222 protein-coding genes, 5 tRNA genes and 1 other RNA gene (1 of these 228 running past the window's edge) are annotated in these 228,641 nt (G+C 59.1%); 108 read left to right on the top strand and 120 right to left on the bottom strand.

The window, feature by feature from the left end; all coding sequences use genetic code 11:
* On the top strand, positions 1–25 hold the 3' end of the coding sequence (locus GOW31_RS01130; RefSeq protein ID WP_171167295.1) for a 3-deoxy-D-manno-octulosonic acid transferase. Its footprint begins 1,274 nt before the window's first position; the window shows 25 of its 1,299 coding nt (coding positions 1,275–1,299); its start codon lies beyond the left edge, outside the window; its stop codon occupies positions 23–25.
* Between the two features lie 71 nt (positions 26–96).
* Here the strand turns inward: GOW31_RS01130 and GOW31_RS01125 are convergent, their stop codons facing one another.
* From GOW31_RS01125 to GOW31_RS01105, 5 genes are read right to left on the bottom strand one after another with little or no spacing between them, the layout of a single operon-like run.
* Positions 97–1,260 carry a M20 aminoacylase family protein gene (locus tag GOW31_RS01125; protein WP_171167293.1) on the bottom strand — a complete coding sequence of 388 codons (1,164 nt, stop codon included), beginning with the start codon at positions 1,258–1,260 and terminating at the stop codon, positions 97–99.
* Positions 1,261–1,282: 22 nt separating this feature from the next.
* Entirely contained in the window at positions 1,283–2,446 is a 1,164-nt protein-coding gene (locus tag GOW31_RS01120; protein ID WP_171167291.1) for a M20 aminoacylase family protein, read from the bottom strand.
* Positions 2,447–2,462: 16 nt separating this feature from the next.
* Entirely contained in the window at positions 2,463–3,629 is a 1,167-nt protein-coding gene (locus GOW31_RS01115; protein ID WP_152458612.1) for a M20 aminoacylase family protein, read from the bottom strand.
* A 40-nt stretch (positions 3,630–3,669) separates the two neighbouring features.
* Entirely contained in the window at positions 3,670–4,839 is a 1,170-nt protein-coding gene (gene argE / locus GOW31_RS01110; protein WP_171167289.1) for an acetylornithine deacetylase, read from the bottom strand.
* Between the two features lie 5 nt (positions 4,840–4,844).
* Positions 4,845–6,665 carry an ABC transporter ATP-binding protein gene (locus GOW31_RS01105; protein ID WP_171167287.1) on the bottom strand — a complete coding sequence of 607 codons (1,821 nt, stop codon included), beginning with the start codon at positions 6,663–6,665 and terminating at the stop codon, positions 4,845–4,847.
* A gap of 285 nt (positions 6,666–6,950) precedes the next feature.
* Here GOW31_RS01105 and GOW31_RS01100 point away from each other — a divergent pair, with 285 nt between their 5' ends.
* From GOW31_RS01100 to GOW31_RS01090, 3 genes are all read left to right on the top strand, one after another.
* Positions 6,951–8,657, top strand: a complete 1,707-nt coding sequence (locus tag GOW31_RS01100) for a peptide ABC transporter substrate-binding protein (protein WP_152458615.1) — start codon at positions 6,951–6,953, stop codon at positions 8,655–8,657.
* Positions 8,658–8,751: 94 nt separating this feature from the next.
* Positions 8,752–9,759, top strand: a complete 1,008-nt coding sequence (locus GOW31_RS01095; protein ID WP_171114986.1) for an ABC transporter permease — start codon at positions 8,752–8,754, stop codon at positions 9,757–9,759.
* Positions 9,752–10,732 carry an ABC transporter permease gene (locus GOW31_RS01090; protein ID WP_152458617.1) on the top strand — a complete coding sequence of 327 codons (981 nt, stop codon included), beginning with the start codon at positions 9,752–9,754 and terminating at the stop codon, positions 10,730–10,732. The genes GOW31_RS01095 and GOW31_RS01090 overlap by 8 nt, the downstream gene beginning before the upstream one ends.
* Before the next feature lie 7 nt (positions 10,733–10,739).
* On the opposite strand, the gene GOW31_RS01085 is transcribed toward GOW31_RS01090, so the two are convergent.
* The 6 genes from GOW31_RS01085 to GOW31_RS01060 all read right to left on the bottom strand — a co-directional run bounded on the left by GOW31_RS01085 (position 10,740) and on the right by GOW31_RS01060 (position 17,466).
* A complete protein-coding gene (locus GOW31_RS01085; protein ID WP_171167285.1) occupies positions 10,740–11,876 on the bottom strand; it encodes an MFS transporter in 1,137 nt (378 codons plus the stop codon).
* A 68-nt stretch (positions 11,877–11,944) separates the two neighbouring features.
* The gene (locus tag GOW31_RS01080; protein WP_171167283.1) at positions 11,945–13,222 is read right to left on the bottom strand and encodes a DUF3422 family protein; all 1,278 of its coding nucleotides are present in this window, start codon (positions 13,220–13,222) and stop codon (positions 11,945–11,947) included.
* 107 nt (positions 13,223–13,329) lie between these two features.
* Positions 13,330–13,686, bottom strand: a complete 357-nt coding sequence (locus tag GOW31_RS01075; protein WP_171167281.1) for a VOC family protein — start codon at positions 13,684–13,686, stop codon at positions 13,330–13,332.
* A 161-nt stretch (positions 13,687–13,847) separates the two neighbouring features.
* Positions 13,848–15,302, bottom strand: a complete 1,455-nt coding sequence (locus tag GOW31_RS01070) for an NAD(P)(+) transhydrogenase (Re/Si-specific) subunit beta (RefSeq protein WP_152458621.1) — start codon at positions 15,300–15,302, stop codon at positions 13,848–13,850.
* 13 nt (positions 15,303–15,315) lie between these two features.
* Positions 15,316–16,887, bottom strand: a complete 1,572-nt coding sequence (locus GOW31_RS01065; protein WP_171167279.1) for a Re/Si-specific NAD(P)(+) transhydrogenase subunit alpha — start codon at positions 16,885–16,887, stop codon at positions 15,316–15,318.
* 129 nt (positions 16,888–17,016) lie between these two features.
* The gene (locus GOW31_RS01060; RefSeq protein WP_171167277.1) at positions 17,017–17,466 is read right to left on the bottom strand and encodes an isoprenylcysteine carboxylmethyltransferase family protein; all 450 of its coding nucleotides are present in this window, start codon (positions 17,464–17,466) and stop codon (positions 17,017–17,019) included.
* Between the two features lie 174 nt (positions 17,467–17,640).
* On the opposite strand from GOW31_RS01060, the gene kynU reads away from it, so the two are divergent.
* Positions 17,641–18,834, top strand: a complete 1,194-nt coding sequence (gene kynU, locus GOW31_RS01055; protein ID WP_171167275.1) for a kynureninase — start codon at positions 17,641–17,643, stop codon at positions 18,832–18,834.
* Here kynU and GOW31_RS01050 read toward each other — a convergent pair.
* The gene (locus GOW31_RS01050; protein ID WP_171167273.1) at positions 18,827–19,405 is read right to left on the bottom strand and encodes a TetR/AcrR family transcriptional regulator; all 579 of its coding nucleotides are present in this window, start codon (positions 19,403–19,405) and stop codon (positions 18,827–18,829) included. The genes kynU and GOW31_RS01050 overlap by 8 nt on opposite strands.
* A gap of 99 nt (positions 19,406–19,504) precedes the next feature.
* Between GOW31_RS01050 and GOW31_RS01045 the strand changes: the two genes are divergently transcribed.
* Together GOW31_RS01045 and GOW31_RS01040 are read left to right on the top strand one after the other, a co-directional pair.
* A complete protein-coding gene (locus GOW31_RS01045) occupies positions 19,505–19,969 on the top strand; it encodes a (2Fe-2S)-binding protein (protein ID WP_171114974.1) in 465 nt (154 codons plus the stop codon).
* 3 nt (positions 19,970–19,972) lie between these two features.
* Positions 19,973–22,213, top strand: a complete 2,241-nt coding sequence (locus GOW31_RS01040) for a xanthine dehydrogenase family protein molybdopterin-binding subunit (protein ID WP_171167271.1) — start codon at positions 19,973–19,975, stop codon at positions 22,211–22,213.
* A gap of 129 nt (positions 22,214–22,342) precedes the next feature.
* On the opposite strand, the gene GOW31_RS01035 is transcribed toward GOW31_RS01040, so the two are convergent.
* From GOW31_RS01035 to GOW31_RS01015, 5 genes are all read right to left on the bottom strand, one after another.
* Complete coding sequence (locus GOW31_RS01035; protein ID WP_171167270.1) at positions 22,343–23,077, bottom strand: autotransporter outer membrane beta-barrel domain-containing protein; 735 nt, start codon at positions 23,075–23,077, stop codon at positions 22,343–22,345.
* 247 nt (positions 23,078–23,324) lie between these two features.
* Complete coding sequence (locus GOW31_RS01030) at positions 23,325–23,483, bottom strand: hypothetical protein (protein WP_171167268.1); 159 nt, start codon at positions 23,481–23,483, stop codon at positions 23,325–23,327.
* Between the two features lie 440 nt (positions 23,484–23,923).
* Positions 23,924–24,703, bottom strand: a complete 780-nt coding sequence (locus tag GOW31_RS01025; RefSeq protein ID WP_171114968.1) for a gamma-glutamyl-gamma-aminobutyrate hydrolase family protein — start codon at positions 24,701–24,703, stop codon at positions 23,924–23,926.
* Positions 24,704–24,922: 219 nt separating this feature from the next.
* Positions 24,923–25,348, bottom strand: coding sequence for a heme-binding protein (locus tag GOW31_RS01020; RefSeq protein ID WP_152458631.1), 426 nt, complete (start codon positions 25,346–25,348; stop codon positions 24,923–24,925).
* Between the two features lie 71 nt (positions 25,349–25,419).
* Positions 25,420–27,555: a malate synthase G gene (locus GOW31_RS01015; protein WP_171167266.1), complete on the bottom strand. Its 2,136-nt coding sequence runs from the start codon at positions 27,553–27,555 to the stop codon at positions 25,420–25,422.
* A 206-nt stretch (positions 27,556–27,761) separates the two neighbouring features.
* On the opposite strand from GOW31_RS01015, the gene pepN reads away from it, so the two are divergent.
* The 7 genes from pepN to cysK all read left to right on the top strand — a co-directional run bounded on the left by pepN (position 27,762) and on the right by cysK (position 36,898).
* Positions 27,762–30,314, top strand: coding sequence for an aminopeptidase N (gene pepN / locus GOW31_RS01010; protein WP_171167264.1), 2,553 nt, complete (start codon positions 27,762–27,764; stop codon positions 30,312–30,314).
* On the top strand, positions 30,311–30,739 hold the full coding sequence (locus GOW31_RS01005; protein WP_171167262.1) for a hypothetical protein: 429 nt from the start codon (positions 30,311–30,313) through the stop codon (positions 30,737–30,739). The genes pepN and GOW31_RS01005 overlap by 4 nt, the downstream gene beginning before the upstream one ends.
* 129 nt (positions 30,740–30,868) lie before the next feature.
* Entirely contained in the window at positions 30,869–32,128 is a 1,260-nt protein-coding gene (locus GOW31_RS01000) for a hypothetical protein (protein WP_254439953.1), read from the top strand.
* Between the two features lie 81 nt (positions 32,129–32,209).
* The gene (gene gatB, locus GOW31_RS00995) at positions 32,210–33,721 is read left to right on the top strand and encodes an Asp-tRNA(Asn)/Glu-tRNA(Gln) amidotransferase subunit GatB (protein WP_171167260.1); all 1,512 of its coding nucleotides are present in this window, start codon (positions 32,210–32,212) and stop codon (positions 33,719–33,721) included.
* 147 nt (positions 33,722–33,868) lie between these two features.
* The gene (pepT, locus tag GOW31_RS00990; RefSeq protein ID WP_171167258.1) at positions 33,869–35,125 is read left to right on the top strand and encodes a peptidase T; all 1,257 of its coding nucleotides are present in this window, start codon (positions 33,869–33,871) and stop codon (positions 35,123–35,125) included.
* 80 nt (positions 35,126–35,205) lie between these two features.
* Complete coding sequence (locus GOW31_RS00985; RefSeq protein WP_171167256.1) at positions 35,206–35,625, top strand: DUF4177 domain-containing protein; 420 nt, start codon at positions 35,206–35,208, stop codon at positions 35,623–35,625.
* A gap of 196 nt (positions 35,626–35,821) precedes the next feature.
* On the top strand, positions 35,822–36,898 hold the full coding sequence (gene cysK, locus GOW31_RS00980; RefSeq protein ID WP_171167248.1) for a cysteine synthase A: 1,077 nt from the start codon (positions 35,822–35,824) through the stop codon (positions 36,896–36,898).
* Between the two features lie 13 nt (positions 36,899–36,911).
* Here cysK and GOW31_RS00975 read toward each other — a convergent pair whose 3' ends face one another.
* On the bottom strand, positions 36,912–37,166 hold the full coding sequence (locus GOW31_RS00975; RefSeq protein ID WP_171167246.1) for a BolA family transcriptional regulator: 255 nt from the start codon (positions 37,164–37,166) through the stop codon (positions 36,912–36,914).
* A 107-nt stretch (positions 37,167–37,273) separates the two neighbouring features.
* Here GOW31_RS00975 and GOW31_RS00970 point away from each other — a divergent pair, with 107 nt between their 5' ends.
* Together GOW31_RS00970 and GOW31_RS00965 are read left to right on the top strand one after the other, a co-directional pair.
* Complete coding sequence (locus tag GOW31_RS00970) at positions 37,274–37,900, top strand: J domain-containing protein (protein ID WP_152458640.1); 627 nt, start codon at positions 37,274–37,276, stop codon at positions 37,898–37,900.
* A gap of 127 nt (positions 37,901–38,027) precedes the next feature.
* A complete protein-coding gene (locus GOW31_RS00965) occupies positions 38,028–38,621 on the top strand; it encodes a hypothetical protein (RefSeq protein WP_171167245.1) in 594 nt (197 codons plus the stop codon).
* A 160-nt stretch (positions 38,622–38,781) separates the two neighbouring features.
* Here the strand turns inward: GOW31_RS00965 and GOW31_RS00960 are convergent, their stop codons facing one another.
* The gene (locus GOW31_RS00960) at positions 38,782–39,669 is read right to left on the bottom strand and encodes a Hint domain-containing protein (protein ID WP_171167243.1); all 888 of its coding nucleotides are present in this window, start codon (positions 39,667–39,669) and stop codon (positions 38,782–38,784) included.
* A 454-nt stretch (positions 39,670–40,123) separates the two neighbouring features.
* Here GOW31_RS00960 and cobS point away from each other — a divergent pair, with 454 nt between their 5' ends.
* The 5 genes from cobS (at position 40,124) to GOW31_RS00935 (ending at position 46,916) form a co-directional block, all read left to right on the top strand.
* Positions 40,124–41,110, top strand: a complete 987-nt coding sequence (gene cobS, locus GOW31_RS00955) for a cobaltochelatase subunit CobS (protein WP_152458642.1) — start codon at positions 40,124–40,126, stop codon at positions 41,108–41,110.
* A gap of 121 nt (positions 41,111–41,231) precedes the next feature.
* Complete coding sequence (gene cobT, locus GOW31_RS00950; RefSeq protein WP_171167240.1) at positions 41,232–43,109, top strand: cobaltochelatase subunit CobT; 1,878 nt, start codon at positions 41,232–41,234, stop codon at positions 43,107–43,109.
* 150 nt (positions 43,110–43,259) lie between these two features.
* Positions 43,260–45,050 (top strand): aminopeptidase P family protein, encoded by a 1,791-nt coding sequence (locus tag GOW31_RS00945; RefSeq protein WP_171167238.1) that lies wholly within the window; start codon positions 43,260–43,262, stop codon positions 45,048–45,050.
* A 63-nt stretch (positions 45,051–45,113) separates the two neighbouring features.
* Positions 45,114–45,455 (top strand): DUF427 domain-containing protein, encoded by a 342-nt coding sequence (locus tag GOW31_RS00940; RefSeq protein ID WP_152458645.1) that lies wholly within the window; start codon positions 45,114–45,116, stop codon positions 45,453–45,455.
* Between the two features lie 93 nt (positions 45,456–45,548).
* A complete protein-coding gene (locus tag GOW31_RS00935; RefSeq protein WP_171167236.1) occupies positions 45,549–46,916 on the top strand; it encodes a DUF3179 domain-containing protein in 1,368 nt (455 codons plus the stop codon).
* A gap of 3 nt (positions 46,917–46,919) precedes the next feature.
* Here GOW31_RS00935 and GOW31_RS00930 read toward each other — a convergent pair whose 3' ends face one another.
* The 17 genes from GOW31_RS00930 to GOW31_RS00850 form a co-directional block, all read right to left on the bottom strand.
* Complete coding sequence (locus GOW31_RS00930; RefSeq protein ID WP_171114940.1) at positions 46,920–48,605, bottom strand: chloride channel protein; 1,686 nt, start codon at positions 48,603–48,605, stop codon at positions 46,920–46,922.
* Between the two features lie 100 nt (positions 48,606–48,705).
* Positions 48,706–50,355 carry a DNA repair protein RecN gene (gene recN / locus GOW31_RS00925; protein WP_171167234.1) on the bottom strand — a complete coding sequence of 550 codons (1,650 nt, stop codon included), beginning with the start codon at positions 50,353–50,355 and terminating at the stop codon, positions 48,706–48,708.
* Positions 50,356–50,391: 36 nt separating this feature from the next.
* Positions 50,392–51,255: an outer membrane protein assembly factor BamD gene (locus GOW31_RS00920; protein ID WP_171114936.1), complete on the bottom strand. Its 864-nt coding sequence runs from the start codon at positions 51,253–51,255 to the stop codon at positions 50,392–50,394.
* Between the two features lie 126 nt (positions 51,256–51,381).
* Positions 51,382–52,302, bottom strand: a complete 921-nt coding sequence (lpxC, locus tag GOW31_RS00915; RefSeq protein WP_171114933.1) for a UDP-3-O-acyl-N-acetylglucosamine deacetylase — start codon at positions 52,300–52,302, stop codon at positions 51,382–51,384.
* Positions 52,303–52,515: 213 nt separating this feature from the next.
* The gene (gene ftsZ, locus GOW31_RS00910; protein WP_171167232.1) at positions 52,516–54,120 is read right to left on the bottom strand and encodes a cell division protein FtsZ; all 1,605 of its coding nucleotides are present in this window, start codon (positions 54,118–54,120) and stop codon (positions 52,516–52,518) included.
* Between the two features lie 348 nt (positions 54,121–54,468).
* Positions 54,469–54,888, bottom strand: coding sequence for a hypothetical protein (locus GOW31_RS00905; RefSeq protein WP_171167231.1), 420 nt, complete (start codon positions 54,886–54,888; stop codon positions 54,469–54,471).
* Positions 54,875–56,209, bottom strand: coding sequence for a cell division protein FtsA (ftsA, locus tag GOW31_RS00900; protein WP_170344711.1), 1,335 nt, complete (start codon positions 56,207–56,209; stop codon positions 54,875–54,877). The genes GOW31_RS00905 and ftsA overlap by 14 nt, the downstream gene beginning before the upstream one ends.
* 8 nt (positions 56,210–56,217) lie before the next feature.
* On the bottom strand, positions 56,218–57,225 hold the full coding sequence (locus GOW31_RS00895) for a cell division protein FtsQ/DivIB (protein WP_152458653.1): 1,008 nt from the start codon (positions 57,223–57,225) through the stop codon (positions 56,218–56,220).
* On the bottom strand, positions 57,213–58,130 hold the full coding sequence (locus tag GOW31_RS00890; RefSeq protein ID WP_171167228.1) for a D-alanine--D-alanine ligase: 918 nt from the start codon (positions 58,128–58,130) through the stop codon (positions 57,213–57,215). Before GOW31_RS00890 ends, GOW31_RS00895 begins: the two co-directional genes overlap by 13 nt.
* A gap of 108 nt (positions 58,131–58,238) precedes the next feature.
* Positions 58,239–59,165, bottom strand: coding sequence for a UDP-N-acetylmuramate dehydrogenase (gene murB / locus GOW31_RS00885; protein ID WP_171167226.1), 927 nt, complete (start codon positions 59,163–59,165; stop codon positions 58,239–58,241).
* Complete coding sequence (locus tag GOW31_RS00880; protein WP_152458656.1) at positions 59,162–59,455, bottom strand: hypothetical protein; 294 nt, start codon at positions 59,453–59,455, stop codon at positions 59,162–59,164. The genes murB and GOW31_RS00880 overlap by 4 nt, the downstream gene beginning before the upstream one ends.
* 24 nt (positions 59,456–59,479) lie before the next feature.
* Positions 59,480–59,746 carry a DUF2484 family protein gene (locus GOW31_RS00875; protein WP_171114920.1) on the bottom strand — a complete coding sequence of 89 codons (267 nt, stop codon included), beginning with the start codon at positions 59,744–59,746 and terminating at the stop codon, positions 59,480–59,482.
* Positions 59,743–59,991: a DUF2484 family protein gene (locus GOW31_RS00870; RefSeq protein WP_171167224.1), complete on the bottom strand. Its 249-nt coding sequence runs from the start codon at positions 59,989–59,991 to the stop codon at positions 59,743–59,745. Before GOW31_RS00870 ends, GOW31_RS00875 begins: the two co-directional genes overlap by 4 nt.
* A gap of 76 nt (positions 59,992–60,067) precedes the next feature.
* Entirely contained in the window at positions 60,068–61,477 is a 1,410-nt protein-coding gene (gene murC, locus GOW31_RS00865) for a UDP-N-acetylmuramate--L-alanine ligase (RefSeq protein ID WP_171167222.1), read from the bottom strand.
* A complete protein-coding gene (locus GOW31_RS00860) occupies positions 61,474–62,571 on the bottom strand; it encodes a UDP-N-acetylglucosamine--N-acetylmuramyl-(pentapeptide) pyrophosphoryl-undecaprenol N-acetylglucosamine transferase (protein WP_171167221.1) in 1,098 nt (365 codons plus the stop codon). The genes murC and GOW31_RS00860 overlap by 4 nt, the downstream gene beginning before the upstream one ends.
* A complete protein-coding gene (ftsW, locus tag GOW31_RS00855; RefSeq protein ID WP_152458661.1) occupies positions 62,571–63,734 on the bottom strand; it encodes a putative lipid II flippase FtsW in 1,164 nt (387 codons plus the stop codon). Before ftsW ends, GOW31_RS00860 begins: the two co-directional genes overlap by 1 nt.
* A gap of 226 nt (positions 63,735–63,960) precedes the next feature.
* The gene (locus tag GOW31_RS00850; RefSeq protein WP_152458662.1) at positions 63,961–64,296 is read right to left on the bottom strand and encodes a cupin domain-containing protein; all 336 of its coding nucleotides are present in this window, start codon (positions 64,294–64,296) and stop codon (positions 63,961–63,963) included.
* Positions 64,297–64,485: 189 nt separating this feature from the next.
* Between GOW31_RS00850 and GOW31_RS00845 the strand changes: the two genes are divergently transcribed.
* A complete protein-coding gene (locus GOW31_RS00845; protein WP_171167218.1) occupies positions 64,486–65,667 on the top strand; it encodes an NAD(P)/FAD-dependent oxidoreductase in 1,182 nt (393 codons plus the stop codon).
* Here the strand turns inward: GOW31_RS00845 and GOW31_RS00840 are convergent.
* From GOW31_RS00840 to mraZ, 10 genes are all read right to left on the bottom strand, one after another.
* On the bottom strand, positions 65,664–66,038 hold the full coding sequence (locus GOW31_RS00840) for a glycine zipper family protein (protein ID WP_224853408.1): 375 nt from the start codon (positions 66,036–66,038) through the stop codon (positions 65,664–65,666). The two genes, GOW31_RS00845 and GOW31_RS00840, sit on opposite strands and share 4 nt — an antisense overlap.
* 105 nt (positions 66,039–66,143) lie before the next feature.
* Positions 66,144–67,544 (bottom strand): UDP-N-acetylmuramoyl-L-alanine--D-glutamate ligase, encoded by a 1,401-nt coding sequence (murD, locus tag GOW31_RS00835; RefSeq protein WP_171167216.1) that lies wholly within the window; start codon positions 67,542–67,544, stop codon positions 66,144–66,146.
* Between the two features lie 25 nt (positions 67,545–67,569).
* Complete coding sequence (locus GOW31_RS00830; protein ID WP_171167214.1) at positions 67,570–67,917, bottom strand: hypothetical protein; 348 nt, start codon at positions 67,915–67,917, stop codon at positions 67,570–67,572.
* Between the two features lie 22 nt (positions 67,918–67,939).
* Positions 67,940–69,022: a phospho-N-acetylmuramoyl-pentapeptide-transferase gene (gene mraY, locus GOW31_RS00825; protein ID WP_152458667.1), complete on the bottom strand. Its 1,083-nt coding sequence runs from the start codon at positions 69,020–69,022 to the stop codon at positions 67,940–67,942.
* A gap of 36 nt (positions 69,023–69,058) precedes the next feature.
* Positions 69,059–70,453 (bottom strand): UDP-N-acetylmuramoyl-tripeptide--D-alanyl-D-alanine ligase, encoded by a 1,395-nt coding sequence (gene murF / locus GOW31_RS00820; protein ID WP_171167212.1) that lies wholly within the window; start codon positions 70,451–70,453, stop codon positions 69,059–69,061.
* Positions 70,450–71,949, bottom strand: a complete 1,500-nt coding sequence (locus tag GOW31_RS00815) for a UDP-N-acetylmuramoyl-L-alanyl-D-glutamate--2,6-diaminopimelate ligase (protein ID WP_171167210.1) — start codon at positions 71,947–71,949, stop codon at positions 70,450–70,452. Before GOW31_RS00815 ends, murF begins: the two co-directional genes overlap by 4 nt.
* 22 nt (positions 71,950–71,971) lie before the next feature.
* Positions 71,972–73,759 carry a penicillin-binding protein 2 gene (locus GOW31_RS00810; RefSeq protein WP_171167208.1) on the bottom strand — a complete coding sequence of 596 codons (1,788 nt, stop codon included), beginning with the start codon at positions 73,757–73,759 and terminating at the stop codon, positions 71,972–71,974.
* Positions 73,756–74,124, bottom strand: coding sequence for a cell division protein FtsL (locus GOW31_RS00805; protein WP_152458671.1), 369 nt, complete (start codon positions 74,122–74,124; stop codon positions 73,756–73,758). Before GOW31_RS00805 ends, GOW31_RS00810 begins: the two co-directional genes overlap by 4 nt.
* Entirely contained in the window at positions 74,121–75,116 is a 996-nt protein-coding gene (gene rsmH, locus GOW31_RS00800) for a 16S rRNA (cytosine(1402)-N(4))-methyltransferase RsmH (protein WP_171168610.1), read from the bottom strand. The genes GOW31_RS00805 and rsmH overlap by 4 nt, the downstream gene beginning before the upstream one ends.
* A 4-nt stretch (positions 75,117–75,120) precedes the next feature.
* On the bottom strand, positions 75,121–75,588 hold the full coding sequence (gene mraZ / locus GOW31_RS00795) for a division/cell wall cluster transcriptional repressor MraZ (RefSeq protein WP_371813684.1): 468 nt from the start codon (positions 75,586–75,588) through the stop codon (positions 75,121–75,123).
* Between the two features lie 1,003 nt (positions 75,589–76,591).
* Here mraZ and GOW31_RS00790 point away from each other — a divergent pair.
* Positions 76,592–76,816 (top strand): DUF1127 domain-containing protein, encoded by a 225-nt coding sequence (locus tag GOW31_RS00790; protein WP_152458673.1) that lies wholly within the window; start codon positions 76,592–76,594, stop codon positions 76,814–76,816.
* A gap of 373 nt (positions 76,817–77,189) precedes the next feature.
* Positions 77,190–77,480, top strand: coding sequence for a DUF1330 domain-containing protein (locus tag GOW31_RS00785; RefSeq protein WP_171114901.1), 291 nt, complete (start codon positions 77,190–77,192; stop codon positions 77,478–77,480).
* Positions 77,481–77,484: 4 nt separating this feature from the next.
* Here the strand turns inward: GOW31_RS00785 and GOW31_RS00780 are convergent, their stop codons facing one another.
* Positions 77,485–79,878 carry an ATP-dependent helicase gene (locus tag GOW31_RS00780; protein ID WP_171167206.1) on the bottom strand — a complete coding sequence of 798 codons (2,394 nt, stop codon included), beginning with the start codon at positions 79,876–79,878 and terminating at the stop codon, positions 77,485–77,487.
* A gap of 179 nt (positions 79,879–80,057) precedes the next feature.
* On the opposite strand from GOW31_RS00780, the gene GOW31_RS00775 reads away from it, so the two are divergent.
* The 4 genes from GOW31_RS00775 (at position 80,058) to GOW31_RS00760 (ending at position 87,055) form a co-directional block, all read left to right on the top strand.
* Entirely contained in the window at positions 80,058–81,833 is a 1,776-nt protein-coding gene (locus tag GOW31_RS00775; protein ID WP_171167204.1) for a diguanylate cyclase, read from the top strand.
* 39 nt (positions 81,834–81,872) lie between these two features.
* Positions 81,873–82,994, top strand: coding sequence for an alpha-hydroxy acid oxidase (locus GOW31_RS00770; RefSeq protein WP_171167202.1), 1,122 nt, complete (start codon positions 81,873–81,875; stop codon positions 82,992–82,994).
* Positions 82,995–83,154: 160 nt separating this feature from the next.
* A complete protein-coding gene (locus GOW31_RS00765; RefSeq protein WP_171167200.1) occupies positions 83,155–86,592 on the top strand; it encodes a pyruvate carboxylase in 3,438 nt (1,145 codons plus the stop codon).
* Between the two features lie 79 nt (positions 86,593–86,671).
* Positions 86,672–87,055 (top strand): MAPEG family protein, encoded by a 384-nt coding sequence (locus GOW31_RS00760; RefSeq protein WP_152458679.1) that lies wholly within the window; start codon positions 86,672–86,674, stop codon positions 87,053–87,055.
* 15 nt (positions 87,056–87,070) lie between these two features.
* Here the strand turns inward: GOW31_RS00760 and GOW31_RS00755 are convergent, their stop codons facing one another.
* Positions 87,071–87,223: a hypothetical protein gene (locus GOW31_RS00755; RefSeq protein WP_171167198.1), complete on the bottom strand. Its 153-nt coding sequence runs from the start codon at positions 87,221–87,223 to the stop codon at positions 87,071–87,073.
* Positions 87,224–87,373: 150 nt separating this feature from the next.
* On the opposite strand from GOW31_RS00755, the gene GOW31_RS00750 reads away from it, so the two are divergent.
* The 3 genes from GOW31_RS00750 (at position 87,374) to GOW31_RS00740 (ending at position 88,498) form a co-directional block, all read left to right on the top strand.
* Positions 87,374–87,448 (top strand) — tRNA-Gly (locus GOW31_RS00750).
* 33 nt (positions 87,449–87,481) lie between these two features.
* A tRNA-Gly gene (locus GOW31_RS00745) sits at positions 87,482–87,556 on the top strand.
* A gap of 81 nt (positions 87,557–87,637) precedes the next feature.
* Positions 87,638–88,498, top strand: coding sequence for a GNAT family N-acetyltransferase (locus GOW31_RS00740; RefSeq protein WP_171167195.1), 861 nt, complete (start codon positions 87,638–87,640; stop codon positions 88,496–88,498).
* Here the strand turns inward: GOW31_RS00740 and GOW31_RS00735 are convergent.
* Positions 88,495–88,734 (bottom strand): Lrp/AsnC family transcriptional regulator, encoded by a 240-nt coding sequence (locus GOW31_RS00735; protein ID WP_050602861.1) that lies wholly within the window; start codon positions 88,732–88,734, stop codon positions 88,495–88,497. The two genes, GOW31_RS00740 and GOW31_RS00735, sit on opposite strands and share 4 nt — an antisense overlap.
* Positions 88,735–88,888: 154 nt before the next feature.
* Between GOW31_RS00735 and hisB the strand changes: the two genes are divergently transcribed.
* Positions 88,889–89,476 carry an imidazoleglycerol-phosphate dehydratase HisB gene (hisB, locus tag GOW31_RS00730; RefSeq protein ID WP_171114888.1) on the top strand — a complete coding sequence of 196 codons (588 nt, stop codon included), beginning with the start codon at positions 88,889–88,891 and terminating at the stop codon, positions 89,474–89,476.
* Positions 89,477–90,115: an imidazole glycerol phosphate synthase subunit HisH gene (gene hisH / locus GOW31_RS00725; protein ID WP_170343693.1), complete on the top strand. Its 639-nt coding sequence runs from the start codon at positions 89,477–89,479 to the stop codon at positions 90,113–90,115.
* A gap of 3 nt (positions 90,116–90,118) precedes the next feature.
* On the opposite strand, the gene GOW31_RS00720 is transcribed toward hisH, so the two are convergent.
* Positions 90,119–90,520, bottom strand: a complete 402-nt coding sequence (locus tag GOW31_RS00720) for a DUF2147 domain-containing protein (protein ID WP_170343692.1) — start codon at positions 90,518–90,520, stop codon at positions 90,119–90,121.
* A gap of 134 nt (positions 90,521–90,654) precedes the next feature.
* Here GOW31_RS00720 and hisA point away from each other — a divergent pair, with 134 nt between their 5' ends.
* Together hisA and GOW31_RS00710 are read left to right on the top strand one after the other, a co-directional pair.
* Positions 90,655–91,377 (top strand): 1-(5-phosphoribosyl)-5-[(5-phosphoribosylamino)methylideneamino]imidazole-4-carboxamide isomerase, encoded by a 723-nt coding sequence (gene hisA / locus GOW31_RS00715; RefSeq protein WP_171167193.1) that lies wholly within the window; start codon positions 90,655–90,657, stop codon positions 91,375–91,377.
* Positions 91,378–91,381: 4 nt separating this feature from the next.
* Positions 91,382–91,861, top strand: a complete 480-nt coding sequence (locus GOW31_RS00710) for a DUF2867 domain-containing protein (protein ID WP_171167191.1) — start codon at positions 91,382–91,384, stop codon at positions 91,859–91,861.
* Here GOW31_RS00710 and GOW31_RS00705 read toward each other — a convergent pair.
* The gene (locus tag GOW31_RS00705) at positions 91,858–92,250 is read right to left on the bottom strand and encodes a DUF302 domain-containing protein (protein ID WP_171116471.1); all 393 of its coding nucleotides are present in this window, start codon (positions 92,248–92,250) and stop codon (positions 91,858–91,860) included. The two genes, GOW31_RS00710 and GOW31_RS00705, sit on opposite strands and share 4 nt — an antisense overlap.
* 280 nt (positions 92,251–92,530) lie before the next feature.
* Between GOW31_RS00705 and GOW31_RS00700 the strand changes: the two genes are divergently transcribed.
* The 4 genes from GOW31_RS00700 to GOW31_RS00685 all read left to right on the top strand — a co-directional run bounded on the left by GOW31_RS00700 (position 92,531) and on the right by GOW31_RS00685 (position 96,578).
* Positions 92,531–94,753: a fused MFS/spermidine synthase gene (locus GOW31_RS00700; RefSeq protein WP_371813683.1), complete on the top strand. Its 2,223-nt coding sequence runs from the start codon at positions 92,531–92,533 to the stop codon at positions 94,751–94,753.
* A gap of 107 nt (positions 94,754–94,860) precedes the next feature.
* Positions 94,861–95,622 (top strand): imidazole glycerol phosphate synthase subunit HisF, encoded by a 762-nt coding sequence (hisF, locus tag GOW31_RS00695; RefSeq protein ID WP_171167189.1) that lies wholly within the window; start codon positions 94,861–94,863, stop codon positions 95,620–95,622.
* Positions 95,619–95,936, top strand: a complete 318-nt coding sequence (locus GOW31_RS00690) for a phosphoribosyl-ATP diphosphatase (RefSeq protein WP_170343689.1) — start codon at positions 95,619–95,621, stop codon at positions 95,934–95,936. The genes hisF and GOW31_RS00690 overlap by 4 nt, the downstream gene beginning before the upstream one ends.
* A gap of 69 nt (positions 95,937–96,005) precedes the next feature.
* Positions 96,006–96,578 carry a hypothetical protein gene (locus GOW31_RS00685; RefSeq protein ID WP_171114881.1) on the top strand — a complete coding sequence of 191 codons (573 nt, stop codon included), beginning with the start codon at positions 96,006–96,008 and terminating at the stop codon, positions 96,576–96,578.
* On the opposite strand, the gene GOW31_RS00680 is transcribed toward GOW31_RS00685, so the two are convergent.
* The 4 genes from GOW31_RS00680 to rlmB all read right to left on the bottom strand — a co-directional run bounded on the left by GOW31_RS00680 (position 96,575) and on the right by rlmB (position 98,866).
* Positions 96,575–97,045, bottom strand: coding sequence for a CoA-binding protein (locus GOW31_RS00680; RefSeq protein WP_171167187.1), 471 nt, complete (start codon positions 97,043–97,045; stop codon positions 96,575–96,577). The two genes, GOW31_RS00685 and GOW31_RS00680, sit on opposite strands and share 4 nt — an antisense overlap.
* A 196-nt stretch (positions 97,046–97,241) precedes the next feature.
* On the bottom strand, positions 97,242–97,700 hold the full coding sequence (locus tag GOW31_RS00675) for a YHS domain-containing (seleno)protein (protein WP_171114877.1): 459 nt from the start codon (positions 97,698–97,700) through the stop codon (positions 97,242–97,244).
* Between the two features lie 97 nt (positions 97,701–97,797).
* Complete coding sequence (locus tag GOW31_RS21930) at positions 97,798–98,112, bottom strand: hypothetical protein (protein ID WP_254441617.1); 315 nt, start codon at positions 98,110–98,112, stop codon at positions 97,798–97,800.
* Entirely contained in the window at positions 98,096–98,866 is a 771-nt protein-coding gene (gene rlmB / locus GOW31_RS00670; RefSeq protein ID WP_152458692.1) for a 23S rRNA (guanosine(2251)-2'-O)-methyltransferase RlmB, read from the bottom strand. Before rlmB ends, GOW31_RS21930 begins: the two co-directional genes overlap by 17 nt.
* 116 nt (positions 98,867–98,982) lie before the next feature.
* Here rlmB and GOW31_RS00665 point away from each other — a divergent pair.
* Together GOW31_RS00665 and GOW31_RS00660 are read left to right on the top strand one after the other, a co-directional pair.
* Positions 98,983–99,066: transfer RNA gene (locus tag GOW31_RS00665), tRNA-Tyr, on the top strand.
* A gap of 151 nt (positions 99,067–99,217) precedes the next feature.
* Positions 99,218–99,892, top strand: a complete 675-nt coding sequence (locus tag GOW31_RS00660) for a hypothetical protein (RefSeq protein ID WP_171167185.1) — start codon at positions 99,218–99,220, stop codon at positions 99,890–99,892.
* A gap of 81 nt (positions 99,893–99,973) precedes the next feature.
* On the opposite strand, the gene GOW31_RS00655 is transcribed toward GOW31_RS00660, so the two are convergent.
* The 5 genes from GOW31_RS00655 to GOW31_RS00635 form a co-directional block, all read right to left on the bottom strand.
* The gene (locus tag GOW31_RS00655) at positions 99,974–100,495 is read right to left on the bottom strand and encodes a DUF2478 domain-containing protein (RefSeq protein WP_152458694.1); all 522 of its coding nucleotides are present in this window, start codon (positions 100,493–100,495) and stop codon (positions 99,974–99,976) included.
* Positions 100,496–100,565: 70 nt separating this feature from the next.
* Entirely contained in the window at positions 100,566–101,231 is a 666-nt protein-coding gene (locus GOW31_RS00650; RefSeq protein WP_171167183.1) for an NnrU family protein, read from the bottom strand.
* Positions 101,232–101,333: 102 nt separating this feature from the next.
* Positions 101,334–103,400 carry a proline/glycine betaine ABC transporter permease gene (locus GOW31_RS00645; RefSeq protein ID WP_171114867.1) on the bottom strand — a complete coding sequence of 689 codons (2,067 nt, stop codon included), beginning with the start codon at positions 103,398–103,400 and terminating at the stop codon, positions 101,334–101,336.
* A complete protein-coding gene (locus GOW31_RS00640) occupies positions 103,397–104,446 on the bottom strand; it encodes a betaine/proline/choline family ABC transporter ATP-binding protein (RefSeq protein WP_171167180.1) in 1,050 nt (349 codons plus the stop codon). Before GOW31_RS00640 ends, GOW31_RS00645 begins: the two co-directional genes overlap by 4 nt.
* Before the next feature lie 9 nt (positions 104,447–104,455).
* Entirely contained in the window at positions 104,456–105,406 is a 951-nt protein-coding gene (locus GOW31_RS00635; RefSeq protein WP_171167177.1) for an ABC transporter substrate-binding protein, read from the bottom strand.
* Positions 105,407–105,825: 419 nt separating this feature from the next.
* Between GOW31_RS00635 and GOW31_RS00630 the strand changes: the two genes are divergently transcribed.
* Both GOW31_RS00630 and GOW31_RS00625 read left to right on the top strand, forming a co-directional pair.
* Complete coding sequence (locus tag GOW31_RS00630) at positions 105,826–106,488, top strand: DNA-3-methyladenine glycosylase I (protein ID WP_171167175.1); 663 nt, start codon at positions 105,826–105,828, stop codon at positions 106,486–106,488.
* 42 nt (positions 106,489–106,530) lie between these two features.
* On the top strand, positions 106,531–107,223 hold the full coding sequence (locus GOW31_RS00625) for a hypothetical protein (RefSeq protein ID WP_171114859.1): 693 nt from the start codon (positions 106,531–106,533) through the stop codon (positions 107,221–107,223).
* Here GOW31_RS00625 and GOW31_RS00620 read toward each other — a convergent pair.
* On the bottom strand, positions 107,220–107,627 hold the full coding sequence (locus GOW31_RS00620; protein WP_171167173.1) for a cytochrome c: 408 nt from the start codon (positions 107,625–107,627) through the stop codon (positions 107,220–107,222). The genes GOW31_RS00625 and GOW31_RS00620 overlap by 4 nt on opposite strands.
* A 97-nt stretch (positions 107,628–107,724) precedes the next feature.
* Here GOW31_RS00620 and GOW31_RS00615 point away from each other — a divergent pair, with 97 nt between their 5' ends.
* Entirely contained in the window at positions 107,725–108,162 is a 438-nt protein-coding gene (locus tag GOW31_RS00615) for a DMT family transporter (RefSeq protein ID WP_171114855.1), read from the top strand.
* Here the strand turns inward: GOW31_RS00615 and GOW31_RS00610 are convergent.
* Entirely contained in the window at positions 108,146–108,832 is a 687-nt protein-coding gene (locus GOW31_RS00610; protein WP_171167171.1) for an ABC transporter ATP-binding protein, read from the bottom strand. The two genes, GOW31_RS00615 and GOW31_RS00610, sit on opposite strands and share 17 nt — an antisense overlap.
* Positions 108,825–110,120, bottom strand: coding sequence for a lipoprotein-releasing ABC transporter permease subunit (locus tag GOW31_RS00605; protein ID WP_171167169.1), 1,296 nt, complete (start codon positions 110,118–110,120; stop codon positions 108,825–108,827). The genes GOW31_RS00610 and GOW31_RS00605 overlap by 8 nt, the downstream gene beginning before the upstream one ends.
* An 18-nt stretch (positions 110,121–110,138) precedes the next feature.
* On the opposite strand from GOW31_RS00605, the gene GOW31_RS00600 reads away from it, so the two are divergent.
* Positions 110,139–110,459: a hypothetical protein gene (locus GOW31_RS00600; protein ID WP_171114849.1), complete on the top strand. Its 321-nt coding sequence runs from the start codon at positions 110,139–110,141 to the stop codon at positions 110,457–110,459.
* A gap of 17 nt (positions 110,460–110,476) precedes the next feature.
* Positions 110,477–110,836, top strand: coding sequence for a hypothetical protein (locus GOW31_RS00595; protein WP_152458705.1), 360 nt, complete (start codon positions 110,477–110,479; stop codon positions 110,834–110,836).
* 116 nt (positions 110,837–110,952) lie between these two features.
* On the opposite strand, the gene proS is transcribed toward GOW31_RS00595, so the two are convergent.
* Positions 110,953–112,293 (bottom strand): proline--tRNA ligase, encoded by a 1,341-nt coding sequence (proS, locus tag GOW31_RS00590; protein ID WP_171167167.1) that lies wholly within the window; start codon positions 112,291–112,293, stop codon positions 110,953–110,955.
* 71 nt (positions 112,294–112,364) lie between these two features.
* Positions 112,365–113,183 (bottom strand): methyltransferase domain-containing protein, encoded by an 819-nt coding sequence (locus tag GOW31_RS00585; RefSeq protein WP_171167165.1) that lies wholly within the window; start codon positions 113,181–113,183, stop codon positions 112,365–112,367.
* Between the two features lie 190 nt (positions 113,184–113,373).
* Between GOW31_RS00585 and GOW31_RS00580 the strand changes: the two genes are divergently transcribed.
* From GOW31_RS00580 to GOW31_RS00560, 5 genes are all read left to right on the top strand, one after another.
* Complete coding sequence (locus GOW31_RS00580) at positions 113,374–114,738, top strand: FAD-dependent oxidoreductase (protein WP_371813681.1); 1,365 nt, start codon at positions 113,374–113,376, stop codon at positions 114,736–114,738.
* Complete coding sequence (locus GOW31_RS00575) at positions 114,738–115,712, top strand: isopenicillin N synthase family oxygenase (protein WP_171167163.1); 975 nt, start codon at positions 114,738–114,740, stop codon at positions 115,710–115,712. Before GOW31_RS00580 ends, GOW31_RS00575 begins: the two co-directional genes overlap by 1 nt.
* An 89-nt stretch (positions 115,713–115,801) precedes the next feature.
* Positions 115,802–116,875: an AI-2E family transporter gene (locus tag GOW31_RS00570; RefSeq protein WP_171114837.1), complete on the top strand. Its 1,074-nt coding sequence runs from the start codon at positions 115,802–115,804 to the stop codon at positions 116,873–116,875.
* Entirely contained in the window at positions 116,876–117,565 is a 690-nt protein-coding gene (locus GOW31_RS00565; protein ID WP_171167162.1) for a DnaA ATPase domain-containing protein, read from the top strand.
* Positions 117,566–117,614: 49 nt separating this feature from the next.
* Positions 117,615–119,159, top strand: a complete 1,545-nt coding sequence (locus tag GOW31_RS00560) for a Ppx/GppA family phosphatase (protein ID WP_171167160.1) — start codon at positions 117,615–117,617, stop codon at positions 119,157–119,159.
* 12 nt (positions 119,160–119,171) lie between these two features.
* On the opposite strand, the gene GOW31_RS00555 is transcribed toward GOW31_RS00560, so the two are convergent.
* The 6 genes from GOW31_RS00555 to scpA all read right to left on the bottom strand — a co-directional run bounded on the left by GOW31_RS00555 (position 119,172) and on the right by scpA (position 124,635).
* Entirely contained in the window at positions 119,172–119,546 is a 375-nt protein-coding gene (locus GOW31_RS00555; protein ID WP_171167158.1) for a hypothetical protein, read from the bottom strand.
* A 37-nt stretch (positions 119,547–119,583) separates the two neighbouring features.
* On the bottom strand, positions 119,584–120,585 hold the full coding sequence (locus GOW31_RS00550) for an endonuclease/exonuclease/phosphatase family protein (protein WP_171167157.1): 1,002 nt from the start codon (positions 120,583–120,585) through the stop codon (positions 119,584–119,586).
* A gap of 4 nt (positions 120,586–120,589) precedes the next feature.
* The gene (locus tag GOW31_RS00545; protein ID WP_171114829.1) at positions 120,590–121,270 is read right to left on the bottom strand and encodes a molecular chaperone DjiA; all 681 of its coding nucleotides are present in this window, start codon (positions 121,268–121,270) and stop codon (positions 120,590–120,592) included.
* A gap of 45 nt (positions 121,271–121,315) precedes the next feature.
* On the bottom strand, positions 121,316–121,804 hold the full coding sequence (locus tag GOW31_RS00540; protein WP_171167155.1) for a GNAT family N-acetyltransferase: 489 nt from the start codon (positions 121,802–121,804) through the stop codon (positions 121,316–121,318).
* The gene (locus tag GOW31_RS00535; RefSeq protein WP_171167152.1) at positions 121,801–122,403 is read right to left on the bottom strand and encodes a VOC family protein; all 603 of its coding nucleotides are present in this window, start codon (positions 122,401–122,403) and stop codon (positions 121,801–121,803) included. Before GOW31_RS00535 ends, GOW31_RS00540 begins: the two co-directional genes overlap by 4 nt.
* 105 nt (positions 122,404–122,508) lie before the next feature.
* Positions 122,509–124,635: a methylmalonyl-CoA mutase gene (gene scpA, locus GOW31_RS00530; RefSeq protein ID WP_171167150.1), complete on the bottom strand. Its 2,127-nt coding sequence runs from the start codon at positions 124,633–124,635 to the stop codon at positions 122,509–122,511.
* 168 nt (positions 124,636–124,803) lie between these two features.
* Here scpA and GOW31_RS00525 point away from each other — a divergent pair, with 168 nt between their 5' ends.
* Complete coding sequence (locus tag GOW31_RS00525) at positions 124,804–125,250, top strand: DUF4174 domain-containing protein (RefSeq protein ID WP_152458718.1); 447 nt, start codon at positions 124,804–124,806, stop codon at positions 125,248–125,250.
* 76 nt (positions 125,251–125,326) lie between these two features.
* Here the strand turns inward: GOW31_RS00525 and GOW31_RS00520 are convergent, their stop codons facing one another.
* Entirely contained in the window at positions 125,327–127,375 is a 2,049-nt protein-coding gene (locus tag GOW31_RS00520) for an acetyl/propionyl/methylcrotonyl-CoA carboxylase subunit alpha (RefSeq protein ID WP_171167148.1), read from the bottom strand.
* Positions 127,376–127,491: 116 nt separating this feature from the next.
* Positions 127,492–127,695, bottom strand: coding sequence for a hypothetical protein (locus GOW31_RS00515; RefSeq protein ID WP_152458720.1), 204 nt, complete (start codon positions 127,693–127,695; stop codon positions 127,492–127,494).
* Positions 127,696–128,345: 650 nt separating this feature from the next.
* Between GOW31_RS00515 and GOW31_RS00510 the strand changes: the two genes are divergently transcribed.
* Positions 128,346–129,497, top strand: a complete 1,152-nt coding sequence (locus GOW31_RS00510; protein ID WP_171167146.1) for a DcaP family trimeric outer membrane transporter — start codon at positions 128,346–128,348, stop codon at positions 129,495–129,497.
* 86 nt (positions 129,498–129,583) lie between these two features.
* Here GOW31_RS00510 and GOW31_RS00505 read toward each other — a convergent pair whose 3' ends face one another.
* The 3 genes from GOW31_RS00505 to GOW31_RS00495 all read right to left on the bottom strand — a co-directional run bounded on the left by GOW31_RS00505 (position 129,584) and on the right by GOW31_RS00495 (position 132,197).
* On the bottom strand, positions 129,584–129,937 hold the full coding sequence (locus GOW31_RS00505; RefSeq protein WP_152458722.1) for a hypothetical protein: 354 nt from the start codon (positions 129,935–129,937) through the stop codon (positions 129,584–129,586).
* 133 nt (positions 129,938–130,070) lie between these two features.
* Positions 130,071–130,556 (bottom strand): DUF6497 family protein, encoded by a 486-nt coding sequence (locus GOW31_RS00500; protein WP_171167144.1) that lies wholly within the window; start codon positions 130,554–130,556, stop codon positions 130,071–130,073.
* Positions 130,557–130,664: 108 nt separating this feature from the next.
* A complete protein-coding gene (locus tag GOW31_RS00495) occupies positions 130,665–132,197 on the bottom strand; it encodes an acyl-CoA carboxylase subunit beta (RefSeq protein ID WP_171167142.1) in 1,533 nt (510 codons plus the stop codon).
* Positions 132,198–132,380: 183 nt separating this feature from the next.
* On the opposite strand from GOW31_RS00495, the gene GOW31_RS00490 reads away from it, so the two are divergent.
* Positions 132,381–133,586, top strand: a complete 1,206-nt coding sequence (locus tag GOW31_RS00490; protein WP_171167141.1) for a multidrug effflux MFS transporter — start codon at positions 132,381–132,383, stop codon at positions 133,584–133,586.
* 63 nt (positions 133,587–133,649) lie between these two features.
* A complete protein-coding gene (locus GOW31_RS00485) occupies positions 133,650–135,050 on the top strand; it encodes a short-chain fatty acyl-CoA regulator family protein (protein ID WP_171167138.1) in 1,401 nt (466 codons plus the stop codon).
* A gap of 81 nt (positions 135,051–135,131) precedes the next feature.
* Here the strand turns inward: GOW31_RS00485 and GOW31_RS00480 are convergent, their stop codons facing one another.
* The 7 genes from GOW31_RS00480 to GOW31_RS00450 form a co-directional block, all read right to left on the bottom strand.
* Complete coding sequence (locus tag GOW31_RS00480; protein WP_152458727.1) at positions 135,132–135,371, bottom strand: YdcH family protein; 240 nt, start codon at positions 135,369–135,371, stop codon at positions 135,132–135,134.
* Between the two features lie 100 nt (positions 135,372–135,471).
* Positions 135,472–136,119 (bottom strand): thermonuclease family protein, encoded by a 648-nt coding sequence (locus GOW31_RS00475; RefSeq protein ID WP_171167136.1) that lies wholly within the window; start codon positions 136,117–136,119, stop codon positions 135,472–135,474.
* 56 nt (positions 136,120–136,175) lie between these two features.
* Positions 136,176–137,834, bottom strand: a complete 1,659-nt coding sequence (betA, locus tag GOW31_RS00470) for a choline dehydrogenase (RefSeq protein ID WP_171167134.1) — start codon at positions 137,832–137,834, stop codon at positions 136,176–136,178.
* Positions 137,835–137,904: 70 nt separating this feature from the next.
* Positions 137,905–139,413, bottom strand: a complete 1,509-nt coding sequence (gene betC, locus GOW31_RS00465) for a choline-sulfatase (RefSeq protein ID WP_171167132.1) — start codon at positions 139,411–139,413, stop codon at positions 137,905–137,907.
* On the bottom strand, positions 139,410–139,982 hold the full coding sequence (betI, locus tag GOW31_RS00460; RefSeq protein WP_171167131.1) for a transcriptional regulator BetI: 573 nt from the start codon (positions 139,980–139,982) through the stop codon (positions 139,410–139,412). The genes betC and betI overlap by 4 nt, the downstream gene beginning before the upstream one ends.
* 87 nt (positions 139,983–140,069) lie before the next feature.
* The gene (locus tag GOW31_RS00455; protein ID WP_171167129.1) at positions 140,070–140,978 is read right to left on the bottom strand and encodes a DMT family transporter; all 909 of its coding nucleotides are present in this window, start codon (positions 140,976–140,978) and stop codon (positions 140,070–140,072) included.
* 40 nt (positions 140,979–141,018) lie between these two features.
* A complete protein-coding gene (locus GOW31_RS00450; RefSeq protein ID WP_171167127.1) occupies positions 141,019–141,618 on the bottom strand; it encodes a LysE/ArgO family amino acid transporter in 600 nt (199 codons plus the stop codon).
* 87 nt (positions 141,619–141,705) lie between these two features.
* Between GOW31_RS00450 and GOW31_RS00445 the strand changes: the two genes are divergently transcribed.
* Both GOW31_RS00445 and GOW31_RS00440 read left to right on the top strand, forming a co-directional pair.
* A complete protein-coding gene (locus tag GOW31_RS00445) occupies positions 141,706–142,599 on the top strand; it encodes a LysR family transcriptional regulator ArgP (protein ID WP_171167124.1) in 894 nt (297 codons plus the stop codon).
* A 26-nt stretch (positions 142,600–142,625) separates the two neighbouring features.
* On the top strand, positions 142,626–143,315 hold the full coding sequence (locus GOW31_RS00440) for a nitroreductase family protein (RefSeq protein ID WP_171167122.1): 690 nt from the start codon (positions 142,626–142,628) through the stop codon (positions 143,313–143,315).
* Positions 143,316–143,326: 11 nt separating this feature from the next.
* Here GOW31_RS00440 and GOW31_RS00435 read toward each other — a convergent pair whose 3' ends face one another.
* Positions 143,327–144,604: an MFS transporter gene (locus tag GOW31_RS00435; RefSeq protein ID WP_171167120.1), complete on the bottom strand. Its 1,278-nt coding sequence runs from the start codon at positions 144,602–144,604 to the stop codon at positions 143,327–143,329.
* 149 nt (positions 144,605–144,753) lie between these two features.
* Positions 144,754–145,494, bottom strand: coding sequence for a YebC/PmpR family DNA-binding transcriptional regulator (locus GOW31_RS00430; RefSeq protein ID WP_152458737.1), 741 nt, complete (start codon positions 145,492–145,494; stop codon positions 144,754–144,756).
* A 110-nt stretch (positions 145,495–145,604) separates the two neighbouring features.
* Here GOW31_RS00430 and GOW31_RS00425 point away from each other — a divergent pair, with 110 nt between their 5' ends.
* The 4 genes from GOW31_RS00425 (at position 145,605) to GOW31_RS00410 (ending at position 150,731) form a co-directional block, all read left to right on the top strand.
* A complete protein-coding gene (locus tag GOW31_RS00425) occupies positions 145,605–147,377 on the top strand; it encodes an SLC13 family permease (protein WP_171167118.1) in 1,773 nt (590 codons plus the stop codon).
* Between the two features lie 16 nt (positions 147,378–147,393).
* Positions 147,394–148,128 carry a glutamine amidotransferase gene (locus GOW31_RS00420; RefSeq protein ID WP_171167116.1) on the top strand — a complete coding sequence of 245 codons (735 nt, stop codon included), beginning with the start codon at positions 147,394–147,396 and terminating at the stop codon, positions 148,126–148,128.
* Between the two features lie 73 nt (positions 148,129–148,201).
* Positions 148,202–149,059: a bile acid:sodium symporter family protein gene (locus tag GOW31_RS00415; RefSeq protein ID WP_152458740.1), complete on the top strand. Its 858-nt coding sequence runs from the start codon at positions 148,202–148,204 to the stop codon at positions 149,057–149,059.
* Between the two features lie 10 nt (positions 149,060–149,069).
* Positions 149,070–150,731: an FAD-binding dehydrogenase gene (locus GOW31_RS00410; RefSeq protein ID WP_171167114.1), complete on the top strand. Its 1,662-nt coding sequence runs from the start codon at positions 149,070–149,072 to the stop codon at positions 150,729–150,731.
* A gap of 13 nt (positions 150,732–150,744) precedes the next feature.
* Here GOW31_RS00410 and GOW31_RS00405 read toward each other — a convergent pair whose 3' ends face one another.
* The 3 genes from GOW31_RS00405 to GOW31_RS00395 all read right to left on the bottom strand — a co-directional run bounded on the left by GOW31_RS00405 (position 150,745) and on the right by GOW31_RS00395 (position 154,259).
* Positions 150,745–151,482, bottom strand: a complete 738-nt coding sequence (locus GOW31_RS00405; RefSeq protein WP_171167112.1) for a YbaY family lipoprotein — start codon at positions 151,480–151,482, stop codon at positions 150,745–150,747.
* Between the two features lie 95 nt (positions 151,483–151,577).
* Positions 151,578–153,356 (bottom strand): SLC13 family permease, encoded by a 1,779-nt coding sequence (locus GOW31_RS00400; RefSeq protein ID WP_152458742.1) that lies wholly within the window; start codon positions 153,354–153,356, stop codon positions 151,578–151,580.
* A gap of 87 nt (positions 153,357–153,443) precedes the next feature.
* Positions 153,444–154,259 carry a TIGR00282 family metallophosphoesterase gene (locus GOW31_RS00395; RefSeq protein ID WP_171167110.1) on the bottom strand — a complete coding sequence of 272 codons (816 nt, stop codon included), beginning with the start codon at positions 154,257–154,259 and terminating at the stop codon, positions 153,444–153,446.
* A 133-nt stretch (positions 154,260–154,392) separates the two neighbouring features.
* Here GOW31_RS00395 and GOW31_RS00390 point away from each other — a divergent pair, with 133 nt between their 5' ends.
* The gene (locus tag GOW31_RS00390; protein ID WP_371813678.1) at positions 154,393–154,620 is read left to right on the top strand and encodes a DUF333 domain-containing protein; all 228 of its coding nucleotides are present in this window, start codon (positions 154,393–154,395) and stop codon (positions 154,618–154,620) included.
* Positions 154,621–154,623: 3 nt separating this feature from the next.
* Here GOW31_RS00390 and GOW31_RS00385 read toward each other — a convergent pair whose 3' ends face one another.
* On the bottom strand, positions 154,624–155,181 hold the full coding sequence (locus GOW31_RS00385; RefSeq protein WP_171114779.1) for a 5-formyltetrahydrofolate cyclo-ligase: 558 nt from the start codon (positions 155,179–155,181) through the stop codon (positions 154,624–154,626).
* A complete protein-coding gene (gene mgtE, locus GOW31_RS00380; protein ID WP_171167108.1) occupies positions 155,178–156,572 on the bottom strand; it encodes a magnesium transporter in 1,395 nt (464 codons plus the stop codon). The genes GOW31_RS00385 and mgtE overlap by 4 nt, the downstream gene beginning before the upstream one ends.
* A 135-nt stretch (positions 156,573–156,707) precedes the next feature.
* Between mgtE and guaD the strand changes: the two genes are divergently transcribed.
* Positions 156,708–157,994 carry a guanine deaminase gene (gene guaD, locus GOW31_RS00375; protein WP_171114775.1) on the top strand — a complete coding sequence of 429 codons (1,287 nt, stop codon included), beginning with the start codon at positions 156,708–156,710 and terminating at the stop codon, positions 157,992–157,994.
* Here guaD and GOW31_RS00370 read toward each other — a convergent pair.
* The 3 genes from GOW31_RS00370 to GOW31_RS00360 form a co-directional block, all read right to left on the bottom strand.
* On the bottom strand, positions 157,991–159,325 hold the full coding sequence (locus GOW31_RS00370; protein ID WP_171167105.1) for an 8-oxoguanine deaminase: 1,335 nt from the start codon (positions 159,323–159,325) through the stop codon (positions 157,991–157,993). The genes guaD and GOW31_RS00370 overlap by 4 nt on opposite strands.
* Positions 159,326–159,439: 114 nt before the next feature.
* Positions 159,440–160,231 carry a histidinol-phosphatase gene (gene hisN / locus GOW31_RS00365; RefSeq protein ID WP_171167104.1) on the bottom strand — a complete coding sequence of 264 codons (792 nt, stop codon included), beginning with the start codon at positions 160,229–160,231 and terminating at the stop codon, positions 159,440–159,442.
* 40 nt (positions 160,232–160,271) lie between these two features.
* Positions 160,272–160,643, bottom strand: coding sequence for a helix-turn-helix domain-containing protein (locus tag GOW31_RS00360; protein WP_152458749.1), 372 nt, complete (start codon positions 160,641–160,643; stop codon positions 160,272–160,274).
* A gap of 339 nt (positions 160,644–160,982) precedes the next feature.
* Between GOW31_RS00360 and GOW31_RS00355 the strand changes: the two genes are divergently transcribed.
* Entirely contained in the window at positions 160,983–161,939 is a 957-nt protein-coding gene (locus tag GOW31_RS00355; RefSeq protein ID WP_152458750.1) for an NADPH:quinone oxidoreductase family protein, read from the top strand.
* Positions 161,940–161,945: 6 nt separating this feature from the next.
* Here the strand turns inward: GOW31_RS00355 and GOW31_RS00350 are convergent, their stop codons facing one another.
* Positions 161,946–162,827 carry a LysR family transcriptional regulator gene (locus GOW31_RS00350; protein WP_171114768.1) on the bottom strand — a complete coding sequence of 294 codons (882 nt, stop codon included), beginning with the start codon at positions 162,825–162,827 and terminating at the stop codon, positions 161,946–161,948.
* A gap of 175 nt (positions 162,828–163,002) precedes the next feature.
* Between GOW31_RS00350 and GOW31_RS00345 the strand changes: the two genes are divergently transcribed.
* Complete coding sequence (locus tag GOW31_RS00345) at positions 163,003–163,161, top strand: DUF1127 domain-containing protein (RefSeq protein WP_254443802.1); 159 nt, start codon at positions 163,003–163,005, stop codon at positions 163,159–163,161.
* A gap of 184 nt (positions 163,162–163,345) precedes the next feature.
* Positions 163,346–164,125 carry a Bax inhibitor-1/YccA family protein gene (locus tag GOW31_RS00340; RefSeq protein WP_171114763.1) on the top strand — a complete coding sequence of 260 codons (780 nt, stop codon included), beginning with the start codon at positions 163,346–163,348 and terminating at the stop codon, positions 164,123–164,125.
* A 136-nt stretch (positions 164,126–164,261) separates the two neighbouring features.
* Here the strand turns inward: GOW31_RS00340 and GOW31_RS00335 are convergent, their stop codons facing one another.
* Positions 164,262–164,768, bottom strand: a complete 507-nt coding sequence (locus GOW31_RS00335) for a hypothetical protein (RefSeq protein WP_171167102.1) — start codon at positions 164,766–164,768, stop codon at positions 164,262–164,264.
* On the opposite strand from GOW31_RS00335, the gene GOW31_RS22160 reads away from it, so the two are divergent.
* Positions 164,767–164,901 (top strand): hypothetical protein, encoded by a 135-nt coding sequence (locus tag GOW31_RS22160; RefSeq protein ID WP_256367471.1) that lies wholly within the window; start codon positions 164,767–164,769, stop codon positions 164,899–164,901. The genes GOW31_RS00335 and GOW31_RS22160 overlap by 2 nt on opposite strands.
* Positions 164,902–164,976: 75 nt before the next feature.
* Here GOW31_RS22160 and rpmG read toward each other — a convergent pair whose 3' ends face one another.
* Positions 164,977–165,144: a 50S ribosomal protein L33 gene (rpmG, locus tag GOW31_RS00330; protein WP_037309480.1), complete on the bottom strand. Its 168-nt coding sequence runs from the start codon at positions 165,142–165,144 to the stop codon at positions 164,977–164,979.
* A gap of 127 nt (positions 165,145–165,271) precedes the next feature.
* Entirely contained in the window at positions 165,272–165,979 is a 708-nt protein-coding gene (locus tag GOW31_RS00325; RefSeq protein ID WP_171167101.1) for a DUF533 domain-containing protein, read from the bottom strand.
* Between the two features lie 278 nt (positions 165,980–166,257).
* Here GOW31_RS00325 and GOW31_RS00320 point away from each other — a divergent pair, with 278 nt between their 5' ends.
* The 3 genes from GOW31_RS00320 (at position 166,258) to GOW31_RS00310 (ending at position 168,149) form a co-directional block, all read left to right on the top strand.
* Entirely contained in the window at positions 166,258–166,893 is a 636-nt protein-coding gene (locus GOW31_RS00320; RefSeq protein ID WP_171167099.1) for a DUF1326 domain-containing protein, read from the top strand.
* A 13-nt stretch (positions 166,894–166,906) separates the two neighbouring features.
* On the top strand, positions 166,907–167,749 hold the full coding sequence (locus GOW31_RS00315; RefSeq protein ID WP_171167097.1) for a DUF2182 domain-containing protein: 843 nt from the start codon (positions 166,907–166,909) through the stop codon (positions 167,747–167,749).
* 67 nt (positions 167,750–167,816) lie between these two features.
* Positions 167,817–168,149, top strand: a complete 333-nt coding sequence (locus tag GOW31_RS00310; RefSeq protein ID WP_171167095.1) for a GYD domain-containing protein — start codon at positions 167,817–167,819, stop codon at positions 168,147–168,149.
* 6 nt (positions 168,150–168,155) lie between these two features.
* Here GOW31_RS00310 and rnpB read toward each other — a convergent pair.
* From rnpB to gatC, 5 genes are all read right to left on the bottom strand, one after another.
* An RNA gene (rnpB, locus tag GOW31_RS00305) (RNase P RNA component class A) lies at positions 168,156–168,555 on the bottom strand.
* A gap of 124 nt (positions 168,556–168,679) precedes the next feature.
* Positions 168,680–169,390, bottom strand: coding sequence for an N-acetylmuramoyl-L-alanine amidase (locus GOW31_RS00300; protein ID WP_253283897.1), 711 nt, complete (start codon positions 169,388–169,390; stop codon positions 168,680–168,682).
* Positions 169,341–170,045, bottom strand: a complete 705-nt coding sequence (locus GOW31_RS00295; RefSeq protein WP_171167093.1) for a hypothetical protein — start codon at positions 170,043–170,045, stop codon at positions 169,341–169,343. The genes GOW31_RS00300 and GOW31_RS00295 overlap by 50 nt, the downstream gene beginning before the upstream one ends.
* 38 nt (positions 170,046–170,083) lie before the next feature.
* Complete coding sequence (gatA, locus tag GOW31_RS00290; RefSeq protein ID WP_171167091.1) at positions 170,084–171,571, bottom strand: Asp-tRNA(Asn)/Glu-tRNA(Gln) amidotransferase subunit GatA; 1,488 nt, start codon at positions 171,569–171,571, stop codon at positions 170,084–170,086.
* Positions 171,572–171,574: 3 nt separating this feature from the next.
* Entirely contained in the window at positions 171,575–171,862 is a 288-nt protein-coding gene (gene gatC / locus GOW31_RS00285) for an Asp-tRNA(Asn)/Glu-tRNA(Gln) amidotransferase subunit GatC (protein WP_171114750.1), read from the bottom strand.
* Positions 171,863–172,090: 228 nt separating this feature from the next.
* On the opposite strand from gatC, the gene GOW31_RS00280 reads away from it, so the two are divergent.
* The gene (locus tag GOW31_RS00280) at positions 172,091–172,249 is read left to right on the top strand and encodes a hypothetical protein (protein ID WP_171167089.1); all 159 of its coding nucleotides are present in this window, start codon (positions 172,091–172,093) and stop codon (positions 172,247–172,249) included.
* A 156-nt stretch (positions 172,250–172,405) separates the two neighbouring features.
* Positions 172,406–172,969, top strand: a complete 564-nt coding sequence (locus GOW31_RS00275) for a DUF4202 domain-containing protein (RefSeq protein ID WP_171167087.1) — start codon at positions 172,406–172,408, stop codon at positions 172,967–172,969.
* Between the two features lie 71 nt (positions 172,970–173,040).
* Here GOW31_RS00275 and GOW31_RS00270 read toward each other — a convergent pair whose 3' ends face one another.
* Entirely contained in the window at positions 173,041–173,712 is a 672-nt protein-coding gene (locus tag GOW31_RS00270) for a ceramidase domain-containing protein (protein ID WP_171167085.1), read from the bottom strand.
* A gap of 60 nt (positions 173,713–173,772) precedes the next feature.
* Here GOW31_RS00270 and GOW31_RS00265 point away from each other — a divergent pair, with 60 nt between their 5' ends.
* Positions 173,773–174,465 carry a metal-dependent hydrolase gene (locus GOW31_RS00265; RefSeq protein WP_152458771.1) on the top strand — a complete coding sequence of 231 codons (693 nt, stop codon included), beginning with the start codon at positions 173,773–173,775 and terminating at the stop codon, positions 174,463–174,465.
* A 15-nt stretch (positions 174,466–174,480) separates the two neighbouring features.
* Here the strand turns inward: GOW31_RS00265 and GOW31_RS00260 are convergent, their stop codons facing one another.
* Positions 174,481–174,945 (bottom strand): nucleoside deaminase, encoded by a 465-nt coding sequence (locus GOW31_RS00260; protein WP_171167083.1) that lies wholly within the window; start codon positions 174,943–174,945, stop codon positions 174,481–174,483.
* Positions 174,946–175,007: 62 nt separating this feature from the next.
* On the opposite strand from GOW31_RS00260, the gene GOW31_RS00255 reads away from it, so the two are divergent.
* The 15 genes from GOW31_RS00255 (at position 175,008) to GOW31_RS00185 (ending at position 190,306) form a co-directional block, all read left to right on the top strand.
* The gene (locus GOW31_RS00255; protein ID WP_171167082.1) at positions 175,008–175,823 is read left to right on the top strand and encodes a pseudouridine synthase; all 816 of its coding nucleotides are present in this window, start codon (positions 175,008–175,010) and stop codon (positions 175,821–175,823) included.
* A gap of 175 nt (positions 175,824–175,998) precedes the next feature.
* Complete coding sequence (locus tag GOW31_RS00250; protein WP_171167080.1) at positions 175,999–176,913, top strand: 5-bromo-4-chloroindolyl phosphate hydrolysis family protein; 915 nt, start codon at positions 175,999–176,001, stop codon at positions 176,911–176,913.
* A 29-nt stretch (positions 176,914–176,942) separates the two neighbouring features.
* The gene (locus GOW31_RS00245) at positions 176,943–178,133 is read left to right on the top strand and encodes a toxic anion resistance protein (protein ID WP_171167078.1); all 1,191 of its coding nucleotides are present in this window, start codon (positions 176,943–176,945) and stop codon (positions 178,131–178,133) included.
* A gap of 49 nt (positions 178,134–178,182) precedes the next feature.
* Complete coding sequence (locus GOW31_RS00240; RefSeq protein ID WP_171167076.1) at positions 178,183–179,103, top strand: DUF2927 domain-containing protein; 921 nt, start codon at positions 178,183–178,185, stop codon at positions 179,101–179,103.
* Positions 179,104–179,125: 22 nt separating this feature from the next.
* Entirely contained in the window at positions 179,126–180,274 is a 1,149-nt protein-coding gene (locus tag GOW31_RS00235) for an SPFH domain-containing protein (RefSeq protein WP_171167074.1), read from the top strand.
* 9 nt (positions 180,275–180,283) lie between these two features.
* Positions 180,284–180,598, top strand: a complete 315-nt coding sequence (locus GOW31_RS00230; RefSeq protein ID WP_171167072.1) for a CPCC family cysteine-rich protein — start codon at positions 180,284–180,286, stop codon at positions 180,596–180,598.
* A 6-nt stretch (positions 180,599–180,604) separates the two neighbouring features.
* Complete coding sequence (locus tag GOW31_RS00225; RefSeq protein WP_171167070.1) at positions 180,605–181,720, top strand: TFIIB-type zinc finger domain-containing protein; 1,116 nt, start codon at positions 180,605–180,607, stop codon at positions 181,718–181,720.
* 101 nt (positions 181,721–181,821) lie between these two features.
* Positions 181,822–182,490, top strand: a complete 669-nt coding sequence (locus GOW31_RS00220; RefSeq protein WP_371809804.1) for a nitroreductase — start codon at positions 181,822–181,824, stop codon at positions 182,488–182,490.
* 42 nt (positions 182,491–182,532) lie between these two features.
* Positions 182,533–182,970, top strand: coding sequence for a D-aminoacyl-tRNA deacylase (dtd, locus tag GOW31_RS00215; RefSeq protein ID WP_171114725.1), 438 nt, complete (start codon positions 182,533–182,535; stop codon positions 182,968–182,970).
* Positions 182,970–184,073: a glycerate kinase gene (locus tag GOW31_RS00210; protein WP_171167066.1), complete on the top strand. Its 1,104-nt coding sequence runs from the start codon at positions 182,970–182,972 to the stop codon at positions 184,071–184,073. Before dtd ends, GOW31_RS00210 begins: the two co-directional genes overlap by 1 nt.
* 237 nt (positions 184,074–184,310) lie before the next feature.
* Positions 184,311–185,897, top strand: a complete 1,587-nt coding sequence (locus tag GOW31_RS00205) for an ABC transporter substrate-binding protein (RefSeq protein WP_171167064.1) — start codon at positions 184,311–184,313, stop codon at positions 185,895–185,897.
* Positions 185,898–185,912: 15 nt separating this feature from the next.
* The gene (locus tag GOW31_RS00200) at positions 185,913–186,869 is read left to right on the top strand and encodes an ABC transporter permease (protein ID WP_171167062.1); all 957 of its coding nucleotides are present in this window, start codon (positions 185,913–185,915) and stop codon (positions 186,867–186,869) included.
* The gene (locus GOW31_RS00195; RefSeq protein ID WP_152458793.1) at positions 186,866–187,681 is read left to right on the top strand and encodes an ABC transporter permease; all 816 of its coding nucleotides are present in this window, start codon (positions 186,866–186,868) and stop codon (positions 187,679–187,681) included. The genes GOW31_RS00200 and GOW31_RS00195 overlap by 4 nt, the downstream gene beginning before the upstream one ends.
* A complete protein-coding gene (locus GOW31_RS00190) occupies positions 187,678–189,315 on the top strand; it encodes an ABC transporter ATP-binding protein (protein ID WP_152458795.1) in 1,638 nt (545 codons plus the stop codon). The genes GOW31_RS00195 and GOW31_RS00190 overlap by 4 nt, the downstream gene beginning before the upstream one ends.
* 154 nt (positions 189,316–189,469) lie before the next feature.
* Positions 189,470–190,306: an alkaline phosphatase family protein gene (locus tag GOW31_RS00185; RefSeq protein WP_152458796.1), complete on the top strand. Its 837-nt coding sequence runs from the start codon at positions 189,470–189,472 to the stop codon at positions 190,304–190,306.
* A gap of 23 nt (positions 190,307–190,329) precedes the next feature.
* Here the strand turns inward: GOW31_RS00185 and GOW31_RS00180 are convergent, their stop codons facing one another.
* The 6 genes from GOW31_RS00180 to GOW31_RS00155 all read right to left on the bottom strand — a co-directional run bounded on the left by GOW31_RS00180 (position 190,330) and on the right by GOW31_RS00155 (position 197,208).
* Positions 190,330–191,133, bottom strand: coding sequence for a methyltransferase domain-containing protein (locus GOW31_RS00180; protein ID WP_171167060.1), 804 nt, complete (start codon positions 191,131–191,133; stop codon positions 190,330–190,332).
* A gap of 99 nt (positions 191,134–191,232) precedes the next feature.
* Complete coding sequence (locus tag GOW31_RS00175) at positions 191,233–192,156, bottom strand: alpha/beta hydrolase (RefSeq protein ID WP_171167058.1); 924 nt, start codon at positions 192,154–192,156, stop codon at positions 191,233–191,235.
* A gap of 12 nt (positions 192,157–192,168) precedes the next feature.
* The gene (locus GOW31_RS00170) at positions 192,169–194,058 is read right to left on the bottom strand and encodes an acyl-CoA synthetase (protein ID WP_171114710.1); all 1,890 of its coding nucleotides are present in this window, start codon (positions 194,056–194,058) and stop codon (positions 192,169–192,171) included.
* 160 nt (positions 194,059–194,218) lie between these two features.
* Complete coding sequence (locus tag GOW31_RS00165) at positions 194,219–196,039, bottom strand: ABC transporter transmembrane domain-containing protein (RefSeq protein ID WP_171167055.1); 1,821 nt, start codon at positions 196,037–196,039, stop codon at positions 194,219–194,221.
* A 129-nt stretch (positions 196,040–196,168) separates the two neighbouring features.
* Positions 196,169–196,242 (bottom strand) — tRNA-Gly (locus tag GOW31_RS00160).
* A gap of 93 nt (positions 196,243–196,335) precedes the next feature.
* Positions 196,336–197,208, bottom strand: coding sequence for a MurR/RpiR family transcriptional regulator (locus GOW31_RS00155; RefSeq protein ID WP_171114706.1), 873 nt, complete (start codon positions 197,206–197,208; stop codon positions 196,336–196,338).
* A 103-nt stretch (positions 197,209–197,311) separates the two neighbouring features.
* Between GOW31_RS00155 and GOW31_RS00150 the strand changes: the two genes are divergently transcribed.
* The 7 genes from GOW31_RS00150 to GOW31_RS00120 all read left to right on the top strand — a co-directional run bounded on the left by GOW31_RS00150 (position 197,312) and on the right by GOW31_RS00120 (position 205,188).
* A complete protein-coding gene (locus GOW31_RS00150) occupies positions 197,312–198,097 on the top strand; it encodes an N-formylglutamate amidohydrolase (protein ID WP_254441616.1) in 786 nt (261 codons plus the stop codon).
* Between the two features lie 16 nt (positions 198,098–198,113).
* Entirely contained in the window at positions 198,114–198,632 is a 519-nt protein-coding gene (locus tag GOW31_RS00145) for a TRAP transporter small permease subunit (protein WP_170343591.1), read from the top strand.
* Positions 198,632–199,957, top strand: a complete 1,326-nt coding sequence (locus tag GOW31_RS00140) for a TRAP transporter large permease subunit (protein WP_171167048.1) — start codon at positions 198,632–198,634, stop codon at positions 199,955–199,957. Before GOW31_RS00145 ends, GOW31_RS00140 begins: the two co-directional genes overlap by 1 nt.
* A 67-nt stretch (positions 199,958–200,024) precedes the next feature.
* Entirely contained in the window at positions 200,025–201,056 is a 1,032-nt protein-coding gene (locus GOW31_RS00135) for a TRAP transporter substrate-binding protein (protein WP_170343589.1), read from the top strand.
* An 89-nt stretch (positions 201,057–201,145) separates the two neighbouring features.
* Positions 201,146–202,498 carry a glutamine synthetase family protein gene (locus GOW31_RS00130; RefSeq protein ID WP_171167045.1) on the top strand — a complete coding sequence of 451 codons (1,353 nt, stop codon included), beginning with the start codon at positions 201,146–201,148 and terminating at the stop codon, positions 202,496–202,498.
* A gap of 94 nt (positions 202,499–202,592) precedes the next feature.
* Complete coding sequence (locus GOW31_RS00125) at positions 202,593–203,975, top strand: aldehyde dehydrogenase family protein (RefSeq protein WP_171167043.1); 1,383 nt, start codon at positions 202,593–202,595, stop codon at positions 203,973–203,975.
* A gap of 67 nt (positions 203,976–204,042) precedes the next feature.
* A complete protein-coding gene (locus GOW31_RS00120; RefSeq protein ID WP_171167041.1) occupies positions 204,043–205,188 on the top strand; it encodes an iron-containing alcohol dehydrogenase in 1,146 nt (381 codons plus the stop codon).
* A gap of 60 nt (positions 205,189–205,248) precedes the next feature.
* On the opposite strand, the gene GOW31_RS00115 is transcribed toward GOW31_RS00120, so the two are convergent.
* A complete protein-coding gene (locus GOW31_RS00115) occupies positions 205,249–206,481 on the bottom strand; it encodes an HlyD family secretion protein (RefSeq protein WP_171167039.1) in 1,233 nt (410 codons plus the stop codon).
* Positions 206,478–206,882, bottom strand: coding sequence for a hypothetical protein (locus GOW31_RS00110; RefSeq protein ID WP_174829319.1), 405 nt, complete (start codon positions 206,880–206,882; stop codon positions 206,478–206,480). The genes GOW31_RS00115 and GOW31_RS00110 overlap by 4 nt, the downstream gene beginning before the upstream one ends.
* 186 nt (positions 206,883–207,068) lie before the next feature.
* Here GOW31_RS00110 and GOW31_RS00105 point away from each other — a divergent pair, with 186 nt between their 5' ends.
* From GOW31_RS00105 to GOW31_RS00095, 3 genes are all read left to right on the top strand, one after another.
* Positions 207,069–208,142 carry an FAD-binding oxidoreductase gene (locus tag GOW31_RS00105; protein WP_171167036.1) on the top strand — a complete coding sequence of 358 codons (1,074 nt, stop codon included), beginning with the start codon at positions 207,069–207,071 and terminating at the stop codon, positions 208,140–208,142.
* Positions 208,139–208,792: a DUF938 domain-containing protein gene (locus GOW31_RS00100; RefSeq protein WP_171167034.1), complete on the top strand. Its 654-nt coding sequence runs from the start codon at positions 208,139–208,141 to the stop codon at positions 208,790–208,792. Before GOW31_RS00105 ends, GOW31_RS00100 begins: the two co-directional genes overlap by 4 nt.
* A gap of 72 nt (positions 208,793–208,864) precedes the next feature.
* The gene (locus GOW31_RS00095; RefSeq protein ID WP_171167032.1) at positions 208,865–209,197 is read left to right on the top strand and encodes a carboxymuconolactone decarboxylase family protein; all 333 of its coding nucleotides are present in this window, start codon (positions 208,865–208,867) and stop codon (positions 209,195–209,197) included.
* 45 nt (positions 209,198–209,242) lie between these two features.
* Here the strand turns inward: GOW31_RS00095 and GOW31_RS00090 are convergent, their stop codons facing one another.
* The 6 genes from GOW31_RS00090 to GOW31_RS00065 form a co-directional block, all read right to left on the bottom strand.
* Positions 209,243–211,750, bottom strand: coding sequence for an FAD-dependent oxidoreductase (locus GOW31_RS00090; RefSeq protein WP_171167031.1), 2,508 nt, complete (start codon positions 211,748–211,750; stop codon positions 209,243–209,245).
* Positions 211,751–211,892: 142 nt separating this feature from the next.
* Complete coding sequence (locus tag GOW31_RS00085; protein ID WP_171167029.1) at positions 211,893–212,171, bottom strand: hypothetical protein; 279 nt, start codon at positions 212,169–212,171, stop codon at positions 211,893–211,895.
* Positions 212,172–212,257: 86 nt separating this feature from the next.
* On the bottom strand, positions 212,258–213,667 hold the full coding sequence (locus GOW31_RS00080; RefSeq protein ID WP_171167027.1) for an FAD-binding oxidoreductase: 1,410 nt from the start codon (positions 213,665–213,667) through the stop codon (positions 212,258–212,260).
* Between the two features lie 94 nt (positions 213,668–213,761).
* Positions 213,762–215,549, bottom strand: a complete 1,788-nt coding sequence (gene ggt, locus GOW31_RS00075) for a gamma-glutamyltransferase (protein WP_171167025.1) — start codon at positions 215,547–215,549, stop codon at positions 213,762–213,764.
* 110 nt (positions 215,550–215,659) lie between these two features.
* Positions 215,660–216,049 carry a GFA family protein gene (locus GOW31_RS00070; RefSeq protein WP_171114677.1) on the bottom strand — a complete coding sequence of 130 codons (390 nt, stop codon included), beginning with the start codon at positions 216,047–216,049 and terminating at the stop codon, positions 215,660–215,662.
* A gap of 20 nt (positions 216,050–216,069) precedes the next feature.
* Positions 216,070–217,056 (bottom strand): D-glycerate dehydrogenase, encoded by a 987-nt coding sequence (locus GOW31_RS00065; RefSeq protein ID WP_171167022.1) that lies wholly within the window; start codon positions 217,054–217,056, stop codon positions 216,070–216,072.
* 198 nt (positions 217,057–217,254) lie between these two features.
* On the opposite strand from GOW31_RS00065, the gene GOW31_RS00060 reads away from it, so the two are divergent.
* The 4 genes from GOW31_RS00060 to GOW31_RS00045 all read left to right on the top strand — a co-directional run bounded on the left by GOW31_RS00060 (position 217,255) and on the right by GOW31_RS00045 (position 220,631).
* Complete coding sequence (locus GOW31_RS00060) at positions 217,255–217,716, top strand: SH3 domain-containing protein (protein ID WP_171168601.1); 462 nt, start codon at positions 217,255–217,257, stop codon at positions 217,714–217,716.
* Positions 217,717–217,812: 96 nt separating this feature from the next.
* Positions 217,813–218,802, top strand: coding sequence for an NADPH:quinone reductase (locus GOW31_RS00055; RefSeq protein WP_171167020.1), 990 nt, complete (start codon positions 217,813–217,815; stop codon positions 218,800–218,802).
* A gap of 90 nt (positions 218,803–218,892) precedes the next feature.
* Positions 218,893–218,967, top strand: a tRNA-Gln gene (locus GOW31_RS00050).
* A 227-nt stretch (positions 218,968–219,194) separates the two neighbouring features.
* The gene (locus tag GOW31_RS00045) at positions 219,195–220,631 is read left to right on the top strand and encodes a hypothetical protein (RefSeq protein WP_171167018.1); all 1,437 of its coding nucleotides are present in this window, start codon (positions 219,195–219,197) and stop codon (positions 220,629–220,631) included.
* A gap of 193 nt (positions 220,632–220,824) precedes the next feature.
* Here the strand turns inward: GOW31_RS00045 and GOW31_RS00040 are convergent, their stop codons facing one another.
* Both GOW31_RS00040 and GOW31_RS00035 read right to left on the bottom strand, forming a co-directional pair.
* On the bottom strand, positions 220,825–222,537 hold the full coding sequence (locus GOW31_RS00040; RefSeq protein ID WP_171167016.1) for an adenylate/guanylate cyclase domain-containing protein: 1,713 nt from the start codon (positions 222,535–222,537) through the stop codon (positions 220,825–220,827).
* A 71-nt stretch (positions 222,538–222,608) separates the two neighbouring features.
* Complete coding sequence (locus GOW31_RS00035; protein WP_171167014.1) at positions 222,609–222,758, bottom strand: hypothetical protein; 150 nt, start codon at positions 222,756–222,758, stop codon at positions 222,609–222,611.
* A 1,230-nt stretch (positions 222,759–223,988) separates the two neighbouring features.
* On the opposite strand from GOW31_RS00035, the gene GOW31_RS00030 reads away from it, so the two are divergent.
* From GOW31_RS00030 to GOW31_RS00005, 6 genes are all read left to right on the top strand, one after another.
* Positions 223,989–224,510, top strand: coding sequence for a ricin-type beta-trefoil lectin domain protein (locus tag GOW31_RS00030; RefSeq protein WP_171167012.1), 522 nt, complete (start codon positions 223,989–223,991; stop codon positions 224,508–224,510).
* Positions 224,507–225,184, top strand: coding sequence for a PEBP family protein (locus tag GOW31_RS00025; RefSeq protein ID WP_217356597.1), 678 nt, complete (start codon positions 224,507–224,509; stop codon positions 225,182–225,184). The genes GOW31_RS00030 and GOW31_RS00025 overlap by 4 nt, the downstream gene beginning before the upstream one ends.
* 18 nt (positions 225,185–225,202) lie before the next feature.
* Positions 225,203–225,727, top strand: coding sequence for a ricin-type beta-trefoil lectin domain protein (locus GOW31_RS00020; protein WP_171167010.1), 525 nt, complete (start codon positions 225,203–225,205; stop codon positions 225,725–225,727).
* 1,034 nt (positions 225,728–226,761) lie between these two features.
* The gene (locus GOW31_RS00015; RefSeq protein WP_171167008.1) at positions 226,762–226,953 is read left to right on the top strand and encodes a hypothetical protein; all 192 of its coding nucleotides are present in this window, start codon (positions 226,762–226,764) and stop codon (positions 226,951–226,953) included.
* A gap of 37 nt (positions 226,954–226,990) precedes the next feature.
* Positions 226,991–228,295 (top strand): DUF6538 domain-containing protein, encoded by a 1,305-nt coding sequence (locus tag GOW31_RS00010; protein WP_171167006.1) that lies wholly within the window; start codon positions 226,991–226,993, stop codon positions 228,293–228,295.
* Positions 228,292–228,465, top strand: a complete 174-nt coding sequence (locus tag GOW31_RS00005) for a hypothetical protein (RefSeq protein WP_171167005.1) — start codon at positions 228,292–228,294, stop codon at positions 228,463–228,465. Before GOW31_RS00010 ends, GOW31_RS00005 begins: the two co-directional genes overlap by 4 nt.
* Positions 228,466–228,641 lie beyond the last annotated feature (176 nt).

Genomic DNA, 228,641 nt, shown 5'->3' with positions numbered 1-228,641 from the left:
GTGCTGTTCGCTCGACCTGACGTAAGTAGGCGGGATCCTTCTTCATCTGGCCAAAAATATCCCGGGGGTGTGGGGGCAGAGCCCCCACCCGCCCCATCAGGCCGCCGGCATCCGCTGCTCGACGATCTCTGCCCACCAGCTGCACCCGGCGGGAATCGCCTCATCGTTGAAGTTGTATTCCGGGTGGTGAACCATGGCCGTATCGCCGTTACCCACTAGGATATAGGCGCCAGGGCGCTCCTCCAGCATAAAGGCAAAATCCTCGCCGCCCATGACCAAAGGCGCATCGTCGCAATCACCCGATACCGACCGGGCAACGGCTGCGGCAAACTCTGTCTGCTCTTCACTGTTCACCATCACCGGATACCCGCGGATATAGGTCACATCGGCGGTGCCTCCGAACGTTGCCGCCACACCATTGCAGATCTCATTGATCCGCTTTTCGGCCAGATCCCGCATATCCTTGCTCATGGTGCGCACGGTACCCTTGATCCGAACAGTCTGCGGGATCACGTTGAACGCTTTCGACGAGGTCTCGAACGACGTCACCGACACCACGACCTGATCGATAGGGTCGGCATTGCGCGAGGAAATCGTCTGAAGCGCCAACACCGCCTGCGCGGCCAGTACCGTGGTATCTACTGTTTCATGCGGCTTGGCAGCATGACCGCCGCGCCCTTCGAAAGTGATGTCGAACTGATCGGTTGCGGCAAAGAAAGAACCGGGGCGGATGGCGAACTTGCCCACAGGTTGTCCCGGCCAATTGTGCATGCCGTAGACTTCCTGAATATTCCAGCGGTCCATCATGCCATCTTCGCACATTTCACGACCACCACCGCCGCCCTCTTCGGCAGGCTGGAAGATCACAACAACCGTGCCATCGAAATTTCGGGTTTCAGACAGGTACTTCGCCGCACCAAGCAGCATCGCCGTGTGGCCATCATGGCCGCAGGCATGCATGGCGCCCGGCGTTTTCGAGGCATAATCCAACCCCGTCGCCTCATGGATCGGCAGCGCATCCATATCCGCCCGCAAACCGATCACCTTGCCGCTGCTGTGCGATTTGCCCTTGATCACGCCAACAACCCCTGTGCGCCCGATGCCGGTGACGACCTCGTCGCAACCAAACTCCTTCAACTTCTCGGCCACCATTGCGCTGGTGCGGTGCGTTTCGAACAGGATTTCAGGGTTTTGGTGCAGATCCCGTCGCCAGGCGGTGATCTCATCCTGCAATTCGGCAAAGCGGTTTTTGACTGGCATGTCTATTCTCTCCTAATTCAGTTCAAGCCGCCGGCATTCGGCGCTCGACCATATCTGCGAACCACGAACATCCAATCGGGATGATCTCGTCGTTGAAATCGTATTCAGGGTGGTGCAACCCGGCGCTGTCACCGTTGCCCAGAACGATGAAAGCTCCGGGCCGTTCCTCCAGCATGAACGAGAAATCCTCGCCCCCCATCACCATCGGCGCCTCGATGCAGCTGCCCCCGACCGAGACTGCGGCCTCTGCCGCATATCCCGTCTGAGTTTCGGCATTGATCGTCACCGGAACGCCGCGCGAGTAATTGACGTTCACGGAACCACCGAATGTTGCTGCAATCCCTTCGGCGACCTCTTTGAGGCGCTGTTCGATCAGATCTCGCATCTGGTTGGAATGGGTCCGGACCGTGCCGCGTATCTGCGCCGATTGCGGGATCACGTTGAACGCTTTCGATGATGTCTCGACAGACGTCACCGACAGCACGGCTTGCAGGATCGGATCGGCATTGCGCGACACGATCGTCTGCAATGCTACGATCATTTGCGACAGCATCACCGTCGTATCGACCGTTTCATGGGGTTTTGCAGCGTGACCGCCGCGCCCTTCAAGATGGATATCAAATTCGTCCGCTGCGGCCAGCAAAGGGCCCGAACGGATCGCGAACTGCCCGGTCGGCAGGCCCGGTACGTTGTGCATCGCATAGACTTCCTGAATGCCGAACCGGTCCATAAGACCGTCCTTGCACATGGCCTCGGCGCCATTCCCGCCCTCTTCGGCGGGTTGAAAGATCACGATTGCAGTGCCATCGAAATTGCGCGTCTCAGAGAGATACTTTGCCGCCCCCAAAACCATGGCGGTATGCCCGTCATGCCCGCAGGCGTGCATCGCGCCTGATGTCTTCGAGGCATAGTCCAGCCCGGTCTGTTCCTGCATCGGCAGCGCATCCATATCGGCGCGCAGGCCAATCACCCGGCCCTGCGTGTCGCTCTTTCCCCGAATGACCCCGACCACGCCGGTACGACCGATGCCTGTAACGACCTCATCACAGCCGAATTCCTTCAGCTTTTTCGCCACCAGCGCGCTGGTGCGGTGCGTGTCGTACAGAATTTCCGGATGTTGGTGAATGTCACGCCGCCAGCCTGTGATTTCTTCGTGCATCTCTGCAAGGCGGTTTTTGATTGGCATGTCACTCTCCCTCAAATTATGCCACGGGCAATCGTCGTTCCACGATCTCGGCAAACCAACTGCAACCGGCGGGAATCGCATTGTCGTCAAAATTGTATTCCGGGTGATGGCACATCGCCGTGTCCCCGTTCCCGATAAAGATGTAAGCTCCGGGCCGTTCTTCAAGCATGTAGGCGAAATCTTCCGACGGCATGATCGGATCAGTGCTGTCATTGACCTTGCCCGCCACGGCCTCGGCCGCCTCGGCAGCGTATGCCGTCTCAGCCTCGGAATTCACAGTCACAGGATAGCCCGGCGTCCAGACGACATCCGCCTTTGCGCCAAAGGCCGAGGCCGTATCCTCGGCGATCCTGCGCACGCGTTCTTCCGCAATGGCGCGGTATTCGGGGTCGAGCGTCCGGACGGTCCCCTGCAAGCGGACGGTATGCGCGATCACGTTCGACGCGACACTGTCCGTTTCAAACGTACCCACGGTCAGCACCACGCGTTTGATCGGATCGACGGTGCGCGCCACGACGGACTGCAACGACACGACGATATGCGAGGCCACCAGCGTGGTGTCTACCGCGTCATGCGGTGCAGCGGCGTGTCCGCCCTTGCCGGTGATCGTGATTTCGAATTCATCAGATGAGGCCAGCAAGGCGCCGGGTCGGATCGCGAATTCGCCCACCGGCAACCCCGGCATATTGTGCATGCCATAGACCTCATCAATGCCCCAGCGATCCATCAGGCCGTCCTGACACATGGCCAGACCGCCTGCGCCACCTTCTTCGGCGGGCTGAAAAATCAGAACTACGGTGCCATCGAAGTTTCGGGTTTCAGCCAGGTACTGGGCGGCCCCAAGCAGCATCGAGGTATGCCCGTCATGCCCGCAGGCGTGCATCTTTCCCGATACGGTCGAGGCATAATCCAACCCCGTCGCTTCTTCGATCGGCAATGCGTCCATGTCAGCACGCAACCCGATCACGCGCCCGGTCGTATCCTGCCGCCCCCGGATCACGGCCACGACACCCGTCCTGCCAATTCCCGGCGTGATCTCATCCACACCAAATTCCCTGAGACGCTCGACTACGAAAGCAGCCGTTTCATGCACGTCATACATCAGTTCAGGATGTGCGTGCAGGTGGCGGCGCCACTTGGTAATATCGCCATGCATCTCTGCAAGTCTGTTTTTGACAGGCATCTCAAGACCCTCCCCTGAACCACTGAGGCCACGTTGAATGTTACGCCGCGCTCAGCCCTTCAACCAATCGTTGCATGAACCTATGCCCAGCTTCGAACTGCGCGATCGATATGAACTCGTTCGGCTGATGAGCCTGCGCGATATCACCCGGGCCGCAGATCACGGCTGAATACCCGGCCGCCTGAAACTGCCCCGCCTCGGTCCCATAGCTGACGACGTGGCTTGCGTTGTCCCCGGTCAGGGCGCGCACCAAAGCTTCGGCTTCTCCGTCCTGTTCGGGCACCAGCCCCGGGATCGCGAAATGCTCGGACAGTTCGATGCGCGCATCGGGGTGAACTGCCTGCATCCGAGCTTCGACCTGGCGGACCTGTTCGATATAGGCATCGCGCCATTCAGCCTGCGTTTCGTCCGGCACCGTGCGAAAATCCATCATGAAAGTGCAGTCTTTGGCGGTGATGTTGTGCGCTGTCCCGCCTTCAATCATGCCGACATGACAGGTTGTCCACGGCGGGTCAAATACAGCCGCGATTTCGCTCGGCTCAGCAGCCATGCTTTCGGCATTTCTGTGATTTGCCCAATCGATCAAAGGCGCCGCCGCCATGATCGCGTTCACGCCAGTATGCATGATCGAGCTGTGCACTTCGAACCCGACGATATGTGTATCAATGCCGAACCCGCCCTTGTGCCCCGTCACCGCCTGCATCATCGACGGCTCACCCACTATCACTGCCGATCCCTTGGGCAGAACCTGTTGCATTGCTTCAATCATGGGCGGCGCACCGGTGCATCCGACCTCTTCGTCAAAGCTGAGCGCCAGCTGAAGCGGCCGGCTGATATTGGCATGGTGTGCTTCGACCAGGGCCCAGATGGCCAGGGCGTCAAACCCCTTCATGTCGCAGGTGCCGCGACCGAAGTACTTGCCGTCTTTCTCGGTCACCGTGAAAGGATCAGTGTCCCACGGCTGACCGTCCACCGGCACGACATCCGTGTGACCGGACAGAACCACCGCACCTTCTTCGGATGGACCAACATGCGCAAAGATCGCGGCCTTGTGCGGTTGGTCCGGATCTGGCCAGCGGTGGCTTTCGATTCCGTGGCCCTGCAAGTAGTCCTGAACCCAATCCACCAGCGGCAGATTGGTATCACGGCTTACGGTCGGAAATGAGATCAGCTGTGTCATGATCTCAAGCGGGGTCAGGCGTTTCGCCATTGGGGTCAATACCCGCTGTCCGTGGTCAGAATGAAGTGCCCTGCCTCAACCTCTTGATATTGCGAAGGTTCCGGCGTGTAGTTGGTGGGGTGAATAGGAGAAGGGATCGGTTTGAAATTCAGATCCTTTTCCGATTTCCGCTTGTTCGGGTCCGCGATCGGAACCGCCTTCATCAGCGCCTGTGTATAGGGATGCTGCGGGTTCTCGAACACCCGCGCCCGGGGCCCGAGTTCGACAATGCGCCCCAGATACATGACCCCGACATAGTGGCTGACCCGTTCGACAACGGCCATGTCGTGGCTGATGAACAGGTATGACAGGCCCAGCTCGGACTGCAATTCCATCATCAGGTTCAGAACCTGCGCCTGAACCGACACGTCAAGGGCCGAGACCGCCTCATCCGCAATGATCAGCTTGGGGTTCAGGGCCAAAGCGCGGGCAATTGCAATCCGCTGACGCTGACCGCCGGACATTTCATGCGGGAAGCGACGCATGAAACTGCGCGGCAATTGCACCTTGTCGAACAATTGTGCCACGCGATCCTGAAGTTCGGATCCCGACGCCACATCATAATTGCGCATCGGCTCGGCCACTTGGTCGACCAGCTGCATCTGCGGGTTCAGCGAGGCGAACGGGTCCTGGAAAATCATCTGCATGTCCAGCCGCGCCTTGCGCAAACCAGACGGATCAAGCTTCATGATATCGACACCGTCCAGATCAATCTCGCCCGCCAACGGCTCAACCAGCCGCAGGATCGAGCGCCCTGCCGAAGACTTGCCGCATCCGGATTCCCCTACAAGACTGAGCGTTTGCCCTTTGTTCAGAGTGAACGAGACATCCTCGACCGCATGAACGTTCGAGATCGTGCGCCGCAAAAGCCCGCCTTTGACCGGGAACCGTGTTGTCAGGTTCTTGACGGTCAGCAGAACCTCTTCCGTACCCGGAATTGGCGCAATATTCTGCCCTTCGACCCCCAGCAGCTTCATTGGCTCGGGCGCAGATTTACCCTGCATCTCGCCCAGTTTCGGCACCGCGGCCAGCAACGCCTTGGTATAGTCGTGCTGTGGGTTTTCGAAGATTTCCTTGACCGTGCCTTCTTCGACCTTGTTGCCGCGGAACATCACAACAACGCGGTCAGCCATCTGGGCAACCACGGCCATGTCGTGGGTGATGAACATCACCGCAGTTCCGGTTTCCCGCTTGAGGCGGTCCATCAAGGCCAGGATCTCGGCCTGAATGGTCACATCCAGCGCCGTGGTGGGTTCGTCGGCGATCAACAGGCGCGGCTCACAGGCCATCGCCATCGCAATGACAACACGTTGGCGCATCCCGCCCGACAACTCGTGAGGGTATTGTTTCAGACGGCGCTCGGGCTCTGGGATACGGACCTGACGCAGCAATTCCAGCGCCCGTTCCTCGGCCTGCGCTTTCGTCATGTCCTTATGGATGCGCAGACCTTCGGTCAACTGGCGGCCCACGGTGAAAACGGGGTTCAGCGCGGTCATCGGCTCTTGAAAAATCATCCCGATCTCGTTGCCGCGAATCTGCTTCATCAGATCCTGATCGGCCTTCGCCAGGTTCATTTTTTCGCCATCGCGACGATCAAACAACAGTTCGCCGCCCGCGATTTCGCCGCCACCGAACTCGACCAGACGCATCAAGGACAACGATGAAACCGACTTCCCCGAGCCCGATTCGCCAACGATACAAACGGTTTCGCCTGGTTTGACCTCGAACGAGACGTCCTCAACACCAACAACGGGACCGTCCTTTGTCTGAAACTCCACCCGCAGTTTTTTGATTTGAGCAATAGGCTGATCCAGCACGTGCGCGCTCCCTTGACGAGGTTATTCTTGTTCTGAATGCCGAACGCTACGGCGGGCCGCCGGGAAAAGTCAAACCCATTACACATTTTCGCGACGGCACCACTTGCATTTTTCTCAAGTTCTGTTTCGATACCCAACGTAACCGCCTTGGGGAGGCAGCGCCGATTTATGTCGTTAGCGCTATTATCTTTATTGATCAAAAACTTACCCCGAAGCGGCAACGCCAAACCCGCAGGCCTTGCGGAGATAATCGAGACACGAACGTGTCCAATTCGGGAGTGACTTATGAAAATCAAAACCCTTTTGCTAGGTGCGATCGCAAGCACTGCAATGGCCCCGATGGCCTTTGCCGAGCGCGGTTCGGACGGCAATGTCAGCATCATCTATTGGCAGGCCCCGTCGATCCTGAACCCGTTCCTGTCCGGCGGCACGAAAGACGTGGAATCAGCCTCGCTGGTGATCGAGCCGCTTGCCCGCTACGACCAGGACGGCAACATGGTGCCATATCTGGCGTCTGAAATCCCGACCGTGGAAAATGGCGGTGTCAGCGAAGACCTGACGTCGATCACATGGAAAATTGCACCGGGAATCACATGGTCTGACGGCTCTCCGTTCACCGCTGCTGACGTGAAGTTCACCGCCGATTACTGTATGCACCCGGAAGGTGGCTGCGCGCAGGTGACCAAGTTCGAAGGCGTCACCTCGGTCGAAGCTGTTGATGACCTGACCGTCAAGGTCACTTTCGACGCACCGACCCCCTTCCCCTATGGCCCGTTCGTCGGCGGTGAAAGCCCGATCCTTCAAAAGGCCCAGTTCGAAAACTGCATGGGCGCCAAAGCCCCGGAATGCACCGAACAGAACTTCAACCCGATCGGCACCGGCCCCTTTGTCGTCACCGAGTTCAAACCGAACGACGTGATTACCTTCAAGGCCAACGACAACTATCGTGATCCGGCAAAACCTGCCTTCGCGACCGTGACCTTCAAAGGCGGCGGTGACGCGACGGCTGCAGGTCGTGCCGTCATGGAAACCGGTGAATTTGACTATGCCTGGAACCTGCAACTGGCTCCGGAAGTGATCGCACAGATGCAGGAAGGTGGCAAAGGTACGCCGGTTGCAGGCTTCGGCCCGCTGGTCGAGCGAATCATGCTGAACCAGACCAACCCGTCGCCCGAGCTGCCGGAAGGCGAGCGTTCGACGGCCAAGCATCCGCACCCGTTCCTGAAGGATCCGGCCGTTTACAAAGCCATGTCGATGGCCATCGACCGTCCGCTGCTGGTGGAAATCGGCTATGGTCAGGCTGGTAAAGTGACCTGCAACTGGGTTCCGGCCCCTGCCGCATTCAACTCGACCTCGATGACCTGCGACACGCAGGATATCGAAGGCGCCAAGAAACTGCTGGATGATGCCGGCATCGTCGACACCGATGGCGACGGCGTCCGCGAGAAGGACGGCGTTCCGCTGAAGATCGTCTATCAGACCTCGACCAACGCTGTCCGTCAGGACTTCCAGGCGCTGATCAAGGAATGGTGGAGCCAGATCGGCATTGAAACCGAATTGCGCAACATCAACGCATCGGTCTTCTTCGGTGGTGACCCGGGCTCGCCCGACACGTTCCAGAAGTTCTATGCCGACGTTGAAATGTACGCCAACACCTTCAACGGCACCGACCCGCAGTCCTATCTGGGCAACGGTCTGTGCGACAAGGCACCGCGTCCCGAGACGCAGTGGCAGGGCGAAAACATCAGCCGCTTCTGCAACGAAGAGTTCGACAAGCTGCACGCTCAATTGGCCGAAACCGCTGGTCTGGAAGCGCGTGCGGAAATCGCCAAGCAGCTGAATGACATCATGGTTCAGAATGGTGGCATGATCCCGCTGGTTCACCGTGGTCGCCTGTCGGCACATGCAAACACCCTGGGTGGCGTTGTCCTGAACGTTTGGGACAGCGAGCTGTGGAACATTGCGGACTGGTACCGCAAGACCGGTTCCTAAGCACTGACCTTGCAAAACCGCGCCCCGATCGTTATCGGGGCGCGGTCATTTGCATCCCACCCCAACAAGAAGACGCATATAAAGGCGCCTCTTAATGCTTAATTTCACAATCAGACGACTGGTGCTGGCCGTTCCAACGCTGCTGTTCATCAGCCTCGTCATCTTCCTGCTCCTCGAACTCGCACCCGGCGATCCGATGGCGCAGGTTCCGCTCACCGTTCCCCCCGAAGTCAAGGAAAAGATGCGCGAGGCGCTTGGCCTTGGCCAGCCGATGCATATTCGGTTCTGGAAATGGATCGTGCAATTCTTCTGGATCGAACCGCAGGTTCTGATCGACCACATCTTCGGCACCAGTTTTTCCGCAGGTGACCTGCGCGTGATATCCTGGCAGACCCGCTCGCCAGTCATGGACATCGTCGTTCAGCGTATCCCGCAGACCCTGTGGGTTGTCGGCACCGCCTATGTGGTCGCCATTCTGATCGCCCTGCCCATCGGCATCTATTCGGCCTATCGCCAGTATTCCTGGTTCGACCAGATGGGCACCTTCGTGTCGATGGTCGGCTTCTCGGTCCCTCCGTTTTTCTCGGGCGTTCTGGTGATCGTGATCTTCTCGGTCCAGTTGGGCTGGTTCCCGTCGATCTATGACACGACCCATGTCGTCAACAGCTGGGACAGCTTCGTCGTGCAGCTGAAGCAGATGATCATGCCGGTCATGGTGCTGGCGTTGCAGATCACTGCGCAGCTCAGCCGTTTCATGCGCGCCTCGATGCTGGACAATCTCAACCAGGATTACGTCCGCACCGCGCGCGCCAAGGGGCTCAGCGAATACACCGTGGTCATGGTCCACGTTCTGCGGAACTCGATGATCCCCGTGGTCACGGTCATTGCACTGGGCATTCCGGCCATCTTCGGCGGCGCCATCATCACCGAGCAGGTTTTCAAGGTGAATGGTATCGGTCAGTTGCTGATTGGCGCCATTCAGGCCAATGACCTGCCGATGGTGCAAACCCTGACCTTCATCTTTGCCGTGCTGATCGTGCTGTTCAACCTGATCGCCGACGTCCTGTATGGCATTCTGGACCCGAGGATTCGCTATGACTGATCACGACAAATCAGACACGCTGATCCCCGACGAAGGTCTGGCCCCGGCATCCACCGCGCTGCCAACCGCTGATGTGATGGAGGAACTCACGACCCCGCCGCGCAGCCAATGGCGCGACGTCTGGGATCAGTTCAAGACGCACAAGGGCGCCATGGTGGGTGCGGTGCTGTTCATCCTGATCGTGGCGGGGGTCTATCTGGGCCCCTATCTCTGGAGCATCGATCCAACGCAGATCGATATCCGGGCCCGCAATCAGGGGCCAAGCTGGGCGCATCCCTTCGGCACCGACCAGTTGGGCCGGGATATCTTGGCGCGCATGATGTCGGGCGGTCAAACCTCGGTATCGGTGGGCATCACCGCGATGCTGCTGGCACTGTTCCTGGGATCCTTCATCGGCGTTCTGGCCGGGTTCTTCAAACGGCTGGATGGTCCGCTTATGCGTCTGACAGACCTGTTTCTGGCCCTGCCCCTGCTGCCCTTGCTGCTGGTCATGATGCTGCTGTTCCGCGAGCCCCTGTCGGCCGCGTTCGGGTTGGAGCGCGGAATCTTCATCCTGATCGTCTGCGCCATCGGCATCACCTCGTGGATGCCCACAGCGCGGATCGTACGGGGTGACGTGCTGGCCATAAAAGAACGTGAATTCGTTCTGGCGGCCCGGTCCATCGGCACCAGCAACACTCAGATCATCACGCGGCATATCCTGCCGAACGTGTTGTCTCCGATCATGGTATCGGCGACGCTGGGGATTGCGACGGCGATCATTACCGAAAGCGCGCTTTCCTTCCTGGGTCTGGGCTTTCCGCCCGACTTCCCGACATGGGGCCGCCTGCTGTTCGACGGAGTCGATTACCTACAGCAATATCCCGAGCGTGTATTCTGGCCTGGTCTAGCAATCTCGCTGACTGTCCTGAGCGTCAACTATCTGGGTGACGGTCTGCGCGATGCGCTGGATCCCCGCATTCGCGGACGCTGAAACAAGTTCAGTCGGCGCGCCTCAGCGCGCCGGCCGACAGCACGATCAGAACGGCCAATGGCAACAGCACAGCGAAGGCCAGACGCAGGCCGAACACTTCCGCCAAAAAGCCGATCAACGGCGGACCGATCAACAGCCCCCCATACCCCAATGTCGCAACACTTGCGATGGCTTGCCCCGGCGGCACATTCGGATCGCTGGCCGCCCGGCTGAATGCCAGCGGCATGATCACGGCATAACCTATTCCCATCAATGCAAAGCCGGCCAGCACGGGCAAGATCGTTACTGTTGAAACCACCGTGAAAACGCCCAAAGCCGCGCAAATACCGCCGAACCGGGCGGAAACGACCGGTCCGAACCGGGTGATGACAAGCGCGCCTGCAAGTCGAAACGCCACCATGGTCACTGAAAATACCGCATAGCCCAAGGCAGCGACGCTTTCGGACGCCCCTGTGATGTCACGCAGATATATCGCGCTCCAGTCCGCGACGGCCCCTTCGCCCAATGCCCCGCACAAGGCGGCTATGCCAACCAGTATCAACGCACCGGAAGGCAAGGCGAAAACCGTACTCTGAGGCCCTTGGGATTGGCGCGAAGTCCAGCTTACCCAAGATGACGCAAGCGCAAGGCCAACAACCACGCCACCCGCCAACAGGAAGTGCACAAGAACCGTCAGCCCCATCTGAACCGCGGCATAACCGCTGAGCGCGCCAAGACCGGCCCCAAGGCTCCACATTGCGTGGAACGAGGACATAACGGGTTTGTCATATACCTGCTCTACCTCGGCGGCCCATGCATTCATCGCAACATCCATCGACCCGTGAAAGGCGCCAAAGACAAAAAGGAACACTGCCAGCCCCCAAAGCCCATCAGCCATGGCAAGCAGGATCAGCGACCCCGTGTACAGAACCGCAATGATCCGGGTGATTGCAACTGCGCCGAATCGATCCGTAAGCCGCCCGGTTATCGGGAAAGAGCAGACAGCCCCCGCAGCCATGAACAACAGGCCATATCCAAGCGCCTCATGGGACAATTCCAAGCGGTCACGTATGGCGGGAATGCGCGACGCCCAGATTCCGAACAGGGCACCATTCAGAATGAACATGGCGGCGACAGCGCGCCATGCTGCAACTATGCTTATCATCCCAAGTCCTCGCTCTGCTTGCCCAATGCCCCTGTTCTACAGGTCAGACGAACACTGGCAATTGCTGCTCAACCGAGCCGTTTGCGAATGCGTCGCACCGAGTACCACACCCCGGCGACAACCGGGATCGTAACCGCTGCCGTCAGCATGCCCTTGCTGATGCCAGAGGCCGTCAGCGGATACAAAAGATAGCTGACCAGCGAAACCGCGTAATAGCTGATGGCAACCACGGAAAGCCCCTCGACCGTATGTTGCAAGCGCAGTGCCAGATCAGCCCGACGGTCCATGCTTTCCAGCAACGCCTGGTTTTGCGCGCTGCGTTCCACATCCACTCTTGTCCGCAGCAACTCACCCGCTCGGATCGCCCGATCCGACAAGGCCTGAAGCCGGCGTTCCGTGGATTTCACGGTGCGAATTGCAGGGTCATATCGGCGCATCATGAAGTCAGCGAAATTCTGACCACCTTCGAAACGTTCTTCTCGCAACACTTCGATCCGCTGGTTGACGATGGCCTCATACGCCCCCGTAGCTCCGAAACGGAAAGAACACCGGGCCGACAATGTCTCGAGCTCGATCGACGTTGCCAGCAAATCCTGTAACAGCGCGTCAGGCTGCGCCGAGTTGCCGGTCATCTGCCCCATCAATCGGGTGAGTTGCCCGTCCAGCTCTCCGATACGCGGCATCAGCTGCTTGACGCGCGCAAAACCCAGCATCGACATCGCCTTATACGTTTCTATTTCGCAAAGACGCTGAATAATCCGTCCCGTCCGGCGCCGTCCGGTGCCCTCGGCCACGAACAAGGCAAAGCGCATGTGACCTGCCGGATCGATCCGAAAATCACTGGCACAAACCGCTGCATCGTCCAACACCCTGGACACGGCCAGGCTTTCCGGCTCGAACCAATCCAGCAGTTTCGACTTCACCAAGTCGTCACTGTCGCGTTCAACGACGCGCATCAATACTGACGTAACCCTTTGGCCAGGACTGGCCATCAACCAATCGGGCGGAAAGACCTCAAAGTCAGCCGGATCAAAGGCGCGATCACTCACATTCTGCGCGATCGCCGTGTAGGTCACGAATTCGGTATGCTGCTCCCACTTCAACCAATGGCGGCCAATCTGACCCGCGTAATGCGTGGCGTCCGGCCGAGGGTGCTGCGCACCGTGGCGATCCAGCAGGTCGATCAAATGAGCCAAATCCTCACGTCGATCGCGCGCCACAGCGGCCTCGGGCTTTTTGATCGCAAGAAAGACCACCGTACAGGGCATTGACGCGACCGGGAACGGTCGCGCATGCAGTTCATTTGCCAGCGCATAGCGAAGGGGATGGTCGTCTATCGGTGTCATGTATGGCTCCGCCTCGTCACGCGCACTATACGGTACATAATTGATACATCAATTCTCTTTTTATTTCATATACTTACAGGGATACAACGGTATACAACCCTGCTATCTCATTGATTTGGTTGCCACAGCTCGATGGGGTTGCCTTCGGGATCATGGATGCGGGCAAATTTTCCAACTTCGCTGTCCCAGTCAGGATTGGTTTCCACCGTGATTCCAGCCTGCTCAAGCTGCGCCGTCAGCGCGGCCAGGTCATCAACACGAAAATTGATCATCCACTGTTGATCGGTCCGTCCGAAATATTCAGTGTCCTCCTCAAATGGCGCAAAGACCGTATAGCCTTCTCGCTGCTTCCAGGGCACGGGGTCATAATGATTGACGCCCAGGTGCTTCTCATACCAGGCGCTCAGCGCTTTAGGGTCGCGGGCGCGAAAGAACACTCCGCCAATACCATTCACTTTCTCCATCCTCGACCTCCTGCCATCTGTGCCGCCACCCCAGACTACCACACTCCGCCTGCTTCATCTGGCTGGAAATATCCTGGGGGTTTGGGGGCAACGCCCCCATGCACACTCAAAAAGAAAAGGGCGCCCGAAGGCGCCCTTTGCAATCGGATCAAACGCGACGATCAATCGATCATCGGCAGCAGCTTGTCCAGCGACTCCTTGGCGTCGCCGTAGAACATTCGGGTGTTCTCTTTGAAGAACAGCGGGTTTTCGATGCCGGAATACCCGGTGCCCTGACCACGTTTCGAGACAAACACCTGCTTGGCTTTCCAGCATTCCAGAACCGGCATTCCGGCGATGGGGCTGTTGGGATCTTCCTGCGCTGCCGGGTTCACGATGTCGTTCGAACCGATGACGATGGCCACATCTGTGTCCGGAAAGTCGTCGTTGATCTCGTCCATTTCCAGAACGATATCATACGGCACCTTCGCTTCGGCCAGCAGAACATTCATGTGGCCCGGCAAGCGGCCCGCCACAGGGTGGATTGCGAAACGAACGTTCTTGCCCTTGGCCCGCAGCTTGCGCACCAGTTCGGAAACCGATTGCTGCGCCTGTGCCACGGCCATCCCATAGCCCGGAATGATGATCACGCTGTCCGCGTCGTTCAAAGCCGCAGCAACGCCATCAGCCTCGATAGCGATCTGTTCGCCTTCAACGGCCATCTGTTCGCCCTGCGGGCCACCAAAACCGCCAAGGATCACGCTGACAAAATGGCGGTTCATCGCCTTGCACATGATGTAGGACAGGATCGCACCCGACGAGCCCACCAGCGCACCGACCACGATCAACAGGTCGTTGCCCAGCGAGAAACCGATCGCCGCAGCCGCCCAACCCGAATAGCTGTTCAGCATCGACACCACCACCGGCATGTCAGCGCCGCCGATGCCCATGATCAGGTGATAGCCGATGAATAACGCCGCCAGCGTCATCAGGATCAGCGGGAACAGACCACCTGTCGATGTGTACCAGATCAGGCAGATCAGCGAGAGACCCGCTGCCGCCGCGTTCAACGCATGGCCACCGGGCAGCTTGGTCGCTGCCGAGGTCACCTTGCCCGCCAGCTTGCCATAGGCGACAACCGACCCGGTAAAGGTGATCGCACCGATGAAGATGCCCAGGAACAGTTCCACGTGCAGGATTGCCAGTTCAGCCGGGGTTTTCTTGGCAATCAGCTTGGCAAAAGACCCAAGGTCGGACAGGTCCGCCTGGCTGGCGCTGTCAGCAATGGCCATGACCTGCGCCACGTTGCCGATCTCGAAATGCGCGTTGAAACCGACGAACACGGCCGCAAGACCGACCAGCGAGTGCATCGCCGCAACAAGCTGCGGCATCTCGGTCATCTGCACGCGCTGTGCAACATACTGGCCGATGAAACCACCGCCCGCGATCAACAGCAGCGACAGAAGCCACAGACCCGATCCCGGGCCAACCAGCGTGGCGAATACCGCCAGCGCCATACCCACGATGCCATACCAGACCGCGCGCTTGGCGCTTTCCTGGTTCGACAGACCGCCGAGCGAAAGGATGAAAAGGACAGCCGCAACAACATAGGCGGCAGTGGTGAAGCCATAATCCATGTGCCCGGCCTCCTTAAGATTTCTGGAACATGGCGAGCATGCGCCGGGTTACGAGGAAGCCGCCGAAGATGTTGATCCCGGCCATGAAAACGGACAGTGCCGCCAGCAGAATGACCAAGAACGACCCCGATCCGATCTGCATCAAAGCCCCGACGATGATGATCGACGAAATCGCGTTGGTGATCGCCATCAGCGGAGTGTGCAGGCTGTGCGCGACGTTCCAGATCACCTGGAAGCCCACAAAGATGGCCAGCACGAAGACGATGAAGTGCTGCATGAAACTGGCCGGAGCGATCAGCCCCACCAGCAGCATCAGCGCGCCCCCGACACCCAACAGGGTGAACTGCTGCTTGGTCTGCGCCTTGAAGGCCGCGATTTCCTGCGCCTTCTTTTCTTCCGGGGTCAGTTCCTTGACCTCGGGCTTTTTCTGCGCCGCGATCGCCTGCACCTTGGGTGGCGGCGGCGGGAAGGTGATCTCACCCTCATAGGTCACGGTCGCGCCGCGGATCACGTCATCTTCCATGTCGTGGTTGATCTGACCGTCCTTTTCAGGCGTCAGATCGGTCATCATGTGACGGATGTTTGTCGCGTACAAAGACGAAGACTGCGCCGCCATCCGGCTGGGGAAGTCGGTATAGCCGATGATGGTCACGCCGTTGGGCGTCACGACCTTTTCGTCCGGCACGGTGCCTTCGACATTCCCGCCGCGCTCGGCCGCAAGGTCAACGATGACCGAGCCCGGCTTCATTGCCTTGACCATGTCTTCCAGCCACAGCTTGGGCGCCGGACGGTTGGGGATCAGGGCCGTCGTGATGACGATGTCCACTTCCGGGGCCAGCTCTCGAAACTTGGCCAGCTGCGCATTGCGGAACTCTTCTGACTGGACGGAAGCATACCCACCGGTGGACGCACCATCCTGCTGTTCTTCTTCGAAGTCCAGATAGACGAACTCGGCCCCCATCGATTCGACCTGCTCGGCCACCTCGGGGCGCACATCGAACGCGTAGGTGATTGCACCCAGCGAGGTTGAAGTGCCAATCGCGGCAAGCCCGGCAACACCGGCCCCGACGATCAAAACCTTTGCAGGTGGAACCTTGCCTGCCGCCGTCACCTGACCGGTGAAGAAACGGCCAAAGTTGTTGCCGGCTTCGATCACCGCGCGGTAGCCGGCGATGTTGGCCATCGACGACAACGCGTCCATCTTCTGCGCGCGTGAGATACGCGGCACCATTTCCATGGCGATCACATTTGCGCCCTTGGACTTGGCAAGTTCCATTCCTTCTTCGTTTCCGGCAGGATTGAAGAAGGAAATCAGCGTCTTGCCCTTGGTCAGACGCTTCAGTTCCGTCTCGGTCGGGATACGAACCTTGGCGATGATATCTGCGGCCTTCCACAGCGATGCCGCGGTTTTGACAACCTCAACGCCCACAGCCTCATACGCCGCGTCCGAAAAGCCGGCGGCAGCACCTGCGCCTTTTTCGATCAGGCACTCATAGCCCAGTTTTTGCAGTTGCACGGCCGAGTCCGGTGTCATCGCGACCCGGTTCTCGCCGTCCAGTATTTCCTTTGGCGTGCCTATCTTCACTGGCAGTCCCCCTAATTCTTACTCGGTCTGAGCGGGTGATCGGTATTCTTTGTTAAGCAAAGATGTATCCTGCGCAACATTATTTCGCAAGCGCAGCATTTTTGACGTGATGTCATTGCGGAATCCACCCTAAATCCAGCGCCGTGTCTTGCGTTCGTAACGCGCGAAGTCGGCGTGAAAGGTACGACGCAGGCGGTCTTCTTCCGGTAGGATGAACCGACGCTCCAACACCCAGACGAAGACTGGTACAAGAACCAGGGACAGGACGGCATCAAATCGAAGGACAAGACTCGCAAGAATCAGAACGTCGCCCACATAGATCGGATTGCGACTGCGCTTGTAGATGCCGGATTGCACCATTGATGACGGGGTTTCATGCGGGATGACGGTTGTCTTGTGACGGCGGAATTCGACCACCGCCAGAACAGCCATCAGGATTCCACCTCCGATCAACACCCCGCTCAGAAGATCCGTCAAACCACCCTCAAGCGACAGGCCCAGCTTCAGATACCTGGCCTGCAACCAGGCAAGAGCTGCAAAAGCAATCAACCAAACCGGCGGAACGTCCATCCAGCGCATGCAAAGCCCTCATTGAATGACGACAAGATCAAGCACATGTCGCTTCTGCGCGATGTCCTACCGCTTTTGAGCCAAAATGGCAAAAGACCAGTATGTCGCATCGCATGGACTCATTATCGCGGATCGACTACCTCAATAGCAATCACCGACGTTCACACGAGTTAGCGAGCCTTCATGACTGATTTTGCGGCAACCAAAGCCATGTTCGACCTGCCAGAGGGCGTCATCTATCTGGATGGCAACTCTCTGGGCCCCCTGCCGAAATCAGCCGGTGCCCGAGTGCAACGGATGCTGACGGACGAATGGGGCCAGATGCTGATCACCGGATGGAACAAGGCTGGTTGGATGGCCCTGCCCACCGCGCTTGGTGACCGGATTGGCCGCCTGATCGGAGCAGAGCCCGGCAGTGTGGTGACCGGAGACACCTTGTCGATCAAGGTCTATCAGGCCGTGGCCTCGGCCCTTGACCTGAATCCGGATCGCAAAGTGGTTCTGTCCGACAACGGCAACTTTCCTTCGGACCTGTACATGGCGGATGGCTTGCTGCGCTCGCTTGGGGACGCGTATGAGTTGCGCGTCGTTGATCCCGAAGCTGTGGCCGGCGCAATCACCGAAGAGGTCGCTGTTCTTATGTTGACCGAGGTGGATTATCGCTCGGGTCGGATGCACGACATGAAGGCGCTGACCGAACTGGCGCATGCCAACGGCGTGGTAACGGTCTGGGATCTGGCCCATTCCGCGGGGGCCATCCCCGTCGACCTTTCAGGGTGCAACGCCGATTTCGCGGTCGGGTGTACGTACAAATACCTCAACGGCGGCCCCGGCGCGCCAGCCTTCATCTGTGTCGCGCCGAGGTTGGCGGAACGCACACGCCCCGCCTTGTCCGGATGGCTGGGGCACGAAGCACCGTTTGCCTTCGATCTCGACTACCGCCCCGGCAGCGGCATTGAACGGATGCGGGTGGGAACGCCGCCCATCATCCAGATGACGGCCTTGTCGGCTGCGATGGACATCTGGGATCTGGCGGACATGACCGACGTCCGGGCCAAATCGATTGAACTGACCGAGCTTTTCGTAGAGCGCGTCGAGGCAACCTGCCCGGATCTGCAACTGGCCAGCCCCCGTGATCCGCAGCAGCGCGGCAGCCAGATCTCGTTCCGTTTCAAGGAAGGGTATGCCGCCATGCAGGCCCTGATCGCCCGTGGCGTGATCGGAGATTTTCGAGCACCCGACATAATGCGGTTCGGCTTTACACCTTTGTATATCGACGAATGCGATGTCGAACGCGCCGTCGGGATTATGGCCGATATCATGCAGAACCGCCTGTGGGACACGCCCGAATACAGGGTTCGTCAGCGCGTTACCTGACTTCGAGTCCGGCGCCGAAAAGGGCCGCGACCTGTGCGACCTGCTGTTCATAAACCTCGGCCCCGGCGCCAATCAGCTTCAGCCCCTTGAGCGTGGCCGTGATCGTCCGACCGGTCTCTGCCGCGTCAGCCAGCAGGCGAACCCGGCCCGCCTTTTCCTGTTGCGTCAGCCAGTCCGCATAGAGCGCGGCCAGCTTGGCCTCACCCGCCGCGATGATTTCCCCAGACAGGGATTTTGTGTTGTCGAGCATTTCAAGCCCGTGGGGCGAGGCCAGAATTTTTGCCATCCCCTCGGTCTGCGCCTGAATTGCGCGGGTCAGAACCTCAGGCACGGACCCCTGCGTCGCCAGCGCTTCGGCCACCGCAACGCTCTTTTCGGCATAGTACAGCTCGGTCAGCTTGCTGACGATCGCCTCTTTGTTCTTGTAATGCAGATACACCGCCGGCCGAGACATCCCCGCGCCGCGCGCGATATCGTCCATCGAGGTCTTTCGGTATCCATAAGTGGAAAACGCCTGAAACGCCGAGTTCAGGATCGCCTGTTGCCGTGAGCCGTCACCATTGTCTTTCATATACGAAGCCCTGACATTTTTTGTTCAATTTGTCAATTGACATCCTGACACTTTCGTCCAATTATGTCAGAAACCAGCCACAGCAACACGAGGTGCGCCATGGCGACGACCCTGAAGATCAACGGCAAGCAACATCAGGTGGATCTGCCTGATGACGTCCCCCTTCTTTGGGTTCTGCGGGACGAGGTCGGGCTGACCGGCACCAAGTTCGGCTGCGGCGTGGCCGCATGCGGGGCCTGCACCGTGCATATCGATGGCGAGGCCGTGCGCTCGTGCCAGGTGGCGCTGTCGGATGTCTGGGGTGACGTGACCACGATCGAAGGGCTCGGCTCGCCGGACGCGCTGGCCACGATCCAACAGGCCTGGATCGATCATCAGGTCGCGCAGTGCGGATACTGCCAGTCCGGCCAGATCATGCAGGCCGCGGCATTGCTGGCGGAAAACCCGGACCCCTCTGACGCAGACATCGACGAAGCGATGCAGGGCAACCTGTGCCGCTGCGGCACCTATCCCCTTATCCGCGCAGCAATCCATGACGCGGCATCCAAGCTGAAGGAGGCGTAAGCAATGGCTTCCGTTGGAAAAATCCTCCGCCGTACGTTCCTGATCGGCTCTGCCGCGATCGTTAGCGGCGTGGCCTTTGGCGCCTATTACGTGACCCGCCCCGCGGCCAACCCCTTGAAACCCCGCGAAGGCGAGGCAGCGCTGAACCCGTTTGTGCTGATTGACCAGAATGGTGTCACATTGTTCGCGCCCCGCGCGGAAATGGGTCAGGGCGTCCAAACCACATGGGCCGCGCTGATCGCCGAGGAACTGGATGTCGATCTGGATCAAATCACCGTTCTGCATGGTCCTGCTGCGGCGGCCTATTACAACTCGGCCCTTGTGGGCGAAGGGTTGCCGAACAAGGGGTACGATATCTCGAATTTCCAGCACAATCTGGGCGAGGCGCTGGGCATTCTGGGCAAGACGCTCAGCCTGCAAGTCACGGGTGGCTCGACCTCGATGAAAGATGGGTTCGACCGAATGCGGCAAGCCGGTGCTTCGGCCCGTGAAACACTCAAACGCGCTGCCGCAGACCGGTTGGGCGTCGACCCCTCGGATCTGAAAACGGCGTCAGGCCATGTCATTGCACCCAACGGCGACAAGATCGCCTATTCAATGCTTGCCGAGGATGCCGCCGGGCTGGAACCCGTTGAGGTACCGTTGCGAGACCCGTCTGAATGGCGCTATCTGGGCCGAAGCCAACCGCGTCTCGACATGGTGGGCAAGGCGACGGGCACCGCTGAATTCGGCGTCGATGTCCGCCTGCCGGGCATGAAATTCGCCAGCGTGCGAATGAATCCCAAACTGGGCGGCGCGATGAACGGCTTTGACGACAGCGCCGCAAGATCCATGCCCGGGGTTGAGAAGGTCGTCGATCTGGGCACAGGCGTGGCCGTGATCGCAAGCAACACATGGTTGGCCAATCAGGCAGTCGAGGCCATTGATGTCGATTGGGGCGACGCGCCCTATCCGCCGGAAACCGAAGACATCTTTGCCAGGATCGCCGAGGCGTTTGACGACGCACCGAACTCGACCATGCGCGACGACGGCGATGTCAGCGCGAGCCCGGAAAACGCCACTGAAATCACCGCCGAGTATCGCGTGCCCTATCTGGCCCATGCAACGATGGAGCCAATGAATGCCACCGCGCTCTACACGGGAAATGCGTTGGAACTCTGGTGCGGCAACCAGGCCCCCACACTTATTCAGTTCCGCGTTGCCAACACTGCCGGTCTGGATACCGAAGCCGTCCAAATCCACACCACCTATCTGGGTGGCGGGTTTGGTCGCAGGGGAGAACTGGATTTCGGCGAAATCGCAACCAAGGTTGCCATGGCCATGCCCGGCACACCGGTTCAGACAACCTGGAGCCGCGAAGAGGACATGCGTCACGACTATTTCCGCCCCGGCGCCATCGCCCGGATGCGCGGCGCGGTTCAGGACGGCAAGGCCGTGCTCATTGACGGGAAGGTCGCGGCCCAATCTCCGACCCAACAGGTGGTCGAGCGCTACACCGGGTTCCCCGGCGGCGGCCCTGACAAGGTGCTGGTCGAAGGTTTCTTCAACCAGCCCTACGCGGTACCGAATTACCGCATGAGCGGCCACATTGCTGATTTGGCTGTTCCCGTGGGGTTTTGGCGCTCGGTCGGCAACAGCCATAACGGCTTTTTTCACGAGACATTCATGGATGAGATGGCTCATGCCGCAAGCCGTGACCCGCTGGAGTTCCGGCTGGACCTGATGAAGAACGAACACGCGCCGTCGGCGGGATGTTTGGAAGCCGTGAAGGACATGTCAGGCTGGACGGGTCAGACGACCGAAGGCGTCGGCCGGGGCGTGGCCTTCACATACAGCTTCGGCACCCCGGTGGCCCAGGTCATCGAAGTGGTCGACGAAGACGGCACCATCCGCATCAGCAAGGCCTGGATTGCCTGCGACATGGGGCTGGCGCTGGACCCGGAAAACGTCAAGGCACAGATGTTCGGCGGCATGATGTACGGCCTGTCTGCCGCATGTTTCGGCGAGATCACCTTTGCGGAAGGCGAAGTCGAGCAGTTCAACTTCCCCGACTATGACGCGATGCGGATGCACACAGCCCCGCAGGTCGAGGTGCGCGTGCTGGAAACCAATCGGCATATGGGCGGTGCGGGCGAGCCCGGAACACCGCCTTCGATGCCGGCACTTGGCAATGCGCTATTCGACCTGACGGGCAAGCGCGCACGTTCCCTTCCGCTGATCAATCAGTTCAACCTATTGATCTGATCGTCTTGGTGCCGCCTTTTGACTTGAGGCGGTGCTTTCCTTTTTCGCCCCTTTAGGATCAGAAGCTGACAGAAAGAAAAATGGACGCTTCGGTCGTATCCAGATCATCGTCGAACAAACTCAGATATCTCAGTGTCGCCTCGACAAAAACGGCCTCACTCGCGCGCGCACCCCCACGCGCGAGGCCCAAGTCAAGTCGGTCTGCGATCCAGCGCCTAATCCAACATTTTCACGGTCGAACCAGTAGGTCGCGCTCAGCGTCGCAAACGGAGACACGATTGATCGCGAAGTGACAAATGGCCTGCTGATTTCCAACTCAGGTGTTAAGGCGCTGTAACTCGCTGAAGCAACTTCGCCAACTATGTTGACCGGAACACCTGCCACAGTGCCGCTCAGATCATAGTCTTCTGCGCTGTAATTGTAATAGTCATAGGCAATCGACGGACGTAACAGGAAATTCCCGGCCTCGTACTGACCGATCGCCTCCAGATTGGCTCGCCACCGGGTCCGGTCGAAATCGCCACTTAACCCCAGCACGTTCACATCCGTCGAAAACTCGCCGAAGGTCGCCAGTCCATTCAGCACCCATCTCTCGGACATGCGCCAGGCAATATAGGGGCCCGCAGCAAGCCCTTTAGTGTCTTGTCTGAATTGACCCTGAAACCCTTCGACATCAAGGTTTTCATATTCAACCTGAAATCCAACGACCAAGTCCGGCCTGACAAGCCTGTCGAACCCCGCCGCAAAATAGTTGTCATTTATGTCGACTTCTCTGACCCCGCGCGTGTCTTCGATTTCGGTATAAGTGAAATCTGTCCATACATTCCATGTGGACGGCGGCGCGAGATCTCGGCCTTCGGTCAAAGGAGGGCCCACAATAGGAGCAGTAACAGAGGGATCACATAATGCCGCGTCAAGTTTACCCGTCGCTACGTCAACACACTCAACACCGACAGCGTATACCCCGTCAGCAGCACTTTGTGGTCGAGTACGAGGTATAGCGGCCGCAGTTCCACCTCCAGCAAAGCCACCACCAGAGCCACCGGAACCGCCACCGGAGCCACCTGAACTGCCACCACTGCCAAAGCCCGCCGGAGCCACCTGAGCCACCTCAACCGCCAAAGCCGCCGCCCGAGCCACCTGAACCGCCACCGGAGCCGCCTCCGCCGCCACCTCCACCGGGCAAGCTCCAGTTTCTCTGTTGGTTTTGCGTATCGATCAGGCAATCCTTGCCATTTGGTGCTCCACCGATTTCGAACAATCGGTGCATTCCACCATTTCCGTTTGAGACAAAGGGTGAAAAACTTAGATGAACGCCTCTGCGAGACTTGTTCCACGTGTCCACCGTTGTGTTGCCTTGCGCGGCTTCCAAACGAAAACCGCCTTGCTCAGTCGCAGACAACCAAACGGAGGATGCTGAATCACGCGTGCGTCCGATGTAGAGCAGCTCACCTAAAGAACCACACTGCTGCGCATCACTTCAGCTGCGAAACCGGAAGTTGCTAATAATGTCACTGCGAGAAACCTAACTGAACACAGTCGCCTTTGGGTTGATCCTTGCATATCTCAATCTCGCACCGTTTCGTGGCATCGGGGGCAAGCATTCAGACCTGCTGGCGGATAAACAAAGGTATTGGGCTCGTCTCATAAACAATTATTCGAATGTTGCGATTCAGAGACGGGGAATCGAGGGCAGCCCACTGGCGCCGGTCAAGCAGATTGCCTTAGCCTTGCAGAACGATTTCTACAATTCCAGTTTCTAACCGCATCGCCGAAGGCTTCGAACAGGGGGCGCGAGACCGGGTCATTGATCGCATCCCATTCCGGGTGCCATTGAACCGACAAGGTAAAGCCGGGCGCATCCTTGATGTAGATCGCCTCGGGCGTCCCGTCCGGTGCATGGCCATCAATGACCACGCGCTGCCCAATCGTTTTGATGCCCTGACCGTGCAAGGTGTTGGTCATGACCTCGGTTGCGCCGAACAGTTTGTGGAAAACGCCGCCGTTTTCCAGTGCCACCACATGACGCAGAGCAAACTTTTCCTCCAAGGTTCCATCGGGCGGCATCCGGTGGTTCATCCGCCCCGGCAGATCGCGGATCTCGGGATAAAGCGTTCCGCCCATGGCAACGTTAACTTCCTGAAACCCCCGGCAGATGCCCAAAAACGGCTGCCCCCTTTCAACGCAGGCACGAACCAGCGGCAGAGTTATGGCATCTCGTGCCCGGTCGAATTCGCCATGTGCATCGGTTGCAGGTTCCCCGTATTCTTCCGGGTGCACGTTCGGGCGACCGCCTGTCAGCAGAAAGCCGTCACAGACCTCCAGCAACTCATCGACCGACACGTAACGCGGATCTGCGGGTATCAACAACGGAAGACATCCTGACACGTTGGCCACGGCATCCGAATTCATCGTTCCCCCAGCATGTGTGGGGTATTGATCGTTCATGAGGTACGAGTTGCCGATGATACCGACGACAGGCCGAGACATTCCGCTTTCCCTGCTGTTGTTGTGCCTGTCAAGGAAGCTAGCGGCAGCGGATTTAACGTGCAAGAATACACGCCCTGCGTGAAAGCGCAGGGACGTGTTCGAAGACGCACTGTACGTTCTGGTCTGCCCAGCTTAATTGGAAAAATTTTCCAACAAACAGCTACGCGGGGGAATAATTTCCCCACTCAGATGGAAAGACGTATTAATACAACGCTCTCGTTAAATCTCACCGATCAGGCCGGCTGCCTCAATTCCCGCCATTGCGGCCAGCGCATCATTGTCTGATGTGTCTCCGGTAACCCCAACGGCGCCGATCACGGCCCCCTTGCGATCACGCAACAGCACGCCACCCGGAACAGGCACGACCTGACCACCATAGACGCCATTTACCGAGGCCATGAAATAGGCTTGTGTTTCGGCGCGTTGCATCTGCGCAGTGCCCGCCATTCCCAGCATGACCGACCCATAGGCCTTGCCCTGCGCAATCCCGAACCGGCCCGGTGCTGCACCATCCTCGCGCTCGAACGCAATGACATGCCCACCGGCGTCCAGAACCACGACGGAGAGCGGCTTCAACTCCATCTCTCGGCCCTTTTCCAGGGTTTTTCGGATGATGGTGCGGGCCTTGCGTAGGGAAACTGACATCTGAAGGTCCTCTCGTCAGATTGAAGTTCGACAAAGCCCACAAACGATCGGTCTGTGGGCTTTTTTCGGTGTTATCTTTGGCTGGCTTTCAATTCCAGACGGCGCGCATGCAGGACCGGCTCGGTATAGCCCGACGGCTGAACCCGGCCCTTGAACACCAGATCGCAGGCCGCCTGAAAGGCGATACCGTCAAATCCCGGCGCCATCGGTGTGTAATTCGGATCGTCTACATTCTGGCGATCCACGACGGCGGCCATCTTTTGCAGTGCGGCCATGACCTGAGCTTCATCCACGATGCTGTGATGCAGCCAATTGGCCAGTGCCTGCGACGAAATCCGGCACGTCGCGCGGTCTTCCATCAGGCCGACATCGTTGATGTCGGGCACCTTGGAACAGCCAACGCCCTGATCGACCCAACGCACGACATAGCCAAGGATACCCTGCGCATTGTTTTCAAGTTCACGCGTGATTTCCTCGTCACTCAGATTGCGCCCAGCCAGCAAGGGGATGGTCAACAGATCCTTCAACGTACCACGTGCGCCGCATGCGGCCAGCTCGTCCTGACGGGCCAGCACATCGACCTTGTGGTAATGCGTTGCGTGCAGGGTTGCGGCCGTGGGCGACGGCACCCAGGCACATGTCGCTCCGGCCATGGGGTGGCCGATCTTGACCTCAAGCATATCGCCCATGCGATCCGGCATGGCCCACATGCCCTTGCCGATCTGCGCCTTGCCCTTCAGGCCACAGGCCAGACCAATATCGACATTGCGATCTTCATAGGCCGCAATCCATGGCGTATTCTTGATGTCGCCCTTGGGCAGCATCGGACCGGCCTCCATCGAGGTATGAATTTCATCGCCTGTCCGGTCCAGGAAACCCGTATTGATAAAGGCGACCCGTGATTTTGCGGCGCGAATGCACTCTTTGAGGTTGACCGAGGTGCGGCGTTCCTCATCCATGATGCCCAGTTTCACCGTGTTGCGCGGCAGGCCCAGAATGTCTTCGACCATGTCGAATATCTCGACCGAAAACGCAACTTCCTCGGGCCCGTGCATCTTGGGCTTCACCACATAGACAGAGCCCTCGACAGAATTGCCCCCGTCTTGCTTCAGGTCGTGCATGGCGATCAGGGTGGTGCACAGAGCATCCATAAGGCCTTCGCCGATCTCGCGCTCTTCTGCGTCAAGCACGGCCGGGTTGGTCATCAGGTGACCCACGTTGCGCACGAGCATCAGCGACCGGCCTTTCAGCTTGGCCTGATCACCCGACGGAGTGATAAAGCTCAGGTCCTCGGCCAGTTTCCGAGTGAACGTGGTGCCGCCCTTGGTGACCTCTTCGGTCAGGTCGCCTTTCATGAGGCCCAACCAGTTGCCATAGGCCACGACCTTGTCGGCAGCATCGACGCAGGCAACCGAGTCTTCACAATCCATGATGGTGGACAGCGCGGATTCCAGCCGGACATCTGCGATGCCCGCGGGATCGGTCGCGCCTATGTTGCTTGTGGGGTCGATCATGATCTGGATGTGCAGACCGTTGTTTTTCAACAGCACAAAGTCGGGCTTGTCTGCCGAACCGCCAAACCCGGCAAATTGGGCGGGATCGCCCAGCGCAGGGGTCAACGCACCGTCGGTGATACCCAATTCGGTGACATCCGCCCATGATCCCGATGCCAGAGGCACGGCATCATCCAGAAACGCCTTGGCCCACGCGATTACCCGCGCGCCGCGCGCCGCATCATAGCCACCGCTTGCCGGCAGATCCCCCATTGCATCCGTTCCGTACAGCGCATCATAAAGGCTGCCCCAGCGCGCGTTGGCCGCGTTCAGGGCAAAGCGTGCATTGGTAATCGGAACAACCAGTTGCGGGCCCGGGGTCAGGGCGATCTCGGGATCGACATTGGCCGTTTCAATCTGGAACTCGTCGCCTTCTTCGACCAGATACCCGATCTCTTTCAGGAAAGCCTCATATTCAGCGGCATCGGTGTTCTGCCCCTTTCGGGACATGTGCCACCCATCGATGCGGCTTTGGATCTCGGCCCGTTTGGCCAGCAGCTCACGGTTTTTCGGCCCCAGTTCGTTCACCATCCGCGCCATGCCGGCCCAGAACTTCTGCGAAGAGACGCCCGTGCCCGGCAGCGCCTGCGTCTCGATGAACTCAGCCAAAACCGGATCGATCTGCAGTCCGCTCAGGGTCTGTCTGTCCGTCATATTCCTGCTCTCCTGCAATTGTGCGCCATTGTATGCACTGTGACTTAGGCGGAAAGTTTCCGATAGGCAACTTTCATCCCGTCATTTGGGGCATTCGCTTCGGCTTGAAGCTGTTTCAAAAACCTCAAGGCAATGGCAGGGCCGGTTGCAGCGCCGGAACGAAGCCCCTAACGTCGCGCCAGTCCCGAACAGATACGAGGCCCAAGATGCGCGATGCTGCCCCCACCACGATCTACCTGAAAGACTACACACCGTTTGGCTATCTGGTGGACAGCGTGCACCTGACCTTTGATCTGGACGCGCACGCCACGCGCGTCACCTCGCGCATTGCGTTCCGGCCTAATCCTGACGCCACTGACCGCACATTCTTTCTGCATGGGGAAGAACTGAAACTGATCCGCGCCGCCATTGACGGGGCCGAGATCACGCCGGATGTGACCGATAAAGGACTAACCGCAGATGCCCCGGACGCGCCGTTCCTGTGGGAAGCCGAGGTCGAAATCGACCCCGGAAACAACACCGCGCTGGAAGGTCTGTACATGTCGAACGGCATGTACTGCACACAGTGCGAGGCCGAGGGGTTCCGCAAGATCACCTTCTATCCCGACCGTCCCGACGTGATGTCCACCTTCACCGTTCGGATCAACGGCGACCTGCCGGTTCTGCTGTCGAACGGCAACCCGTCGGGCAAGGGCGATGGCTGGGCCGAATGGGTCGATCCATGGCCCAAACCCGCCTATCTGTTCGCTCTGGTCGCCGGAGACCTGATCGCACATCCCGGTCAGTTCACCACCAGGTCAGGTCGCACCGTCGAACTGAATCTCTGGGTCCGTCCCGGAGACGAGGGGAAATGCGCTTTCGGCATGGAGGCGTTGAAGAAGTCGATGAAATGGGACGAGGATGTCTATGGCCGTGAATACGATCTGGACGTCTTCAACATCGTCGCCGTCGATGACTTCAACATGGGCGCGATGGAAAACAAGGGGCTGAACATCTTCAACTCGTCGGCCGTTCTCGCCAGTCCCGAAACTTCGACCGACGCCAATTTCGAACGGATCGAGGCGATCATCGCGCATGAGTATTTTCACAACTGGACCGGCAACCGCATCACATGCCGCGACTGGTTCCAGCTGTGCCTCAAGGAAGGTCTGACAGTTTTCCGGGATGCGCAATTCACCTCAGACATGCGCTCGGCCCCGGTGAAGCGCATCCACGATGCCATAGACCTGCGTGCCCGGCAGTTCCCCGAGGACAACGGTCCGTTGTCGCATCCAGTGCGGCCAGAAAGCTTTCAGGAGATCAACAACTTCTACACCGCCACGGTTTACGAAAAAGGTGCCGAGGTCATCGGCATGCTGAAACGGTTGGTCGGGGATGCGGCCTATGCCAAGGCGCTTGATCTGTATTTTGAACGCCATGACGGTCAGGCCTGCACGATCGAGGACTGGCTGAAGGTTTTCGAAGACACCACCGGGCGCGATCTGACACAATTCAAACGTTGGTACAGCCAGTCGGGCACTCCGCGCATCAGGGTTCAGGAAGACTGGGCCGACGGCACCTATACACTTACGCTGAAACAGCGAACCGATCCCACGCCGGGACAGGAGGAGAAACTGCCTCAGGTCATCCCGGTTGCAGTCGGCCTGCTTGGGCCCAATGGCGATGAGGTTCGCGCGACCGAGGTGCTGGAACTGACGCAGGCCGAACAGAGCTTTGCGTTCACTGGTCTCGCGGCGAAACCCACAGCATCGATCCTGCGCGATTTCTCGGCACCTGTCATTCTGGAACATGACCAGTCGAACGCGGAACGCGCGTTTCTTCTGGCGCATGACACGGACCCGTTCAACCGTTGGCAGGCAGGACGGGATCTGGCGCAGGACACCCTGATGCGGATGATCCTTCAGGATGCGGCACCGGATACCGATTACCTTGACGGAGTGTTGGCCGTGCTGCGCAATGACGAACTGGACCCGGCCTATCGTGCGTTGATGCTGGGATTGCCGACACAGTCGGAATTGGCAGCGGCCCTGCATGACCGCGGCCACACGCCCGACCCCATGGCGATCTGGGCCGCGGTGGAAACGCTGCGGCAGGCAACGGCCCAGAACGTGCAGGATTTGCTGCCCCGCCTGCACAGTGAGGCCTTTGTGGACGGCCCCTACAGCCCGGACGCCGAGCAGTCCGGCAAACGGGCACTTGGCAGCGCTGCGCTGGCATTGACCTCTCGTCTGGATGGTGGGGCGATGGCGGCTGAGGTGTACGACACAGCCGACAACATGACGTTGCAACTGACTGCGCTGTCTTGCCTTTTACGCGCCCGCAAGGGTGAGGCGCAGTTGGACGCATTCTACGAACAGTGGCAGCATGACCGGCTGGTCATGGACAAATGGTTTGGCCTGCAAGTCGCGATGGCAGCACCCAAGGCGACACCCGCGATTGCCACGACCCTGACCGAGCATTCGGATTTCAACTGGAAAAACCCGAACAGGTTCCGCGCCGTCATGGGGGCCCTGGCGATGAACCACGCAGGGTTCCACCAGCCGGATGGCGCCGGATACGCCCTGCTTGCAGACTGGCTGATCCGTCTGGACCCGGTGAACCCACAGACCACTGCGCGTATGTGCTCGGCGTTTCAGACCTGGAAACGGTATGATCCGGATCGTCAGGCCCTGATGCGTGCGCAGCTTTCCCGCATCGCGGAAACACCGAACCTGTCGCGGGACACGACCGAAATGGTGTCCCGCATCCTCGGCGCATGACGCCTTACAGCTTTGCCCGCAGCAACCGGAGTTTGCGAACGCTGGCCATCCTGGCCGGTGTTTATGCGGCGTTGCTGGCGCTGGTTTTCCTGTTTGACGCGGCCTGGTGGATCGCTGGGCTGCTGTCCCTTGCCACCCTGCCCGCACTTTGGGACGTGGTTCAGAACACTCGCGCGGGCATGCAATTGGATCAGGATGCACTGAGCTGGTTCACGGGGAATCGGCAGGCAGAGGTCGCGCTGCGCGACATCGACCATTTCCGCTTTGACACCCGTTGGGATTTCTCCGTTCGTGTGTCGATTGTTCTGCATTCCAGTAAACGAATCCGTCTGCCGGATGAGTCGCTTCCGCTGCATCGGGATTTGGAAACCCTTCTAAACCAAGCCGGAATTCGCGTAGAACGGCATCATTTCACCGTTTTCTGAAACACTGCGCCTTTGAAGGGTGAATTGGACACTAAAAAGGAAAATTATTCGGCAATTTACTTGATTTGAACCCGATATCCCGCCAGACTTCGGTGTCAGTTATCAGTTTTTTCAGTTTTGAGTTTCGCCATGTTTCGGTCGCTAAGGGCACTGTTCGCCCCATCCACAGCCAGTCCTACAAATGCTTCAGCAGACCTGTGCGCGACAAAATCCGCGCTTGCGGCAGCCTTGCCCGAGCAGGGTCAGCTCAATATTCCCGTTGCAAGATCCGACCGCGATGATCTGATCGGACATTCCACGATCGAACATGGCCGCTACCTCGCCCGGCAGGACCGCTGGGCAGAGCTGTCGCAGGAAATGCGCGTGGCCGATCAGGGTCGCGCCGCTGTTTCAGATGGTATGCCGGTTGCCGATCTGTTGGCGTTCGGCGCCAGATCTGACGTGGTTCTGGCCGCTGAACATGCGCTTTCGGATGGCAAGGCCATCTCGGATTACGACTTGTTGGGGGGCATCTCGGAACTTGAAGGCGAGATGGCGGACAACCCCGATGATCCAATGATCGCCACCGTCGTATCCCTTGCCCATATCGATCTGGCATGGGCTTGGCGCGGCACGGCCTCGGACGCGACGCTGCCACCCTTGCACCGGTCACGCTGCGCCGCTCATTTCGACCGTGCCGCAGCGATCCTGCCCAAGTGCAGGAAAAACGCCCCCGACAGCCCCCTGATTGCTGCGGCCGGGTGTGCGCTACTGGCTGGTCAACGCAAATCCAACGCGCGGGTGTCTGACGAATATGAACGCCTGATCACGCTGGATCCACGCAATCAGCGCCACATGCGCGCGATGGGCAGCCACCTTCTGCCCCGCTGGTTCGGCAGCTACGAAGAGCTGGAGCTGCAAGCCTTGCGCACGGCCGCCAGGACACAGGATATCTGGGGCGCGGGCGGATACTCATGGGTTCAGTTCGACGCCATCGCATTGGACGAAGAGGCCTGTGCCCGCGTCGATATCGAGTATTTCCTTGAAGGTCTGCGTGATATCGTACGCCTGCGGCCCGATCAGCAGATGATCAACATGCTGTCATCCTACTGCGCGATCACCGTCCAGAACGGATTTGGCCTGAACGATCAGGCCGACCTTGTCCGGTCTCAGATGCGCGACACGGCAAACTGGCTTATCCGCGATCATCTGACGGAATTGCACCCCTTGATCTGGGCGCATGCGGCCAACGGCTTCAACAATTCTGTCCGCATAAACTCGCCCGAGCGATTTGCTGCGCGCGGTCAGCGCGATGCCTTGCGCGCCATCTCGGATCTGTTCCGGGAAGAATTGCGCAGCGGTATGGATGTGACGTTCACACCTTCGGGCCTGCGGTTTTCCCAGAACTGAACACGACAGGATTCCCCCTTGCCCCTAGGCCCTGCCGGGCCTAATACGCAGGCTTAGACTTCTGCGGAAATGAGGCGCGCCATGCTCGATCTGACATACGAAATGCCCAAACCCAAAACCATTGCCGGGGCCAAGCACGATTGGGAACTGGTCATCGGGATGGAGGTGCATGCTCAGGTCTCATCCAATGCCAAGCTGTTTTCGGGTGCATCCACCCAATTCGGGGCCGAACCGAATTCGAACGTGGCCTTCGTGGACGCGGCGATGCCGGGAATGCTGCCGGTGATCAATGAATATTGCGTGGAACAGGCCGTGCGCACCGGGCTGGGCCTGAAGGCGGATATCAATCTGAAATCGGCCTTTGACCGCAAGAATTATTTCTACCCCGACCTGCCGCAAGGGTATCAGATTTCCCAGCTTTACCACCCGATCGTGGGCGAAGGCGAAGTGTTGGTCGAACTGGGCGACGGCACCGCGCGCAAGGTGCGGATCGAGCGCATCCACATGGAGCAGGACGCGGGCAAATCGATCCACGACATGGATCCGCATATGTCCTTCGTCGACCTGAACCGCACCGGCGTCTGCCTGATGGAGATCGTCAGCCGCCCGGACATCCGCGGGCCGGAAGAGGCCGCGGCCTATATCGCCAAGCTGCGCCAGATCATGCGTTACCTGGGCACCTGCGACGGCAACATGCAGAACGGCAACCTGCGGGCCGATGTGAACGTCTCGATCTGTTTGCCCGGCGCCTATGAGAAGTATCAGGAAACACAGGATTTTTCGCATCTCGGCACGCGCTGCGAGATCAAGAACATGAACTCGATGCGCTTTATCCAGCAGGCGATCGAGGTCGAAGCCCGCCGTCAGATCGCCATCGTCGAGGCCGGCGGCGAGGTCGAGCAGGAAACGCGCCTGTACGACCCGGACAAGGGCGAAACCCGTTCGATGCGGTCCAAGGAAGAAGCGCATGATTATCGCTATTTCCCCGACCCTGACCTGCTGCCGCTCGAGATCGAGCAGGCCTGGGTCGATGACATCGCCGCCAGGCTGCCGGAACTTCCCGACGACAAAAAGGCGCGTTTCATCAAAGACTTCGGCCTGACCGATTACGATGCTTCGGTGCTGACCGCCGAGGTTGAATCCGCCGCCTATTTCGAGGAAGTGGCCAAGGGCCGCAACGGAAAACTGGCCGCGAACTGGGTCATCAACGAACTGTTCGGTCGGCTGAAGAAAGAAGACCACGACATCACCGATTCACCCGTGTCACCGGCACAATTGGGCGGGATCATCGACCTGATCTCGTCGGATGCGATCTCGGGCAAGATTGCCAAGGATCTGTTCGAAATCGTTTACACAGAAGGCGGTGATCCGGCGCAGATCGTTGAAGATCGTGGCATGAAACAGGTGACCGACACCGGCGCGATCGAGGCCGCTTTGGACGAGATCATCGCAGCCAACCCGGCACAGGTCGAGAAGGCCAAAGTGAACCCGAAGCTGGCCGGCTGGTTCGTGGGTCAGGTCATGAAAGCCACCGGCGGCAAGGCGAACCCGAAAGCCGTCAACGAACTGGTCGGCAAGAAGCTGGGCTCGTAAACCTTTCGTTTTGTACAAGCCTGCCGGCAGTCTTTGGCGGGTTTGTACAATCCGGTTTCTCACGAAATCTCAAAACTTGGGGTCAAGCCATTGGCTTGACTTCCTGCTGTTCGCGCCCTTTCCTCCGCCACAGAGAGGTGAGGTATTATGCAAAGCAGATTTGATCAGGAACTCGAAGACCGGCTGGTGCGCTATGCCGCCATCGACAGTCAAAGTGACGAGACATCCCCGACGACCCCGAGCACTCAGATCCAGTTCGACATGCTGAACCTGTTGCGTGATGAGCTGATCCAGATCGGCGCGCAGGATGTTGAGATGACGGGCGACAGTGTTGTCGTCGCGACCATTCCCGGAACGGCGCCGGGGCCGACCGTGGGCTTTCTGGCCCATGTCGATACGGCCCCTCAGTTCAACGCAACCGGCGTCAAGCCGCGGGTGATCAAGGGGTATAACGGTGGCGACATCACCTTTCCGGACAACCCGGATCTGGTTCTTTCTCCGGATGACAACCCCTATCTGGCCGAAAAGATCGGCCACGACCTGATCACCGCGTCGGGCACAACCCTGCTGGGCGCGGACGACAAGGCCGGTGTATCGATTCTGATGACGATGGCACGGCACCTGATCGAAAATCAGGATATTCCACATGGCCCTATTCGTATCGCGTTCACTCCGGATGAAGAGATCGGCCGGGGCGTCACGGAACAACTTCCCAAGGATCTGGGCGTGGATTTTGCCTATACGCTGGATGGGCAGCAAGTGGGTGAGATCGAGTATGAAAGTTTCTCGGCCGACCGCGCCGTGATCCGGATCGAGGGTGTTTCGATCCATCCCGGCCTGGCCAAGGAAAAGATGGTGAACGCCACGCATCTGGCGGCAAAGATCGTGCAGACATTGCCTCAGGCCACCATGACGCCGGAAACCACGGACGGGCGCGACGGCTTCATCCATGTCACTGACATGAACGGCGGATCATCCGAGATGGAGATCAAGCTGATCCTGCGTGATTTCGAGATGGACGGGCTGGAGGCGCAACGAAACATCGTGCGGCAGGTCTGCGCCGCCGTGCAGGCCACGGAACCGCGCGCGACCATCACCTGCGACATCAACCACCAGTACCGCAACATGCGGTATTGGCTGGAAAACGACATGACTCCGGTCGAGCTGGCGCGCGATGCGTGTCGCGAACTGGGGGTTGAACCGTTGTCGGTGCCGATCAGGGGCGGCACGGACGGATCCCGCCTGACCGAATTCGGCACCCCCTGCCCCAACATCTTCACCGGGATGCAATGCGTTCACGGCCCGTTGGAATGGATTTCAGTGCAGGACATGGCGCTGGCGACGGAACTGTGCCTGTCGGTTGTGGCCAAGGCGGCACAGGCCGAAACGAATGGTCAGAGGTGAATTCCGCCGGATGAGCAAGGGCCCTTTCACCCGGGGGGCAGCGTGTTAAGTTAGCGCGGAAACGCATTTAGGAACAGTAGATGAAGCGCTACGAATACAAGGTCATTCCCGCCCCGCAAAAAGGTGTCAAAGCCAAAGGCGTGAAAACGGCCGAGGGCCGCTTTGCCGTCTCGGTCGAGCAACTGCTGAATCAGATGGGTCAGGATGGCTGGGAATACCAGCGGGCCGAGCTGCTGCCCAGCGAGGAGCGCTCGGGTCTGACCGGATCGACCACAAACTGGCGCAATGTGCTGGTGTTCCGCCGCGTGGTGGAAGAGGAAGTCGATGCCTCGTGGGTCGGCGCAGTACCTGAGATGGATGACACCCCGCTGGCCCAGCCGATTCCGGGCCCCGACGAGGTGCAGGCGCCGAAACCAATTGCGGCAGAGCCGGACGAGCCACCTTTGTCGCTGAAGCGGTCTGATGACGCCGCTGATGAAAGTGGCCCTTCAAAAACATAGACTTGGGGACTGGTACGGACGACGGACCGAATGCAATCGACCTGTGGTCTTGTGCAGAACGTCCGTTTTCTCTCTGACGTATCGCGAGTCAATCCGGGTACGGCCCGTGTCTTCATAACGGTATTGGCAGGCAATAAGGGCTACACCCTCGGGAAATCTGTGGCATGTTAGCCGGATATTCTGGAGGGACATCGAAATGGCTATTCGACAGACACAAGGGCGGACACGCCTGTATGACAGCATTCTCGACACGGTCGGTGACACGCCCTGCATTCGGGTCAATCGGATCTCGCCAGAGCATGTGACCGTCTATGTGAAATTCGAGGCCTTCAACCCGGCAGGCTCGGTCAAGGACAGGTTGGCGCTGAACATCATCGAGGCCGCGGAACGTGACGGGCGGCTGAAACCCGGACAAACCGTTGTCGAAGCGACATCCGGCAACACCGGGATCGGGCTGGCCATGGTGTGCGCGGCCAAGGGATATCCACTGGTCGTGACGATGGCCGAGAGCTTCTCGGTCGAGCGGCGAAAGCTGATGCGGTTTCTGGGTGCGAAGGTTGTTCTGACCCCGAAGGCGCAAAAAGGGTTCGGCATGTATACCAAAGCCAAGGAACTGGCCGAGGAAAACGGATGGTTCCTTGCCAGCCAGTTTGAGACCTCTGCCAATGCCGATATTCACGAGAACACGACGGCGCGGGAAATTCTTGCCGATTTCGAAGGCGAACGGCTGGATTATTGGGTGACGGGCTACGGGACCGGCGGCACCGTTTCGGGTGTTTCGCGTGTATTGCGGAAAGAGCGGCCCGAAACAAAAATCATACTGACCGAACCGGCCAATGCAGCCATCGTGTCATCGGGATACGTCAACACCCGAAACGATGATCACCAGCCGACCGAAAGCCACCCCAGTTTCGAACCTCATCCGATTCAAGGCTGGACACCGGATTTCATCCCGTGGGTCCTTCAGGAAGCCATCGACAATTCCTATTATGATGAGCTGATCCCCATTTCAGGACCCGAAGGGATAGAATGGTCGCGCAGGCTTGCCTCGGAGGAAGGGATTTTCACTGGGATTTCGGGTGGATCGACCTTTGCGGTGGCCATGAAGTTGGCGGAATCCGCACCGGCAGGCTCTGTCATGCTGGTCATGTTGCCGGACACGGGCGAGCGATACCTGTCGACCCCCCTGTTCGAGGGAATCGAAGAGGGCATGACGGAGGAAGAGTATTCCATCTCGGCATCGACGCCGTCCGCACAGATGAAGGCGGACTGACACGCAAAGATCTTCAGACGCCGATATCCAGGGCCAGCGCATGGATGCGCGGCACGATGTCGCCCAGCGCCTTGTGCACGGCGCGGTGGCGGGCGACGCGGGATTTGCCTTCGAAAGCGCTGGCGCGGATGCGGACGTTGAAGTGACTTTCACCGCCTTCCTGATAGCCCGCATGGCCCCGGTGGCTTTCGCTGTCGTCGATCACTTCCAGCTCGCGCGGATCAAAGGCGGCTTGCAGGCGGGTTCGGATTTCGTCGGTCACACTCATTTTTTTGCTTAGCGGCAAAAATATTGCCGCACCCCTCTTCTACTTTCGGCTGCTTAGATTAAACTGCTGCCTCCGAGTCGAAAAGACGCGTTCTTGAGGATTAGAGCATGGCGAAATCAGACCCCTTCGGATTCGATATGTCCGTTTCCAGCGCCAAAAAGAAGAATCCGCGGGGACGCCGGGGCATGTCGGGAGCCTCTGAAACCTCGGTCCGGATCTGTGACCACGAGGGATGTGAAGAGCCGGGAAAGTTCCGCGCGCCAAAAGCACCGGATGTCTTGGATGATTATTTCTGGTTCTGCCAGCAACACGTGCGGGAATATAATCAGAAGTGGAATTTCTTTGACGGCACCACCGAAGCCGAGCTGAACGCACAGCGTTCGAAAGACAAGGTTTGGGAGCGCGAGACCAAGCCGATGGGCGACCCCGAAGCACGTGCCTGGGCCCGTTTGGGGATCGAGGATCCGCATCAGGTTCTTGGTGCTAACAGCACGCAGAACAAAGGCCGCACGACGGGTGGCGGCGGACGACGCCTGCCGCCGACCGAACGCCGTGCGATCGAGATTCTCGAGGCCAATGACAGCTGGACCAAGGCCGAGGTTCGCAAAGCGTACAAGAAGCTGATCAAAGTGCTGCATCCGGACATGAACGGCGGAGACCGCTCGCAGGAAGAGCAGTTGCAGGAAGTTGTCTGGGCCTGGGATCAGATCAAGGACAGCCGGAACTTCAAGTAAGGGGACGGCTTTCCCTGCTTTGCGTTCGCGGCGCGCTCTGCCTGAATGGTTGGGTGCCGCAGACGACACAACCTGAAAAAACTGCGCAAGTTCCGTATGGAACCCTGTTTCATTCCACACGAAAGTGATGGAGGATTTGGGACAGGAGTTTCCAGGGATCAGTTTCGTGCGCACATCCATTTGCCTGTTGCTCGTCTCGCTAAGCGGGCTCATCGCTGCCAGTTTCATTCCGACTGACGCGGATTGGTTGTTCCTTTTGGCGCTGATTTGCGTGATGGCCAGCACAATCCTGTTCATACGGGCCTGGTTCAGGTGGCGCCGGGCCAATACATGGATCATCGTGGACGGCTCGAACGTCATGCACTGGAAAGACGGCTCCCCGGATCTGGACACGTTGAAGAAGGTCCTTGAGACGTTGAAGCGCGCAGGGTTCAAACCGGGCGTCATGTTCGATGCGAATGTCGGGTACAAAGTCGAAGGCCACTATATGGACGACCGGAAGCTGAGCCGCGCCCTGGGCCTACGATCCAAGCAGGTCATGGTGGCCCCCAAAGGGACACCTGCGGACCCGCTGATCTTGCAGGCGGCGCGGGATAGCAAGGCACGCATCGTCACAAATGACCGGTTTCGGGATTGGGTAGACGAGTTTCCGGATGTGTTGAAAGCTGACCGTCTGGTAAAAGGTGGCTTTCGCAAAGACGAGCTTTGGTTTTCGCTATAGTCAAGCAACAGTTGACCCAAGGCACAGATGTGTAAGGCCATCACAACGGTGCTGCACTGAGAAATTGCCTAAGGCAACTGATCCGACAGAACACATTTGAAGGGGTTTGTTGAGGCCAGGGATCAAACCAGGGGCGGTTCGGATTACAACTATTCGCGCTTTAGTCCGGGTATGAGCTTCGCCATGCAATTGCTTCCCGGCGCTTCAAACAACTTAAGCGAGTTTGTTGCGACTCTGCAGTGCCGTCACGCAATTCGGGGAACAGTGCGAGCAGTTCTTCGACGTCTTCACGACAGAAAGACTTCAGCGCTGTGTCGCCCAGAAAAAGACTTTCGCTACGTAGCCCCTGCGAGTGCAGTACCGCGTGTCGAGAGCAGGCAATGTGGTAATATGTGATGTCTTCACCTGTGTGCACCTGCTGAATTGTTCCGTCATTCACCAAGTGGATTGCCGCAACAAAGACCCGATCTTGTCCGAACAACAACTCGGCGCGCCAGCCTTCCAGCATGATCCGATGTTGCGGGGACACAAAAACATCCTGGTTGGGTTGACCCTTGCAAATCGCGTCGCGCCGAATGCGAACGGGTCTAAATTTTGGTTGCAAAGCCAGTGTTTGTGCACTCAGCACTTTTTTCCCGATCCACAAAATCGGCAGCGTTTTCCCACCTGACACGCAAACTCTGTCACCGATCATCAGGTTCTCGACCGGGCGTGGACCGGCCTCGGTCTCGATCAGGGTTCCAGCAACAAAACAGGGCGGATTGTTTGGATCAAGATCTCCGGTTGTGATTTGCCAGTTTCCGGTTGTCATTGGCCCGGTGGGGTTGTTGGTGTCCCAGGCATAGGTGCCAGTACCGACCTGAATGAATTCGCCAGATTCCCCGGTACCTTTGTAGTTACCTTGACCAAGGTATGTATAGGGTAGGAACGGACCACCGTTGATCGAAATTGTTTGACCCGAGACAATGGCTGGTTCGGTCCTGTTTTGTACGATCAAGTCGCCTTGCCCGCTTGTGTTGACCGAATGAAGTAAGACATCAAACGACATACGTTGTGTCCGCTAAGCAGGTTGGACCAAAAGGAAACTCGCAACGAACATGTTCCCTCCGTGTGTTGACTGAACAGAACACCACAGACCTCACAAACTCACAAAGAACGCCAAAAACCACATTTAAAAGTCATGTTAACGCGCCGAAGAAGCATTTCAATGATAGTATGTTAATGTTTGCATTTGAACGAGGCGCAAAGGTTGTTGCCAGCCTTTCACCGAGGACTTCTGGGTTATGCGCAATCGGCCTCAAAGCTTGTTAACGCGAGGTGCCAAATCGTAGCGTGGGTCATCAATCTGGAATGACACCCCACGCGCAACGATAGGGCCAGTTTGCAAGAAAAACATGCGCACCTCTGGGCGCCTTTCGCTTTCCCTTGCCCTTGCCCGCAATATGTTGCACCACACACGGGTTCATACCCGGTGAACGGGCCAAAGGATAAGGACTAGGCGCATGGCTGACGGATCGATCGATATCAACGCAAAACCTACCGAGGATATCTCGGTCCGTGACGTGTTCGGCATTGACAGCGACATGGCGGTCAAGGGTTTCGCCGAGCGCAGCGACCGAGTGCCGGTGATCGATCATACCTACAAGTTCGATCCGGAGACCACGCTGGCGATTCTGGCGGGCTTTTCCCATAACCGTCGTGTGATGATCCAAGGCTATCACGGCACCGGCAAATCGACCCACATTGAACAGGTCGCTGCCCGTCTGAACTGGCCCGCCGTGCGTGTGAACCTCGACAGCCATATCAGCCGGATCGACCTGATCGGCAAGGACGCGATCAAACTGCGCGACGGCAAGCAGGTGACCGAGTTCCACGAAGGCATCCTGCCCTGGGCGTTGCGCAACCCGGTTGCCATCGTATTCGACGAATATGATGCGGGCCGCGCAGACGTGATGTTCGTGATCCAACGTGTGTTGGAGCATGACGGCAAGCTGACCCTGCTGGATCAGAACGAGATCATCACCCCGAACCCGAATTTCCGCCTGTTTGCCACCGCCAACACGGTCGGTCTGGGCGATACCACGGGCCTGTATCACGGCACGCAGCAGATCAACCAGGCGCAGATGGACCGCTGGTCGCTGGTGTCGACCCTGAACTATCTGAGCCACGACGCCGAGACGATGATCGTTCTGTCGAAAGCGCCGCATTATAACACCGCCGAGGGCCGCAAGACCGTCAGCCAGATGGTCACCGTCGCCGACCTGACACGGACCGCCTTCATGAATGGCGATCTGTCCACCGTCATGAGCCCGCGGACCGTCATCAACTGGGCTCAGAACGCCGAGATTTTCCGCAACGTGGGCTATGCGTTCCGCCTGTCCTTCCTGAACAAATGCGATGAGCTGGAGCGCCAGACCGTGGCCGAGTTCTATCAGCGCTGCTTCGATGAGGAGTTGCCTGAAAGCGCCGCGAGTGCGAGCTTGGGGTAAGCACCCGAATTGCGCCCGGAGCGGGCGCAATGCCTCCGGCGGGGATATTTTTGGCCAGATGAAGACGGATCCGTTACTGTTTTCGACGCCGGGCAGGCCAGTACTATGAGGGCTTAAGGACATGGCACAGAAGAACGACAACCCCGCCGATCCGTTCAAGAAGGCCTTGGCCGAGGCCACCAAGGTCATGGCTGATGATCCCGAACTGTCGGTGACCTATACAGTGGACCCTTCGGGCATGACGGGCGAGTCGATGCGGCTGCCTCAGGTCTCGCGTCGGATGACGCGTGAAGAGGTGCTGTTGGCGCGTGGCACGGCGGACGCCTTGGCATTGCATCGCAAGTATCATGACGACGCGACCCATGCGCGCTATGCGCCCCCGGGCGATATGGCGCGGGATCTGTACGAGGCGATGGAGACCGCCCGCTGCGAGGCGATGGGCGCGCGGGACATGCCGGGCACCGCCAGCAATATTGACGTCAAGATCGGGCATGAAGCAATCCGGCGTGGGTATGATCAGTGCAAGCAACCCGCCGATGCACCTCTTTCGGTTGCGGCAGGCTACCTGATCCGGCATCTGGCCACCGGGCGTGATCTTCCGCCTGCTGCCGAAAACATAATGAACCTGTGGCGTGGATTCATCGAAGAGCAAGCGGGCGGGACGTTGGAGAATCTGGACGAGATTCTCTCGGATCAGGCGGAGTTTGCCAAATTCGCCCGTCAGGTGATCAAGGATCTGGGATATGGCGACCAGCTTGGGGATGACCCCGATGAGCTGGACGACGAGCAGGAAGACCAGGCCGAGGAAGACGCCGAAGAACAGCCCGATCCCGACAGCACCGGTCAGGATGATCAGGACGAACAGGACGCGGACGCAACACCTGAGCAGACGCAGGAAGAGCAGCAGGATCAGTCTCAGGCCCAGGTCTCGATGGACGAAATGGCCGAAGACGAGATGGGCGACGAGGCTGAGATGCCGGATGGCGAGGCGCCGCTGGAGCCGCCTGCCCCGCCGCCCGCATCCGAAGCGGATCCGGATTACAAAGTCTATCTGGACACCCATGACGAAGAGATCGCCGCCGAGGATCTGGCGGAACCGGCCGAGCTGGAACGTCTGCGGGCCTATCTGGATCAGCAGCTGGAGCCCTTGAAAGGGGCGGTATCGCGTCTGGCCAACAAGCTGCAACGCCGCTTGCAGGCGCAGCAGAATCGCAGCTGGGAATTCGACCGCGAGGAAGGCATTCTGGACGCGGGCCGATTGGCGCGCGTTGTGGCAAACCCGACCACACCACTGAGCTTCAAAGTCGAAAAAGACACCGAGTTCCGCGACACAGTGGTGACGCTGTTGCTGGATAATTCGGGGTCGATGCGGGGTCGTCCGATTTCAATCGCGGCCATTTGCGCGGATGTTCTCGCGCGGACGCTGGAGCGGTGCAACGTAAAGGTCGAAATTCTGGGATTTACCACGCGGGCGTGGAAAGGCGGTCAGGCACGTGAGGCATGGCTGAACGATGGCCGCCCGCAGCAGCCGGGCCGTCTGAACGACCTGCGCCACATTATCTACAAGGGCGCGGACGCCCCTTGGCGTCGTGCGCGGCCCAATCTGGGGCTGATGATGAAAGAGGGCCTGCTGAAGGAAAACATCGATGGTGAAGCCCTGGAATGGGCACATCGCCGGATGCTGGCACGGCGCGAGCAACGCAAGATCCTGATGGTGATCTCGGACGGTGCGCCGGTCGATGATTCGACACTGAGCGTGAACCCGGCCAACTATCTGGAAAAACACCTGCGTGACGTGATCGCGATGGTCGAAAAGCGCAAGATGGTCGAACTTTTGGCCATCGGGATCGGCCATGACGTGACCCGGTATTACGACCGGGCGGTGACGATTACCGACGTAGAGCAACTGGCCGGCGCGATGACCGAACAACTGGCAGCTCTGTTTGACAGCGACCCGCGGGCGCGGGCGCGGGTCATGGGGATGAGAAAGGCCGGCTGAGGCTGATCTTCTGCCCAGCGGGCCAATTTCCCCGAGGGCGACGCGTTTTTCGTTGCTGATCATCGGCCTGTTCAGGCGGGGTGTTCCCGTCTGGACATTTTTTGAAATGCGCCTCAGGGTCACGCTCAAATGCTGTGAATGAGGCCGCCCATGTTCCAATCCTTCGAAGTGACCGCCCGCCCGGAACAGGGGCCACCGCGGCTGGCCGCCTTGCGCGAACAGATGGTGCAAGAAGGGCTGGACGGGTTTCTGATCCCGCGGGCGGATGCGCATCAGGGAGAGTATGTCGCAGCGCGCGATGAACGTCTGGCTTGGCTGACCGGGTTCACGGGCTCGGCCGGGTTTTGCGCCGCCCTGCGCGACGTGGCCGGAGTTTTCATCGACGGGCGGTATCGCACCCAAGTCAAGGCACAAGTTGCCGCAGATTTCACCCCGGTCCCCTGGCCCGAGGTAAGCCTGAGCGCCTGGCTGAAACAGCAATTGCCCAACGGCGGCAAGATCGGATTTGACCCGTGGCTGCACGCGGCGGGGCAGATTTCCGGCACATTGAGTGATCTGGATGGATCGGGCATCGAACTGGTGAGATGCGAAAACCTTGTGGACCGGATCTGGGTCGATCAACCCGCACCGCCGATGAACCCGGTCAAGGCGCATCCGATCGAATTTGCCGGGGAAGGTGCGGACAGCAAGATCGCCCGTCTGGCCGAAGACCTTCGACGGGCCGGGCACAAGGCAGCGGTGATCACCCTGCCGGATTCCATCATGTGGCTATTGAATATCCGTGGGTCGGATATCGCCTATAACCCGGTGGCCCACGGCTTTGCCATTCTTCATGCAGGAGGTCAGGTCGATCTGTTCATGGCGGCAGAAAAACTGGCCGGGGTACGGGATCATCTGGGCTCTCAGGTGACCTTGCGCGCTGTGGGCGATTTTCTGGATGCGGTTGCGGCTCTGGCCGGTCCGGTGCAGGTGGATGCCGCTTCGGTACCTCAGATCGTGGCCGATGCGCTGGGCGACGCGATGACGGATGGCGGCGATCCCTGCGCCCTGCCCAAAGCCTGCAAGAATGCGGCTGAAATCGCAGGCAGCGCCGAGGCGCATTTGCGCGATGCGGTGGCGGTCATCGAAACGTTATGCTGGCTGGACCAGCAAGCCCCGGGCAGCGTGACCGAAACACAGGTTGTCACCCGGCTGGAAGAAAACCGGCGCAAGGACAATGCGCTTCAGGACATCTCGTTCGATACCATTGCAGGCACGGGTCCGAACGGCGCGATCATGCATTACCGCGTGACGGAAGAGACCGACAGTCGCCTGGAAAACGGCCATATTCTGGTGCTGGACAGTGGCGGGCAGTATCTGGACGGCACCACCGACATCACCCGAACCATCGCCATCGGTGACGTCGGAACCGAGGAAAAAACCTGCTTCACCCGGGTGCTGAAGGGCATGATTGCCATGTCGATGCTGCGTTGGCCTGCGGGCCTTGCCGGGCGGGATATCGAATGTGTGGCCCGCGTGCCGCTGTGGTCTGCGGGACAGGATTTCAACCATGGGGTCGGACATGGGGTCGGCGCCTATCTGAGCGTGCATGAAGGGCCGCAACGGCTGTCCAAAGTCAGCCATGTACCGCTGCAACCCGGCATGATCCTGTCAAACGAACCCGGGTATTACCGGGAAGGCGCCTTTGGCATCCGCATCGAAAACCTTGTGGTGGTGGAAGACGCTCCTCTGCTTCCCGGTGGCGATGCCGAACGCGCGATGCTGAACTGGCGCACGCTGACCTATGTACCAATTGACCGCAGACTGATCATGGCCGATATGTTGACGACCGACGAACGCGACTGGCTGAATGCCTATCACCGCGACGTTGCGGAAAAAATCCGCCCAAGGCTGGGACATGACGCACAACTGTGGTTGGATGCCGCAACTGCCCCAATCTGACACTGGTCTGTTACATAAAACAGGCAGAGGGGTGGCCCTGATACGACGACGGAAGGAAGAGGAATGGCTGAGATCACGATCCGGAAAGCGCCGGGCAAATGGACCGTCCGCTCGGGCGGTGCGATCCTGGGCGAAACGAACAACGCGCTGGAACTGCTTGAAGGCGACAAGGATCCGGTGATCTATTTCCCGCGCAACGATATTGCGATGGCGTTTCTAGATCGGACCGACAAGGTGACCCACTGCCCCGGCAAGGGCGACGCGACGCATTTTTCCATCGTCAACAAGTCATCCGTGACAGACAACGCGGTCTGGAGCTATGAGGATCCGATTCAGGCAGTGGCCGAGATCAAGGACCATCTGGCATTCTACCCGGCTGAATCGGTGAAGGTGGAGCAGATCTAACGCCAGCCCCCCCGCGCCCACCTCACGCAGCTGTGGCATGCACGTGAACGGCATTTGCGGCACACTTGCTCCGGGGTAACACCGGAGGCTTTCATGTCGATTTCACGTCGCGGTTTTGCTGGGATGATCGGGGCTGGTGCAATGGCACCCGGTGTGCTGTGGGCGCAGCAGGATCCGGTTCTGGACGCGTTGCGCAGCACGCTGAGCGGGCGTCGGACCGCGTTTGAGGCGCAGATGGCGTATCTTAAGGACCGTGGCCAGCCGGATGTCGTGGCCGGGTTGCTGACTGCGATGCGTTATGCCGACAGGCGACGGGATGAGATTGTTGAGGTGATGGAGGCCCTGACCGGGCAGCGCCATGGCAATGACTGGTTCGAGTGGATGCTGTGGCAAGAACGAAACCCGCAGATTGTCCCTCATCCGTCGCTGATCCCGTTCAAGCGCGAGGTTCTTCTGGGGATCGACCCGAACTTCGATCTGTTCCTGCGGCCCGAATATCTGCAACGCGACAAGATGAAGATCCGCCTGGAAGAGATCGCCTGGGGCGGTGTGTACAAGGATGGCATTCCGTCTCTGGACAATCCCACCCTGATCTCTGCTTCGAATGCGGGGTATCTGAAGGGCGATGATCTGGTATTCGGCGTGGCCATCAACGGGGATGAACGCGCCTATCCCCTGCGGATCATGGGCTGGCATGAGATGTTCAACGAGGTGATCGGTGGCGTGCCCGTGGCGCTGGCCTATTGCACGCTTTGCGGGTCGGGCATCTTGTTTGAAACCCAGGTGGCGGGGCGGCGAAAGCCGTTTATTTTCGGGTCGTCAGGTTTCCTCTATCGTTCGAACAAGCTGATGTTTGACCGAGAGACGCATTCGCTGTGGAACCAGTATACCGGCAGGCCTGTTGTGGGGCCTTTGGCGAACAGCGGCATCACGTTGAAACAGCGCCCTGTGGTGATCACGACATGGGACAGCTGGAGGACCTCGCATCCCAAAACCCGTGTTCTGTCGCTGAACACCGGGCATCGGCGCAATTACGGATCAGGGGTGGTTTATCGCGACTATTTCGCCTCGAGCGAGCTGATGTTCCCGGCGGTTGTGGATCAGTCCCGGCATCGGCAGAAGGATTACATCTTTGCCGTGCGCCAGTTTGGTGCAGCCCGCGCCTGGCCTCTGGATGCGTTCAAGGGCAAACCGGTGATCAACGATGCAATCGGTCGGACACCTCTGGTTCTGATTGGCGATCCCAAAGAGCGCAGCGTGCGGGCCTATGAGCGAAAAACGCATGCGTTCCGGGCGACGCAAGGCGGGTTGCAGGATAGCGCGGGGAACGGTTGGACCGTCACGGAAGAGGCTTTGATCGGGCCGGATGGAACGCGTTTGCCACGAGTCGCCGGTCATGTTTCCTTTTGGTTTGCGTGGGACAATTATTTGGGCGACGCAGCCAGCGTGTATGGTGAGTGAAACTCAGGAATGCTCTTCGGCAGCCGTGGCCGCAAGCGCCCTGTTATATGCCTTGAGCGCATCGACGTGATAGAGCGCCCCAACCGGTGTTTCAGAGCCGTCGTTTTCCAGAATGACAACCGGAATGCAGGGGATGTCGTCACGATCAAAATAGGGCATGGCGGCTTCCAGCGTGGCGCTGGCCTGAATGCACAGGCCCTGGTCGATCAGCCCCTGCGCCTCTTCCTTCGTGATCGACCGCGGATCCCCAAGCGGGCGCATCACGGCTCCGGCGCGAAGCATTGCCAGCAGATAAGCCTGCGGCCCCGCGGCCAGGTGGACATCACGCCGTTCCAGCTGGGTCAGGAAGAAAGACCGGTCCACCAGGCGCGAGGCCAAGGCCGTGGACATGGATACGCTTACCATCACGGCAAGGCCGATCTGCCAATCGCCGGTCAGTTCAAAAACGATCAAAGTGGTCGAGATGGGCGCGCCCAGCACCGCCGCAGCCACGGCGCCCATTCCGGCAAAGGCATAAAGCGTATGCGTGCCCGACACATCCGGCAGCAACCCGGTGGCGATCAGACCGAAGGCCAGCCCGGTCAACGCCCCGACCATCAGAGACGGAGAGAACACCCCACCGCCCATGCGCCCGCCCATGGTAATCGCCACCGCAACCGTTTTGATCACCGCAAACAGGATGGCCGTGGTCAGCACCAGATCACCGGTCAGGGCGCGAATTGTCGTCTCGTACCCCACGCCGATGATATGCGGAAACCAGATCGCCATCAGCCCCAGCATCGCCCCGGACACCGCAGGGCGCAGCCAGGCCGGAATCGACAGGCGGTTCTGGATATGGCTGCCAATATCCTCGGCAAAGAAAATCGACCGCATCAGCAGCAGCGCGACAAGTCCGCAGATCAGGCCCAGGATCAGGAAGGCCGGAAGCTCGACATAGAATTGCAGCGATCCCGGCGTCTCCAGCGTGAACTCGGTAACGTCGCCATATTCCAGCCGGTTGATCACCGTTCCCGCGACCGAGGCGATGACGATCGGGGCAAATGCGTGAACGGCGAAATGGCGCAGCACGACCTCGAGCGCGAACAAGGCCCCCGCAATGGGGGCGTTGAAGCTGGCCGACACGGCCGCGGCAACGGCACATCCCAACAGGTCACGTCCCGTGATCCCGTCCGCGTGTATGCGGTTGCTGACCCATGTGGAAATCACTCCGGCCATATGCACCACCGGCCCCTCGCGGCCTGTTGACCCGCCCGAACTGAGCGTGATTAGCGAGGCGAAGAACGACGCGATGCCCGCCTTGACCTCGACCCGCCCGTCGGTGATGGCCGAACCTTCGATCACGTCGGCAACCGACCGGACGCGGCCGTCATTGGTGAACCGGTTCAGGATGATGCCGACGACCAGGCCACCGAAGATGGGAATGATCAGAACCATGAACCATGGCAGTTTCTCGGCGTGGCTGTGCAGCAGCAGGATGTCATCGGTATCGTAAAGATAGGCTTGCAGCGCGCGGATGGCCTTGCGGAAGCCAAGGGCCATGAAACCGGCCGCGATCCCGATGGCCAGCGCAATGAACCAGAACTGGATCTGGCTTGGCCCCCGGCGCAGCATGACCCGCCACGCATCCTTGATCGCGGCCAGAGCCTGGTTGAACTGGTTGCGCAGAACGGTGCGGGTCGATTGGGTCATTGGCCCTCGGGGATCATCACTTAACCCTTAGTAAGCGACGGAGCGTCCATATAAAAGTGAGATAGCGACAGTGTGAGCACCAATTCACGCCATCGCCGCATCAGGCCTGCAACAGAGCCCGGGCGGCGGCACGGGCTTCTTCGGTGATGGTGTCGCCGGCCACCATGCGCGCGATCTCGTCCACCCGATCCGGTTCGGCCAAAGGAATGACGGTGGACAGGGTTTGTCCGTCAGTAACCTGTTTCTGCACCCGCCAGTGATGCGCCGCCCGTGCGGCGACTTGAGGGGAATGGGTGACAACCAGAACCTGCCCGCCCTGCGCCAGCGACGCCAGCCTGCGCCCGACCGCATCGGCGGTTGCCCCACCGACACCGCGATCGATTTCGTCAAAGATCATCGTCCGGGCACTGTCGTCGCCAGACAGGCAGACCTTGAGGGCCAGCAGAAAGCGGCTGAGCTCACCCCCCGAGGCGATCTTGTTCAGCGGCCCCGCCGGCGCACCGGGGTTGGTGGCCACGGTGAAGGCCACCGCGTCGGTGCCTTCGGGGCCGGGTTCGGCCGGGGTGATCTCGGTCTGGAATACGGCGCGTTCCATCTTGAGCGGGGCCAGTTCCGCCATGACGGCCGCGTCAAGCCGCCCGGCGGCGGCCTTGCGCGCAGCGCTGAGGTCGGCTGCGGCGGCGTCATAGGCCCGTTGCGCCGCGTCCACGTCTGCTCGCCTGTCTGCCAGGTCGGCATCCCCTGCCTCCAACCGGTTCAACCGGTCACGCAGAGTGTCGGCAAACGAACCCAAATCATCCGGGGCCACGTCATGTTTGCGGGCCTGCGCACGGATGGCAAACAGGCGTTCCTCGGCCTGTTCCAATTCTGCCGGGTTGAAGTCCAGCGCCTGAAGGCAGGCATTCACGCCATCCTGCGCCTCGCCCAACTCGATCATCGCGCGCCCGAGCGCTGCTATCGGTTCTTCCAACTGGCCGCCCGCATTGTCCGAGACGCCTTCCAGCCAGCGGATGGCGTCGGACATGGCCCCTTCCGCCCCGTCCCCGGACAACAGGGCAAAGGCACGCGCAACATCGTCGCGAATCCGCTCGGCCCCTTGCATCATGCGGCGGCGGGCATCCAGCTCGGCATCCTCACCGGGTTGCGGGTCAAGCTGGTCAAGTTCGGCGACCGCGTGACGCAGGAATTCTTCCTCGCTGCGGACGGCAGCCAGAGCGGCCTCGGTCTCGGCCAGCGCCTTGCGGGTACGGGACATCGCGGCCCAGGCGGTTCGCACGTTTGTCAGCTGCTCCGAAACCTGTGCGAATTCGTCCAGCATCGCCCGATGACCACGTGGATTCAGCAAACCGCGGTCATCATGCTGTCCGTGCAGTTCGATCAGAGTCTCGGACAGCGCCCGCAGAACTTCGCCCGAGCAGCGGCGGTCATTGACCCAGGCGGTCTTGCGCCCCTCGGCCGTGTTGACGCGGCGCAGGATCAGTTCCTGGCCCCCCGGCAGACCGGCTTCGGCCAGAATCGCATGTGCGGGATGATCGGCAGAGAGTTCGAATTCGGCGACGACCTCACCCTGCGCGGCCCCCTGCCGCACCAGTTCCGCGCGCCCTCGCCAGCCCAACACGAAGCCAAGCGAATCCAGCAGAATCGATTTGCCCGCGCCGGTCTCGCCGGTCAGTGCGTTCAAGCCCGGCTGAAAGCTCAATTCCAGCCGGTCGATGATCAGCATATCGCGGATATCAAGGGCGCGCAGCATGTGGTCTTCAGCGTCCCGGACCAAAGGCCATCGCGATTACAACCATTCACCTTTGATGGTCTGACGATAAATCGTGCTGAGCCAGTTGTTACCGCGGCTCTTGAGATCAAGCCCGCGAGAGGTCAACAGTTTGTACGCATCGTCATACCATTCCGAGGACTGGTAGTTGTAGCCAAGAATGGCACCTGCGGTCTGCGCTTCGTCCAGCAGGCCAAGCGACAGATAGGCCTCGACCAGACGATACAGTGCTTCGGCGGTGTGGGATGTGGTCTGAAAGTCTTCGACCACAACACGGAACCGGTTGATAGCGGCAATATAGTGATCCTGACGCAAGTAGTAGCGCCCGATCTCCATTTCCTTGCCCGCCAGATGGTCGAAGGCCAGATCGAACTTCAGAACCGCCGATGTGGCGTATTCGCTGTCGGGATAGACCTCGATCACGGTCCGCAGAGATTGCAGCGCCTGGAAGGTCAGGCCTTGGTCACGCCCGACTTCGTCGATCTGATCATAATAGCTGAGCGCCAGCAGATACTGCGCATAAGCAGCATCTTCATCCGTCGGATAGAAATCGATATAACGCTGCGCCGCCGCGCGGCTTTCTTCGTAATTCTGGTCCGAATGGAACGAAAACGCCTGCATGATCAGCGCGCGCTTGGCCCAGTCCGAATACGGATACAAACGTTCTACTTCCGAGAAATACCACGCCGCGTCGTCCGAGCGATTCTGCGACAGTTCGTATTCACCTCGGGTATAGATCTGTTCCGGCGTGAACCCTTCCAGGTTCTGTTCACGGTCCGCGCCCTTGTTGCCAAAAAGGCCGCCGGCGTTGCCGCATGCCGTCAAAACTGCTGCCAGAAGAATCGCACCCGCGAATCTGACTGCCGCTTTGCTGCCAACCATACCGCCCATCCTTGTCGTCTTGCTTAATGGGGTTTGCCCCGATTTGAGCCATGGTCTAGCACAGAAAATTCCGGTGCAAAACGCCTTATGCGACTTCTGGCGCAAATGTCGTCAGAGTTGATCTGATCAGGCCACTTCGGGAATTTCGTTGACAACAAGCCCCTGCCCCGGCAGGCGTGCGGCCTGTCCCGGCGTGCACAGTACCGGACGTACGGCGCCCGGCGTTTCGAACAGGTTGCGCAGCAAAGTGTTGGTCAGCGAATGACCCGACTTGTTTCCGGTGAAGTGACCCAAAATCGGCCCACCAGCCAAATAGAGATCACCCAGAGCATCCAGCATCTTGTGACGCACGGCCTCATCGACCCGGCGGAAACCGCCCGGTGTCAGAACTTCGACGCCCTGAACGACCACGGCATTTTCAAGCGTGCCGCCCAAGGCCAACCCGTTTTCGCGCATCGCCTCGACATCCGTGCGACGGCAGAACGTGCGACAATCGCTGAGTTCACGCGCGAAGGAACCGTTGCGCATATCAAGCGTTTTGCTCTGGCTGCCAATGGCACCGTCTTCGAAATCGATATGGAAGTCGATGATCAGCCCGTCAGCGGGCGCAAGGCTGGCGCTCGCGCCTTCGCGGGATGCGGTGACGGTTTTCAGAACCTCATAGGCCAATACCGGGCTGGCCTGACGGCGCACGCCCCGGGCCATAATGCCACGCACGAAGTCAATCGAGGAGCCGTCCATGATCGGAACTTCGGGACCGTCGATCTCGACAAGTGCGTTATGCACGCCACATCCGGCCAATGCAGCCATGATATGTTCGACGGTGGAAACCGAAACACCGGCATCATTCACCAGACGCGTACAAAGCGGGGTCCGTTCAACCGCATAGTAGATCGCCGGGATCATCGCGTCGCCCAGTTGAATATCCGTCCGCTTGAACCAGATGCCATGACCAGCCGCCGCCGGTTTCAGGACCATGGTCGCCGGCTTGCCGCTGTGCAGCCCGACGCCTTTAAACGTGACCGGAGATTTGAGCGTATGTTGCAAAATGGGCCTCGGTGAGTAGTGTCCAGCCTGCTTGGGCCGTGTTGGACACTGAGTTAAGGAAGCCCGCGTCAAGGCTCAACTCACTCTTTGCAACCGATTGAAACATGTATGTAACAGATCGGCAAAACCCTGCTTACATGCCTGCAAGATACTGTTAATAAACGATTAAGGGCCGCCAAATGGCAGCCCCTTGAGTGGATTTTGTTACCGCGATCAGTTGGCTTGACGGCGCAGGAAGGCCGGAATTTCGATGCGGTCCTGATCCGGATCGGCCTCTTCCTGAAGCGGCGCGGTCGCCTCGGACTGTCGCAAAACGGGCTGCTGCCGCGGCGGTTGGGCCGGTGTATCCGAGGCATGACCGGTCATCCGATCGATCAGACGATTGAAGCCAAAACGCGACCGCTCCTCGGGTTCCTGTTGCGAAACCGCTTCGGGCTGGCGGGGCGCTGCCGGTCGCTGTGGCGCCGACGGAACCTTCTGCACAGCGGCCTGCAAACGCTGCAATGCTTCGGGCGACGGGGTGCCAGCAGCATGTCCGCGCGGTGCCACAAATGCCTCGGGCGCGGGCTCAACATGCTCGGGCTGCGGCTCGAATTCGGCCACACGCGGCTGATAAGCGGGCGGCGGCAGGCCATCCTCGTCACGCTCGTCGCGCGGCTGGAATTGCGGCTGCGCTGGCTCTTCAGCGGCTTCGAACAGCGAAGGTTCGCGGTTTTCTTCCGGCTGCGGGACGGGCTCTGCTGCGTCGGCAACCACCCGGGCTTCTTCCTGAATATGCTCTTCAGCCGAAACCGTGCGGGTCAGCGGTTCGGACATCGAACGGCGCGCCACCGGGACTTCGGTCGTTTTTTCGCTGGCGTCGATGCCGGTCGCAACAACCGACACGCGCATTCCGCCTTCCATAGCGGTATCCAGCGTCGAGCCGACGATGATATTGGCCTCGGGGTCCACTTCCTCGCGGATGCGGTTGGCGGCTTCGTCCAGCTCGAACAGGGTCAGGTCGTGCGAGCCGGTGATGTTGATCAGCACGCCTTTGGCGCCCTTGAGGCTGATTTCGTCCAACAGCGGGTTTGCAATGGCCTTCTCCGCCGCCTGGATGGCGCGGTCTTCGCCTGTTGCCTCGCCGGTGCCCATCATCGCCTTGCCCATCTCGTCCATCACGGCGCGAACGTCGGCAAAGTCGAGGTTGATCAGGCCGGGGCGCACCATCAGGTCGGTCACGCCTTTGACGCCCTGATACAGAACGTCGTCAGCCATCGAGAACGCCTCGGTAAAGGTGGTCTTTTCATTGGCCAGACGGAATAGGTTCTGGTTGGGGATGATGATCAGCGTGTCGACAACCTGCTGCAGCGCCTCAACCCCATCTTCGGCCTGGCGCATCCGCTTGGCGCCTTCGAACTGGAAGGGCTTGGTGACGACACCGACGGTCAGAACACCCAGCTCACGCGCGGCCTGCGCGATGATCGGAGCGGCGCCCGTTCCGGTACCGCCGCCCATACCGGCGGTGATGAAGCACATATGCGCACCGGCAAGGTGGTCCACGATCTGTTCGATGCTTTCCTCGGCGGCGGCCGCGCCGACGGTCGGGCGGGCCCCTGCCCCTAAACCTTCGGTGACCTTCACGCCCAGTTGCACCCGCGCCGAAGACTGGCTTTGTTGCAGCGCCTGCGCGTCGGTGTTGGCGACCACGAAATCAACGCCGTCCAACTGTTTTTCAATCATGTTGTTGACGGCGTTCCCGCCTGCACCGCCAACGCCAAATACTGTAATCCGAGGCTTCAGTTCGTCGTGCCCGGGCATCGAAAGATTCAATGTCATGCTCTGTCCGCCTGTATTTATGTCCCGCCAAAGCGGTGTTTTTCTTACCTATCCTTGGTCGATTCTAGCGGCCTGATGCCAAAAGGTCACGTCAAAAATCGCGTTTTCCCACAAAATATGGAGGAAATAAGGCAGAAACCGGCGGCATTTCGCAGGTCATGCCAGATATAGCGGAAACAACGGCGACCATCACTAGACAACCGGCATGAACGCGAGGACACATTCGTTCATCGCGCTCTGATCAACTGTCATCTACACTGCGGAAAACTGCTCAGGTCCTGCCGCGAGGCCTCTTTCGGGCCTTGTGGATATCTTGAGGGATAAATCGACATGCTGCAACCGGTTTCTTTAGCTGAGCGGAGCATTTGGACAGTCCAGGCCGCGGTCCGTCATGGATCGCACTTCCTGTATTTCCCCATCGACGAATGAGGCAAGCCGCACCATCAAACGACCTTCATGCAAAAACGGCCACCAACAGACCGGAATGCCGTCCGGGTCATTGTCATACAGAAAACACAACTGGCCGTTTGGCGTCGTGATCTGCCCGTAGACACAGCCCTGCCCCTCTTCGCGCCAGACCGACATGCGGCGGTTCAGGAATTGTTCGGTTCCCACCAGGCCACCGCTGCGGATTTCGTAGAATGTCAAAGTTTTGCCGACCGCCGCGTCCAGAAACGCCTCGGGCGTGATCATGGTCTGGGCCGAGGCCCAGCCAGGCAGCAGCGCCGCGCACAGAGCACCCCCGCGCAGGACTCTACCAGTTGTCACGGAACCACCGTACGGCGCGCTTGAACGGGCGCGCGGCATAGGTGTCGACCGGGATTTCAAAATCCCACCATTCATCCTGAGGATGGGCCGCAAACAGGCTGAGGCCGACAGCGGACGAGAACCCGGGCCCGGTGGCTGATTGCGGCAGGCCATGCACGCGCAAGGGGCGGCCCAAGCGAACGCGCTGACCGAGGATGCGCGTGGCCAACCCGTCCAGCCCCATGATCTGGCTGCCGCCGCCGGTCAGCACGATCTGCTGGCTTGGCATATGTTCAAACCCGGCGGCGTCCAGCCGGACGCGGACCTCTTCAAGAATTTCCTCGACACGCGGGCGCATGATGCCGATCAGTTCAGCGCGGCTGACGGTGCGGCGGTCGTGTTCCCAGTCGCCGGTATCACCACCGATATCAATCATATCCCTGTCGTCGGCCCCGGTGGCATGAACGCCACCATTGAATGTCTTGATCCGTTCCGCCACGGCGGCAGGCACACCCAGGCCCATCGAGATATCGGCGGTCACGTGATCGCCGCCCATGCGCACGCAATCGGCATAGATCATGTGCTTTTTCATGAAGATCGACACGCTTGTGGTGCCGCCGCCCATGTCGATACAGGCCGCGCCCAGTTCCTGCTCGTCTTCGACCAGCGCCGAGATGCCCGAGACATAGGCCGAGTTGGCAATACCCGCGAGTTCAAGATCGCAGCGCTTGATACAGCGCACGATGTTCTGGATCGCTGACGAATCCACGGTCAGCATATGCATGTCGACCGCAAGGCTCTGGCCCATCTGCCCGCGCGGGTCGATCAGGCCAGACCGGTTGTCGAGCGCAAAATTCACCGGTTGAGCATGCAGCACTTCGCGCCCGTCACCATAATCCGGCACGTCGCAAGCGTTCAGAACCCGGCCCACTTCGGCCTCGGTCACGATCTGACCGTCCAGATCGACTTGCGCATCCAGCCCGTAAGAGCGCGGGTTCGCGCCCGAGAAACAGGCGATCACATGGTCGACGCGGATGTCGGCCATCTTCTGTGCGGCCTGAAGCGCGGTGCGGATGGCACGTTCGGTTTCCTGCATGGCTGTGACTTCGCCGAACTGGACACCCCGCGACCGGGTGGTCGCGGCACCGATGACGCGAAAACCCGTCTGCCCCGCCATGGAACCGATGGTATTGTCCTCGCTCAGCCGACCGGTTCCGTCAAAGCGCAGCACAAGACAGGCGATTTTCGAGCTGCCCACATCCAGAATCGCAATCACACCGCGTTGCAAAGCCTGTCGCCGCATCTGACGCATGGCACGTTGGGACTGATAAAGATCGGTCATCATGGTCGTTACTGCCCGTTACTCACTGTCACTTTTGTGTTCCACCAGTCTTCGCTGGCGGCTTTGGTCATTCGGATGGTCGGACGCTGCCCTAGGCGCATGTCGACCACGGCCACGTCACGTTCCAGAAGGTCCTGCACCTCGTTCACGGCAAGCACGCGTTCCAGCGCACGCACCGGGCGTTCGGTCGGCAGCATGATGCGCTGACCACGGTCCAGCACCAGATCCCAGCGCCGCTCTCCCACGCGCACCAAGCCGCGCACGCGGTTGCCCAGGCTGCGCGAAGTCCGCAGAAGCTCCAGCGCTTCTCCAACGTGATCGTCGGCGCCCGTCCCTGCGATCAGCGGCAGATCGGCGTGGTCCTTGCGAGAAGTGGCTTCCTTGACATGCGCGCCTGTCTCATCCAGCAGTTCAAGCCCCTCGCGCGTTCGCCAGACGATCACGGGCTGCCGCTCCACCACATCGACTTGCAGGATGCCTCCGGGGCGGATTCTGACGGTTGCGGATTTCACCGGGTCCAGCCCGGTGATCGTGTCGCGGATCTGTTCCACATCCAGATCCCAGGAACTGATCGGGAAATCCAGCGGCACGATTTCGCGGATGTCTTCGGACAGGTCGGTTCCGGCCCCATCGATGGCCATCAGGTTGACCATGAATTCGGGGCGTTCCTGAATCGAAGTGCGCACATCGGCGATATAAGCGGCAAGTGCGTCGCGACGGTCCTGCGAGGCAAAAAAGATGCCAAGCGCGGCAGCGATGGCGCAGATCGGCAGGCCCACCTTGACACCAAGGCGAATGCCCGGCGTCAGCATCCAGCGTTGCAGCCGATAGCTGAGACGGGACGGCGCAGGGTCACTGCGTCTTGCGGAGCGGGAAAACACACGCGCACCGCGCAGGCGCAAAAGCGGTTCGGCCTCGTGCGAGTCCGTGTCGGCCGAGGCGAAATCGGCATCCGGCCCCGCAAGTGGTTTGCTGCGGTGGATTTCCAGTGAACGGCTGGCGGTCAGCGGTCGCATGAGGCGTCCTCCACCATCCAGGCGCAGAGCTGGCCGAATGTCATTCCAAGATGAGCGGCCTGTTCCGGGACCAGAGAGGTTGGCGTCATGCCGGGCTGGGTATTGGTTTCCAGCAGGAACAACCCATCGGCACCCTTGCTGTCATCCCAGCGATAATCCGTGCGGGACACACCCTTGCATCCCAGCACGTTATGCGCCCGCACAGCGTAGTCCATGCAGCGGTCGAAAATGTCCTGCGGGATGTCGGCGGGCAGGACATGCCACGAGCCGCCGGGCTTGTACTTGGCGTCATAGTCGTACCAGCCGCCATCTGTCATGATTTCGGTCACGGTCAGGGCGCGGTCGCCCATCACGGTCACGGTCAACTCGCGGCCTGCCACGTATTTCTCGACCATCACCAGATCGGGCATCGCCTCGTCCAGCTGCGGCGGGCCGTTGGCATTTTCGTGGACGATGTAAATCCCAACGCTGGAGCCTTCGTTGTTCGGCTTGGCCACATAGGGTGGCTCCATCACGTGAACTTCGACCACCTCGACCTTGGGCACGATCACGCTCGGCACGACGGGGAGCCCTTCGGTCTGGTAAATCTCTTTGCTGCGCTGCTTGTCCATTGCCAGCGCCGAGGCCAGCACACCGGAATGGGTGTAAGGGATACGCATCCACTCCAGCAGGCCCTGCACACACCCATCTTCGCCCCAGCGGCCATGCAGGGCGTTGAAAACCACATCCGGTTTGATGTCCACAAGGCGCGCGCAGAGGTCGGGACCTGCGTCCAGTTCGACCACTTCAAAGCCTTCTCCCACAAGGGCGGCCGCGCATTCGCGCCCAGAGCTGAGAGACACCTCGCGTTCCGCCGAGGGTCCACCCATCAATACCGCCACTTTGGGGTTTGTCCTGCTCGACATACCCAATGTGCGCCTCAATGTCCCCGGACCTTATGTGGTGGTCCGTACTGCGTTTATGCCTTTGATCCGTCGCCTGAATTTGCCTGTTATGGTCTGACGGTTGGGGCTTTATTCTGTCAGCGGATCACCGACCCGCATGATTTCCCACTCTAGCGTGATGCCGCTTGTTTCGTAAACCTTTTTTCGCACCTCTTCGCCAAGACCTTCGAGGTCGGCAGCGGTGGCCAAGCCGGTATTGATCAGGAAATTCGAGTGCTTCGGGCTCATCTGCGCACCGCCAAGCGTCGCGCCGCGCATTCCGGCGTCGTCGATCACTTTCCACGCCTTGAGGTCATGCACGTCATCCGCCTGCCCGGTCGAAGAATACCCGGCTGGATTGCGAAAGGTCGACCCCGCGCTGCGATCTTTGGTCGGCTGGGTTTCGTCGCGCTTTTTCAACTGCGCCGCCATACGGGCATGGAGATCTTGGGGATTGCCTGAAGGGGCCTCGAACACAGCCGAAATCAGCACTGCGCCTTCCGGCAGGTCGGTCTGGCGATAGCGAAAGTTCAAGTCTTCGGGCGTCAGGTCCACAAGCGCGCCTTGCCGGGTGACAATCGTGGCCTTGCGCAGAACATCCGCCGTATAGCTGCCGTAACAGCCCGCGTTCATCCGCACCGCGCCGCCGATCGAGCCCGGAATGGTGCGCAGAAAGGTCAGGTCGACACCGGCATCTGCCGCCTTGCGCGCAACATGCGCATCCAGCGCCGCAGCCCCTGCCGTAACCGTGTTGCCGTCAACCGAGATCGCGTTGAACCCGCGCCCCAGCCGGATCACTACGGCCCGCAGCCCCCCATCCCGAACGATCAGGTTCGAACCGACGCCCATCGGAAAGATCGGGGTTTCTGCAGGCAGCTCCCGCAGGAAGGCTTGCAGGTCTTCGATATCGGCAGGCTGGAACAGGTAATCGGCCGGGCCGCCGACGCGAAGCCATGTGAGCTCAGAGAGAGGCCGCGCCCGAGACAGGCGCCCTTTCGGAACGGGAAACGTTGTCATGCGTCTGCACGCACCGCCAGGCTGCGTCCGCCCACACCGCCCATGATTGCAGCGAACAGAAAGGGAAGAACGCCGGCGGTCAGCCAGACCAGCGGGCCGAACGCCTGTTCTTCTTCGCCGGTGCCAATACCGGCCAGCACCACGATCAACGCCAGCCCGACGGCCGAGGCCAGACCGATCAGCCACAACAAGCCGCGCAGGCCCAGCCAACGGCCCGCCGTGAAACCGGCGGCGGCACCTAGCAGGAAAGAAAGAATTGGCAGATAGGCAAATGTGGCGACGGACGCCATGGCGGACCTCCTGAAACTGGCCGGTTATTCGTCAGCCGCCTTCATGCCCTGCATTTTCATCTTTGTCCAACGGGTCAGATAAATCACTGGCCAGCGCAGCACGGACATACCCATGGCCAGCACCAGCAAGCCGATCCACGGGCCGTTCTGATAGGTGACATACCCCAGAATCGGAATGCCCACGGCGATCAGGATATAGGCGCGTGTCCAGTGGTTGTCTTTGCTCGGGATCATTGCCAGCAGATTCGCGGAAACACCCCACAGACCGGCAAGGGCGATGGACCAGTTCATTCCATGACCTCCCCGCGCGCCCATTTTCGCCAGCAATACCGGATGGGGTTGCGGAACATCGAAACGAATCCGCCGAAGGCGAAAACCGACCAGAACCAACCGTGATCATAACCCAGCCAGACGATCAGAACCGGAGCGCAGATCAGCAGGGTCACGCCCGGCGGAAACTGCATTCGCATCGGCAAGAACGCCACGATCGTGGCGCAGATCACCCAAAGGGCGGCAAGGATCATCGAATAGTCCATCTGTCCCCTCCGAGGACATGCGGCGGCTGCGGGCAACTTTTTACACTTTCAGGTTGTGCACCAAACAGAAGAGAAGTCAAACAGCTTGTTTTCGTTGCAATCTCTCAGGCAGACCATTGGCCCAGGTGCTGATCGTACCGGCCCCGAGGCAGACGACGATATCGCCCGGGCGGGCCTGCTCGCGCACAAGCCGCTCAAGATCGTTTTCGTCAAACAGCGCGCGGGCGTGGCGGTGGCCGTGACGGATCAGGCCCTGCACCAGATCGTCGCGCGATGCGCCTTCGATCGGGTCCTCTCCGGCGGCGAAGATATCGGCGATGGCCACGACGTCGGCGTCATTGAAGCAAGTGCAGAAATCGTCAAACAGGTTGGACAGGCGCGAATAGCGGTGCGGCTGGTGCACGGCGATCACGCGACCTTCGGTCGCCTGTCGCGCGGCCTTCAGGACTGCGGTGATTTCAACGGGGTGGTGGCCATAGTCGTCGATGATGGTGACACCGTCGACTTCTCCGACCTTGGTAAAGCGGCGATTGACGCCACCGAAATTGGCCAGCGCGTCGCGAATTTCCGAGGCCTTCATTCCCAGATGGCGGGCAACGGCCACGGCGGACAAAGCGTTCGAGACGTTGTGGTCGCCGGGCATCGGCAGGGTGCAGCCTTCGATCACCTTGTCTTCGTATTGCAGGTGAATGTCGAAATGCGCGACGCCGCCCTTGTAGGTCAGGTTCTCGGCCCGCACATCGGCCTGCGCGTTGAAGCCATAGGTGCGCACGCGGCGGTCGGTGATACGGCCCACGAGGGCCTGCACTTCGGCATGGTCGGTGCAGCAGACGGCCAGCCCGTAGAAGGGCAGGTTCGAGACGAATTCGTGGAACCCATCCCGCAGGGTGTCGAAATCGCCCCAATGCTCCATATGCTCGGGGTCGATATTGGTGACGATGGCGATCGTTGCAGGCAGTCGGTTGAACGAACCGTCGGACTCGTCCGCCTCGACAACCATCCATTCGCCCTGCCCCATCCGCGCGTTCGAGCCATAGGCGTGGATAATGCCGCCGTTGATCACGGTCGGGTCGAAATCGCCGGCGACCATCAGCTCGGCCATCATCGTGGTCGTGGTGGTCTTGCCGTGAGTCCCGGCGATGGCGATGTTGGATTTCAGCCGCATCAGTTCGGCCAGCATGTCAGCCCGGCGCACCACCGGAAGGCCGCGGGCACGGGCGCCGTCAAGCTCGGGGTTGCCCGGTTTGATCGCGGTCGAGACCACCACAACGGCCGCGTTTTCAAGGTTTTCCGCGCGCTGACCGACAAAGATTTCGGCCCCCAGACTCGCCAGCCGGTCGGTGATCTTCGATGCCTTCAGGTCCGAGCCCTGCACCTGGTACCCCAGATTGAGCAGCACCTCGGCGATACCTGACATTCCGATCCCGCCGATCCCCACAAAGTGAATCGGCCCTACGTCCTGCGGCAGTTTGGTTGCTGGGTTCATGTGGTCTCCTTCTGCGCCAATTGTTCGACAAGAGCGGTCAGACGCTCGGTGGCGTCAGGTGCCCCGACGGACAAGGCGGCATGGGCCATTTTCTGTGCGGCGTCGGGGTTCGTGAGAACCGTGGTGATTTGCTGTGTCAGCGCGGGAACGTCAAGAGCCTTTTCCGGGATCATGATGGCCCCGCCCGCCTGCACCAAGCCCCGTGCGTTGGCTGTCTGGTGATCTCCGGCGGCGGCGGCAAAGGGGATCAGAATCGACGGGCGCCCGATGACCGAGATATCGGCAACACTGGACGCGCCAGACCGCGAGATCACCAGTTGGGCATCCGACATGCGACGGGGGACATCATCAAAGAAGGGCTGCACGTCGGCGCGGATGCCGTGTTCGTTGTAGAAGGCTGTGACGCGCTCGCCATCCTCGTCCCGGGCCTGATGTGCCACGCGGATGTGAGTGCGGATTTCTTCGGGCAGTGCGGCGATGGCACCGGGCACCACATCGCTGAGGATGCGTGCGCCTTGCGACCCGCCCATGACAAGGACCGACATCGGATAATCACCCGGCGGAATGTAACCGGCCGCAGCGCGGTCCAGAACGGCGGACCGGACCGGGTTGCCGGTGTGGATGCCATGTGCGCCCTCGGGCAGGTCCGTGGGCCACACACCGCAGGCCACCTGCGCGACGCGGGTGGCGAACAACTGGTTCACACGCCCCAGCACCCCGTTCTGTTCGTGGATCATGCGGGGGATTTTGAGCATGGTCGCAGCGCTCAGCGCCGGGATCGAGGGATACCCGCCGAAACCCACAACGACGTCGGGCTTGTCCCGCATCATCTGGAACACCATGGCAGCCACGCCACCGGCTATCTTGGGGCCGGCCATGGCCTTGGCCGCCAGACCGCCACGCGCGAATGTAGCCGATGATGCCTCGACGATCTCGGTCGAGTGCGGGAAACCACCGGTATAGCGGGCGCCGCGCGGGTCGGTAGACAGGCGCACGCGCCAGCCCTTGTTCAGCATCGCCTCGGCCAGCGCCTGAGCCGGGAACATGTGCCCCCCGGTCCCGCCAGCAGCAATCAACAGGTATGGAGTCCCCATTATCCTCGTCCGCGCAGAATTTCGCCAAGCTCGCCCTGTGGGCGGGTTCGGGTGAAGGCCAGCAGCATTCCGATCGCAATACCCCCTGCAATCAGGGATGAGCCGCCATAGCTGACAAAAGGCAGCGTCATGCCCTTCGCGGGCAACAGACGAACCGCAACACCCATGTTGATCATCGCCTGCACGCCGAACATGCAGGCCAGACCGGTGCCCGCCAGACGGATGAACATGTCGCGTTCCCGCATCAGGCGCAGCAACGAACGTACCACGACCAACGAATAAAGCGCGATGATGATCAGCACCAGGATCAGGCCGTATTCCTCGGCCGCGACCGCGATGATGAAATCGGTATGCGCGTCCGGCAGCGACCACTTGACCTGCCCCTCACCCACGCCGACGCCGAACAGCCCCCCTTCGCGGATGGCGTTGGTGGCATAGCCCAACTGGGTGGTCGGATCGACCTCTTGATTCAGAAAGCCATCGATACGGCGGGCAAAGTGTTCAGAATTGGAATAGGCGAACATACCGCCCAGAACAACAAACCCGGCCATTCCGACCAGCAGCAGCATCGGCGCCCCGGCGACAAAATACATCACCCCCCAGCCGAACAGGATCAGGCAGGCCTGACCGAAATCAGGTTGCATCACCAGCATGCCGACAATCGCCATGCACAGGGCAAATGACCAGATCCGCCCGGGCGGGCCGTTGATCTCTTGTGAGGCCGCCAGCAGCCATGCAGCAACGACGATGAAGCCGGGCTTCAGAAACTCGGACGGCTGAAGCGAGGCGAACCCCAGCGAATACCAGCGCACCGCGCCCTTGCCGAAATCGGTCCCGAACACGGGCAGGAAAACCAGTGCCACGAAGGCCCCCAGGAAACCCAGCACCGCCAAACGGCGCACCAGCGTCGGCGACATCATCGAGGTCAGAAGCATCGCAATCAGCGCCAATCCGCCGAAGATGGCCTGACGTTCGACATAATGGAACGGATCGAACCCGTTTCGCCCGGCCAGCGGTGGCGAAGACGCCAGCCCCAGCAAAAGACCGATGGCAAACAGGATCAGAACGCAGGACATCGTCCAGCGATCGATTGTGCGCCACCATTTCGGTAGAATCGGTTCTCCGCGCTGGTCCTGGACCGCGCCATACACCATCTCAGTCATGAGATACCGCCACTCTCTGCCTCGTCAACGCCCCGTTTTCGGGGTCTGGTTAAGACTCTACAGGGATTTTTGTGTTTGGGCTAGTAGGATGAAGCCACAAGGCAGAAATCGACCTTCCAGGCCCAAAGCACCCCCGGCTGCACGTGGCGGCCTGTGGTTATTGCAGCTTTGGACACGCCGCTCAGCGGAGTGGCGCGCGTTGATCCACAAGGCGGGTCGCTATGCATTATTCCTTGATCGGATATCGGTCGGGTTCCTCAAACACGTCAATGACACGAGACCCCGCCTTGATGGTCCCTCCGTGCGCGACTCCACTTGGGATCGAGTAGCTGTCGCCGGGGCGGTAGATGCGGGTCTGGCCACCGATCGTGAGTTCAATTTCACCCTCAACCACCGTCCCCCATTGGGCACCATGCGAATGCAGGGGAAGCTCCATGTCTTTGAGAAAAGTGAAGAAAGCAACCAGCCCTGCATCTGATCGAATGACGGCCGTCTGCACCACGTCTTCAGGAAAAGGCACATCCAGTTTCGGAAATGACGAAATAAATTCGGGGAATTGCATTCAGAGTTCCTTTTGCCAGTTTGTCTTGTCAAAACCTCTTTGCGGTATGGCCGCAGCATGTCAGTGCGCTGGAACTCTGGCAATCGCCCTGTCAGCCGACATGAGATTTGCGAGAACGCGGCGAGCGCGCGCCGCGCGACTTCGGCATGGGCTCTTGCCATCTTGTTTAATCCACGCCATCCCCCGCGCATGACCTACGACACGATCATCCTTGGGGCCGGGGCTGCCGGCATGATGTGTGCGGCCCATTGCAGTGGGCGCGTGCTGGTGATTGACCACGCCAAGGCACCCGGCGAAAAAATCCGCATCTCGGGCGGGGGGCGCTGCAATTTCACCAACATCCATGCCGGGCCGGGCAACTTCCTGTCGCGAAACCCGCATTTCTGCAAATCCGCCCTTGCACGGTACACGCAATGGGATTTCATCGATCTGGTCGGACGTCACAACATCGCCTGGCATGAAAAAACCCTGGGCCAGTTGTTCTGCGATGGCTCTTCGAAACAGATCATCCGGATGTTGCTGGATGAAATGAGCGGTGCAGGAGCAGAGCTGTGGATACAAACCTCGTTGCGCGATCTGCGCAAGACCGAAAGCGGCTTTGCACTGGAGGTGGAGCGTGACGGGCAAAGGCAGCATCTGGCCTGCACCAATCTGGTGCTGGCAACGGGCGGGAAATCGATTCCCAAGATGGGCGCAACCGGGCTGGCCTATGACATCGCGCGCCAGTTCGGATTGCGGATGACCGAGACGCGGGCGGCGCTGGTGCCTTTCACCTTCTCGGACGGGCGGTTCAGGGACCTGTCCGGCGTTTCACTGCCCGTGCGACTGTCGAATGATCGCGCCAGCTTCGACGAGGCGCTGCTGTTCACCCATCGCGGTCTCAGCGGGCCGTCGGTGTTGCAGCTGTCGTCATACTGGCGCGAAGGTGAGGCAATCCGGGTGAACCTGATCCCCGACCTTCCCCTGCTGGATCTGTTGCGCGCACAGCGGCAAAGCGCGGGTCGCAAGGCGCTGACCACTGAACTGGCGCGGCATCTGCCGGCCCGGCTGGTCGATTATCTGTGCCGGGTCATTCCGATGTCCGGGAAGCTGGCGGATCAGTCGGACGCGAAACTGACCGAGCTGACCTCGGCCCTGTCTGCGTGGCAACTGGTGCCGTCGGGGACCGAGGGGTATCGTACCGCCGAAGTCACCTTGGGCGGGATCGACACGGATGACTTGTCCTCGAAAACGATGGAGGCCGAGGATGTCCCCGGCCTCTATGCAATTGGTGAAGCGGTGGATGTCACCGGCTGGTTGGGCGGCTACAACTTCCAGTGGGCATGGTCGTCAGGCCATGCTGCAGGTGTTGCAATTGCCGCCGGGCGTTAGCCTACGACGTTGTAGCCGCGCCCGCGCATGCAGTTGCGCACGATCACTTCCTTATTCTGGTTTTTATTGATGACGTCTGCGCCAGCGCCAACCAGGGCACCTGCCACAGCCGCACGACCAAGATTGTCGCTGCTGTCCTGAACGATCCCGGTAACGGCCGCGGCACCAACTGCGCCAATTGCTGCGTTCCCCGCGGTAGAGCCATCAACGCTGCTCTGCGATGCCGCCAGTTGTTGGCATTGCTGCAGGTCCACGTTGTAGTTCGGACCGACCGGGCCGTCCACGATGGGCTGATAGTTGGCACCCGTGTTCGTACAGGCCCCCGCAACAAGAATGGCGGGCAGGATCAGAGAAAGTCTACGAAATGGCATAGTCATAACCTCGTGTTGAATCTGGAGGCAGGCAAAACCAATAGTGATGCCGCGTCAAGCTGATAGCATCCAAGCTTGGCCCAGCCGGCGGTCTATTGCAAATGGCTATTCTGCCAGCCTGCGCCTGACTTGCGTTGCAAAGTCATCGCCGCGCTGTTCGAAATTGTCATATTGGTCGAAACTGGCAGCAGCCGGGGCCAGCAGCACAGTGTCGCCTGCCTCGGCATCTTCCATGGCCTGCGCCACGGCCTCTGACATCGTCGTACAGACCTGCGTATCAGCCTCGAGCTGCATCGCAAAACCGGCCGCTTCGCGTCCGATCACATACGCCTTGATGACCTCGCCCGTCGCCGTGTTCAGGGCTGATATGCCACCCTCTTTCTCAAGACCGCCGCAAATCCATCGGATCTTTTTGAACGCCATAAGCGCTTTCAGGGCGCTGTCGACATTGGTCGCCTTGGAGTCGTTGACATAGGTAACCCCATCGGCCTCGGCGATGATCTGGCTGCGATGCGGCAGGCCCGGATAGGAATGCAGCGCATCCTCGATCACGCGCGGGGCAAGGCCCAGCGACCGGCAGGCGGCGTAGGCCGCGCAGGCATTCTGGTGGTTATGCGCACCGGGCAGGCCTTTGATCGCGCGCAGGTCGATAGACCCCGCCTGCCGCCCCTTGCGGTATTCCGACAGGAACCCCTTGCGCGCGAACACCTGCCAGCCCGGCCCGGTCAGCTTCCGCGCCACCGAGATACGGATCACCCGGTCATCCGATGGCCCTTCGGACATTTGCCCGGCCAAAAACGCACCTTCGGTTTCGTCGACACCAATGATCGCGCGATCCGGGCCGCCTTCGGCAAAGAGGCGCCGCTTGGCCGCGAAATATCCCCCCATGCCGCCGTGGCGGTCCAGATGATCGGGCGACAGATTGGTGAACACCGCCACATCGGGGGTCAGAGCGCGGGCCAGCTCGGTCTGATAGCTGGAAAGCTCCAGCACCACGACCGAACCATCACCGCCCGGATCGATATCCAGAACACCGCGCCCGATATTGCCCGCCAACTGCGCCTCGCGACCGGCCTCGGTCAGAATGTGGTGGATCAGAGCGGCGGTGGTCGATTTCCCGTTCGATCCCGTGACCGCGATCACGCGCGGCGGGGTGTCGTAGTTGTTCCATTCCGGTCCGGCAAAGGAGCGGAAGAACAGGCCGATGTCATTGTCCACCGGCACGCCTGCATCCAGGGCTGCCGCCACCACAGGGTTCGGTTCAGGATAGAGATGCGGAATGCCCGGTGAAACGATCAGCGAGGCGATGTCGTAAAATGCCCCATGCTTGCGCAGGTCGGCGCAGGTGAAACCCTCGCCTTTGGCGGTTTCACGGGCTGCCGGATTGTCATCCCAGCACACCGGTTCCGCCCCGCCCGTACGCAGCGCACGCGCAGTGGCCAGACCGGACCGGCCCAGCCCCAGAACGGCCACTTTCTGACCTGCAAAGCCTTTGACCGGGATCATTTTGTTCGCCTTTTTATTATCAAACTCATCCGATCCAAAAGAACAGAGACTGCAGCTCTGATTGTGTGCAAACTGCGGTGTTCCCCGACTTCACCCAAAAGAACTGAACGGCGCAGAGAAATAGTAGCGAAATAATAACCACCAAAAGACGAGCGGCCATAACAGGGATGTATCGCTCTAGCAGAGCGTAAATCGGAAGTAGCCCGGCAAAAGACAAAGCGAGAAGCGTCAATGACCAATAGCAACCTGGCAGATTGCCAAAAACTGCAAACAATCCCAAAACGAATCCAAGCACCGAGCAAATATGCCCGAACGAGTTCCAACGTTGCTCAAGAGAACTCTCAGTTGCAGAGTTAACTTCAGTTTTTGTCATTTTGTTATTTTACTCCTTAATACTACCTTACTTTGAGCGTCGCCAGACCGATCATCGCCAGGATCAGCGAGATGATCCAGAAGCGGATCACGATGGTCGGCTCGGCCCAGCCTTTTTTCTCATAATGATGATGGATCGGGGCCATCAGGAAGACCCGTTTGCCCGTGCGCTTGAAGTAGAGGACCTGAATGATCACGCTCAGCGCCTCGACCACGAACAGGCCGCCGACCACGGCCAGAACCAGCTCGTGCTTGGTGGCCACGGCGATGGCACCCAGCGCGCCGCCCAGGGCCAGCGATCCGGTGTCACCCATGAACACTGCCGCCGGAGGGGCGTTGTACCAGAGAAACCCGAGGCCGGCTCCGAACAACGCGGAGGTGAATATGAATATCTCACCGGTGCCCGGGACGTAATGCACATCGAGATATTCGGTAAAGTCGACCCGACCGACCGCATAGGCGATCACGCCCAGGGTCGAGGCTGCGATCATCGCAGGCATGATGGCCAGCCCGTCCAGACCGTCGGTCAGGTTCACCGCATTGGCGGCCCCCACGATCACGACAATCGCAAAGGGGATATAGAAGATGCCCAAATTGACCAGTGTGTCCTTGAAGACGGGTACAGCGAGCTGGTTCTGCAAGGCTTCGGGATGGTGCAACGTCGCCCAAAGCGATGCCAGCACGGCGATGATCACGCCCAACGCCAGGCGCATCCGGCCCGAGACCCCTTGCGTATTCTGTTTTGAAACCTTGGCATAGTCGTCCGCAAATCCGATGGCCGCATAAGACAAGGTCACAAAAAGAACCATCCAGACATACGGGTTGTCCAGCCGCGCCCAGACAAGGGTTGACGTGACCAGAGCTCCGACAATCAGCAATCCACCCATCGTCGGCGTGCCTGCCTTGGAAAAATGCCCTTCGGGGCCGTCGTCACGGATCGGCTGGCCTTTGCCCTGTTTCTTGCGCAGCACGTTGATCAGGGGTTTTCCGAAGATGAACCCAAAGATCAGCGCGGTCATGAAGGCACCGCCTGCGCGGAAGGTGATATACCGGAAGAGGTTCCAGAAATCCCCTCCGTCCGACAGAGCGGTCAACCAGTACAGCATGACAATACCTTTCTCACACGAGGCGCGCGGGCAAGTTCACCCATCAAGCGCGCCCCCTTGCCCCATTTTGCGCAGACCGTCAACAATCGCGGCCAACGCCATGCTGAGTGAGCCCTTGGCGAGCACCGTGTCTCCATCCCGGATCAAAGCAGGCAGATGTTCCGCCATTTCCGCACTGGTTGCGAACCAGAGCCCACGTTTCTTCTCGGGCAGCGCGTGGTGCATCGCCTGCATCAACGGCCCGATGCAATGAACCTGATCCACCCGCGCCATCGCCTCGATATCCGCCATGGCGGCATGCATGGCCTCTTCCTGGGCGCCCAGTTCCTTCATGTCACCCAGAAACGCAATGCGGCGGGTGCCTTTGGAGGCGGCCAAGACATCCAGCGCAGCCTCCATCGAGGTCGGGTTGGCGTTGTAGCTGTCATCCAAAAGCTCGATCTGCCCACCCCCTGACAATGGCAAGCTTTCGCGTACCCCACGCCCCTTGACGGGTGACCACGCTGGCAGGCCCGCGATGGCCTGATCCAGATCGACCCCCAATTCGACGCAGGCCGCCAAAGCGCCAAGCGCGTTCATCGCGAAATGCGTGCCGGCGGAGTTCACCTCGAATTGAATCACCTGATCACCGACCAGTGCCCTGGCCTTCACTGCGTTGGCCTCGGGTTGAACATCGGTCAGCCGGTAATCCGCCGCGCTGCGCCCAAAATCAACAATCCCCGCCCCCTGCGCCTGCGCTGTCTGGCGCAGGATGTCCGCGTGGTCGATATCTGCATTGACGATCGCAGCCCCGCCAGGTTCAAGCCCCTCAAAGATCGCCGCTTTTTCCCGGGCAATACCAGCCACCGACTCGAAGGCCTCCAGATGCACCGTCGCCACGGTCGTCACCAGCGCCACATGCGGGCGGGCCTGTTCGGCGAGCGGGGCAATTTCACCGGGATGATTCATGCCGATCTCGATCACCGCAAATTCCGTATCGCGAGGCATCCGAGCAAGGGTCAGGGGCACGCCCCAATGGTTGTTGTAACTGGCAACGCTGGCGTGGGTTTTCCCTTGGGTTTCCAGAATTGTTGCCAGCATTTCCTTGGTCGATGTTTTACCCACACTGCCTGTCACGCCGACCACGCGCGCATCCGTTCGGGCCCGTGCCGCTTTCCCCAGGGCCTCTAGCCCCGCCTGCACGTCTTTGACGATCAGCAGAGGAGCCCCGTCCGGTACATCGTCCGGAACACGGGAAACCAGTGCGGCGCCCGCCCCTTTTTCCAGCGCCTGTGCCACGAAATCATGCCCGTCCCGCGCCGCTTTCAGCGCCACGAACAGATCGCCGGGTCGAAGGGTGCGGGTGTCGATGGATACGCCATTTGCGGTCCAGTCGGTCGTCGCCTGACCGCCCGTCGCCGCGGCCGCTTCGGATGCAGTCCAGAGCGTCATGCGACCCTCCCGTCCAGCGCTGCAACGGAAATGCTGGCCTGTTCCACATCGTCGAAGGGCAGAACCTGATCCCCCACGATCTGACCGGTTTCATGCCCCTTTCCGGCGATCAGCAGCGCATCACCGGGTTGCAGCGCATCGATGCCGCGCAGGATGGCCTCGGCGCGGTCGCCGACTTCGGTCACGCTGGCGTCGCCTGCTGCCTCTGACGCGCCTGCCATCACGGCCGCGCGGATGACTGCGGGATCTTCGCTGCGCGGGTTGTCATCGGTGACAAAGACCACGTCTGCATGGTTGGCTGCCGCCCTACCCATCAAGGGGCGTTTGCTGGCGTCGCGATCCCCGCCCGCACCGATAACGGCAATCAGACGGCCCATCACATGCGGGCGCAGCGCCTTGAGTGCCGTGGCAACAGCATCAGGCGTGTGGGCATAATCCACAAACACCGCCGCTCCATTGTCACGCGTGGCTGCCAGTTGCATCCGCCCGCGAACCGTCGTCAGATGGGGCAGAGTTTCGAACACGCTTTCAGGGCTGTCCCCGGCAGCAATCACCAGCCCACAGGCCAGCAGGATGTTTTCGGCCTGGAACCCGCCGATCAGGTTCAGGCGGGTCTGGAACGTTCGGCCCTGCCACGCAAAGCGCAGGTCTTGCCCCGTGGCGTCGAACCGCTGGTTGATCAGACACAGGTCGGCATCGCCCAGCCCCACCGTCAGCACCGACTGGCCGCGCATCTCGGCGATCCGCCGGACCTGGGCCCCTTTCGGATCGCTCAGGTTGACGACGGCCGTTCCATCCTGCGGCAAAACCCGGTCGAACAGACCGGCCTTTGCGTTGAAATAGGCCTCGAAGGTTTCGTGGTAATCCAGATGGTCCTGCGTGAAGTTGGAGAAACCGGCGGCAGTCAGGTGAACGCCATCAAGGCGGCGCTGTTCAAGGCCGTGGGACGAAGCCTCCATTGCGGCATGGGTCACGCCGTTCTCGGCCGCCTCGGCCAGACAGCGGTGCAAGGTGATTGGCTCGGGTGTGGTATGGGCCAGTGGCGCTGTCCACGCACCTTCAACCCCGGTGGTGCCGAGGTTGACGGCGGCGTGACCAAGCGCGGACCAGATCTGCCGGACGAAGGTGGAAACAGATGTTTTGCCGTTCGTTCCCGTTACGGCCACGATGGTTTGCGGCTGCGCGCCGAACCACAGCGCCGCGGCACCGGCCAGCGCCTGACGCGGGTCTTCCACCACGGCCAGCGCTGCGTCCGAAGCTGCCAGTTCGGCCTCGGCGATCTCTGCCCCTTCGGCATCGGTCAGGATCGCAGCGGCCCCCATGCGCAGGGCAAACTGGATGAACTCTGCGCCATGAACGCGGGACCCGGGCAGCGCGGCAAACAGGAAGCCCTCCTTCACCTCGCGGCTGTCAACGGCCAGACCAGTGATATCCGGGTTTGCGCCCTCTCTTGCGGTCAGGGCCAGCTGGCTGAGTTTCTTCGTCCTTGTGCCCATGACCCACCTCTTGCCGGACAGCCTAGTTTGAGGTCAGCGTTATAGCAGCGCCCGCCTCAGGCTCAAGCCGGGGACGCAACCCCAACAACGGTGCGACGCGTCCGATCAGTTCGGCGGCAACAGGCACGGCGGTCCAACCGGCCGTGCGGCGTTTTTCACCGTAGGCCACGATCGAAGGTTCGTCCAACGTCACGATCAGAACGTATTGCGGATCGTAGGCCGGGAAGATCGTCGCGAAGGTGGCAATGACCTTGTCATCATAGTACCCGCCGCGCGGTTTGGGCTTGTCGGCCGTACCGGTCTTGCCCGCCACGTCATAGCCCTTGACCTCGGCGAAGCTGGCGGTGCCGTCCGTTACCACTTTGCGCAGCATCTTTTGCGCCTGCCGTGCAGTGTTCTGCGACATGACACGAGGCCCGTATTGCGGGCCGTTCTGGCGCAGAATGGTCGGGCTGACGTAATGCCCGCCATTGGCAATCGCCGCGTATCCCGCGGCCAGATGCATCGGGCTGGTCGACAGGCCATGGCCATAAGAAATTGTCACGGTACTGAGCTCGCCCCATTTTTTCGGCTTCAGCGGCACACCGCCCTTGGCCTCGACAATCTCGAATGGGGTCGGATCGAACATGCCAAGCGCGTCCAGAAACTCCTGCTGCCGTTTGGCCCCGATTTGCAAGGCCAGACGCCCCGTGCCTCGGTTCGAGCTGTGGACGATCACATCCGCCACGCTGATCTTGCCGTAATTCTTGCCGTTGAATTCGCCGATGGGAAAGCGGCCGATCTTCATCGGCCCGGACGTATCGATGATGGTGTTCGAATTCACCAATCCGAGTTCAACGGCCTGGGCCGCGGTGAAAATCTTGAAAACAGATCCCAGTTCATACACGCCTTGTACATAACGGTTGAACAGCGGGCTGTCCGAGGGGTCAAAGCCCGAGGTCGGTGGGCGCGGACGGTCATTCGGATCAAAAGAAGGCAGCGAAGCAGCGGAAATAACCTCGCCCGTATGCGCGTTCATCAGAACGGCCGAAGCCCCCTTGGCGTTCATGATCTTCATACCGCCGTAAAGAACCTGTTCAACTGCGGCTTGAATCGTCAGGTCCAGCGACAGTTGCAGCGGCTTGTTTCCGTTGGCCGGATCGCGCAGATAATCGTCGAACTGCTTTTCCACACCAGCCACGCCGATCACTTCGGCGGCGCTGACGCCTTCACGACCAAAACCGGACCCGCCCAGGATATGAGCGGCCAGCCGCCCGTTGGGGTAAAGCCGCATTTCACGCGGACCGAACAGGATGCCGGGATCACCGATGTCGTGCACGGCCTGCTTCTGCTCGGGCGAAATGCGTTTCTTGATCCACAAAAATTTGCGGTTGCCGGTGAAGTCCTTGATCAGCCGCTCTTTTTCCAGATCAGGAAAAATCGCAACCAACTGCTCTGCAGCGGCAACGGGATCGATCATCAAAGGGGGCTGCGCGTAAACGGAATAGGTGTCCAGATTGGTGGCCAGTATGCGCCCTTCGCGATCGACGATGTTGGCGCGCTGCATGGCAATCGCTGCTCCCGGCGCGCTGGCCAGAGGCTCTTGTGCTTCTGAGGTCGCCAACATGCCCATGCGGAAGCCGACAATGGAAAAAGCGCAGAAGAAGAACAGGCCCAGTACCAGCAGACGCCCTTCGGCGCGGGCGCGGGCGCGATCTTTCATATCCTCGTGACGCTTGCGGATGTTCTCGCGCTCGATTGCCTTGGGGTTTTCGCCCCTGGCGCGGGCATCAAGGATTCGGGCCAGAGGGCGCAGAGGGGTGCGGGTCATGGAATTTGCACCTCGCCCAAAGCCTGAATGTCAGTGATGGCCTGCAATTCAATCGGATCAACGACGGGCAGGTCCGGGTCTTCGGCATAGGCGATCTGATCCGCGCGTCCGAACTGCTCGGCCCGCAACGGCAGCAGACCAAGGCGTTCAAAGTTCAGGTCGGCCAGTTCGCGCAGCCTGTCCGGGCGGTTCAGATAGGCCCATTCCGCGTTCAGAACGGCCAATCGCACCTGTGCCATTCCGATCTCGCGCTGCAAAGACTGGGTTTCCTTTACCACTTGCTGGGTCCGGTAGTTTTCCTGATAGGCCCACAACGCCAACCCGAACACGGACAGAGCAGTCAACACATACAAAACACTCTTCATCTTGCCCTTCCCCCCAGTTGCGGCATCCCGATGGCCCGCGCTTCAATTTCCCCTGCCGGAGCATCGGTTCGGATCGCCACGCGCAGTTTGGCCGAGCGCGCGCGCGGGTTTTCCTGCAATTCCTGTTCGTCAGGCCCCACCGCCTTGCGGGTCTTCAGTGTGAATTGCGGCTGTTCCTGTTCAATCTCGGGCGCATAGCGGTTCGCGCGCCCCGTCTTGCCCGCGCGGGACTGGAAAAACCGTTTCACCATTCGGTCTTCAATGGAGTGGAAAGTGACAACGGCCAGTTGCCCGCCGGGCTTCAAAGCACGTTCAGCGGCCATCAGCCCCTGAAACAGCTCTTCATATTCTGCATTCACGGCGATCCGCAGCCCTTGAAAGCTGCGCGTGGCCGGGTGGGATTGACCCGGTTTAGGACGCGGCAGGCAGGATTCGATGATCTCGGCCAGACGCAGGGTCGTGGTGATCGGCTCTTCCGCGCGCGCTTTGACGATCGCCCTGGCAATCCGGCGGCTGGCGCGCTCTTCACCATAGTGAAACAGAATGTCGGCCAGTTGCGCCTCGGTCGCGGTATTGACCAGATCGGCGGCGCTTTCGCCATCCTGGCTCATGCGCATGTCCAAAGGGCCATCCTTCATGAAGGAAAACCCGCGGTCGGCCTGGTCCAGTTGCATCGAGGAAACGCCAAGGTCTAGAACAACGCCGTCCAGGTTCTGCGCATATTCATCCATACGAGAAAACACGCCGGGCTGCATCACCAGCCGGTTGCCGTAGGTACCCGCCCAGTCTGCCGCCATCTCAAAAGCCAGCGGGTCGCGATCCACGCCAATCACCTTGTCGGCCCCGGCCTCCAGCAATCCGCGGGTGTACCCGCCTGCGCCGAAGGTTCCGTCCAGCCAGACGCCCGTGACCGGCGCCACCGCCGCCAGGAGCGGGCGCAGCAAGACAGGGATGTGAGGAGCGTCCGGTTTTGGGTGATCCGCGGCCGCCATGCCGTCACCCGCCCTCGACTTCATCGAGGAATTGCAAAGGATCAACATCGTCGCCAAGGCCGTCCAGCCATTCCTCGGTCGCCGCCAATTCTTCGGATTCGTAGGTCTCGGGCTTCCAGATCTGAAAAGTATCCCCGGCGGCGATAAAAAACGCCTCGCCCTCAAGGCCAATCTTCTTGCGCAGCTTGGCCGGCAGCACCAGCCTCCCGGTTTCATCGACATTGGTCGGGAAGGACTGCCCGTGGAACAGGCGCTGCAACATCTTGCGCTTCATCGAACCGCGAGGCAGCGCGTCGATCTTGGCATCGACCTCGTCGATGGCCTGCATGGTATAGCATTCCAGGTATTTGCGGCGATGATCCCCGTAGACGATCACAAGCTCTGGATTGTCGCCGGGCTGCCAGTTGGGATCGGAGGATTCAAGCACGCGGCGAAACGAGGCCGGGATCGACACCCTGCCTTTCGCATCCACCTTATGGTGGCTTTCACCTCTAAACCTGCGCGCCAAGACGACTGTCCCTTTCGCTTGCGCCCCACTTGAAATTCGCGTTCCCCCCGGATGAAAAACGGCGGGTTGATCTGCTGCCACTGATCAACCCGCCGCATTGACCCGCTTTGCGGGATGTCCAGCTGCACGCGCCACCTGGGGGGATGTCTGCTCGCCCGCGCGCCGGATCTCTTGATTGATGAAAGCGAGATGCCTGTATGAAACCTGATTATTTTTGGTCGGGGTCGTTTGGTGCCCCTGCTGCCTCGTCCTCATCGGATGTATTAGGGATGCCATGGGAATTCATGGAAATCAACAGGAATTTTGCGAACCGTGTTCCATGAATCACGCTTCAGGAACAATACTATCATGAAACTTGAACGCAATAACACCAACTATAGGCCAAAGCAACACAACACCCCCTAGATATAGATGATTTGAGGCTGAAATTTTTTTCCCACGATTTCCCAAAAAATCTAAAGAATTGCCGTTTTGATTGGAAAAACCCAGCATCCTTGGGCAGCGATCTCGCAGAATCATTCGCTTTTCGCGCGCAATTCCGACGGGACTTCGCCCCCGACAACCACATCGGCCCATGAAATCCCGTGGCGTTCAGGCAGTACGCCCTACGACCTGCGATACCGGTAAACTGGGCAACAGGGAATAGTTGAACCGCCGCGCTTTGCCTGGCGCTTCGGTCACACGCACGTCCAAAATCGTTTTATTGCGCACAAATTCCAGCCAACACCGCTCAATTAGAGGGCAAGCCGTGGGAAGGCCATGTTTCCGCTGTCACCCGTGACCCAAGGGAAGGCCCAATGTTTCAAGGCGCATTTCGAGTTGAAGGAAAAAACTGAACCAATCTATGCGCTTGCTGCATAGCAGCATTGACGACGCGACCTATTGTGCAATCGCAGCATTTGCCTATTTTCAACCTCAAGCAAGGGCCGAGCGTAATCGGCAAAGTAGATAAATACGGATGATGAGCATGGCAGTCGCAAGCACACATACAGCCTCGAAGAGCGCACCGGCGTTCGGAATCGCAACTTTGATCGAAAACGCAAAGGCGCGTTTTGCCCGCTATCGTATGTATCGCCAGACCGTCAATGAGCTGGCAGGACTGTCGGACCGTGAACTGGCCGATCTGGGCCTGCATCGGTCCATGATCCGTCGAGTGGCCATGCAGGCCGCCAATGATCACATTGCGCAATAAGCGCGCCACGAATACCGAGATCAGGCCCTTCCTCCTCCCTTAGGGTCTGTTATCAGCGGCAACGTCTCTCCTCCTCCCTGACGTTGCCGCACCAAATACCGGCCTCAACCCGCCGGATCCTGATACATCGAGGCTCTCCTCCTCCCTGCCTTGATGTTGAAAGCGCGCGGCGACGCCTTCCTCCTCCCTGACGTCGCCGCGTCTTCTCCATACCGGGCTCAAACCCGGGTTCGAATACATCGGGGCTCTCCTCCTCCCTGCTCTGATGTTGACAAGACGGCGGTTCCCCTTCCTCCTCCCTGGGAACCGCCGTTTTTTTGTTTTTCTGACATAGGTGTAAGATGGCCCTCTGATTTCTGATCCGGAGGAAACAATGGCCGCCTGTTTCATCGCGCAGATCGACATCCACGACCCGGATGGGTATCAGGATTATCTGGCAGGTTTCATGCCGATCTTCGACCGTCACAAAGGCCGCCTGCTCACGGTCTCATCGAAACCGGTCGAACGGATCGAAGGCGATTGGCCCGAAGGTGGCATTGTGCTGATGGAGTTTCCGGACCTTGCCGCGGCGAAAGCCTGGAAAGACGACCCTGATTACATCGAGCTGGCGAAGATCCGGCAAGCCACCGCCTCGACCAATCTGGTTCTGGTCGAAGGGATATGACGCCTCAGAACGGGACGTCATCCTTGTTGGTCAGAAAACGTGAGACCACTTTCTTTGTGCCTGCCTTGTCGAACTCGACTTCGACCTTGTCGCCCTCGATCCCGACAACCGCGCCATAGCCGAATTTCTGGTGGAACACCCGTTCCCCCAGCGTGAAACTGGCCACTGCGGTCGCGTCGATCACCGTGTTGCGGGATTCGCGCGGCTGCGACATGCCGTATTGCCCCTGCCGCGCCTGCATCCGCCTCCAGCCCGGCGAGTTGTAGACATTCGCTTCGGCCGCACGGGTTTCAATGCCCGCAGCGGGCTGGCCGCCACCATAGAGACCCGGAGGCGTAAGGACCTCAACGTGATCTTCCGGCAATTCGTCGATGAACCGGGACGGCATGGAGTTCTGCCACTGCCCGAACACCCGCCGGTTGGCGGCAAAAGAAATGGTACACACTTCTTCGGCACGGGTGATGCCGACATAGGCCAGGCGCCGTTCTTCCTCGAGCCCCTTGAGCCCGGATTCGTCCATTGACCGCTGCGAGGGGAACAGCCCGTCTTCCCAGCCCGGCAGGAAGACGGCGGGAAACTCCAGCCCCTTGGCCGCGTGCAGGGTCATGATCGAAACCTTGGCGCCGTCGCTGTCCTGTTCGTTGTCCATGACCAGACTGACATGTTCCAGAAACCCTTGCAGGTTCTCGAAATTGTCCAGCTGGTTCACCAGTTCCTTGAGGTTTTCAAGGCGCCCCGGCGCTTCGGGTGTCTTGTCGTTCTGCCAGTGGGTGGTATAGCCGGATTCGTCGAGAATGATCTGCGCAAGTTCGATATGCGTATGCTCGGGTGCGCCGAACCGCATGGGCGAACCGTCATCGATCACCGAATCGTCGTCCACCTCGATCCGTGGCCCACGCGTCATCGCATTCCAACGCGCCAGACCGTCGATCAGTTCGCGCAGCGCCTTGCCTCCCTTGCCCTTGATCAGCCCGTTGTCGACCGCAATCCGAGCCCCTTCGACCAGTGACACCCCATTTTCGCGCGCGGTCATCTGGATGGTTTGCTGCGCCTTGTCACCCAGGCCGCGTTTCGGCGTGTTTACGATTCTCTCAAACGCAAGATCATCCTCGGGGCTGACCACCAGCCGGAAATAGGCCATGGCATCGCGAATCTCCATCCGCTCATAGAATCGCGGGCCGCCGATCACCTTGTAGGGCAGACCGATGGTCAGAAACCTGTCTTCGAAGGCGCGCATCTGGTGGCTGGCGCGCACGAGGATAGCGATCTCATCAAGGTTCATCGGGCGAATACCGCGCGTACCGCCCTGCATCGCGTCGATTTCCTCGCCGATCCAGCGGGCCTCTTCCTCGCCATCCCAATGGCCGATCAGATTGACCTTGTGGCCTTCCTCGGCTTCGGTCCACAGCTCTTTGCCCAGACGGTTTTCATTGCCGCGAATGACGTTCGACGCGGCCGCCAGTATATGCGGGGTCGAGCGGTAGTTCTGTTCCAGCCGCACCACATGGGCGCCGGGAAAGTCTTTCTCAAAACGCAGGATGTTGCCCACTTCGGCACCGCGCCAGCCATAGATCGACTGGTCGTCATCGCCGACGCAGCAGATGTTCTTGTGCCCACCCGCCAGCAGCCGCAGCCACAGATATTGGGCGATGTTGGTGTCCTGATACTCGTCCACCAAGATATAGCGGAACCAGCGCTGGTATTGCTCCAGAACATCCTGATGGGCCTGGAAGATCGTAACCATGTGCAGAAGCAGATCGCCGAAATCCACCGCATTCAATTCGCGCAGGCGGGTCTGATATTGGGCATACAACTCAATGCCCTTGCTGTCATAAGCCCCGGCATCGGCGGCTGGCACCTTGTCGGGCGTCAGCGCACGGTTCTTCCAATCGTCGATGATTCCCAGCAACATCCGCGCAGGCCAGCGTTTGTCGTCGATATTTGCGGCCTGCACCAACTGCTTGAGCAGGCGCAGCTGGTCGTCGGTATCCAGTATGGTGAAGTTCGATTTCAAATCGACCAGTTCCGCATGGCGTCGCAGCAGTTTGACACAGATCGAATGAAAGGTGCCCAGCCACGGCATCCCCTCAGCAGGCTGTCCCAGCAGGCGACCAACCCGTTCCTTCATCTCGCGCGCGGCCTTGTTGGTGAAGGTTACCGACAGAATCTCATTCGGACGTGCGCGCGCAGTGTTGAGAAGATGCGCGATCCGGGTGGTCAGAGCCTTGGTCTTGCCCGTCCCGGCACCTGCCAGCATCAGAACCGGTCCGTCCAGACGCTCGACCGCGTCCCGTTGTGCCGGGTTCAGATCATCCAGATAGGGCGAAGGGCGCACGGCCATGGCCCGCGCCGACAGCGATGCGCCCTCGAAGGCGTCCATTTCGTCAAAACTGCTCATAGCCCCAAACTACGCCGGATAAGCGCGAAGGGAAAGGGTTTGTTCACGGCTTGTTCACAGACTTTTCGCACTTCTTTTTACATTCAATTCTCAACAAACACGCCACCGCCCCGCACCCCCGTTAACTCTCTGTCAAATCCTGACTGGGATGTTTGGCACAGTGTAGTGGGAGCGGACAAATGAAACAGGCGGAACTGACGGGTCAGTCCTCGAGGCTTAAGATGATGGGCGTGGCCCTGATGCTGCTCGCGCTGACGGCAGTAGCGGGCTGGGGAATCTACGCCGCCCCGGCGCCAGTGGTTGATCGCATGCTGGAAGCAGACCTGCGAAAGAACGCGATGCGGATGAGCCGCCAGGTCGAAAGCCATCTGAACGATCTTGAACAGGCATTCCGTTTTCACGCATTGACCGATCATGACCGGGAGTTTCTGGAGCTACTGCCCGAAACCACAGACATTTACCGCTTCAAGCTGTTTGATGCTTCGGGGCAGGTGTTCTGGTCGACCCGAGCCAGCGACGTCGGGTTCGTGAATACGAAACCCTATTTCCAGTCGATCGTCGCCGCCGGAGGGCTTTTTTACAAACACGAAGAGAAGCCGGTTACCGAAGTTGATTCCTTTGTTGTCGACAATTCCCGGGATACGGAACTGAGCAGCCGCCATGTGGCCGAGGTTTATACGCCGATCATCAAGGATGCGACGTTCATGGGCGCGATCGAGTTCTATTCCGACATAACCGACCTGCGGAACCTTTTCATCACGCGCGTTCGCCTGTCTCTGGCGCTGCTGAGCGGGGTCGCCCTGCTGGCGCTGACGACTGTCATCCTGATTGTCCATCGCACCAACCGTCGTCAGGTTCGCGACCTTCGCAAACGGGCCCAGAAAGAGAGGGAGCTGATGGACGAGCAGCTGCGCCTGGCCCGAGAGGTCCGCCTGCTGGGTGAATTGAACGAATGGCTGCAATCAAGCCGGTCGCTGGATGAACTGTTCGACATGGTGTCTCGCTTCATGACCCACATCCTGCCAGAGGCCGAAGGCAGCGTGTATGTCTATTCAAACTCACGCGATGTGCTGGATGGCTGCGCCAGCTGGAACGGTGGAACTCATAAATCCCACATTCACCCCGAAGGTTGCTGGGGCTTGCGGCGCGGCCGGACTTACGAGTTCGGCGCATCCGAGATTGATTTTGTATGCGAACACGCCGAACCGCATGACGGGCGGCCCTATTTCTGCTTTCCCATTCTGGCCCATGGCGAAACCGTTGGTCTTTTGCATCTGCGGGCACTGGAGGGGCGTGAAGACTGCTTCAACAAGAGCCGCAAGCTGGCCCAATTGTGCGCCGAACAGATCAGTATGGCGATCGCCAATGTCCGCATGCGGGATCAGCTTCACGACCAATCAGTACGAGACCCCCTGACCGGGCTGTTCAATCGCCGCCATATGACCGAGACGCTGCGCAAGTCCATCAGCCGCAGTCATCAGACGGGCGCCGCGCTAAGCCTGATCGCCGTGGACGTGGATCACTTCAAGAAGTTCAACGATACTCATGGGCATGATGCGGGCGACATGGTGTTGCGCGCCGTCGGCGCCGCCCTGGAACAAGGGTGCGACCGGGACGAAGTCGCCTGCCGCATCGGTGGTGAAGAGTTCATGCTGATCCTGCCTGACAACAGCCCCGAAGATGCCGTGACCCGCGCCGAACAACTGCGCCAGGCGGTTGAAGCCGTAACCGTACGATATGGTGAGAAGGCCTTGCCGCGCATTACGATATCGGTCGGGGTCGCACATTACCCGGCCCACGGCACCATGCCGCAGGATCTGATGCGCGCGGCTGACGATGCGCTTTATGTCGCCAAGGACAAGGGGCGCAACCAGGTGCATGTTGCAAGCGGCACCAGGAACCAGACCAAAAATGCGCCGCCTGAACACCGGCAACCACCTAAGGATGCAGCTTAAAAAACTTGCCGAATCGCATGGCAGGTCGGATCAATCTGCATGGACTTGCACAGCACTTATCCCGGCATACCGGATCTGAAACACCGTGCGCGCCGTCGTCTGCCGCATTTCGTGTGGGAGTATATCGACAGTGGAACCGGGATTGAAACGACACTGCACCGGAACCGCCAGGCGCTGGATGAGGTGCGCCTCTGCCCCTCGATCCTGCATGGCGAGCTGAACTTTGATACGTCAAAGTCGTTTCTCGACGCTTCGTATCCGCTGCCGTTCGGAATCGCGCCGATCGGAATGTCCGGGCTGGTCTGGCCCCGCGCCGAGCAACTGCTTGCCAGCGCGGCCGCAGAGGCGGGTATTCCCTATACCCTGTCGACCGTAGCCAGCCAAAGCCCCGAAGACATGGCACCGCATCTTGGGGACAATGCCTGGTTCCAGCTTTACCCGCCCCGGGATCCGGATATTCGAAAAGACCTGCTGAACCGGGTCCGCAAAGCCGGGTTCAAAACCCTGGTCCTCACCGCGGATGTTCCCGTCGCATCGCGCAGGGAAAGGCAGATACGATCGGGCCTGCGGCAACCGCCAAAGCTGACCCCGCGCATTCTGGCGCAGATCGCCCAAAGACCCGCGTGGGCGATTGGCATGCTGCGCAACGGTGTGCCGCACATGCGAACGCTGGACAAATATATCGAAAACCCCGGAAATCTGCCGCCCACGGCTCATATCGGTTACCTGCTTCGAACCTCGCCGGATCTGGACTATGTCAAATGGCTGCGCGACCATTGGGACGGTCCGCTTGTCCTGAAGGGTGTCCTGCGACCTGAGGATACGAGCAGGCTGGAACAGGTCGGTGTCGATGCCTTGTGGGTGTCGAATCATGGCGGCCGTCAATTTGATGCGGCCCCGGCCAGCATCGAGGTTCTGCCCTCTGTCCGGGATGCAACCCGCCTGCCCCTGATCTTCGACAGTGGTGTCGAAGGCGGTCTGGATATTTTGCGGGCCATGTCGCTGGGCGCAGACTTCGTCATGCTCGGGCGGGCTTTTTTGTATGGTCTTGCGGCACTTGGCGCGCGGGGGCCTGCACATGTCATCGAGATTCTCAGGCAGGACCTGCATGCAAATATGGGCCAGATGGGCCTGGCAAGCCTGTGTCAGATTGAGAGTTAACGTTAAACATTTGATGCTGCGGCGCAGCAAAAGTATAAGGGCGCTGCGATCATAGGGCGTTTGCGAGCGATAACATGCCGGTTCTACCCAGAAGAACGGATATACCTGCGCGTATTCTCCGCCCAATAAGACGCCCATACACAAAAGACCGGGACCTATCATGACAGACTTCAACAAGATCCTGATCGCCAACCGCGGCGAGATTGCCATCCGCGTCATGCGCGCAGCAAACGAGATGGGAAAACGAACCGTCGCCGTCTACGCTGAAGAAGACAAACTGGGCCTACACCGGTTCAAGGCGGACGAGGCGTATCAGATCGGTGAAGGCATGGGGCCTGTTGCCGCGTATCTTTCGATCGACGAGATCATCCGTGTTGCCAAGCAATGTGGCGCCGACGCGATCCACCCGGGCTATGGCCTGCTGTCCGAGAACCCGGATTTCGTCGATGCCTGCGTCAAGAACGGCATCACCTTCATCGGCCCCAAGGCGGAAACCATGCGCGCGCTTGGCGACAAGGCCAGCGCGCGGCGCGTAGCCATCGAAGCAGGTGTTCCGGTCATTCCTGCCACCGAAGTTCTGGGCGATGACATGGACGCGATCCGCAAGGAGGCCGCCGAAATCGGCTATCCGTTGATGCTCAAGGCGTCCTGGGGCGGCGGCGGGCGCGGCATGCGCCCGATCCAGTCGGAAGAAGAGCTGGAAGAGAAAGTGCTGGAAGGCCGTCGCGAGGCCGAAGCCGCATTCGGCAACGGCGAGGGTTATCTGGAAAAGATGATCATTCGTGCGCGCCATGTCGAGGTGCAGATCCTGGGCGACAAGCACGGTGAAATCTATCACCTGTATGAACGCGACTGCTCGGTCCAGCGCCGGAACCAGAAGGTCGTGGAACGCGCCCCTGCCCCGTATCTGAGCGACGAACAGCGCGCCGAGATCTGCGAGCTTGGCCGCAGGATCTGTGCGCATGTCAATTACGAATGTGCCGGCACGGTCGAGTTCCTGATGGATATGGACACCGGCAAGTTCTACTTCATCGAAGTCAATCCGCGCGTTCAGGTCGAACACACCGTGACCGAAGAAGTCACCGGTATCGACATCGTGCAGGCGCAGATCCTGATCGCCGAGGGCAAGACGCTGGCCGAAGCGACCGGCATGGCCAGCCAAAAGGATATCCAGCTCAACGGCCACGCGTTGCAGACACGGATCACCACCGAGGACCCGCAGAACAACTTCATCCCCGACTATGGCCGGATCACCGCCTATCGCTCGGCCACCGGTATGGGCATCCGTCTGGATGGCGGCACGGCCTATGCGGGCGGGGTGATTACGCGCTATTACGACTCGCTGCTGACCAAGGTTACGGCCTGGGCCCCCACGCCCGAAAAGGCGATCTCTCGGATGGACCGCGCCCTGCGCGAGTTCCGCATCCGCGGGGTTTCGACGAATATCGACTTCGTCATCAACCTGCTCAAGCATTCGACCTTTTTGTCGAATGAATACACCACCAAGTTCATCGACACGACGCCCGAACTGTTCACCTTCAAGAAGCGGCGCGACCGCGGCACCAAGGTTCTGACCTATATCGCGGACATCACCGTGAACGGGCATCCCGAAACCAAGGACCGCCCGCGCCCGCGCGCCGACCTGAAAGAGGCCAGGCCTCCGGCGCTGAAGGCCGAACCGCAGATGGGCACCCGCAACCTGCTGGAGCAGAAGGGCCCGCAGGCGGTGGCCGACTGGATGAAGGCACAGCGCCAACTGCTGATCACCGACACCACCATGCGCGACGGGCACCAGTCTCTGCTGGCGACCCGGATGCGCTCGATCGACATGATCAAGGTGGCTCCCTCCTATGCGGCGAACTTGCCGCAGCTGTTCTCGGTCGAATGCTGGGGCGGCGCGACTTTCGACGTGGCGTATCGGTTCTTGCAGGAATGCCCGTGGCAGCGCCTGCGGGACCTGCGCGAGGCGATGCCGAACCTGATGACCCAGATGCTGCTGCGCGGCGCAAACGGCGTGGGCTATACGAACTATCCTGACAACGTGGTGCAGGAGTTCGTGCGTCAGGCGGCGACAGGAATTGACGTGTTCCGCGTCTTCGACTCGCTGAACTGGGTCGAAAACATGCGCGTGGCGATGGATGCGGTCGTCGATAGCGGCAAGATTTGCGAAGGTACCGTCTGTTACACTGGCGATATTCTTGACCCGGATCGCGCAAAGTATGACCTGAAATATTATGTCGGCATGGCGAAAGAGCTGCGCGACGCCGGCGCGCATATTCTGGGCCTTAAGGACATGGCGGGCCTGCTGAAACCGGCCGCGGCCAAGATCCTGATCCGTGCGCTGAAAGAAGAGGTCGGGCTGCCGATACACTTCCACACCCATGACACCGCCGGTATTGCCAGCGCCACCATTCTGGCCGCGTCCGAGGCGGGCGTGGACGCAGTTGACTGCGCGATGGACAGCTTCTCGGGCAATACCAGCCAGGCGACGCTGGGCACCGTGGTCGAGGCGCTGCGCCATACCGACCGCGACACCGGGCTGGACATCAAGGCCATTCGTGAAATCAGCGATTACTTCGAGGCTGTGCGTGGCCAGTATGCGGCCTTCGAATCCAGCCTTCAGGCCCCGGCGTCCGAAGTTTACCTGCACGAGATGCCCGGCGGACAGTTCACCAACCTCAAGGCACAGGCGCGCAGCCTGGGTCTGGAAGAACGCTGGCACGAAGTGGCCCAGATGTATGCTGACGTGAACCAGATGTTCGGTGATATCGTGAAGGTCACGCCGTCTTCCAAGGTCGTTGGTGACATGGCGCTGATGATGGTCAGCCAGAACATGACACGTGAACAGGTCGAGGACCCGAATACCGACGTGGCCTTCCCCGATTCGGTCGTGGACATGATGCGCGGCAATCTGGGTCAGCCTCCGGGCGGTTTCCCCGAGACCATCATCAAGAAGGTGCTGAAAGACGAGGTTCCCAACACGCAGCGACCCGGCAAGGACGTGCCCCCGGTCGATCTTGAAGCCACCCGCGCCGAGCTGTCCAAGCAGCTGGAAGGCAAAGAGGTCGATGACGAGGATCTGAACGGATACCTGATGTATCCCAAGGTGTTCCTGGACTACATGGGTCGCCACCGGATCTACGGCCCGGTTCGTACCCTGCCAACGCGCACCTTCTTCTACGGCATGGAGCCGGGCGAAGAGATCACCGCGGAAATCGACCCCGGCAAGACGCTGGAAATCCGGTGTCAGGCCATCGGCGAAACGGATGAAAAGGGCGAGGTCAAAGTGTTCTTTGAACTCAACGGCCAACCGCGCGTGATCCGGGTTCCGAACCGGCTGGTCACCTCGACCACGCAGGCGCGGCCCAAGGCCGAGGTCGGCAACCCGGATCATGTCGGTGCGCCGATGCCCGGTGTTGTTGCCACCGTCGCCGTAACAGCGGGCCAGCAGGTCAAGGAAGGCGACATGTTGCTGACCATCGAGGCGATGAAGATGGAAACCGGCATCCACGCCGAGCGCGATGCGACCGTCAAGGCCATTCATGTGCAGCCCGGTGGCCAGATTGACGCAAAGGACCTTCTGGTCGAGCTGGAATAACCTGCCGAACCGGTTACAGTTCAAAGGGCCGCGCGGGAAACCGCGCGGCCCTTTTCCTATGCTGGAACGGAGACCCACCATGCTTGCTATCACCCCGATCTATGCGGCCCTGATCGCTATTCTTTACGTGGCACTCAGCGTCAAAGTGATCCTTCAGCGCCGCAGCGACAAAATCTCGGTCGGGGATGGGGGCAGCAAATTGATGATCAAGGCGATACGGACACATTCCAATTGCGCCGAATACGCCCCTATCGCCCTTTTGCTGATCGCCATGGTGGAATTACAGGGCGCCGGAGGGTTGCTTGTGCATATACTGGGTTTGATGTTGCTGGCTGGGCGTCTGCTGCACGCTTACGGATTCGGGCGCACGCCCCAGATCGTCATCCTACGGCAGGCTGGCATGAGCCTGACGTTCCTGGCCATTCTGGTTGCGGCCATCGCTAACCTGATTCTGGCGCTGTAGCTCGGTTGGCGGGTGTTATCCGGTCAGATCCGTCGTCATCACAAGGGGCGCTTTCAACAAAACGGGCGTGATCCGGTTGTGTTCGTGATCGTCCGATTTCGGCATCGCGGTGACCAGCAAGATCATTGCGGCCAGCGCCATTATCTTCATGTCTGCAACAGAAATCATGAAAGCCTCTCTGCCTGTGTCCTTTTTTGATCCGTGTTTGAGATTGAACGGGCCGGATGCCCAGTTCCGTCGAAATATTTTTCCTCTTTTTTGTGTTTTTCCGCTTGCAGCCCCGCGTGGGAATTTATAAATCCCTCCTCACTCAACGGCGCGGGCGTAGCTCAGGGGTAGAGCATAACCTTGCCAAGGTTAGGGTCGGGCGTTCGAATCGCCTCGCCCGCTCCATTGAGAGGTCTTCGGACCACATATGTATCTGATGCGGGCGTAGCTCAGGGGTAGAGCATAACCTTGCCAAGGTTAGGGTCGGGCGTTCGAATCGCCTCGCCCGCTCCAGATACCAAACTCTCCATACATGCTGGCTCTTCACAAGACATTGCGTCATTCTGGTTGCATTGCCCAACGCAGGATTCACCCATGTCTGATTACGTCATCCGCCCTCTTACCGTTGACGAGGTCCAAAAGGCCGTTGATTGGGCCGGGCGCGAAGGGTGGAACCCGGGGCATCACGATGCTCGTTGCTTCCACGGCACGGATACTCGCGGGTTTCTCGGGGGATTCCTGGATGGCGAAATGATCGCTTCCATCTCGGTCGTTCAGTATGATGACGCATTTGCGTTCCTTGGCTTCTACATCGTCCTGCCCGAGTTTCGCGGATCGGGCCACGGGCTGAAAATCTGGCGGCATGCCTTGGAAAACTGCAATGCGGGCAACATCGGTCTGGATGGGGTCGTCGACCAGCAACACAACTACCGCAGTTCGGGATTTTCTTTCGCCTATAACAACTATCGTTTCACGGCGACTGTAGAGAAGTTGCAGCAGGCTCTGACCCCATCAACCGGCGTTGAGCCCCTGACGGCGGCGTCCGAGGCTTTGTTCGCCTACGACCGGCACCTTTTTCCGGCCCGCCGCGACGCGTTCTTACAGGGCTGGATCAGCGCGCCTGGCCATATGTCCCGCGTGTATTCCGAGGATGGTCAGATCAAGGGGTATGCAACGTTGCGCCCCTGCCGGACAGGGTACAAGATCGGGCCGCTTTTTGCAGATCGCGAGAGCATCGCCGAAGCCCTGCTGGCCAGTTTGCTGGAAACCGTGCCAGCCCACCATTCACAGGATGCCGTTTTCATCGACTTGCCTTTGCCCAACACGGCCGCGTTTGCGCTGGCCGCAAAGCTCGGGTTGGAAAAGGTGTTTGAAACGGCCCGGATGTATTCCGGCCGCGCGCCGGATATCGATCTGAGCCGTGTCTTTGGCGTCACCTCATTCGAACTGGGCTAAAACGCCTTGAACGTCATTGTGGTCAGCGAGCGTTCGATATTGGGAATCACCAGCAGGTGTTCGTTGATGAAATGGCCCACATCCTCGGTCTCGGGGATATAGAGCTTGAGCAGCAGATCATATTCACCGCTGGTGGAATACAGTTCAGAGTGGATTTCGCGCAGGGCGATTTCCTCGGCGACCTTGTAGGTGGTGCCGGGCTTGCAGCGGATCTGGATGAAAACGCAGGTGGACATGATTTGACCCTATCGGTTCGTGTTGTTGGCAAGCTGACACGGGGCCAAGCCGGGTGCAATCCCCTGCAACAGTTTGCAGCGATCGCAACGCATGGTCTGGAAAACCACGACCATCCCCGTCTATAAGCGCGCCTGTAGCAAAAGGAATTCGCCCATGCGCAGCGCAAAGATCAGCCGCCAGACTGCCGAAACGAAAATCTCGGTAGAGATCAATCTGGATGGCGCCGGTACATATGACAACCAGACCGGAGTTGGCTTCTTTGATCACATGCTGGATCAACTGGCGCGCCATTCCCTGATCGACATGACGATCCGCGCCAAGGGCGATTACCACATTGATGATCACCACACGGTCGAAGATACCGGCATCGCGCTGGGGCAGGCTTTGACGCAGGCCCTGGGCGACAAGAAAGGTATCCAGCGGTACGGAGAATGCCACCTGCCCATGGATGACGCTCAGGTGCGCTGTGCGCTGGACCTGTCGGGCCGCCCCTATCTGATCTGGAATGTGGACCTGCCGACGCAGAAGATCGGTGCATTCGACACAGAACTTGTGCGCGAGTTCTTTCAGGCGCTCAGCACCCATGGAGGCATCACGCTGCATATCGACCAGTTGCACGGTTTCAACAGCCACCACATCGCCGAGGCCGCATTCAAGGCCGTCGCGCGCGCGCTGCGTGACGCCGTCGAAACCGATCCACGCAAGGCAGACGCGATTCCGTCGACCAAAGGCGCGTTGTAAATGCTGACCGCCATTATCGACTACGAAAGCGGCAACCTGCACTCGGCGGAAAAAGCGTTTCAGCGCATGGCGCAGGAGGTCGGCGCGGGCGAGGTTGTCGTCACCTCGGACGCGGATGTTGTGGCGCGCGCGGATCGCTTGGTTCTGCCCGGCGACGGGGCGTTTCCGGCATGCGCTGCCGAATTGCGTGGTCACAAGGGTATCTATGACGCGATGGTCGAGGCGGTCGAACAGAAAGGCCGGCCGTTTCTGGGCATCTGTGTGGGCATGCAGTTGATGGCAACCAAGGGCCATGAATACAGCGAAACGGATGGTCTGGACTGGATTGCCGGCGATGTCGTCAGAATCGAGCCGTCAGACACATCGCTGAAAGTGCCGCATATGGGCTGGAACGATCTTGTTCTGGACAGCGATCACCCGGTGTTCAACGGGGTGAAATCCGGCGATCACACCTATTTCGTGCATTCTTACCACTTCCGGGTATCCGACCCGGCACAGCGATTGGCTTATGTGGATTACGGGCAGGAGGTCACGGCCGTCATTGGCCGCGACACGATGGTTGGAATGCAGTTTCACCCCGAGAAAAGTCAGGACGTTGGCCTGCGCATGCTGGGAAACTTCCTGACCTGGAAACCCTGAACCCTACTGAACACGCGTCCAGGTTTGTCCGCGGCAGATCAGACCGCCCGCCACACACCCTTTGACGGTCAGTTTGTTCTGGCCGTCCAGCGACATTTTCGAGTTGTATGTCTTGTCCCGGTCCGGTGCCCAGATCTTGCCGCTGTCATAGCTTCCGCCACCCTCGGGCACCATGTCCCAGATGATCTGCTTGCCAAGGTTTTCATATTCCAGCTGCTCGTTGCCATCCGCATCAAACGCGCTGTCGATGGTTCCGCAGATCGCACTGCCGCATGCGGAAATCGTCACGTGCAGATAGCCGCCGGTATCACCCGGTGCGGTCTTCCACAGACCGTCGACGGGATCCGCAGCCATTGCGCTGGTCGCAAGAAGCATCAAACCCGCTGCAAAAGTAAATCTCTTCATGATGGTCTCCCTGTTTTGATGGCAGTCTGACCCGGCAGCCAGCTGCGGGCAAGAATGACCCAGCGTCGCGTTGCATCCCCTGCCCCGCCTGTGCGATATCCCGCGCGTGCAACACAGATATAGGGCCGCCCGACATGATCCTCTACCCCGCCATCGACCTCAAAGACGGCAATGCCGTGCGCCTGCTGCGTGGTGAAATGGACAAAGCCACCGTGTTCAACGAAGACCCCGCCGCGCAGGCGCGCGCTTTTGTCGAGGCCGGGTGCGAGTGGCTGCATCTGGTCGATCTGAACGGCGCCTTTGCAGGTGAGCCGGTCAACGCCGCCCCGGTCGAAGCGATTCTGAAAACCTGCGACGTGCCCGCGCAATTGGGCGGTGGCATCCGTGACATGGCCACCATCGAAACCTGGATCGAAAAGGGTCTGGCGCGGGTTATTCTGGGCACGGTCGCGGTCGAGAACCCCGATCTGGTGCGCGAAGCGGCCAAAGCCTTTCCCGGCAAGGTCGCCGTGGGCATCGACGCGCGCAACGGTCTGGTTGCCACCAAGGGTTGGGCCGAAGAAACCAATGTTCAGGTAACCGATCTGGCCCGCAGCTTCGAAGACGCGGGCGTGGCCGCGATCATCTACACCGACATCAACCGGGACGGCGCGATGCAGGGCCCCAATGTCGAGGCCACCGCAGAGCTTGCCAAAGCGGTTGATATTCCGGTCATCGCATCTGGCGGCGTGTCCTCGATCGCCGATCTGATCGCCCTGCGCGATTGTGGCGCAGCCTTGAACGGTGCCATTTCCGGACGTGCGCTTTATGATGGGGCGATTGATCTGAAAGAGGCTCTGACGACGCTCAGAGAATAGTTCAATGTTCCATTCGCCGGTAAAGCGTTCCGATCTGTCCGCGCAAAGCCTGCTGCACGAACGGTACAAAACCGGCGACTTTCTGGACTGCTTCAGTGTCGAATCCAATCTTCCACCGCGCCGGGCCGCGGAAATCATCACCGCGTTCCCCGGATGGGCGATGGCACTGGTTCGGCTGCGCGGCCTGCTGGTGACACCCTTTGGCCTCAGCACGACAGGCCCGGATGCCGGCGACAAGCTGGGGATCTTCCCGGTCGAACATGATGGCAGGACCGAGGTGATCGCAGGATTCAACGATCGCCACCTGGATTTCCGGGTTTCCGTCCTGTCGGAAAACGGCCGCATCTCGCTGGCCACGTGGGTCCGACGCCATAACCTTGGCGGGCGCCTGTACCTGGCTGCGATCCTGCCATTTCACATCCTGATCGCGCGAAACGCGCTTGCGCGTGTGAAAAGCGCAAGCACATGCCCCAAAAGGTCTTAACCCGCGGCCGCAGCGGTCAACTTGGCGAGCGCACCGCGCATCTTCTCGATGACTGGTGACTTTTCGACGTCATCCAGCTCGTCCATCGTTTCCTTGGGGTCTTCATAGGCCAACCAGACCTGACCGTTCCCATCCTCATACGCCTGCACCTTGAGCGGCAGGAACAACCCTGCACGCGGATCGATCTGCATGGCCGGCGTGCCCAGCGCAGGATTGCCGAAAATCAGCACTTGATTGGCCGGGATGGGCGTACCGACCTTTTCCGCCCCGGCCGCGTGGTCAATGCGGGCGAAGACAGTGGCCCCTGCGTTGCCAACCGCCGCTTCCAGCGCATCCAGCGCTTCGGCTACGGATTTGTTCGTTTGAACTTTGATGATGTCGTCAGCCATGGCGGCCAAAGCCCCTCCGAGCGAAAAAATTGAAGCAAGTATCAAGCTACGCATGTCGGTATTCCTTCTGTAATATTCACTCCAATTCTCACAGGTTTTGGAAATCTGACAATCACAAGTCTGGCATCAGCAAAGCTTTGCCAGAATTGAAGGCGCCCATTTTACCCTTGCTTTCGAGAACAATCCGACCAGAAGCCAAACATTTTACTGTGTTGAGCCATAATTCGGGCGGAATCCCCGCTTAACTCCTTCGTCAAACACAACAACCCGGGTGGCAAACGTGAGTATTTCCAACCTAGACGTTCCCAAGACGTCCAGATTCGGATCAGCAACCATTGCGATCTTCTGCGCGGCGATTTTCACGAGCGCCAGTCTGCTGTTCTTTGTCCAGCCGCTTTTTGCCAAACTGGTTCTTCCAAAAATCGGCGGTGCCCCGGCGGTCTGGACGACCGCAATGCTGTTTTTTCAAGTGGTGCTGATACTTGGGTATGTGTACGCGCACCTGTTGACCAAGTTTCTGCCCTTGCGCTGGCAGATCATCACCCATTTCGCCTTTTGGGTGGCGGCGCTGACTTTCCTGCCGCTGTCCACCAGCGAAAGCTGGAGCTATGACGCCTCGACCTCGACCGCGCTGCAAACGCTTGGCCTGTTCGCCGTGGGTGTGGGTGTACCTTTTGCGGTATTGTCGGCAAATGCGCCCCTGTTGCAGGCCTGGTACGCCAGGTCGGGCGGGCCTTCGGCGGATGATCCGTATTTCCTTTACAGTGCCAGCAATGTCGGATCCTTGCTGGCGTTGTTGGCCTTCCCCCTGGTTGCAGATCCATTTTTTGGCGCGGCCGAGATCAGCCGTGCCTGGCTAGTCGGCTTCGTTCTGTTCGGCGCGCTTTTGCTTGGCAGTGGCATGATCGCCTTGCGGGGATCACGGCACACGAAGCCGTCGGCCCAAACGGCGCTCAAGGCCAGTTTCCCGACCCTGCGGCAGATCGCTGTCTGGGTGTTCGTCGCCTTCATCCCCTCTTCCTTGATGCTGTCCTTCACAACGCGGGTCAGCACGGATCTGGGTGCTCTCCCGTTGATCTGGGTTGTTCCGCTGGCGGTCTATATCCTGTCCTTCATCATCGCGTTTGCCAAATGGAAACACCTGACGCTTGACGCCTTGAACCTGCCCATGCTGGCGGCGCTGGCGGCGGGTGTCGTACTGGTGTCCAAGGTGGTCAGCGAGCATGACGCGCCGGTGGTTATTCTGCTCTATGTCCCGGTGCTGTTCATCATCGCCCTTTTTGCGCACCGCCTGCTGTACGACATGCGCCCATCCGCCGAGCAATTGACCGTGTTCTACATCGCCCTTTCCGTGGGCGGAGCAATTGGCGGGTTGTTCAACTCGATCGTTGCGCCGATTGCCTTCACACGTGAGTTGGAGGCACCAATCACCATGATCCTGGCCGGAGGATTGTTTCTTGTCCGCGCGCCGGGATTTGCCCTTCGCCATGTCATCATGGGCATCGCGGCAAGTGTTTTCATCCTCGTCATCGCAGGTGCGGCACGCGGCGTCGCGGCGCTGAGCGCGGACATCCCGCGTGCAGGTGCCCTGTTCGCGCTGATATTCGCGGTGCTGTACCTGTTCCGGGCACAGGCCATGCGCATCCCTGTGGTTCTCACCGTCGTTCTGCTGCCCGCATTTGCGGTAAAGAACAATCCGGTGTTCGAAGATCGCAGCTTTTTCGGCGTGCATTCGGTGTATTCAAGCGAGGGCTACCGTGTCTACAAGAACGGCACCACGGTGCATGGCTGGCAACGCGAATCCGAATATGGCGCTCGGCCCACTCCGCTGTCCTATTATCACCCCGAAGGACCGATGGCGCAGGTCATCACGTCGGACTTCGGCAAGCAATCCGACAGCATCGGAATTGTCGGTCTTGGGACAGGTGCACTGGCCTGCTATCGGCAGCCTGCGCAAAACTGGGACTTCTTCGAGATCGACGCGACCGTTGACCAGATCGCACGCGACCCTTCGCTGTTCACCTATCTGTCGGAATGCACGCCCGATTCCGAGACTCACCTGGGTGACGCCCGGATCGTTCTGAAGCAAAAGCCTTTTGCCTTCGATATCCTGGTTTTGGATGCGTACAGCTCGGACGCGATTCCGCTTCACTTGATCACACGCGAGGCGGTAGAGATGTATACCAGCCGCCTGGCCGATGATGGGGTTTTGGTGTTCCACATCACAAACCGGTTCTACGATTTGGTCCAGCCTTTGGCCCGAATTGCCGACAGCCTGAACCTGACCGCTGCGCATCAGCGGCTGACCGTGGGTGAAGAGCAGGTTGAAACCGGAGCCGCCACCAGCAGCGTTGTGATCCTGAGCCCCGACAAATCCCGAATTGAGAGTTTTGCGCAGGATGGAAACTGGCAAATCGTCGAAACCGACGGCGCGCTGCCATGGACCGATGACAAGGCAAACCTGCTTTCGGCACTGAAGCTGCTGAAGAACCGGGATCACTAAGCCCCCCGCTCCGCCCATGGCCCGTGCTACTAGGGCCGTGGGCGGCAAAACGTCTGTGGCATCGGCGGCGCTTTGCCGGTAAAGGTCCCGCAACGAAGGACGATCAGATGCTGAAAACCCGGATTATTCCTTGCCTTGATGTTGCCGATGGCCGCGTGGTCAAAGGCGTGAATTTTGTCGGTCTGCGCGATGCGGGCGATCCCGTGGAATCGGCCAAGGCGTATGACGCCGCAGGCGCGGACGAAATCTGTTTTCTGGATATCCACGCAACCCACGAAAACCGCGGCACCATGTTCGACGTGGTACAGCGCACGGCCGAGCAGTGCTTTGTACCTCTGACCGTCGGCGGCGGGGTTCGCACCAAGGATGATGTCCGCGCCCTGTTGCTGGCGGGGGCAGACAAAGTCAGCTTCAACTCGGCAGCCGTTGCCAATCCCGACGTGATCGCGGAATCAGCAGATCAATTCGGCAGCCAGTGCATCGTCTGCGCCATCGACGCCAAGACGATCAGCCCCGGAAAGTGGGAGATTTTCACGCATGGCGGCCGCAAGCCAACAGGTATTGATGCGGTCGCGTTCGCAAAAACCGTTGTCGCCAAAGGCGCCGGAGAAATCCTGCTGACCTCGATGGACCGCGACGGCACCAAGGCTGGTTTCAACCTGCCCCTGACCCGTGCGATTTCCGATGCAGTGGACGTGCCCGTAATCGCAAGCGGCGGTGTCGGCAATCTGGATCATCTGGTCGAAGGCGTCACCCAAGGTGGCGCAAGTGCGGTGCTTGCAGCCTCGATCTTCCATTTCGGAGAATACACGATCCGCGAAGCCAAGGAACACATGGCCGCCGCAGGCATTCCGATGAGGCTGACATGAGCATTCTGCACGACCTTGCTGCCACGATTGAGGCGCGTAAAGGGGCTGACCCCGATTCAAGCTGGACAGCCAAGCTGCTTGCAAAGGGTCCCGAGAAATGCGCCGAGAAATTTGGTGAAGAAGCCATCGAAGCCATCATCGAAGCCACGAAGGGCGATCAGGCCAAGCTGACCGCCGAAGCAGCAGACGTGCTGTATCACCTGCTGGTCATGCTGGCCGCCCGAGACGTGGCGCTGGAGGATGTTCTGGCCGAACTTGCGCGCCGTCAGGGCATCAGCGGCATTGCTGAAAAGGCCGCCCGCCCCAAAGGGTAACGGCCGGGTTCCGCGCCGCCGCAACGCCCGCTATACTCGGGCGTCAGAATGGCAGGCCGAGGGCGCGACATGATCCGAATTTTGATGCTTGTGGCAACGCTTGCCATCGTTGCGGCATGTGCGGCGCCTCCCCCCTCGACCGGGGATGAGGTACAACGCCTGACAGCCGAGATTCAGCGTCTTGGCCCGGATATCGATCCGGAAGAAGCCCGCCGGGCAGCGCAAGTCGCCTATTCCTATACCGCGCAACTGGTGGACGAATACCAGATCACCGACCCGCCGCTGATCCACAATGCGAAGGTCAACAAGGGATTGCGCCCGCGTGGTCTGTGCTGGCATTGGGCCGAGGATATCGAGCGTCGTCTGAAACAGGAAAACTTCCAGACGCTGGAATTGCACCGCGCCATCGCCAACGCCGACAACCCGCTGAGGATCGACCACAGCACGGCGATTATCAGTCGCAAGGGTGAATCGCTGTATGAGGGCGTCGTGCTGGACCCGTGGCGCTATGGCGGGGTGTTGTTCTGGTCACCTCTGGTCGAGGATACCCGATATGACTGGGTCCCTCGGGACGTGGTGCTGGAAAAACGACGACAGGAACAGGTTGCCCGCCTGAAACCCTATCAGCCAGCAACGCCCTAAAGCTTGGACGAGATGATCCCGGTGGAAAACCCACCCATGCGCAGCTCGCCAAACAGGCGCTGATACTCGATCTTCGGACAGCGGTTCATCACGACGTCCACACCGCGGGCCTTGGCCTTGGCTGCCGCTTCAGGGTGTTCAACCCCGATTTGCATCCAGATCGTTCCGAGGGACGGGAACACCTCCAACGCTTCGTCCACAATGGGCGGCACGGAGTCGGACCGTCGGAAGATGTCTACCATGTCCACGGGTTCGGATATCTCCGAAAGGCTGCCGCGTACCGTCTGGCCAAACAGGTCTTTCCCGGCATGGCCCGGATTGACCGGGATCACGTTGAACCCTTTCAACGACAGGTAGCGGGCAACGTAATAGCTGGGCCGTACCGGGTTCATGGACACCCCGACAACGGCAACGGACTTGGTGCGTTGCAGAATGGCTCTCAGCTGCTGATCGGAATAGTCTGGCATGCCCTATCCTTAGCAGGGTTCCAAAAAGAAAAAAGCGCCCAAGAAGCCTTGGGCGCCAGTTGTTGGAACGAGGGACAGTGAAATGACCCGCGGCAGTTCCATTCCGCGGTCATTGTGACATTTAGGCATATATTTGGTAAAAAAAAGAGGGGCAGCGCATTTTTGTGATGACTCTTCACAATTAGCTGATTCCCGCTCATTCCTGATAGAGGATTACCGGCCAGTTTTCTTCAGCCAACTCAATGTATTCTGTCTGATCCTGCTGCCAGATTTCCTCGATCTCGATCGAGTGCGTCAGGTACAGACGACCATCCACGACCTTCCAGGCCTTGGGGTCCGAGCTCTTCAGAACTCCCATCGCCATCGCATATGAACAATACCCGCCGAACTGCGGCGCGAAAGCACGGGGATTGCTTTCGAACAGCTCGCGGTTTTCCTGCGAGGTGAAATGCCACCTCGCCCCTTTCCATACTACGGAATTCTCGGGCATGCCCATGATCGGCGTAGAACCGTCGAAAAAGGACACGGCATCATACCCGGCCAACGCCACCCCTTCGGTGGTGTAGTAAACGGGCCTTTCCTGCGCATACGTGGCAGGCGCCAGAAAAAAAGCGCACAGCGCGCCAAGTGTGGAACGTCGGGTCAGCATTGCCATGTCAGAATCTGAAATCACTGGGGTATCAAGATGCAATTTTTTGCTGCATGCGGAACCCCTGTTGACGTGGATGTGAACGATCTTCACCCAAAAACGGTCAATCGAAAATGTCTTCGATCACATCCCAGGCTTCATCGAACACGCGCGAGAACATGCTCTTTTTCTTCTTTTTTCGCTTGGTCTTCCGTGGAGGGGCATGAGAAACCGCAGATCGCACTGTTTTGGCAGGCGCAGCCTGCCGCTTGGGCAGCATCTTCAGATCATGCAAAGGTGCGCCACAACTGGAACAGCTCAGCTCGTGCCGTTCTTTGCCCCTCAGGACCAGCGCAGCCCGGGTCCCGCAGTAGCAGCAGGTCGCAATTTTGGATGGACCGGAAATAACGCTCTCCTTTTTGTCAGGGCCGGGATGCATATAAGGCGATTGCCGCGGCATTTGAGACGTTCAGCGATCCGAATCCCCCGGCTGCGTCAATTTTCACCAATTGATCCACGGTTTCCTTCGTCTTTTGGCGCAATCCCGGGCCTTCCGCCCCCAGAACAAGTGCGACGGGGCGGTCCCGACCGTCGCTCAGCGCGCCTTCGATCGTTACCTCTGCTTCACCGTCCAGCCCAAGGACCAGAAATCCCATATTCTGTAGTTCTACAATTGTGTCGGCAAGGTTGCGCATCCGCAGATAGGGTTGACGCTCCAGCGCGCCGCTGGCGGTTTTTGCCAGGGCCCCAGTCTCGGGCGCGGAATGGTGGCGGGTGCCTATGACGGCACTGGCACCCAGAACTTCGGCCGAGCGCAGAATCGCCCCGACATTGTGCGGGTCCGTAACGCGGTCCAGAAGGATGACGCGTGGATTTTCACGACCGATGCAATTTTCGGCCAAACCGCCCCAATCCAGCGGCTTTACCTCCAGCGCGGCACCCTGGTGCACCGAGCCTGCATCGATGGGCGCCGTAAACTTGCGCGGATCAGCCATCTCGGGCTCGATACCAGAGAATTCAATCGCTTCCGCCAGTTTGTCCCGCGCGTTGCGCGTTACGATCAAGCGCAATTTCTGCCGATTGGGGTTCATCAAAGCGTCGCGAACTGCATGCAGACCGAACAGCCAAACGGTTTCAGCAGCCGCGGCCTTGCGCGCCTGTTCCTTCTCAACGACCCATTTGGGTTTCTTCATTTTGCGGGCCTCCGGGCCGGGAATTCGGTTTCCTGCGCCAAAGCGAAATTTTCCTGTTGACGCTCCTTTGGTGCGCTAGTAATCACGCCTCCACGTCAGGTGCAACGCCTGACAGTGGGCGACAGGCCGCAAGGTGTGGCAGGGGACTGTAACTCCCTCGCGGAGACGCACGCCTGGTTCGATTCCAGGGTCGCCCACCATCTTTCCCGTAGAATTCAAAGATGGTCAAAACGCATTGCCCGCGCGTGCTTACGTGCATGCTTTTGCGCAATAACGGCCGCAAAGACTCGTAAAAGTTGCGAAACCGGGTATCGCCCGCTAGTCTGTTAACGTATTTGCGAGGGACATGTTATGAGACTGCTTTTGGCGGCACTTGCCGTTTGTGTCGCAGGCGCAGCGAATGCGCTGACTATTACCTTTGACAATAACTTTCCGAATGATCCTCAAAGCGGGCTGACAACGTTTCAAGGAACCAGCCAAGGTTTCACTTTTGACTATGCACCCGTCTACAACTTTGGAAATCAGATCAACTTGCACGACGACAACGGTGTGCTGTCAACGGTGGTGCAGGCCGTAAACGGGACGAAGTTTACGGCACAATCCGTGGATCTGTCAGGATTGTCGCGCGTGTTCAAGACCGGATCCGGCCCTGCACCCGCACTTGGAACGCAGGCCTACAACCAGTGGCTCAAGGCGGGTGCTGCGACAGTTCCAACCCTGACATTTTCGGGGCTTCTGAACGGTGCCACAGTTGCGACGCAGACGTTCGGACCTTCGGCTTTGAACACTTTTGGTTTCTCCAGTGGGTTCACGGCCATTGATCAACTGTTGATCACGCTGAACGTCCCCAACGCGGTCAAATTCCCCTTTGGCCTTGGGTCGAACACCGTTTGGTGCGACCAATGGTGTGGCGAATTCAACGTGGATAATTTGCAGGTTGCACCGGTCCCCCTGCCCGCAAGCGGGCTGCTTTTGTTCGGTGCCGTTCTGGGCCTGTTCGGGTACCGCAGGCTTAAGACAACCTAAGTGCACCCAACATTAAAAAAAGTGGCGCTGATTTGTTTTTCAGCGCCGCTTTTTGTCTCTTAACCAAGAGTTTGGAAGTTTCTATTCCGCCGCCGGGCGCAGTTCCGAGACCTTGTTGAACCACGCCTCGATTGCATCCAGATCCGCCGGAAGGGCTTCCGCTGCGCCATCCGCGAAGGTCTGGAATTTCTCTTCGTTCAAACCGTTCACGCCGACCAGAACCGGGATATCCATCGCCAGCGCTTCGCCGATCACGGGGCGGAATCCTCGCCCGTCGGATTCATGCTTGCCAAATTTGTTGATGATCAGCAATTGGGGGGCGCCCTCCAGCGAGGCGGTCACATATCCCACCGCCTGTTCCAGCGCTGCCGGGTCCAGACGGCAGCCGCGCGACTGGGTGCCCAGCGACTGCGAAATGCGGATGGTTTCACCGTCGGGCAGCACGCGCAAGTCCATATCGCATTTGCTGCTGTCGGCGCATTCCGTGTTTGTTTGCACAACTCCGGCCAGTTTTGATCCGGACGCCAGCAGGCGTTCCGCAACGGCGCTCAGCAGGCGGTCCGTCGCGCCGCGATCGGTGGTGGTGACATAGGCCAGATGCATCTTGGACCTCTTGTAATTCGTTTGTGACGTTTCAAATAGCACGCAAGGCACCGCCCGGCCACTCCCTCGTTCACGGAAGCGGGGACAGGCCAATCACAGGGGCGTGCAGGTGAAGCAGAACCGCATAGGCGGCAAGCGCGGCCAGCCACACCCCGGGACGCGGCCAGGGGCGCGGTGCGCTCAGTGAGAACCGCGCCGTGTTGCGGGACAAGCGGACCCATTCAAAGCCCATTTCCCGCGACTTGCGCCGGTCGATAAGGGCCATGCCCATGGCTGCGAAACCGGCAAACAGGCCGAACAGAATCACATGTGACAGGCTGCCATTGGCAAGAAGATGTGCCACCGCCCACAGCATCAGCGCGGCAAGGATCGGGTGTCGGGTGGTGCGCAGGATACCGGGCTGTTCTGGGTCAAATGGCCGATTGCCCAGCCCCCCGAACGAAAACGGGTTCTGAATGATCAGCCCCGCAACAGCCAGCCAGCAGACCACCGGCATGATCAGAACCGGCGCCCAGCGCAAAACCGCATATGGCGGGATGACCTCGACATAAGGAGCGTTGGCAGCGGCAATGATCAACCACGCCAGGACGGCCAGCGACAGAACCGAATAGACCGTGAAATACCCCCGGCGTCCGAGTGTATCGATCAGCCGTCCGCGTATGGCGGGTCGCACCGGAATCGCGTGGCTGAGAAGGAATGTGACGAGCGCTGCAAGGAATAGGACCCAACCGGTCATGGTGATCTCCGCTTTATTGGGATCGGTCTAGATCAGGACGGCACTGGTATCCTTGTCCAAAATCAAGTTCGGCGCAGGGGCGGTGCATCGCCCCTGCCCTGTTTACAATCCAAGCGCCGCGCGGCGTTCTTCGGCAAACCCTTGCACGATGCGGTCGGCAATCAGCGCCAGAATCGCCATCGCGGCCCCGGCGGAAATGCCAAGCCCCACATCCGCCTGACCCAGCGCCAGATAGATCGACTGTCCCAGACCCGTAGTGCCGATCAATGCGGCGATCACCAGCATCGCAAAGGCATAGAGGATGGTCTGGTTCAACCCCAGCAGGATCGTGGGCGCGGCATAGGGCGCACGCACGTCGCGCATGATCTGCCACTCGGTCGCACCGCTTGAGATCGCGGCCTCCATCATCTCGTCCGGCGTGTTGACCAGCCCGTGCCGCGTGTAGCGGATCATGGGCACGATCGCATAGGCACAGATTGCCAGAAAGGCCGAGAACTCGCCGATCTGGAACACCATGAGGACCGGGATCAGGAACACGAACAGAGGGATTGTCTGCAACATGTCGCAGATCGGACGGACCACTTTCCACACCGGCTCCCAAATCGCGCTGGCAAGGCCGATCAGGCCGCCGACCACGGCACAGGAAAACACCGCCGCACCGCTCAGGTAAAGCGACAAGAGCGCTCTCTCCCACAGGCCCGAAACGAGGATGGTGCAAAGCAGCCCCACGCACAGCGCCGCCAGACGCCAGCCCCCCGCGACCCAGCCCAGAGCAGCGGCGCCGGTCAGGACAAAGGGCCACGGCAGGTTGGCAATGCCGGTTTCCAGCATTCCAATCAGGATCAGGACGATCAGACCACCCGTCAGCCGCCCACGCCATGCCATCAACAGCGCGATCCCGGCACCTGCGGCAAACAGGCCAAAGCTCATGCCCGCCGTCCACTGGAAGCCCCAGGTGAAGGGCAGGACCGCCTGATCTAGACCGATCCGCAAAGGCAGCAGCACATAGAAAAGTGAGTTGTTCTTGAGCGCATCCAACCACGGGCCATTGGCCTGAGTGAACGCGGTCAGGCCGCTGTCCACGGCCTCGGCCATCGGATCCAGCAAGGTCAGTTCGGATGGGTTCGGCAACCACGCCCAGAAGGCGGCGGTGAAGACCACGGCGAAACCCAACATCGCCCAGACAACCCGGCTGTCATAACGTTTGCGCTCGGTCGCCAAGGTGCCGCTCATGCGATCTATGACAACGGCAAAGACCACGATGACCAGACCCGCCATCAGAGACTCCCCGAACTGCGCCTTGCGCATGGTCAGCAGAACCTCCCAGCCGATATCGTTGAACCCGCCGATGACGGCGGCAATGATGACCATGGACAAGGCCGCCATCAGACACTGATTCACACCGACCATGATCTGCGTGGTGGCGGCGGGAATTTCGACTTGAAACAGTTGCTGAAACCGCGTGCCTCCGGACATGATCGCGGCCTCTTTGATCTCGGGCTCGACCCGTTCCAGCCCCAGCATCACGTTGCGCGCCATGGGCGGCGCGGCGTAGATGGCCGAGGCGATCAGACCGACGACGGGGCCAAAGCCAAAAAGCAACAAAAGCGGGGTCAGATACGCAAAAGTCGGCACCGTCTGCATGACATCCAGAACCGCCTGAACGAAGGATTTCACCCGCGGCACCTCGTTGGCGAGGATGCCGATGCCACCACCCAAAATCAACGCCACCGGGACGGATACTGCGACCAAGGCCAGAGTGTTCATGCTCTCAGCCCAGTAACCCGACGCCAGGACAAAGCTAAGGCCCAGAAAGCCCAGCGCCGCCATGGGCAAACCGCCCAAGTACCAGCCCAGAGCGGTCACGATCCCGATCAGGAGGGGCCATGGCGTATTGCCAAGAACGAAATTCGCCCAGTTCATCGGATAGGTCATCATACCCGAGAACAACCGCATCGCCGGTTTGATCAGGTTCAGAAACCAATCCAGAAACGCGCCCACCCATTGGGTTGCAGGCAGTTCCCACGCGGCGGGCCATTTGACCAGCCATGGGGCGATGCCCTCAAGTGCAAGGCAAACCGCACCGACGACAACCGTAATCAGGGCGGCCTTGGCGCCCGCCGTCAGCCGCGCGCCGTGCTGCGTCGGAACCTCAGTTAAGGCGGTCATGTTTCGTCCACCTGAAGCGCGGCAGCCAGATCGGACGGGTGCACCGTGCCAACGACATTGCCATCGGCATCCCGCACCGGCACGGGTTCATATAGTTCCATGCAATGGGCCAGGGCCGCGTCCAGTGTCATCGACGTAGTCAGGCCGGGATCATCCGGGCCACACTCTGCCTCGTTTCGCATGACCGAGGCGACTTTGGCATGCTGCCCCTTGGCGACATCCTTCGAGAATTCGCGCACATAGTCATCGACGGGTCGCAGGACGATATCCGTGGGCGTGCCGATCTGCACGATCTTGCCATCCCGCATGATGGCGATGCGGTCTGCCAGCTTCAGCGCTTCCTGAATATCGTGCGTGATGAAGACGATGGATTTCTTCAACGTCGCTTGAATGCGCAGGAATTCATCCTGCAACTGGCGACGGATCAGTGGATCAAGCGCCGAGAACGGTTCGTCCAGAAACCAGATGTCAGGGTTTACGGCAAGACTGCGGGCGATACCCACCCGCTGCCGCTGCCCGCCGGAAAGCTGTCGCGGGAAGCTGCCTTCGCGCCCTTCCAGACCAACCAGCGAAATCACTTCCTGCGCGCGGTCCAGCCGTTCCTTTTTGCCAACGCCCTGAACGCGCAGAGGATATGCGACGTTTTCAGCTACGGTCATGTGGGGGAACAGGCCGAAATGCTGGAACACCATGCCCAGTTTTTTTCGGCGCAGCTCGGTCAGGGCCTTTTTCGAGGCGCCTATGACATTCTCACCATCCACCCGAATTTCACCACCGGTGCCGGGCAGCAGTTGCGAGATACAGCGGATCAGCGTGGATTTACCCGAGCCCGACAGGCCCATGATGACGAACAATTCGCCTTCCCTGACCTCGAAATTGGCATCTTGAACCGCCGGAATGAACCCGTTTTCCCGCAGGTCTGCGGCGGCCTTGTCAGCGTCATTCCCTGACCGAGACAGCGCGTCGGTCAGGGCTTTGTCAGCGCCCGGGCCAAAGACCTGCCAGAGATTCCGGCAGGCAATGGCTGGCATAGTCGTGTCAGTCACCTAAGTGGCTCACTTGGTCGCCGCGTCGACAACAGGACGCCATTTGTCTTCGTTCTCCGCCATCCATGCAACGACAACTTCTTCGACCTGGCCGCCGTCAACATCGATCGCACCCATCATCGGCTGCTGGTCTTCGACCGCCAGTTGATAGTTGGACAGGATTTCATAGGCGGCGGGCCACTTTTCTTCCAGGCCGCTCCAGCCGGCTTTGAAGATGCGCGATGGCGAAAAGTCGCAATCGTTCACGGCGTTCGGGTTCGGACCCCACGCCGGATCGTTAAAGCATGCCTCTTCACCTGCGGGCAGTTCAACGAACTGCACGTCATAGGCAGACATCGCCCAGTGCGGCTGCCAGAATGTGATCAACAGTGGCGACTTGCGCTCGGTCGAAGCCCGAAGTTCGGCGATCAAGGCACCTTCGGAACCGGCGGGAACAGCCTTGAACGGCAGCTCAAGGCCCGCCATGCGATCCGCGCCAGGTGTGCCCCAGTCGGCCGGATAATCGACCAGACGGCCACCGGGCAGAGTTTCCGCCGTGGCAAAAACCTGCGCGCAGTCTTTCAGCGCTTCCCACGCAGGCAAGCCGGGGCATAGATCAGCGACATGCGCCGGGTATGCGATACCTTCCTTGGCATCCAGGCCAAGATCGCCGATTTCGACAACAGTGCCTTCCTCGATCTTCTTGGCATATTCATCCGAAACATTGGACGACCAGATTTCAAGCGTCGCGTCGATGTCTCCATCGGCCAGCGCCTGGAACTGGTTCATCATGCCGGCGGTCACATATTCTACGTTATAACCAGCGGCCTTGAGCATTTCACCCGCCACATGCGTGGTTACGTGCTGACCGGTCCATTCGTTGATCGCCAGTTTGATCGGCTCGTCCACGGCCCCCATATCCGCCGCATGCGCCGCACCGGCAACGGTTAGGGCCATAAGGCTTACACTCAGTTTTTTCATGGATTTTCTCCCTGTCTTATTTGTTTTGCCCACCCCGGCAGGGGTTTCCCGCCGGTATCTTTGTCTGATGACAATACCATGCCGCAACATGCACAAATTTGGTCGGAAAAGGAAAGTGATCAGTTTGTAACAGCGCGGCTTTCTTGCCGCTGATGCGTAGATTTTCCCCCGCAGGCGCCGCAAGGGCCCCTGCCCGACCCGTCAATATCCCCCGCCCCGGGGCACGGAATGTTGACTGACGAGTCAATCACAAACCGTTTTGAGCCCGTTTGTCGAGGATTTCTTTGACAGTTCAGTGTTTTTTCTTGTTCGGGCTGAATTTCGATTCCTGTCGGGTGGCTTTCGAACACCGAAAATTCCCATTGCAAAAGGAAGGTAAAACAAAACACTGTTGATATGACAGCTTTGAGGTTGGGTTCATGCGTTCATTTGACGAGATCTTTGATATTGCCGCCTCTCGCCACGGTGGCGTCGAAGCCTTTGAAGCACAGTTGACCAAGCCCGAAAGCCACGAAGAACTGGCGGCGATGCCCGACGACCGGTGGCTATCGATCATCACGAAATGCGTCTTTCAGGCCGGTTTCAACTGGAAGGTCATCGAAAACAAATGGGATGGATTCGAGGCCGCCTTTGACGGTTTCGATGTGGGCCGGTGTGCGTTCATGGATGATGAAAAGTTCGATTCCCTGCTGCAAGACACACGCATTGTCCGCAATGGAACCAAGATCGCAGCAGTGCGGGACAACGCGGCGTTCCTTTTGGAACTGCGCGACGAAGGCGGCGCGGGCCAGGTTCTGGGGGGCTGGCCCTCTGATGACTATGTCAGCCTTCTTGCCATGCTGGCCAAACGCGGGTCTCGTCTTGGCGGGGCTTCGGCGCAATATGCGATGCGTTTTGCGGGCCGCGACAGTTTCATTCTGTCGCGGGACGTCACCGCCCGTCTGATCGCCGAGGGCGTGATCGACAAACCCGCTACGTCAAAAAAAGCCATGGCCGCGGTGCAACGGGCCTTCAATTCCTGGATGGATCAATCCGGGCGGTCTTTGACGGAAATCAGCCGGGTTCTGGCCATGAGCCTGTGAAAACGGTTTGCGGATCGCAAGCAGAGGACTAGGATTCATCTCATGGTTCTGCGCGTATTCCTGTGTGCTCTTTTATTGCTGTCCTCTTGCGGCCGTCCATTGACAAAGCAAGAGCGCGACTTTGCGGATGCCATTCAGGGCGAAACCCTGAATCTTGACAGCGTGCGATTGGTCCAAGGTGCGCCGGTTGCCAATGTGACGTATTTCCGCGAAGAGCGGCCACGTCTGGCCTGTCGCGAGCGCATCCTTCCTCCGGTAGAACCCGGGCCGGTGACAGGCAGGCCAGCCGCCGTGGCCCTGTTCAACAAGGTCTATTTTGCGCGCGATTGGTATCTTGAAGACTACATGTCCGATTTTCCGGATCAGATGAACCTGGTGGCTGCGATGCTGCTGGCCCATGAACTGACGCATGTCTGGCAGTGGCAGAATCGCCGGACCACCGGTTACCACCCGTTGCGAGCAGCGGCGGAACATGGTGGGCGCAGCGACCCGTATCTTTTTGACCTCGAAACCTCGCCGGACTTCCTGTCCTACGGGTTTGAACAGCAGGGCGCCATCGTCGAGGAATACGTTTGCTGCCGTGCGCTGGACCCTCAGGCCACCCGAACCAAACGGCTGCACAGGATGCTGAGCGCGCATTTTGATCTGTCCCCGCTTCCGCAAAAAGGGCGAGAGCGCGCAATCCTGCTTCCCTGGAGCGAGGCCGAGATCGACGGGATTTGCAGCGGAACCTAATTCTGCTGCAAGGTCTCCAGATAGGCTACCAGATCCACGATGGGCTGGCTCGTCAGAATTGGCTGACCCTGCGGCGTTTTCATGGATGTGTCCTGCCCGTCAAAATAAGGACCATAAACCGGCATTGGGCTACCATGGCTGACCAGCGGATCCCGACCATCAATGCGGGAGACAACGCGGGCAGTCGGGAACACGCCCTCTTCGTTGGACAAAGCGGTCAGATCGCTCGGTTGAACCACCAGCACGGCTGCCATCGGACCTTGGCCCATTGCATCGATTCCGTGGCAGGTCGCGCAATGGTGCATATAGAGTTCCTCTCCGGTCTTCGCGTCCTGAGCCCAGGCGGCCTGCGAGGCAGCAGCCGAAACCCCAAGAACCATTACACTGATTGTTGCCTTGAACATCGTATCCTCCTGCCTGGATTGGCATTTGCAGGGTTGCCCGATGACCGTCTTGGCGCAATGATCCAGATCAACGAAAAAGGTACAGAGGTTTCGGGCAATGACACAATACGCCGCCATCATGCTGGCCGCCGGATTTGGAATTCCGATCCTGGCCGCGCTCAATGCGGCGCTGGGAAAAGTCATCGGGTCGCCAACTGCGGCAGCCGTTGTGCTGTTTGCCATCGCCTTCGCCGCCTCCGCCTTGGTCATGGCGCTGTTTCCCGGATTTGCGGCCTTATCCAAGATTGCCAATGCGCCGAAACACCTGTTGCTTGCAGGTGTCCTGATTGCGTTCTATGTCCTGTCGATCACCCATGTCGCACCACATTTCGGGGTGGGCAATGCCGTGTTCTTTGTGCTGCTCGGGCAATTGATCAGCGCTGCGGCCATCGACCATTTCGGCCTGTTCGGCGCACAGGTCGAACCGCTTACGCTCATGCGGATGGGCGGGATCGCCGTCATGGCCATTGGCGTTGCGATCACTCAACTGGCCTGAGCGCCCCGCCCTCAAGCCGGACCATCCGGTCCATGCGCGCCGCCAGGTCAAGATTGTGCGTTGCTATCAACGCCGACAACCCTTCGTCCCGCACCAGTTTCATCAGTGTATCAAAGACCTGATCCGAGGTTTCGGGGTCCAGATTGCCCGTCGGTTCATCCGCCAACAAAACACGGGGCGCATTCGCCAAGGCCCGGCAAAACGCCACCCGCTGTTGTTCCCCACCAGAGAGTGCGGCGGGGCGATGGCTGGCGCGTGCGGCCACACCGACACGGTCCAACAGATCCAGCGCTCGGGCCTGTGCGGCCTTGTCCGGCACACCATTGGCCAGTTGCGGCAGGGTGATGTTTTCCAATGCCGTGAATTCCGGCAGCAAGTGGTGGAATTGATACACGAACCCGACATCCTGCCGACGCAGTGCGGTTCTGGTCCGGTCGCCCTCGCCCGATACGTTCTGCCCGCCAATTTCGACGGTTCCTTCGTCGGGCATGTCCAGCAGACCGGCGATATGCAGAAGCGTTGATTTACCTGCCCCAGAGGGCGCGACCATCGCTACGGCCTCACCCGCGCGCAGATCCAGATCAACTCCGCGCAAGACCTGCACCTCGCCCGGTTTGCCTTTCAGATAGGTCTTGGTCAGACCTTTCAGACGCAATGTGACATCATTCATAGCGCAACGCCTCGACCGGGTTCAGCCGCGCCGCTCGACGGGCAGGGAAATAGGTGACGACAAAGGACAGGCCAAGCGACAGGCCGATCGCCTTGAGCACATCGCTCAGGTGCAGCTCGGCGGGCAAGGCATAGATGCCCCGGATCGACGGATCCCAGACGCCACCGCCCATCACGTAATTCACGAAGGAAAAGATCGGATCGATATAGATCGCAAAAAGGCACCCCAGGATGACCCCCATTGCCGTTCCGATCAGTCCGGTAAAAGCGCCGCAGATGAAAAAGACACGCAGAACCGATCCTTCGCTCAGGCCAATGGTACGCAGGATGCCGATATCGCGGCCCTTGTTCTTGACCAGCATGATCAGGCCCGAAACGATATTCATCGCGGCGATCAGAACGAGGATCGAAAGGATGATGAACATCACGTTGTCTTCAACTTCCAATGCCCGCAGGAACCCACCGGATGCATCCTGCCAGGTCCAGATCTGGCTGCGCTCGCCCGAGGCCTCGAGAATCGAAATCAGGATCGGGCCCAGGTCTTCGGGGTTGTCCACCATCACTTCGATTTCATCGGCCACACCTTCGCGATTGAAAAAGCCCTGCGCCTGCGAAAACGGCATGTAGACACGGGTGCGGTCGATGTCATAGCGCCCGGCCGAGAACACATAGACAACGCGATAGGCATTCACGCGGGGCGACGTACCGAAGGCGGTTTTGACGCCATTGGGCGACGTCAACTTGACGACATCCCCGACCGTCGCCCCAATGCTGCGCGCCACGCCTGAACCAATTGCGATGACATCCTCACCCGTCTGGAATCCAGACAAGTCCCCTACAGCCTGCTCTGCCTGGGCAATTCCGGGCAGATCACGCAGATCGTCGGGTCGGATTCCAAACACTTCAACCCCGCTGCTGCGGTCGCGGTTGGTGATCAGCACCTGCCCCTTCACCAAAGGAGCCGCGCGTTGAACTCCGGGCACTTGTGCGATCCGGGCCGCGCGCTCTTCGTAGTCGGCGATTGTGCGATCCACCCGCCCCTGCGCGTCAATCTCGCCTGACGAATAGACCGTTACATGCGCGTTGGCGCCCAGGATGGTGCCGACGAATTCGGAACGGAAGCCGGACCGGACCGCCAGTGTCGCGATCAGGGCAAACACTGCCAATGTGATCCCGATCAGAGAAATCCAGGTCATCACACTGACGCCGCCCTCGGCCCTGCGGGCCCGCAGATAACGCCATGCGATTTTCCATTCAAAAGGGGCAAAGGGCGGGGGTGTGTTGGCCATGCCTGCTCCGGGGTGTTCATGTTCGCGGGGACAGTTTCGGCATTTCACCCGATGGTCAAGCCGGTTGTCGCTTTGAACCCGTTCCTCAGCCTGAACGAGCCGAATCAATCCGGTTGCCCAGCACGGCGACTGGGCCAAACGGATGACTTGGAAATCTGCTGCTACACCATGAGTTGTGAAGCGCATCACAGACAAACCGGTATTGTTTCATGTATGAAGTTAATCATCGCGCTTTGTGAGCTCCTGAATCGAAAAAGCAACAATGGGCGCGAAATTTTATTACTCTTTTTGATTATTTTCAGAAACTTTGTCACCCTGTATGTGGGGGAACACATTTAAGGAGCGGGGGTCGCTCAATGAATTTTCAAATTTCAACCAACGGTGCGGGGGTTATTCCGTCTCGCCAAGCATCAAAAGAACTGGATTGTGAAACAGCGGCGCTGCTGCGTGCGGCCATTCGGCCGATCTTTGCCAGCGCGGCAAGCTGGGGCAACTTGACGGATATCCTGAAAGACAAAGGGTACCGTCTGGTTTTCCGGCAAGGGCGTCTGTGTATCACGGATCGCACTACGGACGCGCGGGTTTGCGGGTTGCGGTTTCTAGGTCTTGAGTTTCGCGACCTGGTCAACCGGCTGGGCCGTCCGATCGTGGTCGCACGCGGCGATGGCGCCAACGGAGATATCCTTGCAACGCGCCCGACGGCAGACCAAGACTGACGTCTCAACCGATCGAATTGGTCAGATCACATTTGGTGGCCAAGCCAATCGCATGGCCACCTTCGCGAAATGGATCTGTGTTGCGTGACAGCAAGACCAGTCACCGGTGACGATGCTCAGGCAATCTGCTGGTAGATTTCAGCAACTTTGGTAACGGCCGCCTCGGGGCTCAGTTCCTCGCTTTCGCCGGTCCGGCGGCAAGTCAGTTCAACGACACCATTCTTCAGGCCACGCGGCCCGACCGTGATCCGCCAGGGCAGACCAATCAGATCCATGGTCGCAAACTTGCCCCCTGCCCGTTCATTACGGTCATCATAAAGCGGCTCCAGCCCCAAGGCTGTCAGAGCATTGTAGATTTTGTCACAGGCCGCATCCGCTTCTTCATCGCCCTGCTTCAGGTTCACGATGCCGCAATGGAACGGGGTCACGCCCTCGGGCCAGATAATGCCTTTGTCGTCATGGCTGGCCTCGATGATCGCGCCGACCAGGCGGCTGACACCAATCCCGTGACTGCCCATATGCACCGGAACCGGTTTTCCATCCGGGCCCTGCACGGTGGCGCCCAGCGGCTCGGAATATTTCGTGCCAAAATAGAAGATCTGCCCAACTTCGATACCACGCGCCACGCGGCGGCGTTCTTCGGGGATCTGATTGAACAGCGCCTCGTCATGCGTTTCATCCGTGCGTGCGTATTTCGAGGTGAACTCTTCCAAGATCGCCTTACACTGTTCACGGCTGTCATAGTCAATCTCACGATCACCAAAGGTAAGATCGGTGACGGCGCTGTCATAGAAGACTTCGGATTCACCAGTGTCAGCCAGCACGAGGAACTCATGGGTGTCATCGCCGCCGATGGGCCCCGAATCCGCGCGCATCGGGATCGCCTGAAGGCCCATACGCTCGTAGGTACGCAGATAGCTGACAAGATGGCGATTATAGGCGTGCAGCGCATCTTCCTTGGTGAGGTCGAAGTTGTAGCCGTCCTTCATATAGAACTCGCGGCCCCGCATCACGCCGAAACGCGGGCGGATTTCGTCGCGGAATTTCCACTGGATCTGATAGAGGGTCAGCGGAAGGTCTTTGTAGCTGTTCACGTGGCCGCGGAAAATATCGGTCACCAGTTCTTCGGCCGTGGGCGTGAACAACATGTCCCGGTCATGCCGGTCCTTCATGCGCAGCATTTCCTGCCCGTAATCGTCATAGCGGCCGGATTCGCGCCACAAATCCGCCGATTGGATGATGGGCATCTGGATCGCGATGTGACCGGCCCGGGCCTGTTCTTCATGGACAATGTTTTCCAGCTTGCGCAGCACTTTGAAACCCAGCGGCAGCCAGGAATATATCCCGGCAGAAGCCTGCTTGATCATCCCGGCACGCAGCATCAGCCGGTGGCTAACGATCTGGGCCTCGGACGGGTTTTCCTTGAGAACGGGCAGAAAGTAACGGCTGAGGCGCATGAACGATCCTATTTGTCTAGCGAAAGCCCGAATGCTCTACGCGATCCACAAAGGCTAGGCAAGGCGGCGCATCATTCAGGCTTGCGCAGCAAATAGGTGTAATAGTTGCACGAACCAAAGAACGTGCCTTCCCGCGCGGCTGCTTTCTGACCTTCGGCCCATTTCAAGGCGGTCTCGACGTCGATTGCACCTGCCTGAATGCAGGGGCCGACATAGGCGTCGATCATATTTCCGAAAAACGAGGTCTGGCCAGCCTCGGCCAGCAATTCCGGGATGAAACCGGCAACTTCCAGCCCCGCCTGCCGGGCCAGGAACGGAAGATGCCGCAGAACGAACGGATTGCCGACAACCGTCTGCAAGATTGCGTCCACCGCCATCGCGTTGGCGTCAGGGTCGCCAGCGCCGATCGTCAACGACGCATAGTCGCCATCGAAAATGGCGATCGTGCCGCCGGGCCGCGTCAGCCGCGCGGCTTCCTCTAGCATCGCCGCCGGGTCCGCCACATGGCTGATCACCGTATGCGCGATGACGATATCAAAGCTGCCTTGGCCGTCACCGGTGTTTCGGGAATCCGCAACCTCGTACCGAATGCGCCCCGCCAACCCCGCGGCATCCGTCTTTTCCATTGCGACCTTGATCAGCTCCGCCGCCAGATCCGACCCGACAATCTCGCATTCCGGGCCGACCCGGTCGGCCAGCGCCCGTGTCACGACGCCCGTGCCACAGCCCAGATCGACGATGCGGCGGCACGAGGCCCAGTCGAGCCGGTCGAAATAGCGTTCGCGCATTTTCACGAAATCCGGCATTTCGCCGCGAAACTCCAGACGGTCCGCGACGACGCGAACCGTGTCTTCCCCCTGTTGATCCAGGCTCTGATAGATGTCGGGCATTGCTCCGTCCCCCAAGGCAGGGCGTCAGTATAGCACGTTTCGGCCCGGCACGTCGGCTCTCTGCGCTGGCGGACTGTGAACGCGACGCCCGGCAATGGCGCGTTTGCGACCCAAGGTCAGTCGGGTTTTTGATTGACCCGCCAATTGGGAGTTTCAATTGTGGCGGGAACACAAACACCAGGAGGCGCTGTTGCAGACAATTCAGGAACCCGCCCGGCAGATACCTGTCATCCACCAGACCGATATTCTGGTCGTGGGCTCTGGCCCGGCCGGGTTGGCAGCAGCGCTGGCAGCGGCCCGCGCAGGCGCAGACGTGTCGCTAGTTGACCGGTTCGGCTGTATGGGCGGCAATATCACTGCCGTCGGCGTCGAAGGATTCGCCTGGTACCGGCACGAGCAAACCGTCGAGGCCGGCGGCATCGGGACGGAGTTCGAAACCCGCGCCAAAGAGATGGGCGCGGCGGTGCCCGAAAGCCAGTCGCTCAGCTATGAACTGGACAGCGAAGGGTTCAAGCTGGTGGCGGACAAGCTGATCGAAGAGGCGGGTGTTCATCCGATGCTACACCGGCAATTCGTCGCCCCCATCATGGAAGGGGACCGGATCACTGGCATCATCACCGAATCCAAGGCCGGGCGCGAGGCGATACTGGCCAAGGTGGTAATCGATGCCACCGGCGACGCCGATGTGGCCCATCGCGCGGGGGCCCCGACGCATAAAACACCACGAGAGGACATGATGGCGGCCTCTGTCATGTTCCATCTGGCCGGGGTGGACAAGCGCGCCTTTATGGAAGGCGTCAAAGCCGATCCGCAGACCTACAAGGACTGGGGCGGCGGCGGTGAGTGGAACATCGAAACCAGCGGCAAAGAGGACGACATGTTCTCGCCCTTTGTGCACAAGCCCTTCCAGCAGGCCATCGATCAGGGGCTGATCCCGCCCCATCTGAATACCATTGCCGGCACCTGGGGCGCGATGCATGACACGGGCGAGCTGACCTACATGAACCTCATCCATCTGGCCGAGATTGATGGGACCGACCCCGACAGCCTGACACGTGGCGAGATCGAAGGCCGCCGTCAGACCATGCTGGCCATCGAGGCGCTGCGCCGGTTCATGCCGGGATGCGAGAACGCGCGGCTTCGGAATTTCGGGATGACCATCGGTATTCGCGACACCCGCAAGATCGATGCGGTCTACAACATGACCGAAAACGACGCCCGCCATCAGGGCCGGTTCGAGGACACGATCGGCATCTATCCCGAATTCATCGACGGCTATGGCATTCTGATCCTGCCGACCACGGGGCGGTACATGCAGGTCCCCTACCGCTCGATGCTGCCCAGGGGCGTCAAGGGCCTGCTGGTCGCTGGGCGGTCGCATGGTGCGGACCGGGTGGCCCATGCCGCCACGCGCAACATGGCCTGCTGCGCCGTCATGGGCCAGGGTGCGGGCATTGCGGCGGCCATGGCACTGAAAAGCAATCAGGGCCTGGACCAATTGAACCTGGCACCTGTTCACACGGAACTAGAGCGTCAGGGGGTCAGGATTCACTGATGGACAGGATTCCGACAATAGACATCTCGCCGCTGTCCGATCCCGGCAGCGCAGCCTTTGCCGCAACGGTACAAGGCATAATTGAGGCCTGCACAGGAATCGGGTTTCTGTCCATCACCGGGACAGGTGTGTCCCAGCAGACGGTGGATCAGGTCCGTCAGACCACACGAGAGATCTTTGCCATCAATGAAGCCCGCAAATGGGATCAGGCCATCACGCGCGAGAATTATCGCGGTTATATCCCGATGGGTTTTTTCACACCGAATGACGGATCCGGCAAAGCCGACAAATACGAGGGTTACAAGCTGCACCACGAGGTTGCCGCCACCGACCCCGTGCGCAGTGAATGTGCCCTGTACGGCCCAAATCTGTGGCCCGCCGAAGTTCCCCGCGCCAAAGAGGTCATCCTGGATTATTGGCGTCAATTGGATCAGGTCACTGATGTGTTGTTGGGCGCATTGGACTCCGGCCTGAACTTGACCTCTGGCATTTTGCGCGACGCGTTCCGCAACCCGATGACCAATATGACATTGCTGCACTATCCCCCGCAGGCCGCGGAAGAAGCGGGCTATGGCATCCATCCGCACAAGGATACGGACGCACTGACCATCATCGCGCCCGATCCGGTGGGCGGGCTCGAGGTGCAGACCCGCAGCGGCAAGTGGATTTCACCGGACTGCCCACTCGGTGGTTTCGTGGTGAATATCGGCGACATGCTGGAACTTTGGTCAGGCGGGCGATTGAAATCCACGCCACATCGGGTGGTCAACCGGTCGGGCAAGGAACGGTATTCTTTCCCTTATTTCGCCGTACCCCGCCATGACGTCATTGTTGAACCGTTGTTGCCCGCCCTGCCCGGTTTCGACCGCCCGGCGGTTCATTGTGGGCACTGGTCGGCAGAAATCTGGCGCACCAACTGGCCCGATGAAGCCGCAGAAGAAGACACCCCTGAACTGGGGACGTTGCACGATTGAAACGGGCAAAGCCCGTGCCCATGAAGCGCTTGCATCATGGGCTTTGATGCGCCAAGAACGCCTGCAAAGGCCTGAACAAGGGGATCACGATGGCTTTGCCGGTAAAGGATCAGCTGAGATACTGGGGCGTCGCCGCTGCGGTTTTTGTTTTGATCCTCTGGGCTTTGGGGGATGTCCTGCTGCCCTTCGTCATAGGCGGAGCAATTGCGTATTTCCTTGATCCCGTTGCGGATCGGCTGGAGCGGTTGGGCCTGTCGCGCATCGCAGCTACAGCCATCATCACCGTCGTCGGGATTTTGGGGTTTATTTTGGCGATCCTGATGGTCGTGCCCGCCCTGATTACTCAATTGCTGGATCTGATCGACGTTCTGCCTGACCTTTTCAAGCAATTGCGCGGGTTCATTGAAAAACAATTCCCGTCGCTGCTGGACCGGGAATCAAACACTCATCAGATGCTGGTGTCCTTCGGCGACATGCTGAAGTCCAAGACCGGGGATGTTCTGCAAACGGTTCTTGCCTCACTCGGGTCCGCGATAAACATTGTTGTCCTTCTGGTGATCGTGCCCGTCGTGGCTGTTTACCTGCTGCTGGACTGGGATCGCATGGTCGCTCGCATCGGAGAGCTCCTGCCGCGTGACCACGCCCCCACCATCAGGCGGCTGGCCGGTGAGATTGACGCCGTGCTGGCCTCTTTCGTGCGCGGGATGGGAACGGTCTGCCTGATCCTAGGTACCTACTATGCCGTCGCGCTGATGCTTGCCGGTCTGCAATTCGGCCTGATCGTGGGGTTCATCGCGGGGCTGGTCACGTTCATCCCCTATCTGGGCGCCCTGATCGGAGGCTCATTGGCCATCGGGCTGGCGCTGTTTCAGTTTTGGGGAGATTGGGCACATGTCGGACTGATCGCGGGGATCTTTGCCATCGGGCAGGTCACCGAGGGGAATTTCCTGACACCCAAACTGGTAGGCAGCTCTGTCGGACTGCACCCGGTCTGGCTGCTTCTGGCACTGTCGGTCTTTGGGGCCTTGTTCGGCTTTGTCGGCATGCTGATCGCCGTGCCCGTGGCCGCAGCATTGGGCGTGCTGGCCCGATTTGCCACATCGCTGTACCTGGACAGCCGACTTTATACCGGTCTTGAACGTCAGGATCAGGAAACCGAGTAAATGGCCCGACAACTCAGCTTTGATCTGCCCGCCAAAACTGCGCTCGGGCGAGAGGACTTTTTTGTGTCGCCTGCCAATGCCTTGGCAGTGGCGATGATCTCGGCCACATCCTGGCCGGGAAACAAGCTTGTTCTGACCGGCCCGGCCGGTGCGGGCAAAACCCATCTGGCGCATGTCTGGGCCGCGGAAACCGGCGGGCGCATCATTCAGGCCGCTGATTTGCGGTATGACGACGTGCCGGATCTGGCACGCAGGCCGATTGCCGTCGAAGACGTGCCCATGATCGCCGACGATGCCGACCAGCAGAAAACGCTGTTTCACCTGCATAATCTGGTTCTGGCCGAAGGAAACGCCCTGCTGATGACTGGTCGGCTGGCCCCGAAATTGTGGGAATTGCCACTGGCCGACCTGCAAAGCCGGGTCGAAGGCGCCCATCACGTGGCGCTGGATCCGCCAGACGATGCGTTGCTGGGTGCGGTTCTGGCCAAACTGTTCGTAGATCGGCAGCTGAACCCCGGCCCCGAGGTAATCGCCTATCTGGTCAAACACATGGATCGTCGATTTGAAACTGCGGCCGACGTAGTGGAGCAACTGGATCAATTGGCCCTTATGGAAAAGCGCGACATCACCCGTTCCCTGGCCGTGCGGGTTCTGAACATGAGCCCGTACGAGATCGAGACGGGTGATTGACCCGCACCCGCCAATTTCGCATCCTCACACAGCATTATCTGGAAGACACATGGATCAGACCGCTGCAACCGACATCCCTGACTGGGGGCCTTTCGGAAAGCCACTGTTCGACGAGCCTGGAACCCGGGCATTGTCGCGTGTCGGAGTTGTCGATGTCGGATCCAACTCGGTCCGGATGGTCATCTTTGACGGTGCGGCCCGATCGCCGGCCTATTTCTACAATGAAAAGGTCATGTGCGAATTGGGCGCGGGCCTGTCCGAGACCGGGCGACTGAACCCGCGTGGGCGCGAACGGGCACTGGCGGCGCTGCGACGGTTTCAGAATCTGGCGGTTGATCTGGAATTGCCGGGCCTGCATGTCGTGGCCACGGCAGCTGTGCGCGAGGCCAAGGACGGGCCGGATTTCTGCGATCAGGTCAAAGCAGAGACCGGGCTGCACGTGGAAGTCATCGACGGGGAAGAAGAAGCCCGTTTATCAGCTCAGGGAGTGCTGCTGGGATGGCCTGGAGCCTATGGCCTGATCTGCGACATCGGCGGGTCGTCGATGGAACTGGCCGAGATCGGAGACGGTCAGGTCGGCCGCCGCCTGACTTCGGCCCTCGGGCCGCTGAAACTGCGCGATATCAAGGGCGGACGGCGCGCACGCAAGGCCCATATCAAAAGCACGATGGAACAGCTGCGCGATCAAATGGGTCCGCAGCGGGATCGTCTGTTTCTGGTTGGCGGCAGCTGGCGGGCCTTTGCCCGGCTGGACATGCTGCGGCGGGGCTATCCGCTGAACGTGCTGCATGAATACCGGATGACGACAAAACAGGTTCGTGAAACGATCAAGTTCATTGAAAAGAACGATCATGAAAAGCTGCGCAGCCAGGCCGGTGTATCCAGCTCGCGGATGTCGCTCATCCCCTACGCGATGGATGTTCTGGCCCGGTTGATCCGAACGTTCAAACCGAAGGACATCGCCATATCCAGCTATGGGATCCGGGAGGGATTGCTGTATGAACAGATGTCGCAGGAGTTGCGCGACCGGGACCCGCTGATCGAAGCCAGCCTTTTTTCCGAATCCAAGGATGCCCGCCTGCCCGGATTTGGCCGAAACCTCTATGATTTCGTGATGCCGCTGTTCAAATCAGCCCCCCCCAGCAGCGTTCGACTGATCAAGGCTGCATGCCTGCTGCACGATGTCAGCTGGCGTGCTCATCCCGATTACCGGGCCGAAGTCTGTTTCGACAACGTCACCCGCGCCAATCTGGGTGGCTTGAAGCATTCAGAACGTGTCTTTATCGGGCTGGCCTTGCAGCACCGGTATCGCAACAAACGCGAGGGCAACCGCTTTGCACCCCTGTATGATCTGCTGGACGAAAAAGGCCAGAGAGACGCCGAGATTCTGGGCAAGGCCATGCGCTTTGGCGCGATGCTGTGGATGCACAATGACGCCAATATGGGGCGCCTGAAATTCTATCCCAAAAAGCGGGAGTTGGAGCTGTACCTGCCCGAAGCAGCAGCCCCCCTGTTCAGCGAAGTTGCCGAAGCGCGCCTGAATTCACTGGCGAACGCCCTGAAATCCGATACGCGCGTGATCATCAAGGGCTGACCCTCGATCCGATCAGATATCAGTTGCCCCTTCGGGCAATTCTTCAGTTTCTTTTTCAGGCTCCGGCGGATCCTCGGCCTGTTTCCTGCGGATGATGATATCGCCATTGGGCAAGATCTCGGGCGCTTCATAAGCGCTCCAATCCTTGATCTCGGCCCCCAGCTCGGCCAGTGCGGGGCCCATTTCCCGCAAGAACGACTGCATTGCCGGGCCAAACTCATCCGCAAGGCCCAGCAGATCATCCAGCGCCGGTTCCATTTCCTTGCGCAGACCTTCGAAAAACAGCTCGGCCCCCTGCTCCATCAGGGATTTGCTGTTGTCTTCCTGCGAAAGGGCCGGCGCGGCGATGCCGGCCGTGATCATGCTGATCAGCAAAACGTGTTTCATACCTAGAATATAGCGCCCCAGCCGCAGGCGTGAAAGGTCACAGGTCGATGTCCAGTGTGACCGGGAAATGATCCGACGCCGTCAGCAGCGCCTGTCGCAGGTCCGGTGCGGACCAACAGGCCGCGTCGCGAAACGGATGCCAAATGCGCCAGGCCGAGCGGTATGCACGCAGATCCTGGGTTATCATTATGTAATCCAGAAGAGCCTCGAGAAACCTGCCTTCTTCCGGGCGGGCAAAGCGCGCCGTGGAGGGTATCGATCCGGGGCGAAAACCATGAGCCGTCACCGCGTGCGGGTCGAACAAACCTGCCTCCAGCAAAATCTCGACCGAAGAGCGGCCGAACAGATGCTCGAACTCATCCAGCCCGGGGCCGTCGTTCAGGTCTCCCAGCAGAATGACGGGTTCCTGGCTGGCAACGTGCATCTCGACCCGCCTGGCCAGCCAGACCGCCTGCGCCAGTTGCTTGCGGCGGTTGGCAATCGAGATCCGGATCGCCTCATCCCGCGACCCGGCCCCATGCGGAGCCTTGGATTTCAAATGAGCTCCGATCAGCCGGACGTCGTGTCCCGACTGCGTCGTCACCGCCAATTCCATCGGTGGTTTGGAAAACCGCACGACATCCTCGGTCGCATCAATATCCAGATCGATTCTGAACGCACCATCGAACCGGGGGGCCAAGGGGTCGTCGATGTCACCCTTGGGATCATGGCGCACGGTGAGAATGGTCCTGTCGTAGAGCAGCGCCAGCTCTTGATGGGTGTCGTTGGCAAATCCCATCACCGCGTCAGAGATGCGCAGATCGAACGCCTCGGCAAAGGTTTGCAGGGCCCGCACCGTGTTCTGGCGTTTGCCGGTGTTCGGAGCCTCGACAATCAATACCGCATCCGCGTCAATCGCGGTCAGCACTTTTGCAATCGCCTCGACCTGCTGCGCCTTGGTGACATCATGCCGACCGGACCAGGTGTCATCGACGATCAGATTGTCGTTTTGATCAAAAAGATTGGCAAACCATTCGATATTGTAGGTCGCCAGCCGCATCCTGTCAGGCCCGCGCGCCGTTGATCTCATCCCAGGCGCGGTTGATGTCGATCATCTTTTTCTCGGCCAGTCTGATCGCCTCTTCCGGGACACCGCGCGCCATCATGGCGTCCGGATGCGTTTCGCGGACCAGCCTTCGCCAGACTTTGCGGATATCGGGCAAGGGCATGTCCTGCGGCACGCCCAGAACCGTGTAAGGATCTTTTGGCGCATCCGGCACAAATCGCGCCCGCAATGCTTTGAATTGAGCGTCGGACTGCCCGAAGATCTTGCTCACTTCCTCCAAGAACGCGTTCTCATTGGGATGGTAGAACCCATCGGCCATGGCGATGTGAAACAGCCCCTCCATCAGGTCGCAAAGCGTGGTGCTGTCTTCGGCGAACATCCGGGCGATCTTGCGGGCATAATCCTGATACCCCGCCACATCCGTGCGCGCCATGTTGAAGACCCGCGCGGCATCTTCTTCGTCTTCGCGCGCGATCTGGAACACATCGCGGAAGGCAGTGACTTCATCTCGTGTCACCTGACCGTCTGCCTTGGCCATTTTGGCGCCCAGGGCAATCACCGCAATCGTGAACGCCACCGATCGTTCCGGCGGTGTTCGCAGCTTTTCAAAAACTGCGGCCAGGCTTTCGCCTTGGGCCAGCGCGCTGAGCGCATCGGATATGCGGGTCCAGATCGACATGGGCGTACACTAGCGTCACAATTCGGGACTGTCAGGTGCGACAGATCATTCAGGTGAAAGAATTTTCTGCATCAGCACAAGATCCAGCCATTGACCCCATTTGAACCCTACTTCGGGCATGCGACCAACCTGTGAAAAGCCCAGCGCCGCGTGAAACGCCACGGCGCCCGGATTGGCCGAGGAAATGCCTGCAACCAAAACATGCACACCGTCGGTTCGTGCGGCCGCCTCAAGCGCTTGCATCAAAGCACGCCCAACGCCTTTTTCGCGCGCGTCCGGTGACAGCTGGATCGAGTGTTCGCGCGTCTGCGCGTATCCGGGGCCCGCACGAAACGGGGCATAGGTGGCAAAACCAACAACTTGCCCATCATGTTCGGCGACCAGAAATCCAGTGCCCCGCGCCTTAATATCTTCGGTGATTTGCGTCGTGCTGCGCTCATCGGTCGTGAAGGTGATCAAGGACTCGCGGATGATCGCATTGGTGATCCTGGCGATTGCGGGCGCATCCGCCGCCATGGCCGGGCGAATGTTCATTCCAACACCCGGACCCCATGAGGCGTCTCGAACTCCGCCCTGAGCGCGGCCGGGCCGGTGTCGAACACCACTTGATCCAATGCACCTAGATGTCTGGCCAGCGTCAACGCATCCGGGTGGTACACAACCAAGCGCCGCAGCCGACAGCCGCTGTTTTGCAGCATGTCGGCCGGGTGAAGGTCGCCCTGCCATTCGATAAGTGCGGGAAACAAGTTGTCGAACGGCAAGCGCCCGGTTGGTGGAACCGCCATGCGCCACCGCAGCGCGCCCCGGGTCAGATCGATCGGTTGCCCGACACCATCGGGAAACACCGCAAGCGAGGCTTCGATATCCTCGACCCGGCAAATCCAGTTGGTCAGACGCGGGCTGCCCTCGAAGCGGTCCAGATCGAACCACCGCGTTCTGCCAGGTCTTTGCGCCTGCGGGTCGATCGCAATCGCCTCCAGATAGAGCCCGTCCCTGAGGCCCAGCAACTCGTTGTATGTCCCGAACGTCTCGTGCTTGCCGCCGGGTTGCAGCGCAACGCCAAGCGCTTGTTCGATATGGGCAGATGCGTCTTCCAGCGTTTCACCCGCGACGGCCAGATGATCCAGTAACATGTGCCACCTCCTGCAAGTTTACGGCCAGACCCTTGCGGATCTGGCCGTATGTTTCCGCCAAAGAGGCGCGATCACAAGATGTTTCGACGAAAAACCCGACCTTCGTCAGCCGCGCGCTTCGCTGATCAGGCGCAGGATGTCCTGAGCGGCCTCGGGAATGTTGGTGCCCGGGCCAAAGATGGCCTTGACCCCATGATCATAAAGGAACTGGTAATCCTGCTGCGGGATCACCCCGCCGCAGATCACGATGATGTCCTCGGCCCCGGCCTTTTTCAGCTCTTCCACCAGTTGCGGAGCCAATGTCTTGTGCCCTGCCGCCTGCGAGGAAATACCGACCACATGCACGTCATTGTCCACCGCGTCCTGCGCGGCCTCGGCCGGGGTCTGGAACAAGGGGCCAACGTCTACGTCAAACCCGATATCGGCGAACGCGGTGGCAATCACCTTGGCCCCACGGTCATGACCGTCCTGCCCCATCTTGACCACCAGCAGACGGGGGCGACGGCCTTCGGCCTCGGCGAATTCCTCGATGGATTTCTGGATCGCGGCAAAGCCTTCGTCACCCTCATAGGCCGCGCCATAAACGCCGGCGAGCGTTTTCACTTCGGCGCGGTGGCGGCCGAATTCCTTTTCCATTGCCATGCTGATCTCTCCTACGGATGCGCGGGCGCGGGCGGCCTCGACCGCAGCAGCCAGCAGGTTTCCGCCCTCTTGGGCAGCCTTGGTCAAAGCGTCCAGCGCCTGTTGGCAAGCAGCCTCGTCACGGGTTGCACGGATAAGTTCTAATCGCGCGACCTGAGCTTCGCGCACGGCCACATTGTCGACGTCCAGAATATCGATCGGATCTTCCTGTTCCTTGCGATATTTGTTGACCCCGACGATCACCTCTTCGCCGCGGTCGATCATGGCCTGCCGGCGCGCGGCGCTTTCCTCGATGCGCAGCTTGGGCATACCACTGGCCACGGCCTTGGTCATGCCGCCCATTTCCTCTACCTCTTCCATCAGGGCCCAGGCTTTTTCGATCAGCTCATTGGTCAGGCTTTCGACGTAGTAGGACCCCGCCAGCGGGTCGACCACATCGGTCACGCCGGTCTCTTCCTGCAACACCAGCTGCGTGTTCCGGGCGATACGCGCCGAAAAGTCGGTGGGCAGCGCGATCGCCTCGTCCAGAGCGTTTGTGTGCAAGGATTGCGTCCCGCCCAGAACTGCGCTCATCGCCTCATAGGCGGTGCGGATCACGTTGTTGTAGGGGTCCTGTTCCTGCAAGCTGACACCCGAAGTCTGGCAGTGGGTGCGCAGCATTTTGGACCGTTCGGATTTCGCGCCGAACTCGGTCATGACCCGGTGCCACAGCGTGCGTGCGGCGCGCAGTTTGGCGATCTCCATGAAAAAGTTCATGCCGATGGCAAAGAAGAACGACAGCCGGCCTGCGAACTTGTCCACGTCCATCCCGGCCTGTGTCGCTGCACGGACATATTCGCGCCCGTCGGCCAGGGTATAGGCCAGCTCCTGCACCAGGTTCGCGCCGGCCTCTTGCATGTGATAGCCCGAGATCGAGATTGAGTTGAATTTAGGCATCTCGTTCGACGTGAACTCGATAATGTCCGAGATGATCCGCATCGACGGTTCGGGCGGATAGATATAGGTGTTGCGCACCATGAATTCCTTCAGAATGTCGTTCTGAATGGTGCCGGACAGAACCGATTTGTCGTGCCCCTGTTCCTCTCCTGCCACGATGAAGTTCGCCAGGATCGGGATCACCGCGCCGTTCATGGTCATCGAGACCGAGACCTTATCGAGCGGGATGCCGTCGAACAGGATCTTCATGTCTTCGACACTGTCGATGGCCACGCCAGCCTTACCAACATCACCAACCACGCGGGGATGGTCGCTGTCATAGCCGCGGTGGGTGGCCAGATCGAAGGCGACCGAAACACCCTGCTGGCCCGCCGCCAGGTTGCGGCGATAGAAGGCGTTGGATTCTTCGGCGGTCGAAAAGCCCGCGTACTGACGGATCGTCCAGGGACGGCCCGCATACATCGTGGCCTTCACACCGCGTGTAAACGGACCAAAGCCCGGCAGCGAACCCATATGCGGCAAACCGGCGGTGTCTTCCTGCGTATAGAGCGGTTTGACCGCGATGCCCTCCAGCGTCTCTTTGGTCAGGTCGTCCAGCGGACGTCCGCGCAGCTCTTTCTCGGCCAGCGCTTTCCAATCCTTGGTGTCGGTCATTTCGGTTTCCTCTTGTCAATTCGGATGGCGGCAGTCGAAAGCTTCCGCATTGAGGTCTTGCGCTTGGCCGTTTCATTCAGCCGCAAGCGCGACATTTTGAGTGTTTGGTACAAATCGTCGGTCGCAATCGGTGTCACAGAGGCTATATTCGAAGGAACAGGAGGCCACATGACACGCACGCTTGCCTTTGTTTTCTTGGCACTAATCCCGATGTCTGTCTGGGCGGCGGATGGCACGGCGACGACGGATGACAGTTTTGTCCGCCCGGTAGGTGACAGCGAACTCAGCGAGTTTCTTTGGGTCAACCGACCTATCGTAGTCTTTGCCGACACGCCGGCGGACCCGCGGTTCCAGCAACAGATCGACATGCTGCTCGAAGGCGAAGCCGCAATGCGTGAGCGTGACGTGGTGGTTCTGACCGATACCGACCCATCGGCGCGGTCTCCGATCCGGTCACAGCTGCGCCCGCGCGGGTTCCAGATGGTATTCGTCGACAAGGACGGCGTGGTCAAACTGCGCAAACCTTCTCCGTGGAGCGTGCGCGAGATTGGCCGGTCCATCGACAAGACCCCCCTGCGCGAACGCGAAATCCGCGATCGGCGCGAAGGCGGCTGACCCCTTTCGCCACCCCGAAAGACCCCGGCACAGAATGCCGGAGGCTTTGACGGGTATGGCAAAAGCGCGGTCATGATCACTCGAACTCGATGATCACTTCGTCCACGGCGAGACTGTCGCCGGGACCTGCATTGATCTTGGCAACGATGCCCTTCTTCTCGGCGCGCAGGATGTTTTCCATCTTCATCGCCTCGATGGTGCACAGCGCTTGACCTTCCTGCACCTCTTGCCCCACTTCCACGTCGATCTTCACGACCAGGCCGGGCATCGGGCACAGCAGCATTTTCGAGGTGTCGGGCGGCAGTTTTTCAGGCATCAGCCGCGCCAGTTCGGCCTGACGCGGGGTACGTATCTGCACCTTGAGATCCGCGCCGCGGTTACGGATGCGGAACCCGCCCGAGATCTTGCCCACCTTCATGACCAGCGGCGCGTCATCGACCGTCATGACGGCAAGCTGATCACCCGGTGTCCAATCACCCGTCACCCGCATTTCCTGACCGTCGTCAAACCTGATCGTGGCCCCATCCTGATCCGCGTTGACCTTGACAGGCCACTGGATTTCGCGCCCGAAGGAGACAACCCAATCGGTGCCGACCTTGCGTTCGTGATTGTCCATCCGACCCGACACGCGGGTCCGGCGAATTTCTGCGACGCGATGCATGGCCGCGCAGGACGCCGCAATCCGGCGCAGGTCTGCCTCGGCCAGTTCGACGCCCTCGAACCCGTCGGGGTATTCCTCGGCGATGAAGGCCGTGGTCATATCGCCGCTGATGAATTTCGGATGATCCATCACGGCGGACAGGAACGGCAGGTTGTGGCCAATGCCTTCAACCTCGAAACTGTCCAGCGCCACGCGCATCGCCTCGATCGCCTGATCACGGGTCGGAGCCCAAGTACACAGTTTGGCAATCATCGGGTCGTAATACATGCTGATCTCACCACCCTCGTAGACGCCGGTGTCATTTCGAACAGCAACATCGCCTTCGGGCGCATCCCCCTGCCATTTGCCGTTGGCCAGCATCGGCCCGGCTGCCGTCTCCTGAGGCGGGCGATACCGGGTCAGACGACCAATCGAGGGCAGGAAGCCGCGATACGGATCCTCGGCGTACAGGCGGTTTTCGATCGCCCATCCGGTCAGTGTCACGTCGTCCTGCGTGATCGACAGCTTTTCTCCCGCTGCGACGCGGATCATCTGTTCGACCAGATCAACACCGGTGATCAGTTCGGTGACAGGGTGTTCCACCTGCAAACGCGTGTTCATTTCCAGGAAATAGAAGTTCTTTTCACCGTCGACGATGAACTCTACCGTTCCCGCGCTGGAATAGCCCACGGCCTTGGCCAGGGCCACCGCCTGTTCCCCCATGGCTTTGCGTGTTGCTTCGTCCAGAAACGGCGACGGCGCCTCTTCCACGACTTTCTGGTTCCGGCGCTGGATCGAGCATTCGCGCTCGCCCAGGTAGATGCCGTTTCCATGGCTGTCACACAGAACCTGAATTTCGATGTGACGCGGTTGGGTCACAAATTTCTCGATGAAGATCCGATCATCCCCGAACGAGCTTGCGGCTTCGTTCTTTGACGACTGAAAGCCCTCGCGCGCTTCGTCGTCATTCCACGCGATCCGCATGCCCTTGCCGCCGCCGCCGGCGCTGGCCTTGATCATGACAGGATAGCCGATCTCGTTCGAGATTTTGACTGCCTCATCGGCGTCTTCGATCAGCCCCATATATCCGGGAACCGTCGACACATTCGCGTCCTGCGCGATTTTCTTCGAGGTGATCTTGTCGCCCATCGCCTCGATCGCGCCTTTCGGGGGGCCGACGAAAACCACGCCTTCGGCTTCCAGCGCCTCGGCAAACTTGGCGTTTTCGGACAGGAAACCATAACCGGGATGGACCGCCTGCGCGCCACTCTGGCGAATGGCGTCCATCACCCTGTCGATCACGATATAAGACTGGTTTGCAGGTGGCGGGCCGATATGGATGGCTTCGTCCGCCATCGACACATGCAGCGCGTTCTTGTCCGCGTCCGAGAAAATGGCGACGGTGCCGATACCCATCTTGCGGGCGGTCTTGATAACCCGGCAGGCGATCTCGCCCCGGTTGGCGATCAGGATCTTATTGAACATGGAACGTCCTTTGGCTTGGTGTTCTGGAAACGCAAAACGCCGCCGCAGGGAACAATCCCCACGACGGCGTGATGCGCGATGACGGGCGGGACGACATGCGCCCCGCAAAATATGCGTTAGTTACAGGTGTTCTGTGTCTTGCAGTACAGCACGTTGCCCGCCGCACCGACGGCTGCGCCAAACAACGGGTCCGCGTTGAGGACGGCCGCCCCCACTGCCCCGGCACCGCCGCCGAGGATTGCCTGTTCGCCCGTGGTGTCTCCGCAGGCGGCCAGACCCGCACAGGTCGTCGCAACAAGGATGAAGCGTGAGAATCGCATAGTATCTGCCCTTTTTGGTTTCTTGATCCTTTTCGGGTCAGATGCGCGAAACACGCCCTGTTATTCAATATCAACGGGTGCGCCGGCGATTTTTGTGCGGGATTTTGCCTCTTTCTGTCCGCTACAGGCAAAAAGAAAAACGCGGACAGGACTATGTGGGGAACACAAGCCTGCCCGCGCAAGGAAGGGGTACGGAATAGTAGGTGCATGTGCGGCGCAGGCAAAGTAGAGCCGCACGGCTCATCCAGTTTGCACAGCACAATATTGGCGGCAAACACAGTATTGTTTCCAATCGGGATTTCGGCTGGAATCTGCCCACACCCGGAAATGCCGCGCAACTTCGCGCCGATACCGGTTCGATACTGCTCGGGCGTTTGAGGCCGCTTTGCCGTCACAGTTTCGTGACAGATCAAGCCGCTTTCCGCGCGTTTCGCGGTTGCAGCATCACGACTCTCGGTCAGCGTTGGACATACAGAACCGCCTTGCGCCAATGCGTTATCCGAGCGGCTCAAGACGTTGTGTTTCAGCGCAGTGAAAAACACACATTTGCTTGAAAAATCAACATCTTCACTTCCCATTCTCGTGATTTCCCAAGGTTTGAACCTCGTGAAACGGTCTGTGTGCACACTCGCACTCAAAGGAACACCCACATGACGAAGACTAGAAAAAAGGCACTCCTGCTTGCTGCCTCTGCGCTTTGTGTGACCAGCACGCTTGCCTTTGCCCAGGATGCCAAAACTCAAGCCGAGCTTGACGCCTTGCGCGCCCGGGTCGAGGCGCTGGAGTCCGCCAGTGCCAGCCCTGCCAACGGTGACTTCCGCATCGGCAACACCGTTCTGGACGTTTACGGATATGTAAAGGCCGACTTCTTCTACGATTTCGAGTTCGATCAGGGCGACACGGCGTTCGTGAATGTCATCGGGGAACCGTCGGCCGCGACCGATGGCACATTTGGTGCCACCGTCCGCCAATCGCGGATCGGTCTGCGCACCACCACCCCAAGCGGTATCGGCGATATCGGCGGACAACTGGAACTGGATCTGTTCGGTTCCGGCGGAACAGCCGAATTGCGTGTACGCCACGCCAATATCACCATCGGTGACAACTGGCTGATCGGACAGACCTGGACCAACTTCATGCCGCTGGACACCTACCCGACCTCGGTGGAATTCAACGGCCCCGTTGGTATCCCTTTCGCACGGGTTCCGCAGGTTCGCTATACCAACTCTTTCGGAACGAACACGTCCTTCGCCGTTTCGATCGAAGAGAATGTCGGCGGTTCGAATTCGGACGATCCGGTTTTGACCGCATCCGCCGAATACAATGACGGGACTTATGTCGCACGTTTGTCCGGCCTTTATGGCAAGGCGGAATCCCGCAATGTCGAAGTTGATCAAACCGGGTTCACGATATCCAGCTCGGTTCGCCCATGGCAGGGCGGCCTGTTCCAGGTCAACTATGTGAACGGCGAGGCACTCGGCCCGTACCTGATCGGCCTTGGTGATCCCATCGTGAACGGCCAGGCCAATGACGTGGATGGATACACCCTCGAATTCCGGCAGGATCTGAGCCCGAAATGGAATGTTGGCATTGCATACGGCAAAGAAGACTATGACCTGCCGACCTCGACCGGAACCCTGTCGTTTACCGAACTGGAAACGATCCACGTCAACGCTTTTTACAAGGCAACCGAGGATCTGACACTTAGTGCCGAGTACATCTATGGCGAACGGAACGACGCGCCGACCGGCAGAACCTTTGACGGAAACCGCGTTCAGCTGGCCGCTCAGTTGAACTTCTGATGCCGCACACGGATCCTGCCCGGTTTCGGGCAGGGTCATCCCGGAACCGGTCTTGATGGGCTGATATGCGGCGGCTTGGATCACGATTAGCCTGTCCCGTCGATTACGTCGGGAAAGGACGCACGGGCGGCGTCCACATCGATTACTAGCATTGCGTCATAGCTGGCCGGATCAAAAGGATCTTCCGCCGGGATGACTTCGCGCCCGAAAAGCCAGCTGAGACGTCCGGCATCCAGATTGCCCCGCTCGAACGGCTGATCGCCGAAATGCGCCCAAAGGGCCTCCATGAAGGCGGCATCGGCACGTTTGTCCGCCGGTTTGCGATCCCGGAACCGTTCCCGCCGCGTAAGCGGTGTGACGCCTTTGGGATTGGCGCGGCGAATAGTGAACTGAAAATCGGTGCCTGAAAGACGCCCCGGAAACCCGCGATGTTTCAGCATGGCGACACTCCACAGCTTTGTTTTGCAGACAAAAATAGTTCGAACCCGAACTTGGATGGGATCATGTTGCGCACCTCCAAAGCCGCACCGTTGGTCTGAGAAGCTTTGACGTCATGACAGCGTAAGTTCATGGTCAAAGCCCTTCCCAGATACACCGGGACTGCTCCAGCCGGTAGGCTTCAAAATACTGGGTCGCGTCCGGAGCGGTGTCGCCAAATTCCACCGGGCGATCAGACAGGGAAATGACAACTCTGGATGGCTGCAATTCGTGCAGAGCCACATAAGGAACGGCTAGAACCTGGCACAGATGCTCCATATCCTTGGACGCCACGTCATAGCCGATCCGTCCCACTGACGCTCCGATCTTCGGGGCGACAAATCGAAAGCGCACCCAAAGCTCACCGGGGTTGTTGTCCAGCAGGACATCGCTCAGATGCACCGGCTGACCGGACGGCACCGGCAACGAACTGTCTGTCTGGGCAAAAACCGGAGCGCCGAGCGCGCACAAGACCAGACATATGGCACGATCCCGGACCCACCGAAGGCAGGCTCCTCCTTCCGGGATCGCGCGCGCAGTGCTTTTGGCCTGCGCGGTTCTATGTCTGACGGGTCGGATCATTCAACTATTTGTCGCTTTTTGTCAATTCCGCCGCAATTTTGAGCATTTTCGCTAAAAATCGGACTGCCAGTGCCAACAACCGGGGCGGACAACGCCGCCCCGAATGGGTCAAAGCGGAATATTGTCGTGCTTTTTCCAAGGGTTCTTCAGCTGTTTGCCGCGCAAACTGGCAAAGGCTCTGGACACGCGCCGGCGGGTCGAATGCGGCATGATCACCTCGTCGACGAAACCGCGTTCGGCGGCGACAAAGGGGTTTGCAAACCGATCTTCGTAATCGGCGACATGCTGTGCGGTCTTTTCCGCATCATGCAGATCTGCCCGATGAATAATCTCGGTTGCACCCTTGGCACCCATCACCGCGATTTCGGCTGTCGGCCAGGCATAGTTGAAATCGCCGCGCAGATGTTTGGACGCCATAACCACATAGGCACCGCCATACGCCTTGCGCGTGATCACCGTGACCTTAGGCACGGTCGCCTCGCCATATGCATAAAGCAGCTTTGCGCCGTGCTTGATCACGCCGCTATATTCCTGCTGTGTGCCCGGCAGAAAGCCCGGAACATCGACAAGCGTCAGGATCGGAATTTCGAAACAGTCGCAGAACCGCACGAACCGCGCCGCCTTGCGTGAACTGTCGATATCCAAACATCCCGCCAAAACCATCGGTTGGTTCGCCACGACACCAACGGTCTGACCTTCCAGCCGAATAAAGCCGGTGATGATGTTCTTGGCGAAATCTTCCTGAATTTCGTAGAAATCGCCTTCATCGGCTATTTTGGTGATGAGTTCCTTCATGTCGTAGGGCGTGTTCGGATTGTCCGGAACCAGAGTATCCAGCGAATCCTCGATCCGGTGAGGGTCGTCAAAGAACGGACGCACCGGAGGTTTCTCGCGGTTGTTGAGCGGCAGGAAATCCACCAGACGGCGCACTTCTGCCAATGCTTCCACATCGTTTTCGAACGCCGCATCGGCGACCGAGGATTTCTTGGTGTGGGTCGAGGCGCCACCCAGTTCTTCGGCCGTTACAACCTCGTTGGTGACCGTTTTGACCACGTCGGGGCCTGTCACGAACATGTAAGACGTGTCCTTGACCATAAAAATGAAGTCCGTCATCGCGGGGCTGTAAACCGCACCGCCGGCGCATGGGCCCATGATTACGCTGATCTGCGGAACCACGCCCGAGGCCGTGATGTTGCGCTGAAACACTTCGGCATACCCGGCCAGCGAAGCCACGCCTTCCTGGATTCGCGCACCGCCCGAGTCGTTGATACCGACAATCGGCGCTCCGTTTTGCACCGCCATATCCATGATCTTGCAGATTTTCTGGGCATGCGTCTCGGACAGCGACCCACCAAAGACCGTAAAGTCCTGGCTGAACACATAGACCATGCGGCCGTTGATGGTGCCCCAGCCGGTGACAACGCCATCACCCGCAGGTTTTTGTTTTTCCATTCCGAATTCGGTGCATCGATGACTGACGAACATGTCGAATTCTTCAAAGCTGCCCTCATCCAGCAGCAACTCGATCCGCTCTCGCGCCGTCAGCTTTCCGCGCGCATGCTGGGCATCAATCCGCCTCTGCCCGCCGCCCAGCCGTGCGTCGTTGCGGCGGTTTTCCAACTCGGAAAGGATGTCTTTCATGACGATTATCCCCTGTAAAATTTGCCGGGACCCTACCCTTTCGCGCCCCTCATCCAAAGCTCTTTTCGGCAAATTTGCAAATATCCAGCAACAACAATCTGGATAACTGTAAACTTGCAAAGCCTCACATTGAGATCGCTGGATGGCTGGCAATCCAAAATTCCATGATTATACATGTGAACTATGCAGTTCAGCTCTCGCGCGGTTCGCCGCACACCACCCACATTGGCGACACTTGTATTGCTTGCGGGCTTGTCTGCGCTGAGCATGAACCTGTTTCTGCCGAGCCTGCCGAACATGGCCGCGTATTTTGGCGCCGATTACAAGGTCATGCAGCTATCGATCGCGCTGTATCTTCTGGTCAACGCCGTTCTGCAAATCCTGATCGGTCCGCTCGCGGACAAGGCAGGTCGCAGGCCAGTTCTGCTGTGGGGGATCGGTTTGTTCCTGCTGGCCACGCTTGGATGCATCTATGCCCCCAACGTTGAAGTCTTTCTGGCGTTCAGAATGTGCCAGGCGGTCGTGGTTGTCGGCATGGTTCTCAGCCGGGCTGCGGTCAGGGATATGTACGATCAGGATCAGGCGGCATCGATGATCGGTTACGTGACAATGGGTATGGCCGTGGTCCCGATGATCGGCCCGGCGATCGGCGGCTTGCTGGAGGAAAGCTTTGGCTGGAAAGCGAATTTCTGGCTGCCTTTCGCCCTGGGCGCCTTGACGCTTGCCTTGACCTTCGCGGATTTTGGCGAAACGTCAGCCAAAAGCGGCAAGACCCTTGTTCAGCAGTTCAAGGAATACCCTGAACTTCTGACCTCGCCACGGTTCTGGGGCTATTCACTGTCCTGCGCGTTGTCTTCGGGCACATTCTTTGCCTATCTCGGTGGCGCGCCCTTTATTGGAACCGAGCTGTTCGGACTAAGCGCGGCACAGGTCGGCATATATTTCGGCGCCCCCGCAGTGGGCTATTTTGTTGGCAACTTTCTGAGCGGTCGCTTTTCCGTACAGATTGGCATCAACCGGATGGTGCTGTGGGGCAGCCTGCTGAACGCCTTGGGCGTTGCGCTTTCGGCATCCTTGTTCCTCACAGGTCTGGGCACCGCACTCAGCTTTTTCAGCTTGATGACCTTTGTGGGCGTCGGAAACGGCATGGCCATTCCCAATGCCACCTCCGGCGCATTGTCCGTTCGTCCGCATCTGGCCGCGACCGCCTCGGGGTTGAGCGGCGCAATCATGCTGGGCGGCGGCGCAGGCCTGAGCGCGTTGGCAGGCACCCTGCTGACCCGGGAAACCGGCGCCATGCCCTTGCTCTGGCTGATGCTCACCTCTGCAGTTCTGGCGATTTTCGCAATTGGATCCGTCATTCGGCGAGAGCATCAATTGGGGCTGTAACGACTTGCTCCGAAAACTTTGCAAAGTTAATCTTCCAAAACAGAAAACTTGCAAAGGCACCTCATGGCCACCCAAAAGCTCTATGCCGGCGCGAAGCTGCGTGAAATGCGCACGCGACTGGCCCTGACACAACGCGAATTCGCGGCGAAACTGGGTGTTTCACTCCCATACCTGAACCAGATGGAGAACAACAACCGGCCGATCTCGACCACGGTTGTGTTGGCTCTGGCACAAGAATTCGGCTTGGATGTCACCGAGCTCAGCACCGGCGACAGCGAGCGACTGGTGTCGGATATGCGCGAAGCTTTGGCCGACCCGGTTTTTGCGGATATTCTGCCGCCACTTGCCGATTTACGCCTGACGGCATCAAACGCTCCGGCATTGGCCCGCGCATTTATCGAGCTGCACAAAACCTACCGGCAAACGCATGAACGCCTCGCCTCACTGGACGAAGCCCTGGGGCGAGAGGACGCCCGAATGCAGGCCAGCCCCTGGGAAGAGGTGCGGGACTTCTTCCATTATTGCGACAACTACATCGACGCCGTGGACCGGGCGGCAGAGCTGTTCGCCAATCGCGCGGAAAACCCGGGCAGCATCCGGCAGGCGGCTTTGAACAGCCTGACTGAGCGTGGCATTCAAGTGATGTTCTCTGACATCGCCCCTTTGCGCACCTATGACGCCGAAAGCAAAATCCTGCGCCTTTCCTCCCGCTCGACCCCGCAAACGCAAGTGTTTCAACTGCTGTTGCAGGTCGCATTGATCAGTCAGGACAAACTGCTGGAAGCGACACTGGATTTTGCCAAGTTCCAAAGCGAAGAGGCGCGGTCCATCGCCAAGATCGGCCTCGCCAATTATTTCGCCGGCGCTTCCTTGATGCCCTATTCCGCATTCCTGACCGCTGCTCAGGAAGATCGCCACGATCTGGAGCTGCTCAGCAACCGGTTCGGCGCATCGATCGAGCAGGTTGCGCATAGACTGTCGACGCTGCAACGCCCGGGTGCAAAAGGTATCCCGTTCTTTTTTGTCCGCGTGGATCAGGCCGGAACGATCACGAAACGGCACTCGGCCACGCGTCTGCAATTTGCACGGTTCGGTGGCGCCTGCCCCCTTTGGAACGTGCATCGGGCCTTTGAAACGCCGGGACACTTCCTTCGGCAACTGGCAGAAACGCCGGATGGTGTGCGTTACATCTCGCTGGCTCGGGATGTGTCGAAATCAGGTGGTTCATTCGGCGCACCGGTCAGGCGGTACGCAATTGCGCTGGGGTGCGAGGTGCGCCACGCCCCGGCGCTTGTCTATGCCGATAACCTCGACATAAACAACGCCAGCGCTTACGAGCCCATCGGCATTTCCTGCCGCATCTGCGAGCGGCAAAACTGCCATCAGCGTTCAGTCCCGCCGCTGGAACGCCGTCTCAGCATCGACACCCATACGCGCGGCACCCTGCCATACGAAGTCACCTGATTTCGTATGGCCAGAAATTAACCGGGGGAGCCCCGACCCGGGCCGGGAAAGGACAGGGACAGTATCCCCCAGCCATAATGTTCAGGCCTTGGACAAAATCGCCCAGATTTCGTCTTTCAGCGCTGCCCGTTTCTTGCGCAAATCAACTTCGGCCAGGTCTTCCATGGGCTCGACGTTGGTTTCAGCCCGATGCACAACGCGATTGACCTCGTGATACTCATCAGCCAGACGGGCAAAATGCGCGTCCGTTTGCTTGAGCTGGCTCATCAGTTCAACCTTGTCCGGAAACTCTTCGGCCAGTTCATGCGGGGTGTGGGACATGTCTGTTCGCTCCTTCATATGTCGTTGCATATCAGTGGTAGAAGTGTGACGCGCCGCCCACTTTGACGCGGATCAATTTCATACAGGAAAAATTCAGAATTCAGCGTCGCGCAGCACGCCAACCCGCTGCACGTGCTTCGGCAGCAGAGCAGAACCATCGCTCGCCCTTGGCTGCACTGATCCGGGTTTTGGCATAGTACCTCTGCCCCGGTTCGTGAAAGATCCTTTCGCCCTTTGACGAAACATTTCCTTTGATTAGGCATGTTTCAGAGGATTTCGGTTTCTTGCGTGCCCTGTGGACCCAAGGCACCTGTATCTGTGTCTTGTGCAATCCCCTGTTTTCAATCCTCGCGACCTGTTCGGCACCTGCATACGTGTCCGAATATTTGCGGTACGCAAAGGCCAAGCCCTGCTCTACAATCCAGGCGGCGACGTCTTCGCGCTCCACGCTGCACCGAGCAACGATGCGACCGTAGCGATCCCGATCCAACGGGACACAAGTGGTCATCCGTCCCTGAAACTGCTTCTGAACCTTATGAGTGGCCCACGCCCCGCATGGCCAGCTTGATCTGTCGGAATCCTGACAGGTCTGATCCAGTTCGGGCGCATCGATACCGTGCAGCCGCACCCGAACACCACCGACATTCCAGGTGTCCGCATCGATTACGTGAACCCGACCCGCAAGGTGCTCTGCGGCATGGGTCAGACCTGGAAGCAGAAGAACAAAGGCTAAACAAATCCTTAACATGCCCCCGCATATGCGCGGTATTTCACGCGCATTCAACCGGGGGCCGTTTGGAAAGGTTAACGTTGAGCGGTTGCCCAGTTGGGGTGAATCCACGGACGATCATTGGCCTTCGGCAACGGATCTTTGCCCAAGAGCGAATCCGACACTTTTTCACCCACCATGATAGACGGCGCATTCAGGTTGCCGTTGGTGATCTGCGGAAAGATTGAACTGTCCGCAACGCGCAACCCGTCCACGCCGATGACACGGCCTTGGGGGTCGACTACCGCATTCTTGTCATCCGCGCGCCCCATCCGGCACGTACCGCAGGGGTGATAGGCGCTTTCCGCATGCTCCGCGATAAAGGCGTTCAGATCTTCATCCGTTTGGACAGCGGAACCGGGCTGAATTTCCTTGCCCGCAAAGGGCTTGAAGGCGGCTTGCCCAAAGATTTCGCGGGTCAGCCGGATACAGGTGCGGAAATCCTCCCAATCCTTTTCATGGCTCATGTAGTTGAACTTGATCACCGGCGCGTCTGCGGCTTGGGCAGAGCGCAATGTGACCGCCCCGCGTGACGGCGACCGCATCGGGCCGACATGCGCCTGGAACCCGTGCCCCTCGGCAGCGGCCTGCCCATCATAGCGCACGGCAATCGGCAGGAAGTGGTATTGAATGTCGGGGTATTCCACGCCCGGTTTCGACCGGATGAACGCCGCGCTTTCGAACTGGTTCGATGCGCCCAATCCCGTTTTGGTAAACAGCCATTGCGCCCCGATCAGGCCCTTGCTGAACAGGTTCCAGTGCTTGTAGAGCGTGATCGGTTGCAGCGACGCCTGTTGGATGTAAAGCTCAAGATGGTCCTGTAGGTTGGCACCAACCCCCGGGCGATCCGCCACGACGTCGATCCCATGCTCGGCCAGATGCGCCGCCGGGCCGATACCGGACAACATCAGCAGTTTGGGTGAATTGATCGACGATGCAGCAAGAACGACTTCGCGCCGGGCCTTGATGACCTCTTTCCTGCCGCCACGGATCAGTTCGACCCCTGTGGCGCGGCCGTTTTCCATGACAACCCGAGACGCAAGACCGCGCACGATATCGCAATTGTCGCGCTTGAGCGCGGGTTTCAGATAGGCATTCGCCGCAGACCAGCGCCGCCCTTTCCAGACGGTCTGTTCCATCGGGCCAAAGCCTTCCTGCTTTTCACCGTTGTAGTCGCCCGTGACTTCGTAACCGGCCTGCTGACCGGCGTCCACAAAGGCCTGAAACAACGGGTTCTCGCGCGGGCCGCGCGACACGTGCAACGGACCGTCAGTGCCGCGCCATGCCGGATCTCCCCCATGGCCGCCGTCGTGCCAGGTTTCCATCCGTTTGTAATAAGGCAAAACATCCGCGTAAGACCAACCGTCAGCCCCCATCTCGGCCCAGGTATCGAAATCGCGCGCGTGGCCGCGAACATAGACCATGCCATTGATCGAGGACGACCCGCCGATCACCCTGCCGCGCGGACAGGCCAGGCGACGGTTGTTCAGGTGCGGCTCGGGCTCGGACTGATAGCCCCAGTCATAGCGCGACATGTTCATCGGATAGCTCAGCGCCGCCGGCATCTGAATGAACGGCCCCATGTCGGTGCCGCCGTGTTCGATCACCAGAACCGAGGCCCCGGCCTCGCTCAGACGATATGCCATTGCGCAGCCTGCGGACCCTGCGCCGACGATGACAAAATCTGCTTCCATTTCCACAACTCCTGCCCCGCCGAGAAGGTTGGATGCCTCCGGCGGGAGTAATTTCGAAAAGATGAAGAGGTTATTCGCCTCGTGGGAACCGGGCGTTTTCCTCGACGATGTTCAGATCCATGTGATTGCGCATGTAGCGTTCCGACGCTTTTTGCAGCGGCTGATAATCCCACGGGTAGTATCCGCCTTGCCGCAGCGCTTCGTACACAACCCAACGCCGAGCCTGGCTGGCACGGACTTCGGCATCGAAGCGATCCAGATCCCAACGGGCCTCGGATTTGGCACGCAGTGTTTGCAACGTGCCTGCGTGTTCGGGGCTGTCTGCCAGATTGTTCAGTTCGTGCGGGTCGGCCTCAAGATCAAACAACTGATCAGGGTCCAGCGCACAGCGGTTGTATTTCCACTTGCCATATCGCAACGAGACCAGCGGCGCGTAGGATGCCTCGGCCGCGTATTCCATGGTTACCGGTGTGGTTCGTTCTTCGCCCAGTACCAACGGCACGAGGTTTTCGCCATCGGTCCAGGGGGCGATCTCGGCCATGTCTACGCCAGCCAGCGCCCCCAGGGTCGGCGTTACGTCTATTGTCGATACCGGAGCATCTATCCGGCCGGCGGGCAGATCAGGCGAAGCGATCATAAGCGGCACACGCGCCGAGCCTTCGTAGAAGTTCATCTTGAACCACAACCCGCGTTCGCCCAGCATGTCGCCGTGATCCGAAACGAACAGGATGATCGCCTCTTGCCGGGTGGTTTCCAGCACTTCGAGGATTTCGCCGATCTTGTCGTCCAGATAGGAAATATTGGCGAAATAGGCGCGACGCGACTTGCGGGTATCTTCTTGGGTGATGTCGAAACTGCGCCAGTCATTGGCATCGAAGATGCGCTTGGCGTGGGGGTCCTGATTGTCATAACCCAGATCGGCGACCTCGGGCAGCAGATGTGCGCAATCTTCGTAAAGGTCCCAGTATTTGCGGCGGGCAACATATGGGTCATGGGGGTGCGTGAAGCTGACGGTCACGCACCACGGGCGGTCATCCTTGCCACGTGCCAGATCATAAAGTTTGGCCTTGGCGTTATAGGCGACCTCGTCGTCGTATTCCATCTGGTTGGAAATCTCGGCAACACCCGCGCCGGTGACGGACCCCATGTTGTGATACCACCAGTCGATGCGTTCACCCGGCTTGCGGTAATCCGGGGTCCAGCCGAAATCGGCCGGGTAGATGTCGGTGGTCAGGCGGTCTTCGAACCCGTGCAGCTGATCGGGGCCGACGAAATGCATCTTGCCCGACAAACAGGTGGAATAGCCCGCGCGGCGCAGGTGATGCGCGTATGTGGGGATATCGCTGCGAAATTCGGCCGCGTTGTCATAGACGCCGGTGCGCGACGGCAATTGACCGGACATGAAGCTGGCCCGCCCGGGCGCGCACAAGGGCGACGCCGTGTAAGCGTTGGCAAATCGGGTTGACCGTTCCGCCAGTTTCTTCAGGTTCGGAGCGTGAAGCCAATCAGCGGGACCGTCTGGAAAGAGAGTCCCGTTTAGCTGATCCACCATCAGGATCAGAATGTTCGGTTTTGTCATTTTTCAGCCTCGAGCAGAGTATTGAGCACACGCATCGCGTGGTTCACGGCCAGTTGCGGTTCTTCAGGGGCGCTGAGTGCGGCGCGGATGTACAGCCCGTCAATCAGGGCAACCATGTTCTCAGCCGCCTCTTGCGGGTCAGCCAACTTGTGCCGCAGGGCGTGGGTCAAATTGGATTTGATGCGGGCCTGATAGATCTGCCACAGGCGCAGGGCATCATCATTGGTCTGAGCCAACACATAGAAGGTCATCCAGGCCGCGATCACATCGGGTGTGAAACAAGAAGGCGCAAAACACGCCCTTACGATCGCCTGCGCCCTTTCGTCCGCCGCAGCCGCTTTCAGCTCGCCCCTTGCTTCTTCGCCAAAGTCCGAGAGGATCCGGCGCATGGCGGCCAGAAAGATCTGATCCTTGCCGCCGAAATAGTGGTGCGCAAGCGCGCTGGACATGCCGGCACGTTTGGCAATCTGACTGACTGTTACATCAAGGGATTTCTTCACGCCCAGCTCAGCGATTGTCGCGCGAACAATCGCATCCCGGCGGATTGGCTCCATTCCGACTTTTGGCATCGTTCTCCCCTTGAACAGGTGTCACGGGACCACGCTAGGGGGTTTTTATTGACTCGTCAATTAATGAAAAATCAGGGAGCGATGTCGTTACAGCTTCGGCGCAATACTCGGAGGCGTCAAGTCCTTGCGGTTCAACACGAATTCGCGCCATGAAATAAAGCTTACGGCGGCAAGGATCAGCGTGCCGCCTGCGACAACCCAAACGTCAACGCTTTCATGGAAAACCGCGGCGCCCAGGATCGTGGCCCATATCAACTGAAGAAACGTCACCGGCTGCGTGACGGCCACCGGCGCCGCTTGAAGCGCCAGGGTCATGAAATAGTGCCCGGCGGTCGCAAAACTGGCCACCAGAAAAAGAACCCCGATATCCCGCAGGCTTGGCTGCGTCCAAACGGCGATCGCAAAGGGTATCAAGGCAATGGTCACCCAGATCGACAGATGTGCCACAACGACGGCGGGCGGTACGTCACGCACCAGAATTTTGGCCAATAAATACGACCCCCCAAGGGTCAGGGCCGTTCCCAGCATGGCCAGATGGCCTGATGACACTTCGCGAAACCCGGGCCGCAGGATGATCAGGACGCCAACCAACGCGACCAGAATCGCCGCAATCCGGCGAAAGGCCAGCTTTTCGCCCAAAAACAGGGCCGCCCCCAGTGTGACGTAAACCGGTGTCATGTAATTCATGGCTGTAACTTCGGCCAGTGGGATCTGTGTCATCGCAAAGAACCACAGCATGACCGCAACCGCATGCACGACGCCTCGCATACCGAACAGCGTCAGCAGGCGGGGGGTCAGATGCGTCGCCATGATCGACCGCATGGCCGGCAACAGAAACACCAACCCCAGCACATATCGCAGAAACGCGGCCTGGATGGAATTCATCGATGTGCCCAGCGACTTCACCAGCGCGGTCATCACAACAAAGGACAAGCCGGCGGCGAACATCCAGAACATGCCGGCAAGCGGGCGGGACGATACGGTGGATGAATTCATGTTCAAGGTTGAACACCGAAACCCGGCCGGGAACAACCCTTCACATGGTAACAAGTTTCAGCGCGATACCCAACATGACCACGCCAATCCCTGCATCCAGCACCTGCCACGCCCTGGGGCGCGCAAAAACAGGCGACAGGATGCTTGCCCCATAGCCAAGCGAAAAGAAGAATACAAAGCTGGATGTCATCGCGCCGAGGGCGAAACCAAGCCGGTCGTCATATTGGGCCGAGATCGAACCGATCAGCACGACCGTATCCAGATATACATGCGGGTTCAGCCAGGTGAACGCAAAAACCGTCAGCAGCGCGGCCTTGAGGCTGGTTCGCTTGCCATTGCAGATTTCCATCACCGAACCACCCAGCCAGGAAGACCGGAGACTGCGCAGGCCATACCAGGTCAGGAATGCCGCCCCACCGTATCGCATCACGGTTTCGAACCAAGGTGCGGCCTGTGCCAGAGTGCCAAAACCTGCCACGCCTGCTCCGATCAGGATGGCATCAGACACCGCGCAGGTCAGGCACAGAAAAAACACATGCTCGCGCCGCAAGCCCTGCCTCAGAATAAAGGCGTTCTGCGCCCCGATGGCGAGAATCAGGCTGAAACCCAGTGCGAAACCGGCGATCACGGATGTAGGCATGGTATCTCCTGCGTAGCCATTGCGTTGACTAATGGCCGCGATACGATCTATCAAATTAAAGATGTTGCCCTCAGTTAAGTTTTGCTAATGCTGCTGGACCCTCACCAATTGGCCGCTTTGTCAGCCATTCTGCGCCATGGCAGCTTTGATGCGGCGGCGGCGGAACTGGCTGTAACCCCTTCGGCGATATCCCAGCGGATAAAAGCGCTGGAGGATCGCGTGGGCGCCTCGCTCATCCATCGGGGAACCCCTTGCACCGGAACGCCAGCAGGGCAGCGCATCGCACGTTACGCCGAAGATGTCGGTTTGCTGGAAGCGCAGCTGGCTCGGGAATTGACTCTGGCACAAGAACCCGGGTCCGCGCGGGTTCGCGTTGCGGTACCCGCCGACATTCTGGCCACCTGGTTCATTGACGCGATTGCGCGGGTGCCCGACATGCTGTTCGACCTTGTGATCGACGATCAGGACCATTCGGCGGACTGGCTGAGGCGCGGCGAGGTCAGCGCCGCCGTCACCGTCGGCGGACAAACAGTGAGCGGTTGCGACGCGATTGAGCTGGGCGTGTTGAGATATCTGCCCACCGCCAGCCCGAAATTTGTCAACACCTGGTTCAAGAACGGCGTGACCGAGGAAACCCTCAGCATAGCGCCTTGCCTTGTCTTCAACAGGAAGGACGGTCTGCAAAAAGCGTGGATCGCAAATCACACCGGCAAACATCTGTCACCGCCTTTCCACTTCCTGCCATCTTCGCAAGGGTTCGTTGATGCCGCAGTCGCCGGAATTGGCTGGGGCATGAACCCCGCAGCCCTTGTGCAAGACGCCATGGCACGTGGGCTGCTGAGCCCGATCGTGCCCGATGCGCCACTGGACATCGCGCTCAGCTGGCAGGTCGGGCGGGTTCTTGCCCCGGCGCTCAAACCCCTTACACAAGCGGTCCAGCATGCCGCGCAACGGGTTTTGCTACCGTCACAAGGCAAATAGTCAGACTCATTCGATTGGAGGAACCAATGTTCTCGCGCGACACCCTCAGTTATGACCCCATTCCCCTGCCCGACCGATGCGAGATCAGTGATGCGGACATGCAGGACGCAGCTGTGGCTTTCTTTGAAAAGATGCGGCGGCGTCATACCGTTCGGGATTTCTCTACGCGCCCGGTGGCTCGTGATGTGATCGAAACCTGCCTGCGCACCGCGGGAACGGCCCCGTCAGGTGCAAACCACCAGCCCTGGCATTTTGCTGCCGTCTCGGACCCCAAGCTGAAACTGCGCATCCGCGAGGAAGCCGAAGAAGAAGAGCGTCGCTTTTACGCGGGAGGGGCGGGCGATGAATGGATCAAGGCTCTGGAACCCATCGGGACAAACGCGGTCAAGGAACATCTGACCGTCGCCCCGTGGCTGATCGTGGTCTTTGCCCAACGCTGGGGGCAATTCGAAGACGGGACGCGGTACAAGAATTACTACGTGCCGGAAAGTGTGAACATTGCCACCGGCTTTTTGCTGGCGGCGTTGCATCACGCCGGTCTCAGCACGTTGACACATACCCCGAATCCGATGCGGTTTCTGACCGATGCGCTGGGTCGGCCCGCTTCAGAGAAACCGACAATGATCATCGCAGTTGGACACCCCTCGGAAACCGCGACCGTACCTTCTGTGGCAAAGCTGAAGAAGCCTTTGGAAGAGATTTCCTCGTTCTTCTGAGCGGACCTGCATTAGTTCTGAGGCCGGGGGGAATCTTCCCGGTCGGGCGACATCGTCAGGTAGCACGTCACGCAAGCCATCAGACTGGCCGCGACTATGAACGCGACCGCCAAGGCAACCTCATGCATATGGGCGACTGCGGCCAGCGCGGCCGAAAGCAGCACCGCCAACAATCGAGTAAACGATTTGATAGCTGCGGATCCCTGAACGCGTTGCTCCTTGGGCGCGACGTCCAGGAAATAGAGCTTGCGTGCGCTGCTGATCCCGGTCACCGCGACGGTGACGACGAACAGCGCTATCGCATGCAGGTGCACATCGTGATCGATACCCATGTAGTGGAATGCCAGCAGAACACCTCCGGTAGCGGCCACCATGAGTGTCCCGACCACCATGACGGCACGATGAGATTTCATGTTCACGACCTGCCACAAAGGCCCGGACACAAGATAGCCCGAAGCAGATGAAACAATCATCGCGGTCAGTCCCTTGGCCGAGCTGTGATGCGCCTCGGCCGCGATCAGCGCGAAGAACGGGACAGAGAGCGAAACAGCCACCAACAACATTCGCATGACCATGTAACGCCGAAACCACGAGTATTCGAACATGCCCAGAATACCCCGGGCATTGGCCTTGAACGACAGCTTTGCTTTGGGTCCGGTCTTGTTTGCCGGCTCCGCCGAGCGGGCATTCTCTGTCATGGCCAGCATCAAAAGCCCTGACAGCATGAAAAACGCAACCGATACGCCGATCATGGTTGAATGGCGCGAAAAAGGTGGGTTTTCCTTGGTGATCTGATGCACCAGCATGGCAAGACCGATGGCACACAGGCCTCCGCCCCCAAGTTGCAGGTAATGCAGGACCATGCGCGAACGCGAATGGACATGATCGCCCAGCAGATCGGTGAACATCAGGTTCTGCACCTCGTCCACAAGACCGATCACGAAAAAGACCGCCACGAAAACCACTGCGATCAACGGAACGACCCCGGTCGCGGCGGCCACCATTGCCAGGACCAGACAGGATCCGATGATCGCTTCGGTCAGAGCGATTGCGCGTTTCTTTTGCGATTTCGCCGCGACGGATTGCGCCAGAAAGAAATCGGAAATCATGCTGCCAATCATTCGCACCGAAACCAGCGCGCCCGCCACGAACATCGGCAGTTCGAATGACACGGCCAGAAACGGCAAAACCACCGATGGGCTGCCCAGAGTCCACGCAACCTGAGACACGATACTCTGCCCAGCAAGAACCGGCACGTTTCGCTTGGCCTTTTCAGCAGTCGCATCCATCGTGGATCTTTCGGTGGCGTTGTCTCGGAAATTCCGGGTTTTTCCAGCCTATGCGTTTCGAAGGGTTCAGCCAACAACTCTTCGAAACTGTCCGAAAACGAAAAAACCCGACGGTTGAGCCGGGTTTCGCCGTCAAGATCCGCAACAGCTCAGAGCTGTGCCATCACCTCATCCGAGGCCTCGAAATTGGTCGTGACACGCTGTACGTCGTCATCGTCTTCCAGCGCATCCACCAGCTTCATCAGCTTTTGCATGTCTTCCAGACCCAGCTCGGTCGTGGTGGTCGGCTTCCAGACCAATTTGGTGGATTCCGATTCACCCAGCGCAGCTTCCAACGCGTTCGAAACGTCGTTCAGATCCGTATCCGCACACCAGATGATGTGGCCATCCTCTGAACTTTCGACATCTTCCGCGCCGGCCTCAATGGCGGCTTCGAATATGGTGTCTGCGTCACCCGCCGTTGCCGGGTAAATCACTTCGCCCTTGCGCTCGAACATGAACCCGACCGAGCCCGTCTCGCCCAGATTGCCGCCGTTCTTGGAAAAGGTCGAACGCACGGTCGACGCGGTGCGGTTGCGGTTGTCCGTCATGGTTTCAACAATCACGGCCACGCCGTTGGGGCCATAGCCCTCATAGCGGATTTCTTCGTAATCGTCGCCTTCACCGGCGGTGGACTTTTTGATCGCGCGGTCAATCACATCCTTGGGAACCGAGTTCGACTTGGCCTCTTTCACGGCCAGACGCAAGCGCGGGTTCTTGTCGGGATCGGGGTCACCCATCTTGGCGGCAACGGTGATCTCTTTCGACAGTTTGGAAAACAGTTTGGACCGCGCGGCGTCCTGACGCCCCTTGCGGTGCTGGATATTGGCCCATTTTGAGTGGCCTGCCATAATGCGTCCTCGTCATCGTGATTGCGTGTTCGGCGCTGATATAGACGTTTGCAGGGGGCAGGATCAAGAGAGCGGCTTGCGACGGCTTCACCGGCTAGTATGGTGACGACATGACGACAGACCAGATCATTCTTTTTGCGCTTTTCATCACCGTCTTCGGAATGCTGCTGTGGGGCCGGTTTCGATACGACCTCGTGGCCTTTGCCGCGCTGATGATTGGCGTTGTGCTGGGCGTCGTGCCCGTGGATGGTGCCTTTGCCGGGTTCGGCCATCCCGCGACCATCATCGTGGCGCTGGTTTTGGTGGTTTCTGCCGGTTTAGTCCGATCAGGCGCAGTGTTCCTGATCACCCGCACGCTGGTTGATGCCTCGCGGGGCTTAGGTGCGCATATCGCCCTGATGGGTGGGATCGGCGCGGTTCTGTCGGCCTTTATGAACAACGTGGCGGCGCTGGCGTTGCTGATGCCCGTGGACATCCAGACCGCACGCAAGGCCGGACGATCGGTGGGCCTGTCGCTGATGCCGCTGAGCTTTGCCACCATTCTGGGGGGGATGGCCACACTGATCGGCACGCCTCCGAACATCATCATCGCGTCGATCCGGGCCGAAACACTGGGCGAGCCGTTTCACATGTTCGATTTTGCCCCGGTCGGTGGGCTGGCCGCAATCACCGGTCTTGCCTTTGTCGCACTGGTGGGCTGGCGCCTGATCCCCAATCGCGGACCGCAGGCCGAGACATCGGAAACTTTGGCCGAATACATCGCCGAGCTGACCGTCCCCCCGGAATCCGCCCATATCGGCAAACGGGTCAGCGAGCTTTATGAGGTGGCCGAGAAATCGGACGTGGCCATCATCGGTTTGATCCGGGATGGCAAACGGCGCTATGGCCGGTCGGCGCACGCCGTTTTGCAGGAAGGTGACGCGCTGGTTCTGGAAGCCCGACCCGAGGCGCTGGACGAGTTTCGCGCAGCGCTCAATCTCGACTTCTCGGACACGCGCCGGCAGGAGTTGCTGACGGCCGAGGGTGACGGGCTGGAAGTGATTGAAGTCGTCGTGCCGGAAAGCGCGCGCATCACAGGCCGCACGGCACAAGGGCTTGGGCTGGCCTGGCGGCAAAGCACCGTTCTGATGGGCATCTCACGCCAGGGGCGCAGGATTACCGAACAGGTCCGCAAGACCGAGGTGGAACCGGGCGATATTCTGCTGCTGCTCTGCCCCCGCGACCGCGCTGCGGATGTCACGGAATGGCTGGGTTGCCTGCCCCTTGCCGGACGCGGGCTGAACGTTACTGCAAACGACAAGGCATGGCTGGCCATCGGTCTGTTTGCCGCCGCTGTTTTGGCCGCAAGTGTCGGGTTGATCTACCTTCCCATTGCTTTGGGGCTGGTCGTGATTGCTTATGTGCTGACCAAGATCATGCCGATCACCGACATTTACAATCACATCGAATGGCCGGTGGTCGTACTGCTGGGGTCTATGATCCCCCTGGGCAGTGCCTTGGAGACCTCGGGCGGCACCGAACTGATCGCAAACGCCCTGATTCAACTGACCGATGGTCTGCCCGCCTGGGCCATTCTGACCGTATTGATGGTTGTCACGATGACTTTGTCGGACGTGTTGAACAACACCGCCACCGCCATTGTCGCCGCGCCTGTCGGGATACAGATGGCACGCACGCTCGAGGTGTCACCCGACCCGTTCCTGATGACCGTGGCCGTTGCGGCTTCGGCTGCGTTCCTTACCCCCATCGGGCACAAGAACAACACGCTGGTTCTAGGGCCCGGCGGCTATCGGTTCGGAGATTACTGGCGCATGGGATTGCCGCTGGAAGTGCTGATCATAGCCGTTTCTGTTCCCGCCATTCTTGTATTCTGGCCGCTGTGACGGGTAAAGGCTGCGTATGAAACCGTTTTTGATCCTGCAACTGCGCCCCGAAACAGATGCGTCCGATGCCGAATATGCCTCGATCCTGAACCGGAGCGGGTTGTCTCCTGAACAGACGCATCGCATCCGTTTGGATTGCGACGACCTGCCAGAAGGGTTGGATGTCACGGACTATGCCGGTGTCATCGTAGGCGGCGGACCGGGATGCGTCAGTGACGACCCGGCGACCAAATCCCCGCTGGATGCCCGGATCGAGGCTGCGATCATGGGGTTGATGCCGCAGATCATCGCGCAAGATCACCCGTTCATGGGCTGCTGCTATGGCCTTGGCATTCTGGCGGCGTATCTGGGCGGCGACGTCAGCAAGGCGCGGTATGGCGAACCCGTTGGGCCATCCACGTGCCATTTGACCCCGGAAGGGCAGCGGGATCCGTTGACCGCCGGGTTGGAACCCACCTTCGACGCTTTCGTTGGCCACAAGGAAGCGGTTCAGGCTCTGCCGAAAGGATGCGTTCACCTTGTCGCGTCAGACCCCTGCCCGTTCCAGATGATCCGTTGGGCGCAGAACGTATACGCCACGCAGTTCCACCCCGAAGCAGACGCCAGGGATTTTGAACAGCGCATCAATATCTACAAGAACCACGGCTATTTCCCGCCTGAAGACGCGCAAAAACTGATCGACCACTGCCATTCGGCCGATGTCACGCAGCCGGGCGAGATCCTGCGCCGGTTCGTCCGACGATACGAATGACCCAACGGCGCGGTTGCCTGCGCCTTGCCCCCTCGCATAGGCTGATCTGACGCAACTTTGGGAGGAGTTGTCCTTGGATTTGCTTTTGAATGTCGGCTTGCCGGTGTCGCTTGCCATTATCATGTTGTCTCTTGGCATCGGGCTGGAGGTGGCAGACTTCCGTCGTGTCCTGAGCCGGCGACGCGCCTTTGCCATCGGGGCGGCAAGCCAGATTGTTCTCTTGCCAGTCGCGGCCTTCGTGACGGTCACAATCTTTGCATTGCCCCCCGAGATCGCGGTTGGTTTCATGCTGCTCAGTTTTTGCCCGGGCGGCGTAACCAGCAACATCCTCTCCAAGCTCGCCAAAGCCGATGTCGCGCTTTCGGTCAGCCTGACCGCCGTGATCAGCCTTTTGTCGATGGTGACCGTGCCAATACTGGCCGCGTGGTCGATCGCGCATTTCATGGGCGACGAAGCCCCCGAGGTTTCGATCACCGGGCTGGCTGTTGCATTGTTTCTGATAACAACGCTTCCCGTGGGCATCGGGGTCGGAGTTCGCAACTTTGCAACAGGGTTTGCAAACCGCGTAGAGCCGGGATTGTCGACGCTCGCGACCGTTTTGTTCGTGCTGATCGTTGCCGCGGCACTGGCCGGGAACTGGCAATTGTTCGTCGACAATCTTGGCATCATGGGCGCAGGCTTGATTTCTTTGAATATCGCCCTGCTGTTCATCGGGCTGGGGCTGGCGCGGATATCAAACCTGTCCTGGAATGAGTGCAAGACGATCTCGATCGAAACCGGAATTCAAAACTCCACGCTGGGCATTACACTGGCGGCGCTGATCACGAATACCGAAAGCGGGTTCAGCCCGCTGGCCCTGCCCTCGGCAGTTTATGGCATTACGATGTACGCCGTGGTTCTGCCGTTTCTTGTCTGGTTCCGCAGGCGCTGAAAGGACCGTTATGACAAACAACACTGCTGATGCGATCGTAATCGGTGCTGGTCTGGCCGGATTGGCCGCCGCGGCCGAACTGGGCGACCGAGGCAAAAAGGTAATAATACTCGATCAGGAACCAGAAGGTTTTCTGGGCGGTCAGGCCTTCTGGAGCCTGGGTGGCCTGTTCATGGTCGACACGCCGGAACAACGCCGCATGGGTATCCGCGACAGCCACGATCTGGCGCTGCACGACTGGATGGGAAGCGCGCAGTTTGACCGCGAAGAAGACACCTGGCCCCGCAAATGGGCCGAGGCCTATGTCGAGTTCGCCGCCGGTGAAATGCGCCCCTGGCTGCATGACATGGGCCTGCGCTGGTTTCCGGTCGTGGGCTGGGCTGAACGTGGCGGGTCTTATGCAAACGGGCATGGCAATTCCGTCCCGCGCTTTCACATCACCTGGGGCACCGGACCCGGTGTGCTGGAGCACTTCATCCGCCGGGTCCGCGCCCATGTCAGCGCCGGTCTGATCCAGCTGAAGTTCCGCCATCAGGTCAGCCATATCATCATGCAGAACGGCGAGGCCAAGGGCGTCTCGGGCGAGGTTTTGGCCGATGACGCGGCCCCGCGCGGCGGCAAGACCAACCGCGACGAGGTCGGCGAGTTCGAGGTCTATGCACCCTCGGTCATCGTCACCTCGGGCGGGATAGGTGGCAATTTCGAGATGGTGCGCCAGAACTGGCCCCGCGACCGCCTGGGCGAACCGCCCAAGGACATGGTGGCGGGTGTGCCCTTCCATGTGGATGGTCGGATGATCGCCATCAGCGAAAAGGCCGGTGGCCATGTCATCAACGGCGACCGTATGTGGCATTACACCGAAGGTGTGTGCAACTGGGATCCGATCTGGCCCGCCCATGGCATTCGCATTCTGCCCGGCCCCAGTTCAATGTGGTTCGACGCCAAGGGAAACCGTCTGGAACCGCCCTGCCTGCCGGGATTCGATACGCTGGGAACGTTGAAGGAAATCCTGAAAACTGGATACGAATACAGCTGGTTTGTTCTGACCCAAAAGGTCATCAAGAAGGAATTCGCTCTGTCCGGGTCCGAACAGAACCCCGATTTCACCTCGGGCAGCTGGAAAGAGGTGATCCGTCAGCGCATTCTGTCCGGTTCCAAGGCAACTGCACCGGTCGAGGCGTTCAAGGAACACGGCGAGGATTTCGTCGTGGCCAACACGCTGACCGAACTGGTGAGCGGCATGAACCATCTGGGCGGGGGTCTGATCGACGAGGCGCATCTGCGCGCCCAGATCGAAGCACGGGATTCACAGGTGGACAATCCTTTCTCAAAAGATGCGCAGATGATGGCGATCCTGGCGGCGCGCAACTATCGCGGCGACAAGCTGATCCGCACCGCCAAACCGCACAAGTTCCTGGACCCAAAGAACGGCCCGCTGATCGCAGTCAAGCTGCACGTGCTGACCCGCAAGACACTGGGCGGTTTGCAGACCAATTTGGACAGTCAGATGATCGGCGCCGACGGTCAGGTTGTGCCGGGCCTGTTCGCAGCCGGCGAAGTCGCCGGATTCGGTGGCGGTGGTTATCACGGTTACAACGCGCTTGAGGGAACCTTCCTGGGCGGCTGCATCTTTTCGGGTCGCAACGCCGGGCGATCGAGGGCCATCGCGTGACAGCCCTGCCCTATTACTTGCGCATCATTTTGATCACCGGCTCACCCTGAGCATCCAGCAAGGCCAGCGCGTTGCCTTGCATCGCGAAGGTCGTGACACTTTGCATCGCCTTGAGAAACTGCCGCTCGACCTCATCCAGCGGGGGTGGGCAAGCCATGAGCGTTGCAGCCATATTGTCCGGGAACGCAATCCGATTGTCAGAAATCTCGGCCTGGCCACTGAACCGGTTGCAACCGCCGCTGCCTGAAAATGCCCCGCCCTGCCCAAAAGCAAGTTCAGGACGTTTCTCTGTCTCGACAGCCGCACCATTGAGGCCCGAAGCGACCCATTCGGTGTTTTCCAGCATCGCGGCACCTTGGTGTTGCACCTGTATCATCAGCAGGTCAGCAGAATTCTCGGCCCCATGTGTCAGTACCGGATAAACGGTATCCGTGGTGAACAACAGCTTTTGCCCCTGCATGACCGAAGCACGCACGGCGTATCTGCGCCCGTCCTGAATCAATGCGTCATCATAGGTCAGTTCGAACTGCGCCGGCACACCGGTCAAGGCATATCTCTGCGCGGCAAGCGTTTCGGCCGGCGCATCCGCCAATGAGATATCCTGAAGCTCGACGAACAAGGTCGTGTCAGGCGGAAGCGCAATACGCTCTCGGTAGGTTGCAGTTCCTTCGACGGTTCCGGCAAGCGATGCGCCGCTCAAAACGGTGGCGAAAACAACTGCAGGAAACGTGGAGCGGCCGAATGTCAGCATGGCAGTACCCCTTAAAGTAATATTTCTACAAAAGATTGCTGTTCATCCGACATTTACAAGTACGCCGCCGATAAAGCGGCAAATCTGTGCCGATGTCATAACGGCCAGATCAACGGGATCAGCAGAGACGCCAACAATCCGACCGTCAGGTTCAGCGGCACACCGACCTTCATGAAGTCGGTGAACCTGTAGCCCCCGGGGCCATAGACCATCATGTTCGTCTGGTATCCGATCGGAGTAGCAAAAGATGCCGAAGCCGCCACCATGACCGCGACGACCAGTGGGCGCGGATCTATTCCGACCGCCTGAGCCAGACCGATGGCGATCGGGGTGACCACAACCGCCACGGCGTTGTTGGAAACCAGTTCGGTCAGCACCGAGGTCAGCAGGTAAATCGCCCAGATAATGAGGAATGGCGGCAAGACACTGAGCCCCGGCGCAACGGCCTCGACGATCAGAGAAACCGCGCCCGAGCTGTCAAGCGCGGCCCCTATGCCCAGCATCGCGAAGATCAATGCCAACAGGCGACCTTCCACAAAAGAAAATGCCTCATCCGCATCGATACAGCGGGTTAGCAGAACCACGGCGCAGGCCACAATCGACAACAACAGGATGGGCGCAATGCCCAGCGCGGCAAGGGCAACAATCCCTACAAGAGCCCCAATCGCAATCGGTGCATGGCTTCGACGGAAGGCACGAGCCGACGGCTGGGTGACGTCCACCATGTCCATTTCCGCCGCCAGCCGCTGGATATCCGCCGGGGCACCTTCCAAAAGCAGCGTATCCCCAACCCTAACCACCAAGTCATCCAGTTGACGGCCGATATTCTGGTTGCGACGGTGCACCGCCAGCACGTAAACGCCATAACGACGCCGAAGCCGCATCATTCCAAGGGTCCGCCCCACCATCCGGCAACCGGGCGTGATCAGCACCTCAACCGTCTTGGTTTCAACGGCAGACACCTGGTCCACGCGCTTGAGTTCCTTGTTGCTTTGCAAGCTCAACAACTCGGTCATCTCGGTTCGCAACACGACACGGTCGCCGACCCGCAGTTCGACGCCCTTGAGGTTTCGCCGCAGGGATTCATCCCCTCGGAGAACATCGATCAAGCGTACACCCGGCCGCTTGAACAGTTGAACTCCTGTCACTTCGCGCCCGATCAGGTTGCTGTCCGGCGGAATGACGGCCTCGGTAAAGAACTTCATCTTGGACCGGTCGCTGAGCAGCGACGCCATGCTGTCCCGCTCGGGCAAAAGTTTGGGCGCGATGAACCGCAAATAGATCATGCCGTAGATCACCAGCGCGATCCCCAGCGGCGTGACTTCGAAAATCGTAAAGGGTTTCATCCCCTGCGCGCGGGCCACGCCATCGACCAGCAGGTTGGTGGACGTGCCGATCAATGTCAGCGTGCCGCCCAGAATAGCCGCATAACTCAGCGGAATCAGCAATTTGGACGCGGGAACATTCAGGGTGCGGGCGATTTGCACAAAGACCGGTATCATCACCACGACCACTGGCGTATTCGAAACCACCGCCGAGGCCAGCACGACAAACCCCATGAGCAATGCGATTGCGATACGCGGGTTCACCTGAGCTTGCTTTTGCGCGGTCGATGTGAACGAGTCCAAGGCTCCGGTCCGCACCAAAGCACCCATGATGATGAACATCGCGGCAATCGTCCAGGGTGCCGGGTTGGACAGAACTGCAAGCGCATTTTGATAGGGCAGAATGCCGGTTACAAGCATCAGTGAAACACCACCAATGGCCACGACCTCGGTCGGATAAACCTCGCGCAGGAACATGATGAACATGCCCGCAACGATGACCAGCGCCAGAACCGCGCTTCCTGTGTCTGTCAGTGAAAGGAAATTCATTCGTGGTATTCTGTCCGAACCCGGGCCCAAGCGCCTGATGACATGCAGTTTCACGCATTGCGCCCGACAGAGCAAGCCTGACGATGACTATTCGGGCCCGGCTTGTTCCAGGCGCCCTCCGACGCGCACCATACGCACGGTTTTGGCCTGTCCGTCACGATCATCGGCTTCCACGAACACGCCGCTCAGTGTGGCCTCGCCGTTTGCAGGAGTAAAGCGCGCCTTGGGCATACCGGTGATGAACCGTCGCATGGGCTCCTGCTTGTCCATGCCGATGACCGAATCGTAATCTCCGCACATGCCGGCATCGGTCAAATAAGCGGTGCCACCCGGCAGAATCTGGGAATCAGCCGTCGGGACATGGGTATGCGTTCCCACCACAAGGCTTGCACGTTTGTCGCAGTAGTGCCCCATCGCCATCTTCTCGGACGTGGCCTCGCAATGCATGTCCACGATGATCGCCTGCGCCTGCCCGCCTCTGGGATGGGATTTCAGGATCGGTTCGATAGCCGAGAATGGATCGTCGAACGGGCGTTTCATAAAGACCTGACCCAGCACCTGAACGACCAGAACCTTGCGTCCCCCCGGGGCCGTGAACAGCCGATGACCCCGCCCCGGCGCGCCTTTGGCGAAGTTCACGGGTCGTATGATGCGCTGTTCCTTCTCGATGAATTGCAGCATGTCTTTCTGGTCGAACGCATGATCGCCCAGCGTCAGGCAATCCGCTCCGGCGTCGAGCAACAGCCTGGCGTGATCTCCGCTCAGCCCCATGCCGTTCGACGCGTTTTCGCCATTGACCACGACAAAATCCAGCCGCCATTCGTCGCGCAGGCGCGGCAAATGCTGCTGAACGGCAGCGCGGCCCGCGCGCCCCATGACATCACCAAGAAACAGAATCCTCATGATCCGGGTCGTAGGGGCTGTACTGGGCAATAACAAGGCGGAAGCGTGAAATTAACGGCAGAACTGGGGGTTGAAATCAAATTCTGCCGTGGCAATGTTTCGATACGTCTCTTGAATACAGAAGGAATTCTGCGTGAAGTCGTCAATTGTTCTGACCGGCTGCCTTTTGGCGGCAACTGCTGCCGCTGCCGAAGGCACCAAGACATCCATGCCCAATCCCGCCGCGACCTTTTGCATCGAAAACGACGGGACCTACCAGCTTCGTAAAAACGAAGACGGCAGTGTCTATGGCGTCTGCATCCTGAAGGACGGCACCGAGGTGGATGCCTGGGACTTTTTGCGCAGCCATTTCGAACAGTAGCAGCTAGAAGGTCAGCACGCGGCTTTCCGTGACAACCATGTCCAGCGGTTGGTCGGTTGGCTCGAGCGGCAGGTCCGCAGCCTCTTGCGCATCAAAAGCAAAACCGATGGCAAGCGTCGGGCGTTTGGCGCGCAAGCCTTCCAGCGTTCGGTCATAAAACCCGCCGCCATACCCCAGGCGGCCACCATTTGCGTCGAAGGCGACGAGCGGAACGATCAGAATTTCGGGGTCGAAATAGTCATCCACCTGGGGCACTTTTGCACCGAACGGGCCATCCTTGAGCACACCGTCCGGCGTCCAGCGAGAGAATTTCAGCGGCTGACCGGCTGCCTGGATGACAGGCACACCCACCGGGCCATAAGCCGATGCTTCGGCCATCGCGGGCACCGGGTCGATCTCGGTCCGGATCGGCATGTAACCTGACAAGGGCACGCCGCGATGGCCTGCCAGAACCTCGGACAAGCGCCCGGCTGCACCCGGCAGGCGCGCATCAAACGCGGCCTTGCGGCGGGCAAAGGCCGCTTTGCGCGCCGCGGCTTTGATGTCGGTCAGATCGGTCACAGTAGCACCACGCTGGCAAGCCCAAGAAATATGAAGAAACCCATGACATCCGTCGTGGTTGTCACAAAGGTTCCCGATGCCAGCGCAGGGTCGATGCCCAAGCGGTCCAGCAAGACAGGTACTACCGTACCTGCGAACCCGGCGATGATCATATTCACGACCAAGGCCGCCCCGATCACGACACCCAGCAGCGGGGAATCGAACCACAGCATCCCGACGGTGCCCAACACGATGGCAAAGCACAGCCCGTTGAGCATGCCAACCAGCAATTCCCGTCGGATCACTCGCATAACGTTTGCATTGGTCAGGTCGCGCGTCGCCAGCGCACGCACCGCCACGGTGAGCGATTGTGTTCCCGCATTGCCGCCCATTGACGCAACGATCGGCATCAGAATGGCCAGCGCGACCAGTTGATCAATCGCAGCCTCGAACTGAGAAATCACCAAAGAGGCACAGATCGCTGTGCACAGATTCACCGCCAACCAGGGCAACCTTCGCCGGCTGGTCGCCGCCACGCTGTCAGACAGCGAGCTTTCGTCGCCAACACCGGCTAGACGCAGGATATCCTCTTCATGCTCTTCATCCAGAACGACCATCGCGTCGTCAATGGTGATGACACCGACCAAACGGCCATCCGCGTCCACCACCGGGGCCGAGATCAGGTGATATTGGTTGAAGGCATAAGCCACGTCTTCCTCATCCTGATCGACGGGGATGATGTGAAACTCCTCTTCTGCCAGATCAATCAGCGGCACTTCACGCCGCGCCGCCATAAGCTTGCCCAACGTTACCTGAGCAACCGGTTTCATGCGCGGATCGACCAGAACGACGTGATAGAACTGCTCGGGCAAATCGTCATTGGCGCGCATGAAGTCGATGGCTTGCCCAACGCTCCAATGTTCGGGCGCCATAACGACTTCCCGCTGCATGAGACGACCGGCCGAGTTCTCGGGGTAGGACAGTGCCTGCTCGGCTGCGATCCTTTCGGAATCCTCCAATGCGTCCAGAATGGTTTCCTGCTGCGGTTCCTCAAGGTCTTCCAGCAGGTCAACGACATCGTCGCTTTCCATCTCGCGCACGGCTTCGGCCAAAACATCCGGGTTCAGAACCGAGATCACCTCTTCACGAACCGATTCATCCAGTTCAGACAGGATGTCGCCGTCAAACTCTTTGTCGTACAGGCGGATCAGGCGCGCCCGGTCAAACGGATTGATCTGTTCAAGAAGGTCTGCAATGTCGGCCGAGTGCAGCGGCTCCATCAACTCAACCAGCTTGTCGCGGTCGTCTATATCCACCGCGTACAGGATCGCCGCAACTGCCTTGGGGTCCAACGCATAGGCGTCTTCATCCCGGGGCTGATCGTGTCCGGCTTCGTCTCTGCCTGTCGTCATGCTCTGCCCCTTTTTGCGATTGGCCCCTAAATAGAAGAAGCAGCTACCGGAAAACAATGACAATGCGCCGATTTACCCACTTCTTTCGTCCGCCTATGCTGGTGTGCGGTTCCAAACAGGTGGAGAACAGGGAAAATGGCGCAAAAGACGCTTTTGAAAGGGCGTGTTCTGAGTTTCACAGGATCACCCTTCGACGGAGAGCCGACCGAGGCAACCCGGCTGGACGAAGCGGTCGTGATCGAACACGGGCGAATTGCAGAGGTCGGCACCGCCGATGCGCTGAAAAAAGCCCATCCTGACGCAGTCACGAAGGATCACGGAACGCGCCTGATCATGGCTGGGTTCGTCGATCCGCATGTGCATTATCCACAGACGGCGATGATCGCCAGCTGGGGCAAACGGCTGATCGACTGGCTGAACACCTACACCTTCCCGGAAGAGATGAAGTTCGGCGATTTCGACTATGCGACCGAGATCGCCAACCGGTATCTGGACCTGACGACCGCCCACGGCACCACGACCATGTGCAGTTTTTGCACGATTCACCCTGAAAGCGTGGATGCCTTTTTCACCGCGGCGCAACAGCGTGGGCAGCGTGTCGTCGCCGGCAAGACCTGCATGGACCGGAACGCGCCCGAAGGGCTGCGCGACACTGCGCAGACGGCTTACGACCAATCCGCCGCCCTGCTGGAAAAATGGCATCGCGTCGACCGCTTGTCCTATGCGATCACGCCGCGCTTTTCACCGACGTCAACCCCGGAACAGCTCGAGGCCATGGGCGCGCTTTGGGCCGAGCATCCCCATTGTCTCATGCAAACCCACCTGAGCGAGCAAACGGATGAAATCGAATGGGTTCGATCCCTGTTCCCTGATGCAAGGGATTATCTGGATACCTACGAGAAATTCGGCCTGTTGGGCCAGAACGGCCTGTATGGCCATGTCATCCATCTGGAAGACCGGGAACGGGATCGGCTGCGCGAGGTCGATGCCTCTTTGATCCATTGCCCCACGTCGAACACCTTCATCGGATCGGGATTGTTTGACATGAACGGGCTGATCCATGATGGCCACCGGATCGGTCTGGCCACGGATACCGGCGGCGGGTCCAGCTTTTCGATGCTGCGCACCATGGCCGCCGCCTATGAGATCGGCCAATTGCGCGGTCGTCCCCTGCATCCGGCGCAATTGCTGTGGTTGGGCACGGTCGGATCGGCCCGAAGCCTGCGCATGGACGACTGCATCGGAAACATAACCCGGGGGATGGAGGCGGATCTGGTCGTGATCGACCTCGCCTCGACCCCCGCCATCGCCCAGCGCGAGGCCCATGCAGAAGACGTTTGGGAAGCGATCTTCCCATCCATCATGATGGGCGATGATCGCGCCGTGGCAGAGGTCTGGATCGGCGGACAGCAGGCGGCTTAGGCCTGCAACGCCCGGGCAAGCGTGTTCTGGCGTTCGATCACGCGGGGCAGGTCGATGGTCGTTATGTGCCCGTCACGTACGATCTGGCGGCCTTCGACGAACAGGTGTTTCACCGACATCGGCCCCGCCAGAAGCAGCGCCGCCGGATCCCAACTGCCCGCGCTTTCGATGCCGCGGGTATCCCACACCGCAATATCGGCACGTTTTCCGGGCATCAGCCGTCCACAATCGGGACGTCCCAACACATCCGCTCCGCCGCGCGTCGCGATCTCGAGCGCTTCGCGGGCCGACATGGCATCTGCACCATTGGCGACCCGTTGCAGCAACATGGCCTGGCGCGCCTCAAGCATGAGGTTGCCATTGTCATTGCTGGCCGATCCATCGGCGCCGAGGCCGACCTTGACGCCCGCATCGCGCATCGCTCGCACCGGTGCGATACCCGATCCGAGGCGGCAATTTGAACAGGGGCAATGGGCCACGCCTGTTTCCGAGCGCGAGAACAGATCAATCTCGGCCACGTCCAGCTTGACGCAATGGGCGTGCCAGACATCCGGGCCGGTCCAGCCCAATTCCTCGGCATATTGCCCCGGGCGGCAGCCGAATTGCGCCTGCGAATAGGCGATATCCTCATCATTCTCGGCCAGATGGGTGTGCAGCATCACGCCCTTGTCCCGCGCCAGCAACGCCGCATCGCGCATCAGGTCCCGGCTGACGGAAAACGGTGAACACGGGGCAAGGCCAACGCGGCACATCGACCCCTCCGACTGGTCGTGAAACGCATCCACGACACGTACCATGTCGTCCAGAATGCCGGCCTCCTTTTCCACCAGATGGTCCGGCGGCAGACCGCCATCGCTCTCGCCGATGCTCATCGCGCCGCGTGTCGGATGAAACCGCATCCCCAGCTCGGACGCCGCCGCGATCGTATCCTCAAGCCGCGCGCCGTTGGGATAGAGGTAAAGGTGATCGGAACTGAGCGTGCACCCCGACAGCGCCAGTTCCGCCAAACCGATCTGGGCCGAGGTGAACATTTCCTCCGGCCCGAAACGCGACCAGATCGGATAGAGCGTTTGCAGCCACCCAAACAGCAACGCATCCTGCCCGCCCGGCACCGCCCGTGTCAGGGTTTGGTAAAGATGGTGGTGGGTATTCACCAGGCCGGGCGTCACCAGACAGCCCGAAACATCATGAACCTCACCCTGTGTTTCCAGTCGCTGCCCGATCCGGGCAATCTGCCCGTCGCGGACCAAAATATCGGCCTTGGACAATTCCTGCCGGGACTCGTCCATCGTCAGGATCAGATCAGCATTCTTGAGTAGGATTTCCGTCATATCGCGCTCCTGCATCTGCCCGTCTCATGCAAGAAGTGCGTCGGCCGGTGGAAAACGGGCGCAAGAACCGGCCATCACCGGTGTAGTTGCCTTTGATGCGCCGGGCAACAGAATTCAGTATTGGCGGAGTATCTCAAGCGCCGCGGCGTGAAGGTCAGCGTTTGCCGCGGCCAGGGCCCGGCCGCCGTGATGTGCGGGGCCGCCCTGCCAATCGGTCACGATACCGCCGGCCGCCTGAATAACGGCAATCGGCGCTTGAATATCATAGGAGTTCAAGCCCGCCTCGATCACCAAATCCGCCTGACCGGCAGCCAGAAGCGCATAGGCATAGCAATCCATTCCATAGCGCGTCAGCTGCACCTGCTCGGACACCGCCTGAAACCCTGCGCGGTCATTCGGGGTTCCAACCTCGGGGAACGTGGTAAACAAGGTCGCCTGATCCAGCGCCCTGGTATCGCGCGTTTGCATTCTTCTGGTGCCCTGCGGACCGGTCATGTGAGCACCGGAAGACGATCCGACAAAGCGCTCTCCGATATACGGCTGATCGATTACACCCATAAAAGGCCCGTCCTGATCACTCAGCGCAATCAGAACACCCCAGGTTGGCGTGCCGCTGATAAACCCGCGGGTCCCATCGATGGGGTCCAGTACCCAGGTGCGGCCACTGGTGCCCGTATGCGCGCCGAACTCCTCGCCCAGCACACCGTCATCCGGGCGCCGCCGCGCCAGAACGTCCCGCATCGCCTGTTCAGCGGCACGATCAGCCACGGTGACCGGGTCGAACCCATCGGCCAGCTTGTTCGTGGTTTCCAGATTTGTTTGACGAAAAAAGGGGAGTATGGCCTCACGCGCAGCTTCGGCCATTTCTTCGGCAATTTCGATATCGCTCTGTGTCGTCAGTTGCATGACCCTGAGGTGCGAGCAATCCGCGACAAAGTCAAGTCAGTCAGGCAACGTCGCTGAGAACCCGCGCCAGCTCGAACAGGCGGCGACGCTGGTTTTCCGGAATCGCATAGTAAGAGCGCACCAGATCCAAAGCCTCTTTGTCACCCATCAGGTCGGCAGGGACGGATTTCTTATCCGCATCGCCTTTCTGGGCTTCTTCCAGACCTTCGAAGAAAAAGCTGACCGGAACATCCAGCGCCTCGGCGATGTCCCACAGGCGGGATGCGCTGATTCGGTTGGCACCGGTCTCATATTTCTGGATTTGCTGAAACTTGATACCAACTTGCTGCGCCAACTGCTGCTGGGTCATCCCAATCAGCCAGCGGCGATGCCGAACGCGCTTGCCCACATGGACATCGACGTGATGAGTCATTGGTATTCTCCTATACTACACAAACATCTGCACGGGATTTTGCGACGTCCGATATCGCAGTTTTAGAGAGCTCCCCTTAACCGCTCCCTAATACGGACTGTACCGCCCCCCGTTTACAGCACTGATTGTTTATAATGCCGGTTTTGAGATTTTTTTCAAGCTGGTTGAGTCGAATGCCCCTGACAGGGATTTGTGGTTGTATTACCCAAAGCCTTTACAGAACCGTATTCCTGCAACTGAATCCTCCTTCAAAATCGGGGGCCTTTTGCACCCGCGCAGCAAACGGATTGACTTTTCTGACGGCACACGCGCCTATGTCGGAAACTCTTGAGGAACAATATGCGGGCCTATTGCATTCCATCCGACGGGGCGTCTGCCCAGCTTTGTGACGTGAAAATACCCGAGCCGGGCGAAGGCCAGGTGCGGGTCGCGATAAAAGCTTGCGGCCTGAATTTCGCCGATCTGCTGATGCAGACGGGGGCGTATCAGGACACGCCACCTGCCCCATTCACCCTGGGCATGGAGATCGCCGGTATCGTGGAGACAGTCGGGCCCGGCGTTTCAACGCTCAGCCCAGGCGACCGGATCGCAGTCTATTCCGGTCAGGGTGGGTTGGCCGAGTACGGTGTATTCGACGCGGATCGTGCGATCGTGCTGCCGGACGACACCGGATTCGAAGACGCCGCCGCCATCCAGATCGCTTATGCCACCAGTCACATGGCCCTGGATCATAGGGCACGCCTGCAACCGGGTGAAACCCTTCTGGTCACCGGCGCAGCGGGAGGTGTCGGCCTGACTGCCGTCGAAATCGGCAAACTCATGGGCGCCACGGTCATCGCGCAGGCGCGCGGCGAGAACAAGCTTGCCGTTGCCCGTGCCGCTGGTGCCGATCATCTGATCGATGCTTCCGAAGACCTGCGCGAGCGGGTCAAATCGCTGGGTGGCGCGGATGTCGTCTATGACGTCATCGGCGGGGATGTGTTCAAGGCGGCATTCAGGGCCACCAATCCCGAAGGGCGTTTGCTGCCCATCGGCTTCGCCGGGGGCGACATCCCGCAGATTCCGGCCAATCATCTGCTGGTCAAAAACCTGACCGTGATCGGGGTGTATATCGGCGGCTATCTGAAATTCCGCCCCGAAGCTGTGCGCAACAGTTTCGACACCCTGTTCAAGTGGCATTCAGAGGGCAGGATAAAACCGCACATCAGTCACGTCCTGCCCCTTGAAGATGTCGCGCATGCAATGCAGTTGCTGAAAGAGCGAAAATCCACGGGCAAGATCGTGATCACGCCTTGATCGCGATCATCCAACCACGGCCCGCAACTGGGTACCGCCCAGCAATCTGAAGTTCTGACGCACCAACTGTGCCAGAGCTTCGACAACCGCATCCCGGCCCTGCTCGCCACCGTAGAGGTTGATCATATGCGCAGGTAAATCCGGCAGGGCCCCACCCGAGTCGATCTGTTCAAGATGTGCGGCCTCGGTTCCGTCCAGCATTGCGTGAACCGCAAGATCAGCACTGACCGTGGCTTCTATGGTACGGTCGTTTTCGGTTTCCACGGACAGCTCCCACGGTATTCCGGCCGCATCCAGCGCCGATATGACCTGCGGTCTGAACAAGCAGCGCCGCCCCAGCGCCAGAGGCAACGGACGCTTGCGCCATGCGGACCCGCCCGGCGCGCCGATCCAGCGCAACGGCAGCTCTGCGATGGTCTCTGCGCCAGCGGCCGAAGACGGTTCGGTCGTCAGGATCACATCACATTCGCCCCGCTTGTACATGTCTTTCAATTGCAGTGAATAGGACGACACCAACTGCACCCTGACGCGGGGAAAATCGGCGTTGAACCGTTGCAGGACCCGGGGAATCGCGGGGTAGACGATGTCATGGGGAACGCCCAGAACCACTTCGCCCTCAAAGGCCTGATCGGTGAGTTTTGAGATTACCTCGTCATTCAGGGCAATCATGCGGCGCGCGTAGGCCAGCAGCTGCTCACCGGATGCGGTCAGGGCAATTGTCCTGCCGCTTCGGTCCAGCAACTCCAGGCCCAGCAGCTCCTCCAGCCGCTTCAGCTGCATGGACACCGCAGACTGCGTCAGGTGCAGAAATCCGGCGGCGCGGGTTACACCGCCCTGATCCGCCACCGCCACGAAAGACCGCAGGGTTGTAATGTCCAGATTTCGCATCTTCACGATTCCTTATGCGTTCCATCAAAAATATTCGTTTTTAAAATGTGTCACACTCACCCATATCAATCAAGGAAATTGATATCAGCCAGTAAAACCATCGAGAATACAGAAAGGACAAGTTATGACGCAACTCGCAATCCATAATCCTTGCAAACCGGCCAAACGTTCCTTGGTGTCCCTGATCTCTCAAGCGTTCGAACTGTCTAGACAGCGGCGAAATCTGGCACAACTGGATGCTGCCGTGCTGGACGATATCGGAGTCACCCGCGAGGAAGCATCCGCAGAAGCAAAACGCTTCTTCTGGGACGCACCTCAATTCTGGAAAAGGTGACTGTGACTCTCATATTTTTATGGCGATGGGCGACTTTGAGTCGCCTGTTGGCATTTTTGTTGCGTGTTTTAGTCGGTTTTCGCCCGGAATCTCTTGAAACACAGCCCCTTGTTGCCGATATTTAGATGGAAAACCGCCCCGCTCTGCCGGGGCGCTCTAACTTGACGACTAGGGAGACCCTTTGATGGCACAATTCGACACGATCCGGACGGCATCCGGCGCGCGCGCCGCCGAGATTGATCAGGGCCTGCGCGCCCACATGAACAAAGTCTACGGCACGATGTCCGTCGGCATGCTGATCACGGCACTGGCGGCATGGGCTATTGCCGGTCTGGCAGTAACCAGCGATCCAAGCAACGCGGTTGCTCAGATCGGCGCTGACCGCTATCTGACGAGCTTGGGCGGCGCGCTGTTCCTGTCGCCGCTGAAATGGGTGGTAATGTTCGCTCCGCTGGCCTTCATCTTGTTTGGATGGGGTGCCCTGATGCGCCGTGGCTCAGCCGCGACAGTTCAGCTTGGCTTCTTCGTCTTTGCCGCCGTGATGGGCATCTCGATGAGCTCGATCTTTCTGGTCTTCACGCCCTACTCGATTACCCAGACCTTCCTGGTGACGTCGATCGCCTTTGCTGGCCTCAGCCTGTATGGCTACACCACAAAGCGGAACCTCAGCGGAATGGGCACTTTCCTGATGATGGGTGTGATCGGTCTGCTGGTTGCGATGATCATCAACCTGTTCCTGCAATCCGGCGTGATGATGCTGGCCATCTCGGCCATCGGCATCCTGATCTTTGCCGGTCTGACCGCGTTCTATACGCAGGACATCAAGAACACTTACGTCGCCCACGCTGCACATGGCGATCAGGAATGGCTGGACAAAGCCGCCTTCGACGGCGCGCTGAGCCTGTATATCTCGTTCCTGAACATGTTCCAGTTCCTGCTGATGTTCATGGGTCAGCAAGAATAGGCCTTGCCGACAACCGAATTGGTTCAGGGCCGGTCCACGACCGGCCCTTTTCTTTTGCGCGACGGATTTCTTTTGCCCGGAAATGAAAAACCCCGCCGTCGAGGCGGGGCTTTGAGATACTGGAACGTAATCGGGTTCAGCTACAGTTCAGCGGGATGGCAAAGCCGGAACTTTTCTCGGAGGTTCCTTTGCGGAATACACCGCCAGCTGGCAGACAGCCGGTAAAACGCTCTGTTTCTTCCGCAAAGCCTACACCGATCGAATTGTCGACCTTCACACTGTTCGAACTCGTGCGCAGCACACCAAACAAGGTGCCGTTGACACTGACAGTGCTGAGGAACAAGTTTGTGTCGCTTCCTTGCAGTTGAACAGCCGTGTTTGGCGTCTGCCCGCCATTGTCTATTGCAACCGAAGCCACCTTGGACGGCTCAACCTCATCACTCAAAAGCGTGACTGTCCGCAGTTCCGCCAACTCTGCCGGAACGTTGGTCGCGTCTGGCAGAAAGGCGACGGCACCGGGTACGTCCGAAATCGTGCGCGGTTCGCCATCGATTCCAGTAAACCCGACACCTTCGCGGTTAAACGGGTCTTCACAGGCCGCTAGGGTCAGAACGGCAATTGTGGATAACAAGATTTTTTTCATGGCGGTCAACATTTTGTGGCGGTTTGCTGAAGCGTACTTGCAGGTTCCCACAAAAAGCAAGCCGCAGGGGATGCGATTGTCCCAAACGCTGATGCGCCACTGCAACGGACTGCCGCAGCTTGCCATCCGCTGAAATCAGGAAACCGGAACTGAAAAAGGGCTCTGTGCAACAGAGCCCTTTTCCGGAATTTCCATATGGAATGGCAGATTACTTGATCTTGCCTTCCTTGTACTCGACATGCTTGCGAACGACCGGGTCGTATTTACGAATGGTCATTTTCTCAGTCATGGTGCGCGCGTTCTTCTTGGTCACATAGAAGTGGCCCGTGCCCGCGGTCGAGTTCAGACGGATCTTGATTGTCGTCGGCTTCGCCATGGTTATCTCCTGCGTCCGAAAAGGCAGGGGCCTTTCGGTTGAATTCCTATGAGCGTGCGCTTTTACGCGCTGCACCGCCTATGTCAAGGCCAATCGGATCATACAGGCACAGGAATCTGGTGCAGGTTCAACTAGGCAGGGTTGGCGCGCCCATATACGTGTGAATCTGGTCTCTTTCCGCGTCGGAAAGACCCAGAGCGGTGGACAATTGCCGCAGGTAAGATGCCTCGCGCACGTTGTCCAGACGGATCGCAGCCAGGGAAGTTGCATAGATCTGCGTCTTGAGCGGCGCACCAGAATCAGCCGCCAATCCCATGACGTCAATCGGTGCGTTCAGCTGCTCTTGCACGAATGCGCGCTCTTCCTCGCTGACATCATCGCCCAATTCACCCAGGATGATTTCCTTTTCCTGTTCGTCCAGTTCACCATCTGCCTTGGCAGCCTGAATCATTGCGCGCAGCATGAGTTTTGCCTGCACTTCCATCGCTGCACCCGCGGGCGTGCCGCCGAACACGGTTTCCATCATGTCACCTGTGTGTTGATTGGCAGTTTTGGCGGCCCCTTGCATGGCGTTCAACAACCCACCCAAACCAGCGGCTCCGGCTGTGCTGCCGCCAACCCCCATCTTGCTCATCATGTCCTGCAAGCCTGACGCGCCACCGGGCAGGCCAAATTGTTCTGCCATTTTGCCCAGCTGATCCGCGCCAAAACCACCGCCGGCGCCTTGCATCATGTCTTGCAGCCCAGCCATGCCGCCCATCTTCTGATATTTTTCCATACCCTTGGCCGCAGCAAAACCAATGGCCACGGACGCCAGTGTTTTCATAAAGCTCATAATCAACCTCCCATATCTTCAAATTGGTTCCGAAAGTCTAACAGCCGAATGCAATCCCGAATACCGTGCTCAACCTGAACGCGACCGGCCCATAGCCCGGCACATGATAAAGCCCAAAGAAGGCATGTAATTTGCGGTCTTGTTTGTACATATCACGGATTCGTGATAGGTTCGCCCATCCAAGAAGCCGAATTCAGGCTCGAAGGCCGAGGCAGCGTGAATGGGTTCAACCCGCAACGAGCAGAGTTGTTTTATGCGACTTTTCTTGGGGGGCTATCATGACAGAATGGGCTATTCAGGCCGAAGAACTGGCCAATTGCAATTGCAACTTTGGTTGCCCGTGTCAGTTCAGCGTACTTCCGTCACACGGCAATTGCGAGGCGGTTGTGGTCTTTGACATTCAAAGCGGTCACTACGGTGACACTGATCTGGGCGGTCTTCGGGCGGCAGGTGTCTATCATTGGCCGGGACCAATTCATGAAGGTAACGGTCAGATGCAGCTGATCATTGATGAAAGCGCAACAGCTGAACAGCGTGCCGCGTTGCAAGCGATCATGACCGGTCAGGATACGGATGAAATGGCCACGTTCTGGTATGTCTTCAGCGCCATGGCGCCTTTGAAACATGAAACGCTGTTTGTTCCGATTGAACTGGACTGGAACCGTGACGAGCGCAGCGGATACGCCAAGGTTGCCGGAGTTTTCGATGTTGAGGTCAATCCGATCCCTCATATCGTATCGGGCGCACCTCACCGCGCGTCGATACAGTTGCCGAACGGCTTTGAATACCGCCATGCCGAAGCGGCATCAGGCAGTGCGACAACGACGGGTGGTCAGATCCGGCTGACCTTTGACGCAACCCATGCTCATCTGGCGCATCTGAACATCTCGGGCCATGGCGTCTTGGGCGCATAAGCAGAGAACACCCATGACCAAGCAGAACGCATCGCCCCGGGGCGGGACGGTTGAGTGGTTGCTGAGACAGGACAGCGCGATTGTTCTGGGAAGCGTTCTTCTGATCATCCTCGGTGCAACCTGGTACACGATAGCTGGCGTCGGGATGAACATGTCCGCGGTCGAGATGACCCGGATGGCCGGCCCTGTCGGAGATCCCATGCAAATGGGCCCGGCAGCAGCGTGGAGCGCAAGCTATGCCTTGCTGATTTTTCTGATGTGGTGGGTCATGATGATCGCCATGATGACCCCAAGCGCTGCGCCTGCCGTTCTTCTGTTCATCGCGGTCAAGCGGACAGGGCCTGAAAAGCACCGGACGGTTGCGTTCAGCCTGTGGTTTTTATCCGGCTATCTGGTGGCCTGGGGGGCGTTCAGCCTGATTGCAACCGCATTGCAATGGGGGTTGGAACAAATCGGGTTGTCCGACGGGCCGATGATGACGATCAGTTCGGGTGTCTTCGCAGGCAGCGTTCTGCTGGCGGCTGGCGCCTATCAGTTTTCAGCTTTGAAAAACGCATGCCTGCGCCACTGTCAGAGCCCCGCACGTTTCCTGGCCGATCACAACCGACCCGGAACATTCGGTGCTTTCCGCACCGGTATCCTGCACGGCACGTATTGTCTGGGATGCTGCTGGGCACTGATGCTGCTGCTTTTCGTCGGAGGGATCATGAACCTCTACTGGATTGTCGGAATTGCCGCCTATGTCGCGCTGGAAAAACTTTTGCCCGGGGCCCGGTGGCTTGTGCCGGTAACAGGTTTTGCGCTGATCGGCGCTGGCCTCTGGTTCATCACGGCACCGTTGTTTTCCGGCACCTGATTTTGAACGGCCCCGGGGTCGGCTGACTTGAAGACCCAAAAACGATTTGACGCAACAGGAGGTATCAATGCCCATTTTCATTACTTACGCATCTTACTCGCAAGCCGGTGTCAAAGGCATGTTGCAAAAGCCCGAGAACCGCACCGGTCCGGTGAAGGCTCTGCTGGAAAAAGTAGGCGGCAGGCTGCTGTCCTTCTACATGACAACCGGCAGCAACGACGTGGTTGTGATCAGCGAAGCCCCAGATGGGACAGACGCCGTGGCCGTTGGCATGGCTGTCGCCGCGTCGGGTGCAGTGACGAACATCGAAACCGTCCGCGCCTGGACCGCAGACGAGTTCACGTCGATAACAGAGAAAGCGGCGGCGCTGACCGATTCCTACACGCCGCCCGGAGGATAGGCGAATACGCGCGGAGGGCCTGTAAGCCGGATCTTGTTCCGGGGTTACCCCCTTCGATGACCATTCCTCTAGGCCGTGCATTGCTGCGCGGCTCAAGCTGCCAACCCGGTCCCTCTCGGCCAAGACGTGCCTAGCGGCGGTATCGGCTTGCGCCGACCGGCCCGCGCCGGGACCCTATTTGGCATTGCTCCCGGTGGGGCTTGCCGTGCCGCCCCTGTTGCCAGGGGCGCGGTGGGCTCTTACCCCACCGTTTCACCCTTACCCTGAACCAAAGTTCCGGGCGGTCTGATTTCTGTGGCGCTTTCCGTCGGGTTACCCCGCCCGGGCGTTACCCGGCACCGTTGTCTTGTGGAGTCCGGACTTTCCTCTCGGGCCTTGCGACCCCAGCGGCCATCCGGCCCTCCGCGCGTGGGTTGGGTAGGCTCTGCGGTCGGCGGCGTCAAGGGTGGATGGTTCAGAGAAGGGGCCAGCCCCTTCTTGGCCTGCGGCCAATTCAACCCCGGGATATTTTCAGCCAGATGAAGGGCGGATCAGGAGTGCGGGATCAACGGTGCAAGGTCGGCTTGCTGCAAAGGCCCCCTGCCCCATGGGCGGTATCGAAGGCGGACGGCATGCAACAGCGTATCATCGTCTACATCAGCGCTGAAACCGGCAGCCTGAGCCAGATTTCGGAACTGGCCCTTTGATGCAGTTTGCGGACCAGCGGCATATCCGCGGGGCGTGGCCAGCAAGTTGCGCTCGAGCCGCAACCAGTCAAATCGCGGACCGGGGTCAAATTTGCGCCCAGGCGCCATGTCCGAATGGCCGATAACACCGTTTGGCAAGATGGCCCAACGGTGCATTATCTGGCGCAACAGCTGTTCCAGCCGATGCATCTGGGGTTCGGGGAACGGATGCTTGCCGGCGTTGTCCAGCTCGATGCCTATGGAACGAGAGTTGATGTCGGTCTGACCGTGCCATTCTCCGGCACCCGCGTGCCAAGCCCGGTCTTCTTCGCGCACCATCTGCCACAGCGTGCCATCATTGCCGATCAGGTAATGGGCCGAGACTTCGGCCTTTGGGTCGCACAGACGATCCAAAGCCGCCTGCGCGCTGTCCATCGCCGTGTAATGGATCACGATCAAGGATGGTGTCAGACCATCTCGGCGCTCACCAAAATTGGGTGACGGATGCCAGATCGGGTTCAGGGGGTCAGTTGCTGACGGCACTGCGGAACGGGCTCGGGTCCCAGCCACACGCATAGCCATCCCCATCCGGGTCCAGACCTTTGCGGTCGCGCTGGGGGCCGCCATTGGACAGAAACTCGATCTGAGCCTGATCAGGGGATGGGAATTGCGCGCAGTTCCTCTGAGCCTTGGCCTGAAGGTTGAAACCGGACCGGCTGTAAAGTTGCACACCTACCGGATTGGACGTGCTCAGCGCGTATTGCACAATGTTTGTCTGGCCGCTCGCCGTGCGCTCGGGCACTGCCGTCGGGGCCACGAGTTCATACGTCTGGCGGTTCTGCTCGATCCGGGCGGCGTCGGATTCGATGCTACGGCGTTCGGACACGACGGCAAAATCCTGTTCATCCGAAATCGCGCCAGTGTTCGCCACGGGAACCGCCGTAACCGCGGCTGAGTTTTGGCCAGATGTGCTGGCCAATGCCGCCGCGGCCTGGTTGGCGATATCCGCGTTTTCACCCGTGGCAACAGGCGCCGTACCCGGGGCGCCCAGCGGTTGTTGTGAAACTTCGACCGGGGCCAGCAGAGGGTTGCCGGCCACGCCCTGACCTGCCAATTGAGCCTCGCGCTGGGCCTGGTATTCAGGCGTGTTGAAACCCGTGCTGGTCAGCGGCGCGACATCCGTGCACGCAGCTGCCAGTGCAAGAGCGGGGACCAAAAGCAAAACGCGCATTGTTTGGCTCCGTGTCTAGTGCTTCAGTTGCCCGAGGCTTACCACCATTTCCCGGGCTTGGCCACAAAACCGGCCGCGTTTTCCAGCGCATAGGCGGTATTGAGCAGGTCGCCTTCTTCCCAAGGACGCCCGATCAGTTGCAATCCCAGCGGAAGGCCTTGTGTGTCCAGCCCTGCGGGGACCGAGATACCGGGCAAACCGGCCAGGTTCACGGTCACTGTAAAGACGTCGTTCAAATACATTTGAACTGGATCTGCTTCGGTCATTTCGCCCAGACCGAAGGCTGCCGATGGGGTTGCCGGGGTCAGGATGGCGTCGACCCCGGCCGCGAACACGTCTTCGAAGTCTTTCTTGATCAGCGTGCGCACCTTGCGGGCACGGTTGTAGTAGGCGTCGTAGAAACCAGCCGACAACACGTATGTACCGACCATGACCCGGCGCTGCACTTCGTGACCAAAGCCCTCGGCGCGGGTCTTTTCATACATCTCGGTGATGCCATCCCCCTGCGCCAACTGCGCACGATGCCCATAGCGGACACCGTCATAGCGGGCGAGGTTCGAAGACGCCTCGGCCGGGGCGATCACATAGTAGGCAGGCAGCGCATACTTGGTGTGCGGCAGCGAGATATCGACGATCTCGGCCCCCGCATCCTTCAGCATCGCGGCACCGTCGGCCCAGAGCTTTTCGATCTCGGCGGGCATGCCGTCCATGCGGTATTCCTTGGGGATACCGATCTTCTTGCCCTTGATGTCTCCGGTCAGCATCGCTTCGAAATTCGGGACGGCCAGGTCCGCACTGGTCGAATCCTTGGCGTCATGACCGCACATGGTTTCCAGCATGATCGCGGCGTCGCGGACGTTCTTGGTCATCGGCCCGGCCTGATCCAGCGAGGATGCAAAGGCAACAATGCCCCAACGAGAGCAGCGACCATAAGTCGGCTTGATGCCGGTGATGCCGACAAAAGCCGCGGGCTGGCGGATGGAACCGCCGGTATCGGTGCCCGTTGCCGCAAGGCACAGATCGGCAGCAACGGCCGCTGCCGACCCGCCGGACGAGCCACCCGGCGTCAGCTGCGTATCATCGTTGCCACGACGCCAAGGGCTGACGGCATTGCCATAGACCGATGTTTCGTTGGACGAGCCCATGGCGAATTCGTCCATGTTCAGCTTGCCCAGCATGACGGCGCCTGCGTCAGCCAGTTGCTGTGACACGGTGGATTCGTATTCCGGCTTGAATCCTTCAAGAATGCCCGACGCGGCTTGTGACGGCACGCCCTTGGTGCAGAACAGGTCCTTGATGCCGATCGGCAGGCCACACATTGACGGAGCGTCCCCACCCTTGATCCGTTCATCCGCGGCCTTGGCGCGCTCCATCGCGATCTCGGGCGTCTTGTGGACGAATGCGTTCAGCGCATCTGCTTCATCAATGGCTTTCAAGCAGGCTTCTGTCAGCTCAACAGAGGTGACGTCGCCGGCTCGCAACGCGTCGCGGGCCTCGGCCAGGCCCAATTTGTTCAGATCGCTCATGTCTTACTCCACCACTTTGGGGACTGCGAAGAACCCTTCGCGGGCGTCGGGGGCGTTGGCCAGAATCTTGTTCTGCTGATTGCCATCGGTGACTTCGTCCTGACGACGCTTGAGGCGCATGGGTGTGACCGAAACCATCGGCTCGACACCTTCCACATCCACTTCGTTCAGCTGTTCGATGAACCCAAGGATGGTGTTGAACTCGGATGCCAGCGCCGGCAGCGCGTCATCCTCGACCTTGATCCGGGCCAGTTTGGCCACTTTGGCGGCGGTGCTTTGGTCAATCGACATCGGCTTCCCTCATCTACGTTAGGGGGCGTTTACCCGTCTGTAGCGGCAGTCGCAAGACCGGGGTGCCTTGGGCAGGTCCGAGTTTGGAACTCCCCCCTCTTCTGAGGCCATTCAAAACTGAATGACTGGTATGCAAAAAAGTAAACCGAATAGTTCATTATCGATCTTGAAAACTAAACTGTACTGTTCATTTTATTTATGCGACATAACGCAAACCGGAGAAAAAACATGAAACCCCTGATAACAGCCGCAGTCTTGTCCGCCACGATTTTGGCCGCACCGGCCATGGCTTTGGGTATCGACACAAGCAACCTGACACGCACGTTGACCTTCCCGTCCCCTATCACGGAACCGGTCACGCAGGATCAGGTTAAACCTGCCAAATAACGCGCAGGTCCTGGCCGGGTCAGATATCCCCTCTCTGACCCGGCTGTTTTTCATTTTCGAGGATGCACATCCCAGAGCAAGCCGTTAGCATAACGTCGAATACAGAACAGAACTGCGCCGAGGTTTCGTAGTTCAGGCAAGCCAGTGGAGCAGATGATGAGCGCGCAAAAACAAGCGGTTCTGGACGCAATCGACGCAGCCAATGCAAATGACCCCAACCAAGATGAGGGCCGCCCCGCGGCGCTGTTGTATGGCGAACGCATGAGTGCCGAGCTGGGCCGCCTGTTTCCGGACGCTTCCGACGCCCTTCAAATCGCCGCGCGCGGGCAGCATGTGGAACGTTGGAAACTTGCCCGCAGTGAATATCCCGAAGGCCGGGTTGGATACCTGTCATGGCGCAAGGCGCAGGGCGAACACCATGCCGACGTGGTCATGGGGTTGATGACCCGCGAAGGTTACGATTCACAACAGGTCGAGGCCGCAGGGCGCATGTTGCGCAAACAGGGCATCAAGCGGGACGCGGAAGTGCAGGCGTTGGAAGACGTGATCTGCTTTGTGTTTCTGAAATGGTATTTCCAGCCCTTTGCCGCAAAACACTCGGCCGAGAAAATCCAGAGCATCGTTGAAAAAACAGCCCGCAAGATGTCGCCCGAAGGCCGCGCTCGGGTGTTGAACGAATTTGATCTGCCCGACCATCTGGCCGCAGCCTTTCAGAACTAGGAGCGGACCAGGGCGGTTTCGTTGACCTACTCGTCACGAGGCTCGGAGGACACAAGCGATCCTCCCGCGCGTCAAGGCGCCGGGCCTTTACCGAAACGGCCCCTGACAAGAGCTGCGCGATACACCTCGATCATCCATCCCAGCATTATGGCATTCAGGATATGCCACATGAAATGCGTCCCCATTGGCCATTGCCCGCAAATAAGCAAATCCAGCGCCCGGAACGTGATCGACAGAATCAGGATCAAGGCCCCGATTGTCATCCCTTTGGCCAGGATCATGTCTTGGCCCCGCAGCAGGAACGCATAGATCAGGATCAACAAAGGGACCGGCGCGTAAACCGCCGACCCGCCAAGCCCCGGCACAAGCTGGAACAGGGGCGCAACGAGCGCCGCATAGGGAAGAAACAGAATCGTACCGCAGATCGCCATTCCGGACGACATGCGACAGATGTCGCGGTTCACCGCAAATATATAGACCAATATGAACAGCAGGATCGGCGCCACATCCGCCAAAGCAGCCCAAACCCGGGCATGGGTGTGAAACAGATAGCTTCCGACCCCGATCATGGCCAAAATCACGACCAGACCCTTGGCCAGCGGCATGTCCTGATCGCGCACGCGCCGCCACATGATCCATGCGGCAATCAGAAAAGCAGCGTTCGTGATCGCGTTGATCGGCTCGGCCCAATAATCCGGCGACACGCGTTCACAATAGCCATCAATTTCTCGAATCCAGTCCATGGAAATTTACATAGCCGATGCTAGGCTGGAGCCAAAACAAGACTTGAGAGGAATTCCGGAATGAACATTATCTGGCTGGGCCATGGCAGTTTTCGCATTGAAACGCAGGGGCAGGTTCTGTTGATCGACCCGTGGCTGACCGGCAACCCGGTCTTGCCCGAGGATCGACATGATGCCGTGCTGGAAGGGGCGACCCACATTCTTTTGACCCACACGCATTTTGACCACGTGGCCGATGTACTTCCCCTGGCAAAGCACCTGAAAATCCCCGTTGTCGGACAGTATGACCTGATGGGATACTGGAGCGAAGCGGAAGGCATTGAGACCATTGGTTTCAACAAAGGCGGCACCGTCGACCTGAACGGCGTCATGGTGACAATGGTACCGGCCTCTCACAGCTCGACTTTTTCAACACCGGACGGTCTGCGCACCGGCGGCAGTGAAGTCGGCTTCATGATCGCGGCCGAGGGGCGTATGCTCTACGTCTCGGGCGATACCGACATCATGGCCGACATGGAATGGATGGGGGATTACTACAAGCCCGATATCGGCATCCTTTCGGCCGGCGGGCATTTCACCATGGATATGAAAGCCGCCGCCTATGCCGCGAAACGGTACTTCGACTTCAAGACGGTCATCCCATGTCACTACAAGACGTTCCCCATTCTGGAACAATCCGCACAGGCATTGATCGACGGGTTGCCCGGGGTCGACGTGATCGAACCTGAAGTCATGAAAGCCATCACCGTCTGACGACAGAGCAGCGCGTCAGCCCGGCTTGTCCTGGCGGCGCGCTTCGAAGAAGGCCTTCAAAAGCGCGGCAGCCTCTTCGCCTGCAATCCCGTCATAGACTTCGGGCACGTGATGCGCCTGTGCATGCGAAAACACGCGCGCGCCATGCGCCACGCCCCCGGATTTGGGGTCTGCCGCACCGTAATAGATCCGCCGGATGCGCGCGGCCGCCAAGGCCGCGGCGCACATCGCGCAAGGCTCCAACGTGACGTAGAGATCATGATCCGGCAGCCGTTCAGAGCCCGCCTGCGCACAGGCTGCACGCAAGGCCATGATTTCCGCATGGGCCGTGGGGTCATTCAACTCGCGCGTCCGGTTTCCGGCCACGGCCACGACCGCTCCGTCCGGTCCGACGACAACGGCCCCCACGGGCACCTCGCCGCGGTCAGCGGCTGCGCGCGCCTCGGCCAGGGCCTGTTGCATATGCGATTTGAATACCATGCCCCCTGACTGCCGCAGAAACCCGCCTTTCGCAAGCGCCCGGGATGCGGTATGGCCCTGACATGAACAAGACCCCACCCCCCGGCGATCGGATCGCCAAAGTCCTGGCCCGCGCTGGCGTAGCGTCCCGGCGCGAGGCTGAACGCATGATAGAAGCGGGCCGAGTGGCAGTGAATGGCAAGACCATCGACAGCCCCGCCCTGAACGTGACCGCGAAAGACAAGATCGCAGTCGACGGCAGGCCGGTCTCGGAACCGGAACCGTCGCGTCTGTGGCTGTATCACAAACCCGCCGGGTTGGTGACGACGACCCGCGACGAAAAAGGACGAGAGACAATATTCGACAAGCTGCCCGACGACATGCCACGGGTAATGAGCGTCGGTCGGTTGGATCTGAATTCCGAAGGATTGCTGCTGTTGACCAACGATGGCGGCATCAAGCGCAAGCTGGAACTGCCCTCGACCGGCTGGTTGCGGAAGTACCGCGTGCGGGTGAACGGTCGCCCGAAGGACGAAGATTTCGAACCGCTGCGCAAGGGGCTGGTGATCGAGGGAGAACGGTTCCAGCCAATGACCGTCTCATTGGATCGCCAGCAGGGCGCAAATGCCTGGCTGACGATCGGTTTGCGCGAAGGCAAGAACCGCGAAATCCGCCGCGCGATGGAAGATATCGGTTTTACCGTGAATCGTCTGTTGCGGGTGTCCTACGGCCCCTTCCAGCTTGGGACGTTGAAACAGGGCGAGGTCGAAGAAGTCCGTCGCAGGGTGATGCGGGACCAGCTGGGTCTGGACGCCGAAGACAAGCCCGGCAACCCGCCCAAACGCCCGTCACGACCCAAAAGAAAACGACCTCAGATCGGCAAGAATCCCCGTAAGTGATGTGGGTTCGGCAACCTTCCCCCTAGCGCTAAGCCCGCGCATACCCTAAATTTTCAGTGAAAGCTGCTATTTGGGGGGCGTGATGTCCGGAAGCGGAGTGCAAAAACTGGCCTACGCTGTGCTGTTGGTGCTGTTGTTTGGCGTCTGCACTGGTTTGCTCGGAGGTCTATAAGCCATGGCAAAGCGGTTTGGCGGCAAATACAGCCCACAGGGAGATGAATCGGAAAACACCCCACTGCCCAAAGGTCAGTTTGACGGCGCACGGGTCGAGCCCGCTGGCGCACGTGCGAATATTCTGTTTCTACCCGCCATTCCTTTGGTGTTTCTGTCCCTGAACGACGGCGCGATTGGCATGACGCTGGGGCTGGTCGCCGCTGGTTTTCTGACGGCGGCCGCATTCTTGCTGCGAGAAGGTCTGAGAGCTGAGGCCGCGTACAATGCCCGCAAAACCGCCCGACGCCCTGCTTTTCCGCGCAAGATATTTGCCAGTGTTCTCACAGGCCTTGGCGCAGGCCTTGCGTCTTACAGATCCGAGTTTCTGGACGCTGAAGCAGCAGCGCAGGTCAGCCTGTTGGCCCCCGCGCTGTTTGGCGTGGCAGCGACCGCTCTGCATTCTGTCTCATTCGGGCTTGATCCGATGAAGAACAAGGGCATGGAGGGGGTCGACACCTTTCAGCAAGACCGAGTGGCGCGCGTGGTCGATGATGCCGAGAAACACTTGTCGGAAATGACGGATGCCATAAAACGCGCGGGCGATCGACGTGTCGAAGCCCGGGTCGAGCGATTTCAGGACACCGCACGTGACCTGTTCCGCACGGTCGAGGAAGACCCCCGCGATCTGGCCGGCGCAAGAAAATATCTGACTGTGTATCTACAGGGCGCGCGTGATGCGACTGTCAAATTTGCTGATGTCTATGCGCGCACCCGCGACGCGCAGGCACTGGCCGACTATTCCGCCCTTCTGGACGATCTGGAACAGAATTTTGCCGCGCGTACGCGGAAAATGCTATTGGATGACCGCAGTGATCTGACGGTCGAAATCGACGTGTTGCGTGAAAGATTGCAGCGCGAAGGCGTCCGGCTGGACTGACCGGCCATATTTGAGCGAGGAACATACCCATGTCCGATGAGATCAAGAACAAGGCAGTTCAGGCCGAGACTCTGGTACAGGAAGTCACCGCAGTTTCCCTACCCGAACCGCAAGCCGAAGTCGTGTCGTTGGAGGAAGCCGACGAACCCGTCAGCGCCGAAATTCGCAAGCGGATGAATGAAATCGACATGGACAACACCAATTCGATTGTCGCGTTTGGCTCGTCCGCTCAGGCCGAGCTGCAGGAAATCAGCCAGGCCATGCTTGCGGATGTGCGCAACAAGGATGTCGGCCCGGCCGGAGACAGCCTGCGTAATATCGTGACCACAATCCGCGGTTTCTCGGTCAGTGAACTTGACGTGCGGCGCGAGCGCAGCTGGTGGGAGAAACTGTTGGGCAGGGCTGCACCGTTTGCAAAATTCACAGCGCAATACGAAGAGGTTCAGGGCCAGATCGATCGCATTACCGACGATCTTCTGGGGCATGAGCATACGCTGCTCAAGGATATCAAATCTCTGGATCTGCTTTATGAGAAGACCTTGGGCTTTTATGACGAACTGGCGCTGTACATCGCTGCGGGCGAAGAGAAGCTGACCGAGCTGGACAGCCACGACATCCCTGAAAAGGAAGCCGAAGTTCAGGCCGCTCCAGAAGACCAGCAAGTGATGAAGGCACAGGAACTGCGTGACATCCGTGCGGCGCGTGACGACCTAGAACGCCGGGTTCATGACCTGAAACTGACACGACAGGTCACGATGCAGTCGCTGCCGTCGATCCGCTTGGTTCAGGAAAACGACAAATCGCTGGTCACCAAGATCAACTCGACACTGGTGAACACGGTCCCGCTGTGGGAAACGCAGCTGGCCCAAGCGGTTACGATACAACGCAGCGCCGAAGCCGCCGCCGCGGTGCGGGATGCCAACGACCTGACGAACGAGCTTTTGACTTCGAATGCGGCCAACCTTCGCGAATCGAACAAGATGATCCGCCAAGAGATGGAGCGCGGCGTGTTCGACATCGAAGCGGTCAAGCAGGCCAATGCCGACCTGATTGGCACCATCAACGAAAGCCTTGCCATTGCCGACGAGGGCAAGGCCAAACGCGCCGCAGCCGAAGCCGAGTTGCAGAAGATGGAAAAGGAACTGCGCGACACTTTGGCGGCCGCCAAGGCGCGCCGCGACGGAACCGGCGACACTGCCGGTACGGCGGTTCCCGGCTAAGGGCGGGATCGGCGTGCGGGCCTTCGGTTACTTGAAAGGGACCTTAGGGGTGGTATCGCTTTTGGCTCTGGCCAATTGCGACGAGACGCTGACGTCATCTGTTGTTCCGCAACCTCGCCCGACACCCGCACCCGTGGCAGCCAATGCCTATGTGCCACCGTCGGCCGCAAGTCAGGATCTGGCGCGTTTTTATCAGCGGGTTGAACGGGACTTGCTGGTGCGGGGGCTTTTGCGCACCGATGGGGGTGGCCCGGACACCCCCTATGATGCCGACGATCTGGCGCGAAATTTCGAAGCGATTGCGTTCTACAGCGAGTATCCGACGCAGAGCGTCTCGGTTGGCTCGCGTCAGACGGACGGGCAACTCAGCCGATGGTCCGGCTCTGTCCGCATACAGACCGAGTTCGGGCCCTCCGTGCTTCCCTCTGCACGGCAGAAAGATGCAGATCAGGTGCGGTCCTTTGCAACCCGACTGGCCAGATTGACCGATCATCCGGTTTCCGTTGTCTCCCGCAACGCCAATTTCCATGTCTTTTTTGCAGGCAAGGATGACAGCGCCTATGTCGTATCCCGCCTCAAACAGCTGATCCCGAATATCAGTCAGGACTCGCTGAATCTGGTGGCCAATCCACGTGCAAATTTCGACTGTCTGGTGTTTGCATCGGCAACGACCTCATCACCGCACAGATACGTACGTGCCGTGTCCCTCATTCGGGCGGAATTGACGGATTTGGGTCGCCAAAGCTGCATTCACGAAGAAATTGCTCAGGGTCTTGGTTTGTCCAATGACAGCCCGGCAGCGCGACCTTCGATTTTCAACGATGATGACGAATTTGCCTTACTGACCAGTCACGACGAAAAACTGCTGACGATGTTGTACGACCCACGCTTGCAGCCCGGCGTAGGCGTTGATGAAGCGCGACCCATTGTACGAATTATCGCACATGAATTGATGGGGCAGTCGCTCTGACCCCAAGGACAGGAGAACCCAAATGGGAATATTCGATTTTCTGACCGGAGAATTCATTGATGTCATTCATTGGGTGGACGACACCCGTGACACGATGGTCTGGCGGTTCGAGCGTGAAGGCCACGAGATCAAGTATGGCGCCAAGCTGACCGTGCGCGAGGGCCAGGCGGCCGTATTCGTGCACGAAGGCCAGCTGGCCGACGTTTTCACGCCGGGCCTCTATATGCTTGAAACCAACAACATGCCGATCATGACGACGCTGCAACATTGGGATCACGGGTTCCAGTCGCCGTTCAAGTCCGAGATCTATTTCGTCAACACGACCCGGTTCAACGATCTGAAATGGGGCACCAAGAACCCGATCATGCTGCGCGATCCCGAATTCGGCCCCACCCGGATCCGCGCCTATGGCACCTACACGATCCGGGTGAAGGACCCGGCCAAATTTCTGGTCGAGATCGTGGGCACCGACGGTGAATTCACGATGGACGAGATCAGCTTTCAAATCCGCAACATCATCGTGCAGGAATTCAGCCGGGTGATCGCGGGCTCGGGCATCCCGGTTCTGGACATGGCTGCAAACACCGCCGATCTGGGCAAGCTGATCGCGGCCGAGGTCTCGCCCGTGCTCGGCGGTTATGGGCTGGAAATGCCGGAATTCTACATCGAAAACATCTCACTGCCGCCGGCAGTTGAGGCGGCGCTGGACAAGCGCACCTCGATGGGGCTGGCGGGGGATCTGGGCAAGTTCACCCAGTATTCCGCGGCCGAGGCGATGACGGCGGCAGCCAGTTCCCCGAGCGGAGGCGGCGGCATGGGCGCTGGCCTTGGTATGGGAATGGGCATGGCGATGGCGAACCAGATGTCAAACATGGCAGCGGGTCAGTCGTCAGGCCCGTGGGGGGCGCCCGCGCCCGCTGCCCCGCAACCGGCCGCACATGTGGCCCCGCCACCTCCGCCGCCGGTCGAGCATGTCTGGCATATCGCGGTGGACGGTCAGACCAGCGGCCCGTTCTCGAAGGCCAAGATGGGCCGCATGGCCAGCGAGGGAGAAATTACGCGGGACACTTTCGTGTGGACGCCCGGTCAGGACGGCTGGAAGAAGGCGGGTGAGGTGCAGGAACTGGCGCAGCTGTTCACGATCCTGCCGCCTCCGCCGCCCGGGGCGTGAGGCATCGGCATGACCGCATCGCGGAAACGCTCGAAGACAGGCGGGCGCAAAGCGCCACAGCCGCAATTCATCTGCCCTTGCTGCGGTTATGTCGCCCTGGCCGAGCGCGGGGCCTATCTGATCTGCGCGATCTGCTTTTGGGAGGACGAGGACATTCTGTACGACAAGAACCCCCGCGAGCCCTCTGCCGCCAACCACGGCCTGACACTGGCCGAGGCGCGCGAGAATTTCAGGGCAATCGGGGCCTGCGAGGCCGCGATGCTGCCGCATGTCCTGCCCGAGGAGCAGCGCGCAGCCTATCTTCACTTTCCCGTCGACAAGTGACCACCTATGACCCAGCCTCCTGCCCCGCCATCCGGTTCTGCGGAACATCGTTTTCCATGTGACAATTGCGGCGCGGATTATCGATTCGACCCGCTATCCGGCACCCTGACCTGTGACCATTGCGGCCATTCCGAACCGATCGGTGCCGGCTCCTGGGGCGGCGCCAGCCTGCGCGAGCTGGATTTCGACGCTGCCATCGCCGACCGCCTGCCCGACAGCGAAATCGAGGAGACGCGGGTTCTGTCCTGCCCGAACTGTGCAGCGCAGGTTGAATTCGATCCCAACACCCATGCTGCGGAATGCCCGTTCTGCGCCACCCCGGTCGTTACGGACACCGGGATAAACCGGCATATCAAACCGAAGGGCGTTCTGCCCTTTGCGCTGGACGAACGCGCCGCCCACAAGGCCATGAGCGACTGGCTGGGAAGGTTGTGGTTCGCGCCGAACGGGCTCAAGGATTATGCCCGCAAGGGCCGCAGGATGCAGGGCATCTATGTGCCCTACTGGACCTTCGACGCCGATACGAAGTCGGCCTATCGCGGAGAGCGCGGCATAGTCTACTATGAAACCCGCACCGTCATGCGGGATGGCAAACGGGTACAACAACAGGTGCCCAAGGTCCGCTGGACGCCCAAGTCCGGCCGGGTGGCGCGGTTTTTTGACGACGTGTTGGTGTTGGCCTCAAAGTCCCTGCCCAAGGCTTACACGGATGCTCTGGAGCCTTGGGATCTCCCAGCTCTGGAACCCTACCAGCCAGAGTACCTCGCCGGTTTTCGGGCCGAGGCCTATACGGTCGAGCTGAAAGATGGATATGCCGAAGCACGCGCATATATGGCCCGCGTGATCGAGCGGGACGTGCGGTTTGATATTGGGGGCGACAGGCAACGCATCCATGCAGTGGACACCGATGTGCGCGATGTCACGTTCAAGCATATCCTGCTGCCGGTCTGGTTGGCGGCGTACAAGTATCGCGGTCAGACGTATCGTTTCGTGGTGAACGGCCGGACCGGCCGGGTTCAGGGAGAACGCCCCTGGTCGGCAATCAAGATCACGATCGCCGTTGTGCTTGGCCTGCTGGTTGCCGCGGGCATCGGATACCTGATGGCGACCGGGCAGCAATGACCTTCGGGGGTTCCTCCGCCGAAAACTCTGCGGCGGAACCCCTTGAACATCCCCGGCTTCTCACCCATCCTGCCGCCGGCTGCCCCGGAGGAGAAGATGACGTGACCCTGGCCGACCTGAACACGCTTCTGACCGCGCGCCATTCCTGCCGCGCCTTTCGGCCCGACCCGGTGCCACGTGGTGACATCGAACAGATCGTGGCCAGCGCGTCGCGGGTGCCAAGCTGGTGCAATGCGCAACCTTGGCAATTGGTCGTCACCAGCAAAGACGAAACCGACAGGTTCCGCGACGCGATGTCAAACGAAGCCAGGAACGGCACGCCGGCCCCCGATCTTCCTTTTCCCGTTTCCTACTCCGGCGTGTATCAAGACCGGCGCCGGACGTGTGGCTGGGCGCTTTACAGCGCGGTTGGCATAGAACGGGGGGACCGCGAAGGATTGGCGCAGCAAATGATGCAGAACTTTGCCCTCTTTGGCGCACCACATTGTGCCATCATCTCAAGCCCGGCAGAGCTGGGACCTTATGGTGCAATGGATTGCGGCGGCTTTGTCACGGCTTTTGCGCTCGCCGCTCAGGCTTTGGGCGTGGCAACCATCCCGCAAGCGGCATTGGCGGCGTACAGCCCTTTTTTGCATCAGTATTTTCAGATCCCCGATGACCGGTTGATCCTGTGCGCAATTTCCTTTGGCTATTCGGATATGGATCATCCTGCAAACAGCTTCCGTACGAAACGCGCGGCATTGGGTGACTTTGTGGACTGGCGCGGCTAAACCATCGCTCAGGCAGGCTCAACGTTTCGGGGGAGGAACCAAGTGCGCGCATTGCTGCAAAGGGTGACACAGGCCAAAGTGTCGGTCGAAGGCACCGTCATCGGCAAAACTGGTCCCGGGCTCATGATTCTTGTCTGCGCCATGCAGGGCGACAGCAAGGCACAGGCAGAAAAACTGGCCGAAAAAACCGCGAAACTGCGGATTTTCAAGGATGACGCCGGCAAGATGAACCGCTCGCTTCTGGATGTTGAAGGCTCTGCTTTGGTGGTCAGCCAGTTCACACTGGCGGCGGACACCTCCAGCGGCAATCGCCCCGGATTTTCAAACGCAGCCCCGCCCGAGTTGGGAGAGCAATTGTACAAGGTCTTCGCAGAGCACCTTGCCGCGCAGGGTATCGCGGTGGAAACCGGGCAGTTCGGCGCGGACATGGCGGTTGAGCTTGTAAATGACGGGCCGGTCACGATCTGGGTGGAGAATTGATGGATATTGAAAAGCAAGCTGTCAGGTTGTGGCAGGCCGGTGTTGATGCCGTCGGCGGGTATAAGGCCACCCTTGCCGCCTTGCCTGATGTCCCGAAACCAGACCGTATTCTGGCCGTGGGCAAACCCGCCGCAGCCATGGCGAGGGCTGCGCTGGAGCATTTCGGCGCCATCCCCACGCTTGTGGTCACCAAAGACGGGCATGGCCACGACCTGCCGGCCGGGGTCGAGGTGATCGAAGCGTCACACCCCGTTCCGGACGACCGCAGCCTGGCGGGCGGACGGGCACTGCGCCTGGCCATGGAACAGATGGGGCCCGGATCACATGTTCTGCTGCTGGTCTCGGGTGGCGCGTCATCCCTGGCCGAGGACCTGCTTCCGGGAACATCGCTGGCGGATCTCGAGGCGTTGAACCGCGAACTGCTGTCCAAAGGGCTGGATATCCGCGCAATGAATGCCGAGCGGCGCAAGCTGTCACGTATCAAGGGCGGCGGCCTGCTATCCCATTTCGCCGGAGACCGCGCCACGGTTCTGGCGATTTCGGATGTGCCCGGAGACGATCTGAACGTCATCGGTTCCGGGATCGGAGCATTGCCCGACAAGCATTCCTTTGCCGCCAGCAACCGGATCGTCGCTTCGAACGCGCATGCCCGCAATGCCGCCGCCAAAGCAGCGGAAACAATGGGGCTGAGGATTTGGACCAATGATGAGGCCCTGCACGACGACTATTTGCAGGTCGCGGCGCGTCTTGGGCCCATGCTGCGTGGAATGGAAAAAGGCGTGATGATCTTTGGCGGAGAACCGACCGTGGTCTTGCCTGATCACCCGGGACGTGGCGGCAGAAATCAGGCCCTTGCGCTTGCATTGGCAAAAGAGATCGCGGGGCAGACGGATCTTGCGGTGATCGTGGGCGGCACCGACGGCACGGATGGCCCGACAAATGCGGCGGGTGGAATCATAACCGGAGCAACCTGGGGTGAGGGCGCCGAACGCGCCCTTCAAAACGCCGATAGCGGGTCTTTCCTGGAAAAAGTCCAAGGCCTGCTGACAACCGGGCCAACCGGCACCAATGTCATGGATCTGGTTGTCGCGATACGTGGATGAATTGACGCTTCTCATGCCGCTTTGGCCCGCAATCGACCAGAAACTACCCGAAAATGCAGAATGTACCTGAACACCCACTCAGCAATTGCCGCACACCGGACAACAAAGCGAAGGCTTCGGCCTTCGGCATTTAGGAGAAATAACCTTGCCCGGTTCGCGGAAATAAGCCAACGTTGACTCATGCGTCAACAAAAAGCCCCCCAAGGGGCTAGAACCACTCAATAGGGAGAACACTCAATGAATGAACAAATAACGCATATGGCCGGTCAGGTCACAGCCGGGAAGATGACTCGCCGCGAATTCATGGGGAAAGCCGCGGCCCTGGGTGTTTCGGCGGCGGTGGCCAGCACGATGTTCGCAGACGCAGCACGCGCGGCAGGCCCGAAAAAAGGCGGTGACCTGAAATTTGGCCTTCAGGGTGGCGAATCCACCAACTCGCTGGATCCCGCGACCTATGCCAGCTCGGTTCCGTTCCAGAACGGCAAACAGTTTGGCGACCAGCTTGTGGAAGTTGCACCCGATGGGTCCATCGAACCGCGTCTGGCGGAAAGTGTCGAAGGCAGCGCGGATGCCAAGGTTTGGACGTTCAAACTGCGTCAGGGTGTCGAATTCCACAACGGCAAAACCATGACCAGCGAGGACGTGCTGAAGACAATGCAGCGCCACTCGAACGAAGACTCCAAGTCTGGTGCCCTTGGTATCATGAAGGGCATCGAGTCGATGAAAGCCGATGGCGACAATTTCCAGGTCACTCTGTCCGAGCCAAACGCTGACCTTCCGTATCTGATGGCCGACTACCACCTGATCATTCAGCCCGATGGCGGCATGGACAATCCCGGAGCAGGTATCGGAACCGGACCATACAAGGTGGAAGTAGACGAACCCGGTGTGCGCCACTTGTTCACAAAATACGAGAACCACTGGAACTCTGATTTTGGTAACTTCGACAGTGTTGAAGTCGTGGTTATCAATGACGCAACAGCGCGTACCGCTGCATTGCAATCGGGTCAGGTCCACGCCATCAACCGTGTTGAACCAAAGGTCGCTGACCTGCTGGGGCGCGCACCCAATCTGACCGTGCACTCGACCGCTGGCCGCGGCCACTATGTCTTTATCATGCACTGCGATACCGCACCGTTCGACAACAACGAACTGCGCACGGCCCTGAAGTATGCCATCAACCGTGCGGATCTGGTGGACAAAGTACTCCGCGGCTATGGCTCGATCGGTAACGACATGCCGATTAACGCAGCCTATCCACTGTTTGACGAGACAATCGAACAGCGCGAGTTCAGCGTGGAAAAAGCCGCCGAGCACTACAAGAAGTCCGGTCATGACGGCTCGCCGATTGTTCTTCGTGTTGCAGACGGTGCCTTCCCGGGTGCCGTGGATGCCGCAGCCCTTTTCCAACAGACGGCGGCCCAGGCTGGAATTCCGCTGGAAATCAAGCGCGAGCCGAATGACGGCTACTGGTCCGAGGTTTGGAACGTACAGCCCTTCTGTGCCTCTTACTGGGGCGGTCGTCCGGTGCAGGACCAGATGTATTCGACCGCGTATCTGTCGACGGCTGACTGGAACGATACACGTTTCAAAGTTCAGGCATTTGACGACCTGCTGTTCGCGGCTCGTGCAGAACTGGATGTCGAGAAACGCAAGGGCATCTATAGCCAGATGGGCCGCATGGTCCGTGATGAAGGCGGTCTGATTTGCCCGATGTTCAACGATTTTGTCGAAGGTGTCAGCAACCAACTGGATGGTTGGGAAAGCGACCCGACACAGGAAATGATGAACGGCAACATGTCCCGCAAAATGTGGTTCGTCTGATACAGGCATCGGATAATGCATCCTATCATAAAACTGGTTTCCCAGCGCCTCGCGCTGGGAATTCTATTGCTGTTCGGCGCTTCGGCCTTGATTTTTGGCCTGACCGAAGCTCTTCCCGGAGACGCCGCGCAAGCCGTCCTGGGGCAGTCCGCAACCCCCGAGGCCTTGGCCAACCTTCGCGAAGAAATGGGCCTGAACCGCCCGGCCCTGACCCGTTATTTTGAATGGCTGGGCGGCATCGTTCAGGGCGACCTTGGCCAATCGCTGACCAACAAGCTTGATATTGCCGAGAGCATCGGAAAACGCCTCGGGAACACGTTGTTCTTGGCTTGTGTTGCGGCAATCGTATCCGTCCCGCTTGCGATTTTCCTGGGGCTACTGGCCGTCCGGTACCGCAATCGCTGGCCCGACAAACTGATTTCCGCCGTCACGCTGACAACGGTTTCTATCCCCGAGTTCCTGATCGGCTACGTCGTGATCTACTACATCTCGGTCAAACTGGGATGGTTTTCCTCGCTGGCGATGATCAACGACTCGATGTCGTTCTGGCAAAAGCTGAACGCGATTGCGCTGCCTGCCTTCGTTCTGACACTGGTGGTCCTGGCGCAGATGATGCGGATGACCCGCGCTGCAATTCTGAACCTCATGCAATCAGCTTACATCGAAACCGCCGAACTCAAGGGCCTGAGCACGTTTCAGGTCATCGCGCGGCATGCCTTTCCCAACGCAATTTCGCCCATCGTGAACGTTGTCATGCTGAACCTCGCCTACCTCGTTGTCGGCGTCGTCGTGGTCGAAGTCGTGTTCGTCTATCCCGGCATGGGGCAGTACCTTGTGGACGCCGTGACCAAGCGTGACGTGCCGGTTGTTCTGGCCTGCGGCGTGGTGTTCGCGGCTGTTTACATCGGCCTGAACATGGTCGCGGATATCGTCTCGATCCTCGCCAACCCAAGACTGAGGCATCCGAAATGAAAAACATCCCTATTTCGGCTCTGATTGGCCTCATATTCACCGGCGCCTATTTCTTCGTGGCCATTGCTGCCCCGTTGATCGCGCCTTACGGGATGGCGGAAGTGGTCGGCGATGTATGGGAACCGGCCAGCGCCGAGCACCTGCTGGGCACCGACAATATCGGCCGCGACCTGCTGACCCGCATGATCTATGGCGGTCGCACGACGATCTTCATTGCCGCCGCAGCGACATTGCTCAGCTTCTTGACCGGTACATCGCTTGGTCTTCTGGCCGCCGTTCTGGGCGGTTGGGCGGATCAGGCCCTCAGCCGGACGGTCGATCTGATCATGTCCATCCCTACGCTGATCCTTGCGCTGGTCATTCTGGCCATCGTTCCGGTCACCGTTCCGATCCTGATCCTTGTCATGGGGCTTTTGGATGCGACACGCCCTTATCGCCTTTCGCGCTCCGTCGCCGTGGATATCAACGTGATGGACTATGTCGAAGCCGCCAAATTGCGTGGTGAGGGGCGGACATGGATCATCTTCCGGGAAATCCTGCCGAACGCATTGTCACCGCTGGTGGCGGAGTTCGGCCTGCGGTTCATTTTCATGGTGCTGTTCATCTCGACCCTGTCCTTCCTGGGTCTCGGCGTTCAACCGCCGCTGGCCGACTGGGGTGGCATCGTGAAGGAAAACAAGGACGGCATCGTGTATGGCATTGGCGCGGCCCTGTACCCCGCGGTGGCCATCGCGACGCTCGCAATCTCGGTCAACCTTGTGGCTGACTGGATCCTCAACCGTACTACATCGTTGAAAGGAGGTCGGGGATGAGTGATACCCTTCTCAAGGTCCGTGACCTCAAGATCGGTGCGACCGTTTACCCACCGGGTGAGAAACCCCACGACATCGAAATCGTGCACGGGGTCAGCTTTGACCTCGAGCGCGGCAAGGTATTGGGTCTGATCGGTGAATCCGGCGCTGGGAAATCCACCATCGGTCTTGCCTCGATGGCCTATGGCCGGGGTGGCGTTGAAATCACCGGCGGCGAAGTCTGGGTCAACGGGCGCGACATCCTGAAATCATCGCATGGCGATATTCGGAATCTGCGCGGGGGCGAGGTTGCCTATGTCTCGCAATCTGCCGCCGCGTCGTTCAACCCGGCCAAGAAGATCATGGATCAGGTTGTCGAAGCGGCTGTCGAGCACAAGAAGTTTTCGCGCAAAGAGGCCGAGGCCCGCGCGCGTGAGCTGTTCGCAAAGCTGGGTTTGCCTGACCCTGACAACATCGGCAACCGTTACCCGCACCAGGTTTCTGGCGGTCAGTTGCAGCGTTGCATGACCGCATTGGCACTGTGTCCTGAGCCCGATCTGGTGGTGTTCGACGAACCGACCACGGCGCTGGATGTGACCACCCAGATCGATGTTCTTATGGCGATCAAGGATGCCATACGCGATACCGGCGTTGCCGCTTTGTACATCACGCATGACCTGGCGGTTGTTGCGCAGGTCAGCGACGATATCATGGTTTTGCGGATGGGTGACACAGTCGAATACGGCAGCACCGATCAGATCATCAACAACCCGCAGGAAGAATATACTCAGGCTTTGGTCTCGGTGCGTTCGATTGAGCACGAAGAAAAGCAGCCCACACCGGAACCGCTGCTTACCGTTGACGGGATCACCGCGCGCTACAAGGGGCTGAACTTCGACGTGCTGCATAACGTCAATGTCGAGCTTCATCCGGGGCAGACGCTGGCGGTCGTGGGCGAATCCGGTTCGGGCAAATCCACGCTGGCCCGGGTGATCACCGGCCTGTTGCCGCCGCGCGATGGCGAGATCCGTTTTGCCGGTCGCACGCTGTCGCCGGACCTTGCGGGGCGTTCTCGCGAGGATCTGCGCGAGTTGCAGATGATCTATCAGATGGCGGACGTGGCAATGAACCCACGCCAGACCGTCGGCACCATCATCGGCCGCCCGTTGGAGTTCTATTTCAACATGCGTGGCGCTGAAAAGCGCAAGCGGATCATCGAGCTGTTGGATGAGATTGAGTTGGGCGAAAAGTTCATCGACCGCTATCCTGCGGAACTGTCCGGAGGTCAGAAACAGCGTGTCTGTATCGCCCGGTCACTGGCAGCCAAGCCCAAGATGATCATCTGTGACGAGGTCACTTCGGCTCTGGATCCGCTGGTGGCAGACGGGATCCTCAAACTGCTGCTGGACCTGCAAAAGATCGAAGATGTGGCCTATCTGTTTATCACCCATGATCTGGCAACGGTCCGCGCGATCAGCGACAGCATCGCGGTGATGTATCAGGGTCGCGTGGCCCGTTATGGCTCGAAGAGCCAGGTGCTGAGCCCGCCCTTCGACGATTATACCGACCTGCTGCTCAGTTCGGTGCCTGAAATGCATCTGGGCTGGCTGGAAGAGGTTGTCGCCCATCGCAAGATGGAAAGCGCCGGCAACTGATCCGGTTCGTGACATTTCGATGAAGGTTTGAAATCCCGGCACCTTGTGTGAAGACAGGTGTCGGGATTTTGCTATTGGGGGCGCAAAGTGGCAGCCCGAAGACGTCGAATCTCTTAGGGTCGCCGGAACGCAATGTCTCTCAAAGGGCTTCGACATGGACCGCAAGCTACTTCTCATCATTCTGGACGGTGTCCCCTATTGCAACTTTCGTCGCCTGTTCGGCAATCTCGAAGGCTGGGTCGACAGCGGAGAAGCACGGCTTTGGAAACTGCGCGCGGTGCTGCCTTCGACATCGGCCAGTTGCTATGCGTCGATCCACACGGGCGTGACGCCGCAAGAGCATGGCTGTACCGGAAATGGAAATGTCTTCCGGCTGAGCCACAAGGACGTATTCAGCCAGGTGCGTGAAGCCGGTGGGGTGACCGGGGCGGTGACACACAGTTATTGGTCGCAGTTCTTCAACCGTCATCCCTTCGATTACGTCCGCGACATCGAATATGACGAACCCGAAAGCGCGACGATCAACCATGGCCGTTTTCACAGCATGACGGGCTATGGCAAAGCCAATCAGATGACGCCATCCGATGTCGACCTGTATGCCACTCTGACCAATCTGTGCCTTCGTTTCGGGCTGGACTATGGCATTCTGCACACCTGCACGCTGGACAGTATGGGCCACCGTTTCTTCCACGATTGTGAAGAAATGGATCACGCTTGCTTTGTCGCCGACGAGATGCTGGCCCCTTTCATCCCCCGCTGGCGCCAGTTGGGATATGAAGTGATCGTCACCGCGGATCACGGCCAGGACGAGCGTGGGCACCACGGCGGGCGCGGCCCGCTGCAACAGGAAACGGCGCTGTATTATTTCGGCGACGCCGAAGGGCCGGACTCCGAAACCGTCATAAGCCAGTTGCAATTGGCCCCGACCATCCTGAGCCGAATGGGCGCCCCCATTGCTGAGACAATGAAGGCCGAACCGTTTCTGCGGTAACACGCAAGCAGCTTCGGGGCCGCTTATGCGGCCTTCGCAGCTACCACTGTCGCAAACACCTGATATCCATAAAGAGACCCGTTTCGAGCACGTCTTTCGTGCTCGGCCACAAGCCCTTCTGCCAGTTCTTTTCCGATATCACCCCGCTCGTACATTTGCTTGGTGGTCAGGGCGACCCAAGGCAACATCTGCTCGGCTGTCGAGACAACTCTGCTCTGCACGTCAAAATGTTGCACGGAAAGTCCGGCATCGGAAATCATTGACCTGAGTTTTGCGACGATAAAAGGATCGGTCACAAACTCGCGCACAAACTCCTTTGCGCATATATCCAGTGGATCATTCGGAAAAGCATTGAAGGTCGCTTTTGAGAAATCAGCGTCACAGACGATCAAGATCCCATCGGGTTTCAGCACTCTGAAGGCCTCGGCAACCAACGATTTGGGGTCTTCTACATGCGTGAGCACCGTGTGCATGATAACCGCATCGACGGCATCATCCTCCAGCGGAAGCGCGGCACCGTCGGCAACCTTGAAAGTCAGGTTCGAATACTCCTTGGCCCGCGTGTTGGCTTCCGAGACAAATCCTTTCGAAGGTTCGAAACCTATGACCTTCGCCGGGTGGCAGTGTGATGCGATGCGACGTGTGACGGCGCCTGCACCGGCGCCGACCTCGACAACCGTCGATGCATCCGTGACGTTCAGATGACCCAGATACGCGGCCACGATCCGCTCCATCGTCGGGTCTGCTTGCCGCTGGTCCATCGAATCCGCAAACAGCTTGATGAATTCAGGCCCTGCGGCATCAACGTTCTGGAAGGGGTCGGCCATAAGGTAAGATCTCCTCGGAAAATTTGAGTGAGCTTACCACAGCCAGCCGGTTTTCGGCATACAGGCCCCAAAAAGGACCAGAGCCTTCAATTCACTGCATCAGTCGTAGGACCAGATCCCCTGCCCCAGCGCTTCTATCGCAACCGAGGTACGCTCAAAACTGTCGGCCGCACGTTTCACCGCAGTTCGTGCGCGCAGATATCCGTGCACAAGACCGAATTCATTGATCCAGTGGGCCTGCCCGCCCGCCGCATTGATCCGACTGCAATAAATTTGCCCGTCGTCACGCAGCGGATCGCAATCAGCCGTTACAACCACGGTCGGTGGCAGGTTTGAATAGTCACTGTCCTGCAATGGCGCATAGGTCGGATCGCCCTGGGGCGGATCGCCCGCGCATCGGACGGTTTCATAGAACCTGATTTCATCCAACGTCAGCAAGGGGGCCTGGGCATGTTCCTGGTAGGACCCCTGACTGCGGTCCCCTCCGAGGCCCGGATAGATCAGCACCTGCCCCAGGATCCCGTCCAAACGCCCGCGCGCGTAATGGGATACGGCAGCAGCCAGATTTCCACCGGCGCTGTCACCGGCCAAAATCAAAGGGTCTCCGAATTCATTTGCCGCCCAGTTCGCAGCGCTCCAACAGTCATCAAACTGTGCCGGGTGCACATGTTCAGGGCACAGCCGGTAATCGACGGCGACGACCCGGTACCCGGTTTGGGCGCATAATTCAGCGCAAACATCGTCGTGACTTTCCAGACCACCAACAACGAAACCGCCACCATGAAAATAGATGACGGTTCGGGTTGGTTGCCCGGCAGAGTAAATTCGAACCGGAACACCATCGGCCGCCCGGTCCTGAGTTTCCACGCCAGCCGGGCGTGGTTGGCGAAAGTCCTGACACATGGTGTCATAGACACGGCGCTGATCCTCGATCGACAGCTCGACCGCGTCATCGGGATAGCTTTCGGCCGTGCGACGTATGAACGCCCAGGTTTCTTCGTCGATCAGGCGTTCATAGTCCATTGTCCCTCCGGCTTATTCAGACCACTCCCATGGCCGGGTGTATACGCCCAGCACTTTTGCGACATCGTCTTCCGAAGATCCGTTCGCGTCAAGCTGCGCAACGAGGCCGCGTTTCTTGTCATCAATGACGGAAACCACCCGCGCCGCCAAACCGGCATCCTCGAGGGCGCCGTTGTAGATACGAGTGATGGCCTGTTTCCGAAGTTCAGGTTTGAACACCTTGCCAACGGCCGTTTTGGGCAGTTCATCCAGAATGGTCATGTGCTTGGGTTGCGCCGCGCGTTCATGCACGTGAACCTTGCAGTAATCCATCAGCTCTTTTTCGGTGACAGACGCACCCTCGACCAGTTCGACAAAGGCGCAGGGAACTTCACCGGAATGCGCATCCGGCTGGCCGATGGCACCGGCAAAAGCGACGGCCTCGTGACCCAGCAAAGCCTCTTCGATCTCGGCAGGGTCGATGTTGTGACCGCCACGAATGATCAGGTCCTTGGCGCGACCGGTGATCCATAGATATCCATCTTCGTCGAAGCGCCCCAGATCGCCCGTGCGCAGGTACTTGTCGAAGTGATACAGGTTAACGTTTTTGTCGGCCTCGGTATAGGTATTGCCCGCATAGACACCCGGGTTCGAGATGCAGATCTCACCGATTTGATCAGTTTCGCACTCGGTCGGTCCGTCTGGCCCATCCTGCAATATCTTGACGTCTGTATAGGGGAACGGAATACCGATCGATCCGATCTTTTTCTCACCATCCACCGGGTTGCACGAAACCAGACACGTGGCCTCTGTCAGACCGTACCCTTCGACAATGGTGACGCCAGTCGCTTCTTCAAAGCGGCGGAACAGTTCCACCGGCAGCGGGGCCGAGCCCGAGAAGGCCGTTTTTACGCTTGAGATATCGGCATCGACTGGGCGCTGCATCTTGGCTGAAATCGCGGTTGGCACGGTGATGATGAAGCTCACCTTCCAACGCTCGATCAGCTTCCAGAAATTGTCGAACACCCCGTCGCCGCGATATCCCTGTGGCGTCGGGAAAACCACATGGGCACCGGATGATACGGCCGCCATCACAATCACATGCACCGCAAAAACGTGGAACATGGGCAGCGGGCACATGATGACGTCGTTTTCGTCAAACAGAAGCGTGTTCCCCAACCAGCCGTTGTAGATCAGGCCGGAATACTTGTGCTGCGCCACCTTCGGCATACCCGTGGTACCGCCGGTATGGAAATAACAGGCGACACGATCTTCCTTGCTGTCTTCAAACGTCAGCGTCGTCGGTTGCTTGGCCAGTTCCGTGTGGAAGTTCTTGTAATCCGCATGGGCAAGCTTTTCCTTGTCGCCCATCTTGGGGCGCAGAAACGGCACCAGCCATGATTTGGGCGGGGTCAGATACCGGTTCAGATCGATTTCCAGAATGGTATTGACCTTGGGTGCGTGGCGCACCGCCTCTTCGACCTTCTGCGCGACATCTGTTTTCGGGAAAGATTTCAGCGTCACCACGACCTTGGCGCCGGTCTCGCGCAGGATCGCGGCAATCTGTTCCGGTTCAAGCAAGGGGTTGATCGGGTTCACGATCCCCGCAACCGCGCCGCCCATCATCGTGACCAGTGTTTCGTTGCAGTTGGGCAGCACATAGGCGACCACGTCTTTTTCACCCACACCCAGCGAGCGGAACAGGTTTGCTGCCTGGTTGACCTGACCCAGAAGTTGCGACCAGGTCAGGGTCTCGGCCTTGTCCTTCGGGCCCGAGAACAGTTGGAAGCTCATGGCATTGTGGTTGGGGAACTTCCCTGCGGTGCGCGACAAAAGCTGATGGAAGGTGACGGGCAAATCCCGATCCTCCCACGGCATTTCCTGTTCCATGCGCTTCTTGTCTTCCAAACCCACAAAGGCCATGTGGTTCCTCCCGTATTATTCTCCCGCGTTTTGCGCGGGCTTGTTGTTCGCAACCAAGATGGAAGCAAAACGAACCTCGCGCAAGCGAGGCCTTAGCCTTCAGGGGGAGTAAAATGTAGAATGACGCTACGGCGAATTCGCAAGTGCCGGAGCGTCACTCTTATTCTGCGGCGACACCATCGGTGAACTGCAACCGGGCAAGGCGTGCATACAGCCCGTCCTGAGACACCAGATCCTCGTGACTGCCTTGTGCCACGATGCGGCCTTCCTCTAGCACGACGATGCGGTCGGCTTTCTTAACAGTCGCCAATCTGTGCGCGACGATCAGGGTCGTGCGGCCGGCACGCATCTTGTCCACCGCGCCCTGCACTGCGCGTTCGCTTTCCGCATCCAGCGCCGAAGTCGCCTCGTCCAGCAGCAGAACCGGCGCGTCGCGCAGGATTGCGCGGGCAATGGCAATACGCTGCTTCTGCCCGCCAGACAGCATGACACCGCGTTCGCCGACAAAGCTGTCATATCCTTGGGGCAAGGCCGTAATAAAATCATGCGCGGCAGCGGCCCGGGCGGCGGCCTCGACTTCTGCATCCGAGGCGTCCAGACGACCAAAGCGGATGTTTTCCCGCGCGGATGCAGCAAAGATCACGGGATCCTGAGGCACCAGAGCCATGTGGCGGCGGAAGTCCGACCGGTTGATGTCGCGCAGATCAAGACCGTCCAGCGTCACGCGGCCCGAGTTCGGATCATAGAACCGCTGGATCAGTTGGATCACGGTTGTTTTTCCCGCCCCGGATGGCCCGACGAATGCGACCGTCTCGCCGGGTTTCACCAGAAGTGACAGATGATCCAGTGCAACCGTATCGGGCCGCGCGGGATAGCGGAAGCTGACATCTTCAAACCGGATTTCGCCCTGAATGTTCTTGGGCAGCGCTTTGGGATTGGCAGGGTCGGTCACGGTATCTTCTGCATGCAGCAGCTCGACCAGACGTTCGGTGGCCCCTGCGGCACGCTGAAGTTCGCTCCAGATTTCGGACAGGGCCGCGACCGAGCCCGCCATGATGATCGAATAGATGACGAACTGGATCAGAACGCCTTCGGTCATCACGCCATTTCGTACGTCATTGGCACCCATCCACAGAACGCCCACGATGCCCGAGAAAACCAGGAAGATCACGATCACCGTCAGCACCGCGCGGGTCTGTATGCGGCGCAGCGAGACGCTGTAAGATGTCTCGGTCATCTCACTGAACTGCTGGCGGCTGGCCTGTTCATGAGAAAATGCCTGAACGGTCTGTACCGCGCCCAATGCCTCACCCGCGTTGCCGGACGAGGCCGCGATCCAGTCCTGATTCTCGCGGCTGATCACGCGCAGACGGCGACCAAGTACAAGGATCGGCACGATGACCACCGGGATCAACAACAATACCAGCCCGGTCAGCTTGGCGGATGTCAGCAACATCAGAACCAGCCCACCGACGAACATCAGTATGTTTCGCAGGGCAATAGATACGGACGAGCCGAGAACAGATTGGATCAGCGTCGTGTCAGTGGTGATCCGGCTCAGCACCTCACCGGTCATGATTCGCTCATAGAATTCCGGGCTCATGCCGATGACCCGATCAAACACCGCCTTGCGGATATCGGCCACCACCCGTTCGCCCAGACGGGTCACAAGCGCATACCGAATACCGGTGCCCACGGCCAGAACGGCAGCGATGACCAGCGCGGCCAGAAAATACCAATCCAGAAGCTCTCCATCCTGAATTCGGAAATTGTCGACCACGCGCCGCACCGCCAATGGCAGCGTGAGGGTCATGCTGGCCGTCAGAATCAACGCCAGCGTCGCGCCGATCATCAGGAATTTGTAGGGTTTCATGAACGGCCAAAGCGAGGCCAGAACCCCAATCTTCTTTGAACGGGCGCGTTCCTCGGAGGCTCCGGGCGCGGCGGTATGCGTTGGCTTGCTGGCGGCTTGTCTTGCCATGTCTGGCCCTTGTATCCTGAACCGTACTGAGTGACCGCTTTCTTGGAGGTAGCGGCAGGTATGGTCAAGCATCACAACCGCAATCGGCAGGTCGAAAGGGCCATTTGACGCAGAATTTCAAGGAAGGCGTGGAGCGGGTAGACGGAATCGAACCGACATAGCCTGCTTGGAAGGCAGGGGCTTTACCATTAAGCTATACCCGCAAATGGTTTGCGCTGGTTAAGTCATGCTTTCGGGATCGTCAAGCCGGAAGTGGCAAAATTAGTGGCGCAATTTTTCCGACACTGCTCGGCCCGTCAGTCCTGATTGCGAAATATCCGGGTCGAGGAAAAGAACCGCTCCAGTTCTTCGATCCGCTCCTTGCTTTCTTCCCAACGTGCCTCCTGCACTTCGGCAATCAGCGTTTCCGAGATCAACTGCAAGGCAATGGTCGAATCCCAACTGGAGGGCGCCTCGACCAATGCGTGGAAGGAATAATTGGCGGTCTTTCCGATTGGCGAACCCCATTGGTCCGTAAACAGAACAACGGTGACGCCGCGGCCCGAGGCAACCTGTGCCAGCTTCTCCAGATGCGCCTCGTAACGGCGGATGTCGAAGATCACCAGAACGGATGATTCATCCATATCCAGAAGGTATTGCGGCCAGACATTCGCCGAATTGCCCAGCATCGTCACGTTGGGCCGGATGATCTGCATGTGATTGAACAGGTAATCCGCATTTGACCGCGTGATGCGACCACCTACGACGTAAAGATGACGCTCTGTCTCGGCCAAAAGACGCGCGACGGCATCGAACATCTCTTTGTCCAGACGTTCCAGCGTGTGGCGCATGTTGGTCCATACGGCCTGGGCAAAACGCGTCGTCGGATGTTCTGCCTCATCATCCACAACCCAGGCGTCCCGTTTTGAGATCGGCTTTTTGATCTGCGCCGCAACCTCTTCGCGCAGCGCATCCTGCAAGTCGGGGAACCCGTCAAACCCAAGCTTGCGCGCCATGCGAATAACGGTCGGGGTCGAAACCTGCGCCGCAGCGGCCAGCTTGGTGATCGATTGCAAACCGGCCATCGGATAATCCTGCAACAGGACCGAGGCCAATTGACGTTCAGACCGTGTCAGATCGTCCAGCTCATCCTGAATCCTCTGTTTGACAAGTTTGGCAACGGTGGCCATCGGCGCCCTCGTTTCTTGAATTTGTTACAGAATATGTTCGTTTGAAATTTTGTCTACAGAAATTTTCTTGACAGGTGAGAAGTTGCTGTAACAAATGCTACCTATGTGTCACGAGACCGAGTCATCATTGCTTTTGCCGACCGAAGCCCCGGCAGCCCGCGTGCTCAATGCGCACGGTCGCGCGCCTGCCGTGCTGATATGCGAACATGCAAGCCGGTTTATTCCGGCCGCGCTGGATGGACTGGGGCTGGATGAGGCGGCGGCCAGCTCTCACGCGGCCTGGGACATCGGCGCGCTGGACCTGTCGGTGGAACTGATGGGCGCTTTGGATGCGCCGCTGGTCCACTCGCGCGTCAGTCGCCTTGTTTATGACTGCAACCGCCCGCCCGAACGCGAAGATGCCATGCCGCAAGTCAGCGAAGTGTTTTCCATTCCCGGCAACATGAACCTGACAGATGCTCAGCGCGCCCAGCGGGTTCGCGACGTGTATGAGCCTTTCAAAACGCTGGTTTCATCCACTTTGGACGAACGGCCTGAACCTCCGGTTGTCATCACGATCCACAGTTTCACGCCCGTCTACAAGGGAGCCCCCCGAACGGTAGAGCTGGGGATTCTTCATGACGAAGACGACCGCGCCGCGCAGCTGATGCTGAGCCACGCGGAAGGCTCAGGACTACGCGTGGCTCTGAATGAGCCCTACTCGGCCACAGATGGCGTCACGCACACGTTGCGCGAACACGCGGTCCGGCGCGGGCTTCCAAATGTCATGATCGAGGTTCGAAACGATCTGATCGACACCGCAGAAGGCGTGAATCGCATTGCGGGATTGCTGACGCCAATTCTGCATTCGGTCATCAAAGACATATCGCACGCAGAGGCGAAACCATGAAAACAGAGGTATCGAGATGAATTTCATGCGGGGATATGTGGCGGTCATTGACCGCACGAACCGCTGGATCGGGCGCGTTGTCATGTACGGAATATTCGTCATGATGGGCATCCTGCTCTGGTCCTCGATCTCGAAAACGTTCTTTCTGCCATCGCTATGGACACTGGAGATGGCCCAGTTCGCAATGGTCGCCTACTACATTCTGGGCGGCCCTTATTCGATCCAGATGGGGTCCAACGTCCGCATGGACCTGCTGTACGGCGAATGGTCCGACCGCCGTCGAGCGTGGACGGATGCGATCACCGTCCTGTTCCTGATCATCTACCTGGGCGTGATGATCTACGGCGGATACGACTCGCTGAGCTATTCGCTGCAATATGGTGAACGCAGCCCGACCGCGTGGCGTCCCTATCTGTGGCCAATCAAAGTCATCATGGTCGTGGGTCTGTTCCTGATGTTGCTTCAGGCAATCTCGGAACTGTTCAAAGATATTCTGCGCCTCAGGGGCGATGACATCCCGCGCGAGGTGATCTGATGTATTACGAGTTGATCGCCATCCTGATGTTTTCGACCATGATGCTGATGCTGATGACCGGGCAGCGCGTTTTTGGCGCGATTGGTTTTGTTGCCGTGATGGCCGCCCTGTTCCTGTGGGGAGATCGCGGCGGCTACGACATTGGTTTTTCGGCCGCCATGAAACTGATGAAATGGTATCCGCTGCTGACCCTGCCGATGTTCATCTTCATGGGCTATGTTCTGGCCGAATCCAAAATTGCAGACGATCTGTACAAGATGTTCCACGTTTGGATGGGCGGCCTGAACGGTGGGCTCGCGATTGGCACGATCGGTCTTATGGTGCTAATTTCGGCCATGAACGGGCTGAGTGTCGCAGGCATGGCCATCGGCGCGACCATTGCGCTGCCGGAACTTCTGAAACGCGGCTATGACAAGAAAATGGTGACCGGGGTGATACAAGCCGGATCGTCATTAGGTATTCTTGTGCCACCCTCCGTCGTGCTGGTTCTTTACGCGATGATCGCGCGCCAGCCAGTCGGGCAGCTCTGGCTTGCCGGGCTGCTTCCCGGGCTAATGATGGCCGCAATGTTCATCCTTTACATCGTGATCCGCTGCCGCATCAACCCGGCGTTAGGGCCCGCCTTGTCAGCCGAGGAGCGCGACGTGCCCATGGCAGAGAAACTGCGCCTGTTGCGCGCAGGCCTTCTGCCCTTGGGTATTTTTGCCGCGATGATGGTGCCCTTCGTCAACGGCTGGACCTCGCTGGTCGAAAGCTCGGCCATCGGTGCGTTGACGGCGTTCGCCGCGGCCATCCTCAAAGGACGCATGTCACGAGAGGTTTTCGAGACATCTGTACGGTCAACGCTGGGCATCACCTGTATGTTCATGTGGATCATCCTGGCTGCGCTTGCCTTTGGCGCTGTTTTCGACGGTTTGGGCGCCGTTCGGGCAATCGAGAACCTGTTTACCGAGCGGCTGGGCCTCAACCCTTGGGTGATCCTGATCTTGATGCAGCTCAGCTTTATTCTGATGGGCACGTTTCTGGACGATACGGCCATGCTGGTGATCGTCGCGCCTTTGTACGTGCCGCTCGTGGGTGCATTGGGGTTCGACCTGATCTGGTATGGGGTTCTGTACACGATCACCACCCAGATCGCCTATATGACGCCGCCCTTCGGCTACAACCTGTTCCTGATGCGCGCGATGGCGCCGCCAGAGATATCGCTGCGCGACATTTACGGTTCGATCCTGCCCTTCGTGATGGTGATGACACTGGCGCTGGCGATCATCATGACATTCCCGCAGATCGCACTGTGGCTGCCTGAATACATCTACAACAAATGATCCCGGATCAAACCGGGGCTTCGCGGGCAATCCCCGCACAATCGAAACTGACCAACGGAGAGAGAGAATGACGAACAGACGTACATTTCTGAAAGGTGCTGCGGCCGCTCCCGCCGCTGCTCTGGCGACGCCTGCACTGGCGCAATCGACCATCAGATGGCGGATGCAGACCTATGCCGGCCCGGCGCTGGCCGAACACGTGATCGACCCGGCCATCAAGATGTTCAACACGATCGCCGGTGACCGGATGCAGATCGAGCTGTTCTATGCCGACCAGCTGGTTCCGACGGGCGAGCTGTTCCGCGCCATGCAGCGCGGCACGATTGATGCCGTTCAGTCGGATGATGACTCGATGGCATCGCCCACCGAGGTCACCGTGTTCGGCGGCTATTTCCCCTTTGCCTCACGCTATTCGCTGGACGTGCCGGTTCTGTTCAACCAGTACGGGCTGAACGAGATCTGGGACGAGGAATACTCGAAAGTCGGCGTCAAGCACATCTCGGCCGGTGCCTGGGACCCGTGCCACTTTGCAACGAAGGACCCGATCAACAGCCTGGCGGACCTTCAGGGCAAACGTGTGTTTACCTTCCCGACCGCGGGCCGCTTCCTGTCTCAGTTCGGCGTTGTGCCGGTCACCCTGCCCTGGGAAGACATCGAAGTCGCGGTTCAAACCGGAGAACTGGACGGTATCGCGTGGTCCGGTATCACCGAAGACTACACAGTCGGCTGGGCGGATGTGACCAACTACTTCCTGACCAACAACATCTCGGGTGCCTGGGCCGGTTCGTTCTTTGCCAACATGGACCGCTGGAACGAGCTGCCCGAAGATTTGCAGACCCTGTTCCGCGTCTGCACCGATCAGTCCCACTATTATCGGCAATGGTGGTACTGGGGCGGCGAGGCCAGCCTGCGCGTCAACGGAGACAAGATGCAGCTGACGTCGATTCCGGACGAAGAGTGGGCAACCGTCGAAGCCGCGGCCGTTGCCTTCTGGGACGAGATCGCAGCCGAATCTGAGACCAAGGCGAAGGTTGTTGAAATCTTCAAACAGTACAACGCCGACATGCTCAAGGCTGGACGGCCGTACCGCTACGGCTAAGACTTGGCCAGGCGACCCGCCCCTTGCATGGGGCGGGTCAAACAGGACGAATGGCCGATGATGGATTTCGGCAAAGACAAAGGTGGCACATGCTCACGTTCGAACATCTGAAAACGCAGGTATCCGAAGGTTCGGTTGATACGGTTTTGGTCTGCATGGTGGACATGCAGGGCCGGTTGATGGGCAAGCGTTTTCACGCGGGCCATTTCGTGGCAGGCGCATGGGAAGAGACCCATTGCTGCAACTACCTGCTGGCCACCGATCTGGAGATGGCGACACCGGATGGTTATGCCTCGACCAGTTGGGAACGGGGCTATGGCGATTATGTCATGAAACCGGACCTCAGCACCCTGCGCCCGGTGCCGTGGCTTGAAGGCACGGTGATGGTGATGTGTGACGTGCTGGATCATCACACGCACGAGGAAGTGCCGCACGCGCCGCGTTCAATCCTGAAAAAGCAGGTCAACCGTTTGAAAGCCATGGGCTATGACGCCATGACGGCGACCGAGCTTGAGTTTTTCCTGTTCGAGAAAAGCTTTGACCAGATCCGCAAGGAAGGTTTCCGGGATCTGGAGCCGATCTCGGGCTATAACGAAGACTATCATATCCTTCAGACCACCAAGGAAGAGCATGTGATGCGTCCGATCCGCAACCATCTGTGGGATGCGGGCATTCCGGTTGAGAACTCCAAAGGTGAGGCCGAGACCGGGCAGGAAGAGCTGAACATCAAATACGCACCCGCGATGGAAACAGCCGAGTATCATTCGATCGCCAAGAACGCTGTGAAAGAGATCGCGTGGCAACATGGTCACGCAGCGACGTTCCTGCCGAAATGGCACCACGAGAAAGTTGGTAGCTCGTCCCATGTGCACCAGTCACTATGGGCGGATGGACAGCCTGCCTTCTATGACGCCGGGGACGATCTGGGCATGTCGGCGCTGATGAAACGCTATATGGCTGGGCTGCTGAAATATGCCCCTGATTACACCTATTTCATGGCACCTTACATCAACAGTTATAAACGCTTCATGAAAGGCACCTTCGCGCCAACGCGGATCATCTGGTCCGTGGACAACCGCACCGCCGGGTTCCGCCTGTGCGGTGACGGTACCAAGGCCGTACGCGTCGAGTGCCGAATTCCGGGCTCAGATATGAACCCCTATCTGGCGATGGCTGGCATGCTGGCGGCAGGGATCGCGGGCATCGAGGAAGGGCTGGATCTGCAACCGCCGACCAAAGGCGACGTTTATCAGGGTGAGACTGCCATGATCCCGGGCAACCTTCGCGCTGCGCGAGATGCGTTGCACGGATCGGTCATGTTGCGCGCGGCCATGGGCGATGACGTCGTCGACCACTATACCCGTGCCGCGGAGGTCGAGATCGAGGAGTTCGAACGCGTGGTCACGGATTGGGAAATCGCCCGCGGATTCGAGCGGGCGTGAGGTCGGGTCGCGCTGGGGGCTCTGCCCCCAGACCCCCGGGATATTTTGGGCCAGATGAAGCAGGGATCCTGTTTATTTCGGAAATGGAGTGAAAATGGGGCAGATGTTGAAATGTGTCTCGCCGATCGATGGATCGGTTTATGCCGAACGTGAAGTGTTGTCGCGAGAGGCCGCGTTCGGGGCCGCGGCGCGTGCTCGGGCTGCTCAGGCGGAATGGGCAGCTCGTCCGTTGCAGGAGCGGATCGATCTTGTGATGGCGGGTGTGGCCGCCGTTGGCGCCATGAACGATGAGATCGTGCCGGAACTGGCCCATATGATGGGTCGCCCAGTGCGTTATGGCGGCGAGTTCGGTGGATTCAACGAACGTGCCAGCCATATGGCGGAGATTGCCGACACGTCCCTAGTAGATATCGCCGTCGGCGAAGACGAAACGTTCAAACGCTACATCAAGCGCATTCCTCATGGGGTGGTCTTTGTGGTGGCGCCCTGGAACTATCCCTACATGACGGCGATCAACACGGTCGCACCGGCGCTTATCGCGGGCAACACGGTCGTCCTGAAACACGCGACACAGACGTTGCTGGTGGGCGAGCGCATGGCAAAGGCGTTTCATTCGGCAGGTGTGCCCGAGGACGTATTTCAGAATGTTTTCCTGAGCCATGACGTGACCAACGACCTGATCACGGGCAATGCATTTGATTTCGTGAACTTCACCGGATCAGTCGGCGGCGGTCAGGCGATGGAACGTGCCGCGGCGGGCACGTTTACCGGCGTCGGCACCGAGCTGGGCGGCAAGGATCCCGGCTATGTCATGGATGACGCCGACCTGGATGCTGCGGTCGACACGCTGATTGACGGTGCGATGTTCAATTCGGGCCAGTGTTGTTGCGGAATCGAGCGGATCTATGTTCACGAGAGCCTTTTTGATGACTTTGTCGCCAAGGCAGTGGACATCGTGAAGGGTTACAAGCTGGGCAACCCGCTGGATGCCGAGACGACGATTGGCCCGATGGCCAATGTGCGGTTTGCCGATGAGGTGCGAGCCCAGATCGCCGAGGCGGTTGCAGCCGGTGCGGTTGCGCATATCGACACCTTCGCTGAAGACGACGGTGGCGCGTACCTGACACCGCAAATCCTGACCAATGTCACTCATGACATGCGCGTGATGCGGGACGAAAGCTTTGGGCCCGTGGTGGGCATCATGAAAGTGTCCTCGGACGAGGAGGCCATCGCATTGATGAATGACAGTGAGTTTGGCCTGACTGCCAGCCTGTGGACCCGCGATGTGGATCGTGCGGCGCGGGTGGGTGACCGGATCGAAACGGGGACCGTGTTCATGAACCGCGCCGATTATCTGGACCCCGGCCTGTGCTGGACGGGCTGCAAGAATACCGGGCGCGGCGGCGGTCTGTCCGTCATCGGATATCACAACCTGACACGTCCCAAATCCTACCACCTCAAAAAGGTAACGGGCTAAGGACGACGGCCTGCTTCGGACCCACCCCCTCGCCGAAGCAGGCCTTATTTTGCAAAGGAAACCTGACATGACACTTGTTGGAAACTGGTCCTATCCGACCGCCATCAAATTCGGAGCCGGGCGCATCAGGGAGTTGCCCGAAGCCTGCGCCGCCGCCGGAATGAAGAAACCACTGCTGGTCACGGACAAGGGGCTGGCCGATCTGCCCATCACCAGCGCGACACTGGATATCATGGAAGCCGCCGGACTGGGCCGCGGCCTGTTCAGCGATGTGGACCCCAACCCGAATGAAAAGAACCTTGAAGCCGGAGTTTCGGCCTATAACGCGGGTGGCCATGACGGGGTTATCGCCTTTGGCGGCGGCTCTGGGCTGGATCTGGGCAAGATGGTCGCTTTCATGGCCGGTCAGACGCGCCCCGTTTGGGATTTCGAGGATATCGGCGACTGGTGGACTCGAGCCGATGCCGACGTTATCGCGCCAATCATTGCCGTTCCGACCACCGCAGGGACAGGATCGGAAGTGGGCCGCGCGAGCGTCATCACCAATTCCGAGACCCATGCCAAGAAGATCATCTTTCATCCCAGGGTTCTGCCGACCGTGGTGATTTGCGACCCGGAGCTGACCGTCGGGATGCCCAAGTTCATCACGGCAGGAACAGGCCTGGACGCCTTCGCGCATTGTGTCGAAGCCTTCTCGAGCCCGCATTATCACCCGATGAGCCAGGGCATCGCGCTGGAGGGTATGCGACTGGTGAAGGAGTATTTGCCCCGTGCCTATGCAGACGGCACCGATATCGAGGCCCGCGCCCAGATGATGAGCGCCGCTGCCATGGGCGCAACGGCTTTCCAGAAGGGCCTTGGCGCGATCCACGCGATGAGCCACCCAATTGGCGCGGTATTCAACACCCATCACGGCACCACGAACGCGGTCTGCATGCCCGCTGTGCTGGACTTCAACGCCCCGGCCATTGCAGATCGGTTCCAGCAAGCTGCGGCATATCTGGGCATCGACGGCGGCTTCGATGGTTTCCGCGCCTTCGTGCAGAATTTCAACGACAGCCTTGGCATCCCCCGCACATTGTCCGACCTGGGTGTGACCGAAGCTTCAATCCCAGAGCTTGTCGAAGGGGCGATCATCGATCCGTCATGCGGCGGCAACCCGATTGAGTTGACGAAAGACAACCTGACGCAGCTGTTCAAAGCAGCGCTTTAAGAAACCAAAGGGCCCGGCGAAACTTGCCGGGCCAATTGCGTTCGGATTGCCAAGATCAGATCAATGCCCGGTCAAAACCAGAGTGTTCACCGGCATCAGGATCAAACGCAGGCGCAGACCCGCGGCATGCACCACGCCGATCGTGTCGACCACGTGCAGAAAGGCCGCCTCCCAAAAGCCCAGATCCTCGTGCTCCAACCGCTCGTGGTTGTCTGTGTAGACATTGGCCAGACAATTACTGCCCGGCGGAATGTCATCGGCCATACCTTTGTACAGCGGCTCCATATAGACCAGAATCGAGCCCGGATTGTTGTTGGCCTGCACGTCCCGCAATTCGTCCGATGGGCGGATCTGGCCCGACGGGATGACATCCTGCACCTCGACCACCACGGTGGGGATCACGGTGAATGGCTTTGTCATGCAGCCCAATTCACCAATCATGCCCGGCTTGATCACCTGGGCAGAAAGCTGGCTGAAAGCAGCCTGAAAACGATCATGCCCTGTGTGCGATGGCACAAGAATGCCCGCGGGGCGCAACAACGGGCTTACGTAGTCACCGACCTGAAGGCCGAACTGTTCGACCCGCCCTGTGACGCCCGCGGTGATCACCGTCTTGTCCAACTCGGTCTGCGCAGCATCCAGTTGCGCAATGGCACTGGCCAGCTGCGCGGGGATCAGTTCTTCGATCTGCTGCTCAACCGCGGCACGTTTGGATTCCGCTGCAAGAACCTGGGCCTCTCGCTCGGCGACAAGGTTTTCCAGCCTCTCAATCTCGGCCAGCCTTACGGCGCTTGAACCTTCATCTCGCAAGGTCGTGTTGCGTTCAAGATCCTCCAGAGACTGCGCAAGCGCAGCCTTGGCACCTGCAATTCCAGCTTCCGCCTCGGCCAAATCGGTTTCCGCAACCTTAAGCGAGGCCTGCACCTGTGCAATCTGCGCATTTGCCGCCTGGACCTGGGCAGTCTGGCTGAAATCCTCGATCCGGAAAATCGGTTGACCCGCGGTTAACAGTTCGTTGTTCTTGACGAAAACCTCGGAAACACGACCGCCCAATTGCGGCAGAATGGTCACCGTCCGGAAATAGGATGCCGCGGTTTTGCTGGCCGGATGAAAGTAAAACAGCGTGGTGATCACGGTCAGCGCCAGAATGGCACAGGTGGTCAAACCCCAGCGAAGTTCGTACCACATGGTGAACAAGGTAATCTCGTGACCGATCCGCTTGCCCTGTACAAAACGGCGGAACAGATAGTCGGGCAGCACCGTTATCAGGGCGCAGAGCATGGTCTCGATCATGTGGATTGCTCCTGCGGATCGCTGGGTCCAGGTTCTGGCGCAGCCGGCACCGTTGTTTCAGGCACTGGTTCCGGAACAGGTGACCGACCGAGAGAACGAATGGCATCGGCAATGTTTCGAAGCGGGGTGGCAAAATCCGGGAACTGGAACCCTGCGACCAATATAGCAGCAACCCAGAAAAGCCCATTATGTGTAAACAGCGCCAGCAGTGCCAGAATGCCCACCAACTGAAACTGCGGGTGATTGTTTTCGTGGGCCATTTTTTCGGGAACCGAATGCAGCGTCAGGTATCCGACACCGATCAGCACCACCAGAACGACGAAAAAAACGACCATGGCGGAGAAAAGGTAATCGCTTCCGTCAGCTGCGACAACATATCCTGGAATATGCCCTGTGGCCATTGGATGAAGGTCTGCTGCGGTCACCTTACCCTCCTGTATATTTTGATACTTCTTTGACCGGGTTGAAGCACAATTTCAAGGCTGCTTATAGTCCGGGAACCCAAACGCGTGGCGAACGAGGAGCTTTGGCGCCAGCATGAAACTCAAGGAACCTGTAGCGTCTCTGCTCAGGATGGATCGCAAGTCATGATTGATTTCCTGATAATCGGAGGCGGCATCGCTGGGCTGAGCGCCGGTGCGCGCCTGTCGCAACACGGAACCGTGATGGTTCTGGAAGCGGAAGACGCCCTGGGCTATCACACGTCGGGCCGGTCAGCGGCCTTGTTCGAAGAAAGCTATGGACCGCCTTCGGTCGTCGCACTGAACAAAGCGGGGGCTGCCTTTCTTCATACGCAGAATGGCGGTTACCTGACCCCGCGCGGATTGATGCTGGTCGGAGCAATTGACCAGCCCGACATGTTCGAAGCCGATTGCGCCGATCTGAACATGGTGAAAATACCGATGGAACAGGCGATATCGCGCGTTCCGATCCTGAATCCGGACAAGGTCGGGTTTGCAGCCATCAGCGAAGCGGCCTTTGACATCGATACGGATCGCCTGTTGCAGGATTTCGCCCGGACCGTAAGGCAAAACGGGGGAACGGTTTCGACAAAAAGCAAAGTCACCGGCATTAGAAAAGAAAAACACTGGGTGGTTGAGGCCGGTGGGATCATTGAAGCCCGCACTCTGATTAACGCAGCCGGGGCCTGGGTGGATGAGGTTGCACAGCTTGCAGGGCTGCCCGGTATCGGTATCACACCTCGCCGTCGGTCGATGGCGCGTCTTCCCGCCCCCGGAGGGCATGACGTTTCTGTCTGGCCGATGATGCTGGGCGCCGGCGAAACATGGTACGCCAAACCGGATGCGGGCAAGCTGCTGGTCTCACCATCCGAAGCTGATCCGGTTGCGCCACAGGATGCTTATGCCGATGATATGGTGCTGGCAGAGGGTCTGGCACGGTATGAGGAGTTGATGACCGAGCCTGTCACAAGAGTTGAAACGAATTGGGCGGGCTTGCGCAGTTTTGCCCCGGACGGGACCTTGGTGCTTGGGCGCGACCCGCTGGATCCTTCGTTTGTCTGGTGTGGCGGTCAGGGCGGGTATGGTTTTCAAACCTCACCGGCGGCGTCGCAACTGCTGTGCGACCTTGTTGTCGGAAACACACCCGAACTGGAACCTGACATAGTAGGCATGTTGACCCCTGACAGGCTGGAACGATGATCAAACGCAGCCTCCCCTCTTCTGCAAGCGTCGCCAATGCGTCTGTAGATGGCAAGCTGGTGGCCCCGGCAGCATCCCGGAACACCGACGCCCTGTGTGCAGTGTTGCAAGAATGGGGGCCGTCCCAGGGCCAGGCATTGGAAATCGCAAGCGGGACTGGTCAGCATATCAGGGTCTTTGCCGAAGTGCTTCCCGGGCTGACCTGGCAGCCTTCGGAAGTTGACCCTGAGCGGCGCGTGAGTATCGATGCCTATACCCGCGACCTGCCCAATGTCGCGCCGGTCGCAGAACTGGATGCAGCGACATCAGGCTGGCACAGGCGGTTTTACGGCCAGGATCTGATCGTTCTGATAAACTTGATTCACTTGATCAGTTGGCAGGAAACCAAAACCATCATTTCGGAAGTCGCACAATCCCTGTCACCAAAGGGGCTGTTCATCTTGTACGGCCCGTTCAAACGTTCGGGCCAACTCATCAGTGACGGGGATGTCCGCTTTCATAAGGCTTTGATCCAGCAAGACCCGGAAATCGGCTACAAAAACGACGTGGACATTCTGAACCTGTTCGAAAACGTCGGCCTGCTCGCGTTGGCACCGGTCGAAATGCCTGCCAACAATCTTGCGTTCATTGCCGAACGCCCTGAAGTCTGATCGAGATCAAAGTCAAACAGCCGCGTCCCAATTCATATTCCGGTTGCTAGATATGAAGAAGGGCACTCAGCAATGGCATGGCAAGAAAAACTCTCGGCAACACGTAAGAGTTTGCGAAACCTGAACGGATCCATTCCCGACACGACACGCGCATTCGGAGCGCTTGGCAAAGCCGTCAAAGAGGGCGGGACGCTCGACTACAAGACCAAGGAATTCATTGCGTTGGGCATGTCAGTCACCCTGCGATGCGAACCCTGCATCACCCTGCACACCGAAGCTTTGATCAAGGCCGGTGCGACACGGGAAGAAGTGTCCGACGTGTTGGCCATGGCGATCCAGATGGGCGGCGGCCCAGCCATGATGTACGCGGCCAAGGCGCTGGAATGCTTCGACGAACTGTCTTGATGAAAAGAAGAAAAGGCCCCGAAGGTTTCCGGGGCCTTTCTTCGATCAACCGTCCTTGCGGATGGTTTCGTTTTTCGGGTCGTAGGGGCTGTCGCAGGTCACGACCGCATCCCACAGCTTGTCCTGCATCTTGACCTTCAGCTTTGTGCCTTCGACAGCCAGCTCGGGCTTCACATAGCCCATGCCGATGGATTTCTCGAACACTACGGAATACCCGCCCGAGGTCAATCGACCCACGCGTTCACCTTCCGGTGTGTACAGTGCCTCGCGGCCCCATGGGTCGGCATCCTCCGGCCCGTCGATCAGCAGGGTACAGCATTTCACGCGCACACCGGTCTCTTCCAGCTTGGCCTTGCCGTAGAAGTCTTTCGACAAGTCGACAAAGCGCGGCAGATCGGCCTCCAGCGGGGTCGCGTCGCGGCCCAGTTCGGTGCCGAAAGCGCGATAGGATTTCTCCTGACGCAGCCAGTTCTGGGCGCGCGCGCCGACCAGCTTCATACCGTGCTTCTCACCCGCTTTTTCCAGCAGGTCGAACAGGTAGTTCTGCATCTCGATCGGGTGGTGCAGTTCCCAGCCCAGCTCGCCGGTATAGGCCACGCGGATCGCGTTGACAGGGCACATGCCCAGTTCGATCTGACGCGCCGACAGCCACGGGAAGCGCTTGTTCGACAGGGCGGTTTCCGGATCGGCGTCCTTGATGACCTCTTTCAGAACGTCACGCGACTTGGGTCCGGCGATGGCGAAGACGCCCCATTGCGTGGTCACGTCCTGGATTTCGATATATCCGAACTCCTCCATCTTGTCCTCGGCCGCCTTGCGCAGATAGTCGGCGTCGTACTCGGTCCAGGCTCCGGCAGAGACGAGGTAATAGTTGTTCTCGCCATTGCGGACGATGGTGTATTCGGTGCGGGTGGTGCCGTGCGAGGTCAGCGCGTAGGTCAGGTTGATGCGACCGACCTTGGGCAGCTTGTTGCAGGTGAACCAATCCAGGAACTGGGTGGCACCGGGGCCTTTGACGACATGCTTGGTGAAGGCCGATGCGTCGATCAGGCCAACGCCTTCGCGGATCGCCTTGGCTTCTTCGACGGCATATTGCCACCAGCCGCCACGACGGAACGACCGGCTTTCCTTGTCGAAGTTCTCGGGCGCATCGACAGGGCCGAAATAGTTCGGACGTTCCCAGCCGTTGACCCAGCCGAATTGTGCACCACGTGCTTTCTGACGGTCGTATGCGGGAACGGTCCGCAGCGGGCGGCAGGCTTCACGCTCTTCGTCCGGGTGGTGCAGGATGTAGACGTGCTCATAGCACTCTTCGTTCTTGCGCGCCGCGAACTCGGTGGTCATCCAGTTGCTGGAATAGCGTTTGGGGTCCAGCGAGGCCATATCGATCTCGGCTTCGCCGTCGACCATCATCTGCGCCAGATAGTAGCCGGTGCCGCCTGCTGCGGTAATGCCAAAGCTGAAACCTTCGGCCAGCCACATATTGCGCAGGCCCGGCGCAGGCCCAACCAGCGGGTTGCCGTCAGGCGTATAACAGATCGGGCCGTTGAAATCGTCTTTCAGGCCGGACTCGGCACAGGACGGCACACGCTCGGCCATGGCCATGTACTGATCCGCGATCCGATCCAGATCCAGCGGGAACAGATCCGCGCGGAAGCTGTCCGGCACACCGTGCTCAAACCGGGCGGGGGCGCCATGTTCATAGATACCCAGAATCCAGCCGCCGCGTTCTTCACGGGCGTAGGATTCGTTGTCGGCGTCGCGCACGACGGGGTGTTCCGGGTTGCCTGCTTCGCGCCATTTGACCAGTTCAGGGTCCTTGTCCATGACGATAAACGTGTGTTCGACCGGGATCGCAGGCATCTTGATGCCCAGCATCTTGGCGGTGCGCTGTGCGTGGTTGCCCGATGCAGTGACGACATGTTCGGCAGTGATCACAACCTTTTCGTCGCTTTCGACAAGGTTGCCGCCTTTTTCCACCATCTTGGTGCAGGTGACTTCCCAATGGGTGCCGTTCCAGTGGAAGGCATCCGCCTGCATCTTGCGCACGATCTCGACGCCACGCTGACGGGCCCCCTTGGCCATGGCCTGCGTCACATCTGCCGGGTTAATATACCCGTCTTCGGTATGGTAGATCGCGCCCTTCAGATCCGATGTCTCGATCAGCGGCCAGCGTTCCTTGATCTGCTCGGGGGTCAGCCACTCATAGGCAACATCACAGGTTTCGGCGGTAGAGGCGTAGAGCATGTACTCGTCCATGCGCTCCTGCGTCTGCGCCATGCGCAGGTTGCCGACGACGGCAAAGCCCGCGTTCAGCCCGGTTTCTTCTTCCAGCGTCTTGTAGAAGTCGACCGAATACTTGTGGATGTGCGTTGTCGCATAGGACATGTTGAACAATGGCAGCAGACCAGCCGCGTGCCAGGTGGACCCGGACGTCAGCTCGTCCCGTTCGATCAACATCACATCGTCCCAGCCCGCTTTGGCCAGATGATAGGCAATCGAGGTCCCAACGGCGCCGCCGCCAACGACCAGTGCTTTGACTTGGGTTTTCATAACCGGGCGTCTCCCCTTGAAATCAGTTGACACCATATGGCGCACTTGAGGGGGATCGCGCGACATTCATCCGACCAGTGATATGAAAAAAACGACCCGATCATCGAATGCGGGTCGCAGATCGGACATGAAACCGGTGATCTCAACCGCTGGAGCGACAGCGCTTGCTTGTCCCGATCGTGGTGCAGACAAGTTTCCGAGCTTCCTCTGACGGTGTCTTGGCCGCGGGTTCCTCGGGCTGTGAAGGTTGGGCATCTGCTTCAAGCCGACTTTCCGAAATCCCGACACGCGCGGATACCGAGGCAACATAACCTTTGAAGCCCAGCCCGTTTTCGGATGCCTTGGCCTGCTGATAATAGTCCAGCCCAACAATGGCGACCCCGCAGATCGCTGCAAACCCTGCCAGATATTTTGCGCTCATCTCGACCACCTGTTCCTAACCGAGTCGGTGAGACCAGAACATGTGGACGATTTGAAGGCGCAATGCGGGCCAGAACGCGAAAACCGCTAGGATTGGCCGGATAATACCTTGCCGGGATTCATGATGTTCTCGGGGTCCAAAGCAGCCTTGATTGCGGCCATATACTGCGTGGCGGCGCCCAGTTCTTTGATGAGGTATGGCCGTTTGCCCTGACCGATTCCGTGTTCACCTGTACAGGTGCCTTCCATTGAAATTGCCAGGTCGTTCAACCATCCGACAAACTCTTCGGCTTTGGCAACTTCTTCGGTGTTCTGCATGTCGATCAAAATAAGCGTGTGAAAGTTCCCATCCCCCACATGCCCCACAATTGGCGCGAGCAAGCCAAGATCAGCTGCCTTCTGCTGAGTGCTTGTCACACATTCCGCCAGGCGCGAGATCGGCACGCAGACATCCGTTGAAATACCACGCGCGCCGGGGCGCAGTTGCAGACACGCCCAATACATATCATGGCGCGCCTGCCAAAGCTTGTTCCGTTCTTCGGTGGTCGAGGTCGCAGCAAAATCCGTACCGCCGAACTCCTCGGCGATCTGACCAAAGGTTTCAGCCTGTTCCGCCGCACCGCTTTCAGAGCCATGGAATTCAAGCAGCAGCAATGGCGTTTCCGGAAGACTCAGCCCGGAATAGGCGTTTGCCGCCTGAACCGACATTTCATCTAGCAACTCTATTCGGGCAACCGGAATGCCATACTGAATGGTCATCATCACCGCGCGGCACGCGGCATCGACCGAAGGAAAGGAACACCTGGCCGAGCTGATCGCTTCGGGGATGCCCTGCAAGCGCAGAGTCAGCTCGGTGATGATACCCAACGTGCCTTCCGCCCCAATCAGAAGGCGTGCCAGATCATACCCGGCCGATGACTTCTTGGCCCGGTGACCGGTACGGATGATCTGGCCGTCCGGCATGACCGCCTCGAGGCTGAGAACGTTGTCGCGCATCGTTCCGTATCGCACCGCATTGGTGCCCGAAGCGCGGGTCGCGGCCATACCGCCCAGCGACGCATTCGCCCCCGGGTCAATCGGAAAGAACAAACCCTGATCCCGCAAATGAGTATTCAGCGCCTCGCGCGTGACGCCGGGCTGCACGACACAATCCAGATCTTCGGCGTGGACAGCCAGCACCTTGTCCATCTGCATCAGATCGACCGAGATCCCCCCCGCTGGCGCATTCACATGCCCTTCCAGCGACGTTCCCGTGCCAAAGGGAATCACCGGCACCCGGTGCGCGGCACAGGTTTTGACAATTTCCGACACGTCCTGCGTAGTATGCGGGAAAACCACGGCATCCGGGCTCTGGTTTTCGATCCAGGTCGTGGTGTGCCCGTGCTGTTCACGAATCGCGGCACCCGTTTGCAACCTGTCGCCAAAACGTTGTTTCAGAACGCCTATGACGGTTTCAATACCTGTTTCATTCCGAGGCAAAGCGGTCGCCTGCATCATCGTCATCCTCCCCTGTCCCCGGCACGTCGCGGGCCCTTCTGTTCATGACTAAAGGGCCCGCAACGTGCGGGCAATCCCCACAAATACCAAGGCCCTATTCGCCCAGCGCAATACCCTCGCGACGGGGGTCGGCACCACCGCTCAGCCCGTCGCCGATTTCGATGGCGTGAAGGCCAGATGTCAGGTCACGCGGGTTTACCTCGAACCCAAACTGGGTCAGCCCGTCGGAAAAGCCTTCGGCAGAGGTCCCGGCCTCGACATCATATGTTCCGAAACGATTGACAAGATGCGGCAGCGACACGGCTTGTTGCACATCCATACCCCAGTCGGCCCATGCGATGATCGATTTGGCCACATAGCCGATGATCCGACTGCCGCCCGGCGAGCCAATCGCCAGAACCGGCGCGTCATCCTGCATCACGATGGTCGGGCTCATGGACGAACGCGGGCGTTTTCCGGGCTCCAGTCGGTTGGCGATCGGCACACCATCGCTGTGGGTCTTGAACGAAAAATCCGTCAGTTCGTTGTTCAGAAGGAACCCGTTCGTCATCAGGCGTGAGCCAAAGCCGTTTTCGATGGTCGTGGTCATCGACAGCACGTTGCCATAGCTGTCTACAATCGAGATATGCGAGGTCGAAGGCAGCTCCAGCGACACATCATCCGCCCAGTTCAGCGCGTGGTCGAACTCCGGCTGACCGGGCCCGACATCTGCCAGCGCGCCTTCGGTGTTCAGCAATTCCGCTCGTTGCGACAGGTAGGCCGGATCAACCAGCCCTTTGGTCGGCATGGGCACGAAATCGCTGTCGGCCATGTACCGGCCGCGGTCCGCAAAGGCGAGGCGCGAAGCGTCCCCGATCAACCGCCAGGCCTCGGCGCTTTCCGGCCCCATGGCCGCCAGATCATAGCCGTTCAGCATCCCCAGAATTTGCCCCACGGTCAGCGCACCCGACGACGGCGGGCCCATGCCGCAGACTTCATAGGCGCGGTATTCCGTGCAAACCGGCTCGCGCTCGATCACCTGATACAGCGCAAGATCCGCACCGGACAGAACACCGGGATTGCCCGGAGCATTGCGAACCGTGCGCACGATGTCTGCCGCAATCTCACCGCCATAGAAACCGGCCGCCCCATCGCGGGCCAGCACACGCAGAGTTTCGGCATAAGCTGGGTTCATCAGGCGCTGCCCCTGTTGCAGCGGTGCGCCCCCCGGCAGGAAATATTCAGCGGTTTCCGGGAAGCGTGACAGGCGCTCGGCATCGTTTTCAACAAGGCTGGCCAGACGTGGGGACACCAGGAACCCTTCATCCGCCAACCGGATTCCATCGGCAAACAATCCGGGCCACGAGGAACGCCCCCAGCGGCGATGTGCCTCTTCCAGCAAGGCAGGTGTGCCCGGCGTCCCCACGGACAGCCCACCGACAACCGCATCGAAGAATTTCAGCGGCTCACCGTTTTCGTCCTGAAACAGGGTCGGTGTGGCCGCCAGCGGCGCCGTTTCTCGCCCGTCCAGAGTTGTCATCCGACCGGTCGCTGCATCGTACCAGACCAGAAACGCACCGCCGCCCAAGCCCGAGGATTGCGGTTCGACCAGGCCCAGCACGACCTGCACCGCAACCATGGCGTCTGCGGCAGACCCACCTGCGCGCAATACTCTGGCGCCGGCCTCCACCGCCAGCGGGTTGGCCGCGGCAACCATCCAGTTCTGGGACGTGACCGGAACGCCATCCAGTTTGGCCTCAAGCGCCGCGATGACCTCGTCGGTCATGGCCTGTACCTGCCCTTCCGTGGCCGTTTCGGGGGCAACGGCATCGGCCGCTTCCTGAGCGACCCCCGGAGCAGCAAAACAAAATGCAGAAAACAGTAGAACTGAAACACGTCTCATCTGATCAAATCCTCCAATACATCCCTGACTATCAAAATTGCGCGCCGAACACGCTCTGAACAAGTCCAAGCTGCACGCCATCAACACATGGCCGACGTCCGCAGCACGCGTTAAGGCTTTGCGTCGCCTACCAATCGATCCTGATCATAGTGGGTCATACCGCGGAACTCGGGCAACCACGCTTCACGCCGGGTGACCCAGCTTTCATATGTTGGCGTCAACTGATCTGGCACATCAAGGCATCCAAGATGCACCTCCACTTCGGTTCCGCTGCGCGCAAAGACCGGAGAGCCGCAGACGGGGCAAAAGAACCTGTCAGCATAACCACGCGCTTCGCCGGAAACCTCTATTCTGTCTTCCGGGAAAACGGCCGCCGCATAGAACACTGCGCCATGATGCTTGCGGCAGTCCAGACAGTGACAGATTCCGACCCGCAATGGGCGACCCGAAGCCCAGATGCGCAGATTTCCACAACGGCACCCTCCTTCATAGACGTCCATTCCTGCTCCTTTCCAGAGCGCTACAGCATCGCTGGCACAACCTGATCCGGCGGGCGGTGGCCGTCTTCGAAGGTCTTGATGTTGATGATGACCTTCTCGCCCATCTCCACCCGGCCCTCGAGCGTGGCTGATCCCATATGAGGCAACAGAACCACATTGGGCAGCTGCCGCAGACGCGGGTTCACGTCAGTGCCCTGTTCGTAGACATCCAGCCCCGCCCCCGCAATTTCACCTGCGCGGATCATCCGGGTCAGGGCGTTTTCGTCCACGACTTCACCACGTGACGTGTTGACGATCACTGCCGAAGGTTTCATCAGTTTCAGACGACGTGCGTTCATCAGATGGAAGGTCGACGGCGTTGAGGGGCAATTGACCGAGATCACATCCATCCGCGCGACCATCTGATCGAGGCTTTCCCAATATGTTGCCTCCAGCTCCTGCTCGGTCTCGGGGCGCAGCCTGCGACGGTTGTGATAATGGACCTGCATTCCAAACGCGTTCGCACGCCGCGCCACCGCCTGCCCGATCCGGCCCATGCCCAGAATGCCCAGACGACGACCTCCGATACGGCCTCCCAGAAAAGCGGTGGGCGCCCAGCCGGACCAATCTCCCTGCTGCATCACGCTCAGACCTTCGGGAATGCGTCGGGTAACCGCCAGAATCAGGGCCATGGTCATATCGGCGGTGTCATCGGTCAGAACCCCAGGCGTGTTCGACACCAGAATCCCACGCTGGCGCGCGGTGGACACGTCAATATTGTCGACACCGGCACCGTAATTGGCGATGAGCTTAAGCCTTTCGCCCGCCTGCCCCAGCAGACCGCCATCAATCGCATCCGTTACCGTAGGCACCAGGACATCGGCGTCCTGCACTGCGGCCACCAGTTCTTCGCGCGTCATCGGAGTGTCATCGTCGCGCAAGCGCACATCAAACAACTCGCTCAAACGTGTTTCGACCGCTTCGGGCAACCGTCGCGTAACGACAACACTCAAACGTTCTCTTGGCACCTCGGCCCTCCCACTGCTTTGCAAACGGACGCGCGCCATGGCATCGTGGCGCAGGAAAAGGCGGGGCACAAGAACCCCTTTGGCATTGAGTCCACCTTTTTTCGGAACCGGATCAACAGGCATAAGAGCAGGCAGTCAGTGAGTGGTATTCGACCGGTAAATCGCCGTTGTCTGGCGACACTATCCGTATTTCTGATCATGTTCGGCGCATGGGCTGCGTTTGCCGACGTGAAACGTGGACCGGTCACCAACCTCCCCCTGCCCCGTTATGTCTCGATGAAAGCGGCAGAAGGCAACGTAAGACGCGGGCCTTCTTTGACGCATCGAATCGACTGGGTGTTCAAACGGCGCGGAATGCCGCTTCAGGTCACTGCCGAATACGGCAACTGGCGACGGGTTCAGGACCGCGACGGCGCTGGAGGCTGGGTTCACTACGCCCTGTTGTCGGGTGTTCGGACAGTGCTGGTTGAAGCCGAAATGTTGCCTGTCTATGCCCGACCCGATCCGACCTCGCCCGTGAATGCGCATTTCGAATCCGGGGTCGTGGCCCGACTGGGAACCTGTTCGCTGGACTGGTGCCGGATCACCGCCGGCGGGTATCGGGGTTGGACCTTGAAGTCGAACCTATGGGGGGTCGACCCGTCCGAGATTCGCGAATAACCACTGGGCCGACCTGCCCCCGCGTTGCGGACACGCGACAAGGTGTTTGAGTTTCCCGCCGTTATGCTGTGAAACTCGACCAAAACGGAGGCGATCATGCGCGCAGTTACATATTCCACCTTCGGAAACCCCGCCGATGTCCTGCGGATACAGGACCTCCCTCCGGTCCCGCCGGGTCCGGGCGAGGTCACGGTAGAGCTGTCCTTTTCCGGAGTGAACCCTTCCGACGTCAAAGCCCGTGCCGGGACCAGACCGGGCGTGACAGAACCCCCATTCCCCCTGATCATCCCGCACAGTGACGGCTCCGGTGTGATCTCGGCCATTGGCGACGGAGTTTCCGCATCTCGGATCGGTCAACGCGTGTGGATCTGGAACGGGCAATGGCAACGCCCTTTCGGCACCGCCGCCAGCCACATCACCCTTCCCGATGCCCAGGCTGTGGCTCTGCCGGATGCAGTGTCGTTGCAGACCGGCGCGATTCTGGGCATTCCCGGTCTTACCGCCTGCCACGCGGTGTTTTCAGGCGGCCGTCCCGATGGGCAAACGATCTTGATACACGGTGGCGCTGGCACCGTCGGCTTTCTGGCCGTTCAGCTTGCCAAATGGGCAGGCGCGCGCGTGATCGCGACGGCCAGCCCTCGCAACTTTGACCGGGTCCGGGAAGCCGGCGCAGATATCGTGATTGATTACGCCAGCGAGGATCTTTCCACCGAAATTCTCGATGCAAATGAAGGAAAGACAATCGGCCGAATCATCGACGTCGAATTCGGCCGGAATATTCAAACAAACGCCACGGTCATTGCCGAGAACGGTCGCATCAACGCCTATGGCTCTGCCCAAGACATGACCCCCGTGTTTCCGTTCGGACCGATGATGTTCAAAGCCATGACGCTTGAGACCATTTTGATTTATCTTCTTCCTCCGGATCTTCGTACCAATGCCGTGAAGACCCTTCACAAGGCCTTGACGGATGGCGCTTTGACCTGCCCTGTTCAAAAGGTCTTTGCACTTGAGGAATGCGCGTCTGCGCATGCAATGGTGCAGGATGGAAACCGGACCGGAGCCGTGTTGATCGACACCAAATGACCGCCCTGAAAAAAATCTGTTCAACCTGAGTTTTTTTGACAAAACGCTCTTGATCCCTGCCAACAACAATCGTAGACAGCCGCTCACCGTTGGGGTGTAGCCAAGTGGTAAGGCAGCGGTTTTTGGTACCGTGTATCGTAGGTTCGAATCCTACCACCCCAGCCAGCTCATCAGAACATCGTTACTCCGATACCTGTTGACACCGTTTGCTGCGGAAAATGCCCCCCTTTATGCCCCAGTGGTTTCGGGTGTTCTGACGTCCTCTTTCCTAACCTCTAGCGGGGGTTCTATGGGGGTGGGGAATAGGTATAAGTAATGAATAGAAACCGGAGGATAGAGAGACCCGAGTATCCTCGTTCCTGATTCATAATACATAGAGGGAGGAGGAGGTTATGGCGGAGATAGAGAACCCATGGCACTCGCGGCCGATCGACGTTCACCGCTGGTCGGATCACCCCGAGGTCGCTGACTTGGTCGACCGCATCTGGGACGACTACCTGCCGAGTGATCAGACGTCCGGACCGAAGCCGAAGACTGCATTCAGGCATCAACTGCGGGTGTTGGTTCTAGACCTGTATGTCGCTTGGTTGGAAGACCCGGAACTGTCTATCGGCGTCTCTATGTCCTCGAACTACTGGGACACGTCTTCCCGCTATAACGCGATCCATATATCCAAGAAGATCATCCTGATCATTCGCCCCCTAATCGAAGCAGGACTATTGGATGTTGCAAAGGGCAGTTACTCGGGTCCTCTCGCCCGGGGGAACAGAACGACGAGGATACGAGCCTCCGAGGTGCTCCAGGGGTGGTTCGCCGAAGTGGCATTCAGACGAGATGACGTTGGTCGGGTCGAAGGTGAAGAAATCATCATTCTCAGAGGCGACAACGCAGAGGCACTGGTCGAGTACGAGGATACCGACGAGATCATCAGAATGCGGGCTGAACTTGAGCGCTATAACCAAGTAATCGCTGATGCTTTCATTGATATCCCTATATTGGATGAACCAAGGGTCGATGATGTCACCACCGACCATCATCACAAGCTTACCCGCAGGATATTCAGTCGTTCGAACTTCAACCTGAATGGGCGCTTTCATGGTGGTTGGTGGCAGCAGATCAACAGTGACTGGAGGTCAAAGATCTTCATCAACGATACGCCCGTCGTCGAGGTGGACTTCCGCAGTCTCCATGTCTCGTTGCTCAGCCTTCGAGCAGGAAAAGAACTTGACGGCGATCCCTATGAGTTGCCCGACATACTGGGTGCATGGCTACCTCCAGTGCTACAGCGTCAATTTATCAAGCGGCTTGTACTCACAGCGATAAACGCTGGTTCTAGGGATGCTGCTTTCCGGGCGTTTCGAAGCGAATACCCAACCGGCCACGCAGGCAAGACGCTGACTAACGAACAACTGGATAAGTTACTGAAGGGATTCCTGGAGAAGACCCCTCACATCGAGGACTTTCTGTTCGCGGATCAAGGTATCCAGTTGATGAACCTTGATGGTCAGATAGCGGAGCGCGTTCATCGTTATTTCTGCGATCAGGCAGTGCCAGTCCTGTCCGTGCATGACAGTTTTATCATCGACTATACCCGGGTGGGCGAACTGAAACGGGTTATGGCCGAGGCGTCAGCGGAAGTGGCCGGTGCACCGTTACCAACATCGAACAAGTTCTACGGGCTGGACGAACAAGCCGATCCCAATGCCGACCATGTGAAAGATTATGTGATATGGCGGCAGACGGCCCGGTCCGAGGCGTATCTTCAACGATTGGCGGAACATGAACGGAGAACTGGGCGAGAGGTGGTGCCGTCCGAAGCTCAAAATTGACGCTGCAGAAACAAGTGGGCCGAGCTATCGGACAGACGAAGGGTTGAATTGTGGATAAATCAGTTTCTAACACTCCGTGAAGTCACAGGAAGCTATTGCTGTGCTCATTCAGTTCTTTCATCTTCAATTTTGTGACCTGACGTTCACTTGGAGCGGTGCGAAGCTAAAGCCTTTGCAAAAACGCTACGGATACTCATTTTGGCAACCCTGCTTTTAACCAACCTTCGCGCCAACTATCTGCACAGGATGGAACAGTGAATATTGGCATTTGTGTCTGCGCTGAGGCTGCAGTCAGGCCCGGGCGCAACGTCTGAAGGTCCGCTACCGCTTTGCGAGCTGCAGCATCATCGGTGAGGTGTCCCAAAGCAGCAATCAGCATAAGATGGCTCATTACGAAGTTTGAGCGTACAGATAAAGCTTCTCGGCAAGCCTTAGCCGATTCTTCATAACGCCCAAGGTGAAAAAGCGCGCTAGCCTGAGCAAGGTAAGCAGCGTGGCGCAATGGATCGTGAGGGCTGAGCTCAACAGATTGAACCGCGTGACTTAGTGCTTCCTCTGGACGATCAAGAAGAAAAAGGTTGATGGAGCCCAGCATATGGACCGTTGCGGCATTTGGATTTTGCTCAAGAGCTTGTTTGAAAGCAACCCGCGCGCGTGGCAGGTCTCGCGCCAGCATAGAGATTGAATGCGCAGCGTACGCCAACGCGATGCCGTCTGCACGATCGCTCAACAGAACCCGCTCGGCTGCCTTAATAGCCTCTTTCGGCCCTTCACCAATTGGCTCAAGCCCTTGAACCATTCGTTGAATATGCAACCAAGCCAACAGCCCTGACGCGGATGCGTATTCTGGATCACGCCTCAATGCGAGGTTTGTCAGACGTATGGCCTCTCGATTGTCTTGATCCGTTAAAAGATGGAAATGCGATTGTGCTCGAAGATATAGTTCATAAGCTTCCAAATTTTCCGTAGGTTTTGCCCGCGCTCGGTTAGTTTCGGCGTGCCTTAAAGACGGTTCAATCGCGGTTACGACCTCCAGCGTTACTTTGTCTTGAAGGTCAAAAATATCATCAAGCACGCCGTCGAAGCGGTCTGCCCAGAGATGACTGTTGTCTTCCGCATCAATCAACTGCCCTGTAATGCGGACTCGTTGAGCTGCTCGTCTGACTGAACCCTCGAGAACGTAGCGCACTCCAAGAATGCGACCCACTTCGCGTATGTCCGTGCTTTTTCCTTTGAATGTAAAAGATGAATTTCTTGCCACGACCATCAGCCAACGGAAACGAGACAACTCTGTGATAATGTCTTCGGTGATGCCGTCCGCAAAAAACTCCTGTTCGGGATCACCAGACATATTGTCGAATGGCAGCACTGCAATCCCGGGTCTGACATCTGCCTTTTCTGACAGATTGGCAAAAGTGCCCTTTGGCCAGCACCAAACACCAATGCGGCGCGTGATGTTTTTGAGTTCTGTCTGCTCACCGCCATCGAATTTGGATGCGTCACCTCGGTCAAGACTGTTGTGAGATGTGTCCGATATCAAAACCTGATCCGGTTCGGCTAGCGCTTCGAGACGAGCGGCGACATTTATTCCGTCACCAAAAATGTCATCGCCTTCTGTAACGACCTCGCCAGTATGCATGCCAATTCGAAGCTTGATGCTCTCTGGTTTCTGCGCTGACTGTAATGCAATAGCGCAATCTGCAGCGTCTGATGTGGACTTAAACTCGGCAATCCAACCGTCGCCCAAGCTTTTGATCAATGTCCCCCTGTGGGCTTGTAGCAGCGACTGAAGTGTATCTTCACGGAATGATCTAAGCGCAGCAATCGTACCTTCACGGTCATGATCCATCAGTGCTGAATATCCGACGATGTCCGCCGCAAGCACTGTGGTAAGCCGTCTGTCCATTCGTTCCCCCGTTTTGAGGAACTTAGCGCGACACTCAACTTCTGTCAGCCCGACAACTTTGCCTTTGAGCGTTAATCCCTAAGTCCCAAACTGCTCTCAAAATCCATTCCATGCTGGAGATCATGCCAGATGCGGTCGATCAACTCTGCCACCTCCGGATGATCCGACCAGCGGTGAACGTCGATCGGCCGCGAGTGCCATGGGTTCTCTATCTCCGCCATAACCTCCTCCTCCCTCTATGTATTATGAATCAGGAACGAGGATACTCGGGTCTCTCTATCCTCCGGTTTCTATTCATTACTTATACCTATTCCCCACCCCCATAGAACCCCCGCTAGAGGTTAGGAAAGAGGACGTCAGAACACCCGAAACCACTGGGGCATAAAGGGGGGCATTTTCCGCAGCAAACGGTGTCAACAGGTATCGGAGTAACGATGTTCTGATGAACTGGCTGGGGTGGTAGGAAACCTTGCCGACCGATGAAACCTATCAACTTTTCCCACTAGCCTGAGAAACTGGGGTGGTTTCGGGGGCATTCTGCTTAGCGAAGCGACGGGCGGAATGGAGCGTCAGCGGGTCAGCATGGGGCATTTCTAACAGTGAGCACTGGGCATTTTGATCGCTAGATCGATCGTTCACTGCCGCTGGCGGGACAGAGCTTACTAGACCGCTAGAGAACCCATAACTGGCGCTGAGACGACCGCTGACGAGACGTTCCGGGTGCTGAAGACTGGTAGCTGGTGCTGGCGGGTGGCAGAAACTTGTAATGGCGCTCTGTGTCCCAGTTCACAGGACCTCTCGTTCATCCAGGTTAACGTGACGTCATCAATGGGAGGTCGCAATGCTTCGTAAGGCTTCAAATACCTGGCACACTCGCACCGAACACGCAGTAACCATGATCCACCCAGTTGTGCGTATCTTGCGTCATTGCATCCAGATGCAACGCCAAGTGAACCGCTACCATTGAATTCGAGCGCGGGTAGGCCGACCGGCTGACGACCGTTTGTTGACATTGATGAAGTGGCTGACCAGTGGCGTAGAAGCAGACGTTCGATCGGACAACGGCGAATGACCGTATCGAGCCCAAAGAGACCAGTGCGGCGACATACATAAATGTCGGTTTCCAGCTCCAGAAATAAATGCGACGGAAATTAACTAATCAGCCGTTGTACTAATTCAGACAACGGAGAAAAAATGTCCAGCCGCGCACGATTACTACCTTTCATCGCATTGGTTGTCTTTTCTGGGATGAGCTTGCTTACCGTAGAAACATTAGAGACGCTTGCCGTCGCGGGGTACACCCCGTTAGAACGCCTGACACTGACGCCGAACCCAATTGCGTGGGGCGATGCCTCGCCACCGTCAACGCGGCCCTTGAGTTGAAAACTTTGCGGTGAAGCGCTTGACCCTCGCAACCAGATCGCACCGAGCATTGAAACGGAGCACTGCCCATGCAACCTGATATCCTATTCAATTCCATTTTGGCATTTGCATTCATTGCCGCGCCTGCGCTTGCCGATTCACCGAAGCTTCAAACGCCCGCTCCCGTCATTTACTTGGCCGACAACCTTGACGAACAAGACGACCTCGGTTGGTGCATTGACACGCTTGGCAGAGGATTTGCCGAGCGACTGCAAGCACATTCCTGCAAACCGGAAGGCGGCGACGTGCAGTTTTCGTTCGATACCAAAACAGGAAATATTCAATCGGTCGCATTCTCGGAATATTGTATGTCGCATCAACCCAACGAGGAAAGCACGTTCGCCCTCGTCTTCTGCGATCCTACCGCAACTGACCAGAAGTTCGTATACGATCCTGAGAGTCGCGCTATTCGTACATCAGACGACGAAACCACTTGTGTTTCCGTTGGCCAACACAGCCAATCTGCCGGGCCATACATGTCACGGGCGCTCGTTTTGACCGACTGCGTGACAACTCCTGAAGCGCTCAAGGAATGGGTGATTCTGAAATGAGACGCGATGACGACTCCACAAATAGACGTTTACTGAAACCAACAATTTCCGTAACCGCGTTGTTCTTTGCGGCGCCCGTGGCCCTACAGGCCGAGACCTTCTCTGCGGATGTCTGGGCCGACAATTGGTTCGAACTGCGTGTAAATGGCACCCAAGTTGCTGAAGACAGCGTGCCGATCACGACGGAACGCTCATTCAACGCCGAGAGCTTTGATTTCACGGCTGAGCGCCCCTTTGTGCTGGGTCTTGTGGCCAAGGACTTTAAGGAGGATGACACAGGACTGGAGTATATCGGCACCCGTCGTCAGCAAATGGGCGACGGTGGCGTGATCATGCAAATCAGGGATGCCTCTGGCGCGACTGTGGTAGTAAGCAATGCTGACTGGCGATGCCATGTGATCCATGCCGCACCACTAGATAAAACTTGCGAAAACGAAAACGATCCCGTGGCAGGCACAGCCCCGTGTGGATTTGATGCCAGCGAAGAACCCGCAGGCTGGGATGGTGCTGACTTCGACGTATCGTCTTGGGCAAGCGCAAGCGTTTTTTCTGAGGCTGAAGTCGACCCAAAATTCGGGTATGATGAAATCTCTTGGGATGCGTCCGCCGAATTGATCTGGGGCCCGGATTTGGAACAGAGCAACACCGTTTTGTGCCGTTTGACCGTCAACTAACACCCAAGGACAATCAACATGTTGAAATCAACCCTCATGACCATTGTTGTTTTAAGCACCGGGATGGCCCATGCGGAAAACGTCGAAATTTATGTCGTTGATATGCTCGACAACATTCAGAATGGTTATTGTATCGACATAGCAAAAGGTAAAGGCGCTTCTGCCAATCCCGAAGATGGGCTTCAAGCGCACACCTGCTACAGCCCGCTCGGCGAAGTGCTGGTCGATCAGGCGTTTGATCCAGAGCAATTCGCGGACGGTGTCCTCTTTATGCCTGAGTTTGACGTCTGCATGCAGGCTACGTCGACCGAGGCCGATGCGCCCGCTGAACTAGCTGCCTGTGATGGCTCCACAGCCCAAAGTTGGGTTTTTGACGGCGAAGGCACTATAGCCCCTGCGTCTGCTCCAGAAATGTGTTTAACCCTGACGGGCGAGACCAGAACCGGTCGCAGCGAGGAAAACCAGATGATCGCAATAACGCTTCAGGCGTGCTCTGAAGAACAAGCGGCGTATCAGACCTGGTCTAATCGCACTGCGGACTGACAGGGGTCAAGGAAGCACCCAAATTGTGCTTTTGTGGCCGACAACCAGATTCTGTGCAGTTTTCTGTAAGTATCGTCAGCGTTCGCGCTTTCGAAATGCCGACATTGGATCAAGCACCCCGAATTGGCGCTTTGTCCGCATAGCCGCTGTCCAGGGTTCCATATCATCGCGTATTTTGTCTAAAGTCCGCTTCCTGTGCATTGTCGTCATTGCTGAGGCCTAGTGCTGCTCTAGCAGCGGACGGCGGCTCTGTGGCCTTGTCCTCAGCCTTGCTCCAAATATTGCACTCGCAGAGAACGACAGCTTTGTCCCGCAACTCGGTCATTCAGCCGGCCCTCAACCAAAGTCCGCTTTGGAAAAAAGAATGCAAAGTGAACACCCCCGGCAAACCGCTACGCTAGGCCTTCTCGGCTCCACCGAGCCTTTATCTGGCAGGGGTTGTGCTTGTTCTGAGCGTCTTGGTGTGCCCGCGCATGACAGCTTGGGCATAGTGCAATCGTGATGAACGTTTTCTTGCCCGTTGAGATGTCGGAGCAAAGTTCCTCACCGCAAATCTCAAGCAACTCCCCGTGTGACTTTAGTTCATTAGTGGTTATGCCACAGTGTTGGCACTGCGCCTCTTCAAGGGCGCACCTGACTTCTTCAACCGAAACTACCCGTTGATAGTTGCATTCAGTATCAGTCATTTTTTGCCCCGCGAACTCAACCCTGTGCAATGGACCTGCTCTGGCCTCACCCAGTAATCGCCTTGGGAGTTTCAGGCTAACGCAGGTGTCTCGCGCAGACAAGCCAGCGGGTATCACTCGCTCCTTCGTCCCGAAAATCGAGCAACTTCCTGCATCTAAATAAGGAAGCAACTGCAGGAGTTTGATCCATGAAGTACCTGTCTGCCCTCGGCGTTCTCGTCGGGGGTTTTCTTTTGCACCCACCGCCCAAGGCCGTCCTGACGACGATGCTCTGGGTGGTGTCGCGGTCCCACCCCGCTGTCTCGGCGTTGGTTCTGCTGGCGGTCCTCTGGACGTGGAGGACCGACGATGAGTGAGCTGGAGCTGAACCCCGGTGACGTCGTGGTCGTCCAGGCCTTCGATGACGTCCCTGAACATCTGTTCCGCATAGACGAGGTGTTCGAAGACTGCGTGACCGGCTTTGCTGTCACCGGCCCTCTGGCTGGTACCTACGGCGAACCGGATCGGGAGATGATCCTAAGGGTTATCTCAACCAACTGAACCCATCCCACATTCCAAATCTGAAAGGAGGAGACTGATGTCTGCTCACATTCGCTATGCCTATCTGAAGGGCCATACATGGTTGTTCAGACGGAACTATCCCGTTGACGTCGCTCTCGCGCTGGGCGCTCAGGCCCTGAAGCAGAGCCTCAAAACCAGTGATCCCAGAACAGCCCGTGTTCGTGCCGCTGAAGTCAATGCCCGGTTCGAGACGTTGGTTGAACAGGTGCGGGCTCAGGCAGAGGAGACTCTGTCTGCCCCAGAGAACACTGCTGAGGTTCCTGATTGGGTTGACCAGCCAGAGACTTCTCTCGTCCGTCTCCGGGCCACTCTGGAGGACTCTGGATGCAATCTGGAGCGGTCCAAGTTCATCAGACCATCAGCACCGGTAAAGGTGCCGGTTCGTGACCTGAGCCGAGCCTACCTTTCCCGGCGTAGTAATGAACTTCGACCCAGCGGGTTTAAATCGGTCCGATACTCCGTCGGGTTGTTCACGAGCCGATATGGTGACCAGCCGGTTTGCCGCCTGACCAGAACAGACGGACGAGAGTTCCTGTCCGCAATAGCCCAACTGTCTCCGATGATCGGTAAGTCAGAGAGGACCCGAGGGCTGACCCTGGACCAGTTAGTCGCGTACTCGTCTCGTGGGGCGGTGACTATTACAGCCAGAACTCAGCGGCGTATCTGGTCGCAGGTCAATCACTTCCTCGACTGGGTGGTCTATGAAGGGCATCTGGAGGTCAACCCGTTCCGGACAGTGCCCTTCGATCGCAAGGTGCGTCCTCAACCCTATGCGGTTCCGACTGACGATGAAGTCGTGCGGTTGCTGGGAGCCAATGACCGTGAATTGCATCCGGTTCTGCTAACCTGCCTGCTATCAGGAATGCGAGCGGGGGAAGCGGTGGGGCTGCTCCGGGAAGACCTCGTGGCCAAGGGCAATCTCGGTTGCTTCGTGCATGTTCGACCCAATGAACTGCGACTGCTGAAGACCGACGCCGCTGAACGACTGGTTCCGGTCCACCCGGCGCTGGATGAGACGTTCCGGCAGCTACCATCATCTGGTCCTCTGTTCCCCGACCTCACCGTGGCACATGTCACTAAGGGCTTCGCGAGACTGCGCCGACGGCTGGAGCTTGATCGACCGGGGCTGGTGTTTCACTCGACCCGCAAGTGGTTCATCACCCAGTGTGAGAGAACCGGTGTTCCTGAGCACTTCACCGCATCTCTGGTTGGCCACCAATCGGCACGGTCGGAGAACGGGATTACCTACGGCATCTACTCGGCAGGGATCAGTGACGAGCAACGTCGGTCTATCGTCGATCAGATAAGACTCCCGGCATGACGTTCCCGGACATTGATGCGTTCGAGGAGCGGGCTGCTATCGCCGAATACGATGGTGGTTGCACCCGTAAGACAGCGGAAGATCTGGCTGCTCGGGCTCAAGGGTTCCGGGATGCCGAAGCCTACTGGCAGTGGTTGGCTGACTATGTCGTTAACCGAAGACCACCCTGACATCCAACCCTCGGCGGCCCCTAGCGGGTTGCCGGGGGCGCTCACTTTGTTTTTTTTGCGGGAGCGGACATAGCGGAATAATGACCGAACGACCGAGTTGCGGACAAAGCGGACGTCCGCTGGGTCCGTTTGTAAAGGCCCAACAACGATGGTCGGCGTGTGTGATTCCTAAATTT

Source organism: Ruegeria sp. HKCCA0370 (assembly GCF_013033705.1).
Lineage (GTDB): Bacteria > Pseudomonadota > Alphaproteobacteria > Rhodobacterales > Rhodobacteraceae > Ruegeria.
Note: the sequence above shows the minus strand (reverse complement) of the source record. Positions and strands in the feature narration are given on the sequence as shown.

Coding starts and splice junctions, on each gene's coding strand:
- GOW31_RS01125 (WP_171167293.1), bottom strand. CDS start 1,260: ATGCCAGTCAAAAACCGCTTTGCCGAATTGCAGGATGAGATCACCGCC.
- GOW31_RS01120 (WP_171167291.1), bottom strand. CDS start 2,446: ATGCCAATCAAAAACCGCCTTGCAGAGATGCACGAAGAAATCACAGGC.
- GOW31_RS01115 (WP_152458612.1), bottom strand. CDS start 3,629: ATGCCTGTCAAAAACAGACTTGCAGAGATGCATGGCGATATTACCAAG.
- argE (WP_171167289.1), bottom strand. CDS start 4,839: ATGGCGAAACGCCTGACCCCGCTTGAGATCATGACACAGCTGATCTCA.
- GOW31_RS01100 (WP_152458615.1), top strand. CDS start 6,951: ATGAAAATCAAAACCCTTTTGCTAGGTGCGATCGCAAGCACTGCAATG.
- GOW31_RS01095 (WP_171114986.1), top strand. CDS start 8,752: ATGCTTAATTTCACAATCAGACGACTGGTGCTGGCCGTTCCAACGCTG.
- GOW31_RS01090 (WP_152458617.1), top strand. CDS start 9,752: ATGACTGATCACGACAAATCAGACACGCTGATCCCCGACGAAGGTCTG.
- GOW31_RS01085 (WP_171167285.1), bottom strand. CDS start 11,876: ATGATAAGCATAGTTGCAGCATGGCGCGCTGTCGCCGCCATGTTCATT.
- GOW31_RS01080 (WP_171167283.1), bottom strand. CDS start 13,222: ATGACACCGATAGACGACCATCCCCTTCGCTATGCGCTGGCAAATGAA.
- GOW31_RS01075 (WP_171167281.1), bottom strand. CDS start 13,686: ATGGAGAAAGTGAATGGTATTGGCGGAGTGTTCTTTCGCGCCCGCGAC.
- GOW31_RS01070 (WP_152458621.1), bottom strand. CDS start 15,302: ATGGATTATGGCTTCACCACTGCCGCCTATGTTGTTGCGGCTGTCCTT.
- GOW31_RS01060 (WP_171167277.1), bottom strand. CDS start 17,466: ATGCGCTGGATGGACGTTCCGCCGGTTTGGTTGATTGCTTTTGCAGCT.
- kynU (WP_171167275.1), top strand. CDS start 17,641: ATGACTGATTTTGCGGCAACCAAAGCCATGTTCGACCTGCCAGAGGGC.
- GOW31_RS01050 (WP_171167273.1), bottom strand. CDS start 19,405: ATGAAAGACAATGGTGACGGCTCACGGCAACAGGCGATCCTGAACTCG.
- GOW31_RS01045 (WP_171114974.1), top strand. CDS start 19,505: ATGGCGACGACCCTGAAGATCAACGGCAAGCAACATCAGGTGGATCTG.
- GOW31_RS01040 (WP_171167271.1), top strand. CDS start 19,973: ATGGCTTCCGTTGGAAAAATCCTCCGCCGTACGTTCCTGATCGGCTCT.
- GOW31_RS01030 (WP_171167268.1), bottom strand. CDS start 23,483: ATGCACCGATTGTTCGAAATCGGTGGAGCACCAAATGGCAAGGATTGC.
- GOW31_RS01025 (WP_171114968.1), bottom strand. CDS start 24,703: ATGTCTCGGCCTGTCGTCGGTATCATCGGCAACTCGTACCTCATGAAC.
- GOW31_RS01020 (WP_152458631.1), bottom strand. CDS start 25,348: ATGTCAGTTTCCCTACGCAAGGCCCGCACCATCATCCGAAAAACCCTG.
- GOW31_RS01015 (WP_171167266.1), bottom strand. CDS start 27,555: ATGACGGACAGACAGACCCTGAGCGGACTGCAGATCGATCCGGTTTTG.
- pepN (WP_171167264.1), top strand. CDS start 27,762: ATGCGCGATGCTGCCCCCACCACGATCTACCTGAAAGACTACACACCG.
- GOW31_RS01005 (WP_171167262.1), top strand. CDS start 30,311: ATGACGCCTTACAGCTTTGCCCGCAGCAACCGGAGTTTGCGAACGCTG.
- GOW31_RS01000 (WP_254439953.1), top strand. CDS start 30,869: ATGTTTCGGTCGCTAAGGGCACTGTTCGCCCCATCCACAGCCAGTCCT.
- gatB (WP_171167260.1), top strand. CDS start 32,210: ATGCTCGATCTGACATACGAAATGCCCAAACCCAAAACCATTGCCGGG.
- pepT (WP_171167258.1), top strand. CDS start 33,869: ATGCAAAGCAGATTTGATCAGGAACTCGAAGACCGGCTGGTGCGCTAT.
- GOW31_RS00985 (WP_171167256.1), top strand. CDS start 35,206: ATGAAGCGCTACGAATACAAGGTCATTCCCGCCCCGCAAAAAGGTGTC.
- cysK (WP_171167248.1), top strand. CDS start 35,822: ATGGCTATTCGACAGACACAAGGGCGGACACGCCTGTATGACAGCATT.
- GOW31_RS00975 (WP_171167246.1), bottom strand. CDS start 37,166: ATGAGTGTGACCGACGAAATCCGAACCCGCCTGCAAGCCGCCTTTGAT.
- GOW31_RS00970 (WP_152458640.1), top strand. CDS start 37,274: ATGGCGAAATCAGACCCCTTCGGATTCGATATGTCCGTTTCCAGCGCC.
- GOW31_RS00965 (WP_171167245.1), top strand. CDS start 38,028: ATGGAGGATTTGGGACAGGAGTTTCCAGGGATCAGTTTCGTGCGCACA.
- GOW31_RS00960 (WP_171167243.1), bottom strand. CDS start 39,669: ATGTCGTTTGATGTCTTACTTCATTCGGTCAACACAAGCGGGCAAGGC.
- cobS (WP_152458642.1), top strand. CDS start 40,124: ATGGCTGACGGATCGATCGATATCAACGCAAAACCTACCGAGGATATC.
- cobT (WP_171167240.1), top strand. CDS start 41,232: ATGGCACAGAAGAACGACAACCCCGCCGATCCGTTCAAGAAGGCCTTG.
- GOW31_RS00945 (WP_171167238.1), top strand. CDS start 43,260: ATGTTCCAATCCTTCGAAGTGACCGCCCGCCCGGAACAGGGGCCACCG.
- GOW31_RS00940 (WP_152458645.1), top strand. CDS start 45,114: ATGGCTGAGATCACGATCCGGAAAGCGCCGGGCAAATGGACCGTCCGC.
- GOW31_RS00935 (WP_171167236.1), top strand. CDS start 45,549: ATGTCGATTTCACGTCGCGGTTTTGCTGGGATGATCGGGGCTGGTGCA.
- GOW31_RS00930 (WP_171114940.1), bottom strand. CDS start 48,605: ATGACCCAATCGACCCGCACCGTTCTGCGCAACCAGTTCAACCAGGCT.
- recN (WP_171167234.1), bottom strand. CDS start 50,355: ATGCTGCGCGCCCTTGATATCCGCGATATGCTGATCATCGACCGGCTG.
- GOW31_RS00920 (WP_171114936.1), bottom strand. CDS start 51,255: ATGGTTGGCAGCAAAGCGGCAGTCAGATTCGCGGGTGCGATTCTTCTG.
- ftsZ (WP_171167232.1), bottom strand. CDS start 54,120: ATGACATTGAATCTTTCGATGCCCGGGCACGACGAACTGAAGCCTCGG.
- ftsA (WP_170344711.1), bottom strand. CDS start 56,209: ATGACCGATCTTTATCAGTCCCAACGTGCCATGCGTCAGATGCGGCGA.
- GOW31_RS00895 (WP_152458653.1), bottom strand. CDS start 57,225: ATGCGACCGCTGACCGCCAGCCGTTCACTGGAAATCCACCGCAGCAAA.
- GOW31_RS00890 (WP_171167228.1), bottom strand. CDS start 58,130: ATGTCGAGCAGGACAAACCCCAAAGTGGCGGTATTGATGGGTGGACCC.
- murB (WP_171167226.1), bottom strand. CDS start 59,165: ATGACAACGTTTCCCGTTCCGAAAGGGCGCCTGTCTCGGGCGCGGCCT.
- GOW31_RS00880 (WP_152458656.1), bottom strand. CDS start 59,455: ATGGCGTCCGTCGCCACATTTGCCTATCTGCCAATTCTTTCTTTCCTG.
- GOW31_RS00875 (WP_171114920.1), bottom strand. CDS start 59,746: ATGAACTGGTCCATCGCCCTTGCCGGTCTGTGGGGTGTTTCCGCGAAT.
- GOW31_RS00870 (WP_171167224.1), bottom strand. CDS start 59,991: ATGGACTATTCGATGATCCTTGCCGCCCTTTGGGTGATCTGCGCCACG.
- murC (WP_171167222.1), bottom strand. CDS start 61,477: ATGAACCCAGCAACCAAACTGCCGCAGGACGTAGGGCCGATTCACTTT.
- GOW31_RS00860 (WP_171167221.1), bottom strand. CDS start 62,571: ATGGGGACTCCATACCTGTTGATTGCTGCTGGCGGGACCGGGGGGCAC.
- ftsW (WP_152458661.1), bottom strand. CDS start 63,734: ATGACTGAGATGGTGTATGGCGCGGTCCAGGACCAGCGCGGAGAACCG.
- GOW31_RS00850 (WP_152458662.1), bottom strand. CDS start 64,296: ATGCAATTCCCCGAATTTATTTCGTCATTTCCGAAACTGGATGTGCCT.
- GOW31_RS00845 (WP_171167218.1), top strand. CDS start 64,486: ATGACCTACGACACGATCATCCTTGGGGCCGGGGCTGCCGGCATGATG.
- GOW31_RS00840 (WP_224853408.1), bottom strand. CDS start 66,038: ATGCCATTTCGTAGACTTTCTCTGATCCTGCCCGCCATTCTTGTTGCG.
- murD (WP_171167216.1), bottom strand. CDS start 67,544: ATGATCCCGGTCAAAGGCTTTGCAGGTCAGAAAGTGGCCGTTCTGGGG.
- GOW31_RS00830 (WP_171167214.1), bottom strand. CDS start 67,917: ATGACAAAAACTGAAGTTAACTCTGCAACTGAGAGTTCTCTTGAGCAA.
- mraY (WP_152458667.1), bottom strand. CDS start 69,022: ATGCTGTACTGGTTGACCGCTCTGTCGGACGGAGGGGATTTCTGGAAC.
- murF (WP_171167212.1), bottom strand. CDS start 70,453: ATGACGCTCTGGACTGCATCCGAAGCGGCCGCGGCGACGGGCGGTCAG.
- GOW31_RS00815 (WP_171167210.1), bottom strand. CDS start 71,949: ATGGGCACAAGGACGAAGAAACTCAGCCAGCTGGCCCTGACCGCAAGA.
- GOW31_RS00810 (WP_171167208.1), bottom strand. CDS start 73,759: ATGACCCGCACCCCTCTGCGCCCTCTGGCCCGAATCCTTGATGCCCGC.
- GOW31_RS00805 (WP_152458671.1), bottom strand. CDS start 74,124: ATGAAGAGTGTTTTGTATGTGTTGACTGCTCTGTCCGTGTTCGGGTTG.
- rsmH (WP_171168610.1), bottom strand. CDS start 75,116: ATGGCGGCCGCGGATCACCCAAAACCGGACGCTCCTCACATCCCTGTC.
- GOW31_RS00790 (WP_152458673.1), top strand. CDS start 76,592: ATGGCAGTCGCAAGCACACATACAGCCTCGAAGAGCGCACCGGCGTTC.
- GOW31_RS00785 (WP_171114901.1), top strand. CDS start 77,190: ATGGCCGCCTGTTTCATCGCGCAGATCGACATCCACGACCCGGATGGG.
- GOW31_RS00780 (WP_171167206.1), bottom strand. CDS start 79,878: ATGAGCAGTTTTGACGAAATGGACGCCTTCGAGGGCGCATCGCTGTCG.
- GOW31_RS00775 (WP_171167204.1), top strand. CDS start 80,058: ATGAAACAGGCGGAACTGACGGGTCAGTCCTCGAGGCTTAAGATGATG.
- GOW31_RS00770 (WP_171167202.1), top strand. CDS start 81,873: ATGGACTTGCACAGCACTTATCCCGGCATACCGGATCTGAAACACCGT.
- GOW31_RS00765 (WP_171167200.1), top strand. CDS start 83,155: ATGACAGACTTCAACAAGATCCTGATCGCCAACCGCGGCGAGATTGCC.
- GOW31_RS00760 (WP_152458679.1), top strand. CDS start 86,672: ATGCTTGCTATCACCCCGATCTATGCGGCCCTGATCGCTATTCTTTAC.
- GOW31_RS00755 (WP_171167198.1), bottom strand. CDS start 87,223: ATGATTTCTGTTGCAGACATGAAGATAATGGCGCTGGCCGCAATGATC.
- GOW31_RS00740 (WP_171167195.1), top strand. CDS start 87,638: ATGTCTGATTACGTCATCCGCCCTCTTACCGTTGACGAGGTCCAAAAG.
- GOW31_RS00735 (WP_050602861.1), bottom strand. CDS start 88,734: ATGTCCACCTGCGTTTTCATCCAGATCCGCTGCAAGCCCGGCACCACC.
- hisB (WP_171114888.1), top strand. CDS start 88,889: ATGCGCAGCGCAAAGATCAGCCGCCAGACTGCCGAAACGAAAATCTCG.
- hisH (WP_170343693.1), top strand. CDS start 89,477: ATGCTGACCGCCATTATCGACTACGAAAGCGGCAACCTGCACTCGGCG.
- GOW31_RS00720 (WP_170343692.1), bottom strand. CDS start 90,520: ATGAAGAGATTTACTTTTGCAGCGGGTTTGATGCTTCTTGCGACCAGC.
- hisA (WP_171167193.1), top strand. CDS start 90,655: ATGATCCTCTACCCCGCCATCGACCTCAAAGACGGCAATGCCGTGCGC.
- GOW31_RS00710 (WP_171167191.1), top strand. CDS start 91,382: ATGTTCCATTCGCCGGTAAAGCGTTCCGATCTGTCCGCGCAAAGCCTG.
- GOW31_RS00705 (WP_171116471.1), bottom strand. CDS start 92,250: ATGGCTGACGACATCATCAAAGTTCAAACGAACAAATCCGTAGCCGAA.
- hisF (WP_171167189.1), top strand. CDS start 94,861: ATGCTGAAAACCCGGATTATTCCTTGCCTTGATGTTGCCGATGGCCGC.
- GOW31_RS00690 (WP_170343689.1), top strand. CDS start 95,619: ATGAGCATTCTGCACGACCTTGCTGCCACGATTGAGGCGCGTAAAGGG.
- GOW31_RS00685 (WP_171114881.1), top strand. CDS start 96,006: ATGATCCGAATTTTGATGCTTGTGGCAACGCTTGCCATCGTTGCGGCA.
- GOW31_RS00680 (WP_171167187.1), bottom strand. CDS start 97,045: ATGCCAGACTATTCCGATCAGCAGCTGAGAGCCATTCTGCAACGCACC.
- GOW31_RS00675 (WP_171114877.1), bottom strand. CDS start 97,700: ATGGCAATGCTGACCCGACGTTCCACACTTGGCGCGCTGTGCGCTTTT.
- GOW31_RS21930 (WP_254441617.1), bottom strand. CDS start 98,112: ATGCATCCCGGCCCTGACAAAAAGGAGAGCGTTATTTCCGGTCCATCC.
- rlmB (WP_152458692.1), bottom strand. CDS start 98,866: ATGAAGAAACCCAAATGGGTCGTTGAGAAGGAACAGGCGCGCAAGGCC.
- GOW31_RS00660 (WP_171167185.1), top strand. CDS start 99,218: ATGAGACTGCTTTTGGCGGCACTTGCCGTTTGTGTCGCAGGCGCAGCG.
- GOW31_RS00655 (WP_152458694.1), bottom strand. CDS start 100,495: ATGCATCTGGCCTATGTCACCACCACCGATCGCGGCGCGACGGACCGC.
- GOW31_RS00650 (WP_171167183.1), bottom strand. CDS start 101,231: ATGACCGGTTGGGTCCTATTCCTTGCAGCGCTCGTCACATTCCTTCTC.
- GOW31_RS00645 (WP_171114867.1), bottom strand. CDS start 103,400: ATGACCGCCTTAACTGAGGTTCCGACGCAGCACGGCGCGCGGCTGACG.
- GOW31_RS00635 (WP_171167177.1), bottom strand. CDS start 105,406: ATGAAAAAACTGAGTGTAAGCCTTATGGCCCTAACCGTTGCCGGTGCG.
- GOW31_RS00630 (WP_171167175.1), top strand. CDS start 105,826: ATGCGTTCATTTGACGAGATCTTTGATATTGCCGCCTCTCGCCACGGT.
- GOW31_RS00625 (WP_171114859.1), top strand. CDS start 106,531: ATGGTTCTGCGCGTATTCCTGTGTGCTCTTTTATTGCTGTCCTCTTGC.
- GOW31_RS00620 (WP_171167173.1), bottom strand. CDS start 107,627: ATGTTCAAGGCAACAATCAGTGTAATGGTTCTTGGGGTTTCGGCTGCT.
- GOW31_RS00615 (WP_171114855.1), top strand. CDS start 107,725: ATGACACAATACGCCGCCATCATGCTGGCCGCCGGATTTGGAATTCCG.
- GOW31_RS00610 (WP_171167171.1), bottom strand. CDS start 108,832: ATGAATGATGTCACATTGCGTCTGAAAGGTCTGACCAAGACCTATCTG.
- GOW31_RS00605 (WP_171167169.1), bottom strand. CDS start 110,120: ATGGCCAACACACCCCCGCCCTTTGCCCCTTTTGAATGGAAAATCGCA.
- GOW31_RS00600 (WP_171114849.1), top strand. CDS start 110,139: ATGTTCGCGGGGACAGTTTCGGCATTTCACCCGATGGTCAAGCCGGTT.
- GOW31_RS00595 (WP_152458705.1), top strand. CDS start 110,477: ATGAATTTTCAAATTTCAACCAACGGTGCGGGGGTTATTCCGTCTCGC.
- proS (WP_171167167.1), bottom strand. CDS start 112,293: ATGCGCCTCAGCCGTTACTTTCTGCCCGTTCTCAAGGAAAACCCGTCC.
- GOW31_RS00585 (WP_171167165.1), bottom strand. CDS start 113,183: ATGCCCGACATCTATCAGAGCCTGGATCAACAGGGGGAAGACACGGTT.
- GOW31_RS00575 (WP_171167163.1), top strand. CDS start 114,738: ATGGACAGGATTCCGACAATAGACATCTCGCCGCTGTCCGATCCCGGC.
- GOW31_RS00570 (WP_171114837.1), top strand. CDS start 115,802: ATGGCTTTGCCGGTAAAGGATCAGCTGAGATACTGGGGCGTCGCCGCT.
- GOW31_RS00565 (WP_171167162.1), top strand. CDS start 116,876: ATGGCCCGACAACTCAGCTTTGATCTGCCCGCCAAAACTGCGCTCGGG.
- GOW31_RS00560 (WP_171167160.1), top strand. CDS start 117,615: ATGGATCAGACCGCTGCAACCGACATCCCTGACTGGGGGCCTTTCGGA.
- GOW31_RS00555 (WP_171167158.1), bottom strand. CDS start 119,546: ATGAAACACGTTTTGCTGATCAGCATGATCACGGCCGGCATCGCCGCG.
- GOW31_RS00550 (WP_171167157.1), bottom strand. CDS start 120,585: ATGCGGCTGGCGACCTACAATATCGAATGGTTTGCCAATCTTTTTGAT.
- GOW31_RS00545 (WP_171114829.1), bottom strand. CDS start 121,270: ATGTCGATCTGGACCCGCATATCCGATGCGCTCAGCGCGCTGGCCCAA.
- GOW31_RS00540 (WP_171167155.1), bottom strand. CDS start 121,804: ATGAACATTCGCCCGGCCATGGCGGCGGATGCGCCCGCAATCGCCAGG.
- GOW31_RS00535 (WP_171167152.1), bottom strand. CDS start 122,403: ATGTTACTGGATCATCTGGCCGTCGCGGGTGAAACGCTGGAAGACGCA.
- scpA (WP_171167150.1), bottom strand. CDS start 124,635: ATGACCGACACCAAGGATTGGAAAGCGCTGGCCGAGAAAGAGCTGCGC.
- GOW31_RS00525 (WP_152458718.1), top strand. CDS start 124,804: ATGACACGCACGCTTGCCTTTGTTTTCTTGGCACTAATCCCGATGTCT.
- GOW31_RS00520 (WP_171167148.1), bottom strand. CDS start 127,375: ATGTTCAATAAGATCCTGATCGCCAACCGGGGCGAGATCGCCTGCCGG.
- GOW31_RS00515 (WP_152458720.1), bottom strand. CDS start 127,695: ATGCGATTCTCACGCTTCATCCTTGTTGCGACGACCTGTGCGGGTCTG.
- GOW31_RS00510 (WP_171167146.1), top strand. CDS start 128,346: ATGACGAAGACTAGAAAAAAGGCACTCCTGCTTGCTGCCTCTGCGCTT.
- GOW31_RS00505 (WP_152458722.1), bottom strand. CDS start 129,937: ATGCTGAAACATCGCGGGTTTCCGGGGCGTCTTTCAGGCACCGATTTT.
- GOW31_RS00500 (WP_171167144.1), bottom strand. CDS start 130,556: ATGATCCGACCCGTCAGACATAGAACCGCGCAGGCCAAAAGCACTGCG.
- GOW31_RS00495 (WP_171167142.1), bottom strand. CDS start 132,197: ATGAAAGACATCCTTTCCGAGTTGGAAAACCGCCGCAACGACGCACGG.
- GOW31_RS00490 (WP_171167141.1), top strand. CDS start 132,381: ATGCAGTTCAGCTCTCGCGCGGTTCGCCGCACACCACCCACATTGGCG.
- GOW31_RS00485 (WP_171167138.1), top strand. CDS start 133,650: ATGGCCACCCAAAAGCTCTATGCCGGCGCGAAGCTGCGTGAAATGCGC.
- GOW31_RS00480 (WP_152458727.1), bottom strand. CDS start 135,371: ATGTCCCACACCCCGCATGAACTGGCCGAAGAGTTTCCGGACAAGGTT.
- GOW31_RS00475 (WP_171167136.1), bottom strand. CDS start 136,119: ATGTTAAGGATTTGTTTAGCCTTTGTTCTTCTGCTTCCAGGTCTGACC.
- betA (WP_171167134.1), bottom strand. CDS start 137,834: ATGGAAGCAGATTTTGTCATCGTCGGCGCAGGGTCCGCAGGCTGCGCA.
- betC (WP_171167132.1), bottom strand. CDS start 139,413: ATGACAAAACCGAACATTCTGATCCTGATGGTGGATCAGCTAAACGGG.
- betI (WP_171167131.1), bottom strand. CDS start 139,982: ATGCCAAAAGTCGGAATGGAGCCAATCCGCCGGGATGCGATTGTTCGC.
- GOW31_RS00455 (WP_171167129.1), bottom strand. CDS start 140,978: ATGAATTCATCCACCGTATCGTCCCGCCCGCTTGCCGGCATGTTCTGG.
- GOW31_RS00450 (WP_171167127.1), bottom strand. CDS start 141,618: ATGCCTACATCCGTGATCGCCGGTTTCGCACTGGGTTTCAGCCTGATT.
- GOW31_RS00445 (WP_171167124.1), top strand. CDS start 141,706: ATGCTGCTGGACCCTCACCAATTGGCCGCTTTGTCAGCCATTCTGCGC.
- GOW31_RS00440 (WP_171167122.1), top strand. CDS start 142,626: ATGTTCTCGCGCGACACCCTCAGTTATGACCCCATTCCCCTGCCCGAC.
- GOW31_RS00435 (WP_171167120.1), bottom strand. CDS start 144,604: ATGGATGCGACTGCTGAAAAGGCCAAGCGAAACGTGCCGGTTCTTGCT.
- GOW31_RS00430 (WP_152458737.1), bottom strand. CDS start 145,494: ATGGCAGGCCACTCAAAATGGGCCAATATCCAGCACCGCAAGGGGCGT.
- GOW31_RS00425 (WP_171167118.1), top strand. CDS start 145,605: ATGACGACAGACCAGATCATTCTTTTTGCGCTTTTCATCACCGTCTTC.
- GOW31_RS00420 (WP_171167116.1), top strand. CDS start 147,394: ATGAAACCGTTTTTGATCCTGCAACTGCGCCCCGAAACAGATGCGTCC.
- GOW31_RS00410 (WP_171167114.1), top strand. CDS start 149,070: ATGACAAACAACACTGCTGATGCGATCGTAATCGGTGCTGGTCTGGCC.
- GOW31_RS00405 (WP_171167112.1), bottom strand. CDS start 151,482: ATGCTGACATTCGGCCGCTCCACGTTTCCTGCAGTTGTTTTCGCCACC.
- GOW31_RS00400 (WP_152458742.1), bottom strand. CDS start 153,356: ATGAATTTCCTTTCACTGACAGACACAGGAAGCGCGGTTCTGGCGCTG.
- GOW31_RS00395 (WP_171167110.1), bottom strand. CDS start 154,259: ATGAGGATTCTGTTTCTTGGTGATGTCATGGGGCGCGCGGGCCGCGCT.
- mgtE (WP_171167108.1), bottom strand. CDS start 156,572: ATGACGACAGGCAGAGACGAAGCCGGACACGATCAGCCCCGGGATGAA.
- guaD (WP_171114775.1), top strand. CDS start 156,708: ATGGCGCAAAAGACGCTTTTGAAAGGGCGTGTTCTGAGTTTCACAGGA.
- GOW31_RS00370 (WP_171167105.1), bottom strand. CDS start 159,325: ATGACGGAAATCCTACTCAAGAATGCTGATCTGATCCTGACGATGGAC.
- hisN (WP_171167104.1), bottom strand. CDS start 160,231: ATGCAACTGACGACACAGAGCGATATCGAAATTGCCGAAGAAATGGCC.
- GOW31_RS00360 (WP_152458749.1), bottom strand. CDS start 160,643: ATGACTCATCACGTCGATGTCCATGTGGGCAAGCGCGTTCGGCATCGC.
- GOW31_RS00355 (WP_152458750.1), top strand. CDS start 160,983: ATGCGGGCCTATTGCATTCCATCCGACGGGGCGTCTGCCCAGCTTTGT.
- GOW31_RS00350 (WP_171114768.1), bottom strand. CDS start 162,827: ATGCGAAATCTGGACATTACAACCCTGCGGTCTTTCGTGGCGGTGGCG.
- GOW31_RS00340 (WP_171114763.1), top strand. CDS start 163,346: ATGGCACAATTCGACACGATCCGGACGGCATCCGGCGCGCGCGCCGCC.
- GOW31_RS22160 (WP_256367471.1), top strand. CDS start 164,767: ATGGCGGTCAACATTTTGTGGCGGTTTGCTGAAGCGTACTTGCAGGTT.
- GOW31_RS00335 (WP_171167102.1), bottom strand. CDS start 164,768: ATGAAAAAAATCTTGTTATCCACAATTGCCGTTCTGACCCTAGCGGCC.
- rpmG (WP_037309480.1), bottom strand. CDS start 165,144: ATGGCGAAGCCGACGACAATCAAGATCCGTCTGAACTCGACCGCGGGC.
- GOW31_RS00325 (WP_171167101.1), bottom strand. CDS start 165,979: ATGAGCTTTATGAAAACACTGGCGTCCGTGGCCATTGGTTTTGCTGCG.
- GOW31_RS00320 (WP_171167099.1), top strand. CDS start 166,258: ATGACAGAATGGGCTATTCAGGCCGAAGAACTGGCCAATTGCAATTGC.
- GOW31_RS00315 (WP_171167097.1), top strand. CDS start 166,907: ATGACCAAGCAGAACGCATCGCCCCGGGGCGGGACGGTTGAGTGGTTG.
- GOW31_RS00310 (WP_171167095.1), top strand. CDS start 167,817: ATGCCCATTTTCATTACTTACGCATCTTACTCGCAAGCCGGTGTCAAA.
- GOW31_RS00300 (WP_253283897.1), bottom strand. CDS start 169,390: ATGCGTGTGGCTGGGACCCGAGCCCGTTCCGCAGTGCCGTCAGCAACT.
- GOW31_RS00295 (WP_171167093.1), bottom strand. CDS start 170,045: ATGCGCGTTTTGCTTTTGGTCCCCGCTCTTGCACTGGCAGCTGCGTGC.
- gatA (WP_171167091.1), bottom strand. CDS start 171,571: ATGAGCGATCTGAACAAATTGGGCCTGGCCGAGGCCCGCGACGCGTTG.
- gatC (WP_171114750.1), bottom strand. CDS start 171,862: ATGTCGATTGACCAAAGCACCGCCGCCAAAGTGGCCAAACTGGCCCGG.
- GOW31_RS00280 (WP_171167089.1), top strand. CDS start 172,091: ATGAAACCCCTGATAACAGCCGCAGTCTTGTCCGCCACGATTTTGGCC.
- GOW31_RS00275 (WP_171167087.1), top strand. CDS start 172,406: ATGAGCGCGCAAAAACAAGCGGTTCTGGACGCAATCGACGCAGCCAAT.
- GOW31_RS00270 (WP_171167085.1), bottom strand. CDS start 173,712: ATGGACTGGATTCGAGAAATTGATGGCTATTGTGAACGCGTGTCGCCG.
- GOW31_RS00265 (WP_152458771.1), top strand. CDS start 173,773: ATGAACATTATCTGGCTGGGCCATGGCAGTTTTCGCATTGAAACGCAG.
- GOW31_RS00260 (WP_171167083.1), bottom strand. CDS start 174,945: ATGGTATTCAAATCGCATATGCAACAGGCCCTGGCCGAGGCGCGCGCA.
- GOW31_RS00255 (WP_171167082.1), top strand. CDS start 175,008: ATGAACAAGACCCCACCCCCCGGCGATCGGATCGCCAAAGTCCTGGCC.
- GOW31_RS00250 (WP_171167080.1), top strand. CDS start 175,999: ATGGCAAAGCGGTTTGGCGGCAAATACAGCCCACAGGGAGATGAATCG.
- GOW31_RS00245 (WP_171167078.1), top strand. CDS start 176,943: ATGTCCGATGAGATCAAGAACAAGGCAGTTCAGGCCGAGACTCTGGTA.
- GOW31_RS00235 (WP_171167074.1), top strand. CDS start 179,126: ATGGGAATATTCGATTTTCTGACCGGAGAATTCATTGATGTCATTCAT.
- GOW31_RS00230 (WP_171167072.1), top strand. CDS start 180,284: ATGACCGCATCGCGGAAACGCTCGAAGACAGGCGGGCGCAAAGCGCCA.
- GOW31_RS00225 (WP_171167070.1), top strand. CDS start 180,605: ATGACCCAGCCTCCTGCCCCGCCATCCGGTTCTGCGGAACATCGTTTT.
- GOW31_RS00210 (WP_171167066.1), top strand. CDS start 182,970: ATGGATATTGAAAAGCAAGCTGTCAGGTTGTGGCAGGCCGGTGTTGAT.
- GOW31_RS00205 (WP_171167064.1), top strand. CDS start 184,311: ATGAATGAACAAATAACGCATATGGCCGGTCAGGTCACAGCCGGGAAG.
- GOW31_RS00200 (WP_171167062.1), top strand. CDS start 185,913: ATGCATCCTATCATAAAACTGGTTTCCCAGCGCCTCGCGCTGGGAATT.
- GOW31_RS00195 (WP_152458793.1), top strand. CDS start 186,866: ATGAAAAACATCCCTATTTCGGCTCTGATTGGCCTCATATTCACCGGC.
- GOW31_RS00190 (WP_152458795.1), top strand. CDS start 187,678: ATGAGTGATACCCTTCTCAAGGTCCGTGACCTCAAGATCGGTGCGACC.
- GOW31_RS00185 (WP_152458796.1), top strand. CDS start 189,470: ATGGACCGCAAGCTACTTCTCATCATTCTGGACGGTGTCCCCTATTGC.
- GOW31_RS00180 (WP_171167060.1), bottom strand. CDS start 191,133: ATGGCCGACCCCTTCCAGAACGTTGATGCCGCAGGGCCTGAATTCATC.
- GOW31_RS00175 (WP_171167058.1), bottom strand. CDS start 192,156: ATGGACTATGAACGCCTGATCGACGAAGAAACCTGGGCGTTCATACGT.
- GOW31_RS00170 (WP_171114710.1), bottom strand. CDS start 194,058: ATGGCCTTTGTGGGTTTGGAAGACAAGAAGCGCATGGAACAGGAAATG.
- GOW31_RS00165 (WP_171167055.1), bottom strand. CDS start 196,039: ATGGCAAGACAAGCCGCCAGCAAGCCAACGCATACCGCCGCGCCCGGA.
- GOW31_RS00155 (WP_171114706.1), bottom strand. CDS start 197,208: ATGGCCACCGTTGCCAAACTTGTCAAACAGAGGATTCAGGATGAGCTG.
- GOW31_RS00150 (WP_254441616.1), top strand. CDS start 197,312: ATGTGTCACGAGACCGAGTCATCATTGCTTTTGCCGACCGAAGCCCCG.
- GOW31_RS00145 (WP_170343591.1), top strand. CDS start 198,114: ATGAATTTCATGCGGGGATATGTGGCGGTCATTGACCGCACGAACCGC.
- GOW31_RS00140 (WP_171167048.1), top strand. CDS start 198,632: ATGTATTACGAGTTGATCGCCATCCTGATGTTTTCGACCATGATGCTG.
- GOW31_RS00135 (WP_170343589.1), top strand. CDS start 200,025: ATGACGAACAGACGTACATTTCTGAAAGGTGCTGCGGCCGCTCCCGCC.
- GOW31_RS00130 (WP_171167045.1), top strand. CDS start 201,146: ATGCTCACGTTCGAACATCTGAAAACGCAGGTATCCGAAGGTTCGGTT.
- GOW31_RS00125 (WP_171167043.1), top strand. CDS start 202,593: ATGGGGCAGATGTTGAAATGTGTCTCGCCGATCGATGGATCGGTTTAT.
- GOW31_RS00120 (WP_171167041.1), top strand. CDS start 204,043: ATGACACTTGTTGGAAACTGGTCCTATCCGACCGCCATCAAATTCGGA.
- GOW31_RS00115 (WP_171167039.1), bottom strand. CDS start 206,481: ATGATCGAGACCATGCTCTGCGCCCTGATAACGGTGCTGCCCGACTAT.
- GOW31_RS00110 (WP_174829319.1), bottom strand. CDS start 206,882: ATGGCCACAGGGCATATTCCAGGATATGTTGTCGCAGCTGACGGAAGC.
- GOW31_RS00105 (WP_171167036.1), top strand. CDS start 207,069: ATGATTGATTTCCTGATAATCGGAGGCGGCATCGCTGGGCTGAGCGCC.
- GOW31_RS00100 (WP_171167034.1), top strand. CDS start 208,139: ATGATCAAACGCAGCCTCCCCTCTTCTGCAAGCGTCGCCAATGCGTCT.
- GOW31_RS00095 (WP_171167032.1), top strand. CDS start 208,865: ATGGCATGGCAAGAAAAACTCTCGGCAACACGTAAGAGTTTGCGAAAC.
- GOW31_RS00090 (WP_171167031.1), bottom strand. CDS start 211,750: ATGAAAACCCAAGTCAAAGCACTGGTCGTTGGCGGCGGCGCCGTTGGG.
- GOW31_RS00085 (WP_171167029.1), bottom strand. CDS start 212,171: ATGAGCGCAAAATATCTGGCAGGGTTTGCAGCGATCTGCGGGGTCGCC.
- GOW31_RS00080 (WP_171167027.1), bottom strand. CDS start 213,667: ATGATGCAGGCGACCGCTTTGCCTCGGAATGAAACAGGTATTGAAACC.
- ggt (WP_171167025.1), bottom strand. CDS start 215,549: ATGAGACGTGTTTCAGTTCTACTGTTTTCTGCATTTTGTTTTGCTGCT.
- GOW31_RS00070 (WP_171114677.1), bottom strand. CDS start 216,049: ATGGACGTCTATGAAGGAGGGTGCCGTTGTGGAAATCTGCGCATCTGG.
- GOW31_RS00060 (WP_171168601.1), top strand. CDS start 217,255: ATGTTCGGCGCATGGGCTGCGTTTGCCGACGTGAAACGTGGACCGGTC.
- GOW31_RS00055 (WP_171167020.1), top strand. CDS start 217,813: ATGCGCGCAGTTACATATTCCACCTTCGGAAACCCCGCCGATGTCCTG.
- GOW31_RS00045 (WP_171167018.1), top strand. CDS start 219,195: ATGGCGGAGATAGAGAACCCATGGCACTCGCGGCCGATCGACGTTCAC.
- GOW31_RS00040 (WP_171167016.1), bottom strand. CDS start 222,537: ATGGACAGACGGCTTACCACAGTGCTTGCGGCGGACATCGTCGGATAT.
- GOW31_RS00035 (WP_171167014.1), bottom strand. CDS start 222,758: ATGGCGGAGATAGAGAACCCATGGCACTCGCGGCCGATCGACGTTCAC.
- GOW31_RS00030 (WP_171167012.1), top strand. CDS start 223,989: ATGCAACCTGATATCCTATTCAATTCCATTTTGGCATTTGCATTCATT.
- GOW31_RS00025 (WP_217356597.1), top strand. CDS start 224,507: ATGAGACGCGATGACGACTCCACAAATAGACGTTTACTGAAACCAACA.
- GOW31_RS00020 (WP_171167010.1), top strand. CDS start 225,203: ATGTTGAAATCAACCCTCATGACCATTGTTGTTTTAAGCACCGGGATG.
- GOW31_RS00015 (WP_171167008.1), top strand. CDS start 226,762: ATGAGTGAGCTGGAGCTGAACCCCGGTGACGTCGTGGTCGTCCAGGCC.
- GOW31_RS00010 (WP_171167006.1), top strand. CDS start 226,991: ATGTCTGCTCACATTCGCTATGCCTATCTGAAGGGCCATACATGGTTG.
- GOW31_RS00005 (WP_171167005.1), top strand. CDS start 228,292: ATGACGTTCCCGGACATTGATGCGTTCGAGGAGCGGGCTGCTATCGCC.